Raw genomic sequence first — 221,232 nt, 5'->3', positions numbered from 1 at the left:
GGCGAGGTCGAGGAGGAGTCGTTGGGCCCCGGGATCCGCCTTCATCGCGTCCACTCCTGCTGTCGGCACACCTGTGCTGTCATCACCACTCGTCTTCCCCTGTGCTGTTCTCTCCCGAGCGGTTCACCGACCTCGGGTCTCCCCACGGTACGCGGTGACCCGCACCACGGCGGCATGCCGCATCGTCGGCAACCATGCGCGACGGCCGCTATCGTTCGCCCTCGACGAGGACGAACGGATCGGTCGGCGCGCGGTGCACCGCGGCAGTCACGCCGAGCTCCTCGGCGAGCAGCCGCGCGACATGACCACACCAGGGGAACTCGGTCGCCCAGTGGCCGGGGTCGATCAGCGCGGGTCCTCCGCGTCGCGCATTCTCGTCGGCCGGGTGATGGCGGAGATCTCCGGTCACATAGACGTCGCCACCCTCGGCGGTGAGGATGTCCAGCAGCGAGTCACCCGCACCGCCACAGACCGCGACCGTGGCGACCCGCCGGTCGGGGTCACCCGCGACGCGAACCCCGGACGGGCTGTGCAGCCGGGCCCCCACTCGCGCGGCGAACTCACGCAGAGTAGTCGGCTCGTCGAGTCGTCCGATCCGGCCGAGCCCGACATCACTTGCCGCATCGGCCACTTCGAGGATGTCGAACGCGGGCTCCTCGTACGGGTGGGCGCCACGCAACGCGGTGAGCACCGACCGGCGCAGACCACGCGCCGCGACCATCTCGACACGATCCTCGTCCACACGTGTGCGTTCCCCGATCGTCCCGATCGTCGGATCCGCCGCCTCGAGTGCCTCGAACTGTCCGGTGCCGACAACCGACCAGGAGCAGTCCCGATACTCGCCGATCGCACCGGCACCGGCCGCGAACATCGCCTCGGTGACCTGCTCGGCGTTGCCCTCCGGCACCATCACCACCCATTTGTCCATGGGCACCTGCGGTTTCGGATCGATGGGCACCGTATCGACCAGATCGAGAAGGTCCGCCAGCGCATCCGAGACGCCGGGACGTGCACTGTCGGCGTTGGTGTGCGCCGTGAACAGTCCCACACCCGCCCGGATCAGACGATGCACGATCCGCCCCTTGACCGTATCCGCGGCGACCGAATCGACTCCGCGCAGGAGCAGCGGATGATGGGCGATCACGAGCTGCGCACCCATGGCGATGGCCGCATCGACGACACCGTCGGTGACGTCGACACACACGAGGACGGTGTCGACCCGTTCCGTCGGATCACCGCACACCGGTCCGACCGAATCCCAGGCCTCCGCGAGCCGCCGCGGGTACTCGCGGTCGAGTACCGCGATCACCTCGGCGCCGGTCGTGCCGCCCGCCGCCGATCCTCCCGTCGCCGTCCCGTCTGTCTCTCCGTCACGGGTCGCGTTCATCGCCGGATCTCCTTTCGTAGCAGTGCCATCGCCTCGACGAGGCCTGCGGTCGTGGCCGGGTCACGCACCGCGAGTCGCAGATGCCGATCGTCGAGGCCCACGAAGTTGGCGCCGCTGCGGACCGCGAACCCACGCCCACGCAGGCGCTGTTTGATCTCCACGGCCTCGGGGACCTCGAGGAGCACGTAGGACGCACGGGGCTGCGCGCAGACGTCGAATCCGGCGGCGGTCAACCGGGACACCATGTCGGCGCGATGGTCGGCGATCTGGTGCGCCTGTGCCAGGGCGTGCCGCTGCCCGCGTACTCCGACGCACGCCGCCAGCGCGGCGAGGGCGAGCGTACCGAGCGGCCACGGGCGACGGCCGACGGTCAGCCGCGCGATGATCTCCGGGTCGGCGAGCAGGTAACCGGCACGCAGCCCGGCGAGCCCGAAGGTCTTGGTGACACTACGGATCACGATCGTGTCCGGACCCGCCGACGACGCGACCGACTCGGGCTCGTGCCGTCCGGTCACCGCGTCGAGCGTGATGTCGGCGAACGCCTCGTCGACGACGACCGTCCGCCCGGCCCTACGGAGGGTGTCGATCGCCGACGCTCGGTGCAGCACCGACGTCGGGTTGGTCGGGTTGCCCAGGACCACCAGGTCGGCGTCGGAGGGCACGTGCGCGCCGTCGAGTCGCCAGGGCGGCTCGAGCACCACATCGGTGATCGGGATGTCCGCCGCCCGCAGGGCCAGTTCGGGTTCGGTGAACGACGGCTGGATCAATGCGGCGTGGGTCGGGTGCAGTCGCGGGAGCAGTTCGAATCCCTCCGCCGCACCGGCGAGCAGCAGGACCTCGTCGGTGCGCCGCCCGTGTGCCTGCGCGACCGCGTCGACGGCGCGTGCCTCGTCCGCCGCCGAGGGGTAGGCGGCCAGGTCGGCGACCCGCTCGACGATGGCGTCCCGGACGAAGTCCGGTGGGCCGCTTCGCACGTTGACGGCGAAGTCGACGAGTCCCGGTTCGGCGTCGGCATCGCCGTGCCGCGCCCGTGCGAACAGCCCCGATGTCATAAACCATCAGCCTACGTGCACGATGGAACAGTGACCGACATGCCTGGAACAGCCGATCTCACATCGACCCATCCCGATCCCGCGGATCCCTCGACGATCCTGCTGGTCGATCTCGACGGCACGATCACCGACAGTTTCGCCGGAATCGCCAACAGTTTCCGTCACGCGCTCGCCGCGGTGGGCGCGCCCGAACCCGCCCCCGAGGTGGTCGCCGGCATTGCCGGACCACCGATGATCGACACACTCACCGGACTCGGGCTGGATCAGGAGACCGCCGACGTCGCCATGCGCGCCTATCGCGAGCGTTACACGGACGTCGGATGGTTGGAGAACTCCGTGTTCGACGGGATGGGCCCGGTCCTCGCCGATCTCGCCGCGTCCGGCCGGACGCTCGCGGTCGCCACCTCGAAGAACGAGAACACCGCACGCGCCATCCTCGAGCACTTCGGTCTCGCCGGGCATTTCCGGATCATCTCCGGGGCCAGCGACGACGGACGGCGGCGTGCGAAGTCGGATGTCATCGCTCGTGCGCTCGACCAACTCGGGATCGCCGGCACCGACGGACAGGTGGGCGACGTGCCCGTGGTGATGATCGGTGACCGCGCTCACGACATCGAGGGTGCCGCCCTGTTCGGGATACCAGCGATCCTGGTCGGTTGGGGCTACGCTCTGGATGGGGAGGACGGCTCGGCAGCGTGGTCTGTCGGGTCCATTGCAGATCTGCGCGAGGTACTGGGTGTCTGATCAACTACACGTGTGTTTCGTGTGCACCGGCAACATCTGCCGGTCGCCCATGGCACAGAACATCTTCCGGTGGGCGCTCGACGAGGCGGGCCTCACCGAACGGGTTCGCGTCACCAGCGTCGGCACGACCGGATGGCACACCGGCGAACCCGCCGACAATCGTGCGCGGACCGAACTGTTGGCGCACGGCTATTCCGATGGCCATGTCGCAGCGCAACTCTCGCCCGCGGATTTCGACGCGGACCTATTGGTGGCGATGGACGCGGGTCATGTCAGGGAACTCGAGCGCAAGCGCCTCGGTGACCGCGTGCGCCTGTTGCGCAGCTTCGATCCGTCGGCCGGGCCAGGTGACCTCGACCTCAACGACCCGTACTACGGCACCGAGAAGGATTTCGCGATCACCCGCGAGCAGATCGAAGCCGCCGTGCCGGGGCTCCTCGCGTGGGTGCACGCCACCCTCGAAGAGGGCTGACCCGCTACCCGGGGCCAGCACGAACCTCAGCCGGGTAGCACGAGGTTGTGCACGAAGCGGATCTTCTCGAGTACGCGCTCGGGCAGGACGAACGGATACAGGTCCGGATGTCCCATCGATCGGTTGATCTGATTGAGTGCCCACGTCAGCGGCAGCCACCACTCGATGAGCCGTTCGAAGCCGACGTCGCCCGGCAGCACGCTCTCGAGTGTCGAGCCGGCCGGTGCCATCGCGAATGCCGCCGCGGTGTCGAGCGTGTCGCGGATGTGCAGGTAGTGGGCAAAGGTCTCGGCGAAATCCTCGGCAGGGTGCATCGTCGCGTACGACGAGACGAAGTCCTGGCGCCATCCGTCCGGGGCACCCGTCGAGTAGTGCCGGTCCAGGGCGGCCTGATAGTCCGCGTCGGGATCGCCGAACAGCTCCTCGAAACGCTGTCGGGCGTCGGCGTCGACGAGCACCATCTGGTAGTAGTGGCCGATCTCATGTCGAAAGTGCCCGAGGACGGTGCGATACGGCTCGTCGAGTTCCACGCGCATCTGCTCCCGGTGCACATCGTCGCCTTCGGCGAGGTCGAGGGTGATCACTCCACTGGCATGTCCCGTGGTCACCGGGACCTGTGAGCTCGACAACAGGTCGAAGGCCAGGCCCGCGTCGGGATCGTCGTCGCGCCCCCGGATCTGAAGCCCGAGTTCGTCGAGTTCCAGGATCAGGCGACGCTTGGCCGTCTCCGCGCGACCGAACTCGGCCATCGCGTCGACGTCGTCGTCGGTCGGCCGGGTCCTGGTGAGCCGACACGAGGCGCACAATTCGGGCATCCCGGTCCACTTGACCAACCAATTGCATTGCGCCACCTTGGTATTGGCGCACCGTTCCAGGAGCTGACCGTCGATCTGGACACGGTCGCGGTCGTCGAGGACGTAGATGGCGCGGTCCGGCAGCCAGAATCCGAGCGAACTCGTGCAGTGCAGACAGAGACTGTTCTCGAACGAAAGCCGCTGTCCACACTCACGGCAGAGGAAATCGCGCATTGCGCTCACGCTACCCGGCGGCGTCGACAACCCGGGGGATGCGCGGCTGTGTGTCCCGGGCACCTCTCGGTACCGTTGAGGTGTGCATGTGGTGCGAGCGTTCCTACGTCCCGGGTGGATAGCCCTCGGGATCGTGGTCATCGCCTTCGCCGCGATGTGCTTCATGCTTCTCGCGCCCTGGCAGTTGGGCAAGAACACCGCCACCGAACACCGCAACGAACTGATCAAGTCGGCGATGTCGACCGGGCCGGTCGCGCTCGGCGATCTCGCCCCGCCGGGTACCGGGTTCCGGGCGTCGACCGAATGGCGTGAGGTGACCCTGACCGGTCGTTATCTGACCGACAAGGAGGTCCTCGTCCGTCTTCGTTCGGTCGACGAGCGGCCCGCCGTCGAGGTCCTCACCCCCTTCGCCGTCGACGACGGCTCACGCGTGGTCCTGGTCGATCGTGGATATGTCCGTCCGCAGCAGACCGCCCTGCCCGATGTCCCGAGCGCACCTGCGGGCGAGACGACGATCTCTGCCCGCATCCGCCAGGGCGAGGGCACCTCCCCCGGGCGCGGCGCCCACAGCGAGGCCGGCGCGCTCGCCGTCTACACCATCGACCCCGTCGAGGTGGGACGCGCGACCTCTAACCCGCTCGACCCGTTCTATCTCCAGTTGTCCCCGGATCAGCCCGGATCCCTCGGCGACATCCCGCTCCCGCAACTGGAGTCGGGCCCTTACCTGTCCTATGGCCTGCAGTGGCTGGCGTTCGGCATCATGGCCCCACTCGGCGCCGGCTACTTCATCTATTCCGAGGTGCGCCAGCGCCGACGCAGCGCGGCGCTGAAGAATGCGACGCGGCAGGTTGCCGCGGAGAATCCTGCGCAGGAAGCGCCCGGCGCGGCGGCGTCGGATGACGCACCTCACGAACAGATCTCCGTGCCACCGGTCGTGAGGACCCGACGGGACCGCGTCCGTGCCGACCTACGGCAGGCGGGAGCAGCATCGAGCACGCGGCAGCGCCATCAGATCGGCAACGGCCCCGACGCCGAGGAGACCCCGGCCGACGTACGCGCCAAACTCACCGAGCGTTACGGCGGCTGAGCAGCGCCGACATCACGGCAGCACCGATTGCGGCGGCGGTCTGTACACGCCGGGACAGCACGACCGCCGCGCGCAGGTCGTCGGCGGTCGGCGGCTGCCCCGCCCCCAATCGCGGGCGCTCCTCCACGCCGTGCGGATAGACCGTGCGCCCGCCCAGCGTCACCCCCAGCGCGCCGGCGAAACTGGCCTCCACGACACCGGCGTTCGGACTCGGATGCCGCCCGGCGTCTCGCCGCCAGGCGCGCCTTGCCCGGGACGGTTCGCCGCCGAGCACCATCACCAGCAAACCCGTCAACCGCGCCGGGATGATGTTGGCGAGGTCATCGAGTCGGGCGGCGGCCCAGCCGAAGCGGCGGTACCGGTCGTTGCGATACCCGACCATCGCGTCGAGGGTGTTGGCCGTGCGATACGCGAGTAACCCGGGAATCCCGGCCACTCCGACCCAGAACAGCGGGGCGACCGTGGCGTCCGAGGTGTTCTCGGCGATGGACTCGAGTGCGGCCCGGACGATCCCGGCGTCGTCGAGCGATTCCGGATCGCGTCCGCACAGACTCGGGATCCAGCTGCGGGCGGCGGCGATGTCCCCGTCGTCGAGCGCGGTGGCGATCGCCTCGCCGATCCCGGTCAGCGATGTGCCGCCGAGTGCAGACCAGGTCACGGCGCCGGTGACCGCCACGGCAACCCCGTCCGACGGCGACAACCGACGCAGGCCGAGCCCGACGATCGTGGCGGTGCCGACGCATGTTGCCGCGAACAGCGTTCCGGCCGAACGTGAGTCGCGATAGAGGACATGCTCGAGCCGGGCCGCCGCCAGCCCGATCCCGGCGACCGGGTGCGCGCGCCGCGGGTCGCCGACCACGCGGTCGAGGAGATATCCCGCGACGATCCCGACGGCGACACCGAGATGACGGGAACGACGGGGGGCGTCGATCCCCCATCGTCGGCGGTGCGATGCGCCACCGGCATGCAGCGGTCGCCGGACGGCGGTGAGGCAGACCGTCGTGAGGCGGTCGGTAGCGGTGAGCGGACCGGGCACCCGGTGATCGTAGCCGCACACCCCGTCGACTCCGTCGACCTCACCGCCGCCGATGCCCCCGGTGACGGTCGCCCGACCGCCTCACCCCCACCCACCTCACCTCCGTCGACACGGCCGGTACGCGCCCGTCATAGACTCTTCCGCGATGGCCAGAACCCGCCCCGAACCCGTCGTCGGGCGGCACAGGATCAGCACCGGTGTCGCCGAATTGGTGCACGACACCGTCGCCGGCGGCTGGCTGCTGACGATCAACGGGGCGCAGAGTTCACACATCCACCCCGACCCGGGGGTCCTCGAGTTCGAGTACATGCGCCAGATGGCTGCGCTGATCGCGAGCCGACATGACGCCGACGCCCCGATCAGGGCCCTGCATCTGGGGGCGGCCGCGTGCGCGCTGCCCCGATACGTCGCCGACCGATACCCGGGGTCCAAGCAGGTCGCCATCGAGATCGACGCCGAACTGGCGCGCCTGGCCCGCGAGTGGTTCGACCTTCCCCGCGCACCCCGGCTACGCATCCGCGTGGGCGACGCCCGTGAGGTCCTGACCGGCCTGACCCAACAGACCCGTGATGTCATCGTGCGGGACGCGTTCATCGCCGCACGCACACCACGTCACCTGACCACGCGGGAGTTCGTCGTGCAGGTGCGCCGCGTCCTCGCCCCCGGTGGCCTGTACCTCGCCAATTGCGGCGACAACCGGGATCTCACCCGTGCCCGGGCCGAGGTCGCGACGGCCGCAGAGGTCTTCGAGCACGTCGCGGTCGTCGCCGACGCCGCGATGTTGAAAGGCCGGCGCACCGGCAATCTCGTCCTGGCCGCGAGCGATCACCCGATCGAGGACACGCCTGAACTGGTCCGCACGCTGTTGAGCGATCCGCAACCCGCGCAGATGTTGTCGGGCCGTCGAGCGCGCGATTTCGGCTCGGCGACGGCGTTGGACGACAACACCTCGCGGGACTCGCACAACAGCTGAGCAGAACCGACTGGAGTCGCGTCGTCCGATCGGACGACGAACGCTTGTCGTTGGTGAAGCGATCGATGCCGCCACCGAAGGAACCGTCGCACACCCGTTCCCCGACAGATCGCGGTGTGCCGGTGCGGCCCTCAGATGACGTGGGCGAGATTCTCGACGAGCGCGCGGCCGATGGCCTCCTCGCCGTCGACGACGACGCGGGACGGTTCGGCGCTGGTCCGTCCGCCCACGTCCATGGTGAGGACGACGTCGGCCGAGTCATCACCGCCGGGCGGCTCGGCGACCTCCCGGGGCGCTCCTCGACGACGATCCGGATGTCGCGCGCGGCGACGCCGCCGATCCGCAGCAGCACCGACGTGCCCTCCGGGGTGCGCCTTCTTGCCGATCACGAACGGCAGGGACGCGGCGATCTCGGACAGCGCGATCTCCGCCGCCCCGGGGTGTGACGGCGTCGATCCGTCGGTGCTGTCCCGGATGTCGATCTCGTGGATCCAACGATCTCGTGGATCCAACAATCGAACACCCGGATGCGCATGAACCGGCCGTAGGTGTCCGGACCCGGCGGGGGTGGTCGTCTCGGCGTCGAAGTCGGCGTGCGTCATCGACCGCAACGATTTGGCACGGACGTCCACGATCTCACGCAGAGCGGCCATCACCTCGGCCCAGGAGGAGCCGCGGAAATGTTCTATCCAGTGTTCGCTGAACTCGCCGATGGGGTTGCGGACGTGGTCGAGGGACGACACGTCTGCGGCGGTGTCGACGTCGCGTCCGGCGAGCATGCTCTCGTGGATGACATGCGCGATGATGTCGGCGACGGACCAGCCGGGCACCACCGATGCCGTGTGCCACTGCTCGTCGGTCAGCGAGGTCACCAGTTCGTCGAGCACTGTCCATTCGTCGGTGAGGGCGGGGACGACGGTGTCGATCGGCAGGATGGTCGTGGGCACGAAGGGTCTCCTTCGTGGTCGGCTCGCGCCGCGCCGGACTGTGTGCGAACCGAGAGGTCAGCGGACGGGTTCCGAACAGCTCGACGGAGCGTTCACCAACGAGCAGAACTGCGCGGGCCGGGTCGGGCGGTAGCCGGGCCCGACGCCGTTGGCCGCCGTGATCCCGCGGTAGGCCGCGACGGCGTCGGTAGGCCGCCGGGTCAGCGTCGCATCACTGCCGACGTTCACGGTGTACAGACCGAATCTGGGTGTGTAGCTTCCCCATTCGTAGTTGTCGGTGAGGCTCCAATAGTTGTAGCCGATCACGTCGACACCGTCGCCGCGGGCGCGCTGTACCCAGTACACGAGGTCGCGGAGATGATCGCCGCGCCGATATCCGTCGGGGCGGGGTGCGCCGCGAGGAGTCGACATACCCGACTCTACGACGTAGACCGGCTTCCCCGGATAACGCCGGGAGTAGTCCCGCAACGCGTAGTACAGACCGTCGGCCGACACCGGCGCGAGCCACGACTCGTCGGTCGCCGCATGCCACGCGTCGGTGTTCGTGACCGAGATCGAGTAGTAGTAATCGATACCGACGTAGTCCACCTTGTCCGCGACGCGATCGGTGAACTGCGTGTCGATCGCCGCGGCGACGGTCGGGACATAGGCCGCGTTCGACGACACCATCGCGGTCCGGTCGCGGCGATGGATGTGGTCATAGATGCTGCGGTGCACCGCGACCAGTCGATCCAGCATCGCCTGCGCCGCCGTCGGCGACAGACCTCCGGTCCGGATCTCCTGCACCACGTAGTACGCCGGCTCGTTGACCGTGATCCACAGTGGATGGACGTGGGCGTAGCGGTCGACGACCCGACGCGCGTTGCGCAGCCACCACGTCGGCGTCGACGGGTTTGCCCAGCCTCCGCGCGTCGCCACCCAGCCGGGGTACACCCAGTGATCCAGCGTGATCATCGGGCGCATCCCGGCGGCCACGATCGCGGCGATCATCGAGTCGTAGTAGGCGAGCTCGGGCCGGTTGACGACCCCCGGGCGCGGCTCGATCCGCGCCCATTCGACACTCACCCGGTACACCGACACGCCGAGCCGAGCGGCGCGGGCGATGTCCTCGCGATAACGGTGTCGGAAGTCCACCGACGTCCCGATCCGGTCGTGTGCCCGCCCGGATGCGGAGTAGCGGCCCCAGTTGCTGTCCGGGGAGGACCCCTCGCTCTGGAACCCCGACGACGACACCCCCCAGAGGAAGTCGCGCGGGAGCGCGGACGGTGCCCCGGTCTCCGCCTCGGCGCGCGCCGCCGGCACCATGGCGACGACGGTGAGGATCAGGACAACTGCCGCGCGCAGCACGGACCTCACGTCGGCGGTCTCCGGTGGGGCATCGCACGCGGGGGCCCCCGAGCGGGCCCGGCCACCCGCTGGCATGTCGGCGAAGAGCACGCGCCCAGGATGTCAGATGGACCGCTCCGCCACCGCGATGTGGGCGGTCGGGTGATCTCACGTCCCACACCGCAACGGCTCCGACTACTCTGATGCGGTGCTCGAGGACTCCCGGCCGCGACTGCGCCGCACCATCATCGCCGTGATCGCGTTCATCGGCGCCGTGACCGTCGGCGCGACCGGCCTCGCCGGCGTCGGCGAACCCACCGCGACGGCCGCACCGCTCGGCGCACATCCGGTCGCCGCCTGCCCGATGCTGCCCGCAGGCACGGCGCTCACGCGCTCGGTGGACGTGCGCGGAGTGGAACGGACGTACCGGATGCACATCCCGGCCACCTACACCGGGCGCGAGCGGGTCCCGCTGGTGCTCGCCTACCACGGGCGCGCCGAGCGCGGTACGACCTTCGAGAGCTACACCGGCCTGTCGTCGCTGCCCGCGATCGTGGTCTACCCCGACGGTCTGCGTGGCCCGGACAAGGCCTTCGCCTGGCAGGGCGCCCCCTACTCTTCGTCCCGCGCCGACGACATCGCGTTCACCCGTGCGATCCTGCGGTCGGTGCGGACGAGCGCGTGCGTCGACCGCAACCGCACCTATGCCGTGGGGCGTTCCAACGGCGCGGGACTCGTCGCGATGCTCGCCTGCCGCATGCCGTCGGAGTTCTCGGCCTACGCGACGATCAGCGCGGCGGTGTACACCGAGTCCCTCTCGGGATGCGGGGCACGATCGGTCTCCCTGGTCGACTTCCACGGCACCGCAGACGGCGTCATCCACTACGACGGCGGCGTCCGATTCGGCGCTCGGTACCTGTCGTCGGCGCAGTGGCTGCGCACGTGGACCTCTCGAGCCGGATGTGGCGACGTTCCGGTCACGGTGCCGGTCAACTCCGTCGTCGACCGTGTCTCATGGCCGGTCTGCGCGAGCGCAGGCCGTCAGATCGTGCACTTCCGGCTCCGCGGCGGGACCCACCGATGGCCCGGTTCGGCGGGTAATTTCGCCGAGGGCGAGGCGAGCGACACCATCTCGGCCACCCGCCTGTTGTGGCAGTTCTTCGCATCGTCACCGCACGCGTCGACCTGACAGACGGCGGCGCGTGGCACCGTCGCCCGCGAGGCCCGGCGAACTAGCCTGGGGGCATGAGTACTGATCTCCCGACCATCGAGCTCGCCACGGGGTCGCTGATCCCCCAACTCGGCCTCGGCGTCTGGCAGGCGGACGACGAGGACACCGAACGTGCCGTCCGCTTCGCCATCGGGACCGCGGGCTACCGACACATCGACACCGCGGCCGCATACGGCAACGAAGCGGCCGTCGGGCGCGGGATCGCCGCGTCGGGAGTCGATCGCTCCGAGATCTTCGTGACGACGAAGCTGTGGAACGCCGACCACGGTCGCGCCCGCACCCTCGCCGCGATCGACGCGAGCCTCGAGCGCCTCGGACTCGACCACGTCGACCTGTATCTGATCCATTGGCCGCTGCAGGACACCGACCGGATGATCGAGACCTGGCAGACGATGATCGAGATACAGGCCTCCGGCAAAGCGACGTCGATTGGCGTGTCCAACTTCGAACCCCATCACCTCGCCGCGATCGTCGACGCGACCGGGCAGCCTCCCGCGGTCGACCAGATCGAATTGCATCCACGACTGGCCCAACGCGAACTACGGGAGTTCTGCGGCGAACGCGGCATCGCCGTCGAGGCGTGGAGTCCACTCGGCGGAAGCGGTTCGGGATGGGGTGCCGATTCGTCGCCGAACACCCTGCTCACCGATCCGACACTGACCGGGATCGCCGAGCGGCACAGTCGCTCGACCGCGCAGGTGATGATCCGGTGGCATCTGCAGAACGGGGTGATCGTGATCCCGAAATCCGTCCACGACGATCGGATCGCCCAGAACATCGATGTGCTCGACTTCGAACTCAATGCCGCCGACATGGACGCGATCGCGACCCTCGACACCGGCGCCCGCATCGGCGGGCACCCCGATGAGCTGAATCTGGGCGCACCGGACTGATCCGGGTCCGGACTCCGCCGCTCATCGAGGACACCGTCTGTCCGCAAAAGGCGGCAGGATGGTGCCCATGCTGGAAACGTCGGCCCGACTGCTCGCCCTGCTGACCTTGCTGCAGACGCGGCGCGAATGGTCGGGGTCCGAGCTCGCCGACCGGCTCGACATCACCACCCGGACGGTCCGCCGGGACATCGACAAGCTCCGTGAGCTGGGCTATCCGGTGGACGCGACCGTCGGAGTCGGTGGCGGCTACCGTCTCGGCGCCGGCGCCGAGATGCCCCCGCTGCTGCTCGACGATCACGAGGTGCTCGCGGTGGCGCTGGGCCTCAACGAGATCACCACCGGATCGGTGGCCGACATGGCCGAGGCCTCGGCGGGCGCGTTGACCAAGCTCCGCCAGGTGATGCCGTCGCGGCTGCGCCACCGGCTCGACGCCCTGACGATGGAGGCCGTGCCTCGGGAGTCGCGCTCGCCCGTGTCGGGCGCGGTGCTGACCGAGATCGCCACCGCCTGTCACCGCACGGAGCGCCTGCGCTTCGACTATCGCCGCGGCGACGGCGCGCAGAGCCGGCGGGAGGTCGAGCCCTACCGCCTGGTCCGGAGCGGCCTGCGCTGGTATCTGGTCGGCTGGGACCTGGCGCGTGAGGACTGGCGCTCCTTCCGTGTCGACCGCATGGAACCGAAGACGCCGACCGGCCCCCGGTTCACCCCGCGGCCTCTGCCCGAGGGCGGCGCCACCGGTTACCTCACCCGCAGTCTGGGCGCCGTCTATCGGCGGGCGTCGGCGCGCGTCCGGATTCACGCACCCATCGATGTCGTCGCGGAAATGGTCGACGACGCGTGGGGCGCGATCGAAGCGGGCGACGAGAAAGGGTGCGAACTCGTGCTGTTCAGCACCTCGCTCGTCAGCATCGCGCGCTGGTTGCGGGCGTTCGATGCCGACTTCTCGATCCTCGACCCACCCGAGTTGATCGACGAGTGCCGGGCCGTGGCCGCCTATCACGACGATCTGGCGGCCCGATACCGGCGCGCCGTCGGCGATGCGGGCGGCCGATGAGGAGCGGACCCGACGTCGTCCGCCGCACCGTCGAGGCGCTTCGAGCCGCCGGGTGCGTCTTCGCCGAGGAAGAGGCCGACCTGCTGATCGGGCAGGCCGCCGACGACGCGTCGCTCGCGGTACTGCTGCGCCGTCGCGTGTCCGGGAAACCCCTCGAGGTGGTGCTCGGCTGGACCCTCTTCGACGGTCTCCGCGTGGAGGTCGATCCCGGGGTTTTCGTGCCGCGGCAACGGACGGTGTTCCTGGCCCGTCGGGCGATCACGATCGCCGAGCCCGGTGCCGTCGTGCTCGATCTCTGTTGTGGGACAGGCGCTATCGGTCTCGCGGTGGCGACCGCCGTGTCAGGCGTCGAGCTGCATGCCTGCGATATCGATCCGGCGGCGGTGGCGTGCGCCGCCCGTAACGTGGCCGCCGTGGGCGGACACACCTGGTGCGGCGACCTGTTCGACCCACTGCCCCACCGACTCCACGGAGGGGTTGACATCGTGGTGGTGAACGCACCTTACGTCCCGACCGCCCGGATCGCGTTCATGGCGCCGGAGGCCCGCGACCACGAACCGTCGCACAGCCTGGACGGGGGCGTCGACGGGGTGCAGATCCACCGCCGGGTGGGTGCCGAGGTCGGCGCGTGGCTCCGACCGGGCGGCTGCGTGCTCGTCGAGACCAGCACCGACCAGGCCGACCTGACTGCCGAGGCGCTGTCGGCGGCCGGCCTGTCCACGGCGATTCACGAGTCCGACGAACTGCAGGCCACCGTCACCGTCGGCCGCCGGCCGACCTGACCGTTCGGCGGGGCCGCTAGTGCGCGACGATGAGTTCGGTCAGCGCCGCCGGCACCATGCACAATGCGTCGGCAATGCGCTGCACGGTCGCTCCGTCCGTATCGGTGCCGGTCAGGGCACTGGTGGCGTCGGCGACGGACACACCCGATTCCTCGGCGATGCCGTCGAACGTGAAGTGCACATCGACGGCGGCGAAGGCGTCTTCGAACTTCGCCGGGACAGGGGTCTGTGTCATGCCCGGATCGTACGCGACGACCCCCCGAGTGGGCCGTGCGCGAACCACGATTGCGGAGTTCGACCGAAAGTGTGGGACAGTGGTTGTGTGGGGGTCGACTATGGCCCTCCTCCGATAGGAAGAAGTACGGCAGTATGGCACAAGGAACCGTCAAATGGTTCAACGGCGAAAAGGGCTTCGGCTTCATCGCCCCCGATGACGATCGCACCGGCGACGTCTTCGTTCACTTCAGCGCGATCACGGGGAGCGGATTCCGCAACCTCGAGGAAGCTCAGCGCGTCGAGTTCGACGTCGAGCAGGGCGCAAAAGGACTTCAGGCCACCAATGTGACTGTGCTCTAACAGTCTTCGCCTGCGAAGCCCCGGCACCGGAAACGGCGCCGGGGCTTTTTGCTGCGCGTGGCCTACGCTGGCTGCCCCCGATCGCGTGTAGGCTGGATCACGTCCGTCACGGTGCCACGAGCATCACCGGCGGCGCGATCCGCGTCCGCCCGTCGGACGTCCAGTATGGAGCGTCAGCATGACGCGCACTCTCCCGCCGCTGCGGCTGCGTGACTTCCACACCCCGTTCGGCCTCGTGCAGGGCGTCCGGCCCCCGACGACCACCGACCTCGAGTCCGGACTGCACGAACTGATCCCGTACCTTGCACCTCACATCGGCAGTCTCGAACGGGTGGCCTACCGCATCAACGACTGGGGCGTGCACGACGCCCAGCCGGTGATCCGCGGGCGCCGAATCCGCATAGACGGATTCTGGCGCGTCCGGTGGGCGAGCATCACCCTCGGTGGGCGGCACCGCTCGATCGAACTGGCGACCAGGATGCCCACAGTCAACCGCACCCGTGTCCACCGCGTGGCCGAGGCCATCTGAGCCCGGATCACCGCGCGACCCGACCACAGGAGAATCATGGAATACCCGACACTCTTCTCACACGCACACGTCGACGACGATCAGCGGTCCAATCCCGATCCCGCGCAACCCATCACGCAGCTCGTGTTCTCGGACGCCGAGGATTCGACAGGCGAACCCGCCGCACGCTGAGCGCTTTCTCGGAATTCGGGCTCCCGCACGTTTCGTGGCAATGGTCCGCGCTGAGCGCGGACCATTGCCATGGATCGGACCATCGATCTGACAACAACGTCGGCTTCGGTGGTGCGCGCAAAGGGATTCGAACCCCTGACCGCTGGTGTGTAAGACCAGAGCTCTACCGCTGAGCTATACGCGCGAGCCGGCGGACGTCGCCGCCGGACACCAAGTCATGAATGTAATCGGTGACGGCCCGATGCCCAAACCAGAACGGTTCCCGCCCCCGGGCGATCTCAGTTCGCCGTGAGCAGAGCCTTCTCCCACAGGGTCGAGTCGCGCGCCTCGCCCGGCCCGAGCATGTCGGAAAAGCGGATGATCCCGTCGGGGTCGACGAGGAACGTCGCCCGGTTGGCGTAACCGCTGGCGTCGTTGAACACCCCGTAGTCGCGGGCGACGGCCCCGTGCGGCCAGAAGTCCGACAGGATCGGGAACAGGAATCCCTGCGCCGACGACCACACCTTGTGAGTCGGGGGCGGCCCCACCGACAACGCGACCGTCCGGAGCCCGTCCCGGATGAACTGCGGCTGGTGGTCGCGGATGTATCCGAGTTCGCCCTGACACGTCCCGGTGAAGGCGAGCGGGAAGAACACCAGCAGCACCTGCCCGTCGGCGCGCAGGCCCGACATCGACACACGCTGGTTGTTCTGGTCGCGGAGCTCGAAGTCGGGCGCCACGTCACCCACGGCCAGCGGTGATGTCGGCCGTTCGGTGGAGTCCGCGCTCATGCGCGTTTGCGGGACTTCGGCTGCACCAGCCGAGATCCGGACCAGCCCCCGAGACTGACGACATTGGTCTGGGTGAGACCTGCGGTGGGTGCCGACTCGGCGATCTCGCTGGGATCGACGTGGCCGTCGGTGCCTGTCTTCGGTGAGAAGACCCAGACGTACCCGTCGTCGGCGAGCGGGGCGATCGCATCCATCAATGCGTCCACCAGGTCGCCGTCACCGTCGCGCCACCACAGCACGACGACGTCGATGACGTCGTCAGCGTCCTCGTCGACCATCTCCCCACCGATGGTGTCCTCGATGTCGACCCGAAGGTCGTCGTCGGTGTCCTCGTCCCAGCCCAGTTCCTGGACGACCATGCCGGACGTGAAACCGAGCTTGTCGGCGTGGCTGTCCCCAGCGTTACCGGACTCTGTGGCGGCTACCACCGCGTGCGACCTCCCAATGAATTCGACTGTCAGCTTAGGGAACAGCCTAGATGCTCAGGATGCAACCCGAACAGGGGCATTTGGGACCGGCGCGTCGCGCGACGTCGACGTCAGGGCGTCGGCGACGGCACCGACGACGAGGACGGCGCCGGAGCGGACCCCGAACCGCCCGGTCCCGGAACGGGCGACGCACCCGCGGTCGGCGGGACCGGTAGATAGCCGACGCAAGCGTTCAGCACCGCCTGCTTGTCCCGGGTCCATTGTGCGGCAATGGGATTGAGACCAGCGAGTTCACGCTTGCCGATCGCGGCGTCGAGGCGTCCGGTGGAGTCCAGGAACCGGTTCGTCGATGCCGCGACGTCCACCGGCGTCGACGACTCGATCCGTTTGCGGATCAGGTCGGCCCCCGCGATGAGGCTCGCGCGTGCCCTGTCGTCCAGATCACCGACACCGGCGTAGTCGTGGACCTCGCTGAGTTTCCGGATGAACGCGTTGTAGCCGCGGACCATCACGACCATCGACGACATGGCCTCACGACACAGCTCGATGCCGTCGGCACGGACCGAGGACGCCGCCGACTCGGACAATTCGGCCCGATAGATGGCGACCTGACCCGGGATCGCCGACCCGGAACCGTTGACCGAGGTCGCACACCCGGAGGCGAGGGCGGCCACCGCCAGCAGCGCGCACAGGCCGGCCGTACGGCCCCACCTGCTAGGGCGATCGTCGGCCCGATTCCGCCTCATGCCTCGCATCGTCCTCCTGACCCACGAGTAACAAACACCGAAACGCTACCGCAGGTCGGAGCGGGTGGCAGCAAGCTCGCCCACCCGGTGCCAACCCAAGTGACATGGGGCACGATGAGAGGGGGACGTCGCTGTCCCGACATCATGGGAGCGACGCCCGAGTCATCGCACGCCGGACACCACCGTGCACCCGGCCGACCGAGGGAGTAGGCATAACAGTGACCGAACAGGCAGAGCACACGACCACATCCGGGGGCAACGGTTCCGGACCGTCGGGCGCCGCCGGCAGTGATCGCAACCGCGTCCGCGTCATCCGGGAGGGCGTGGCGTCGTACCTGCCCGACATCGACCCCGACGAGACCGGCGAGTGGCTCGAGTCCTTCGACAAACTCCTCGCTCATGCAGGTCCCGGGCGTGCCCGGTATCTGATGCTCCGGCTGCTGGAGCGGGCCGGTGAGAAGCGCGTCGCGATCCCGTCGCTGACCTCCACCGACTACGTGAACACCATCCCGACCGAGAACGAACCCTGGTTCCCCGGCGACGAAGAGGTCGAGCGCCGCTTCCGTGCGTTCATCCGCTGGAATGCCGCGATCATGGTGCATCGCGCCCAGCGCCCCGGTGTCGGCGTCGGCGGGCACATCTCGACCTACGCGTCGTCGGCGGCGCTCTACGAGGTCGGTTTCAACCACTTCTTCCGCGGCACCGACCACGCCGGCGGCGGCGATCAGATCTTCATCCAGGGCCACGCGTCGCCGGGCATCTACGCCCGCGCATTCCTCGAGGGACGCATCGACGAGAAGCGTATGGACGGCTTCCGTCAGGAGCACAGCCATGCCGGCGAGGGTGGCGGCCTACCGTCCTATCCGCACCCGCGTCTGATGCCCGAGTTCTGGCAGTTCCCCACGGTGTCGATGGGCCTAGGCCCGATGAACGCCATCTACCAGGCGCGGTTCAATCACTACCTGCACGATCGCGGGATCAGCGACACGTCGGATCAGCACGTGTGGGCATTCCTCGGCGACGGTGAGATGGACGAGCCGGAGTCACGCGGATTCGCGAGCTTCGCGGCCACCGAGGGCCTCGACAACCTCACTTTCGTCATCAACTGCAACCTGCAGCGTCTCGACGGCCCCGTCCGCGGCAACGGCAAGATCATCCAGGAGCTCGAGTCGTTCTTCCGCGGCGCCGGCTGGAACGTCATCAAGGTGATCTGGGGCCGCGAGTGGGACTCCCTGTTGCACGCCGACCGCGACGGCGCACTCGTGAACCTGATGAACACCACCCCCGACGGCGACTTCCAGACCTACAAGGCCAATGACGGGGCGTTCGTCCGCGAACACTTCTTCAATCGTGACCCGCGAACAAAGGAACTGGTCAAGGACCTCTCCGACGCCGAGATCTGGAATCTCAAGCGCGGCGGTCACGACTACCGCAAGATCCACGCCGCCTACGCCGCGGCCATGGCGCACAAAGGACAGCCGACCGTCATCCTGGCGCACACCATCAAGGGCTACACGCTGGGCAAACACTTCGAGGGACGCAACGCGACCCACCAGATGAAGAAGCTGACCCTCGACGACCTCAAGGCCTTTCGCGACAGCACCCGCATCCCGATCAGCGACGCGCAGCTCGAGGAGAACCCCTACGTGCCGCCGTACTACCACCCGGGACCGGATGCGCCCGAGATCCGGTACATGCTCGATCGACGCAAGTCGCTCGGCGGGTTCCTGCCCGCGCGACGCACGAAGTCCAAGGTCCTGCGCCCCGATGTCAGCAAGGCACTCAAGACCACCGCCAAGGGGTCCGGCAAACAGCAGGTCGCCACCACCATGGCACTCGTGCGCATCTTCAAGGATCTGTTGCGCGACAAGGAGATCGGCAAGCGAATCGTGCCGATCATCCCCGACGAGGCCCGCACCTTCGGCATGGACTCGTGGTTCCCGACGCTCAAGATCTACAACCGCAACGGACAGCTCTACACGTCCGTCGACGCGGAGCTCATGCTCGCCTACAAGGAGAGCAGCGAGGGCCAGATCCTGCACGAGGGCATCAACGAGGCGGGTTCGGCCGCGTCGTTCACCGCGGTCGGCACGTCATACTCCACCCACGACGAGCCGATGATCCCGCTGTACATCTTCTACTCGATGTTCGGCTTCCAGCGCACCGGCGACAGCTTCTGGGCCGCCGCCGACCAGATGGCGCGTGGATTCGTGATCGGCGCGACCGCGGGCCGCACCACCCTGACCGGTGAGGGCCTCCAGCACGCCGACGGCCAGTCGCCGCTACTCGCGGCGACCAATCCCGCGGTAGCCGCCTATGACCCGGCATTCGCATTCGAACTCGGGCACATCATCGCCGACGGCCTCGAGCGGATGTACGGCGAGGAGCCGGAGAACATCTACTACTACCTCACCGTCTACAACGAGCCGATCAGCCAGCCGGCCGAACCCGAGAACCTCGACGTCGCGGGGGTGCTGAAGGGCATCTACCGTTTCACCGAGGCACCGTCGGACAAGAAGTTCCCGGCGAACATCCTGGTGTCGGGCGTGACCATGCCCGACGCACTGCGGGCCGCCGAGCTGCTCGCGGACGAGTGGGATGTCGGCGCGAACGTGTACTCGGTGACCTCGTGGAGCGAACTCGCCCGTGACGGTATCCGCGCCGACCGCGATTCGGTCCGTGAGCCGGCCGCCGATCACCCGCGGCCGTATCTGACCGAGGTGCTCGCCGATGTGCCCGGACCGGTGGTGGCTGTCAGCGACTACATGCGGGGCGTACAGGAGCAGATCCGGGCGTACGTGCCGGGCACCTACCTGACGCTGGGCACCGACGGCTTCGGGTTCTCCGACACCCGGCCGGCCGCCCGCCGGTACTTCAACGTCGACGCGGAGTCGATCGTCGTCGGGGTCCTGGTGGCGCTGGCCCGCGATGGCCACATCCCGACCACCGTTGCCGCCGAGGCCGCGGAGAAGTATCAGATCACCGATGTCGCAGCCGCGCCCGAGCCGACCGGCGACCCGGGCGTCGCGTGATCGCACACGGGTGAGCGCGGTCGCTCGGGCCACGCACACCCGACGCGACCGACCATGAGCACGAACCGTGGCCGTTCGGCGCACCTCGCGGAGAACGGCCACGGTTCGTCGTGGGCTCGACGCGGGCATGACCCGATGCCGGCGGACGAGACTACATTGAGATGGTGACCGACGCCGGCGTGAACCAGGAGCCACCGACGGCCGACGTGTTCGGTGAGCGTGGGGCCCACGTCCCCGCGCCGGCGACCGTGCACGACGCACTGCCGGACACCCTCCTGCGTCGCGTGAAGCAGTACAGCGGTCGACTGGCCACCGAGGCCGTCCACTCCATGCAGGACCAGTTGCCCTACTTCGGGGATCTCGATGCCGCCCAGCGCGCCAGTGTTCAACTGGTGGTCCAGACGGCGGTGGTGAACTTCGTCGAGTGGATTCAGGATCCCGAGGGCAACGTGAAGTTCACCGTGCAGGCGTTCCAGGTTGTCCCCCAGGATCTGGCACGGCGGATCACCCTGCTGCAGACCGTCGAGATGGTCCGCGTGGCCATGGAGTTCTTCGAGAAGTGGCTACCGCTGCTGGCGCGCAACGATGCGCAACTCCGGGCGCTGACCGAGTCCGTCCTACGGTACGGACGCGAGATCGGATTCGCGGCCGCCTCGATCTACGCCTCCGCGGCAGAATCCCGCGGAGCCTGGGACTCGCGCCTCGAAGCACTGGTCGTCGACGCCGTCGTCCGCGGGGACACCGGACCGCAGCTGCTGTCCCGCGCGGCCGCGTTGAACTGGGATTCAGATGCCCCGGCGACCATCATCGTCGGCGCCCCGCCGCCCGAGCAGAACGTGTCGGTTCCCCTGGCCATCCACAACACGGCCAAACAGTACGACCGGTCCGCGTTGTCGGTCGTCCAGGGAAAGTTCCTCGTCGCGATCGTCAGCGGGCCGATCCGCACGTCCGAGCGCTTCGTCACCGAGTTGCTCAAACACTTCGCCGAGGGGCCGGTGGTCATCGGCCCGACGATGCCCAACCTCGGCAGCGCGCACACCAGCTCGAACGAGGCCATGGCGGGTATCGCCGCCGTCGTCGGCTGGCCCAGCGCCCCGCGCCCGGTGCACAGCCTGGAGCTCCTGCCGGAACGGGCACTCAACGGTGACACCGCGGCGATGGCCGCGCTCAACGAGACCCTGGTGCGTCCGCTCGCGAAAGGCGGCACCACTCTGAACGCGACGCTCGAGGCATACCTGGACTCGGGAGGGTCCGTCGAAAGTTGCGCGCGCGTACTGTATATCCATCCAAATACAGTTCGGTACAGATTAAAGAAGATCGCAGAGATCACCGGACGTGACCCAACTAACCCTCGCGACGGCTACGTCCTGAGGGTCGCGGCGACTGTGGGTCGATTGACACACTTACAAAACGAAACGCAAACATCCGCCACTTGAGCAACAGCAGTCACAGCCAGTTTTTCACGTTCGTGCTGATCAACCTCCTGAGGACACATTTACATAACGCATCTCGGAGTGGTGACGAACCAGGGGCGCCTTCGATCAAGTTTGTGGGAACCCTACAAATGCACACCAGAAGGTTCATCGGTCACAACACCCACAAAACCACCGCAGACGGTGTTCTCTGGTCACGTGCTTTCGATCCTCGCGCCCGGACAGGGCTCACAGACGCCCGGCATGCTCACCACCTGGGTGGAACTCGCCGGTGCCCGTGACCAGCTTTCGACGTGGTCGAAACTGGTCGGCCTCGACCTCGAACGGCTCGGGACCACCGCGACCGCCGACGAGATCACCGACACGGCGGTCACCCAGCCGCTGGTCGTCGCGTCCGCACTGCTCGCCTTCGACGAGCTGAGCAAACGCACCCCGCTGCCCGAGGACGCCATCGTCGCCGGGCACTCGGTCGGCGAACTCGCTGCCGCTGCCATCACCGGGGTCATCAGCGCCGACGAAGCCGTGACGCTGGCCGCGATCCGCGGCGCGGAGATGGCCAAGGCATGTGCACTCGAACCCACGGTCATGGCCGCCGTGCTCGGTGGCGACGAAGCAGCAGTGCTCGCACGCCTGGAGGAACTCGACCTGATCCCGGCCAACCGCAACGCGGCCGGCCAGATCGTCGCCGCGGGCAAGGTCGAGGCCATCGAGGCCTTGATCGCCGATCCGCCGGAGAAGGCCCGCGTCCGCAAGCTCGCCGTCGCCGGCGCCTTCCACACCCGGTTCATGGCGCCGGCGCAGGACGCGGTGGCCGCGGCGGCCGCGCAGATCACTCCCGCCGAGCCCACCCGGACCCTGCTCTCGAACTCCGACGGCCTGCCTGTAACAAATGGCGCCGACGCACTGACAAAACTAGTGGGACAGGTGACGAAGCCGGTCCGTTGGGACCTGTGCTCGGGTTACATGCGCGAACAGGCCACCACTGCCGTCGTCGAGCTTCCGCCTGCGGGCACGCTCGTCGGCATCTCGAAGCGAGAGTTGAAGGGCACGCCGACGCTGGCGCTCAAGTCGCCCGACGACCTCGACAACATCACCGAACTTGGATAGAGGTCACGGCGTGACGCCGTGACCCCCGGAAACCGGACAGACCGGTTGTCCAAACACCCAGGGATGTTCGTGGTTCAGGGGTGCTCCGGATTGCACACATCGAGCGAAAACAAGAAGGGAACCACACAGTGGCTGCCACCCAGGAACAACTCATCGCCGGCATCGCCGAGATCATCGAAGAAGTGACCGGCATCGAGCCGTCCGAGGTGACGTTGGAGAAGTCGTTCGTCGACGACCTCGACATCGACTCGCTGTCGATGGTGGAGATCGCCGTGCAGACCGAGGACAAGTACGGCGTGAAGATCCCGGACGAGGATCTCGCCGGACTGCGCACCGTCGGCGACGCCGTCGCTTACATCCAGAAGCTCGAGTCCGAGAACCCCGAAGCTGCTGCCGCCATCAAGGCCCAGGTCGAGGCAGACCAGAACTCGTGAGCTCCCCCTCCCTCCGCGAATACTCCACGCTGGGTGGGAACTTCCCGAGTGTGGTGGTCACCTCCATGGTGGCCACCACCTCGCTGGGCGAAGATCTGGACACCACCTGGAAGAAGCTGCTTGCGGGTGAGTCGGGCATCCGTGTACTGACCGACGACTTCGTCACCAAGTTCGGCGACCTGCCCTGCCGCATCGGCGGCCGGCTGGTCAAGGACCCGGCCGAGGAGGTCACGCGCGTCGAGGCACGCCGTATGGCGTACGTCGAGCGCATCGCACACGTCCTGAGCAAGCGCCTGTGGGCCCACGCCGGCGAGCCCGAGGTCGATCCCGACCGACTGGCTGTCGTGCTGGGCACCGGTCAGGGCGGCGGCGACGCGATGGTCGACGCCGTCAAGGCGATCGAATCATCGGGCAACTACCGCAAGGTCTCCCCGCTCGCCGTGTCGATGGCCATGCCCAACGGCCCGGCCGCCGTGACCGGCCTCAACGTTGGTGCCCGCGCAGGTGTGATCACCCCGGTCTCGGCGTGTTCGTCGGGTGCAGAGGCGATCGCGCACGCATGGCGCCACATCGTCATGGGTGACGCCGACATGGTCGTCACCGGTGGCGTCGAGGGCCACATCGACGCGATTCCGATCGCGGCGTTCTCGATGATGCGGGCGATGAGCACGCGAAACGACGATCCGGCAGGTGCCTCGCGTCCGTTCGACAAGGATCGTGACGGCTTCGTGTTCGGTGAGGGCGCAGCGATGCTCATCCTCGAGCGCGAGGAGCACGCCCGGGCACGCGGCGCGCACATCCACGCACGAGTGCTCGGCGCGGGCATCACCTCCGATGGATTCCATCTGGTGGCACCCGATCCGAGTGGCCAGGGCAACGCCCGCGCCATGACCCGCGCGATCCAGACCGCGGGGCTCACCAAGGCCGACATCACCCACATCAACGCGCACGCGACGTCGACTCCGATCGGCGACACGGCGGAAGCTGCGGGTATCACGGCGGCGATCGGGCAACATGCCGCGGTCTATGCACCCAAGTCGGCTCTCGGACACTCCATCGGCGCAGTCGGGGCGCTGGAGTCCGTGATCACCATCAAGAGCGTCGAGGAAGGTGTCATCCCTCCGACGCTCAACCTGGAGAACCAGGATCCCGAATGCGATGTCGACGTCGTCCATGGTGAAGCCCGATACGGGCAGATCGATTACGCGTTGAACAACTCGTTCGGATTCGGTGGGCACAACGTTGCGCTCGCCTTCGGTCGCTACTGATCCGCACCCGACACCCAGGAGACACCGATGACCACATTGGCTCCCATCACCGGCCATGAGGAAGCCGCGGATCCCCGCGACCCGCTACTGCGTCTGACCAACTTCTTCGACGAAGGCTCGATGTCGCTCCTGCACGCACGCGACAAGTCCGGCGTGCAGGCCGCCATCGGGCAGGTCAACGGCGTCCGGACCGTCTCCTATTGCACCGATGGCACCGTGATGGGCGGTGCCATGGGTGTGGTCGGGTGTGCTCACATCGTCAACGCGATCGACACCGCCATCACCGAACAGGCACCCGTCGTGGGCATCTGGCACTCGGGTGGCGCCCGGCTGGCCGAGGGCGTCGAAGCCCTCCACGCGGTCGGCGGGGTGTTCGAGGCGATGGTGCGCGCCTCCGGCTACGTACCGCAGATCTCGGTGGTCGTCGGCTTCGCCGCCGGAGGCGCCGCCTACGGTCCTGCGCTCACCGATGTCGTGATCATGGCGCCCGCGGGACGTGTGTTCGTCACCGGTCCCGACGTCGTCAAGAGCGTCACCGGGGAGTCGGTCGACATGGAGTCGCTCGGCGGTCCCCTCACCCACGGCAAGAAGTCCGGCGTCAGTCACATCACCGCCGACTCCGAACCCGACGCCTACTGGCGCGCACGGCGTCTGGTGTCGACGTTCAGCCGGCAGGGTACTTTCAACCGCGAGCAGGCCGAGGCACGCGACACCGATCTCAAGGCCCTGCTGCCGGAATCGAATCGTCGCGCCTACGACGTGCACCCGGTCGTCGAGCAGCTGCTCGACACCCAGCTCGCCGCCGACGGCGAGACCGAGGTTTCCAGTTTCGAAGAGCTGCAAGCCAAGTGGGCGCCGAACATCGTCATCGGGTTGGGCCGCCTGTCCGGTCGCAGCGTCGGCGTCATCGCCAACAATCCCCTCCGCATGGGTGGCTGCCTGAACTCCGAGAGCGCCGAGAAGGCCTCTCGTTTCGTTCGCCTGTGCGACGCCTTCGGTGTCCCGCTGATCGTTCTGACCGACGTGCCCGGCTACCTTCCCGGCGTGGGCCAGGAGTGGAACGGTGTGGTCCGCCGCGGGGCGAAGCTGCTGCACGCCTTCGCCGAGTGCACCGTCCCCCGGGTGACCCTGGTGACCCGCAAGATCTACGGCGGCGCCTACATCGCGATGAACTCGCGCGCACTCGGCGCCACCGCGGTCTTCGCGTGGCCGGGCTCGGAGGTCGCCGTCATGGGCGCCAAGGCAGCGGTCGGCATTCTCCACAAGAAGGCCCTGGCCGCCGCGCCAGACGACGAGCGCGAGGCGCTGCACGACCGTCTGGCCGCCGAGCACGAGGCCATCGCGGGCGGGGTCGGGCGGGCACAGTCGATCGGTGTCGTCGACGACGTCATCGACCCGGCGACCACCCGCAGCCGCATCGCCGAGGCCCTGGCCGCGGCACCGGCACGACGTGGCCGCCACAAGAACATCCCGCTCTGACATCCGGTCCGTTTCGGGCGGTCGCGGGCGACATCGTGAGCCCGCCGCGCACCGACCCGTCCGGACAGCACAATTCGGCCCCGGCAGCTCGCTACCGGGGCCGAATCTCGTAGGTGGGTGTCTATCCCACGCGTTGCTGGAGCCAGGTGACCTCGGCGCCTGCGCCGCCCATGCGGTATGGCTCGAGGGCCTCATCCCACGCCGTGCCGATGGCCGCCTCGAGTTCGCCGGCGAGACCGACGCTGTCGGGCTGGGATTCGATCAGCGAGCGCAACTGCATCTCACCGATGATCACATCGCCGTTGGCACTGGTCGACCCACGCCAGAGCCCGAGACCGGGCACATAGCTGAATCGCTCGCCGTCGACGCCGTCGCTGGCGTTCTCGGTCACCTCGAAACGCAGTGCCGACCATTCGCGCAACGCCGTCACCAGGCGTGCGCCAGTGCCGACTGGGCCGGCCCAGTCAACGGTGGCCCGCTGCAGACCGGGGTCGGCCTCCTGCGCAGACCATTTCAGGTTGGCCCGCGCATTCAGGGTCGACGACAGAGCCCACTCGACATGCGGGCAGAGCGCCACCGGCGCCGAGTGGATGTACACCACTCCTGTCGTCATGTCCGCAAACTGATTCAGATTGCGCACCTTGTTCACCTCCGGTTTCGACGAGGAACGTCTTCCCCAACACACCTCTCGAACCGGGTATCACACTCGTGTGATTAATTGTGCCTCATGTGGCCCGTGTTGCGCCAGTTTCTCGAGTGCTTTCTCAGGATTGGTGTCACCTCGAGATCTCGGCGACGACGGAGTCGTTGAACTCGCTCCAGAGTGGCTTCGCCCAGGCTCCGAACTGACGGTCGGTCAAGACAACACACGCGGTGTGCAGCTCGGGGTCCACCCAGAGGAACGTGCCGCTCTGACCGAAGTGACCGAAGGTGCGCGGCGAGTTCCGTGTGCCCGTCCAATGGGGGTGCTTGTCCGATCGAATCTCGAATCCGAGGCCCCAGTCGTTGGGGCGGTGCTTGCCGTAACCGGGGACGAAACCGTCGAGGCCCGGGAACTGCACGGACGTCGCCGCCGCGACGGTCTCCGTCGACAGCAGGGTCGGAGAGAGCAGTTCGCGGGCGAATCGGGACAGGTCGTCCACCGTGGATCGGGCGCCGTGGCCCGCCGGCCCGACGAGCTCCGACGACATCATCTGCAGGGGCTCGGCGACCGACTGGCGCAGGTAGTCGGCGAAGGCGATGTCGGCGGCCTCCTCGATCGTCTCGGCGAGCACCTCGAACCCGGCGCTGGAGTAGATGCGCTGGGTGGCGGGCGGGGCGACGACGTCCCGGCTGTCGAAGGCGAGTCCCGACGCATGTGCGAGCAGGTGGGCGACCGTCGCGCCCGGCGGCCCCGCCGGATCGTCGAGTTCGGTCGCCCCCTCCTCCACCGCGACGAGAACGGCCTCGGCCACCAGGAGTTTGGTGACCGAGGCCAGTTCGAACACCCGTCCGGTGTCGCCGAAGACGTCGCCGACACCGGACGGGGTGATGATCGCGGCCGCCACGTTGTCGGCCGGCCACTGCGCTAGGGCATCGAGTGCTGACACATCGCAACCCTACCGACGCACACCCCGGACGGTCTGAGCGGAGCCGGACTCAGCGATCCTCGTCGGTGTAACGGATGACACCGCGGATGTTCTTGCCGTCGAGCATGTCCTGGTAGCCCTCGTTGATCTGATCCAGGCGGTACTGACGGGTGATCATGTCTTCGATGTTGAGCTTGCCCATCCGGTACATCGAGAGCAGCTGCGGGATGTCGAGCTTCGGGTTGGCGCCGCCGAAGATGGTGCCCTGCAGGTTCTTCTGCAGCAGAGTCAGCATCGCGAGGTTCAGGGTGACCTCGTTCTCCATCATGTTGCCCATACCGGTGAGCACACAGGTCCCCGCCTTCGCGGTGATGCCCATCCAGGTGTCGACGTCCTTGCCATGGACCTCGCCGACGGTGACGATCACCTTGTGGCACATGTGCCCCTGGGTCAGTTCGGCGATGCTCGTCGCCGCTTCCTCCACCGAGGCGAACGCGTGTGTCGCGCCGAACTTCATCGCCTGCTCGCGCTTCCACTCCACCGGATCGATCGCGATGACGTTCCGTGCGCCGGAGATGACCGCACCCTGGAGGGCCGCGGTACCCACACCACCGACGCCGACGATGGCCACGTCCTCTCCCGGCCGCACATCACCGCTGCGCGTGGACGATCCGTATCCCGTCGGGATGCCGCAGCCGCACAGCGCGGCGACCTCGAACGGGATGTCCTTGTCGATCTTCACCGCAGACGCCTCGTGGACGACCATGTACGGCGAGAACGTACCGAGGAGGGTCATCGGGTAGACCGGCTCGCCCGAGGCGGTGTGGATGCGGAAGGTGTTGTCGGACACCGCTTCTCCTTGAAGCAACATCGCACCGAAGTCACAAAGGTTTGCGAGCCCGGCCTTACATGACGGACACTTGCCACACGACGGGATGAACGACAGGACGACGTGGTCGCCTACCTCGAAATCGGTGACACCCTCCCCGACCCGCTCGACGACGCCCGCGCCCTCGTGCCCACCGAGGATCGGGAACCCGGCCATGGGGATCCCGCCGGTCATCAGGTGATGGTCGGAGTGGCACATCCCGGCCGCTTCCATCCTGATCTTGATCTCGCTGCGTTGCGGATCGCCGATCTCGATCTCCTCGATCTCCCACGGCTTGTTGTTCTCCCGCAGCAGCGCACCCTTGGTCTTCACTTCACAACCTCCACTCGATAGACGCGCGTCGCCCGACGGATCGACCCCCCCGACAGACGCAAGACAACTAGAAGAGACCCTAGTCACTCCAGGGCAAAAATGGAACGTGTTCTAGTTGCGAATTCCGCTCCCGCGCTCGAGCCGGCGGCCACCCGCACACGGACGAGCCGCACCCCCACCGAAGGGTGGGTGTGCGGCTCGTCTCTGCTGGCCGGCCCGACGCCACGGGGCCGGTCCGCGGCTAGTCCTTCAGGCCCGCGTCCTTGCTGCCGTATGTCGACCGCAGCGACGGTTTGACGACCTTGCCACCGGCGTTGCGCGGCAGTTCGTCGACGATGACGAGGTCCTTCGGGTGCTTGAATCGCGCGAGGTTGTCGTTGAGGTAGGGCTCGAGTTCCTCGAGGGTCAGATCATCGACGCCCTCGGCCAGGACCACCACCGCCACCGGGACCTCACCCCACTTCTCGTGTGCGCGACCGATGATGGCCGCCTCGGAGATCTTGACGTGCCCGAAGAGCGCGTTCTCGACCTCGGCGCAGTAGATGTTCTCGCCACCCGAGATGATCATGTCCTTGGCGCGGTCGACGACGTAGAGGAAGCCCTCCTCGTCCTGCCGCACGAGGTCCCCGGAGTGGAACCAGCCACCGTGGAACGCGTCCGCGGTGCCCTGCGGGTTCTGCCAGTATCCCTTCATCATGTTCGGGCCCCGGTAGACGATCTCGCCGACCTGCCCGGGGATGACGTCGTTCATCTCGGGATCGACCACGCGCGCCGTCACCGCCGGGACCACCTTGCCGATGGAGCCGATCTTGCGGAGCGCGTCGGTGCCCTCGAGCACGCAGGTGATGGGCGACATCTCGGTCTGTCCGAACACGGCGACGTTCAGGGCGTCTGGGAAGGTCTCGCCCATCGCGCGCAGCACGGTGTCCGACGCCGGCGCGGCACCCCAGCTGATCACCCGGAGCCTGAGGTCGCGCGGTTTCGCCTGCTGTGCGGCGCAGACGGCCTGCCATTGGGCGGGCACCAGGAAGATCGACGTGGTGCCCTCCTGTTCCAGGGTGTCGAGCATGTCGTTGGGGTCGAAGGCACCGAGCGGATGGATCACCGAGAGGGCGCCCATGTAGAACAGCGGGGCCATGGCCCCGAGGCCTGCGATGTGGAACATGGGCGCGACACACGAACCGATGTCGTCGGGCCGTGTCTGCAACGCCTGCAGACAGGTGACCGCCTGCGCCTGGATGTTCGTGTGGGTCAGCATGGCGCCCTTGGGCTTTCCGGTGGTCCCGGAGGTATACATGATCAGTGCGACGGTCTCCTCGGGCACGTCGATCTCGGGCAGATCCGAGGAGTCCTCGGTCACGAGATCCTCGAACCGCAGATGGGCCGGGTTGTCGGTCTCGCCCACCACGACGGTCGCGTCGACCGCGCCGGTGGACGCGCTCACCGCGTCCGCCAGCGGTGCCAGCAGCGCCTCGGTGACGATGATCTTCGCACCGCTGTCGGACACCAGGAACGCGATCTCTGCCGGGCTCATGCGCACATTGACCGGCACCGGGATGGCGCCGATCAGGTTCGCCCCCAGCACGGCCTCGACATACTCGCTGCGATTGAGCAGGACGAGCAGGATGCGGTCGCCGAATTGCACACCGCGGCGGCTCAGAGCAGCCGCGAACCCTCGCGAGCGCTCTTCGAGCTGGGACCACGTGGTGACGTTCCCGAGGAATTTCAGCGCAGGCTTGTCCGGCGTCGTGAACGCATGTCGCCGGACCTGGTTGTTCCAGTGATTACGGCGGGACCGGAGGGGCTCGGTGGTGAGGTCGCTGGTCGAGTCGACGGTGGCGGTCATGTCAGTTCTCCTCTGTGCGGTGAGAGTTCTGCGACTGCGGGCCGGCGCATTCGGCCTGCCGCACGGTCATGAATCTAAAGGATCGGGTCGGGATGGGGATGGAATCGGTCAGGGGCGTCCGGCGGGTGGGTCAGGGCTTGGCACCGGCGAAGGCAGCCATCGCGGCCTGGAACTCCGCGGATTGCAGCAGCGCCGTCTGGCCCTCGAGTTCACGGTCGAGGGCGGCATCGAAGTCACCCATCGTATGAGCGTCGAGAGCCTTCTTGGTCAGACGTAGAGCGCTCGCCGATGTCGCGACCAATTTCGCGACCGTCGCGTCGACGGTCGCGTCGAGTGCCTCCCGGTCGGCGACGATCTTCGTGATCAGGCCCGCGTCGAAAGCTTCGGTGGCCGGCAGCTTCTCACCGAGCAGCGCCATCGCGTTCGCCCGCGCGCGGCCAACCGCTGCGGCCACCGACATCGAGGCGCCACCATCCGGCATGAGCCCGATGTTGATGAACGCGAGCAGGAAGTACGACCGCTCGGTCGCATAGACGAGGTCGGCCGCGAACGCCAGCGATGCGCCGATACCGACCGCCGGCCCGTCCACCACGGCGACGACGGGCACTGCGACACCCCGCACGGCACGGGCCAGGTCTGAACCACCTGAGATCACCCCGCGCGCCTGGGTCGGGTCGAGTCCACCACCGGTGTTCTCCCCTGCCGTGGCGGCGATGTCGATGACGTCGGCGCCGGTGCTGAAACTGCCACCGGCGCCGTCGATCACCACGACACGGATGTCATCTCGGGCCGACCACTCCTCGAGCGCGCCGATGATGACGCGGGACGCGGCGCCGTCCAACGCATTCATCCGATGCGGTCGGTGGATCTCGATCCGCGCCACCCCTCGGTCATCGACACTGACCCGGATCTCGTCGCCACCGGCCACGTTGTCACTCACCGCCAACTCGCCCCTCACCACTGTTCGTCCCCGACCCGCAGCAGGTCGGGCCTCGACCACACTACTACCACAGTGCGACCCAGATCACGAGAATACTCATTAACTTAGAGATACGGAAGCGGCTGTTTTCCTGCGTATTCATCCGAGGTAGGGAAAATCATCATGGTGAACTCCGACTCCGGCTACGCTCGGTGCTCATGCCTGCCCACCCGGCGACCACGCCTGCGTCCCCGGCCCGCGCGCGACGACGCCGGCCCGCCGATCGGCGCGACATCATCCTGCGCGCCGCCGCCAAGGCATTCAGCGACAACGGTTATCACGCAGTTCGCCTCGACGACATCGCCGAGGCGGCGGGGGTGTCCGCGCCGGCGCTGTACCGCCACTTCCCGAACAAGTACGCGCTGTTCGCGGAGACTGCTCGGATGCTCGCCGATGCGCTCGCCGTCGCTGTCGGTGAGGTGCCGGCCGACCCGGACCATCCCCAGCTCGAGCTGCGCGGACTGCTCTCGGCGCTCACCGGCGCGGCAATCGAGAACCGTCGTACCGGCGGGCTGTACCACTGGGAGGCCGACTATCTGCGGGGTGACGACGCGCGCCATGTGCGCGACATCGTCGTCGGTCAGCATCGGCGCATCCGCGGGGTCCTGGAGGTGGCCCGTCCGGCCCTGGATCATGACGCGGCCGACCTCATCACGGCAGCGATGACCAGCACCGTGGCGAGCCCGGCAACGCACCGCGCCACCCTCGGCGCACGACAGATCGACGACCTGATCTCGGCCGCGGCGGTATCCCTGATGGACGCCCCCGTCCCTGCCGGACACGCTCGCGTCGAGGACACGTCCTCAACCGGACTGTCCCCCACCTCCAAACGCGAGGTGCTGCTGGCCGAGTCGACGAAACTGTTCGCGGCACACGGTTTTCGCGAGGTCACGATCGACGACATCGCCCGCGCCGCCGACCTGCCCGCCTCGGGCGTTTACCGCCACTTCGAGAGCAAGTCCGCGATCCTGCTCGCCGCCTTCTGGCGGACCTCAGACCGGGTGGCGACGATGATCGCCGATGCGCTGGCGTCGTCGACCACCCCCGAGGAGGCACTGGTCGCGCTGGTCAATCGGTACGTCGACCTGTCGTGCACGAACAACGACATGCTCTCGGTCTATATGAAGGAGATCGGCAACCTCGCGCCCGCGCAGCGCACCGAACTGCGCAGCAGGCAACGCATCAACGTCGACGAATGGGCCGCATGGCTCACCCGCGCGCGCACCGATCTGACGTCCGTGCAGGCACGATTTCTCGTCCAGGCGGCGCTCAACGTCATCATCGACCTCACCCGGCCGCGGCGACGCCCCACTCCCGAGCAGATCTCGGCGCTGGCACTACGCGTCCTGCTCGGCTCCCAACACTCGTCAGACGGTGTCGAAATCGGACAGTAACCAGCGGCCATCGCGCTTCTCCAGCGTCACCTTCACTCGCGACTGATACGGAATACCGTCGGGCACCTGGGAATTCACCTCGGGCGAGGTCACTGTCTGATCGAGCGTCACCAGCACGACGGCCTTGCCGTCCGTCATCGATTGCAGACCGGCGTCTTTGGATTCAGCACGTGACGTGCCGCGCGCGTCCGCGTTGCCACGGCGCGCATCCTGCGAGGACGTGATGTAGGTCTTCGCGAAGTCCGGAGTCGAGATCTCCCGGATCCTCCGATCGAGATCGCCGTAGTCGGCGGGGTCATAGGTCGCCAGACTCGACGCATAGGTCCGCGCGAGATCCATCGCCTTCTGGCGGTCCGCACCCGACGGGCCGGACGCCTCCGCCCGCCGGTCGGCCTGGACCATCCCGTACGCGAAGTACGCGGTGGATGCCGCGAGGATCAGCACGAGCACACTCAGTCCGATGAGCGCAGTCCGCACCGTCCTGCTCGTGCTCCGAGACGAACCGGTCGCCACCTTTCCTGGCACGCGGTCATGCGCACTCCCCCTGTCCGCCTTGCGCTCTCCTTTACGGTCTGCCTTCTGCTCGGCCTCGGCGCGGAGCCGTTCACGGCTCGCCCGATTGGCGGCGAGGAATTCGTCGCCGTCGAGTGGTGACGCGTCGGCCTGCACGACTTCGGCGACATCATTCGCCTCGACCGCGGACGGTCGTTGGGACTTCGGCATGCGACCAATGTAGCGATCCGAACCTGTGGCCCAGCTCACGGTCGGTTCATATCACATATATGTGACGTGTTAGCGTGACTGGAGGTGTGGCGCGGCGAGGGCCGCCGCGACGCGCCGGACGGGAGACATCCGATGCCGAACCTCACCGAGGAACAGGCCGCCTTCGCGGCGGCGATCGCCGACTTCTGCAAGCGCGAGGCCGGAACACGAGAGCAGCGGGATGCCCTCACCGACGGTGGCGCCGAGCTGCACTCACAGATCCTGTACTCGAAGATGGCCGGACTCGGGTGGACCGGAATCCTGGTCCCCGAGGAGTACGGCGGTGCGGCCGCCGGCAACGTGGAGATGTGCATCCTACTGGAGGAGGCCATGCGCGGAATGGCGCCGATCGGTGGGATAGGACCGACGCTGATCACCGCGGCCGCGTATCAGAAATTCGCCGACGAGCAACTCAAGAAAGAGGTGCTCACGGGCGTGGCCGCGGGCGACTCCCTGTCGATCTCGATGTCGGAACCCGAGGCCGGGTCGGATGTCGCCAATCTCAGCTGCCGGGCCGAGAAGGTCGACGGCGGGTGGGTGATCAACGGCCAGAAGACCTGGTGTTCCAACGCGCACTTCGCCCGCTCCATCCTCCTGATCGCGCGGACGGAGAAGACCGGCAAGAAGCACGAGGGACTGACCCAGTTCCACATCGCCGCCGGCACACCGGGACTCGAGATCAAGGGCATCGACACCCTGGGTGGTCGTGAGGTCAACGACCTGTACTTCACCGACTGCGAGATCCCTGACTCGGCCGTTGTCGGAGAGGTCGGCAACGGCTGGGAGCAATTGATGTCCGGTCTCAACACCGAGCGCCTGATCCTCGCGGCCATGCAACTCGGCGTGGCCGAGCGTTCCTTCGCCGATACGTTGTCGTTCATCACCGAACGCAAGCAGTTCGGCCGGCCGATCGGCAGCTTCCAGGCGCTGCGGCACCGCATGGCCGACCTGGCGACCGAGATCGAATGCACCAAGCTCCTCGTGTACTCGGTGGCACAGCAGGCCGACGACGACCCGACCCGACTGTTGCCGCGCGAGGCGTCGATGGCCAAGCTCAAGGCCACCGAGACGTCGAAGCGGATGACCATCGACGCGATGCAGATGATGGGCGGTTACGGATATGCAACCGAGTTCGACGCCGAGCGTTTGATGCGTGGCGCAATCATCTCGACCGTCTACGGTGGCACAAATGAGATCCAGCGCGACATCATCGGCAAGACCTTCGGGCTCTGAGCGCACCGGGCGCTCGGCATCGGGGCAACGGCTCCGTCGCCGACCTCAGCTGTCCGAAGAGGTCGCGGCACATCTGCGTGAGCAGATCATGACCGCCGCGATCCGCCCCGGTGAATATGTGCGGATGGACGAGACGGCCGAACGTCTCGGCGTCAGCGTCACACCGGTCCGAGAGGCGTTGCTGACCCTGCGTGGTGAGGGCATGGTCAATCTCGCGCCCCATCGCGGGTACATCGTCGCCGAACTGAACCGGACCGACGTCGAGGATCTGTTCTGGCTGCAGGGCGAGATCGCGGTCAGACTCGCGCTGCGCACCGCCGCGGCGATCACCGCCGAGCAGATCGCCGAGCTCGAGTGGCACAACCAACAGCTACGCGCCGCGCTGTCCTCCGGCGACGGCCAGCAGGTGGCCACCGCGGAATTCGAGTTCCACCGGTCGCACAACCTGATCGCATCCGGCGGAAAGCTCGCCTGGTTCCTGTTGAGCGCCACGCGATACACCCCCGCGAAGCTCTACGCGACGGACCCCGAGTGGGGCGAGGTCGCCGTCGACTCGCATGCGAAGCTGATCGAGGCCTATCGCTCGGCCAATCGCGACCAGGTCGTCGAACAGACCCGCCGGCAGTTCACGGACGGTGCGACGCGATTGACCCGCCACCTCGAGACGACCGGCATCTGGGACACCTCCACCGAATCGGACGAGACCACCTGACCGAGCGCGTCGCGCACTGGTCGGCCCCGTGCGGAGAGATCTGTTCGCGTCGGGTACGCTCGAATACCACGGCGCCGCCGAGGGCGGGGCTGGTCACCCCCGACGACCAGTCCCGCCCTGGGCGGCGCTGACGTATCTGTCGGATTGCCTCCGACGGCGGGCCGCCGACGACCTCACACAGTCCCGAGATCCGATGAGATCCACTGCCCCGGAGCGAACACCACCTTGGTCTGGTCGCCGTGATCGACCGTGGCGAACTCGACGTACGCGTCGACCTTGTCAGCCGGCAGATACCGCGCGGCCATCTCGGTCAGCTGATCCCGCGTGCCGTCGGAGTAGTCGATGACGTCCCCCGACACCGCGACATAGCGGATCGACGGTTCGATGGTCTCGACCATCAGCGTGCACCGGCCGGCGGCCCGGATCAGGTCGAGTTTGCGAGATGTGGTCCCGGTGAGGAACCACGGATTGCCACCGGGCTCGTACTGATACCAGATCGGCACCACCAGTGGCGCCCTGTCGGATCCGGCCTCCACCGACAGCGCGGCGATGTGGGGCTGGGCCAGGAATGCTTCGCGTTCGTTCGTGGAAAGTGCCATACCCCACGGTAGGACCCGGCTGTGACATCCGGGGCTGACACGGTCACGACATCTCGGCGAACGACCGGCGCCGTGAAATCAGCCAAGATGGCTCCCGTGAGTGCATTCGAGATCCGCCACCTGGGGCCAGATGAGAAAGACCTGCTTGTCACCGCGACGCTGGGAAACCTCAACTGGCGGGAAGGCCGATTCAGTCGGTTCGACGTACTCGACAACCCCACCTTCGCGCACTACACCAGGCTCGTACCGGATCGCGGCGACTTCGGACTTGTCGCAGAGCGTGACTCCCGCCCGGTCGGGGTCGGGTGGGCGTTGTTCACGTCTGCTGATGAACCGGGCTACGGGTATGTGGACTCGCACACACCTGAGTTCAGCGTGTGGGTTGCCGACGATGCACGCGGCCTTGGCATCGGTCGCGCGCTGACCATTCGCGTCCTCGCCGTTGCCACCCGACGCGCGATCCCTGTCAGCCTCTCGGTGGAGGAGGGCAACACACGGGCGTCGAAACTCTACAAGAGTCTCGGCTTCACCTCGGTGCCGGGCTGCGCCGACGATGGGGTCATGATCTGGCACCCGAGGGACCACACGCGGAATAACAAGAAAGGCCCGGCATAAACCGGGCCTGACCTGCGTATTCTCTGCTCCCCCAACTGGACTCGAACCAGTAACCGTTCGATTAACAGTCGAATGCTCTGCCAATTGAGCTATGGGGGAATGCTCTCGAACCGAGTGCTGACTTTAGCGCATGGATGCACCGGAGAACAAAACGCCTGCACGGTCTGTTCTCCGGCGCCTCCGCGAACCGTGTTCCCGTTCAGTGGCCTGCGACGACGTCAGCCTCGTCGACGGTCACCGGGGTCCGCGCACCGGGTAGGAACCAGTACGCGATGCACACCACACCAAAGAACAGGTACCCCAGTGCCACCTCGGGATTGGCTGCCCACGCCACTTCCGGGGCGTGGATCAGACCGATGAACGAGAGCACCGCACCCACCCCGCATGCGATCGCCGCGTAGTGGAACTTCTTGTCCAGGATGAAGGTGACGATGGCCCCGAGGACCAGGCCGACCAGCACCGCTCCTTCTCCGAGGGTCTGCAGACCGTCGTACACGACGCCGGCGTTGCCGAGGGCGTCGTTGCCGACCTCCGCTGCGGTGGTCCCCGCGGCCGACAGCGCGTTGTCGATCATCCCGGAACCCCACTGCGCGAGGTTGGGGAGGATCGCCGCGACGACCGCGATGGCGTGCAGGCGTGGGACCGCCTGGAACGCCTGCGCCCCGATCAGCAGACCGATGTAGAGCAGGATCGGCACGATCGCGGGCACCGGCAGCAGCGCCTCCAGGACGCCGAAGAGTCCGACGAAACACAGCACACCGATCGCGATACCACTCGCGAGCGAGTAGGAGGTGCGCCCGCCCGCATCCTTCCACCCCGGGTGGCCGATGTAGACCGCCGGCGGGAACGGCGAGCCGAAGGCCGCACCGATGCACGCACCGGCGCCGTCGGCGAGCAGCACACTGCGCAGGTTGTAGTTGTCGCCCGCCGCCGCGGCGCTCTCCACATTACTCATCGCCTCGGTGAAGTTGTAGACACCGAGTGGGATCGCGGTGCCCAGCAGCGGTGCCAGATCACCCAGTCCGGAGAACAGCATGTCGAATCGTTGATCCGGGATGCCGACGGCGATGTCCGATACCGCCTGCGTCAGATCGGGTACCGACATGTAGCCGCCGATCCATCCGATTGCGGTGCCCACCAGCAGTGCGGCGAGACCCACCGGGATGTTGCCCGGCAGCCGGACGTCGGTGAAGAACCCGATCAGGATGATCGCGAGCACCGGCAGGCCGATCCAGGCGACCTCCCACATCTGTGCGGCCGGACGCATCGAGATGAAGGTGATCGAGATGCCCGCCAGCGTGCCGAGCATCGCCGCCCGTGGCGTGATCTTGCGGACGTAGGGCCCGACGAACGCACCGATCATGACGATCACGCCGATCATGAACGCCCACGCCAGGCCTGATTCCCACGCCTGCATCGCGTCGCCGGTCGCGAGGTAGACCGGCAGCATGACGACGAAGACGACGATGAACATGTGCGGGACGCTGGGACCGTAGGGAAGGGCCGTGACATCGTCGCGACCCTCACGTCTCGCGAGCCGGCGCGCCAAGAACGTGTAGTACAGGTTGCCCAGGATGAGTGCGACGCCGAGGGCGGGCAGCACGGTGCCGAGGACGTCGCCGGCGGGGATCTTGACCACGGCGATCATCAACCCGGTCAACGTGAGCACGTTGACGAGGATGTTGAAGCCCAACCCGAAGAAGGCGTTGGTGTCACCCCGGGTCCACCACGGGACCGAGGTGGGCGCCGCCGATGACGGCGGATCGGCGGGCGGAGCAGGTTCGGTGGAGGTACTCATGAGCGTCGGCTTCCTTTCGACGACAAGACTTCTCAAGCTGTCAGGAGATGGGGGCGGTCGGCGACGCTGCCGCCTGTTCGGTGAGCGCGGCGATGAGCACGTCGCTGGGAGCGGTCCACCCGAAGATGCCGCCCTGGGCGGCGATCATCTCCAGACCGGCTCGGTGGAACTCGGGGAAATACGAACCGACGCAGTCGGACACGACCACACATTCGTAGCCGCGGTCGTTGGCCTCGCGAGTGGTCGTGTGCACGCACACCTCGGTGGTGACGCCGCTGATGAGTAGCTGGGTGATCCCGTGCGCGGCGAGCACGTCACCGAGGTCGGTCGCATGGAAGGCGCCCTTGCCGGGCTTGTCGATGACCACCTCGTCGTCGGCCGGGGCGAGTTCGTCGATGATGTCGTGGCCGTACTCGCCGCGGATCAGGATGCGCCCGAAGGCACCCGGGTCCCCGATCCGCTTGGACGGTGCACCTCGGTTCAGTTTGGCCGGCGGGCAGTCCGAGAGGTCCGGCAGATGACCCTCCCTGGTGTGGACGACGAGCATGCCGGATTCGCGCGCGGCCGCCAGGAGACCCACGAGCGGTTCGACAACACGTTGCAATTGGCCGACGTCGTTGCCGAGGGTCTCGCCGAATCCACCGGGCAGCAGGAAGTCCCGTTGCATGTCGATGATGACGAGAGCCGTGTGCGCGAGGTCCAGGGCGATGGGCCCGGGTCGGGCGGGAATGGTCACGGTGCCGTCCATGTGGTGGCCCTTTCTGTGTCGGGGTTCCGCGACGGTGCGGGGGTGTTGCGCGGTTCGTCCAGCAGTGCCGCCGCGAGGTGCAGCACCGTGTCGTCGGTGAGGGCGTTGCCGAGCAGCATCGTGCTGTGCGGGCGTCCGTCGGTGGTCTCGCCCTGCGGCACGGCGACACCGAGAAGATCCAGGAGGTTGCCGAAATGTGTGTAGTGCCCGAGCATCGTGTTCGTCTCGATCGGCCGGTCGAGCACCTCCCCGACGGTGAAGGTTCGGCCGATGGTCGGCACGACGAGGACGTCGCACCCCGACCAGAGTCGTCCGACCTCCGCGCGCAACTCCTGCAACGTCTGCAGAGCGGTGAATGCGTCTACGGCGCTGTACTTCTCACCGCTGCGCAGAATGTCACGCACGACCGGATGGATGTCGTCGGCATGCTCGGACAGGAAGTCACCGAAGACGACGAGCCTCTCGGCGACCCACGGACCGGCGTAGAGAAGTTCACCGGCCGCGAGGAACGGCGCCAGCGACACCTCGGTGATGTCGACCTCCACCGGGAAGCCGTGATGTCCCAGTCGGTTCCGGAACGCGAGATGCGCGGCCCGCATCGCATCGTCGCCGAAGAACTCGAGCTCGCCGACCGGCGGAAGACCCACCCGGATCGGTCCCCCGGGGAATTCCGCCCCCACGGTCCTCGACCACGGATCGTCGTCGTCGCGACCGGCCATCACCGCCATCACGCGGTCCACGTCGTCGACGCATCCGGTCATCAGGGTGATGCAGTCGAGGGACTTGCACGCCGGGACGAGACCGACTGTGCTGATGAGTCCGCGTGACGGTTTGTAGCCGACGACGCCGTTCAGCGCCGCCGGTACCCGCCCCGAACCGGCGGTGTCGGTGGCCACCGCGAACGGCACCTGTCCGAGCGCGACGGCCAGCGCCGATCCCGAACTCGATCCGCCCGAGATCATCTCGCCGCCGTAGACGCTCCGCGGGATCGTGTACGGCGTTCGCGTGCCGTTCAGTCCGGTCGCGAACTGATCGAGGTTGGTCTTGCCGACGTAGAGGGCGCCGGCATCCAGCAGCCGCTGCACCGCGGGAGCCGTCCGTTCGGCGACATACGCATAGCCCGGGCAGGACAGGGTCGTCGGCACTCCCGCGACGTCGATGCTGTCCTTCACCCCGAAGGGCACGCCGTAGAGCGGCAGGCCACGAGCCCCCGGACGATTCTCGAGATCCGACGCCGCGGCGAGCAGTTCGTCGCGCGGCACCGTGGACAGCCACGTGCCGTCGTCCCCGCGGGCATCGATCGCATCGGCGACCATCCGCGCCGTTCGAGTCGGCGAGCCGCTACCGCTCACGTGGCTGTCGAGGATCTCGGCCACCGAGGGACCGACCGTGGGCCTTGCTGAGGCCCGGGGCGAATGATTCATACCGTCGATTGTCGACAGAAATGTGGCGCCTGCGGATCGACTGTGTGTCGGTTGTGTTAGCTACTCGGCGCCCGGCCTGCCCGCCGCCCCGTCACCGGCGACGGCAAGGTCCAGGTAATGCAGGTGTCCGTGGTCGCGGAGCGCGGCGATCGCCGCCTCGGCATCGTTGGTCTCGAGCGCGGCGAGGATCGCCAGATGCCGCTTCACCCCGTCTCCGGGGCCGTGGTGTTCGATGGTCTCCGATCGCAGATTCACCGCCATCGGCAACTGGAGTTTGAGTAGGATCGGCTCGAGCGCGATGTCGAGCTGGCGATTTCCCGCCAAGCCCACCACGGCCGCATGGAAACGCCGATGGGCGTCGTCCTTGGACAGGTCGTCGTTCGCCCGCCTCATCTCGTCGACCGCCGCTCGCACCGGCGCCAGTTGGCTCTCGGGATCCGCCAACGGCAACGCCGACTCCACCGCGAATCTCTCCAGGACCTGACGCAGACCGAAGAGCTGGACGATGTCCTCCGGCGACCACTCCGACACCCGGGTGCCGCGCCGCGGCTGATGCTCGACGAGCCCCTGCTGGGCGAGCAGCCGGAGAGCCTCACGCAAGGGCGCCCGGCTAATGCCGAGGTCGGCGCACAGCGTCTCCTCGACGATCTTCTGTCCGGGCCGGAGAGCGCCGGAGAGGATCGCGTCCCGAACTCGACGACCGGCTACATCAACCAGACTCTCGGGAAGTTCGCTGTCCACCTTCGCCCCCTCGGCGGCCATGAGCTCCTCATCCTGTCGTCGGTGTGATGCCTGCAGTCTAGTGTGACGGCGGAGCACGCTGCCCCGACGGACGCGGCCCGCGCCCGGAGTACGACCTCGTCGCGGCACCCCTCCGGCGACTTGCCATAATATCCACCGGCGGGCGCGCCGCTCGGCGGCGCCCACCGGGGGCGGTAGCTCAGTCGGTTAGAGCCGCGGACTCATAATCCGCTGGTCGTGGGTTCGAGCCCCACCCGCCCCACCTCTGAACAGCCAATACCCTACCCATTCGACGTTGCCAGCAACCCCAATCCGTCGAATATCCATCGCTTAAACACAAACGCCGTTCATCTGCGCTGATCACGTGCAAAGATCGGCGCTATGACGCGCATCCTCCTCGCACTCGGCGTGGTACTGCTCATCGCCACAGGTGTCGCCGGATTCAAACCCATCACCGTCGACAGCGGCAGAACCTACGACTCCGACACCGTCAGCTGCGGCAGCTGGTTCTCCCGTGACGACACCGAGGCGAAGAAGTCCGACATATGGGGCACCACCACGGGCAATGAGACCAGTGTCGACCAATGCGAGGATGCGATCTCGGATCGGACCCCCATCGTCGCCGTACTCGGAATCGCTGCTATCGCCGCACTCCTCGGAGCGGCCATCACCAACAACGGCAGACGGTAGCTCTTCGCTTCGTCCAATGTGATCTCGCCAACCGTGGTCAAGTTGACCACGGTTGCCTCTATGCGCCTGACTTCCGGAACCTCGTGGCGTCGAACGCCACCACCGTGCTGTCGTCCTTCCCCGCCGGCTTCGACGCCTCCGCCAACGCCCGCAGCCGAATGATCTCCGCCTTCGCCCGCTCCAACTGCGCATTGATATTCGCCCGGAGTTGCGGCATCTCCTCAAACGTCTCCGCCAACAGCTTGTACCGCATCTCCGCCTCAGCAAGCACATCACCAGCAGCCATCGCCGCCGCCAACGTCTCATGTCGAGCCATGGTTTCTCTCCCTAGGTGAATCGAGGGTTGATGTACGTCGGACGCACGGCCGCCACCGGGCGGTTGCCGGACGACTTCGCACGATTGCACTGCCGGCACACACCCTGCGTGTTCTCGAGCGCGTCGGCTTCCGCTTCTGTCCAGCCAGCGCGCATCGCCTCATCCGAGGAAACGATGTGATCTACCTCGAACGACCGCGGATCAGGGGGGCGCGCGTTGTACTCGATCTGCCCGTTGACCGCCTGACAATCCGCCGTGATCTGCAGGGCACACGGCGCATCCCCATCACGACGACGAACCTCAGCACGACGACGAGTCCGAATCGTGGTCGAAGCGAACGGCATCAGTCACACCTCTTTCAGGGGGGAGGGGTAGGGGGTCCCACACACACAGCTGTCTATGCCTACAGAGGCCGGTTTGTGGGGTCCGTGGGGTCCTGCCCCTGGGGTTAGAAGTAGCGGCGTGTTCCGTCGGCGGTGACTCGCTCTGCCATGACGTCGCCGAGGTCTCGGGGCCGTTTGGGTGTGCTGGCCGCGGTGAGGTCGCCGAGTTGGGGGAAGCCGGCGGATGGGCGTGGCAGGTCTGCCGATGGTGGCATGTATTGGGCGGTGTTGGCGAGGCGGTTGTCGGTGAACTTGGCGAGGGCGCCGAGGTCGTCGAGTGCGTTGCGAGTGTCGGGGTGGCGTTCGATGTAATCGTTCTTGATGTTGGTCCAGCCTCGGACGAGTGCCTTCTCGAGGACTGCGGCGGCGAGGATGGTGTCGCCGGAGCGTTTGGCGGATTCGTAGACGACGGCGGCGTCCTCGCTGTCGGCGAGATCGCGGGTGAGGGTTTGTGCTTCGCGGTATAGGCGGAGTTGGTCGGGGTTGGTGCTGGCTGAGGGTGAGAGGCCGTAGAGGTTGCGTTCGAGCTTCTCCTTGTAGGTTTTGACCGCGGTCTTCTCACGCTGGTGCAGCTCGTGCATCTTGTCGGCGGTCTCTTGGTGGAGTGGTTCGAGTTGTTCGCGCTTGCCGTCGTTGGTGAGTGCGGGGTTGCTGCTGATCTCGGCGTGGGCGCGGGTGTAGTCGTCGGCGAGTTGTCCGGCTGTGTCGCGGTATCCCTGGACTTCGGCGTGGAGGTCGACGAGGTTCATGATGTTCTCTCTTTAGGTGGTGGTTGGGTTGTTGTGTGGCGCTGGTCGTTAGGCGTCGGTGACTGTGCCGGTGTCGGAGTCGCGGTACCTGACGGGGATGGCGCTCTTTGGATGCTTGCGCCCAGGTGGTGTGGATGTGGGTGAGTTCGCCGTTGGTCAGGGTCTCGAGGCTGCGCATGGTGGTGGCGGGCACGGCGGCGAGGCGGAGGTGGGCGAGGATGGCTTCGCGGTCGGAGATGTCGTCGGGGGTTTCGGTGATGGGGTTGCCGTCGTCGTCGAGTGCGGGGTCTCCGTTGTCGTCGAGGACGGGGGTGGGTTTCATCCGTTCGGTGGACCAGTCGACGAGGTCGCGTTCGAGGTGGTCGATGTAGTCCATGCGGCGGACGGTGAACTCGATGTCTTTCGTCTTGCCTTTGCGGGGGATGGTGAAGTGGCACTGCACTTCTTCGCCGTGGGAGGGGACGATGATGTACTTGGTCATGGTGTCCTCTGTCGTGTGGGTTTAGAGTCCGGCCAACGCTGCGCGTCGGTCTCGTTCTTGCTGCTTCTGAATGCGGGTGCGTTCCCGTGAGTCGGTGCCGTGGAAGTGGTTGGGTGCTGCGCCGCCCTTGAGGAGGATGGCGAGCATCCGGTTGTTGCTGTCGACGAGGTCGCGGAGCAGCCCGATCATCTCGGGATTGTTGGCGCCGAACCCGTTGCGCATGCCGACGTCGAACGACTTGGTTTGTTCGGGTGAGAGCATCCGTTCGGGTTTGATCGTGTTCTTGAGCATGTGGCCGATACCGTTGGCTTCGCCGCCGCGGTCGTACCAGTGGTTGGCATCCCAGAACGCGCGGGCCGCAGTGGGGTCGCCGTAGCGGTCGCCGATGTAGCGTTTGCCCGCCTGGCCCTGCACACCAGGATCGGGGTTCTTGTCGGGCAGGTATTGCTGCTGGGTGGACCCGAGGAACTGGAACAGCCCGAACGCACCCGACGACGGGTTCACTGCGGTCGGGTTCCACCCCGATTCTCTGTTCACGATGTAGTCGGTGGCGTCCCATTGGGTTCCGGTGTTCCACCTGCGGTCGGCGAATGCACTCCTGACGGCGTCTTTCACGCTGTTGCCGGTGGTGAGGTTCGGGCCGTTGGATGCCCCGACGTTGAGGTCCTCGTTGCGGGCCGGTTTGATCGTGCCCGGATCGGTCGGGTGGAACGTCGACGGTTTCGAACTGTTCGGCAGGTAGCGGTTGGACGGCGCGTACATCGACTGCGACCGGTCAAACGTGCTCTTGAGGGTGGCCTGGTCGCTGCTGTAGCGGTCCTTCAGTCCGCGAATGTCGCTGTCGTACTTGGCTTTGGTGTCGCGCAACCGGCGGTCGTACACGTCGTCGCTGATGGCGTGCGACGCTTTCAGGTTGTCCAACGCGAGTTTGTCGCGGTTGTACTGGGCTTCGCGGTCGAACTCGGCGGACTGCAACTGCTGCGACCCGCGCAGCTGGTCGTTCTCGTACTTCTGCTTGAGCGACAGGCTACTCACCGAGTCCTGGTTGACCAGCCCGTACTGCTTGCCCTTACCGATGACGGCGTTCTCGTAGTCGTGGCGGTTGGCGATCTCGTCGCTCTCATACTGGTTGCGCAACGCCAACATCCGCCGGTCACGTTCGGCCGCGGAAATGATCTGCGACTGGTAGTCGCCGTCGATGGCCTCTTTCGCATCGTCGTAGTCAGACTTGCGTTGGTCCTCAGCGTCTTTGTAGTCGGCGTCGAGTTTCTTCTTCTCCGACTCATAATTCTGGCGGGCGTCAGCGCGTTTGCCCTTGTCGTACTCGGCGAGGGCCGCCAACCAGCCGGGACTGTCACTGAGCTTGATCAGGTCCATGAACGAGGCTGCCTGCCCGGACACGAATGCGTTCGCGACGGCACCGAGGCGCCCGGAGATGCTGGTGTCTCCTTCGCCGCTGGTGGTGTCGGAGGTGATGGGGTCGAAGGCGTAGCCACTGGCCAACCCGGAGTCGGACATGCTGCTGCCGGTGGCCACCGAATCGGAGTCAGCATCAGCGCTGCTGCTGCCGGCGTACTGGTTGGCGTTCTTCACTGCCATCCACGCGTGATCGGTGAATTGGGGATCGTCGGCGCCGACGGAGCCGCCGACCATGCCGCCACCGTTCTGGCCGCCCATCTCGATGTTCGTACCGTCGGGCAAGGTTCCCGCCGTGTGCCCCCCGCCGGGACCGCCGTTATACCAACCGAACCGCAAGGTTCCCGCAGCGCCGCGGCCCAGGGTCGCGCCGAGCTTCGTCAGATAGTCGCCTTCGTTGGCGGTGGCGAACCGTCCGCCGAACGGGTCGAGACCGGCGGCGAGGCGGGCGAATGGTGACATGGCGCCGGAGCAGTCGCCCCAGTTGATGCCGCCGGACACGTACGGTGCGCCGCGGAGTGGGCGGGATGCGCCCTTGCCTTCGGCGAGTGCGCGTAGTTGGTCGCCGGTGACGATGCCGCCGTCAGCGAAGCGACTACCGGGCAGGGCCAGCAGTCTCGAGACGGCCGACCCGGACACGGCGCCGAGGAGATCGCTGATGTTGGTGGGCAGTGCGCCGTCCGGCAGCAGGGTATAGCCGAACATCTTCGCGACGGTGGCGAGGATGTCGGTCGAACGGCGGCGTTTACCGGGGGCCAGCGGCAGATACGCTTCGCCGCCGGTTTCCTCTTCGGCGAAGATGGTGCCGGCGCCGCGGCCGGCGAAGATGTCGGCGGCAGTGGGTTTGCGGATCTCGCGGAGACCGCCGTTGGCGTAGGCTTCGGCCGCGGTGATGCCGCCGTTGAGGTAGGCGGCTATCCCACCGTTGGCGTGCTGTCGTAGCGGTGAATCCGGTTTGAGGACACCGAGTCCGGCGCCGTAGGTGCCGTCAGCGACGCGCACCTCGATCCACTTGGTTTCCGACTGCGACCACACCGACTTCTTGCGCTGATAGTCGGAGTCGTCGGCGGTGACAACGATCTGCTTGCCGTTGCGGGTGACGACCTCGCCGCCAATCTGCTGTAACAGGGCCAGTTGGGCCGGGGCGAGCGGAGCGGTGACCTCGATTTCTTTCGTGTTGTCCTGGTTGACCTTTGCGCCGACCGAGGTCAGTAGGTCTCGCACAGCGATACCGCCGGGTGAGGTGACCGCGATGGCTTTGCCTGGCGGCAGTTCACGCACCGTGTTGGCCAGCAGGTTCAATCGTGCGGCGGCCTCATCGGTCTCGGCGGTGATTCGGACCCGACCATCCTTGAGCGGCTCCAACGCGTAGCCCGCGGCCTTGAGTACCTGCTCGGCGCCGGCGACCTGGGTGGTGTCGACGGTGACCGAGAAGCCCTTCCCCTGGCCCTTGAACTGGTCGGCCAGCGACGTCAGATTCTTCTGGACAGTGCCCATCGCCTCCGACTCTTGGCGGGCGGAATCGCGCGACTCTTTCAGGCTCTTGTTCGAGTCGCCGAGGGCATACCCGAGCTTGATAGCGGCCTGCGTCGTCTCGCCGAGATCCTTCGCCGCGGCACCCCAGTCGCGTCCCTGGCCGGCGTCGGCGAACTTCTTCTGAGCATCAGCGTTCCCGCGTAGTGCTGCCGTGTAGTCGTCGATGCTGAGGCCGGCTTCGCGCAGCTTCTCCTGCTGACGGTCGGAGATGACATCAGATACGCGATTACGGACAACGGAATCGATCTCGGCGTTGACCGCTTCCAACGCCCCTTGATTGCCCTCACCGGCGGATTGGATCTGCGCTCGACTGACGGCCACGCCGCCCTTGCGGGCGTTGGCGAACGCGTCGGCGTCGTTCAACGACTTGTACACCTGGGCTTGCCCGTTGGCGGTCAACTGGCCGGTGTTGTAGTTCACCGAGTCCGACAGCGCATCGATCATCTGTTTATGGTCGGCAGCCTTCTGCGCGGCGTCGGCCTGATGTTTCGAGTACTCGCCCAGAGCGATACCGCCGACAGCGAGCGCGATCCCCAGCGGACCGCCGAGGGCACCGGCCGCCAACCCGGCACCACCCTTCAACGCGTTCATCGCGCCGGAGGCGTTCATACCGTTCTGCCGCAACACCTGCAGATGCGCGCCCGCGGTAGAGATCGACGGATTGGCTTGGCGCACGTACTGCATCGACGTTGAGTACGCCGCCCCGAAGTCCCGCATCGTCGTGCCGGCAGTACGCAGTCGGCTGGTGACCGTACCGAGGGGTCCGTTCACCGCGCCGACAATGTTGGGGACGGTCTTGAACGCCAACCACCCGGCCACAAAGGCGGTGACCAAGCCTTGGTTGTTCTGCATCAGGCTGGCGGTGGTCTGCAACAAAGGATTGAGCACGTTCAGGGTGGTCGTGCCGACCTGCAGGGCGGTGAGGAACAGTTGCCACCCGGACACACCCAGCGTCGCCGATGCCTGCGCGAGGGAGCGGGCGATCTGGCCGATACTCGGTGCGGCGGCACCAGCGGCCGTCATCATCGACGTGAAGACTGTGCGGGCCTGCTCGATGTTTCCGGTCGCTCGGAAGTCCTCGAACGCCTTGTGCAGCTTCGGTCCCCACTCGTCGAACACCTTGGCGTCGAGGGCCTGGGCGAAACGCTCGGCAGACGGGGTGGCGGCATCGATCCGGCTGGTGATGTCACCGAAGAAACCCGGCAGTCGCTTGAACGTCGGCCCCTCGACCGCGGCACCGAGACGGCCCATCGCGGCCAGCACATTGTCGAACGAACCACTGACGGTCTTACCGGATTCCCTCGCCGCGCCACCAATATTCTGCTGAATCGCCCGGAACAACATCTCCGAGGAGATCTTGCCCTCGGACGCCAGACCCTTGACCTCGCCGGCCGCGACTCCAGCCTCTTTGCCCAACCACGTGTAGATCGGAATGCCTCTGTCGGCAAGCTGATTCAAGTCGTCGGTCATCGCCACACCAGATGTGGCCGTCTGATTGAGCACCTGCCCCATCTCGCTCAACCCGACACCCGCGATGGATGCGGCATCGGCGGTCATCGACAGGTACTTGGTGAGTTGCTGGCCGGGTTTGATCCCTGCTGCGACAGCGGACGCTGCGATGGTGGCGGCGTCGCCGAGGCCGTAGGAGGTGCCCTTGACCGACGACAACGCGCTGTCCATGATGGTCGAGGTCGACTGAGCAGTATGGCCAAGACCGGCGAGCTTGCCTTTGGCATCGTCGATCGCCGTAAGGCGTTGGAAGCCTTTGACCATGGTGGCGCCGATGGCTGCGGTGCCTGCAGCGGCGGCCGTCGCGGCGCCCCCCTTGAGAGCGGTGCCGAGCGCGCCGGACAGTTTCGCGCCCATCGACTTGCCGGCCTTGGCGGCGTCACCGTCAGCTTTGCCGAGCGCCTTCCGTATGGCGGGCGGCACCGATGAGGTCTCCGCAATGATTGAAATGTAAGCACTGGCCAACTCGGTCATCGGGCACCCCCCGTCGTGGTGCCCGATGACCGAGAATCGTTATGCGGCTGTACGTCTCCGACGCTGTTCATCCCTGCGGCCTTCCGCGTAGTCCTCCACCGAACCTCGGCGGAAAACCCAATGGCCGTTGGCAAGTTGCTCCCCGTCGAGGCTGGTACCGATCCGAACTACGTGGCGGCGGGAGACTCCCAGAATCTCCGCGGCGTCCGCAGCGCTGATCAGTTCCGTTGGGGACCACTCTGGTTCGGCACCCGCTTCGGGTCCGTCCACATGTCCCACCTTGGACAGAGAGAGCATCGCGGCGTGGGCGGCGTGGGCGATGGCCACCAGCTCAGGGTGTGGTTGCATACCGGCACGTTGCAGTTTTCTGACCAGCTCGACCTGAGCGTGATTGAGGTAGCGCAACGCCTCCGCCCCCTCGATGAGGACGGCCGAACCGAGCGCCCGCGCGGTCACGCCGCGCCTTTCGGTAGCTGTGCGTCCACGTAGTCGCGTAGGCACGCTTCGCACGTCCAACCGTGAACAGTTCCCTTGTGTGTCCGGCAGGGACCGTAGCAACGCTTGCACACCTTCTTCCGCTCTTTGCGGTCGCGGTGACGTTGTTCGTTCATGCGGCTGTTTCCCTCCTTCCTTGGTCGGCCGGGTTGGTCCGGGAGTCGGCCTCCGATGACTGCGGAGCGTTGTCCGGGTTGGGTGTCAGCCCACGACCGGCAGTCGGCCAGGACGCAGCACTGGGCACACAGTGCTGCTGCCTGGTTGTGCCGGTATTGCGCGGCTTGGACGGACTCGCCGTTGGCGCGTGGGTCGAACAGGTCACCGGAGCCGATGCAGCGGGCACCGGGTAGCAGGGGCAGGTCGGTGAAGATGCCGGCGAGGAGTGAAATGACGCCCGGTTCGCGTCGCTGTCCGCGCGTCATGCTGCACCCCCGTCGTCGTTGCTGCGGCGGTTTCGGTTACCGGGTCGCCGCCCGGAGTACCCACGCGCCCCCGACTGCGTTTTCCCAGGTCGCTGCCCTTCGAGGTAAGTGGGCAACTGTTCAATGTTCAACCCGTGTTCATCCCCTCTGACCTGCAGTTTCGAGGGTTGAACAGACTGTTCAATGTTCAACCCCACCCCCTCTTCGGAAATCCGGTAGCGGGTCGTGTTTCCATCAGCCTCGGCGACCATCGATCCCGACGCCTCCAGCTCGAGAACCGCTTGCTCAAAAAGGTCTCGATACTCACGTCGACCGAGCGCCGCCCGAAGCTTTCCCCGCGCCATTGACTCCTCGGAGATGACCGCGAGGATGCGTCGTTTAACTGTGTCCAGGCGACGCTTCTCAACCGTCTCCTCACGCTCGGCCGTCTCGTGCGCCTTCGCCCGGTTGACCCTCTGCCGCTCCTCCGAGAGTGTTCGTTCGATGCGCGCGCGGGTCGCGTCGGAGACGCGCATCACGATCCCCGCCAACTCCCAGTCCTCAACCGTGATCTCCGAGCACCGTCCGTCGAGCAGCATCAGCGCGGCAGCGACCTTCTCCCGAGTGAGCATCCGGTGTCCGTCAGTGTGGTCAACGTCAGGGTCCTCACGCAGAATTGACCGCCGATGCGCCTTGATCTCGTCGACCGCTTCCCGCGGCAACGACAGCACCCGCTGACCGCCCACGGCTAGGAGATAGCGCGGGATGTTCCACCGGTCCGGCACAGGGAGATCCACATCTGGTGCGTTGCGGTCTGCTGTCGGCAGCCACAGCATCCGCTGCCGAGTGCCCGCTGTGTCGTTGACCAGCACCCTGGCCCGCTCGTACTGAACCCCCACGATCACGCACGCCCGATACGAATGGGCGGGCACGATGACACGGGTGTGAGCCTGACTATTGGCGCTGCCCAACGTCTCCCCGGAATACACCTGCCGCAACGTCGGCAGCAGTGTCGAGCCCTGCCGTGCACCGATCGCGGCGACGGTGTCGATCTCGGAGGCGGTGAAGATGGCCTTAGTGATCGCCTCCGGCGCGGGCTTGTCCTCATCCTTCGGCTTCGGCGGTGCCGCGAAAGTGCGGGCGATGCCCTCACCCGAACCGATCGGCAACTCGTCGATCAGCGGCAGATTCGTACAAGCGCGTGCAGCTGCCTCCGATGTACCCTTGCCGGCCGCCGATGAACCAGTCAGCGCGACAATCATGTTGAGACTGGCAACGTCACCAACCGTTGGCGGCAGGACAACCTCGGGCGGTGTGTATGCGACAGCACGGGCCATCAGCACGCCGAGGGTCGACCATTGCCCGACCAGGCGGGCCCGGGCGAAGTCGCGCACGTGGGTCAGGATCGGCCGTGACTCCCAAAAGTCCTCTGCTTCAGTCACGCTGCTGCCCTCCGCATCGCCGACTGCACCGTCCGTTGCGCCTCGGCTTCTGCCAGGCCGACCTTCACCGCGGCGTGCACGAGGTCGACGAACACGGCCGGGTCGGCGCCACCCTCAATCGCCCTACAGCAAGCCCAAAAAAGTAGATGGTTGCGATTGCCTTCGGCTGCGGTTGAAACGGTCTGGACGAGCCCGACGAAACGATCCGCCGACCGACCATGTGCACCAGTCGGAACAGATGGTGTCTTGTAGACGGCAGCCGACACCCGCTCGGTAAGATGCTCAGGAAGCCAAGCCACCGGATACTCGCTGACCCAGCGGTACTGGTTGCCGTTCGGGTGCACCGACGGCGGTACCACGACGTATCCGGTATCAGTCTTCAAATCGATGCCGGGAGCGCCAGCGAGCCTTCCGCGGACGCGTTCGCAGCTGTGGCGGAGCCAGATGTGGTGGCCGTGTCCGCCGGTAGCGGCGATACGGGTTGGCGGGACTGACCCGAGGTGATCGAGGGAGCCGCCGGCCCGAGGGTCGACGTCGATGACCACAAAGCCCGTCGGCGGCCTCAGTCCGATGTTGGCGTTCGGATTGTCGCGCCACCACTGGTCCACTTGGTCGACGTCGGCAGTTGCGTCGTCCTTGCCATGAGCAGTTGCTGGGCGCTTCGTCCGCGGAACGAGCGGGAAGATTGGCAATCCTCGGGTGGCGTAGTCGATTGCGGCGGTTGCGAGGTCGGTCATGCCGCCCCCTCATTCGCAGACCTTTTCGTCGGCGCCGACGAAAAGGTGGGTGTGGGTGACCCTCCCGCCATATCGGAGGAATCTCCAATAGCGACCGCCTTGCGGCGACAGTCGGGGCCGATGCCGAGAGCCTTCGACTCTCGGTTCGTCAGCGGCGCACCGCACGACCGGCAACGGACCGCGAGGATGTAGGTACCGGCCCGCAACGCGGCGAGCATCAGCTTGTCGGCAGGGTCGACGTAATTTTCGGGATACCTGTCCGGGGTATCGGTAGGATGTGTCGTAGACACGGAGAGTCCTTTCAGGCGGTGGCCCCGAGATCATTCGGGGCCACCGCCGCTGGGTTCAGCGGAAAGAGATTGACCAGGAGCCGCACCACGAGCAGTTGCTCGTGCCACCCAAAAGGACACGTTCAGATTCGGGCATCACCCCCGTCACGACGCCAGAACGGCTTAGCGCACAGCGTGATCCGCTCACCCGTCATGTCTTCGAACACCAACTCGACTCCGTCTTGCCTGGCGTAGTAGATCAACGCGTCACCCATGTCCGGTTCGGCTGAGTCGGTCATCGCCGCGAACTCCTTCGAACGGCGGATACCGGCCTGCCGCAGTGTGTCCGGCAGCGCGTAGATCGCCTGACCGGCACCCGCATCGCGGTAGTACTGCATCAGCACCGACGGATCGACCCCCATGAGCAGGGCCGTGGCGGCGTGATTGAGGTAGTACTCGCCATCGGGTTCGCGTTTGACGAACGCTGTACTCGGGTCGAGGTCACGGCCCGTCACCGGTTCAACATCCATTCCGGCGTGAGCCGTTCCGACAGTTCACCGATCCATTCCGGTGGTGCGCCGAGGTCACCATCCCGCCGCGACCGCGACCGGCACGAGACCGTGTTCCAGCGCTGCCCAGACTCCTCGACCCGCGCCTTGATGTCGGACAGCCAGTCGACGTGCGCTTGCAGGATGTCGTGGATTTCGACTTGCCGAGCCTGCGACGCGTACAGCTGCTCGATGGTGCCGTCCCACGGTCTGCCGGTATAGATTTCGCAGGTCCGCGAGACCTCCTCGAACTGCTCCTCAGTCATCGAACCACCGCCAAACCGGAAGATTCGCGACAGCGCGTGATGGCGACGCGGAGTTGTTCGGCGAGGGTGTCTGCCTCGTCCGCGGTCATGTAAGCGTCGCTGTCATACCTGCCGGCGAAGTCGAGGATGGACACGAACACGCTCGGACCCTCGTCGTCAACGGTGACTCCGACACCTATTTCGATGGACAACGGAGCAGAGTGTGAGGCCGCCAGGTACTCCACGGAGTGGGTGTGGTCTATGTGGCCATCACATGTCGCATCGCACCAGGCAAAAACACAGGTATCGCTCATCGGCCGACCTCCCCACTTGCGATGAACTCGTGGACGGCAGTGAGGACCGCCGCCATGTCCGCCAGGGCAGGCCAGTTTTGCTGGAACAAAGTGAACTCGCAGCCGCCGGCAGTCTCGTTGAGCCAGTCGCAATCGACCTGATACGCAGTGTCGAGGGAGCCGTCGACGTCTAGATAGTCGAACCGGACAACCGTGCTCTCAGCAGAGCCGGATGCGAATCGGGCGACGGTCGTCCACTCGCTGTCGTCGGCCTTGAGGCCACCGGCAACCTCCGTCGACGTCGGGACAGGATCGGTGATCAGGTTGGTCAGCATGATCCGTCCCCCTCGGCGAGGAACTCACTATTCGCAGCGAGGTCCCGCAGCGCGGCAGTGCCCGCCTGGATCAGGAACCGCCCGACGTCGATCGCCGCCGACGGTGAGAACTCGATCGGGGTCGTCCTACGGTCTGGGCACAGTCCGATCACGTAGTCGATGATCGGGAGGCACCCTGGATCGTTGTTGGCGAATCGGTCGAAGCGGATGGTCAGGTCTCTGGCCGGCTCCTCCTCGAAACGGATGCCGTCGATCCACCCTGTTTCGGCGTGACTGACGAACTCGTGGGTGTCGGAATTGGCCCGCAGCGGCAACGGTGCGAGCTGATTGGTCTTCGCTGCGAACTCGGTGAACTGCCAGCCATACGTCATGCCGTCACCGCCGTCTGCACGGTGAGACGCCCAGCCTCGACATCACCAACAAGGGCAGCCAGGTCGAGCAGGTCATCCACGCTGCTGGGTTGCACAGCGGCGAGCACCTCGGCCAGCAGTGTGACCTGCACCTCTTCGATTTGTCGGATGGATTGTGTAGATTGCATCAGTAGTTCTCCAGTTTGGTAGCGGGTTGAACTTGAGCCTCGGCGGTGTTGGTAGCACCGACCGGGGCGTTTTCATTTACACCGACGAGATCTTCGGTGTGATCGGCCGGAGGGAATCCCAGGCCGAGGTCTTCGTTGCGACGAATGCCGTCGTAGTCGGGCACGATCAGTCCTCCTCCTCGTCGTACGCGCTCTGGTACGGGGGTAGCTGGAGAAGCCAGGTGGCGAGCATCTTGCTGTTGGGGTGATCTGTGAGCGCCTGGTGGTCACTGTCCGTTGGATCATCGAGCATCCGGAGGATCAGGCTCCGGGTCGGAGCGTCGAGCGACTGGAAGGTCTCTAGGTCGACGTCCTGGGTCGGCCAGTCGGTTGCCGACATCATGCGGCTCCACCCATGGACTGACGATCGATGAACTCCGCGATCTGCTGATCGGTGCTGAACCGCCGCTTGCCCACCTTGAGCGAGCCGAGAACGCCGGAATGCCACAGGCTGAAAACCGTGGACCGCGACGCGCGGATTTTGCTGCCAGTCTCTTTCCAGTCATTCAAGTTCGGAACGTGCGCCGGTTGGTGTGTCACCGGGGTATCGACCGTGAACATAAGAAGGTCGTCCTTTGCTGTGGGGTTTGATTGTTGTCGCGACCCGAACCAGAACTCTCTGATACTGTCGCCAACTTCGACGCTAGCACGCGTTCTCTGCAACCTGCAATGAGACGCACCAGGATTTGTGAAAAGATGTCGCCATGGACGACACCACCCCCCTGGCCCTGGCAATGGGGGCGGCGATCCGAGCGACACGCGAAGCCCAGTCCCTCAGCGCCGTAAAGCTATCCGCCCTAACAGAAGAGGTCGGACACAGAATCCATCGCGTAGCCATCGGCAAGATGGAAGAGGGCGAACGCGAGCCGACGGTTACAGAACTCATCGTGCTGGCACGGGCGTTGCGGGTGCCGCCGCTCGAACTGATCTACCCCAACCTTCCCGACGGATTCGCCGAGGCTTGGCCTGGCCATGTCGAGCGTGCCTTTACTGCCGCACAATGGTTCTCAGGAGAGCTAGCCCTGGTAGACGAGCCGGACGGAAGTGCGTCGTTCGACCAGCACGAAGTCGCTGACACAACGCGAGTGGGATCAGCGCGAAAGATTCAAGAGGCGCTAGCCGAGTGGTCCATAGCCGGGTTCCGCGTCGATGCTCTTGCCGCCAAACATAGCGAGGGCCTTGAGGTTGACACCGCCATCAGGCTCGCCAACCTCGCGCAAAAGAACCTAGTGGATGTCGTCGTCCGAGCAGTACGACGCGGAGAGACCATCGAGCCATACTTGTACCCCGAACAGATTCAGGAGCCGATTCGCGAAGCATCCCGAGCGGTATCGAAAGCCTCGGTCGAGCGCGCGCGTCGCGTCGCAGAAGAAATACGAGGCTCCCTCCTAAAGGGCGATGACGATGCCGCCCGGTAGACCCGCCCTCCGGATTGGTCAGCATGGGCGGATCACGCGCAGCGATCTGGGCGGCAACTCCTGGGTTGCTCGATGCCGATACCGAGACACCGACGGCGTCACCCGCGTAGTCGAACGACGAACGCCGCCCGGAACGAAAGACCAATACGGTGCTGTCGCCGAGAAGACGCTCCTCGATGCCCTGGACTCTCGTCGGCCACCAGGTGCCGGCGAGATCACGAGCATGTCGGTCGTCGCCGAACTCCTGGCACGGCACCTCGACCGACTGCGCGACGAAGCCGAACTCTCACCCAAGAGCATCGAGACCTACAGCGACACCATCAAGGCAGTTCGCAAACGGTTCGTCGGCATCCGCGTCCACGAGGCGACTCCCGGACTGCTCTCAGAGATCCTGCGCGGCATCCAACGCGACCATGGGGACACCCGAGCCCGTCACACACGAGGACTGCTCAAAGCCGTCTTCACCGACTGCGTTCTGGCCGGGGCAATCGACGCCAACCCCGTGCTGCAGCTGGGCCGCCAGAAGCGGCGGACACCCGCGAAAGGTGCACCCGCCGTCGACCAGGACGCCATGATCCGGGCGTACAAGCGAGTGACGACCAGCGGCTACTGCCGGCGAACAGACCTGCGAGACCTAGTCCTGTTCCTCATGGGCACCGGCGCGCGCATCTCCGAGACACTGGGCGTCCGCTGGACGGACGTCGACCTCGACGCCGCCGAGGTGACGTTCGCCGGCCGGGTCATGCGAGTGACCGGCGTCGGACTCATTCGGCAGGAGGGCCTGAAGAATCACGCACCCTCACGCACGGTCGCCTTACCGCCATTCTTGGTCGCAGCACTCAAGCACAGACGCGAGACTGCCGCCTCCGACACGTGGGTGTTCCCGTCGACGACGGGCGGGCTACGCGACGTCAACAATTGCTCGAAGCAGTGGCGGCAGGTTCGTGACCGGTTCGGGTTGACGGGCGTCTCGTCGCACTCCTGGCGACGCACGGCGGCGACAGTGATCGACGAGGCCGGTCTGTCCGCTCGGGTCGGCGCCGACCAGCTCGGGCACACAAGGGCGAGCATGACCGCGGACGTGTACTGGCGTCGTAACGGCGTGCACAGCGAAGCGGCGCAAGCGATCGAGGCCGTGGTGACCCGACGGTTATCCGACGAAAATAAGAGGAATCGACCCACATCGGGACAAACGAAGACGGACGCATCTGAACGCTGAGTCGTTCTAGCTCAGCATATTCCAGACTCAGACGAATCTACTCGAACGCGTGTTCTAGAATCCGCTGGTCGTGGGTTCGAGCCCCACCCGCCCCACCGCGCGCTCGATGACTCGACCGCGACAAGCGGTTGGTTCAACCCGGATCCGCGATCGTGAAACGCTTTGCGCGCGAGGACCCTTCGCAGAGCTGATGAGGCATCTCCGGTCCGGTCGCCAAAGGAGCAGCGGCGCAGTGCCGTTCGCTCAACGCCGGTTGCACATGCCGTGTCCCCACCCGCCACATCGGCCACATCCGCCCCTCCAGTCGCGCTGCGCAACACTCAAAAACGTTGCAACGCAATTGCATCCGCGGCAATCGGCAGTGACTGTGCACCGAAGAGATGAATTCACCGTGTCGTCGAACAGCGCGGGGGTATTCTTCGCCATAATCATCTCGTTCGTCACACCCGCAAACCATCTCGGCCGCATTCCTCTCTTGCCCTCCCTCCCCTGCTCGCGGAAGCAACGATGACAGAATCACGGTTGCCGGTCCGAAACTTCTCCTCCCCCAGTCATTCCCATGCCACCACGATCCGGCGCCTCGTGGCATGTGCCGTCGTGGCCGGTGCGGCCGTCGCAGCGGCCGCCACCCCGGCGACCGCCGGCGCCGCCCCGACTGACACCGATGCCGGCCGCACCTTCAATCTGTTCATCCCCGGGACGTGGGAGACAGACGCGTCGGCGAATCCGTTCCGCGCCATCGGCGCGCTGAAACCGATCGCCGACCGTATCCGTCGGGATCACGGTTCGGCCGCGACCATCTACTTCCTCCCCTACGTCGCTCGCGCCTTCGACAACGGCGAGAGCTACGGCTCGAGCAAGGCGACCGCGCTCGACAACGCGGCCCGGGTTCTGCGGGACCACGCCGAGCGGTTCCCGGACGCGAAGTTCACCATCTCCGGCTACAGCCAGGGCGCCGATGCGGCCGGCGACCTGGCGGCGGCCATCGGCAACCACCTCGGGCCGATCGCCGCCGACAAGGTGCTCGGCGTCGCGCTGCTCGCGGATCCGCGGGCGGGCACGCCGGGTGAGACGGTCATCGGTCCCGCGGCCGACGGAGTCGGGATCGCCGATCCCCGCCCGCTCGGCATGGGCAGCCTCCTCGGCAAGGTGTCGTCGATCTGTGCCACCGACGATCTGTATTGCTCGATCGACAAGGACCGCAATCCCTTCCTCGGCACGCTGGGCACCGCGCTGAGCAAGGCGCCGGAACAGGCGATCGGTGCGGTGCGCGAGGCCGCGAACGCGGTGTCGATCCTCACGTCCATCCCGTTCCCGCGCATCATCGACGGGTTCGCGTCTCTGCCCACGCTGCTGGCTGCCGGGGATCTCGCTCGCGCACACACGGTGTCCTCCACCGTGAATGCCGACCTCCGCCCGCTGGTCACACTCGCCGCGTCCGTCGACTTCACCGAGGTCTCGACCACCCTCGCCCTCATCCCGGACAAGACCGGGCTGACACGGGCGCTGTCGCTGCTGGCCGCCGCACTCGCACACGTCGACATCGAGCGCGCAGCCGATCTCGTGGGGAAGATCCAGGAACTCACCTGGACCGCAACCGGATCGGTCGCGGGGCGCGCCGGGGCGAAGACCCTGCCCACGACGACCACCACGCCCGCCGAGCTCACCGAGATCGGACGCGAACTCGCCTCGATGAGCGCAGGTCTCGTGACCGCGTCGGCGCGGACCGGAAACGGCATCGAGATCGTGGCCCCCGACGTGGCGGGACTCGCGACGAGCGCCACCTCGATCATGGCGAGGTACGCGATCACCGACCCGCGGACAATCGTCACCGACGGCCTCCGCGCCGCCCAGTTCTACAGGTCCGAGAGTCACGTGCGATACGGCTCCCTCATCGTCGACGGTCAGGGCCGCAACGCGCTCGACTGGCTGGGCGACTGGTTGTCCACAACCATCTCCCAGGCAGACTGACCCGGCCAAACTGTGATCGCGCTCACGGCCGTGGCGACCGGGTGACATCTACGCGCCGACCTGACCGTTCGACGGGTACCCCGCATACTGCTGTGTATCAGCGCCAGCGTCGAGGGAGGCCGACATGACGGGGATGGGGAGCCACATCTGGGGCAGGCCGAAGCCGGTGCCGGATCGTTGCGAGGGGGCACACACCTATGCCGGCGGATGCGTCTACAACGCCGACGATCCACACCGGCCACTGTTCCCGGAGGAGCTGCGCCCGGGCAGAGGGCACCCGACGGCTGCCTGACGACGATCGCCGTCAGCCCGCGTCGACGTCCGGGTCGACCGCCTGCTCGAGCAGACTGCGACGGTAGGCCTCGAGAGCGACGAGATCGCCGAAGACCGCGTTGTATCCGTCCGGGTCCTCGCCGGGAGCCATCCGACGCAGCCGGGACTTGATGTCGGCGATCTGCGCACCGACCCACACCTCCTGCAGACGTGCCAGGACGCTCGAGATGTAGCGGGAGATGTTGTTCTCCGCCACCGGCAGCGACTCGACGGCGAGCTCGGTCACCAGTGGCCCGAGGACCGGGTCGTCGACGGCGTTGTGCACGGCATCGACCCATTCCGCTCCCCCCATGCCGGTGGACGTGCCACCGAGGGCGGACATCGCGGTCCGGATGGCGGCGTACGCCGACTCGGTGAAGCATTCCACCGGCAGCGAATCGAACACCGTGCCGGCGATCGCGGGATACTGCAACGCGGCCTTCAGTGCCTCACGCTGCGGCCACAACCGCGGATCCGCAGGAAGCGGTCGCGCGGTCGGCGGTGCGGACGTCGCCTCCGGCCGCTGACGCCGCATCGAGGTGACGCGCTCTCCGCGGCCACGCGCCGGTCCCGACGACCCGTTCGTCCTGGCGTGCCGCGCACCTTCCTCACGCACCCGTCCCAGCACCTGCGCGACGTCCTCCCAACCGACCCAGCCGGCGAGCTGGCGCGCGTACTCGTCGCGCAGCGCGATGTCCTTGATGCGCGCCACCACCGGCACCGTGTCACGCAACGCGTGCACCCGGCCCTCGGCGGTGTCGAGGTCGTGATCGGAGAGCAGTGCCTTGATCGCGAACTCGAACATCGGGACGCGTCGGGCGATCAGATCACGGACCGCCCCGTCACCGCTGGCCTGCCGGAGTTCACACGGATCCATCCCGTCGGGGGCGATCGCCACAAAGGTCTGCCCGGCGATGCTCTGCTCGCCCTCGAAAGCCTTGAGTGCCGCCGCTTTCCCGGCGTCGTCCCCGTCGAAGGTGTAGATGACCTCGCCCCGGAAATAGGAGTCGTCCATCATCAACCGGCGCAGCAGCGCGAGATGATCCTCGCCGAAGGCGGTGCCACAGGACGCGACGGCCGTCGTCACACCGGCCAGGTGCATCGCCATCACGTCGGTGTAGCCTTCGACGATCACCACCTGATGACCCTTGGCGATGTTCTTCTTCGCGTGATCGAGACCGAACAGCACCTGGGACTTCTTGTACAGCATGGTCTCCGGCGTGTTCATGTACTTGCCGAGGTTGTCGTCGTCGAACAGTTTGCGCGCACCGAAGCCGATGATGTCGCCGCCGAGATTGCGAATCGGCCACAGCAGCCGCCGATGGAAACGGTCCATCGGCCCCTTGCGGCCCTCGCGCGAGAGGCCGGCCGCCTCGAGCTCGCTGAACTCGAAGCCCTGGGAGAGGAGCGTCTTGGTCATGGTGTCCCAGCCGGCCGGGGCATAGCCACAGCCGAAGGTGACCGCGGTCGCGGAATCGAAGTTCCGCTCGGTCAGGTAGTCGCGGGCCTTCTGCGCCTCGGGCGACTGCAGCTGCTGCGCATAGAACTTCTGTGCGGCGGCGTTCGCCGCGACGAGCCGAGCGCGGGTGCCGCGATCGCGGACGATCGCGGTTCCGCCGCCCTCGTAGTGGATCTGGTAGCCGAGCCGGTCGGCGAGCTGCTGGACGGCCTCGACGAAACTGATGTGTTCCTGCTTCTGCAGGAAGCTGTAGACGTCACCGCCCTCGCCGCAACCGAAGCAGTGAAAGTGACCGTGATTCGGACGTACGTGGAAAGACGGCGACTTCTCGTCGTGGAAGGGGCACAGACCCTTGAGACTGTCCGCGCCCGCACGACGCAACGCGACGTAGTCGCCGACGATCTCCTCGATCCGAGTCTGCTCACGGATAGCCGTGATGTCGCGATCGGGGATTCGGCCTGGCACGCGGACCAGTGTAGTGATCACCGGGCGTGCGTAGGCACGGCACGTCCGCGGCTCATCCCAGGTGGGCCTGAGCTCCCGAGTTCTGGCGATCGGTGCGTTCGAGTCGACCTTCGGTCATTGAGGCGATCTGGTCGACGATCACCCGCAGGCGCGCATCGTCGTCGGCCGCCTCCTGCCACAGCGGCACGAAGATCGGGTCGAGTCCACCCGGCGCCGCAGCGGTCAGCCAAACCGCGACCCGGTGGATTCGCTCACGCTGACGGTGCTGGGACGCCTTGTGCCGCTCGTTGGAGAAGATGAACCGCAGCGCCAAGGTCTTGAGGATCGCGACCTCGGCGGCCACGAGCGGGGAGACGGTCAACTCGGCGTCGTAGCGGGCCACCGACCGGTCGCCGACGATCGCGCGTGTGCCGGTGATCGCGGCCGACGCGAATCGACCGATGAGCTCGCTCGTCAGGCGCTTGAGCGCGACCGCGCTGTCCAGGCTGCCGTCGTATCCGCCTGCGGCGTTGACGATCTCCATCCGCGAAAGCCGTTGGGCGGCATCGATCAGCGCGCCCGCCTCGAGTCCGTCGAACTCGCGGACGCCGATGTCGGCGAGGGCGCGCTGGTCGGTGGGATCACCGAGAGTCCGCAGATCGATGCGATCGGCGATCACCCCGTCCTCGAGGTCGTGCACCGAATAGGCGACGTCGTCGGACCAGTCCATGACCTGCGCCTCGAGGCACTGCCGGATACCCGGGGCATCCTGGCGAATCCACGCGAGGGCCGCCGCGTCGTCGTCGTAGGCCCCGAACTTGGTGCCCGGGCCCGATCGGGCCCACGGGTACTTGAGGGTGGAGTCGAGCGACGCACGGGTGAGATTCAGACCCGCGCTGCGACCGGCCGCGTCGAGGAGTTTCGGCTCGAGCCGGGTCAGGATGCGCAGATTCTGGGCGTTGCCCTCGAACCCGCCGATCTCGGCGGCGACCTCGTCGAGCGCCCGCTCACCGTTGTGCCCGTAGGGCGGATGGCCGATGTCGTGGGCCAGACCGGCGAGTTCCACCAGGTCGGGTTCGCATCCGAGTCCGATCGCGATTCCGCGACCGATCTGCCCCACCTCGAGGGAGTGGGTCAGTCGGGTTCGCGGGGTGTCGCCCTCCCGCGGCCCGACGACCTGCGTCTTGTCCGCCAGCCGACGCAACGCCGCCGAATGCAGGACACGGGCCCGGTCGCGCGCGAAATCGCTGCGATGGTCGGTGCGGGTACCGGGCAGGCTCGCCACTTTGGGCGCCTCCGGCACGATCCGTTCGACGGCCTCGTCGCGATAGTCGGCCGTCGGCGGGATGGCGGGCACACCGGTGGTGCTAGTCAAGCACCCAACCCCGGCCGACCGCGAAGTCGGTGACACGCTGGCGGATCGCCACGATCTGGGCCGCCGTCAGGTCGTCGGCGGAGTCGAGCAGCAGCTCGGTGAGCTCCTCGGTGAACGACGCCGCGTCGAGCGACCCGCCGCCGCCACGCGGGCGTCGGGACCGATCGCGATCGCGGTCTCGATCGTGCGAACGACCGTGATCGTGATTGTCGCGTCGATGCCCGCGGAAACCGCCGCCGGACTCGTCGGCCGGTGCGGCCTCGGTGACCGCGACGTTGACCGCCTTGGTGCCCCGGTCGGTCTCCTCGATGTCGAACTCGACCTTGGCGCCCGGCTTGAGCGCGTTCTCGTCGATGTCGATGTCGTTGATGTGCAGGAATACATCGGCCCCGCCCGCTTCCGGTGCGAGGAACCCGAATCCCCGATTCGCGTCGTAATGGACGACCTTGCCGCTGACGGACACTGCTGCACTCACTCTCCTCGCCGCTCCCTCCCCGGACCCCATGCCCGGGCGCGCGGCAACTCCACACTCAACTATGACAGATATCCGCAGGTCGCACGACGCGGCGAAGACCTACGGGCGACGACCTCAGGCGCCGAGGAGCTTGCCGCCGAGGTACTCGACCACCTTGTCGAGGGCGACCCGCTCCTGGCTCATGGTGTCGCGCTCACGGACGGTGACCGCCTGGTCGTCGAGGGTGTCGAAGTCGACGGTCACACAGAACGGCGTGCCGATCTCGTCCTGGCGGCGATAGCGCTTGCCGATCCCCTGCGCGTCGTCGAAGTCCACGTTCCAGTGCTTGCGCAGCTCCGTCGCGAGATCCTTCGCCTTGGGCGACAGCTTCTCGTTGCGCGACAGCGGGAGCACCGCGGCCTTGACCGGCGCGAGCCGCCGGTCAAGCCGCAAGACCGTGCGGGTGTCGGTGCCGCCCTTGGCATTCGGCACCTCTTCCTCGGTGTAGGCGTCGCACAGGAACGCCATCAGCGACCGAGTCAGACCCGCGGCCGGCTCGATGACGTACGGCGTGTAGCGCTCACCCGAGGCCTGGTCGAAGAACGAGAGATCCTCGCCGGAGTGTTTGCTGTGGGTCGACAGGTCGAAGTCGGTCCGGTTCGCGACGCCCTCGAGCTCGCCCCACGGGTTGCCGGAGAAGCCGAACTTGTACTCGACGTCGACCGTGCGCTTCGAATAGTGCGACAGCTTGTCCTGCGCATGCTCGTACAGGCGCAGGTTCTCCGGATCGATCCCCAGGTCCACGTACCAGTCGAAACGCTGGTCGATCCAGTACTGGTGCCACTCCTCGTCCTCGCCCGGCTTGACGAAGAACTCCATCTCCATCTGCTCGAACTCGCGGGTCCGGAAGATGAAGTTGCCCGGGGTGATCTCGTTGCGGAAGCTCTTGCCGATCTGGGCGATACCGAACGGCGGCTTCTTACGAGCCGTGGTCATCACGTTCTTGAAGTTCACGAAGATGCCCTGCGCGGTCTCCGGACGGAGGTAGTGCAGGCCCTCTTCGTCGTCGACGGGTCCGAGGAACGTCTTCAGCAGGCCACTGAACGCCCTCGGCTCGGTCCACTTGCCCGGCTGCCCCGTCTCCGGGTCGTTGATGTCGGCGAGCCCATTGGCCGGCGGATGGCCGTGCTTGATCTCGTACGCCTCGATCAGGTGATCCGCACGGTAACGCTTGTGCGTGTGCAGCGATTCGACGAGCGGATCGGTGAACACCTCCACGTGACCGGAGGCCTCCCACACGCGTCGCGGCAGGATGACCGACGAGTCGAGTCCGACGATGTCGTCGCGGCTGGTGACCATCGACCGCCACCATTGGCGCTTGATGTTCTCCTTCACCTCGACGCCCAGCGGGCCGTAGTCCCACGCAGACCTCGTGCCGCCGTAGATCTCTCCGCTCGGGAACACCAGACCTCGACGCTTGGCGAGATTGACGACGGCTTCGACGCGGTTGGACTGGGCGGCCACGGTTAACTGATCTCCAACGAGTAGGCGGGCAGGTCTGGTTCGGCGTCGACGGTGTCGTCGGCGGACGATCGTCCAGCTGAGGACACGGCAACCCCTACAGGGTAGCCGCAGCATCGTGCGACGACGGAATCGCAGCCGACCCACACACACCGACACCGGCCGATCGGGGTTCGACGCCGCGCCGATCCGATCGGGCGCCCGCCTACCCTGGTGCCGTGATGCGGGTGTACGTGAGCGATCGGACCGGGAAGAACTCGGTGCGCCTGCTCGCCCTCGGGATGGCGGTCGCCGCCACGGCGGCGTGCGGCGCACCGGGCGGCGAGAACCATGGCGGACCGTCGACCCCGGCGTCCTCGTCATCGTCGTCGATGTCCGGGGTGGTCAACGACCTGAATCCGGACGCTTTGGCATCGGCGGTGACCGGTCGGGCGGTGACCGGACACATTCGGGCGCTGCAGTCGATCGCCGATGCGCACGGGGGCAACCGGGCGGCGGGGACACCCGGCTACGACGCCTCGGTCGATCATGTCGCGCAGACACTGCGTGATGCGGGTTTCGACGTCACCACCCCGCGGTTCGACTTTCCGCGTTTCGATGCCGGGACGACGACTCTGACCGCCGACGCCGCCGACGTGCGCGCGACGCCTCTGCAGTACACGCGAGGCACCGACGGGAGGCCGGTGTCGGCTCCTGCGCGGGCCGTCGACCGGGTCGGTTGCGCCCCCGGCGACTATCCGGCCGACAGCCGCGGCGCGGTGGTCGTCGTCGGGCGCGGCGAGTGCACGTTCACCCGGAAGGCAGACCTGGCCACTGCTGCCGGTGCCGTCGGGATGGTGGTCGTGAACTCCTCGGACGATCCGCTCGCCGGCGCCACCCTCGGACCGGACAACAACACCTCGATCCCCGTGGTCGGCGTCGACCGCGGCGCCGGCGGCCGGCTGCGGGACGCGCGGTCGGTCACCCTGTCGACGACGGCTCGGACCACAACCGTCACGTCCCGATCGGTGATCGCCCAGACCCGGACCGGGGCGCACGATGACGTCGTCATGGCGGGTGCCCACCTCGACAGTGTGGACGCGGGTCCCGGCATCAATGACAACGCCACCGGTACCGCAGCAGTTCTCGAGACGGCGTTACGGATGGGTCCGACGCCGTCGGTGTCCCGCGGGGTGCGCTTCGCGTTCTGGGGTGCCGAGGAGGAAGGACTGATCGGGTCCGGTCGCTATGTCGAGTCGCTCGACGACAATGCCCGCGAGTCGATCTCCGCCTATCTGAACTTCGACATGCTCGGCTCGCCGAACGCGGGGTTCTTCGTCCTCGACGGCGACGACTCCGACAAGCGCGGCGCCGGCCCGGGACCATCGGGGTCGGATCGGATCGAGGCCGTGTTCCGACGCTTCTACGAGAGCAGACGGATACCGACCGCGCCAGCAGATCTGGTCGGGCGGTCGGATTACGCACCGTTCGCCGAGGCCGGGATCCCGATCGGTGGTACGGAGACCGGCGCCGAGCAGCGGAAGTCCGCCGATGAGGCGCAGAAGTGGGGTGGCCGGGCGGGTGCCCCGTTCGATCCGAGCTATCACAGCGCCCGCGACACGGTCGACAACGTGAACACCGACGCGCTGGCGATCTCCGCCTCCGGCGTCGGCTACGCGGTGGCGACATGCGCGCTGTCGTCGGGACCCGATATCTGCTGACAGCGGGCCGACGGGTTCGCCGCCCGCGGCGCGAGTCAAATGAAAACGACTTCCCTTAGTATGGAGGCGATGAAGTCGTCAGATCGTGATTGCGCAGCCACCGGCCCGGACCCCGTCGCGGGTCCGGCGGATTGTGAGGCGGCCAGCGATCTGTTGCGCGCGCTCGCCTCGCCCACCCGGGTCGCGATCGTGCTGCTCCTGCGCACGCGGCCCCAGTGCGTTCACGAGATGGTGGGCTCGCTGGCGCTGAGTCAGCCGCTGGTCAGCCAGCATCTGCGGGTACTGAAGGACGCCGGAGTCGTGCGGGGCAACCGCAACGGTCGCGAGATCATGTACGAACTCGTCGATGAGCACCTCGCGCACATCGTCACCGATGCACTCGTGCACGCCATGGAGGAACCCATCGGTTCCGGCACCGCCGACGACCGGGCGGTGCCGTCGTGACCACGCAACCGGACCGTCCGGTGACGGGTGTGCGCTCGACACGGCAACGGGCCGCCATCGCCGATGCCCTCGCCGCCGGGGACGACTTCGTCTCCGCGCAGGAGTTGCACGATCAGTTGAAGGCCCGCGGCGAGTCGATCGGGCTGACGACCGTGTACCGGAATCTGCAGGCGCTGAGCCAGTCAGGTCAGATCGACGTGCTGTGGGACGGCTCGGGAGAGACCCGCTACCGGCACTGCTCCTCCGGCCATCATCATCACCTCGTGTGTCGCCGGTGTGGGACGACCGTCGAGGTGCAGGCCGAGCCCGTCGAGAAATGGGCCGCCGGCGTCGCCGCCGAGCACGGTTTCACCGACATCAACCACACCGTCGAGGTCTTCGGCTATTGCGGTGGCTGCCGCTAGCGCGAGCCTCACCGATCCCTCAGGAGCGAGCCTGCGAGCATCACGAAGCACCCTGCCCTCCGGTCAATCGGACCGCGACGTCCGCACCGGCCGACAACACCATGTGCAGCACCGTCAGCAACGGGATGTCGTCGAGTGATCCGGCGGGAAATGTGTAGTACTGCAACACATCTGTGGTGACACCTGCGGGATCGGAACGTCGCAGCGCGCCCAGACTCAGCTGGCTGTCGTAGCTCTCCACGTCGTCGCGCAGACCATCGGTGTTCGGTAGGTTCACCGCGACGAGTTGGGTCACCGTGAGGACCTCGAGTCCGGGGGCGAGGCTCAATGCCCGGATCGACGATCTCGTCGAACCGACCTGCGCCACAACTGAATCCCGGTCGACATCGCCGACCTCACCGAACTCGCCGACGAGGGCGACCACCCGGGTCAGCAGTTCCGACGCGGCTGCAGCGGAGTCGGTCATCTCGGCATGACCCCGCCGAAACGTCGGTCACGGGAGGCGTACTCGACGCATGCCGCCCACAGGTCGCGACGATCGAAGTCGGGAAACAGCTTCTCCTGGTAGACCATCTCGGCGTAGGCCGACTGCCACAGCAGGAAGTTGGAGATCCGCTGCTCCCCCGACGGGCGGAGGAACAGGTCGACGTCGGGCATGTCCGGTTCGTCGAGATAGCGCGCGAACGATGCCTCGGTGACCCGCTCCGGATCGAGCTGTCCGGCCGCGGCGCGGCGCGCGATCTCTTTTGCGGCATCAGCGATCTCGGCGCGACCGCCGTAATTGACGCACATCGTCAGGGTCATCACGGTGTTGTCGCGGGTCATCTCCTCGGCGATCTCGAGCTCTCGGATCACGCTGCGCCACAGTCGCGGTCGGCGACCGGCCCATCGCACGCGCACACCCATCTCGTTCATCTCGTCACGCCGACGACGGATGACATCCCGGTTGAAGCCCATCAGGAAACGCACCTCATCGGGGCTACGCGACCAGTTCTCGGTGGAGAACGCGTAGGCGGACAGCCACGTGACGCCGAGTTCGATGCAGCCGCAGACGGTGTCCATCAAGACGGCCTCACCGCGCTTGTGCCCCTCGGTCCGAGGCAGTCCGCGATCCTGGGCCCATCGTCCGTTGCCGTCCATCACCAGGGCGACATGCCGTGGGATCAGCTCGGGCTGGAGGTTCGGCGGTTGGGCACCGCTGGGATGTGGATCGGGCGGTCGGACGGGGACGGGTTCCGGTCGGGCCTGTCGACTCCCGGATCGTGAACCGGGTCGTAACGCCATCAACCGTCTCCTCTCATGCGGTGTCCACCAGCCTATGAGGTGCCTCGCGCTCGATGAGCGGCAGGGTTCGCAACTGGCGCTCGAGATGCCATTGCAGATGAGCCGCGGTGAGGCCGCTCGCCTGACGCTGCATCGAGGTGCTGATCCCGTCCGTGTGTTCCCAATGCCCGCGGAACAAGGCATCCATCAGATCGAGCACCCCCGGAGACGGTGTCGCCGAACCGGGCGGGCGGCAGTGGATGCACACCGCTCCACCGGCCGCGACGTGAAAGGCGCGATGGGGCCCAGGCTGGGCGCATCGGGCACAGACGTCCAATGTCGGCATCCACCCCGCGCAATGCATCGCCCGCAGGAGATAGGCATCCAGGATCAGTTCGTTCGGCCGTCGACTCTCGGCGAGCGCCGCGAGTGCCCCGACGGTGAGCCGATGCAGTTGAGCAGCGGGAGCGCGTTCTTCACCGGCGAGGCGCTCCGCGGTCTCCAGGACCGCGCAGGCCGTGGTGTACCGGCCATAGTCGGCGACGATCGTGTCGGCGAAGACGTGCAAGGTGTGGACCTGCGTCACGACGTCGAGATTGCGCCCCGGATAGAGGTGGACGTCGACGTGGGCGAACGGTTCGAGACGGGCGCCGAACTTGGAACGCGTCCGGCGCACCCCTTTGGCGACGGCGCGCACGAGTCCATGGTCCTGGGTGAGCAACGTGATGATCCGATCGGCCTCGCCCAGCTTGTGCTGGCGAAGCACGACGGCCTCATCCCGGTAGAACCTCACCGGGTCATTGTTCCACCGCCCACCGACAGTGGCCTACCCCGACACGTGACGATCCTCGGTCTCGTCTCCGGGGCGCACGGCCCCGATCCCGGCGACATGCGCCGCCGACGGCGTGGTGATCGTCGGCATACCCGTGCTGTCGGCGATCCGGGCGAGCCGTGGCGGCAATGTCATCCCACCCGGGAAGCGATGCCACCCCTTGCGGTCGTAGAGCTTGGTGCCGCCCCACCCGAGCAGCGCCCCGACGAGCAGACCGACCGCGCACTGGATGACCGATCGACCGAGGCCGGCGTCGAAGTCGGCGTCGAAATACAGGATCGCCCGGCACCCGAGATACACGACGTGCATGGGTTCGACCGCCGCGATCCATGCGAACAGGCGCGGAGAGGCCTCGAGCGGCACGGTGCCGCCCGACGACGGCAGACCGAGGATCACGAAGAAGATCAGATTGACCAACAGGCCGGGATTGCCGAACACCGCCATCATCGCGCTCGCCGAGATCCCGACGGCCGAGATGGCGAGCACCGAGAACATCCACAGCGAGAACGCATTCGGCAGGGACGTGCCGACCGCGGTACACACTCCGATGAACAGCGCCGACTGTACGATCGCGACGAGCACCATGACCGTCCACTTCGCGGCGAGCGTCCCCCAGCGGGAGATCGCGAGTCGTTGGCGCAGTTGGTAGAACGGGCCGTACTCGATGGGTGTCTGGCCGAGCATGCCGTCGACGACGATGCTCACCATCATCGCCCCGGTGAAGCCCGCCAGGATGAGCAGCAATGTGTAGTAGAACGCCGACAACCCGTTTCCGGAGCCGTCGGGCAGCGGAGTGGGCTCGACGACCTTCACGTCGACCGGATTCGACAACGCCAGTTGCGCAGCGCCACTGAACGGGACGTCCGCCCGGACCAGCGATTGCCGGACGGTGGCCGTCAGACGTTCTCCCACCTGCGCGTTGACCTGCGTCGACAACTCGTCGGCGAAGGTCGTCGTGACCGCGGACGCGAAGGTCCCGGAACCGCGGTTGATGAACACGTCGATCGCCATCGGGTCCGGTTTGGCCTGGAGAACCGCCGCCCGACCGAGGCTCACCGCGCGGTTGGTGAAGTTGGGGCCGATCACGACGACCCCGTAGGCCTTACCCGAGTTCAGGTCGTTGAGGGCGGTGACGCGGTCGGTGCGATGCAGGGCGATGCCACTCTTCGCCGCCGTCGGCACCATCGCGTCGGCGACCTGATCACCGAAGTTCTGTTTCGTCGTGCCACCGTCCGGGTTGTCGACCTCACCGCCACGATCCTCGTTCACCAGAGCGATCGGGAAATCGTGCAGGTTCTTCTGCGGATCGGCGACGGCGCCCATGTACAGCGCGGCCATCAGCGACATGATGACGACGACCAGGATCAGCGGTGCCAGCCAGAAGCGCGGTGAGCGCAACACGCCGGCGATCGTCGTGCCCGCCTCGGCATCGTGAGCGGGCGTCGAGTGCATGCCCTGACCCACCTGCTCGACCGCGGCGTCGCCGTCGTCGGAGTTCTCGTGTCTGCCCATCTCGCTCTCCCCTCGATCGCCGACCGACTCCGCTCTTCTAGAAGCCCATGCGTCCCAACTGTTTCGGATCGCGCTGCCAGTCCTTGGCGACCTTCACGTGGAGATCGAGGTACACCTTCGTGCCGAGCAGCTTCTCGATCTGCGCGCGCGCGACGGTCCCGACCTCCTTGAGGCGGGCACCTCGATGGCCGATGATGATCCCTTTCTGGCTGTCCCGCTCGACGTAGAGGAGCGCGTGCACATCGATCATCCTCGGGCCGGCGGTGGACTCCTGGTCGTGTCCGGCGTCGTCGTGGTCGGTGTCGGCCCGGGTAACGGTGTTGTGGTCGCCGTCGGGATCGCCGCGCGGGATGATCTCCTCGATCACCACCGCCAGCGAGTGCGGCAGCTCATCGCGGACGCCTTCGAGGGCCGCCTCGCGGATGAACTCCGCCATCAGGACCTCTTCGGGCTCGTCGGTGAGCTCGCCGTCAGGGTAGAACGCGGGGCCGGGTTCCATGAGACCGACCAGCACGTCGGTGAGGACGTCGAGCTGCTTGCCCGACTTCGCGGACACGGGAACGACTTCCGACGTCGGTCCGAGCAATTCGGAGAGCGCCACCAGCTGCGAGGCCACCTTGTCGCGGGTCACCCGGTCGATCTTGGTGACGACGCCGAGAATCGTGGTGCGGGGGGCCATCTGACGCACCTGCGAGACGATCCACCGGTCCCCCGGGCCGATGGACTCGTCGGCGGGCACGCAGACGCAGATGACGTCGACCTCGGAGTAGGTGTCGCGGACCAGATCGTTGAGGCGTTGCCCGAGAAGCGTACGCGGGCGGTGGAGTCCGGGCGTGTCGACCAGGATCAGCTGCGCGTCATCACGATTCACGATCCCGCGGATCGTGTGTCGAGTGGTCTGGGGACGGTTGGAGGTGATGGCGATCTTCTCGCCGACCAATGCGTTGGTCAACGTCGACTTGCCTGTGTTGGGCCTGCCGACGAAACAGACGAAGCCGGACCGGAACTCGGTCATCCTCGGCCGTCCGTGCGGCCGGTGGGCGTGCCCGACAGATCGGTCACCACCGCGTAGGCGGACGGCGTGATCTCGGCCAGGGTGGCCATCCCGGGGTCGTCGGCGTCGCCGTTCACCAGCACGGCGGCCTCGAAGGCCTGCGCCCCGCTCGAGAGGGCCGTCGCAACCGCGACCTGTAGACCGGAGAGCGTGAGCGTCGACGTCGTCACCGGTGCGCCGGCATAGGTACGGCCGTCACCGTCGCGGACGGCCGCCGCCGACGGCGTCTCGGCGCGGGCGAGGGCACCTCGGGCCAGTACGACGAGCTTCTGGTCCTCGTCGGACAGGTCGGGCTGTCCGCTCGGGGATGGGGTCACTGTCGGTCCTCGCTGTTGTCGTGGTCGTCGGCGCGCGAACGGTCGGAGGAACGTCCGCGGCTGGACATGGAGTATTCCGTACCGTTGGGCGTCTCGGGGCGATCGTCGACGGCCATGTCGCTGTCCGTGTCGTCACGGTCGTCGTCGGGCGTGGCGTCGGTCTCGGGTTCGTCGATACGACTGGCCAACACGGTGATGATGCGCTGACGACCCCGGCGGTTCGGTCCGCCCTCGGCGATCAACAGCAGACCATCGGACTCGACCCGCGCTCCCGGCAACGGCACACGACCGAGTTCGAGACCGATGAGACCGCCCACCGTCTCGACCTCGTCGTCATCGATGTCCAGGCCGAAGAGTTCGCCGAGGTCCTCGACGGGCAGTCGCGCCGACACCCGGTAGGAGCCGTCGCCGAGATCCTCGATCGGGGCGACCTCGTCCGTGTCGTACTCGTCGGTGATCTCGCCGACGATCTCCTCCAGCACGTCCTCGATGGTGACCAGTCCGGCGATGCCGCCGTACTCGTCCACGAGCAGCGCCATGTGGTTACGCGTGCGCTGCATGTCGGCGAGCACCTTGTCCAGGGGCTTGGAGTCGGGGATGAACTGGGCGTCTCGCATCACGTCGTCGACACGCCCGGAGAGCTGCTGCGCGCTACCGGCGACGAGGTCCTTGAGGTAGACGACGCCGACGATGTCGTCGGGGTTCTCTCCGATCACCGGAATCCGCGAATGTCCCGAACGCACGGCCAGGTTCATCGCCTGGGCGGCCGTCTTGTCGCGCTCGATCCAGATCATCTCGGGACGCGGCACCATCACCTCGCGCGCGTTCGTGTCACCGAGATCGAACACCGACTGGATCATCCGCCGCTCATCGGCGGCGACGACGCCGCTGGCCTCTGCGAGATCGACGACCTCGCGCAGTTCGACCTCGGTCGCGAACGGACCGTTGCGATACCCCTTGCCCGGGGTCACGGCGTTGCCCACCAGGATGAGCAATCGCGTGACCGGCTTGAGCAGCAGGCCGATTGCCTGCACGACGATCGCCGAGGACAACGCGATCGTGTAGGCGTGCTGCCGTCCGAGGGTGCGCGGCCCGACGCCGACGGCCACATACGACACGACCGCCATCCCGACGATGGTGGTGAACAGACCCCACCCCACGCCGAGCGAATCGGTGAGGACCAGCGCGATGAGGGCCACCGAGGCCGTCTCACACGTCACCCGCAACAACACGGCCAGACCCACATAGGTACCGCGTCCCTGCAACACGGAGGCCAACCGGATCGCGCCCGCACGCTGCTCTTTGACCATGTCCTCGACCCGTGCGATGGACACGGTCGACAAGGCGGCGTCGATGGCGGCGAAGATCCCGCCCAGCGGCACCAGGAGCAGTGCGGCCACGACGAACCAGACGTCGTCGGGCACCCTCACTCCTCCTCGCGCGCGGCGTTCTCGGGCAGAGCGGTCTCGGCGAAACCGATGTTGGTCAACAGCTTGGTGTCCCGATCCGACTGACGGCGATTCTGTGCCAGTCGATGACGTTCGGCGTAGAAGTCCTCGAGGATCCGGTTCTGCAGCCCGAACATCTCCTTCTCCTCCTCCGGCTCGGCGTGGTCGTAGCCGAGGAGATGCAAGACACCGTGGATGGTCAGCATCGACAACTCGTGCTCGAACGAACGGCGCGCCGACTTCGCCTGCTGTGCCGCGAACTCCGGACAGAGCACGATGTCACCGAGGATCGCCGGACCCGGCTCGGCCGCATCCGGACGACCTCCCGGGACCAACTCGTCCATCGGGAAGCTCATCACGTCCGTCGGTCCGGGCAGATCCATCCACTGCATGTGCATGTCGGCCATCGCGTCCTCGTCGACGAGGAGCACCGACAACTCGGCCGCCGGATTCACGTCCATCGCCACGATCGCGAACCGCGCCGCGGCGATGATCAGGTCGTCGGGGACCTCGACCCCGGATTCGTTCGCCAGCTCGATGCTCATGACCGACGCCCGTGGGTCGCCGCGCGTCGGGACGCACGGTTGCCCGGCAGCCGGTCGGCATCACGCAACCTGCCCCGGTCGTTCTCCTCGGCACGTCCGTACGCGTCGACAATGTCGGCGACCAGGCGGTGTCGGACGACGTCGGCACTTGTCAGGTGCGAGAAATGGATGTCGTCAATGCCGTCCAGGATGCGGGTCGCGGCGGTGAGCCCGCTCTGCGCGCCGCCCGGCAGATCCACCTGTGTGGTGTCACCGGTGACGACCACCTTGGACCCGAAACCGAGCCGGGTCAGGAACATCTTCATCTGCTCGCCGGTGGTGTTCTGCGCCTCGTCGAGGATGATGAAGGCATCATTGAGCGTGTTGTGGGTCAGCAGGAAGTCCTCGGTCACGTACAGCGAGTCCTCGGCGGCCACCCGGATGCACACGGACTCCTTCGTGCCCGCCTCCTCGATGCTCTCGATGTAGCGTTTGGGCTCCTTGGGCGCGCCCGCGTCGTACTTCGCTGCCTTGCGCGCGAGCCGGAACGGGGCGAGTCCCTTGGGGAGCCGGATGTCGAGCACGTGCGAATCATGCCGATAGGGCACGTCTCTTCCCCTCGCGTGGCAGGGCGTCCGGCCGGCCGCAGCGCGAGTGCGTGTGTAGACCACCCCGCCGAGTGACCGGACCAGGAAGGCCACGTCGTCGCGCAACCGATCGGAGGTCGTCGTGTACTGGACACGGCAGGTGCGGCCCGCCTGATCGACCGGTCCGCCATCGGTGTCGAGAAGACCCTGGAGAACCGCCAGCCGGACGTCGGCAGAGTTCTGCAGGTACCGCGGGGGCACGAACTTCGTCGCGGACTTGCTACCCCACAGGCCGAGCACACGCATCGCACCCGTGACGGGGTTCTCGATCGTGATGACCTCACCCGGACTGGTGATCCGGTTCAACACATAGTCCACATCCGACTTCCGCCGGGCCCGGATGCCTGGGACCGCCTCGACCAGCGCCTCGACAAGGTCCGGGTCAGCGGTCGTGAACGACGGTGTGGTCATGCCCGCCATGCAACCGTCGCCCAGCATCAGGCCGAGGGCGTATGGATCGAACGGCACAGGCCGGGCGTCGAACGACACCGGCGCGGAGAGAACGGGCAGCTCGTAGCGGTGGTAGTGCGCTGCTCGGAGGTTTCCGATCATCTCCTTGGCGGCGAGGACGCGAGGACCCTTGCCACGCCGACGATCGCCGCGTGTGTAGACCGACCACAGATGATCGGTCGAGCACAAGGTCGTCGCACCGTCCTGGGCGGTCACACGCACGATGTCCTTGAATCCCTGCGGGTACACGCCCAGCACCTCGGTCGGGGCCCCATTCGAGCCGATCACCTCGTCGCCCTCCACGAGGTCACCGATCGGACGGAAACCGGTCGGGGTGAGTACGCGCGTCGACAGGGGCTGCGCCCGACCACGCATATATGCCAGCGGCGCGACCTCGATGACCCCCGCCGCCATCAGCTTCGGGATCGCCTCGGGATCCATCATGTCGTGCAGCGCGTCGTACAGCGGCCGCAGATACGGATCGATCTTCTCGCTCAGCGTGCCGGGCAGGAAGCCGAGCCGCTCGCCGGCCTCGACCGCCGGACGCGTGAGGATGATGCGGTTGACCGACTTGGACTGCAAGGCCTGCACTGCCTTTGCCATCCCGAGGTAGGTCTTGCCCGTGCCGGCGGGTCCGAGACCGAAGACGATTGTGTTGTCGTCGATGGCGTCGACGTAGCGCTTCTGGTTGAGCGTCTTCGGCCGGATCGTCTTGCCGCGCCGCGAGATGATGTCGAGGGACAGCACGTCTGCGGGCGACTCCGCCGATCCCTCGGACAGCATCGAGACGCTGTGTCGCACGAGATCGGGGGTCAGCGGCGTACCGCGACCCACCAGATCGACGAGTTCGGCGATGACCCGCTCGGACGCGGCGACGTCGGCCGGCACACCGGTGAGGGTGACCTGGTTGCCACGGACATGGATGTCGGCGGGAAGCAACTGTTCGAGAGTGCGCAGATTGACGTCGCTGGTGCCGAGCAGACCGAAGACCACCTCGGGAGAGATTTCCACGTTGGAGGTGACAGATCGGCCCGCAGGAGTTCGGCTCGTCGGCGTGCTCACGTCGGGGTTGTCGTCACTCACGTATGAAATCACTCCTCAGGGGTCTTCTCGACGCATTCTTGTCGCCGGGATGCAGCCAGTCTAACGCGATCGAACCGCGCATCTCCCAGGCAATATTCCCGGGTCCGGGCATGCCGTTCCCGGCTCGGAACCCGAGACGCATCACAGACCGAGCAGCCGCACGGTCTGTCGCGTCGACGCGCTGCGCGGATCGACGAAGGCGTCATGCCCCTCACCCGGTACGACGATCAGTTCTGCGGACTGCCCGCGCGCCGTCACCGCGTCGACGTAGCGACGGCTCGACTCGACCGGGATGGCGATATCGTCCTCGGCGTGCAGTGCGATGACGTGCGCGTCGAACGGCTCCTGGCACAGCGGCGACGCGTCGCGGTAGCGGTGGCCGATCTCGTCGGCGGGCCGGCCCATCAGTCCGCGGATCGACGGGCGGTCGGCGCCCGCCTCGAGGTCCAGGGCGGCCGACTGTGCGATCACCGTTGTGATCGCACACGTATCGGTCCGTGCCCGCAGTTGCGAGACCGACCACACCGCGAGCTGGCCGCCCGCCGAATGTCCGACGACGGCGACCGAGCCCCAGTCCACCCGTTGGTTGATCTCGGCGGGCAGTGCGGCCGGAACCGTACCGTCGAGGGCGCGGATGGCCGCGACGACGTCACGACCGGTCGTCGGCCAGCCGCCACCGGGTTCACCCACGCGCCGGTACTCGACGTTCCACACCACGGCTCCGCGTTCGGCGCACAGCCGGGCGATCGCGGTCTCGATGGTGAGGCCGAATTCGGTGGTCCAGTACCCGCCGTGGACGAGGACCACCGGCCGCACGACGGCGTCCGGTCCGACACCGTCGACGGGATAGTAGACGTGACCGAATTGCGATGGCGCAGAGCCATATTCGATCTTGGTGCGGTGCGCCGCACACTTCCTCATCACAACTCCCAGGTCATGTCGTGGACCAACGGTCGGTCAGCACCCCGAGGGCGCCCAGCGCGACGGCGGCCGCCGTCGACGTACGGAGCACCTGCGGACCGAGGATCACCGACGTCGCGCCCAACGCCGTGAGGTCGGCGATCTCGGTGTCGTCGAGACCTCCTTCGGGACCGATCACCAGAACGATCTCGCCGACGTCGGCCACCCCGAGATCGCGGAGGCCGACGGCGCCGTGTTCGTGGAGGACGGCGACGATGCCGCCGCCCGCGATCACGTCCGAGCTCAAGGCCCGGACATCGGTGGTCGAGGCCAGCGGGCCGATGTCGGGAATCCAGGGGCGTCGACTCTGTTTGGCCGCGGCAGACGCGGCCGATGCCCACTTGGCGAGACCCTTGTCGACCTTGCCGGTCCACCGCGCCACGCAGCGCGCCGCCTGCCAGGGGATGATCCGATCCGCGCCGGCCTCGGTCGCGAGGTCGACCGCCAGTTCGGACCGCTCCCCCTTCGGCAGCGCCTGCACTACCGTCACCGTGGGCCGCGGGCGATCGACATAGGCATAGGTGTGCGCGCGGGCGATCAGGGTGTCCTTCGCGGTGATCGCGGCGACCTCACAGCGCGCCGTGGAGCCGCGACCGTCCCCGACGACCAGTTCTTCACCGGCAGCGATTCGCGTGACGGTGACGGCATGGCGCCCCTCCGCACCGGAGAGGGTGACGTCGGCGCCGAGACGGGGCACCGCATCGACCCAGAACAGGGGTGGACTCACGTCGGCGCCCCGCCCTCGTCAGCGTCCGGCGAACGCGTTGCGCAGTCGGGAGAACAAGCCGCTCGAGGCGCTGCTCGCCGACGACGTGACGACCTCGACATGATCGTCGGAGGCCGCGCGGAATCGGTTGAGCGCCTCGGTCTGCGCCGAATCGAGTCGGGTCGGGACCACGACGTCGAGATGAGCATGCAGCGTGCCGCGGACGCCGGTGTTGAGATGCGGCATACCCTGGCCCCGCACCTTGACCACCTGTCCGGGCTGGGTGCCCGCGGCGAAGGATACGCGTGCGGTCCCGCCGAGGATGGTGTCGACGTCGATCTCACCGCCGAGCGCGGCGTCGACGATGGGCACGCGGATCGTGCAGTGCAGATCGTCCTTGTCACGGACGAAGACCTCGTGGGCGCGTTCGCCGACCTCGACGTACAGGTCGCCGGCCGGACCGCCGCCGGGACCGACCTCACCCTGACCGGAGAGCCGGACGCGCATGCCGCTCTCGATGCCGGCGGGGATCTTCACGGTCATGGTGCGCCGCGACCGCACCCGGCCGTCGCCACCGCACTTGCGGCACGGGTCCGGGATGACCTCACCGACGCCGTGGCAGGTGGGACATTCGCGGACGGTCATCACCTGGCCGAGGAACGAGCGCTGCACGGCCTGGATCTCGCCGGCACCCTTGCAGGTGTCGCAGGTGGTCGGTGTCGAATTGTTGTGGGTACCTGCGCCCTTGCACAGGTCGCAGAGGATCGCCGTGTCGACCGTGATCTCCTTGTTGACCCCGGACGCGCACTCTTCGAGATCGAGATCGACGGCGACGAGCGCGGGCTCGCCCGGCTGCACGCGACCCCGCGGTCCGCGGCCCGAGCCGAAGCCACCCCCACCGAAACCACCGCCGGAACCGAAGAACGCCTCGAATACGTCGCCGAGACCACCGCTGCCGAAGCCACCGCCGAACCCTCCGGCACCGGCACCGGCCAGCGGGTCACCGCCGGCATCGACGATGCGACGCTTCTCGGGGTCGGTCAACACCTCGTACGCGGCGCTGACCTCCTTGAAGCGCTCCTCCTCACCCGGGTTGACGTCCGGGTGGAGTTCGCGTGCCTTCTTGCGGTAGGCGCGCTTGATCTCCTGGTCGCTGGCGCCTTTGTCCACGCCCAGGATGCCGTAGTAGTCACGTGCCACAGTTGTCTCGGTCCTCTATCTCATTGGTCTCACAGGGCCGGCGGTCGGATCGGCCGGTACCCGGGCCGCGCGTGCGGCCGCACAGGTCACCGATCGGACAACACTTCGCCGACATACTTCGCAACGGCTGCGACAGACGCGATTGTTCCCGGGTAGTCCATGCGGGTGGGACCGACCACGCCGACGCCGCCGAACACAGTGCCCGATGCACCGTACCCTGTCGAGACGACCGAGGTCCCACGCAGGTTCGCGGTCTGCGTCTCCTCTCCGATCTGCACGGTCACCGCACCCATGCTCTGACTGGTGGCGAGAAGTTTCAACACGACCACCTGCTCCTCGAGCGCGTCGAGGACGGTGTCCATGCCACCGGCGGCAGGCGCGAAGTCGGCGGCCGATCGCGCCAGGTTCGACGTCCCGCCGAGGACCAGACGATCGTCGCCGCGTTCCACGAGTGTCTCGACCAGAACCGTCGCCACGGTGATCGCGGCGGCCCGGATGTCATCGGGCGCCTCGTTGGCCAGTTCGGCCACCGCCGCCGACGCCGCCTCGAGACGCTTGCCGTGCAGGGCCGCCGAGAACATGTCGCGCAGACGGATGTAGTCCTCGTCGGCGAGGTCGTCGGCGAGGCCGACCATGCGCTGCTCGACCCGCCCGGTGTCGGTGATCACGACGAGGAGCAGACGCGATGGCGTCAGCGAGACCACCTCGAGGTGCCGGACCGTCGCCGTCGACAGCACCGGGTACTGGATGACCGCGACCTGCCGGGTGAGCTGTGCGAGGAGCTTGACCGAGCGGCGCAGTACGTCGTCGAGGTCGACGCCGGAGTCCAGCACGGACAGGATCGCGCGGCGTTCGGCCGCCGACAGCGGCTTGATCTCGCTGATCCGGTCCACGAACATCCGGTAGCCCTTGTCGGTCGGGATACGACCGGAACTGGTGTGCGGCTGGGCGATGTATCCCTCGGCCTCGAGGACGGCCATGTCGTTGCGGACCGTTGCGCTCGACACCCCGAGCTGGTGACGTTCGACCAGCGCCTTGGAACCGATGGGTTCCTGTGTGTCGACGAAGTCCGTGACGATGGCACGCAGGATCGCGAACCGTCGATCGTCCGTAGTCGACATGCGGCGCACCTCCCGGTTCGACAACTCTGCCATACAGTAGGTGACGTCCATCTTACGAACCGTTGCGCGCAACCCGCTGGATCCGATCCGGGTGGCCGCGCCGGACTCAGGGAAGTGCTCGATGATCTTCAAGGGGGTGCGGGAGGGTAGGCCCTATCCCGACCACGGATTGTCCGCGCGAGCCTGGGCCAAGATCCCGCCGCGGCAGTTCCGTCTCGACGAACTCACCACCGTCACGACCGTGCTGGCACTCGACAAACTGCTCAGCGAGGACTCCACGTTCTACGGCGACCTCTTCTCCCATGTCGTCCGGTGGCAGGGCAATCTCTATCTGGAGGACGGTCTGCACCGCGCCGTCCGGTCCGCACTGCGCAACCGGCATATCATCCACGCACGGATGCTCGATCTCGACGCACTCGAACTCGATCCCGCCGCCGAGTCCGTCGAGGATGAGCTCGACACGGCCGAACTGCCGTCACCGGGTCGTGCGCCGACACCGCCGACGACACCCGGTGCCCACCGGCGCAGCGCCCGCAGCACAGGCTGGACGCTCCCGCCCAACAGTGCGGCCGCGCCGGACCGGTGAGGGGTTCGGCACGCGTGGCGACCTCGCATCCTGAAGCCGCCGGTCAGCCCGCGACCAGGATCTCCCGGACGACACGATCGGCGAGAAGCCGGCCGGCGTCGGTGAGGACCAGCCGCGCACCGACACTGCCGACGTGTTCGATCAACCCGTCGGCGATGAAGTCGGCCGCCCGGCGGTATTCGTCGGCGGTCAGCTCGTCAACGGCCAGTCCACCCCGGCAGCGAGCGGTGAGCATCACCGACTCCACGTGGCGGTCCTCGTCGGACAACACCTCGTGCCCGCCGATCGGCAGATGTCCGTCGGAGAGTCCGCCAGCGTAGCGCGCCGGATGTGTGACGTTCCACCACCGCACCCCGCCGACATGGGAGTGCGCGCCGGGTCCCATGCCCCACCAGTCGCTGCTGTGCCAATACGCGAGGTTGTGCCGACATGCCGCCGCCGCCGACCTCGACCAGTTCGACACCTCGTACCAGTCGAAACCGTCGGCACGCAGGCGGTCGTCGAGGATGCGGTAGCGATCGGCCAGCACATCGTCGTCCGGGGCAGGTAGTTCGCCGCGACGGATGCGGCGCGCGAGGGCGGTCCCGTCCTCCACGATCAGTGCGTACGCCGACACGTGGTCGACCGAGGTGGACAGCACCGCGTCGAGACTCGCGTGCAAGTCCGCGTCACTCTCGCCCGGCGTTCCGTAGATGAGGTCGAGGTTCACGTGGTCGAAGCCGGCCGCCTCGGCCTCCCGGGCCGCGGCCACCGCTCGCCCGGGAGTGTGGGTGCGGTCCAGAGTCGCGAGCACATGGGGCGCCGCCGACTGCATGCCGAGCGAGATACGGGTGAATCCCGCCCGCAGCAGTCCGTCGAAGAACTCCGGGGAGGTCGATTCCGGATTGGACTCGGTGGTCACCTCGGCGTCGTCGTCGAGGTCGAAGTTGTCGCGAACGGAACGCAGCAGCCGGCCCAATCCGTCGGCGCCGAGAAGTGACGGCGTTCCCCCGCCGACGAAGATCGTCGACACCTTGCGGGTCGGATGGAGAAGTCGCGCAGCCGCTGTCAGCTCGAGGTCGACGGCCTGCTGCCACGATTCCGGCGATGATGAACTCCCCAACTCCCCCGCCGTGTAGGTGTTGAAATCGCAGTAGCCGCAGCGAGTGGCGCAGAACGGGACGTGGAGATAGAGCCCCAACGGGGTGGACGGATCGACGGCACCGCAGGCGGCCGCGACGACGCCCTCGACGTCCGTTTCACACTCGACTTCCACTGGTCCATCATGCACACCCCACCCCACGATCCCGCAGACGTCACGGAATCGGCGCCGGGAGACGATTCCCGCGACGTCTGCGATCAGGCGGTCCCGGGAATATCGACCGGTGGGCCTGCCTTGAAACCCACATGTGGACCTCGCGGTGGGCATTTGCGTCACCGTGAGGGAAAATAACCCCAAGTAGACGCAGCAAGGGTGATCGTGGCACTATGAACGGCGTGACTTCCCCAGGGGTGTGGCTCGCAGCTCGACGCCACATCGATCTCAAGCGCGTCTGCAGCGCATTCTGTCGTCCTTAGACGACGTGCTCCCCTGTCGTCAGCAGACGACGGTTCGGCCCTGAGGAGTTCCCCGCATTCGCGCGGGTATGCCGGCACGTTTCCAGCCCACCATTCGTGACTGCTGACGTGTGCGCGTCAGCGCAGGAGACTTCATGACGTCCACCACCGATGACCTTTCCGTGACCACCTCCGATTCGACGGACAAGCCCGGGGAGTCGAAGGGCCGGGCAGCCGAGGGAACCAAGCCCGCGGCGCGCGGCGCGCGACCGGCCCGCAAGGCCCGTCCCACGAAGCGCCGGGCCGAGGGTCAGTGGAAGCTCGGGTACCGCGAGCCGCTGAACCCCAATGAGCAGGTCAAGAAGGACGACAACCCGCTCAACGTCCGGGCCCGGATCGAGAACATCTACGCCAAGCAGGGTTTCGACTCGATCGACAAGCAGGACCTACGCGGACGCATGCGCTGGTGGGGCCTGTACACCCAGCGCAAAGAGGGGTACGACGGCACCTGGACCGGTGACGAGAACATCGACATCCTCGAAGACAACCACTTCATGATGCGTATCCGCTGCGATGCGGGCGCACTGAACGTGGCGCAATTGCGGACACTCGGGCAGATCTCGACCGAGTTCGCCCGCGACACGGCCGACCTGTCCGATCGCGAGAACGTGCAGTACCACTGGATCCGCATCGAGGACGTCCCGACGATCTGGGAACGGATCGAAGGTGTCGGACTGAAGACCACCGAGGCCTGCGGCGACTGCCCGCGCGTCGTGCTGGGCTCTCCGCTGGCCGGCGACGCCGTGGACGAGGTGCTCGACCCGACTCCCGCGATCGACGAGATCGTGCGCCGCTACATCGGCGATCCCCAGTACTCGAACCTGCCCCGCAAGTTCAAGACGGCCATCTCCGGTCTGCAGGACGTTTCCCACGAGACCAACGACATCGCGTTCATCGGTGTGGACCATCCCGAGCACGGCCCCGGTCTCGACCTCTGGGTCGGTGGCGGACTGTCCACCAATCCGATGCTGGCGCAACGGGTCGGCGCCTGGATTCCGCTCGACGAGGTCCCGGATGTGTGGGAGGGCGTCGTCTCGATCTTCCGTGACTACGGCTACCGTCGCCTGCGCGCCAAGGCCCGCCTGAAGTTCCTCATCAAGGACTGGGGCATCGAAAAGTTCCGTCAGGTGCTCGAGGACGAGTACCTCGGTCGCAAACTGGTCGACGGTCCCGCCCCGCAGCCGCTGACCCGCCCCCGCGATCACGTCGGCGTGCAGAGACTCAAGAACGGACTGAACTCCGTCGGATTCGCCGCCATCGCCGGCCGCGTCTCGGGGACGATCCTCACCGCTGTCGCCGATGCCGCCGAGCGCGCCGGATCCGATCGCATCCGCTTCACGCCGTATCAGAAGCTCGTCGTGCTCGACATCCCCGACGACAAGGTCGAGCAGATCATCGCCGAGGTCGGTGCCCTCGGGCTGTCGGCGCGCCCGTCCAACTGGCGACAGAACCTTATGGCGTGCAGCGGGATCGAGTTCTGCAAGCTGTCGTTCACCGAGACCCGCAAGCGTTCCCAGCGTCTGGTTCCCGAGCTCGAGGAGCGTCTGGCCGACATCAACTCGGCCCTCGACGTCCCGATCACCGTCAACATCAACGGATGCCCGAACTCCTGCGCCCGCTCGCAGGTGGCCGACATCGGGTTCAAGGGCCAGCTCGTCGAGGACGAGGACGGCAACCAGACCGACGGCTTCCAGGTGCATCTCGGAGGCAGCCTCGGGCAGGACTCCGGTTTCGGTCGCAAGCTGCGCCAGCACAAGGTCCTCTCGACCGAGCTCGGCGACTACATCGACCGCGTGGTGCGGAACTACGTGGACCAGCGAGACGAAGGAGAGCGGTTCGCGCAGTGGGCCGTTCGTGCTGATGAGGAGGCACTGCGATGACCGCGTCAACGTCCGCCACGACCGGACGCCGTCACTCCGAATCCGAGTTGCGCACGATCGCGGAGAAGGGCGCCCGGGACCTCGGTCTCGACGCATCCCCACAGGAGCTGATCCGCTGGACCGCGGAGACCTTCGGCGACAACTTCGTCGTCGCGTCGAACATGCAGGACGCCGCACTGGTCGATCTGTCGGTCGAGCACGTCGATCGTGAACTGCTCGGCGGGTCGCCGGTCAAGGTCCTCTTCCTCGACACCGGCTACCACTTCGCCGAGACCATCGGCACGCGCGACGCCGTGGAGCAGGTCTACGGCGTGGAGATGGTGAACCTCACTCCCGAGAACTCCGTCGCCGAACAGGACGATCTGCTGGGCCGCAACCTCTTCGCCCGCGACCCCGGCGAGTGCTGCCGTCTGCGCAAGGTCGTCCCGCTCAAAGCCGGATTGGCCCATTACGATGCGTGGATCACCGGTATCCGGCGCGTGGAGGCCCCCACCCGCGCGAATGCGCCGCTGATCTCCTTCGACGAGGGCTTCGGGTTGGTCAAGATCAACCCGATCGCCGCGTGGTCCGACGAGACCATGCAGGACTACATCGACCGCAACGGTGTGCTGGTCAACCCGCTCGTCGACGACGGCTACCCGTCGATCGGCTGTGCTCCGTGCACGGCCAAACCCGAACCCGGATCCGATCCGCGCAGCGGCCGTTGGGCCGGACGCGCCAAGACAGAATGTGGGCTCCACGCATGACCGTTGCCGATACCTCCGCTCCCGACGCCGCTGTCGAGCCGATCGTCGAGACCGCCGACGACTTCACGACCCTGGACGCCCTCGAGTCCGAGGCGATCCACATCTTCCGTGAGGTCGCCGGCGAGTTCGAGCGACCCGTCATCCTGTTCTCGGGCGGAAAGGACTCGACGGTCCTGCTGCACGTGGCGTTGAAGGCGTTCTGGCCTGCCCCACTGCCGTTCTCGCTGCTGCATGTGGACACCGGCCACAACCTGCCGGAGGTGCTCGAGTTCCGCGACCAGGTCGTGGCGCGCCACAATCTTCGCCTGCACGTCGCCAGGGTCGAGGACTACCTGGCCGACGGACGCCTGACCGAACGCCCCGACGGGGTACGCAACCCGCTGCAGACCATTCCCCTGCTGGACGCGATCACCGAGAACCGCTTCGACGCGGTCTTCGGGGGTGGGCGTCGTGACGAGGAGCGTTCGCGCGCCAAGGAGCGGATCTTCTCCTTGCGCAACGCCTTCGGCCAGTGGGATCCCAAGCGGCAGCGCCCCGAACTGTGGAACCTGTACAACGGCCGCCACGCACCGGGCGAGCACGTGCGTGTCTTTCCGCTGTCGAACTGGACCGAGCTCGACGTGTGGCGCTACATCGCCCGCGAGCAGGTCCTGCTGCCGCAGATCTACTACGCACACCAGCGTGACGTGTACCTGCGCGACGGCATGTGGATGACCCCCGGACCGTGGGGCGGTCCGCGCGACGACGAAGAGCTGCAACGGCTCTCGGTCCGCTACCGGACCGTCGGAGACGGCTCCTCGACCGGCGCCGTGCTCTCCGACGCCGCCGACAACGACGCCGTCCTGGCCGAGGTCGCCGCATCGCGGTTGACCGAACGTGGCGCCACCCGCGGCGACGACCGCGTGTCCGAGGCCGCCATGGAAGACCGCAAGCGCGAAGGATACTTCTGATGACCACGACCTCCTCCGGTCCCGCCCCCGATCTGCTACGCATCGCCACCGCGGGCAGCGTCGACGACGGCAAGTCGACACTCGTCGGCCGGCTGCTGTACGACACCAAATCGGTGCTCGCCGACCAGATCGACGCCGTCACCAAGGCGTCGGTCGACCGCGGACTCGAAGGGCCCGACCTCTCGCTGCTCGTCGACGGCCTGCGCGCGGAGCGGGAGCAGGGCATCACGATCGACGTCGCCTACCGCTACTTCGCCACGCCCGCACGGTCATTCGTGCTCGCCGACACCCCCGGACATGTGCAGTACACCCGGAACACCGTCTCGGGAGCGTCGACCGCATCGCTGGTCATCCTGCTGGTCGACGCCCGCAACGGAGTGGTCGCGCAGACGCGTCGGCACGCCGCGGTGATGGCCCTGCTCGGGGTCCCGCAATTGGTGTTGGCGGTCAACAAGATCGACCTCGTCTCCGATCAGGCATCGGTGTTCGCCGACATCTCCGCGGAGTTCGCGGAGCTCACCCGCTCGCTCGGCTGGTCGCCCGAGCAGGTCACCGCCATCCCGGTGTCGGCACTGCACGGCGACAATGTCGCCACCCGCTCGGAGACCACACCCTTCTACGACGGACCCACCCTCATCGAGCATCTCGAGACGGTGCCGAACGTGACCGACCGCGAACACGTCGGCCTGCGCTTCCCGGTCCAGTATGTGATCCGGCCCCGCACACCGGAGTTCCCCGATTACCGTGGTTACGCCGGACAGATCGCGGCCGGACGCGTCTCGGTCGGTGACGAGGTCGTCGTGCTGCCCGCCGGTACCCGCACCACCGTCAGCCAGATCGACACCGCCGACGGACAGCTCGCCACCGCACACACCGGGCGCAGCGTGACGATCCTGCTCGCCGACGACGTGGACGTGTCGCGCGGCGACCTGATCGCCACGGCCGGTGACGCCCCGGATCCGGTGCAGCAGTTCAGCGCCACCGTCTGCTGGCTGGCCGAGAAGCCGCTGCGGCCGGGAGCCCGGCTGCTGCTCAAGCACGGCACCCGCACGACACAGGCGATCGTCGGCGGACTCGAGGTGCTCTTCGACGAGCAGAACCTCGCGCTGGTCGACTCGCCGGACACCGTCGAGCTCAACCAGATCGGGCGCATCTCGATCCAGACCGCCGAGCCGATCGCCGCCGACGACTATCAGGTCAACCGCGAGTCCGGCAGCTTCCTGCTGATCGATCCGCAGGGCGGCAACACCCTCGGAGCCGGACTCGTCGGCGACGCGCTGGAAAACCTCCACCTGTCGGCGACACCCGAACTGGTCTGATTCCGTACACATTCGCCTCGACCATCCAGAGATCACCGTGACGATGACACCCACCCTGCTCCTCGTCGCGCACGGCAGCCGCGATCCGCGGTTCGGCGCGACCGCCCGTCGTGTGCTGCACGCGGTGTCGACGGCCATGCCCGGGGTCGACGTCCGCCTGGCCTATCTCGATCTCGACGGACCACTGGTCGGTGATGCGCTCGAGCAGGTCGACGGTGACTGCGTGGTGGTGCCGCTGCTGTTCGCCGCGGGATATCACCACAAGGTGGATCTGCCCACGATCATCGCCGGGCACACCGGGCCCGGCCGGAGAATCGTGCAGGCGGACGTGATCGGGACGTTCCCGCTCGCGCAGGCGCTCGCCGACCGGCTGATCGAGGCCGGCCTCGATGCACGGTCCGAGCGTGCAGGCATCCTGCTCACCGCAGTCGGTTCCTCGGACCCGTCCGCGGACCGCCACGTCCGACGGCGCGCGATCGAACTGTCGATGCTTCTGCACCGCCCGGTCGAGGTCGTGTTCGCTACCAAACTGGGTGCCCGCGACCAGCGACTGCGCGCAGCAGTACGACGCCTACGCGCCGCCGGCTCCGAGCGGATCGCCGTCAGCCCGTACTTCCTGTCCGCGGGTCTGCTGACCGAGCGAGTCGAGGCCGCGCTCGACGAGCACGCCCCGGCATCGCTGGTCGCGGGTCCGCTGGGCGCCCATCCCGACGTGGTCGAGGCGGTCTGCCACCACTACTGGGTCGCAGCCTCCACCGACCACGTCGCGAGTCAGGACTCGGTGAGCGCGGCCACCTTCGTGGCGCGGGCGTAGATCGTCTCCCCCGCCTGCAGATTCAGTGCATTGGCGTCGCCGCGGGTGATCTGGGCCTGGAACTCGTCGCCGGTGGCTGCCGAGATCAGTTCCACCCGGGTCTCGAAGCCCAGGTTCACCACGCGCGCCACGGTCGCCTTGATGACGCCCGTGTCGAGTGACGCATCCGCCGCCGGCAACGCCAGCTCGGGATTACGACCGATCCGGATGTCGTGCGGGCGCACCAGTTCTCCGTTGAGGCGGACGGTCGAACCGAGGAACGACGCGACGAACTCGTTCGCCGGGCGGTCGTAGAGATCGTCGGGGGAACCGACCTGCTCGATGCGACCTTTGTTCAGCACCGCGATGCGATCGCTGACGTCGAGCGCCTCCTGCTGGTCGTGGGTGACGAGAACCGTCGTCACGTTGACATCTTCGTGCAAGCGGCGCAACCATTTTCGCAGGTCCTCGCGCACCTTGGCGTCGAGGGCGCCGAACGGCTCGTCGAGCAGCAGCACCTGCGGATCGACGGCGAGCGCCCGCGCCAGCGCCATGCGCTGCCGCTGTCCGCCGGACAGCTGGGCCGGAAACCGCTTCTGGAACACGGTGAGTCCGACGATCTCCAGGAGTTCGTCGACCTTGGCGTCGACCTCCGCCTTGGGACGCTTGCGGATCTTCAGACCGAACGCGATGTTGTCGCGCACGTTCAGGTGTTTGAACGCCGCGTAATGCTGGAACACGAACCCGATGTCGCGCTTCTGCGGAGCCGCTCCCGACACATCGGTGCCGCTGATGATGACGGTGCCCGAGTCGAGGCTGTCGAGGCCGGCGATCGCACGCAGCAGCGTCGACTTGCCGGACCCCGACGGTCCGAGGAGCGAGGTCAGTGAGCCCGCCGGGATGTCGATCGACACGTCGTCGAGCGCTGCGAAGTCTCCGTACCGCTTGTTCGCGCCGATAACCGAGATGGACATGTCACACGCCTTCCTTGTGGTGCACGAGCTGCTGGGCATCGATGGATCGGGGTCCGTGCGGTGGGGTGAGGTCGGCTTCGACCTCGGTGGCCTCGTCGCTGCCGGCGTAGGTGGTGCTCGCCTCCGCGTAGCGGCCCTTGGCACGTCGCTCGACGAGGGTCATCGCGACCAGCACCAGGATCGCGACGAGCATCAGCAGGGTCGCCGCGGCGTAGGCACCGAACTCGTTGTAGTCGTCGGTGTAGCGCGAGTTCACCAACAGGGTGAGTGTCTGGGAGATCCCTGGGAAGTTCGACGACACCATCGTGACCGCCCCGTACTCCCCGAGCGCGCGGGCGACGGTGAGCACGATGCCGTACGTGAGACCCCAGCGGATGGCCGGGAGCGTGATGCGGCCGAACGTCTGCCATCCGTTGGCGCCCAGGGTGGCCGCGGCCTGTTCCTGTTCGGTGCCGATCTCCCGCAGCACCGGCTCGACCTCACGCACCACGAACGGAAGTGTGACGAACAGCGTTGCCAACACGAGTCCGGGGAACCCGAAGATGATCCGGAACCCGGTGCTCTCGATGCCGCCGAACCACCCGCCGTAGCCCCACAGCAGGATCAGGGCCACACCGGCCACCACCGGCGACACCGCGAACGGCAGATCCACCACGGCCTGCAGGAAGCCCTTGCCCGGGAAACGACCACGCACGAGTGCCAGCGCGGTCACGATGCCGAAGATCACGTTGAGAGGGACGACGATCACCACGATCAGCAGACTCAGCTGCAACGCAGCAATCGCCGCGGGTGTGGTGATCCATTCCCAGAACTGTCCGAGACCGTGCTCGAACGATCGCCAGAAGATGAGCCCGACGGGGACGATCAGCAGGATGAACAGGTAGACGAGGGCGATGGCCCGCAGCGTGTACCGGGTGAACGGTGAGACCTTCATCGATCCTGTCCTTCCCGCACGGACTGACGTCGGCCGACGACCCGCAGGATGAGCAGGGCGACGAATGCGATGAGCAGCAACATCACCGAGACGGCCGCGGCGTTCACCGGTTCGTCGATCTCGATCTGCTGCTGGATGTACTGGGAGGCGACCTGGGTGTCGCCGGGGATGTTGCCGCCGATCAGGACGACGGAACCGAACTCACCGATGGCGCGGGTGAACGCGAGACCCGCGCCGGTCAGGATGGCCGGCAGCAGCGCGGGCAGCACGATCTTGGTCCAGGTCACCCAGTTGCTCGCGCCGAGGACGGCGGCCGCCTCCTCGACGTCGGTGTCGAGTTCGATGAGGACGGGCTGAACCTGGCGCACCACGAACGGCAGCGTGACGAACGTCAGGGCGATGACGAGCGCCGGCTTGGTCGCGTTGAGCTGGATGTCGATCGGGCTGTTCGGTCCGTACAGCGACAACAGCACGAGGCTGGCCACGATGGTCGGCAACGCGAACGGCAGGTCGATGATCGCGTTCACGAAACCCTTGCCCGGGAACTCATCTCGCACCAGAACCCAGGCGATCAGCGTGCCGAACACCACGTTGATGAGCGCGACCACGACGGACACCACGACGGTGATCCACAGTGCGTCCAGCGCATTCGGGTCGCTGATGGCATCCCAGAATCCGCCCCAGCCGTCGGTGAACGCCTGCACCGTGATCGCCGCCAGCGGCAGCAGCACGATCACGCTGAGCCACAACCACGCCACCCCGACTCCGAACGGGGACACACCGCTGAAAGTGCGTGACCGACCGAGGAATCCGCCGGGTGGGCTCGGATGATCCACCGCCTGCGTGCTCATTGACGCCCTCCCGAGTTGTAGATCTTGGTGATGTCGCCCTTCGAGCCGAACAGGGCGCTGTCGACGGCCTTCCACCCGGTGAGATCCTTGCCGTCGTTCTTGTCCGCGGTCCCCTCACCGAGCACGGCACCGAGTTCCTTGATGGTCCAGAGCTTGGCGATGTCTCCGGGGAACTCATCCGCGGTCTGCGTGACGATGTCGGGCAGTACCGGACGGAAGCCCTCACTCGCCCACAGTCGCTGTGCCTCGGCCGTGAACAGGAAGTCGACGAATGCCTTGGCACCCGCCTTGTCGGTGGATGTGTTGACGACGGCGACCGGGTTCTCGATCTTGAAGGTCTGCGGCGGGATCACGTACTCGACCTGCTGATCGGGCGGCGACGTCGCGTTCGCGCGGTCGAGCATGATGGCCTCGTTCTCGTAGCTGATCAACACGTCGCCCTGTCCCTGTTCGAAGGCTGTCGTCGCCTCACGACCGGACTTGGGTACGACGGTGACGTGATCACGGACGAGTTCGGCCACATAGTCCAGGCCTGCCTGCGAGTTGCGGCCACCATCGCTCTTGGCCGCATAGGGCGCGAGCAGATTCCACTTGGCCGAACCCGAACTACCCGGGTTGGGGGTCACGACCTGCACGCCCGGCTTGAGCAGGTCGTCCCAGTCCCGAATGTTCTTGGGATTGCCCTTGCGCACCACGAGGGCCACCACGGACCCGAACGGCGTGCTGTTGTTGGGCGCCTGTTTCTTCCAGTCCTCGTCGACGACACCTTCTTTCACCAGCCGGGTGATGTCGGGCTCGACCGAGAAGTTGACGACGTCGGCGGGCACGTGCCGGGCCACCTTGCGGGACTGATCGCCCGAGGCACCATAGGACTGAGAGAAACCGATGTCATGGCCCGCGTCCGTGGCTCGGAACGCGGGGATGATGACGTCGAAGCCCGGCTTCGGCACGGCGTAGGCGACGAGATTGAGGTGCCGGCTGCCGCTGGAGATGTCGACCCCGCCGGGCTCGTCGGTCGATCCGGCGCCACACGCCGACACACTCGCGATCATCACCCCGGCGACGGCAACCGCCATGGCGGCCCGCCACCTCCGCACGATCACAGATCTCGCCACGCGATCCTCCCGGCCTCACACCGTCTGCGGACGTCTGCGGACTCACGTCCGAGGCGTCCGACACACTCCCTCTGGACCCGTAAACGCTAGCAACGCGCCGAACGGGTCCGACGCACGTCAGAGCCGTCGTTTGGCCGAAACCGACCGCCGTGCTAGCGGGTGAGCACCCAGGCCAGCAGGACCAGCAGGAGGAGGGCGATGAGGGCGAGAGTCACCCGCGATCGGATCATCGGCTACAGCCCCGTTCCGTCGTCGTCGGCGAATCGTCGGCGGTCGATCAGCGTCGAGACCGTGTCCACCAGCACATTGAGCACCGCTGCGATCAGCACGGCCAACGGGATCACGACGATGAGCGTCACGAGCAGCTGCGGGACGAAGGACAGACCCGTCAGCCACTCCTCCACACCGTCCCACCAGTTGGCCAGCGCCGTCATGTTCACCTCACCCCGCACATCACGCGAATCGGACATCACCCTGAGTTTCACTCAGCCTGAATTAAAACCCGCTCGTCCCGCTCGCGGTCGAGTGGCGGCAACAGGGCCTGATCGCAATGATATAGCCATGACCCCACCGGAAGACGCCGCCGTCACCCCGCTGCCCGTCGCGACACCGGTCGATCAGGCGAGCACCTTCGGCCACGACGCGGATTCCGGCCCGGTGGATCCCGAGGCGACGGCGTTCTCGCCGGCCACGGCGGCGCACAACGCCTTCCCACCCATCGGCGACTACGCGTTCCTCTCCGACACCGAGACCAACTGCCTCATCGCCCGCAACGGGGCCGTCGAGTGGATGTGCGTGCCACGTCCGGACTCGCCCAGCGTGTTCGGCGCGATTCTGGACCGCACCGCCGGCCACTTCCGCCTCGCGCCCTACGGCGTCAATGTGCCAGTCGATCGCCGGTACCTGCCCGGCAGTCTCATCATCGAGACCACGTGGCAGACCGAGACCGGGTGGATCGTCGTCCGCGACGCCCTCGTCATGGGACCGTGGCACGACAACGAACGCCGGTCGACGACGCATCGCCGCACGCCCACCGACTGGGACGCCGAACACATCCTGCTCCGCACCGTCCGATGCGTCTCCGGCACCGTCGAGTTGTCCATGAGCTGTGAACCGGCCTTCGACTACCACCGCGGGAACACGGTGTGGGAGTATTCCGGACCCGCCTACGGCGACGCGATCGCCACCGGCGTCGACACCACCAGACCCGGTCCCACGCTGAAACTCACGACCGACCTGCGCCTCGGACTCGAGGGACGCGAGGCGCGGGCCCGCACCCGCCTGGTGGAGGGCGACGACCGATTCGTCGCGCTGTCGTGGTCCCGGCAACCCGCACCGCAGAACTTCGAGGAGGCCGCCCAGAAGATGTGGGCGACCTCGGAGTGCTGGCGACAGTGGATCAATGTCGGCAGATTCCCGGATCACCCCTGGCGGACACACCTGCAGCGGTCGGCCCTCACGCTCAAGGGCCTGACCTACTCCCCGACCGGCGCACTGCTTGCGGCTGCGACCACCTCGTTGCCCGAAACCCCGGGCGGCGAACGCAATTGGGACTACCGCTACGCCTGGGTGCGCGACTCGACGTTCGCTCTGTGGGGGCTCTACACCCTGGGCCTCGACCGGGAGGCCGACGACTTCTTCTCGTTCATCGCCGACGTCTCCGGCGTCACCAATTCCCAGCACCACCCCCTGCAGGTGATGTACGGCGTCGGGGGCGAGCGGACACTCGAGGAGGAAGAACTGCACCACCTCTCGGGCTACGACGGCGCGCGCCCCGTCCGCATCGGCAACGGTGCGTACAACCAAGCGCAGCATGACATCTGGGGCACGATGCTGGATTCGGTGTATCTCAACACCAAATCCAACGAGGCGGTACCCGAGACCCTGTGGCCGGTGCTCAAGGCGCAGGTCGAGGAGGCTGTGAAGAACTGGCGCAAACCCGATCGCGGCATCTGGGAGGTCCGGGGCGAGCCACAACATTTCACGTCGTCGAAGGTGATGTGCTGGGTCGCGCTCGACCGCGGTTCACGCCTGGCCGCGCTGCACGGCGAGAAGTCGTACGCGAAGACCTGGGCCGGAATCGCCGACGAGATCCGCGAGGACATCCTCGAACACGGCGTCAACGACCGCGGGGTGTTCACCCAGCGGTACGGCGACGACGCACTCGACGCATCCTTGCTGCTGGTTCCGCTGCTGCGCTTCCTACCATCGGACGATCACCGTGTCCGCAACACTGTTCTCGCGATCGCCGACGAGCTCACCGACCACGGACTGGTTCTGCGCTACCGCGTCGAGGAGACCGACGACGGGCTCTCCGGCGAGGAGGGCACGTTCACGATCTGTTCGTTCTGGTTGGTCTCGGCCCTCGTGGAGATCGGCGAGCTGCCGCGGGCAAAGAACCTGTGCGAGCGGTTGCTGTCGTACTCGAGCCCGCTCAAGCTCTACGCGGAGGAGATCGACGCGAGTACCGGACAGCATCTGGGCAACTTCCCGCAGGCCTTCACCCATCTGGCCCTGATCAACGCGGTCATGCATGTGATCCGTGCCGAGGAGGCCGCCAGCCACGGGACGTTCCAGCCCGCGCACCACTGAGTGCGTGCCCGTCAGGTGAGGCGGTCGAGACGCCAGTCCTCGTAGGCCCGAAGGTCGCCCAGCGGCTCGATGTGCGTGGTGACCCACAGGTCCTCGATCCGTGCCGCGAGGTCTGCCTCGACCTCCTCGGTCAGATCGTGGGCCCGCTGCACCGACCACTCGCCCGGCACCAGCATGTGCAGCTGGACGTACCGCTCGTGACCGGCTTCGCGGGTACGGACGTCGTGGAACTCGATGCCCCGGGCGCGATGGTCGTCCAGCACCTGCTCGAGCACCGTGCGACGCTCGGCCGGCCATGCCGAATCCATCAGGCCCGAGGCCGATCGCCACACCAGCAATCCGCCGACGACCAGGATGTTGCACGCCACCGCGATCGCGATCAACGAGTCCAGCGGCAACCACCCGGTCAGCGCCACCAACACGACCCCGATGACGACGCCGACGGTCGTCCACACATCGGTGATCAGGTGCTTGCCATCGGCCTCCAGCGTGATCGAACGATGTCGGCGTCCCGCCCGGATCAACAGCCACCCGACCACACCGTTGATGACCGTCGCCACGATCGAGATCAGCAGGCCGAGACCGACCGCCTCCAGTTCGTGCGGATGGATGAGCCGATCGACCGCGGCGATCAGAATCGCGACCGCGGCGACGACGATCATGACGCCCTCGAACACGGCGGAGAAGTACTCCGCCTTGGCGTGGCCGAAGTTGTGGCCGACGTCGGCGGGGCGGGCCGCGACCTTCAGAGCGATGTACGCGGCCACGGCGGCAACGAGATTCACCACCGATTCGGCGGCGTCGGACAGCAGACCGACCGATCCCGTGATCCACCACGCGACGAGCTTCAACGCGATGACCACGACCGACGTCGCGATGCTGAGCAGCGCGAAGACCGAGAGGTCACGTCGCCGGTCGGTGGTCACCGAACTCTGGAGTCCGTCAGTCCACGCCGTGTCAGCAGCGGCCCGATCTCGGCCTTGCGCCCGATCAGCTTCTCATGTGTCACAAGTGGATCCACGCTGTCGCCGCGCGACAGGGTCGAGTCGGCGAATCGTTGCCCGTTCGCACGCCGCAGTCCGCCCTCGGCGAGGAACCACTGCTCGGTCTCGGCGTCGAGCACCTCCGACCAGATGTAGGAGTAGTAGCCCGCCGAATAGCCGCCCCCGAAGATGTGATTGAAGTACGCACTGCGATACCGGGGCGGGATGAGGTCGCCGGAGAACCCCGCGGCGCGCAGGGCTTCTCGCTCGAAGGCCTCGACATCGGTGATCTCGTCGTCGGCGGTGATCCGGTGCCAGGCCAGATCCAGGAGCGCGGCGGCCAGGTATTCGATGGTGCCGTGGGCACTCTCGGTGTTCGCGGACGCGCGCGCCGCCTCGGCCAGCTCGGCCGGGATCGGCTCTCCGGTGTCGTGATGACGGGCATAGTGGGACAACACATCCGGATGCAGGGCCCACATCTCGTTGACCTGCGAGGGGAATTCGACGAAGTCACGCGGCACCGACGTCCCCGATTGTGACGGGTAATCCACCGACGACAGCAGGCCGTGCAGCGCGTGTCCGAACTCATGGAACAGGGTTGTGAGCTGATCCATGCTCAGCAGGCAGTGTTGTCCGGCGTCGGGCTCGGTCAGGTTGAGCACGTTGACGACGACGGGCGTCATGGACAGCGCCGCCGACTGATCGACGATGTTGTTCATCCACGCCCCGCCCCGCTTGGACGGCCGGGCGTAGTAATCACCCAGGAACAGCCCGATGCTGCGCCCCGCGTCGTTGATCACGTCCCAGACCCGGACGTCCGGATGGTACCCGTGCAGATCCGGCCGCTCGACGAATCGCAGCCCGTACAGCACTCCTGCGGCGTAGAAGACGCCCTTCTCCAGGACGGTGTCGAGTTCGCAGTACTGAGCGAAATCATCGAGGGGCACCGACGCCGACGACCGGCGCTCGCGCTCGAGCCAGAACGTCAGGTCGGCGGGGCCGATCTCCTCGTCGGTCAATCGGTTGAGCCTCGTCAGTTCCCGTCCGCCCGCGCGCAAGGCGGATTCGGTGAGCTCGCCGAGCAAGTCGACGACGGCGGCCGGATCCGGTGCGGTCTCCTCGGCGATCACGTAGTCCGCGTGCGAGGTGTAGCCGAGCAGTCGGGCCCGCTGCGCGCGCAACGTGACGATCTCGAGGATCTGCGCCCGGGTGTCGTGGGAGTTGCCGCGGGAGCACCGCGCGATCGATGCGTCGAAAACCTGCTGTCGCACAGCATGATCGGTCAGCGAGGTGAGAACGGACTGGCTCGTCGGCAGTTCCAGCGTGATGAGATATCCGCCGTCGTGTCCGGCCTCGGTGGCGGCGCGGCGCGCCGCGGCGATCTCGCCGTCGGAGAGTCCGCCGAGTGCGGATACCTCGTCGACCAACACGGCCGAGGCGTTCGTGTCGTCGAGGATCTTCTGGGAGAACGTGGTGGTCAGCAACGCCAGGCGTGAGGATATCTGCCGCATCCGGGCCTGCTCGTCGGGACCGAGGCCCGCGCCGGCCCGCACCGATTCCCGATATCGCTTGGCCAACAACCGTTCCTGCGCTTCTGTCAGGCCCAGGTCGTCGATGCGGTCGAACAGTGAGGAGATCCGCCTGAAGAGCCGGCCGTCCATCGCGATGGTGTTCGCATGATCGGTCAGCAAGGTCGCGAGCTGCTGGGAGATCTCGTTGCGCTGCGGGTTGGTGTCGGGCCCGACGAGGTTGAAGAAGACCCCGCTCGCCCGTGCAAGATCGCGGCCCGACAACTCGAGGGCCTCGATCGTGTTGACGAAGGTCGCCGGCCGCGGATCGGCGGCGATGGCGTCGATCTCGGCGAGCTGCGACGCCATCGCCTCGGTGAACGCCGGGAGGAAGTCGTCATCGCTGATCGACGCGAAGTCGGGCAGCCCGTGCGGCAGCGAACTCGTGGCGAGGACGGGATTGACCATGCGGCGTTCGTCCATTGCGCTACTTCCCCTTCGGCTTGTCCCCGACGGCGTCGGTCGACAGGGCAGCGACGAACGCCTCCTGCGGTACCTCCACGCGACCGATGGTCTTCATCCGCTTCTTGCCCTCCTTCTGCTTCTCCAGCAGTTTGCGCTTCCGGCTGATGTCACCGCCGTAGCACTTGGCGAGCACGTCCTTGCGGATCGCCCGGATGTTTTCGCGCGCAATGATCTTCGATCCGATCGCGGCCTGGACCGGAACCTCGAACTGCTGGCGCGGGATGAGTGCCTTGAGTTTCGTCGACATCTTGTTGCCGTAGGCGTACGCGGCGTCGCGGTGCACGATGGCACTGAACGCGTCCACCGCCTCGCCCTGCAGGAGGATGTCCACCTTGACCAGGTCGGCCTCCTGCTCACCCGACTCCTCGTAGTCGAGGCTGGCGTAACCGCGGGTGCGGGACTTCAGGGCGTCGAAGAAGTCGAAGATGATCTCGGCCATCGGCAGGGTGTAGCGGAGTTCGACGCGTGCCTCGGACAGGTAGTCCATGCCCCCGAGCTCGCCGCGGCGCGACTGGCACAGCTCCATGATCGCGCCGATGAACTCGCTGGGTGCGATGACCGTCGTCTTCACCACCGGCTCATAGATGTGGCGCGCCTTGCCGTCGGGCCAGTCCGAAGGATTGGTGACGGTGTGCTCGGCGCCGTCCTCCATCACGACTCGGTAGACCACGTTGGGTGCCGTCGAGATGAGGTCGAGATTGAACTCACGCTCGAGCCGCTCACGGGTGATCTCCATGTGCAGCAATCCCAGGAAGCCACAGCGGAAGCCGAAGCCGAGGGCGACCGAGGTCTCCGGCTCGTAGGTGAGCGCCGCATCGTTCAACTGCAGTTTGTCCAGGGCCTCCCGCAGGACCGGGTAATCGGAACCATCCATCGGGTACAGACCCGAGTAGACCATCGGACGTGGCTCGCGGTACCCGGTGAGCGCCTCGGTCGCGCCGTGACGAGCGGTGGTCACGGTGTCACCGACCTTCGACTGCCGAACATCCTTCACACCGGTGATCAGGTAACCGACCTCACCGACGCCGAGTCCCTTGGTCGGTTTGGGTTCGGGTGACACGATGCCGACCTCGAGCAGTTCGTGCGTGGCGCCGGTCGACATCATCGCGATCTTCTCGCGCGGCACGATCTTGCCATCGACGACACGGACGTAAGTGACCACGCCGCGGTAGGTGTCGTAGACGGAGTCGAAGATCATCGCGCGTGCCGGCGCATCCGCATCACCGACGGGCGGCGGGATCAACTTGACCACCTCGTCGAGCAGAGCGCCGACGCCCTCGCCCGTCTTCCCGGAGACGCGCAGGACGTCGTCGGCGTCGCAGCCGATGATGTGGGCGATCTCCGCGGCGTAGCGATCGGGGTCGGCGGCGGGCAGGTCGATCTTGTTGAGCACCGGGATGATGGTCAGGTCATTGTCCATCGCCAGGTAGAGGTTGGCGAGGGTCTGCGCCTCGATCCCCTGCGCGGCGTCGACGAGCAGGACCGCACCCTCGCAGGCCTCGAGGGCGCGGGAGACCTCATAGGTGAAGTCCACGTGGCCCGGGGTGTCGATGAGGTGCATGACGTAGTCGGTTGTCACCCCGTCGTCACCGGTGACCTGCCACGGCAGGCGCACGTTCTGTGCCTTGATGGTGATGCCGCGCTCGCGCTCGATGTCCATCCGGTCGAGGTACTGCGCACGCATCTGACGCTCCTCGACCACGCCGGTGAGCTGCAGCATGCGGTCGGCCAGGGTGCTCTTGCCGTGGTCGATGTGGGCGATGATGCAGAAGTTCCGGATCCGCGCGGGGTCGGTGAAGGTGGTGTCGGCAAAGGTGGGAATCGAACTGCTCCTCGAACGTGCGGCACGGGTCGCGTGGACAGGTCTCAGACCGGCACGGTCCACGTCGTCGTACCAGTTTCTCATGAGTCGTCCCACCGTCGTCGGCGACGCTCACCGCTACGGTGATCACCATGACGCCCACTGGCCACCAGACCAGCTCCTACGACGCCGACGGGGTCGTGGCAGAGCTGTCCAGACCCGCCGGCGATCCCCGGGGGGTGGTGGTCCTCGCACACGGTGCAGGCGGCAACCGGCACGCCGTCATCCTGCGGGCAATCGCCGCCGAACTCTGTGACCGCGGTCTTGTCGTCGCCCGCGTCGACCTGCCGTATCGGCAGCGTCGACCCAAGGGCCCGCCGAGTCCGTCGACGGCGGCCGCCGACCGCGACGGCATCGTCGCGGCGTGTGCCGCGTTCCGCGGGGAGTCGGCGGGGCCGCTGATCGTCGGTGGGCACTCCTACGGTGGGCGTCAGGCGTCGATGGCGGTGGCCACGGACGCCGACCTCGCCGACGGACTGTTGCTCACCTCGTATCCACTGCACCCGCCCGGCAAGCCCGAACGCCTGCGAACCGAGCACCTGCCGTCCATCACGACGCCGACGGTCGTCGTGCACGGCAGCACCGATCCGTTCGGGACGACCGCCGAGATGGCCGACGCGGTCGCTCTCATCGCCGGGCCGACCCGGGTGGTGGAGATCGAGAAGGTCGGCCACGACCTGAAGCCGGACCGAAAACCGACCGCCGAGCTCACCGCCGACGCCGTGGTCGGGTTCCTGCTCACCGACGGCGGCCGCCGATGATCAGACACCCACCGGCTCATCCGACCGCGGCCGTCGCCCGAGAGATCGTCTACGCACCCGACCTCGACGGCGCGGCCGACCCCGGCGAGATCGTCTGGACCCCGGTGGTGTTCGAGGACGATCCCCATCAGGGTAAGGATCGACCCGTGCTCGTCGTCGGGCGGAACCCCGCCGACGGCGACCGGTCCCACCTCCTCGGTCTGATGATGTCGAGCAAGGCCTACCACCGCGAGGATCCGGACTGGCTGGAGATCGGGACCGGAGCGTTGGGATGTGCGGCATCGCGCGAGCTTCGTCCGGCTCGATCGTGTACTCACGGTGCCCGAGAACGACATCCGTCGAGAGGGTGCGGTCCTCGAACACCCGCGCTTCGAGCTCGTCGCGGTCGAACTGCGGAGTCGCTTCAGGTGGCGGTGATCTCGATACGCCGCCGCGCCTATCGGCTCGGGGGCTACTCGACCAGCAGGGTGAATGGTGACGTGGTCGAGACCCTCACGCCAGCCGCGTGATCTCCACCACCACATCGAGATCCGTTGCGCCACCACCGGTGTAGATGCCCTTGAGCGGCGACACATCAGAATAGTCGCGGCCCACACCGACGGACACGTGTTGCTCGGAGATCGCGGTGTCGTTGGTCGGGTCATAGCCCCACCACCCACCGGTCCACGCCTCGATCCAGGCGTGGCTCTGGCCTTCGACGGTCTTGTCGATGCCCGCGTTGGGTTTCGGGTGCAGGTATCCGGACACGTAGCGCGCCGGGATACCCAGGCTGCGCAGCATGGAGAGCGACAGGTGGGCGTAGTCCTGACAGACACCCTTACGCTCGTTCCACGCGTCGACAGCCGTCGTGTGCACGCCGGTCGTGCCCGGGACGTACTGCATCTCCTCGTGCACGTACCGGCAGACCGCCTCGACGGCCTCTTCCGGACCGAGGCCCTTGATCACGCGATTGGCCGCCGACGTCAACTGCCGGTTCTTCGGCACATATGTGGTGTAGGCGAGCATCTCGTCGTAGCGATCCTTGACGTACTCGCTGCGGACATCATCCCAGCCCGCCTGGTCGTCCGGCGCCGGACGCTGCACCGCCTCGGTCTCCACCACCGACATACCCGACACCTCCAGCTCCTCGTGCGGCGCGTGGAGGTCGAACGCCGTCACCGCGGTGCCCCAGTAGTCGGTGTACCGGTAGGACCTCGTGGCGGGCACCGTCTCGACGCGGTTCACGATCACGTTCTGCCGGTTGTCACTTCGCGGAGTGAGCCTCGCCTCGTTGTACGACGACGTGACCGGACTCTTGTAGGCGAATCCGGTGGAATGGACGACGCGTAGACGCCAGCTCACAGCTCACTCTCCTCGATCACGTGGTCCTCGGCGTCGCTGACCCGGGCGTCGGCCCACGACACATACGGCGACACATGGAAGTACTGGCCGGTGACGGCCTCGTTGACCGCGCGGCAGGTGTCCTGCAGGTCCAGCAGCCGATCCTGGAGTCCGTCGAGCAGGTTGCCCGGTTCCAGGAACTCCAGGGAGCTGCGTGCGCGGCCGAGCAGCAGCAGCGCCTCGGCCTGCGCCCCGACGCGACTGGGACGCTTCTCCAGATCCACGAGATTGCTCTCCGCGACGCTCAGCGCGTGGAAGACCGAGCGCGGGAACAGCCGGTCCAGCAGCATGAACTCGACGACGTTCTCCGCATCGAGCAGGCCGCGGTAGGTACGCAGGAACGTATCGTGTGCGCCTGCGGACACGAGCACGTTCACCCAGGCAGGCGAACTGACACGATCTCCGGCGCGCGACAACAGCATCCGGATCGTCATGTCGACCCGCTCCACCGACCGGCCGAGCAGCAGGTACCGATAACCGTCGTCGTGGCTGAGGGTCGCGTCGGCGAGTCCGGCGAACATGGCCGCACGATTCTTCACATACGACAGGAACTCGTGAGGCCCGAGACGGCGCGCACGACGTTCGGCGTCCCCGAGCCCGTTGTAGGTGGTGTTGAGGCACTCCCACATCTCGCTGGACGTGACCTCGCGCGCGCCGCGCGCATTCTCCCGGGCCGACCTGATCAGGTCCACGATCGACCCGACCGAGTCCTTGTCGTAGGCAACCCGTTCGGTCAGCGCCCACACGTCGAGCGGGTCGTCGGACGGTGGCGAATCCAGGCCGAGGACCTGGATCACCAGCCGGGCCTGCCGGTCGACGTCGACGGTGGCGTCCTCGAGGAGCTGATGGATCGCGACATCGAGGATGCGCGCCATGTCGTCGGCGCGTTCGACGTAGCGGCCGATCCAGTACAGCGATTCCGCGTTGCGCGCCAGCATCATCGGGCATCACCGACCTCGGTCCGGCCACCCTGGTGCTGCTCTCGTCCCAGCCGGTGTCGACCTTGGTGCTGTTGCTGACCCTGCTGCTGTTGCTGACTCTGGGTGTGCAGCGGGTCCGGAGCACTCTCCGCAGGACGCGCGGCCGCGACGCCGCTCGCGTTGACCACCTTGGCTCCCGACAGCTCGCGCTCCTCCGACGACCGCGACGATGCCAGCACCCAGGTGTCCTTGGAGCCGCCGCCCTGACTCGAGTTGACCACGAGTGACCCCTCGGGCAGCGCCACCCGGGTCAGCCCGCCCGGCAACACCCACACCGACTCACCGTCGTTCACGGCGAACGGCCTGAGGTCGACGTGGCGCGGCCGGACGTCGCCGTCGATCTTCGTCGGTACCGTCGACAACTGCACCACGGGTTGTGCGATCCACCCACGTGGATCGTTGCGCACCTTGCGCGCCAACGTGTCCAGCTCGGCCTTTGTCGCATCGGGGCCGAACACGATGCCGTACCCACCCGATCCCTCGACCGGTTTGACGACGAGTTCGTCGATCCGGTCCAGGACCTCCTCGCATTCATCGTCGAGCCAGCAGCGCAGCGTGTCGACGTTCATCAGTGACGGCTTCTCGCCGAGGTAGTACTGGATGATCTCCGGCACGTAGGTGTAGATCAGTTTGTCGTCGCCGACGCCGTTGCCGACGGCGCTGGAGATGACCACGTTGCCCGCACGGGCCGCGTTCAGCAGCCCCGCCACCCCGAGCATCGAGTCCGGTCGGAACTGCATCGGGTCGAGGAAGTCGTCGTCGATGCGGCGATAGATGACGTCGACGCGCTGCTCCCCCTCGGTGGTACGCATGTACACGACGTTGTCGCGGCAGAACAGGTCTCGCCCCTCGACGAGTTCCACCCCCATCAGCCGGGCGAGCAGCGAATGTTCGAAGTAGGCCGAGTTCGCGACGCCGGGCGTGAGGACGACGATGTTGGGATCGGCCTCGTTGAACGCCGCCGACGCACGGAGTGCGCGCAGCAGATGACTCGGATAGTCGGCGACCGCCCGGACCCGATGAGACGAGAACAGATCGGGGAACACCCGCGCCATCGTGCGGCGGTTCTCCATGACATAGGAGACACCCGACGGTGATCGCAGGTTGTCCTCGAGGACCCGGAAGTCACCGTTCTCGTCGCGGATGAGATCGATGCCGGCAACGTGGATGCGAACGCCGTTGGGCGGGCGGATGTTTGCGGCCTGCCGGTGGAAGTGTTCACAGGAGTGGACGAGCCGCTTCGGCAGCACACCGTCGCGCAGGATCTCCTGCTCGCCGTAGATGTCGTCGAGGAACAGTTCGAGGGCCTGCACCCGCTGCGTGATCCCCGCCTCGAGTTTGCTCCACTCGGAGGCCGAGATCACCCGTGGCACAACGTCGAGTGGGAAGGGACGTTCCTTGCCGGAGAGCGAGAACGTCACGCCCTGGTCGATGAACGCACGACCCAGCGCATCCACCCGGACGTCGAGATCGGCGCGGTCGTACTCCGACATCGCCTTGTAGATGCCCCGGTACGGCGCGCGGACCTCACCGTCCGCGTCGAACATCTCGTCGAATGCCTTGCCGTACGGGCCCTTCGAATAGCCGGCGAAGATCGTGTTGTCGATCGCCTTCGGTTCGCGGACAACGGTCTTGGCGCGCTTGGTCGCCGGCGTGTCACGAGATCGTCCCTTGGCGCCGGCCGGCGTCTTGGCGTCGGCGCCACGGCCGGTGGCGGACTTACCGCCCTTGGCCGCTCCGTTCGCGTTCGACTTCGAGTTCGCGGCCTTGGGTGCGGCGCGCTTGGTGGACGCAGAGGTCGTCGACGCGGGACTCATAACTTGCCATGGTGCTACAAAATCCCGGATTCGGCATGACGGTCGGCGATGGAAGGGTCACAGAGAACGGCGTAGACCCAGTGCACGCCGCCGAATGCGACGGACGACATTCATCGCGCGTGTCCGCCGTCGAGGGCCGACTTTCGGCAAGCGGGTCGTCTTCACCATCTCGGCCATCGTGTCGAGCGCGACGTCGAGAACGTCCTGGACGGTCGGCGGCAACGCGTCGCCGGCGGCGAGCCGACTGACCGTCAGGTCATCGAGATCGCCCGACACGCGATAGCCGGCCGAGCGGGCCGCCCCGATCATGGCGTCCGCCGTCTGCGCCACCCACGCCCGCTGATCGGTGGTCAGGCCGCGCGGCGCACCGGAGGGCGCCGCGAAGAGAATCTCCCCGATGATCTGGCCCTTGATGATGCGCTCATAGCGGCGCCACTCCACATCGTCGGGTTGGAGTCGATGATTGAGCTGCCGCAGGAATTCCGCCTGCGGCGCCGACAGCGACGAGTTCAGACTCGGCACGGGAACGGTCAAGGTGGCCGGATCGACGTCGAGGACCCGCAGGAATCGCTCCCAGAGCGAGTCGGCCGGGTTGTCGCGCCGCGTGGGTACCGTGACGATGTGCACGCGCTCGGGCCCGACGGCGTCGGCCCAGTCGCCCAGGATGCGGATGTGGTCCTGGAACTCCCAGAACGGTTCCTCGTCGCCGGCGCCGACCGGCGGGACGAAGCCCGGCATGGCCGGACCGTGGACGTGCACGGAGGAGAGGAACTCGTCGAAGGTCGCCTGCCGTTGGTTCTTGACGTTCTCCTGCCAGACCGAGGGGAGCTGCCGGGCGAGATCTCGCACGGTCGCGATCACGTGCACCTCGTCGGCGAACGACAGGTCGTCCAGCATCCGCTCGATGTGTTCGGGACGCGCGGTCGCGTACAGCTCGTGCGACAACAGCGAGGTCTGCGGCCACGCCTTGATCTGGGACACCAGCGTCGGCCACGTCTTCGAGAACGCCGGATCGACCCAGTCCAGATAACGCTCGGGCTGCAGGTGCACCGCCGCGTGGAAGTGATCGGAGATGACGTTGCCCGGATAGAGCAGTCCGGACTCCCGTAGCGCCAGGTCACGGTTACGCCAGAGCCGATCCTGGAGGTGCGTTGTCCCGGTTTTGGGCAGGCCTATGTGCACGAAGACGACAGACATGATGGTTCGAGCCTAATTGGTGACAAACCTTGCGTCCTCGGAGACGATATGAGTCGTGTCGCCGGCGCAGCCCGATGCCCGTCCGGCGATTTGGGCCGCTTCGGCCGCTACTGGTAATGTTGACCGCTGTTCGCAGTGTCGACGGGATCCCCCGGATCCATGACCGTTCGACCTGCTCCGGCGCGACCCGTTCGCCGCCGACCGAGAACGACAAGAACCAACCAGAACCAGAGGGATACACGCGTGGCAAACATCAAGTCGCAGATCAAGCGGATCAACACCAACGAGGTGCGCCGTCAGCGCAACCAGTCGGTGAAGTCCTCGCTGCGGACCGCCATCCGCAACTTCCGCGAGGCGGTCGACGCCGGCGACAAGCCGAAGGCCACCGAGCTCGCCCAGTCCGCGGGCCGTCAGCTCGACAAGGCTGCATCGAAGGGCGTCATCCACGCCAACCAGGCCGCCAACAAGAAGTCGGCCATGGCTCTCGCGGTCAACAAGCTCTGATCTTCCGCGCCCCTGGCGCGCAGCTCTCGCAGCTCACCCCGGTGATATCCACGCGGTCACCGGGGTGAGCTGCGTTGTGTCGTCGGGGTGCCGGTGCGGTCGGCAGCACCGCGCTGTCGGCTGCACCGCGCGGTCGGCCCCAGATGGTCAGTCCCGCCTGGCCCGCTCCCGCGCAGGGCGCAGCCCGGCCACCGTGGTGACCGCGTGCTCGAGACTGAAGTCGGCGTCGGCCGCCTGCCCCTTCACGTCGCCGTTGAGCTGGGCCACCGCCTGGATCGCCTTCGCGATCGACACCGAGTCCCAGGCCCTCGCCTGCGCCTGCACCTTCTTGACGCGGCGCGGCGGCATGCCCAACTCCGAGGCCGCCGCGTACTGGTCCATCGATCCGATGGCACGCACCCGCGCGATCGCGTGGACCGCCTCCGCGAGCGCGTCTGCCAGCAGCACCCTCGGCACGCCGTGATGCTCGGCCCACGCCAGTGACTCCAACGCCCCCGCGCGATCGCCCGTGACCGTCTTGTCAGCGACCTCGAATCCGGTGATCTCCGGACGGCCCTGATAGTACAGCCGAACCGCGTCCACGGTCACCTTGCCGCCGGTGTCTGCGACGAGCTGACTGCACGCTGCGGCCAGCTCGCGCAGTTCCGAACCCACCCCCTCGACGAGCTGTTCGACCACGTCGTTGCTCACCTTGACCTTCAGGGTGCGGAACTCCTTGCGCACGAAATCCATCCGCTCCGACGGCCATTTCGGCGCGACACAGTCGTGCTCGACCGCGCCCGCCTTCTTCAGCGTCGGCACCAAGGATTTCGCGCGGCCACCACCGGTGTGGACGACCATCAGGGTGATCCCGTCGGGAAGCGCCGCGGCCGCCTGCCCGATCAGCGCGGAAGGTTCCTTACCGGCATCGGCCGCCGACTCGACGACCACGACACGATCCTCGGCGAACAGCGAGGGGCTGAGCAGCTCGGCGAGTTCGTGTTCGGTCACATCGCCCGCGCGCACCCTCGTGACGGGGACCTCCGTGCCGGTGTCCGCCGACTGCTGCGCGACGACACCCGCGATCACCCGTCCGGTGAGGAAGTCGTCGTCTCCGAGCAACAGGTGCAGGCGTTCATCCACGGCGACCATCGTGCCAGACGGACCCGACAGCCCGCCCGAGCCCACGAACACCCTCCGGGACCCGCGGGGCCGCGGCTGCCACCGCCACCACCACGATCACTGTCGCCGCACCGACGACGAGGGCGCCGACGACACCCGACGGGACGGACATCGTCGCCCACGTCTGCGCGCCGAGGAGCCGCGCGCAGGTGAGCATCCACCACAACTCCGGCCCGAGCGCACGCACCATCAGCTCAGCGCAGCCCGCACCCGGGCCGTCGACGCCACCGATCGATCCGACGACCGCGGCGGCGGTCCCCACGACGCCGACGAGCCCGACGACCGGCACCACGAGGACGTTCGCGAGCAACGCCACGATGCTGAAACGTCCACTGAGCAGCGCGATGACGGGAGCGGTGACCAGCTGCGCGGCAAGCGACATCGCCAGCAACTCGGCCACACCCGCCGGAATGCGTCGCGCCCGCAGCCAATCGCGCAGGGATGCCGACCACAGCACCAGGCCTGCCGTCGCGAGTACCGACAGGGCGAAACCCGGTGCCACCGCCAGATCCGGCCACCACAACAGGCCGACGATGGTGGCCGCACCGAGCGCCGGCATCGCGTGCGCCCGTCGCGACCCCGCCAGCGCCAGCAGCCCTACCGTGCCCATCATCGCCGCCCGGAGCACACTCGGCGACGGACGGACCAGGATCACGAACATCACCACGATCAGGATCCCCACGACGGACGTGACACGCGGCGACGCCCCCAGCGCACGGACCACCATCACCACGGCCCCGGTCACGATCGCGAAGTTGCTGCCCCCCAATGTCGTATAGCGGTCGTATTCTCCGGCCATGCGAGCGATCATCTACTGCCGGGTCTCATCGGACCCGAACCAGCGCGGCAAGTCCGTCGACGAGCAGGAGCGAGAATGTCGCGCCCTTGCCGACCGGAGCGGGTGGACCGTCGGCGAGGTGCTCATCGACAACGACCGTGGTGCGTCTCGCTACAGCCACAAGACGCGCCCGGCATACCAACGGCTGCAACAGATCCTGTCGCCCGGGGATGTACTCGTCACCTGGGAGGCGTCGCGTGCACAACGCGACCTCAAGGCCTACGTCGAGCTGCGCGACCTCTGCGCCGAGCGCGGTGTCATGTGGTCGTACTCCGGCCGCACCTACGATCTTGCCCGCGGCGACGACCGATTCACCACCGGCCTCGACGCCCTCCTGGCCGAGAAAGAGGTCGAGCAGTCCCGCGAGCGCGTCCTCCGTTCGGTCCGCGCCAACGCTGCTGCCGGCCGACCTCACGGCAAACTCCCCTACGGCTACAAGATCATTCGTGACCCCGACACCGGCATTCCGGTCGACCGTGTGCCGAACCCCGAGACTGCGCCGATCGTCCAAGAGGCCGCACGCCGTGTGCTCGCCGGGGATGCGATCTACGCAGTGTGCGCCGATCTCAACGAGCGCGGCATTCCGGGACCGCGACCGAAGCGCGATGGCAGCAAGGCGCCGTGGATACCGGTGACGATGCGGAAGATCCTCGAGTCGCCGACGTACGCCGCGCTGCGGGTCCACAAGGGCGAGGTCGTCGGTGACGCCACCTGGGAGCCAATCATCAGCCGCGAGGACCATCAGCGCCTCGTCGCGCTCTTCGCAGACCCGTCCCGGCTGACTCATCGTGGGGCCGAACCGAAGTGGCTCCTGACGGGCGTCGCGGTGTGCGGTGAATGCGGTGGGGCGATTCGCCGGCAGAAGAACCGCGGCTTCGACGCCTACCTCTGCAAAGATGCGTTCCATGTGTCGCGGAACGTTGTGCCGGTCGACGAGTACGTGACTGAGGCGGTCATCCGACGTCTCGAGAGCCAGGCCCTCCTGGGCGATCTCGCCGACGCCAACACAGAGCTGCGCGCCGCGATGGACCACGCGCGCGGGCTGCAGCAGCGGCTCGACTCGTTCACAGACTCGGCCGCCGACGGAGAGCTGTCCGCCGCGGCGCTCGCTCGCATCGAGGCGAAGCTTCGCCCGCAGATAGCCGCGGCGGAGGCACGAGTTCGTTCGTTCATGCCATCGCCTCAGGTCGCCGACATCGCGGGGCCGGGTGCCCGCGAGCGTTGGCTCGAGCTGACGATCAAAGACCGCCGCGAACTGCTCGCACAGATCGTCGTCGTCCACATCCACTCGGTGAACGGGAAGCGCGGCCGACCCATCGCCGAGGGAATCGAGCTCACCTGGCGGCAGTAGTCCGCCGCTGTTCGCGCGTCGAGCGGATCCGCTGCAGCCGTTTGACGAGTTCCGGCGCGTAGGCTGCGGCCTCGGGATCGTCGAGGAGCCGGTTGAGCTTCTGGTAGTAGCGCGTCTGCGTCAGACCGAACTCGGCCATGATCGCGTCGGCCTTGGCGCCAGCGGTGCGCCACCACTTCTGCTCGAAGTCGAGGATGCGGCGGTCGGTGTCGATCACGCGACGCCCCGCTCGCGGAGCTGGTCGTCGATCCAGTCACGTTCCTCATCCGTGAGCGACTGCACGAGCGTGACGAGCATCGGGACGTCGACCCACAGCTCCTGGGCCACCTCATCGGTCTGCCGGGTCCAGCCGAGGACGTCCACGAGCTGCTCGAGGGCGATCAGCCGGCGTGCCGCGATGCGCTCCACTGCCAATTCCTCGCGCGCCCTCAGCACCCGGTCGATCGGATACACGCGGCGCTCGTCGTGAACCAGCTCGTGCGCGATGGTGCATCGACGCTCGTCGCCGAGCATGTGGCGGTTCACCTCGATGCGGTCACCGGTAATGCGGCCGCGGACGCCATGCGGGAGGTCGTCGACGAACTCGATCGCGAGGTGCTGTCGGCGGCGGGCATCGCGCCACGGGTGGTAGATCGACATGCCTGCCACCGTAGGAGCTGACACCGACAAACCAGTGCGGCGCAACTAATTACAGTCTTGTCATTCGACGTTAAGATCAGGGTCGTCCGAGACGATGGAGGAGAACCGTCGCCCCGTCACAGTTCGCCTTCCAAGTCGATTCTTGGTGGCGGTTTCAACGACTCTGATGTTGACGTGACTGTCGAATGCCAGGTTCTGAAACTCAGCAGACGGCACGTTCGTGATTTCGACCCGGCCGCCACGGCGTCCGCCGCGAACCGTGATCGACCGGTTCTCGCCGTCCATGACGACCAGTTTGCCGCTGATCGTCGCTGGCTGATCTGACGAATCGATGACCTCATAGACGTGCTCGATCCACGCCGAGCCGCCATCCCTGGTGAACTTCGACTGATAGACGTCACCGTGACTTCCGCTGGCGGTCAGGTCTAGATCCAGCTCGACATCGATCAACTGTTCGGCGAGCTCTTTGGCTTTGTCCAAAACCGCCCGCTTCGAGGTGCTAGCAATCTCCTGAGGTGCCGCATGACGTTCCAATAGCTCGTGAACTGCTATGACGGCCTTTAGCGCAGACTCTAAGTCCGAGGTAGCCGCGCTCTCGAACGGCTCTTTCACATGCGCAAAGGAGGGCTCAATGCGCACGACAGCGCTACCCTCCGAGATCCCTGTCATCTGGAAGCTGACGTCCCCCTTAGGCATGGCAGCGCGCACCTCAGCTTGGATCGCTGCGATAATCGGTGACGCATCTGCGGGCAGGGAGCCTTCCCTCGTCGACGAGCCGATGAATCTGATGTCGACACCGAATGGAAGGGCAGCGCCAGGTTCGATGTCGCGCATTGAAGCGACCAGAGAACGACGTGCCGCCGAGACGAGATTGCTGGCCGTTGCGTCTCTGGGGGGCAGCCAGTCATCATCATGGGACGAACCGAGGACCGGGAACCGATCAGCTAGCGCCACGGATCCACCTCCAAATATCCTCGCCTCGGCGCTGAATCGCCCGAGGTCATCGGACCCTTCGTCGCGGATGCGCGGCGGCGAAGCCAAAAATCGTCGAAAAGCCCACGAGTTGCCAGGTACTCGAACTCAGACGACGTCAGGTCCTTCATCATTATCGTTGTGAAGGACTCTCGCAAGATGGCGAACGGCTCGACTCCGTAACGCCGACGAACGTCCTTTCGGCTCTCAAAGAGCTTCTGAGCCCTGCCGGATCCAGGCTTTCCTTCAATGCTACGCAATGCGGCGCCGTTGATGATCGGCGATATGTCGACGTCTTCGGGGTCGAGCTCTGCAGAAGGAAAGCTACCGCCAATCCACACTCGCTCCAGCAAACACGTACCCGTCAGGTCGTGAACGTCTTCCCACGTGGCCAGGTACCTGAGAAGTCCTACCCACCGATCCGATCGAGTCCGAGACGCAGCGAAATCGTCGTGCGCCACGAATCGATCGTGAAGCTGTTCCAAAGTGCACGGATGGCGGCCCGGCGGTAGGTGGCCGTCGACGAGGGCTGGAATCACGCGCCACTCTCCGGGCCGTCTGCGTCAGCCTCTTCACCGAGCTTGGCATGCTCGTCGCGCAGCAGTTCACCCTTGGCCTTGCCCTGACCTCGACGCGCCGCGGCCGGCAACGTGTCGCCGAGATACTCAGAATCGGTCAGGGCCGCCTGCAACACATCGGCGTAGTCGCGACCCGTGATTTCCGATACCGCGAGGAGGAGGCGACGCTCCGGCAGGTTCCGGATACCGCGCTTCTTCCAGGAGTTGACCGTCTGCGGACTCGACCCGATGCGCCGCGCGAACTCAGCCTCTCGGACGCCGTACGCGTCGAGATGCTCCTGGATGATCTTCCACAGTTCGCCCATGCCGAGAGCCTCAGTCACCCTTCGTTCTGCATCAAGATGTGCGCGCACCGACCCGTCTACCGGCGTCAAGCACTGGTGTCACATCTGTCGTCTACCAATTGACAGTTGAGATTGTGCCCCATATCCGCAGGCTGCGGAACTACACCTCTGTAATTTCTTGACGAGCGTCTACCAGTTGCGGAAGAATCATCCGCAGATTCTTGACACCGACCCGTCTACCAGGGGAGACTCAATGTCGTCATACAAGCGCTGGCCGAAAGGCAGTTGGATGCGACTCACCTCAGCGGACACCCTCCGCGCGCTGATGAAGCAGCGGAGCTTCTCGATGGAACGACTCGGGCGATACTCCGGTTGCTCGAAGAGCTTCATCAGCCACCTCTGCGCAGGCCGAAAGTCCACGTGCACGCCACAACTGGCCGCACGCATCGCGGAGGCCCTCGAGGTCCCCCTCGAGCTCCTTTTCGTGCTCAACGAATCCGCAGACTGCGGACGAAACATCCGCAACTCCTCGCAAGCGATCTCGGCATGACCACCACGCAGCCCGATCCCAACGTCTGGCCCCTCGCCCCAGGCAATGCGCCCGCCGACATCGAGGCCGCTCTCGCCGCCGAGGCCGACCGCTGGCCCGAACCGAGCGCCGCTCTCCGCGAGCGCGTCTCCCAGATCCTCCGTCGCCCGCAACACCGCGCGGCGTCGTAGCACTCCCCCGCGTACCGGAGGGGAAGCCAGGCGCGGGGGTCATCCACCAGAAGGGAATCCACCATGTTGCAACTCATCTCAGAGAATCTCGGAGCCTGCCTGCTGGCGGGTGCCGGGATTCTCACCGGGGTCATCATCCTGATCGACCTCGTCGCCGGCGCCCGCCGAAAGTGGGACCCCATCGAGGTCGACCGCGGCGAGATCGTCGAGCCGGAAGGCGGCCGGAGATGAGCGCCGCCGACCTCTACGCCCGCCATGGCATCGCCTCGAAGGTCCAGGCGGCCGCCGAGCGTGAGACCAGCGCCCAGGTGCGCGACCGCGACGAAGCTCTCGGTCGCGCACACCGGCAGCTCGCCGAACGCTGCGAGCAGCTCGGCGGCCTCGACTGCGCGATCATCCGCGAGTCCGTCCTGTCGGCGCCGGTGTACCGCATCCACGTCGTGAACCAGCGGACGAGCGGTCGCATCCGCGAGAACGGAGCGGACCCGCTCGACGCTCTGCAACGTGTCCTCGATCGCCTGGCGCGAGAGGACTACGAGCAATGAGCTACCTACAGACCGAACCCGACATCGCCAACGCGGCACTCGATCTCGTCGACGAGATCCACGACGTCGAAGACGCCCAGCTCATGCACCGAATGATCATGTACCGCTTCCAGACTCAGCCCGAAGCGATGGCACAGATCGCGATGTGCCTCGCCTTCTGGGTCGGCGGTGCCACGAGCACCGTCCTCGACGACACCACATCGACGCTCGCGATCGAGAGATGCCGGCAGCTCCTCATCGCCGGGAAGCTCACCGAGTCCGAGTACATGCGAGTCGCGTCATGACTGGCACCGTCCGCTATTTCGACGTCGACCACCGCGGCTACGAACAGCCCCGCGAGGTCCACGGCGAGATCCTCGCCGACTCATCGAAGTTCGTCACCGTCGACACCCCGACGAGCACCGTCCTCGTCCCGGTCGAGAACACCATCCACATCGCGATCGACAAGGAACACACCTCATGACCAACCCCTTCGCCGCCGCCGTCGAGCGCGCACTCCCCGTCGCCGAGCGCACCGGGCCCTCGTCCTACGAGCTCGCCGTCCTCCGCGGCCTGCAGATCCTCCCGACGATCTACCAGGGCTTCGGCGCCGATCAGGTGATCACCCACCGCGACGGCACCGTCGAACACGTCCCCGATCCCCGCATCGCCCAGACCGAACGGCGGCGAGCGCGGAACCGGATGGCGCGCAGATCGCGGCGGATCAACCGGCTGGGAGCCCAGCGATGAGTCCCACGGCCGAAATCCCGAAGGTGTCGAAGCTCAATCGAAAGAATCTCGGGTACGAGCACAACCAGCTCGCCGAAGTTGCCAGACGTCTGGAACGTGACGGTAACGCCGCTGCCCTCGACTACCGCGTCCGCGCCGACGAGGCCCAGAAGGTCTACGAACACATCTCCAACCTCGGCTATCTGGTCGATCAACTCCGTACCCGCGGGATGCGAACGGACGTCGGTGCCGACCTCATCGACTGGCTACTCGCCCACGACTGGACCCCGCCGACCTACCTCCCGACGACCGAGGAGGAGATCTGATGGCACGATTCAAGCCCCCGATCAAGCGCCGCGAGACGGCGAAGGGTCACTACTACGTCGACGGCAACGGCGACCGCATCCCCGGCGTCACAACGATCCTCAGCGACGGCTTGCCGAAGACCGCGCTGATCAACTGGGCGGCCAACGCGACCGCCGACTACGCGGTCGACAACTGGGACATGCTCTCCGACCTCCCTGTCGCCGAGCGGCTCAAGAAGCTGCAGGGCGGCCGGTACGGCGTCACCGACAAGGCGAAGAAGCGCGGCACCGAGGTCCACGGCTATGCCGAGCGCCTGGTGCACGGCGAGAAGGTCGCCGACGTCCCCGAGCTGCTGCGCGGTCACGTCGAGGCCTACGCCCGATTCCTCGACCAGTTCGACGTCCAGCCGCTCGTCGTCGAGGCCTCTGGGGTGAACTACTCGGTCGGCTACGCCGGCACCCTCGACCTCATCGCCGACCTGACGATCCCGAAGCTCGGCGTCACCCGCGTCCTCGCTGACGTGAAGACGAACGAGAAGGGGATCTACGGCGAGACGGCGCTACAGCTCGCCGCGTACCGCCACTTCGAGAAACTCCTCGTCGACGGCAAAGAGCTCGGCATGCACGAGGTCGATCGTTGCGCCGCAATCCATGTCACCTCGGAGTCAGCCGAGCTGATCCCCCTCACGGTCGACGAGCAGCAGTGGCGCGACTTCCGGTACGCCCGCGAGATCCGGCGGTTCGCCAACGAATCTCGGGACCTCGTCGGCGCACCAGTTGAGCCTCATCGCGAAACAACCATCGCATCCATCGAGTGGAAAGAGCAGGAGTCAGCATGACCAACGAACTCGCCCAGCAGGATTCACCGTTCGGCGGCAACGTCACCCCGTTCGGTCGCAACACCGCACCAGCACCCCGCCAGCAGGACTCGTTCGTCCGCCTGCAGAGCTGGACCGACACCTTCATCAACTGCGCGACCGTGGCGAAGCACCTCGCGGTCACCGAGTTCGTGCCGTCAGCGTTCCAGGGCAAGCCCGAGTCGATCGCCGCCGCGATGATGAAGGGCCTCGAGCTCGGCATCGATCCACTAGATGCACTGCAGAACATCTACGTCGTCAAGGGCAAGGTCGGGTTCTCCGCCGAATTCATGAGACGCCGAATCATCGAGGCCGGTCACGAGATCGTCCTCAAGGAGTCGACCGACACCCGGTGTGTGATTCGGGGGCGTCGCAAGGAATCCGAGGAGTGGCAGCAGGTCACGTTCACCGCGGAGAACGCGAAAGCCGCCGGCATCGACATCAAGAGCTATCCGTCGGACAAGCTCGTCGCCCGCGCCTCGTCGCGACTCTTCCGCCGAGTGTTTCCCGACGTCATGAGCGGCACCGCGATCATCGAGGACGTCATCGAGGTCGGCGACCAGGGCGCCATCGTCGACGTCGAACCGGAGACCGTCGCGAAGGCGGTCGAGTCGGCACCGGTCCAGCGCAAGACCGCCACCCGCAAGGCCCCGGCGAAGAAGGCCGCGCAGAAGGCCGAGAAGGTCAACGACCCGAGCGACCAGCCGCCGCTGCCCGACGAGGAGCCCGCCTCCGATTCGAGCGCAAAACCGGAACCCGAGCCGGTCACCGAGGTCGGCCAGAACTCGCAGGGCGACGAGACTCTCACTCCCGCGCAGAACAAGAAGCTCCACACGCTGATGACGAAGGAGGGGCTGACTGATCGCACGGAGGCGATGGCGTGGCTGTCGGAGAATCTCAAGCGCGAAATCACCACGTCGAACGATCTGAGCAAGACAGAGGCGTCGTCGCTGATTGATCAGCTCGAGGCCTGGCAGCGTGGCGATCTCGACAAGAGCCGGTCATGACCTACTTCGCTGGCATCCGCGCCGTCACTCCGGTGACCCCAGTGACGAATTGGGAGCGCCGACTGATGCAGAACGCTCGCACTACCCAGCGGGCCCAGATCCGCCGACGGGATGACGACGGCCAGTGGTTCGTCGCCATCCCGTTCGCGGGTCTCTACTCGATCAATCCCACCTTCGCGATCCGTGATCGCTACACCGCTGACGCGATCGGCCTACGCAGCAACATGACCGCCGCCGAGATCGCGATGCGGGTTGGCGCGCGGCACGCCCAGCACCACGCCTGGGCCTCAACCGTCCGATCCGACCAGAACGGAATCGGCATCACTCGAAGGGAATCCATCGCATGACCACGTACGACGAGACGACCGACCTGCCGACGGAGTACCACCAGGCGCCCGACGGCATCGACAAGGCGACCCCAGAGGTGCCGCTCGGCTCGGGCATCACCGTCAATGACCACCTGTTCACCGAGGCGAAGGTGAAGTTTTCGGGCGGACTCTCGGAGTTCCCCATCCCCGACCCGCCGCGTGAAGAGGGTGAGGTTCGGACCTACATCGTCAAGGCGTCGTTGGCGGACATCAAGTATGACGGCAAGGGCGACGATGGGCCTCGCGTCACCCTCACCCTGAAGCCGTTCGTCGTCTACGACAGACGCTTCGGGGCTATGAACGATCGCCAGCGCGTCGAGACCCCCGACGAGCTGGAGGCGCTGAAACAGAAGGCGAAGGAGACCGCCGACCCCGACGACGACGTCCCCGAGGACGACAAGAAGGGTGGCCTGTTCGACGACGCCGGCGAGATCACAGGGGACCTCGACAACGACGACGAGGACGGTCCGGACGAATGATCGACTTCGACAATCCGCCCACTGACTATCGCGGCACCATCGAGGTGTACACGGAAGAGGTCTACCAGTACGCCAAGGGATTCCGTGTCACTGAGTGGCGGTGGCGGTGTAAGTCCCGCAACGGTCAGATTCTGGCCAGTGGTGAGGGCTACAAGCGGCGTGCGGGTGCACTCAACGCCATCGACACCCAGTACGCGGTGCGGTTAGCGACAGGGACCGTTCTCCGCCCAGGAGACGCTCAACTTGATCTCTTCGTGCCGTGGCGTCTTGTCATCCACGACCGTGGCGGCCAAGTCGAGAAGATCGGGGGGCTGTACTGATGTCTTTCGCCCTTGAGCAACAAATGGTGTTGCTGCACTGCGCGAATTGCGGTGTTCCGTTCGCCATCACCACCGACCTGGAGAACCGTCGGCGAAACGATCACGCCAACTTCTGGTGCCCAAACGGCCACACGAACGCCTTCAAAGGTGAGACCGAGACCGAGCGGCTCGCGCGCCAACTGAAGTATGCACAGAGCGCTCGGGACGATTACCGGGACCGCCTCGACCGGAAGACGCGCCAACACAACGCGGCAAAGGGGCAGATCACCAAGCTGCGCAACAGGATCAACTCGCCCAGCCATCCGACGGATGACGGTGATGGCTCGTGAGCACCCCCGACAACCAGCCGACCATTCGCAGCATCTCGGGTATCCGCGACGGCTACGGCCGCACCTACCCGCCCATGGTCCCGAAGGCGGAACTCGACGCCGCCAACGCGACTGCCGACCAGCTCGCAGCCGATTGCGATTCGCTGACCGAGGATCGGGATTACTGGAAGCATCGCGCCGAGGAACTCCAGGTGGACCTGGACGCCGCACGAATCCTCGAACAGACGACGGACCCGAACCCCGTCACTGTCGGCGCAGTCGTCGCTCTCGTCTACATGCTGACTCAGTTCGGATTCACCGACATCCGCGAGATCGGCCGCGCTGCACAGGAACTGGCGCAGTTGCTCGCCGCCGAGGTGTCCGATGACTGACGAGATCCGCCTGCGCGACATGCCCGTCATCGAGGCCGCAGCCACCCTGCTCGTCGTCCTCCCGATCGTGGTCCTCCTCGCGCTGGCGGAGCGGCTCGACGAGTGGATCTACGACCGCCGTGTCGCGCGTGAAAACGAGCGGAAGCGGGGGGCGGCGTGACCCTCACCCTCACAGACCTCTTCTGTGGCGCCGGCGGCTCGTCGACCGGCGCGATCCAGGTGCCCGGAATCTCGGTCCGGATCGCGTCGAACCACTGGGATCTCGCCGTCGAGACCCACAACACGAACCATCCGGACGCTGACCACCTGTGCGCCGACCTCTCCCAGATCTCGCCGCGCTACTTCCCCCGCACCGACATCCTGTGGGCATCACCCGAGTGCACCAACCACTCAGTCGCGAAGGGCCGCAAACGCGAAGCCGCCCAGCCCGATTTGTTCGGCGAGATGCTACCCGACGCCGCGGCCGAACGCTCCCGGGCGACGATGTGGGACGTCCCGCGGTTCGCCGAGCACCACCAGTACGACGCGGTGATCGTCGAGAACGTCGTCGACGCGTTCAACTGGGTGCCGTTCCGCGCCTGGCTGATGGCGATGGAAGCCCTCGGCTACGACCACCACATCGTGATGCTCAACTCGATGCACGCCCAGACCCTCGGCCAGGGTGCACCGCAGTCCCGCGACCGCATGTACGTCGTGTTCTGGCGTCACGGCAACCAGCGGCCGGAGCTCGAACGAGTCACCCGGCCCGACGCCGTGTGCCCCGACTGTGGGCCGGTCAAGGCGATGCAATCGTTCAAGAAGGCCGACGGCCGCTGGGGCCGGTATCGCGCCCAGTACGTCTACCGCTGCCCGAGCGTGAAGTGCCGCAACCAGATCGTCGAACCACTGTTCCGGCCGGCCGCCGAGATCATCGACTGGACCCTCGAAGGCCTCCGGATTGGCGACCGGACGAAACCGTTGGCGGCGAAGACGATGGCGCGGATTCAAGCCGGGATCGATCGGTACTGGGGGCCGACGATCCTCGAGGCCGCGGGAAACACGTACGACGCGGCGAATCCGCGCCACCCTGGCCACGGACGTCCAGATGGCCACATGCGGGTCTGGCCGACCGGGGACCCACTCCGGACTGTGCACACGACGATGTCGAAGGCACTCGCGATCCCGGTCGAGGGCCGGGACGGAAAGCGGGCCGCTCCCGTCTCGCAGCCCGCCCGGACAATGACGACCCGCAATGAGACCGGCCTCGCGTTCATCGCGGAGCTGCGCGGAGGTGGGTCGAAACACCGGCCCGTCTCGGACCCGCTGTGCACGGTCACCGCGTCGGGGAACCACCACGGTCTGGTGACGACGTACTACGGCAAGGGTGGTGCTCAGTCGACCGACGAAGCGCTACCCACCGTGACGACCGTCGAGAAGCACGCGCTGCTGATGCGCAACAACTCATCGAGGAGCGGGCCGGGGGCCGAGCACTCGACGCCCGTGACCGAAGCCGCGCGCACGATCACGACCAGCGGCCACCAGTCGCTCCTCGACGCCGACCGCCCGACCGTCGATATCGAAGACGTCCGGTTCCGGATGCTCGAACCCCGAGAGATCGTCGCCGCGATGGACTTCCCCGGCGAGTACGTCGTCTTGGGCAATCGGCGCGAGCAGGTGCGGATGGCGGGGAATGCAGTCACGCCACCAGCCGCCAGAGATCTCGTGGGAGTGGTTGCCGAGAGCCTGGGGGTGGTGGCGTGACGTTGAGTGCAGTTGGAACCGATATGCGGTCAGCTGCCGCCGAAGATCAGCGCCGGAATGATCGAGCTGCCGAGCGTGGCGCTACCGATGACCCCCAGCGCGGCACTACCGAGCAGGGCGCTACCTCCGCCGCCTTCACCGCTCGCGCTCTCGTCGATCCCGCCGTGGCTCGAGCAGGCACCCTGACGCGTCTTGGCGTGGCTGTAGGTGCCGTCCTTGCATCGGATACCACTCGGCGTCCCGTCCGGGCGCGGTACACAGACGCCGTCGGAGTTCTCGTAGTACTTCGATCCGCACACGGCATGGCGGGCCGGGTCGGCTTGTGCGGCGGGCGTACCCGCTGCGACCTGGCCGGCCAGCAACCCGAGGGACAGAACTGCACCGGCACCAGTGGCGGCGAGGGCGCGCCGCACGATCATCTTCTGCATTCGAGCATCTTCGACCACAGCAAGGTCGTCGAGCCCATCGGTTCCCATCGTGGCGTTCAGATTCAAGCGTTCGGACTACCCCGGTTCGCGTGTTCGGACTACCTGCCGACTGGGGGTCGTCGCTGATGCCCTTGGGACAACTCCCCCGCTGCCCGCAGTGCGGATCGCCGATGAACGTCCACGGTCGGCTCTGCGTCGACTGTCAGCTCGGAAAGCTCAAGGCGGTGAGCCAATGACCACGGCCGTAGTGCTGTGCGCGATCCTCGCGGCCGCCGGCGTCCTCGTGTGGCGCCGGGAGCGGCTGAACGACCGCGCCGAGGAGCACAACACCATGACCGGCCGGACCGGTCCCGACGAGAGTCAGGAGACGAGAACACGATGACCTGGTTTCGAGTCGACGACGGGTTCCATGATCACCCGAAGACCCAGGAGGCGAGCATGGCCGCCCGCGGTCTATGGGTGACGTGTGGAAGCTACTGCTCGCGCCACCTGACCGACGGCCACATCAGTGCGAAGCAGGTTCGCAAGGAGGGCGGAACAGCGTCGCAGATCCGCTCGCTGCTCGACTCGGGACTCTGGAAAGTGTGCGATTTGCACCCCAACTGCTATGCGTTTCACGACTGGTTTGAACAGCAACCGCAACGCAATGACGTTCTGAATAGACGCGCAGAAGATGCCGAACGCAAACGCAAAGCGCGTGAGGCGAAGCGGGATGATCAGCGGAAACGCGAAAACGTCCGGCCGGACGTCCGAGATGGTGTCCGCACGGAATCCGCTCTACCCGACCCGACCCGACCCGACCAAGTAACTACTTACGTTTCTGACGACGACTCACGAAACGTAGCGGCGCGCGAAACAACGTCGTCGTCATCGTCATTCTCCGATGGCACCCCCATCCCCGAACCACCAACCGAGATCGAGACCGCATCACGCCCAACCTCACCCAGGCCGGGCAACGCTGCGAGGACCCTCGTTCGCCAAGAGCTCGGCGACGCCGGATACCCCCACCGGACCATCGACCGCATCGCCGTCCAGGCAGGCCGCCTGGCCGCCGAGGGGACAGCCGACGACGTCATCCGCGAAGCGGTTCGAGTCTGGGATCACACCCCGAACGCGAAACCCGAGTGGCTGTCCTCGATCGCGGGCGACGTCGTCCAGAACCGCCGATCACGAGCTGCTCCCGCGTCCACAGCGAGACCGGCCACAACCGACACGCGCATGGCCGCCGCCCAGGCACTCAAGCAGCGAACCGACAACGTCCACCCCCTGCGAGGACTCGAATCATGAACCGCGACCAGATCATCGACCTACTCACCGCCGCAGCAGCCTACGACCGACGCAACGTCGGCGAAGGCGACGTCCACGCATGGTCCGAAGCAGCGCGCCGCGCCGGCTGGACCTTCGACAAGGCGCTCAACGCCCTCCACGAGCACTACGCGACCAGCTCAGCGTGGCTCATGCCGGGACACATCACCGAACGGATCCGGCTCGCCTCGCGTCAGCCCGCGCCGGCCGACGAGCTACTCGCTCTCGAGCGAAAGCCCGCGTCGGCAGAACGCCGCGCCGAGTTCATGGCCCAGATTCGCAAGCTCGCCGACCGAAAGTCGATCAAGTGACTGACCAGAAATCCACGGCCGACCTCCGCCGCGAGCAGGCCAACGAACGCCGTGCCGCGATCCACCGCTGCGGCAGATGTGATCCCAACGGCTGGCTCATCATCGCGGGCAAGGCGCATCGCTGCGACCACGGCGCGAAGGGGAACCCGGCGTGAGCGACATCCTCGACGAGATCGACGCCCTGATCGACGAGCAGCTCGAGGCGGGCGAATCTGGCGCACAGCAGCGGGCCGCCCGTGCGGATCGCCGCTGCCCGCACTGCTTCCGCACATGGCATGGCCTGGCGATCACCCAGCGACTCGAGCGGATGCGGATCGAGTATCAGGACCGGGCGCTCAACGCCCGTCTGCGTGGCGAGGAATCCGAGTACGCCGAGAGCGCGATCCTCGACGGATACCGCTACGACGAGGACGATTCCCGCGTCATCTGCCCCGGCTCAGACTTCATCGGCCCGATTCAGACGCCGCCGCGGTGCGGGTGCGCGCAGTGCCTCGCGTGGCGGGCGGTGATCGGCGACGACGAGACACCGGGCGATGTGGCGCGTCGCACCTCCGTCGGGGACGCGTTCATCCGGATGGAGGTCAACTACCGACATCCCTCGTTCCCAACCGCCGACGAGTTGATCCGGCAGGCAATCTCATTCGCTGGCGACCTCGCCCTCGATCCGTCCGCGTGGCGAGATATCGGGCGGATCGCCGATGGCGGGTTCGTCGTCGAACAGCAGGCCGATGCCGGACCCAGCGCGTGGACCCTCGACGCCGTTCAGTCACTGCGTTGGGGGTCCCAGCTCCCGTCCGGTCAGCAGTGGTCACTCACCATCGGTGACCTCGGCCCGAACCGCGCCGAACGACGTCACCCAGACCCAGAATCGGACGCTGAGCGCGATTCGGACGATCCGCCGACGTCGCTGGCCGACCTCCGGCGCCGAGTGCGCGAGCGTGGATCACGTCCGCAGGAGCGACCGGTCTGGGCTGAGCGCATGGACGGGCGGAGGGTGCGCCGGTGAGCATCGTCGGGATCGACCCCAGCCTCGCGGCAACAGGGCTCGCCATCATCCCAACCGACGTCCGCGGCACCGCCGCGATAACCCTGGGCCGCAAGGGCCAGGCCGGCGAGGGCTGGGGGCAGCGCTCGGACCGCATCGTCGCTCAGGTCCGCCGCGTCTGCTCGCAGGTCCCCGAGCACACGCGGCTCGTCGTCATCGAGTCGATGCCGCAGCGTATGGCGAAGCCGCTGCCGAGCTTCGGCGACCGATGGGCGGTCTGGTTCGGGATCTACTCGACGCTGCGGTCCCGGAGAATCCCTGTCGCGGTTGTCATGCCGTCGACGCGAGCGCTGTGGGCCACCGGCAAGGGGAACGCGAAGAAGGCGGAGGTGCTGTCCGCGGTCCGCGAGCAGTGGTCACCGCTTAGCATCCGCGATGACAACCAGGCCGATGCGCTCGTGTTGGCCAGCATGGGCGCACACCACCTCGGCTGGCCACTGCCGTTCGAGACGAAGCCGAGACACACGACGGGCCTCGAGGCGATCGAGTGGCCGGAAGGGGTTCGAGCGTGAGCAATCGACACCTGACCGACGCCGACCAGTTCTTCATCCAGAGGTCCGAGATCGACTACCTCAAGGGGAAACTCGAGGCCGTTGTCGACCCGGACCTCCTCGACGCGATGTACGCCTCGCTCGCCCCCGGTGCATCGATGGGGTCATTCGGCGCCGGCGGTGGCAGCAGACAGCAACACTCGAAGCCGCCGTACGCGATGCACGTCGAGGCGCTGATCGACCGGCTCCGCAACGACATGTCGACCGTCATCCGCGATATGTGCGAGACCCGCAAGCTCGAGTACACCGGCGGAGCGTCCGAGCGTGAGATGGCCGAGTGGCTCATCCGGTACCGCTACGGCCTCGCGATGATGGAGCAGGCGCCCGAGCTGTTCGACGTCCTAGTCAAGGTGATCGACAAGTGCCTGCGGTCGGTCAACCAGCTCGAACCCGAGTACCGCGTCACCCCGAACCGCGTGAAGGCAGCGAACCGGCAGGTGGTGACGGGCCCGCAGGTCGAGAAGCTCGCCCGGCAGCTCGGCGACGACGGCCAGGGGCTCACCGAGCGGCGCGTGAAGTACCTGCGCAACAAGGGATTACTCACCGGAACGCAGGACGGAGACAGCGATACGTGGTTCTACTACCTGGGCGATGTCATCGCGGCGCACAAACGAGCGAAGGCGTCGCGCGCCAGGCCGAACTGGGACAACTTGTCAGAAATTGTCGCGAAACACTGCTAGGCTTGCCGCCGTAGGCGCTTCTCATCGAATGAGGGCGCCTTTGGTGTATCCAGACTCCCGTCACGGCGCGCGACGCCCAACCATCCCCCTGGTCCAGGTCGGCCGAGCGAGTGGATTCCCCTCGGTCACACCGTGAGCGACCGCGCCGTGACGGGCACCCACCTCGCGGGAGGTGATCGCCATGGCGTGGCTGCCGTTCCTCCCGCTCTACGCGCTGATCCGAACCGTCCACACGATCACCGAGATCCGTGAGCGAGCCGCACGAGCCCTCGTCGCCGAGCAGGCCGCGATCGCCGCGGGCGTCTGCCACAGCGAGTGACCGCCAAGACTGCCGGCCGATCCACTCGCCGGTACAAGACCCAGAAGCGGGTGTTCCGCGCCCAGTGCAAAGACGACGGCCTGCCATGCTGGCTCTGCGGCGAGCCGATCGACTACACGCTCCCCTACCCGCACCCCGAGTCGTTCTCGCTGGACCACGCGAAGACGCGAACCGCGCACATGGAACTCGCCGAGGACCCGGGAAACTTCCGACCGAGCCACCTGGACTGCAACAAACGCCGTGGAGACCGAGATCCCGCCCCTGGGCTGGGAGTTCGATCGGAAGACTGGTGAGCCCGAATACGTCAAACGCTGGGCTCATCCTCGTCAGGGTACTTCCAGATCTGAGTAATCCCGGCCGCCGCGAGCCCCAGGGTGAGCCCGAAAACGACAATTACGGCCGCGAGTGCTAACGCAGTCCAGTACCACACTGGCCACACCGCCACGAGCCAGTAGATCACTGCCCAGCCAGCGAGTGCGCCCACGATCGTAACGACGATGAGCGCGGCGACGCTGCCGCCGTCGAGCTTCCGAGAGTCTCGACGGTCAATGGCAGCGGAGTACTCTTCTACTTCTCGCTCCAGGAGCCGCTCGATCCGCTCATGCGCTTCGGACGGCAGACCTCCCGTCGCCAGCACGGACGTCTGCTTGTGTATCCGCTCGAGTTGGCGACCGTGCGCCCCTTGCCCCGAGATGCTAATCACGGCAGCGACCAATGCGGGAACAAGACCGATGACTGCTGTCCAAATGCTAACCACGGCAGCGACGGTAACAGCGGTCTTCCTGCGACGTTGTCGAACATGAGCAGCAATGTAGAACCTCACACCGACACTCCGGCGTGAGCCGCTGATTCGTGCCGACGAGGTCGGGGGGAGAGGCCAGCTACCGCGGCGGAAGTGGCCGGGCCCCTGGACGCCGTGATCTCGACCCCCTTACCCCCTCTGACCAGGCATTATGCCCTCGCGTCCGTCGAGGCGATGAAAGGCGGTGAGCCACCATGGGATTGACCAAGGCCGAGCGCGACGTGCGTGACGGGCGCGTGATGACGATGCTCATCGCGGGCAAGACGTACCGCGAGATCGCCGCGGCCGTCGGGCTCGCCACTGAATCCGCCGCCCACAAGATCGTGACCCGTCAGCTCCGAGCGAGTGCCTCGCGTCGTGACCTGATCAGCGACGCCGCACTCGATCTACACCTCGAACGGATCGAGAAGCTGTTCTCTGCCCACTTCGACCGGGCTATCGATGGTGACCACAAGAGCGCCGAGCTGTGTCGTCGTCTGCTCGGTCAGGAGGCTCGCATCCTCGGCATGACGGTGACTGATGGCCCGTTGCGATCGGGCATTGCACCCGAGGTGCCGGCCGATACCGAGGAGACTGAGCAGCCGAGCGAGCAGGCCGACGACTCGACCGAGGGCGAGGGTCCGTTGGAACCGACGAATGAGCTCGAGCGCTTCCGTAGTCGTCGACACGCCTAAGGGCTGCACGACACCACGCCTGTTCACTCCCCCTCTGCGTGAGCTGACACCCGACACCTCGTGGGGATTCGAGTGCATCGACTTCCTCGAGAACATGCTTGGCTGGGTACTGCGGCCGTGGCAACGATGGCTCTACATCCACGCACTCGAGAAGGACGGGAGCGGCACGGGCTTCCGCTTCGACACGATCATCGTGTTGATCGCCAGGCAGAACGGCAAGACGCTGTGGCTGATCGGCCTCGCACTGTGGCGTCTCTACATCGACAACGCCCACCTCGCCATCGTCGCAGCACAGAAGCTCGAGTACGCCGAGGAGACACTGGCCGAGGCGGATGCGGTGATCGAGGGTCACCCGTTGCTCAAGGCCGAGTGGCTCAAGTTCTCTCAGACCAACGGCAAGCACCGCATCATCCTCAAGCCGATCAAGCGGCAGCCGCACGAGACCGACGACGAGTACCACCGACGACGTAACCGCCGGCGTCAGTGGCGTGCCGCCACCGCATCACGCCGAGGTGGCCGCTCGCTGTCGGCTGACCTGGCGATGCTCGACGAGCTGCGTGAGCACCAGTCGTGGGATGCGTGGGATGCCATCGTCCCGACGACCCAGGCGATCGCCCGCTCACTGGTGATCGCAGCCAGTAATGCGGGTGATGCGACGTCGGTGGTGCTGCGCACGGTGCGCGACAACGCGATCGAGCGGATCACTGCTGGACGAACTCAGGACACGCGGACGTTCCTTGGCGAGTGGTCGGTGCCCGACGGCGTGGATCACCGGGACGAGACCTACTGGCCGATGGCGAATCCGAGCATGGGCTACGGCGGGTCGACGATCGAGCGCCTGCGTGGCCGGTTGGAGAACGCGACTGAGGCGGGCTTCCGCACAGAGAACCTCTGCCAGTGGGTCGACACGATCGATCCCGGCATCATCCCGCCCGACGATTGGCAAGCGACGATGGACGCTGAGTCCCGACGGGCCGACGGTGCCACGGTGTACGCCGCGGTGGACGTGAACTTCTCCCGCAGCCGCAGCTACATCGCGATCGCTGCACGACGAGATGATGGCCGCCTGCATGTCGAGGTGGTCGAGGCCAAGGACGGAACCGACTGGGTCATCCCGTGGTTCACCGATCGGCTCGACAAGTTCGAGGCGGTGGCGGTGCAGGCACGAGGTGCTCCCGCATCGAGCCTCGTTGAGGGGCTGAAGAACGCCGGTGTCCCGGTCGTCGAGTGGGGCGGCGCGGACCTGTCCCGCGGGTGTGGCCAGTTCTTCGACGGCCTGCTGCACCGGATGATCATGCACCGCCCTCAGCCAGCACTCGATGCCGGCGCGAGCACAGCCCGCGCGAAGCCGATCGGCGACGCGTGGGCCTTCGACCGCAAGAACTCCCCCAACGACGTCGCTCCGGTGGTGGCGTGTGCTGCAGCCGCGTGGGCAGAGGGGCGACCCGACGAGAAGTTCGTCAGCGCCTACGAAGACGAGGACTACGAGGACGGTCTCGACGAGATCGACGAAGCCCGCCCGGTCTACCCGTTCGGTGGAGGTCCTGATGACGACGACTACCTGCTCTGACGAAAGGCGGTGATGCGAGTGAACTTCCGCCGCTTCATGCGTGACCTCGGTGCCGTGCCGGGCCGGACCATCATCGTCCAGTCGTGGGGCGTGGCGTTCCGTGGCGAGGTCGTGAAGACCTACCGCGAGGCCGTCGAACTCACTTCGGTCATGGTCCTCGATGAGACGGGCCGCGAGCGAACCTGGATGCAGGCGGACGGGCATTTCCACATCCCGCGCTGCAACGTCCGCTACGTGCAGGTGATCGGATAGTGGTCGCCTTCCAGTCGCTCGGCGAGCTGTCGAGCTGGATGGGCACTCGTCCCGACGTCGAGATCGTCGACCCGGGCATCCCGCTGACAGACTTCTTCAACAACGAGGTCCCGTCGCTGTCGGCACTGCGCAAGCATCCCAGTGTCCGCAAGGTCACTCAGTTCATCGCCCGGGCCGTCGCATCGGTCCCGTTCCACACGTTCGAGCGGATCAGCGACACTGACCGTCAGCGCATCACCGACCATCCGCTGGCCCAGGCGATGAGCTCGCCACAGCCGCGCGTGTTCCCGTATCGCTTCTGGAACAACGTGATGATGGACCAGCTGCTCTACGACAAGTTCTGTGTCGTCTGGTCTCAGGACCCGACCACCGACGAGATCACCCTCGTGCGTGTCCCGGCGAAGCGCTTCACGATCAAGGCCGACGACAACACCGGCGCGATCAAGGAGATCCGCACCACGAGCAGCGAGGGCCGGACCGTCGTGCTCGACCCCGAACGCTGCATCGTCGACGCCGGCTACTCCCCCGAAGGCCACAACGGGCTGAGCCCGCTCACGACGATGCGCGACATCCTCGCCGAGACGATCGAGGCCGTCGAGTACCGGCGCAGCCTGTGGCGCAACGGCGCTCGTGTCGGCCAGGTCGTCACGCGACCGCAGAACACTCCGTGGGCTGACGGGGCGCGCGCTCGCTTTCGCAGGTCACTGGACAACTACCGTGCTGGTGGCGGCGCCGAGGGGCGGTTCTTACTCCTCGAAGACGGCATGGAGATGAAGTCTGTCGAGGCCTTCAAGCCCTCGGACACCCAGGATCTCGAGGGCCGTCGCGAGGCCGAGATCCTCATCTCCTCCTGCTACTTCGTGCCGCCCGAGCTGGTCGGCGCTCGCGAGGGCACCTACTCGAACATCGAGGCGTTCCGCCAGATGCTCTATCGCGACGTCGCGGGTCCGTGGATCGTCACCTTCGAGCAGGCGATCAACGCTCAGCTCACCCCGATCGTCGCCGACGGGCGTCCGCTGTACGTCGAGGCGAACATCGACGCAAAGCTGCGCGGCTCCTTCGAGGAGCAGGCGCAGATCATGCAGACCGCCACGGGCGCACCGTGGCTCACCCGCAACGAGGCACGCGCTCGCCAGAATCTCCCGCCCGTCGACGGCGGCGATGAGCTCGTCGTCCCGCTCAACGTGCTCATCGGCAACCAGGCGTCGCCGACGGACTCGGCACCCGACAAGCAAGGAGTCGACCAGTGACGAAGATGGGAACCAAGGACTTCCGCGCCGCGGTCAAGGCAGCGGGCAAGGACGACGGACTCGGCGACGGCCAGGTGAAGATGGTCGTGTCCGTCTTCGGCAACGTCGACTCGCACGGCGACATCGTCATGCCGGGTGCGTTCGCCGACACCCTCAAGGCGTGGAAGGCCAGCGGCGACCCGATCCCGTTCATCTGGTCGCACCAGTGGGGCGATCCGTTCTCTCACATCGGTGCCGTGACCGAGGCGAAGGAGACCGCGCAGGGCCTCGAGGTCACCGCCCAGCTCGATCTGTCGTTCGCGAAGGGCAAGCAGGTGTTCGCGCTCCTCAAGGGCCGCAGGGTGACCCAGGCGTCGTTCGGCTACACGATCGACGACGCCGAGTGGGTCGAGAAGACCGCCGAGGATGGCGCGAAGTACGAGGTGTACGAGCTTCGGAAGCTCTCACTGATCGAGTGCGGGCCCTGCCTGGTGGGAGCCAACCAGGAGACTGAGCTGCTCGCCGCGAAGGCGGCCGAGCTGCGCGGGCGCGCGCTCCCGGCCGAAACGCTGCCCCATCTCAAAGCGATGCGAGACAGCATCGACGGAGCCATTGCCACCGCCGAAGCGGTAGCGCGCAAGACTTCCGGCGACGAGCCGGATGCGACCGACAATCCGTCGGCCGATCAGACCGATACGTCCGGCCAGCCCGACGATCGCGAGGCCAACGACTCACCTGACGACGGTCAGGGCGAAGAGTCGTCCGCTCAGTCGCCATCGTCGAAGTCCGCCCAGGTGCGTGCGCGTCTGCTACTCACATCGATTCCCACGGAAGGGGACTGAGGATGACCCTCAAGGAGCAGCTCGCGGCGAAGCTCGCGCGGGCAGCAGAACTCAAGGCCATCGACGGCGACTACACCGACGAGCAGGTCGACGAGATCGGCACACTGGCCAAGGACATCGACGGCCTGCGTGACCGCATCGCGAAGAACGAGGCGGCGGCGAAGGCGATCTCGGAACTGGGCGCCGGCTCGGACGAGCCCAGCGACGACGAAGGCGACGACGACGAGCCCGCGAGCAAGTCCGGCCGCCAGGTTGAGCGCATCCGCGACCGCGAGATCAAGTCGCTCGACTTCGGCACCTCGTTCATCAAGAGCGAGGAGTACAAGGCGTTCGTCAAGCAGTACCCGAGCGGCGTCGGCTCCGGCTCGATCGTCAACATCGGCAAGTCGCGAGTCGGCTCGCTGGACGAGTGGTTCGCCGGGCGCAAGGCGACTCTCGGATCGCCGGTCGCGCGTATCCAGCCGATCCGGATGCCCACGATCGATCTCGTCGACCGCAACCGGCTGACGTTCCTCGATCTGATCGCCCGCGGTCGCACCGGCGGAAACTTCGAGTACGTCCAGATCACGGGCGTCTCCCGCAATGCCGCGATCGTCCCGGAAGCGACCGGCCCGAGCGACAGCGCCGCGCTCAAGCCGGTGTCGGACATGACGACCGCGCTCGCGGACGCGAAGGTCTTCACCTACGCCGACGGCTACGACGTGACGAACCAGCTCCTCTCGGACGGTCCAGCCTTCGCGTCGTACATGAACAGCGAGCTCGAGTACTCGCTGGACAACGTCGTCGAGGACTACTTGCTCAACGGCTCCGGTTCGTCGGGCAACCCGCGCGGCATCCTCAACACCTCGGGCGTGCAGGGCAAGACGTACGTCGCGGGCGCTGGGCTCCCGGTGAACGAAGCGTCGGCGAAGGCATTCATCCGAGCCTCGCGTCTGGCGATCCGCGACATCGTCCGCCTGCCCGGTGGTGTCGTCGATGCCGTCGTCCTCTCCCCCGAGATGGACGCCGAGATCGACCTGCTGCAGGACGACAACGGTCGCTACTACAGCCAGGGTCCGTTCGGTTCGGGTCCCGGAACGCTGTGGGGCCGGCCGCGTGTCACCTCGGAGCGCCTCGTCGATAGCACCGCGGTGCTGGGCGATTTCAAGCAGGTCGCCCTCCTCGACCGTGAGGGTCTGTCGATCCAGGCGTTCAACCAGCACAAGGACTATGCACAGCGCAACATGGTGTACGTCCGCGCCGAGCTGCGTGCCGCGCAGGTCATCTGGAAGCCGAACCGCCTGTCGGTCATCACCGCGGTGGCGAGCTGATCGCCATGGCTGACTTCGAGATGAAGATCGTCGACGGAGTTCGCTACCGGCCCGAGGATCTCCCGAAGGCCGCGCCCGAGCACAAGGCGGTGTTGGAGCCCGAGAAGCCGAAGCGCGCCTCGAGCACTCGCGCCGCGAAGGCGAAGGACGAGAGTGACGACTCCGACGCCTGACACGGCAGGGATCACGACCGCCATGGTCGAATCCCACACCGGCGGCATGGTGCCGGCGACAACCCCACGTCTCAACGAGGCGATCGCGGGTTGCGTCGGCGCCATCCGCCGCGTGGTCGGTTGGCATGTCATCGCCCAGCGCGAGGACACCCTCGCTGTCGACGGCAACGGTGAGCGGGTGATCCTGCTCCGCACCGGCCGGATCGTCGACGTCACCGAGGTGACCGAGGACGAGGCCGAGCTGACCTTCCGCGATGACTACACCTGGTCGGCCGACGGGTGGCTCACCCGCAAGGGCGGCGTGTGGACGTGCGAGGACCGCGGCCTGACCGTGAAGCTGACCCACGGCTACAGCCTCGACGAGGTGCCGGAGCTGGTGGGGTTGATCCTCGACTCGGTCGGCGAGCTCGTCATCTCCCCGATCGGAATCCCCGAGAAGATCGGGCCGTTCGAGATCGGACAGATCCAGTCGCGGTGGCTCAGCGGCCAGCGCGAGCTCATCGAATACTTCCGGCCGGGATCGAGCCACTGATGGAACTCGTGGTGCGACACCGCGGTCCGATGCGCGACGAGGACGGCAGGGTCGTCCCGGCCGCCGATGTCCCCCTTCGCGCCCGGGCCGTCGAACCCGGCACCGGATCGCGTGTCACCCGCCGCGCCGGCAACGGACAGCGCGTGCAATGCACCGTCTACTTCTGGCCTGCAGTCGACCTGACGAACGACGACGAGCTGACCGTCCGCGGCACCCGCTACAAGCTCGACGTCGGCCAGTGGCGTTCAGCCCACGGCACCGGCCGCAACGGCACCGAGGTGCTGTGCACGAGCGGGAAGGGGTGACGATGGCCAACACGTTCCGCCCAGACCGCAAGGGCATCAGCGAGATCCTCAAGAAGCAGACCGCGGGGGCGATCAACGGTCTCGCGTCGCAGATTTACAGCCAGGCGCAGGCGTCTGTCGACTCCGACGTCGAGGTGACGATGGAGCCCTACACCACCGACCGCGCCGCGGCGTCGGTCACGATCGCTGACCCGCGCGGCCTCGAGATGCAGGCTCGCGACGGCGTGCTCACCCGGGCGGCCGCGACCCTCGGCCTCGAGGTTCGCTCGAAGTGACCGGTCCGCTCTACGAGCCGCGCGACACCGCGAAGGTGGTCAAGGATTGGCTCAAGTCCGAGATGGCCCAGCCGTTCCCCGAACTCGACGTCCGCCTCGAGCTGCCACGAGCCTGGACACCAGACGGGCGTCCCGTCCTCGCCGTCTTCGACGACGGAGGACCGGCTGACTATCCGGTATCGACGGCCTCGACAGTCCGGGTCACAACCTGGACGAACGGCCGGGAAGTGAAGTACGCCAACCGCGCTCTCGCTCTCCTGCTGTGCCGACGAGTGCCTGGTATCGCGCGGATCCGCCCTGGCGTCCGGGTCATCACCGACCGTGACCGCGACAACGACGGCGACCTCGCATCCTTCACGGTCATCGCGACCGCCCGCACCATCTCCGTCTGACCCCACCAAGTCTTGGCGTCCGCACTCGCGGTCGTCTTGTGGCGCTTGCCGATCCGCGGCTGGCGTCTGTCACGCCCGTCATGGGCACACACGAGAGCCCTTGAAAGGGGGACGTCACAATGCCAGGAACCATCAACCCGAATGCCTCGCACATTTGGGACGAAGCCGAGGTGTGGGTGATCCCGCGCGCTGATGTGCCGAATGACGACATCAGCTCGTTCCTGCCCACCGCCCTCGACGCCGATCTCGACACGCTCGGCTGGCTCTTCGTCGGCCTGCTCGACGAAGAGGCGGGTATCCCGTTCAACCCCGAGCTGGAGATCACCCACTACGACGGGCTCGGACATCCGCGCTACCGCTCGAAGGCGAAGAAGGGCGCCCTGTCGACCGGCTTCACCGCCCTCGAGGACAACGACGTCACCCGTCTGTTCATCCTCCCCGGCTCGGCCCCGGACAAGGTGGGCGCACCGCGCGGCACTTACTTCTGGGTGCTGTACAAGGCGGTCGACGAGGACATCGCGATCGACCTCCGCGTCACCACCCGCCCGGCGCTGTTCGAGATCACGAACATGTCCGGATTCCAGTCGGGCCAGGAGAACGCTGAGGTGGCGGTGCATCACGCCAACGACGCCAACAAGGACGTGTTCTCCCGCGTCCTGGGCGACATCGAGATCAGCACGAACTCGATCCCTTCGGGCACCGTCGGCACTCCGTTCAGCCACCAGCTCACCTCGACTGGCGGCACCGGGTCGAAGACGTGGACCAAGACGGGCACCCTGCCCGCCGGGCTCACCCTCTCGACCGCCGGCCTGCTGTCGGGCACGCCGTCGGCCGCGGGCACGCCGTCGATCACCTTCAAGGTGACCGACTCGGCCTCGCCCACTCCGAACGAGGCGACGAAGACCCTCACGGTCACCGTCACCGCCTGAGACCCGGCCACCCGGCGGACTGCAGCCCCGCCGGGTGGTCGGCCCCGGCTGCAACCGGCTGCAGGCTGCACGAGAGGAATCCCCCGATGCGACAACGCATCCCCACCGACGACGAGATCCGGACCGTCGCCGAGGCATCCGGCCTCATCGAAGCGGGCGCGCCGATCACCCCGTACGCGCGTCGCAAGGCGGCGAAGGCGATCGAGAGCTCGGCCGCCGAGGTCGCGACCGAGCAGGCCGCAGAGCAGGCGACGGCATCTCTGTCTTCGGTTGCCACCGAGATCCGCACTCTCTACTCGGAACTGACCCGCGACGGCGGGCTTACCGATACCGCGGCGGGGCCCGTGCTCGCCGCTCTCGCGCCGCACATCTGGCGCACCTCCACCGAACGAAAGGCTGCAACCTCATGACCACCGACAAGGACTTCGAGCAGTTCGAGGACGACAACGACGTCGACGACACCGCGGAGCCGAAGAAGGCACCCGCGAAGAAGGCTCCAGCCAAGCGCGCCCCGGCGAAGAAGTCGGCATCGAAGAAGGAGCCGGCGGCCGAGCCCGAACGCGATCAGGAAACCGCAGAGGCCGCCGACGACGCGCGCGTCGACGAGGCCACCAGCGACGACGACTCGGTCGAATTGGTCATCGAGAAGACGGTCGAGGTCAACGAGCCTGTCCTCAAGAACGGCTCGCCGGCGGTGGTCGACGGGAAGGTCCAGCAGAAGGCCGTCGAGCGCAAGCTCACCTTCGCCACGAAGATCCCGCGCAACATCGGAGAGTGGGACGGCCGCGTCATGCGGCGGTTCGCCCAGGGGCGCGATGAGGAGGGTCTCATCTTCCTACTGGGCGACGCGGAGTTCGATCGTTACCTCGACATCATGCAGCCCAAGCACAAGGACGTCGCGCCGCCGCTCATGTCGGCGCTGACCAAAGCCCTTGGCCTGGGCACCGATTCGGGAAACTGAGGAACCTCGTCGCCGTACTCCTCTGGTACGGCGACGAGGTCGAGCTCGACATCCTCCACTTCTATCCGGCGCTCGACCTGCTCGACCTCTGGCGGGGAGATCTCAGCGCACGGCGGCTGCACATCATCGTCGAGAAGCTCAGGGCCCGTGACGATTCCGAACTCGCCACCGCGCTCAACGGCGGCGTTCGACCGCTGAGCCGACTCGAGCGGCTCACCGCCGACCTCTGGACCATCACCGGCAAGGCGCGCTGGGGCAAGAAGGCCGCCGATGCTCACCCGATCCAGACCGCCCTGAACAAACGCCGAGGTAGTCGGCGCAAACAGCAACGCAAGGCGTCGCTCGAACGAGCACGGCTGCGACACGAGCAGCGCCGAGCACAAGGAAGGGGGCGTGCATGACGACCATCGGTTACGCGACCTTGCAGGTCATCCCGTCGATGCGTGGCACCACCGCCACGATGAACAAGGAGCTCGGCGGGTTCAAGACTGCGGGTCGCACCGCCGGCCAGCAGCTGGCGGCGGGCATCACCGATGGCGTCAAGGTGGCCGAGTCGGGCCTCGCCCAGGCCACCAAGGAGCACCGCAAGTTCAACGAGACCGCGCGGGCCGCCGCCGCCCGCCGCGCGGTCGAGGTCGAGAAGCTCAACGAGCTGCAGGCCAAGGGGATCACAACCGGATCGCGATGGCTGGCCCAGCAAGAGCGGGTCACCGCCTCTCGCAACCGCGAGCGCGACGCCGTCCTCAACGCCCGCACCGCGCTGGACAACATGACCGCGGCGCAGAAGCGCGCCACGGATGCCACGCGGGCGGCTGAGACCGGCTCTCGGCGTCTCGGTCTCGGCCTCCGGTCCGTCAGCACGGAGGCGCAGGCCGCCAGCCGCTCCACCACAGGCTCACTGCAACAGATCGCTGCAGTAGCCGAGACGTCCGGCTCGTCGGCCGGACACCGGTTCGTCGCCGGTCTCGGCGTCCTCAAGGTCGGTGCGGCCGCGGTCGGTGCGGCCGGTGGCGCCGCGGTGGGTGTCGCCTTCTCGAAGGGGCTGCAGCGGCTCACCGCGATCGACGACGCGAAGGGGAAGCTCACCGCGCTCGGCCATTCGACGCAGTCGACGGCGAAGATCATGGACTCGGCCCTCGCCTCGGTGAAGGGCACCTCGTACGGTCTGGGTGACGCCGCGAACATCGCCGCGTCTGCTGTCGCCGCCGGCATCAAGCCGGGCGAGCAGCTCACCAAGTACCTCGGGATGACCGCCGACGCCGCGGCGATCGCCGGTGTCGGGCTCAACGAGATGGGCTCGATCCTCAACAAGGTCCAGACTGGCACCGTCGCCTACACCGGCGACCTGAACATGCTCGCCGACCGCGGCATCCCGATCTACCAGTGGCTCCAGCAGGAGATGGGCGTCAGCGCCGCCGAACTCAAGGACATGGTGTCCAAGGGCAAGGTCGACTCGGCGACCTACTTCCGCGCGATCGAGAAGAACATCGGCGGCGCCGCCAAGACGATCGGCTCCTCGACGGTCCGCGGCGCGTGGGACAACCTCGGCGCTGCTATGGGCCGTATCGGCGCCGCTGCCCTGTCCCCCACATTCGCCCGGGTCCCCGGCTGGCTCACCAGCATGACGGGCGGGGTGGACTCGGCCACCCCGAAGATTCAGCAGCTCGCCCAGTCTCTCGACTCGAAGGTGTTCGACGAGTGGGGCCCGAAGATCAAGGAGGGCATCGACGCCCTGCGTGATTCGGGTGCGATCGACGGTGCCGTTGGAGCATTCAAGGCGTACTACTCCGCGGTGAGCGACCTCGGTCCGAGCCTGCTCGACATCGCGACGGCACTGGGACAGGCATCGGCAGCGATCGGCGTCTCTGGCTGGCAACTGTTCCTCACGACGCTCGAGACGAGCGCGGCGGTCCTGGAGACCATCAACCCGCTGCTGTCGGCGACAGCCGGATTCCTGCGCGACAACCAGGCACTCGTCACCGCGTTCGTCGCCGGGTGGCTCGCATTCAAGACGATCCCCGGTTACGTCACCACGGCGAACGGCGCGCTGTCGCCGCTTGTGTCGAACCTGCGTGACGCTGGCACTTCGGCCTCGGGCTTCGGAAGCGCGTACCGCACCTCGCTCGACTATGTGCGGCAGGCGAATCCGTCGATCTCGACTGCCGGCGCACACCTGCAGGTGCTCCGGAGCAACGGCATCTCGGCGTCTGGCGCGCTGTCCGGTCTCAAGTCGGCCGGCTCGGGTCTCGTCTCGGTTCTCGGCGGACCATGGAACGTCGCCCTGATGGGTGCGGGCGTGCTGCTCGCCACCATCGCGTCCAAGACGGCTGAGGCGCGTGAACAGCAGCGGGCCTACGAGCAGGCGGTGAAGGCGTCGGCCGACTCGCAGGTCGAGCTGAACGAGGCGCTGCTGGCCAGCCGTGGCGCTGTCAACGACGACGTCCTCAGTGCGCAGGGCAAGGTGCTCGCCAACTACCGCACCGAGCTCGACGCAACCGCCGACAAACACATGAGCTGGTGGGACAAGGTCTTCTCGTTCTCCGGCTCGTTCGACAAGGACAAGACGAGCGCGGTCAACGAGGCGGCGACCAGCGCGACCGAGGCGAAGCGCGCGCTCGATCAGCTCGGGATCAGCGACCGCAGCTTCGCGTTGCAGATCACCGGCAGCGCGGGGGCATACGAGACGCTGCGCGAGAAGCTCCGTGGGCTGGGCGAGGATGGCGCGTCGGCGCTCCCCTGGGTCGAGAAGCAGCGCACCGCGTTCGAGCAGATGCGTGACGTCGCGAGCCGGGTCGCTCCCGGTGTCACCGAGCTCGGTGAGGCGATGCGGATCCTCGGCGACAAGTCGTCGTCGGCGAGCGACAAGACGAAGGCACTCAAGGCGGCGCTCGACGCGCTCAATCCGGCTCGCTCGAAGGGCGAGGCGATCGCCCAGCACAACGAGGTCATGCGCCAGGTCGCCGAGCGGACGCAGGAGGCGATCGACAAGACGAAGGGCTTCGGCCGCGCCCTGCTCGACAACGAGCTGGGCGTCAACACCACGACGGCGAACGGTGCCGCGCTGCGCGAGTCGCTGATGTCGATCGTCGATGCGACGCAGTCGGCGGCAGCATCCGGTGCCGACATGACCGAGCGGAACAAGCTCAACCAGCAGGCGCTGCAGCAGCTCGCCACCCAATACGGACTGAGCGCCGAGGAGATCCGCGCGGCCGCCGACAAGCTCGGCCTGGATGACGTCGAGATCACCGTCGCGCTCAAGGGTGCTCCGGAGGCGACGCAACAGCTCGCGGCGATCAGCCAGAAGTGGGCCGAGACGCCCGAGAAGAAGACGCTGACTGTCGAGGAGTCCGCGGTCACGAAGGAGACCAGAGCCGCGCTGGAGCGGATGAACATCGAAGTGGCCCAGCCGAAGAACGGCATGGTGACCATCACGGCGAACGATGCGGACGCCCGGGCGAAGATCCTTCTGGTCAGCCAGAACGTCAGTGTGCTCAACGCGTTGAAGGCGAATCCGCAGATCGACTTGAACAAGTCGATGTTCGACGCGAAGGATGTCGCTGCCCGCGACGCGCTCGCGGGGCTCGACCGCACGGCCGTCTCCCCCGAGGCCGGTCTGATCATCGACAAGCTCCTGCAGGGCAAGCAGGTGTCGGTCGCCGAACTCACAACCCTCAGTCAGACGACCGCAAACCCTCAGGTCAATCTCGAGATCCAGAAGATCATGGAGAAGCTCGGGATCGTCAACAAGGGCCTCGACGACACCGCGCGAACCCGCATCGCACTGATTGACGTCCGCACCATCCAGGCCGCTCCCGGTCAGGTCAACGGCGGCTCGTCCGCTGTGGATCAGAACGGCAACCGCATCGCAGGTGGTCGCGCGGACGGCGGTATCGACTACGGGCGCGATGGCCGTCGGATCGCCGCCTTCGCACAGGGCGGGATGCGGGCGCTGACCGACCCGCTGATCATGCGCGGCTCCGGCAACGGGCAACTCGTCACGACTCCCGCGGGCCCGGCGCGCGTCGCCGAGGGTGAAACCACAGCAGAGGCGTGGATTCCTTTCGCCCAGGGAAAGCGCAAGCGATCGACCGACATCCTCGCGACTGTCGCCAACCTCTTCGGGTACGCCCTCGTCCCGCAGGACCAGTTGCCGACGAACGTGTCTGGCCTCCTCGGTGCCGTCGCCAGCAATGCGACATCGCGCCTGCTCGCCGCGACCGGCATCGATCGCATCGCAACGTTCGCCAACGGCGGCTTCCGTACGGCCGACGAGGTCAACCGGTTCCCTCGCGAGAACGGGCTCGAGGGATCGCCGTATGTCTGGGGTGGGGTCCACTGGGGCGACTGCTCCGGAGCAATGTCGGCGATCGCGCGCTACGCGGTGGGCTTGGACCCATGGGGTGGTCGGTTCGCGACGGCGAGTCAGCAGGACGCGCTGGCGCAGATGGGCTTCCAGCCCGGAGCGGGATCGTCGGGAGATCTGATCTTCGGCTGGTACAACGGCGGGCCCGGCGGTGGGCACACCGCGGGAAGGCTGCCCGACGGGACCAACGTCGAGATGGGTGGCGGCCGCGGCAACGGCCAGGTTGGTGGTGCCGCTGCCGATCCGAACAGCCCGCAGTTCACCAACCATGCGTTCCTGCGTATGGCGCAGCCGTGGAGCGACCCGGGCAACGACGACGGCGGCTGGGTGCAGCGCCCCGACGGCACGTGGGTCCAGTTGCCTCCGGGCGCCGGCTACCAGTACGGCGCCAACGGTGGCGGCATGGGTGCCGGCAGTGGATCGTCGACGACCGGCACCGGCAACAGCATCTCGTCTCGATTCGGCTCCGCGATCGGTGCGTTCTTCGAGGGCCAGCTCGCCGACGTATTCACGACGCTCAACGTCAACGATCAGCCGGGCTGGCTGCAGGCGATCGTCGAGTACGAGAACGCGCAGAACCGTGGTGGCGACGCCAGCGGCACCACCTCAGGCCCGAAGCTTTCGAAGGAGGAGCGCCAGCGACTCCAGGACGAGCGCGACTCGCAGACGAAGTCGATCAAGGACGAGTACGAGGCCCAGAAGCTGCAGCGCGACCAGGATTACGAGGCCGCGAAGCAGAAGATCGATGACGACCTCACGTTCAAGAAGATCGACAAGGCTGAGCACGATCGCCGGATCGCCGACCTCAAGGCGAAGCACGACACCGACGAACTCGCCAAGCAGCAGGAGCGTGACCGCCAGATCGCCGAGGCGAAGGCGAAGTACGACCAGGCGACCGGCAAGACGGGCACCGACGATCTCGGGTCGAAGCAACAGAATCAGTCGGCGCTGCTTGCGATGGAGCAGAAGTACAACCAGGAGAAGCTCGGTCGCGATCAGGCCTACGACACCGAGCGGGCCAACCGGAAGGTCCGCTACGACGCCGACCGGAAGGCGCTGCAGGAGCAGAAGAAGGCGGGTCAGCTCTCCAAGGAGCAGTACGAACAGCGCGCCGCCGAACTCAAGGCGAAGTACGAGGGCGACCTCGCGACGCTCCGGTCGAAACACGAGAACGACGAGCTGACCAAGAAGCAGGAGTACGACCGGCTGACGGCGATGTCGAAGCAGCAGGGCGGCAGCACATCACCCGGTGGTGCACCGACCATCACCGATCCCGGCACGACACGACCGGCGCCAGGTCAGGACCTCGGCCCCGGCGGCGGTGCCGGTGCGGGCACCCCGTCGACAGGCAACGCGATCAAGGATGCGTTCCGCTCGGGCATCCGGCAGGCGTGGCGGGCGGGCGAGCAGTGGGCGGCGACCGACTGGATCGTCGACAAGGAGTCGACCTGGAATCCCGAGGCGCGCAACGGCAAGTACTACGGTCTCGGCCAGTACAGCCCCGAGGTGTGGTCGGCCGCCGGCATCGCCCCGACACCCGACCCGATGTCGCAGGGGAAGGTGTTCGACAGCTACGTCGGCAGCCCGCGGTACGGCACCCCGACGAAGGCGAAAGAGCACCACCTGAACAAGGGGTGGTACGACGTCGGCGGCCGCCTGGGGCAGGGTCCGACGCTCACGCTCAACGAGCTCGGCCACGACGAGACGATCCTGCCGTTCGAGCCCGAGGACCTGCTCTCCGCGCTGGCCGGATGGGAAGGCGCATCCGACACCCTCGCTGCCGTCCACCACGCGATCGACGGTGACGCCGGCGGCGGCCGCAGTGGTCGCGGAATCACCCTCATCACCAACGCGACGTTCCGCGACGAGGACGAGTACTACCGACGCGACCGTAGGGCGAAGCAGACCCTCATCCGTCGCCGCTCTGGAGGAAGGGTTCGCAACGGATGAGCCGTATCGACATCAGCCTGCTCGGGTGTGACCGCACCCGTTGGGATCTCGCCGGGACGAACATGGGCCGCCAGGGCGTGATCATCACCGACGAGCAGGTCGACGGAATCTACGACGCCCCCATCACCCAGGAGTGGAGTGAGGATGCCGACGAGATCGGCGGCACCTGGGAGCACACGGCGTACGGGATCCGCGAGATGCTACTCGGGTTCCACGTGTTCGAGGACGACTTCCCGAACCTCGAGGCTGGGCGGCTGGAATCGAACTTCCGGCTCGCGTTCGCCATGCACCGCGACGCGTGGGACAAGAACTTTCAGCACGCCCGCCTGGTGGTGAAGACGAAGCTGTCGGGCATTCGGATGCTCACGGTCCAGATGTACGAGGTGCCCGACGTCGAGCTCGGCGACGACCCGCTCGCCGACGAGTACTTCAACATCGTCTACAAGCTGCGCGCCGGCAATCCGATGTGGATGGGCAAGCCCCGCACCACGTTCTTCGAGACGACCGGCACCTCGGGCTCGGGGCAGATCGAGGTGAGCAACCCGACCGATCAGCCGATGCGGATCACGTGGAAGCTCACCCGCGGGAAGTGGACCATCCCCGATCCGTCGTGGGAGGGCGAGCCGAACAAACGCGTCCCTGCCGGCGCCCAGGCGAACCGGACGATCCCGTTGCCGAAGATCCTCGACACCGACGGCGGCGTGACGATCAGCCGGGACCGCAAGGGCCTGCACGCGAAGGCGGCGACGGGCGCGAACTTCCTCGGCCGGATGAACGGCAACTGGGTGCAGCACGAGATCCCGCCCTACACCCCGAAGACGCTGCTGCCGATCTCGGTCACCGAGGCGCCGTCCGGAGGCGCTCGCGCTGAGCTGGTCCAGCCGCGCGCCTGGTCGCGCCCGTGGGGATTGGAGAAGGTCGCGTGACGACGACCGTCGACTTCGGGGCGGACCTCGAGGAACAGTGCGAGCAGATCTGGCAGGCGACGCTCGAGCAGGAGCGCGAGCTGCAGGAGATGCGCGACGCTCCTCCGGTCATCTTCATCTTCGATGGCCATCAGCGTCTCCAGCATCTTCTGCTCGACGTCGGGAAGCTGCACTGCGAGGACGTCGAGAACGACACCGGCTCGATCGAGGTCGAGATCCCGTTCGAGCATCCCGTCGCCCAGTGGCTCAACGACCGCCGCGGCGCCATGCAGCGCGGCGAGGGCGAGCTGTTCCACATCGACGTCGAGAAGAACGGGGTGCGGCTCACCGGCCGCTACGAGTCGAAGACAGTGCGCCGCGATGCGAAGGGCCGCGTTGTCCTCGCCATCACCTGCCTGACGGACTACGAGAATCTGAAATGGATTGACTGCTGGTCGAATCCGTTCCTACCCGCGATCTTCCAGTTCCCCCGCATCTTCCTCCTCGCGGGCCCGGCGATATGGGTGCTCAAGACGGCACTGTTCGTGAATCTGTGGCGGATCTACAGCTCGATCTGGCAGATCCCCGACGACCCGATGAACCCGCTCACCTGGCTGTCGGGGGCGCTGAGCTTCGCCTCGTGGGACATCGTGATCAAGCCGACGTCGTTCCTGCAGGACATGGCCGCCGGCACCACCTGGTGCATGTTCTTCTCGCGCTGGGACAAGTGGCACGACAAGGCGAAGCCGATCCTCGACGACGGCGAGTTCTCCGTCGTCACCCGACGTCTGCGCGAGGGCGATCCGGAGCCGTGGCCGGGCGCCTACGACCAGGGTGTCCACGCGGGTCAGCTCGTGGTCGACATCGTCGACAAGTCGGGCCAGATGGAGGGCACGGCCAACGGCGGCACCATCTTCGACGGACTTACCCGCACGTTCCGAGAGTTCGTGAACGACTTCGTCGAGTCGGTCGACACCGAGATCTCCGGCGCCCCGTCGTGGCCGTCACAGTTCTTCTCCACGATGCTCGAGACGCCAAAGGGCTTCCCGTTCGTCCACTTCCCCGCCGACGCACCGGGCGCGGCCGAGACGGAGTTCATCGAGACTCCGTCGAAGGGGACGATCATCAACACCGGCGGGCACTCGATGCCCGGTGTGAACGAGTTGATCTCGGCCGGTATCCAGTCGCTCGGCGACATCATCGGCAACAACCTGACGGTGTTCGGCTACGGCATCGGTCCGTTCGGCGGCGCGCTGGACGCGGTGCTCAAGCCGTTCTACACCGACACCGTCCTCGCCTGGATCAGCGTGAAGCTGATCAACCGGGTCGCGCAGTCGGGATCGTCGAGATACCTCGAGTACCACATCGATTCACCCGGCAAGGCCTACACCCTCAGCTCCCTCATGGTGCTGAGACAGGCGATGTGGGCGACGGTCCGCAAGAAGAAGAAGCACGCGAAGCTGCTGTCGTCCGGACCGTACGTCGCCGGTTGGCCGGGATCGGGCCACTTCTACAAGGGCGACCGCGGTTCGTTCGAGGTGGCCGGCGATACGACCGGCGAGATCCACGTCGAACGCGCGATGAAGATGACCCTCGATTGGGAGCGCGACCACTTCGCGAAGTGGGAGGCCGAGTTTGGCCAGTCGATCCCCGAGGACGAGGACCCCGTCGAGTCAATTCTCGCGGAGATCGAGAACATGGCGACCGCAGCTCACGAGCTCGGCGTCTGGTAACCGGAAAGGGCTGCACCACATGACGACACCCACCCCCGAAGAGCAGATGGCGACCCTCAAGGCGGTCGAGGACGAGCGGAAGGTCGAGCAGATCGCCGCGGCGACGGGCGAGGGCCTGGACTACGTCAAGGAGCAGGTGACGAAGCTCGTCGCGACGTTCGTCGGGCTCCCTGGCGTCTCGTCGGCACCTCTGGTCATGGGCCCCGACTACTACTTCGACGTCGCGTGTCACCAGTTCGAGCTCGGCGCACGGATCGCCGCGGATCCGATCAAGACCTACGAGGTGCCGACGGATGTCGGCGGCACCGGCAAGTGGGTCTACACCGCCGATGTGACGGCGCCAGAGGACCCGCAGGAGCGGTACAGGCGTCTCGCCCAGGCGCAGCAGGAGATGTACGAGGCGGCGGTCGCAGAGCGGCGGTCGGCGAAGCGAAAGAAGAAGGGCGGCAATCGGTAATGGCCTACAGCGAGAAGCAACTCGGGTACGCCCGCACCATCGTGGCGGTCGGCCGCGCGATGGGCGTCACGGTCCGCGGGATGAAGATCGGATTGTCGACGGGGCTGGTTGAGACGAACCTCCTCAACTATGCGAACTCGAAAGTCGCTGAGTCGCTGAAGCTGCCCCACGATGCGGTCGGTTCCGACGGCTACAGCGTGGGCGTATTCCAACAGCAGATCGTCAAGACCTCCGACGGCTACTGGTGGGCCGACTGCGCCACCTGTATGGACGTCGCCAAGTCGGCTGGCCTGTTCTTCGGACGGCTCATCAAGCTCGACTACAACAACACGACCAGATCGCCGGGCAGTTTCGCCCAGGCCGTGCAGGGGTCCGCGTTCCCCGCCCGCTACGACCAGCGGTTCGCCCAGGCGTCCGCCCTCTACGACCAGATCGCGTCGACCACCCCAACCCCGGAGGTACCCGCCATGCCCACAGCACCGTTCAAAGAGATCGACATGATGACCGGGGGCGGTCGAGACTCGCGGTTCGGCGCGCGGATCTCGTACTGGCTGTTGCACACCGAGGAGGGCAGCGGCGACACGGACCCGGTCCGACTCGGCCGCTACTGCAGTGGAGCCAACGGGGTCAGCTACCACTACACCGCCGGCCGCGGAATCGTGTGCGACCTCGTCGACACCGACTTCGCGTCCTGGTCGGTCCTCTCGGCGAACCCGTACACGATCAACCTCTGCTTCGCCGGGTCCCGGGCGGGGATGTCTCGCGACGAGTGGCTCAGAACGTTCAAGGCCGACATTCGCAACGCCGCGTATCTCGCTGTGCAGGACGCGAAGAAGTACGGCGTGGCGATCGAAGTCATCGGCACCGGCGGCAAGTACTCGGGCAAACGCCAGGGATTCGCCGACCACCAGTTCGTCACAAAGGTGCTCAAGATCGGCACCCACACCGACGTCGGCGCGGGCTTCCCCACCGACTACTTCGCACAGTGCGTCAAGGAGTTCACCGTGGGCATCGCGCCGAAGCCCGTCGAGAACCAGATCAACAAGATGGCCGCTGCCGCAACGTGGCTGGGCAAACGCATCACCGTCGGCGAAGGCGTCTGCCCTGACAAGCGCGGCCGGTTCGCCCACTTCGAGCACGGCTCGATCTACTGGACCCCCACGACCGGTGCCCGCCCGATCCCCACCCGACTGCTCGAGGACTACGAGCGCCTCGGCTGGGAACGCGGACCGCTCGGCTATCCGATCGCCTATCACACGATTCTCGCCGAGGGCGACGTGCAGGCGTTCGAGAAGGGCGTGCTGTACCACCGCGCCGACCAGTCCGAGGGGTTCTTCGTGACCGGTCGCATCGGTGCCGCGTACGCCCGCAACGGCTACGAGAAGGGGCCACTCGGCTGGGTGCAGTCCAACGAGATCAAGAACGACGACGGCACCGTCACCCAGCACTTCCAGAACGGCGTCGTTCACTGGTCGCCCGACGGAGTCATCACCTTGTCGCCGGTCGGCGGCGAGGACGTCATCATCCCGCAGAAGCACTGAGCGAAAGGAACTGATCATCATGGAGCTGCTCTCGAAACTGAAGGCGTCGGAGCCGGTTCGCCTGTACCTGTATCCGATCCTCGTCATCCTCATCGGCTACGGCGTCTACCGCGGCGTCGTCGACGACTCGGTCGCGACCCTGGTCGTCATTCCGGCGCTCGGTGTCCTGCTGGGCATCCCAGCGACGGAGGCTGCTCGGGCGAAGGTGACGCCGCAGGCGAAGCTTCCCGATGTCGTCGCTGACGGCGCGAACGTCGTCGTCGACCGTGCCAGGCAGGAGATCCGCGATCGATTCGGCGACCAGGGCGCCGAGGTTCTCGACGTGGTGACCCACACCATCGACGACTACGTCGGCGGCCGACACCGTCGGGCCGAGTGAGCGGGCGACGGCCCGATGGTCTCAACATCATTCCGCCCGCTGGGCGCTGTTGAAAGGTGTTCGGGTGGCGGACAAGGACAACGACCCCTCCATGCGCGCTCTGTACGCGCTCACCGGGATCATCGGCGCCGTCTGGATCGCTTCGCTCGTCGTGGACATGGTCAATCCCGGTTACGACCCGCCGGCGAATCTCGGCCTCGTCTTCATGTCGGTGGTGTCGGCGCTCATCGGCGTCATCACGGCAGCGCGAGCACGCGGCGACGGCAGTAAGCAGGACGACGAGAACAAGGACGGGAAGTCATGAACATCGTGGGCTGGAACTACGTGTTCGTCTCGGTGGGATCGTTCCTCGCCGGGAACATCGTCACGCTCGGTTACCTGAAGTGGCGCGGGTACAAGATCATCATTCCGCACATCAACAGCTCGTCGCGGAACATGACGATCTTCGCCATCATCCTCGCCGTGGTGACCCTCGCGACTGTTCTCAACCAGGAGGCGAACCAGAACGAAACTGATCGCTGCAACAACGAGTTTCGCGCTGCGCTGAAGTACAACACCGAGGTCACCGCGGAACAGCGCGACGTCAATGATCGCGCGCAGGCGATCTCCCGCGATCGTCGCGAGATCCTCGACCAGATGTTCGTCGACATCGGGAAGACGATCGAGAAGCAGCCGGGTCAGATCCCCGAGGTCATCGCGACGTACAACGTCCGCGCCCGGGAGTTGGGCCGCGAGTACGACGAGCTGATCGCCTACCGCAGCAGCCTGGACAAGAAGCGCACCCCGTACCCCGAGCCATCGTGCGGACTGGGGTGATGCCGCTGTGACACGTCCAGATCTCAACGGGCCCGGCGACTACGAGAATCCCGACTACAACTTCACCGCCAACCTGCCGAACCCGGCGACCGGCGGACTCAACCAGTTCGCGAGCCGAGACCGTGCGTCGTGGGAAGAGTTCATCCACAACAACTGGCAGGGGAAGACACAGGACATCGGCGGCGGCGCCGAGATCATTCGCATCATCGCCCACGAGGCTCTGATGGGCGTCGGCAACATTGTGAACGGCATCTTCAACGGCTGGTTTGGCTCCGGCTCCGTCGGCGACCCGCTCGAGGTGCAGTACACAATCGAGGCGATCAAAGACGCGATCATCAACGGCTACAACGTCGAAACCAAGGTCACGTCGGGCATCTGGACCAAACCGAGCAACATCTCGGAGCTCGTCGTGATCATGGTCGGTTGCGGCCAGAATGGTGGCGACGGGTCAACCGGCAACCGCGGGCCGGGCGGAGTCGGTGGAATCGGCGGCGGGTACATCGCCCAGCAGATCGACCCAGCCACTCTCGGCTCTACGGTGAACTACACAGTCGGGGCGAGCAACGGGGCCGTGTCGTCGTTCGGCTCGTACTCGACGACTCCGGGTGGATCGGGGATCTCGACGTCGTTCGGTTTCACTCCAACGACGTCCGCGCCCGGTAACGGAGGAAACGGCGGGATCGGCACCTTCACCGAGAGTCCCTCGCAGTCCTCGACTGCGGGGACGAGCGGATCGAGTTCAGCGTTGGCCACAGGCGGCTCCGGTGGAGCCGCGGGTGCAACCGCGAGTTGGCCGAACAACACCTATGCCGGCAACGGCGCGGCCGGCGGAAATGTCTCCGCCGGATCGACCACGAAGTGCGGTGGCGCCGGTGGCGGTGGTGGCGGCGGAGCGGGCCAAGCCCCAGCTAGTACGACAGCCAACGCAGGCGCTGGCGGCCCCGGCGGATACCCGGGCGGCGCAGGCGGTGGCGGCGGAGCCCGCGGCGCGTTCTACGTCAACGCGACATCTCAGGCAGGCGCTGGTGGCATCGGAGCCACCGGAATCATCTGGATCTTCTGGAAGTGAAATGCGCACAGTAGAACTGATCGAATCCGACGTGAGCTGGATGTGCCCAGTCACCCACCTCTACAAGACCCAGGCTGGCCATCTGCTTGTCTGCGTCCGCGACCGAGCGATGATCGTGGAGTTGGCGCAAGATCTCGGCGTGCCGATCTTCCCGTCGCACGTCCCGCTCGGCGTCGATGCCTTCCTGGCAGACGAGCGCGGCCAGGTCGTCGACTACGACGGAAACCCTGCCAATGGCCTCACTCCGATTTTGTCGACGGACTCTCGCTCGTTCGCAATGACGATCGATCCCGACCTGCGCACCCACGAGGATGCGCTGGAAGCCCTCGGATACACACTCACGAAGGAGAACTGAAAATGGCGCTCACCGCGAAGATGTACGGCCTCTTCCTGAAGTCGTTGGCCAACAAGGAGGTCGACCTCGACTCGGACACGCTCAAGGTGATGTTGTGCACCTCGAGCTACACCCCGAACCAGGACACCCACCAGTACAAGTCCGACGTGACCAACGAGATCACCGGCACCGGATACTCCGCCGGCGGCCAGACCCTCACCGGCGTGACCGTGACCTACAACGCAGCGACCAACACACTGATGCTCGACGCGAACGATCCGAGTTGGGGGTCGTCGACGCTGACCGCGCGGTACCTCGTTGCCTACGACGACACCCCGGCGACGGCCGCCGCCAAGCCGCTGATCTGCTACTGGGATTTCGGCCAGGACGAGGTGTCGTCGTCGGGCAACTTCACCGCCACTATCAGCGGCTCGGGACTCATCACGATCACTGCGGCCTGACGGGAGGCGCCCTGTGTATTCGTTCTCGACATTCGTCAAGGACCCGAACGCCAAGCTGGACTACGGCATCGATTGGTCGAGCTGGCTTCGCCCCGGCGACAGCATCAGCGCGTCGACGTGGAGTGTGAGCGGTCCGGACGCCGCCCTCACGACGTACGATCCGGCGTTCACCAATACCCAGACGACCGTGTGGCTGTCGGGCGGCACTGAGGACGGTACGTACCTCGTGACCAACCACATCACCACGAGCGCGGGCCGCGAGGACGACCGCACAATCGAAGTGAGGATGGAACAGCGTTGACCGCTGTGGCGGCTGAACAGCGCGTCGCGGGGCCGGTCGTTCAGCGACACCGCGTGTCGGTCCTGGCCGAGCTCCGGCAGGTCCGGCTCGCGGGCGAGCTCCGGTGGTCCGTCGTTGACGACGATGAGCGCATCCGGCATGTCACCGGCGAGGACCGTGGTCCGCTCCCCGCGACGGCCGCAGTCATCGACGGCGAGCTTGCGGTCGCCACCGCGGCGGCACTGCCAGGGTCCGTGGCGACCACGCGTTCGGTGGCGGTCGCAGGTGCCCCCGCAGCCGCGAACGCTGCGGCACCGGTGGGTGCGATCTCGGTCAACGAAGAGGTGCCCGGCCAGACGGCGACGGCGACAGCCATCGCCGTGCCCGGGTCGATCTCGGCGACCCGCAACGTCACAGTCGCGCTCCCGACGGCGGGCGCACAGGCCGCGGCGGGCCAGGGAGGGATCTCCGCGTCGGGCAACATTGTCATCGCGGGGCTCGTCGCGACAGCGACCGCGGGAGCACCTTCTGGTGCGGTCGCAGCCGAGCGCAACGCGCAGCTCGGCGGCCAACCGGCAGCGGCGACTGGTCTGGCCCCGGCGGGCTCGATCCTGGCTATCCGCAACGTCATGCTCGGCGGCGTCCCGGCCGTCGCCACCGCGACCGCTCCCGCCGGTGCCGTCGAATTCTCGGTCAACGTCGTCGTCACTGGCCAACCCAGCACCGCGGCCGCCGAAGCTCCGGCCGGGATCATCGCCGCGATACGCAACGCGCTGCTCGGTGGCCATGTCTCGACCGCGACCGGCCAGGCGGCGGCCGGCGCGGTTTCGACAATCCGCAATGCGGCGGTCGGCGGAGTCGTCGCCGCGGCCAGCTCGAGCGCGCCCGCCGGGACGGTGCAGGCAGTCCGCAACGTCGCTCTCGCCGGGCAGCCCGGCACCGCGACGACCGACGCTCCCGCAGGCACAGTCACTGGAGAGATCAACTTCACGCCGTTCAACGTCCTCAACACGGACGTCGTCAGCCAGCCCGTCCCCGACGGCGCATCCGGATGTTGGGTCACCCTCCTCGGACACGGCGGCAAAGGTGGCAACGGTGGCGGCACCTCGGGGTCGAGCTCGGCCGTGTCCGGCGGCGCAGGCGGAGGCGGTGCCGCTCGCATCGGTCGCGTGTTCATCCCGATCTCTGAACTCGGAGCGACCTACAGCGTCACCCGCGGCACCACCAACGCTGCCGCCACCTCGTTCACGTCCGGGTCGGTGTCCCTGACCGCTGGCGGCGGCGGAAACGGTACGAACGGCAACACATCGACCAGCAGCAAGTCGGGTGGCGCCTCCGGCACGCCATCGGTCGCCGGCACCTCGCAGACCGTTCCAACAGCGAGCGGCACCGCCGGCGCCAACACGAACGCGTCCACCGCGGTGTCAGCCAGCAGCAACACCAACGGTGGTGGAGCTGGTGGCGGTTCGGGATCGACAGTCGGCTCTGGCGGTACCTTCTCGGCGATCGTCGGCCAGGGCGGCAACGCATCCGGCGGCACCCCGACCGGACTCAACGGCGCAGGCGGCCGCGGCGGCAGCGGCATCACATCGGGATCGTCGAACAACGCCGCCGAGGGCGCCGATTACGGCGGCGGTGGCGGCGGCGCCGGTGGTCGTCGCGGATCAACGACAGGACTCGTCGGCAAGGACGGCGGCGACGGCTACTCACTCGTCGAGTGGGTGTGAACTCGAGCGCCGTCAAACATCTAAGTCGCGTGCCATGGACACCTGCGCAATCACTGCCACCGCCAGGAGCGCCCAGAAGATGAAGGTCGCTAGGCCGGTCATCGGGCTGCCGACATTGTCATACGCCAGTGCGATTGCGAACGCTGACGTCAGAGCAACAGCGACCACTCCGCAAGCGATCGCGAATCTCGATTTCGACGTCATGGATCGTTGCGTACCCCAGACCCCTGGTTGGTAACCGCCCGCTAATACAGGGCGGCCCCGGCGGCACGGAGCCGACCGGGGCCTGACTGCGGGTGAAGCCAGCAAAGGGACCGCAGCCAATCGGAGTGTATCGACACGAGAAGCCCAGAGTCCCTTGCTGTTGCAAAGATCTCACTGATGAGTGGCACTCAACTATGGCAACGATTATTGTCACAGTTACCCACTGATTCGCTCCCCGGCGATGAGCGGGTGGAGCGCCCCGCCTCTGCACTCGACCCCGCAGAGCGGGGCGTCTTCCGTCGCCGAACCCTTTCACTTGGGTGAGGATCGCCTTACCATGGCACGCGTTGAGTCCGGTCCGAGGGGTAGGGGACTCGTGTTGTTATGGCTGCCCGATCCGTGTGCGCCTCGGATCGGGCAGCCGCCTGGCGCCTCCTGCTTTACGTAGTAGCCAACTCGCGAACAGATTCGATAGGCCACGGAACACCGTCGGCTTCCTGGTCTGACGTTCGAACACGGTCCCATTCCGCCTCGGTGCACAACCATACGACTCGAAAATCGCGCCCATTGACAACACCTCCGAGCGCCCTCATCCGAACCGCTGCCCCACTGGCGGTCGTAGCCTCTACCAGGTCTCCTCGTTGTATACGCATACTGCAATTCTTCGCCGTGCCATAGATAAACGAAAGAACTATCTCTAACCGCTGGAGTTATGGCAGAGGCTGTGGCAGACTAAGTGGCAGGGCGCCAGACGGTTGCCGTAAGGGGGTCATCCGATGGACGCCGCGGACGAGGGTTTCAAGCCGCCCTACATGTCGTTCCAAACATTCTGGAACTTCATTGACGAACTGGGATCGAAGCCGCTCCCACCACGGATCGATCGGTCCTTGATGGGCTCGAAGTCCGGTTCCGACCAGGCCAATCTGACCGCGTCATTCACAGCCTTCGGTCTGATTGACGCGAATAGCAACGTTCTGCCGCTACTGCAGAAGCTTGCGGAAGGCGGAGAAGAGGAGCGAAAGGCGCTCCTCGCGACGATGGTGCGCGAGTACTACTCGGAGCCAATGGCAGTGTCAGAACGACATGGCACCTCGAAAGACCTTCGGGATACGTTCGTTTCCAGCTACCCGGGTATCACTTCCGCCGATACTCGCCGAAAGTGCATCACCTTCTATCTCCACGCCGCGCGCACCGCGGGGCTTGAACTCAGTGCACACTTCCCGAGTACGCGATCGGGCTCGGGAGCTCCTGGAGCATCCAAACCGCGCAAGTCGAGCACGCGCCGAAAGCCACCGTCAGATCAGGACAGTGGTGGCGAGGATGCCCGCGGGCGGACGCCGCAATCCGAAGGTGACACGTACACCGTGGCGTTGGCATCGGGTGGAAAAGTATCCGTTGTTGTAGATGTCAACCTTTTCGCCTTGACCACTGAAGACCGAAACTTCGTTATCGACTTGGTGGACAAGCTGAAAGGCTACGAGACCCCGGGGTCCGATAGCGATGACTCGGAGGAGGTTTCACCATGAGGAGGGAGTAAGCCCCCGCCGCCAGAGCCCGCAGTGTGATGGGAGCGGCGGGGGCCGTCAGGGCCGGAAAAGTCAGCCAGGAGAGTCCACCTCCTGACGGGTGCAAGTCCCGTCCGGTCCACCAGTGTATGCGATCCGCAAGCCTTGGGCTGACGATTCAGTGTGACGTCTAGACACGGTGCAGGAGTTGCAACTAATGCCTGTTGTTGTCCGGAACCGTTGAGCCGTGCGAAGCGTCTAAACTGCATGATCCTCGACGCCCTCGCGCTCGTCATCGTCGTGGCCGCCGGAGTGTGGCTGTGCACCACCGAGCCGTCATGACGGCTCCCAGTCGTCACCGAGCACCTCGGCCAGACGGTCGGCGAGGTCGGGCGCTTCGACGATCTGGCTGTACACGACGTCATCGCACTCGACGGCCAGCGCCAGCAGCTCGGCGGGCGGCGCCACCCACGAGCCCGCGAGGTACGACGCCTCGGCCTGCTGTCGCCGCATCATCGTCCGGATGTCGCGAGCGGCCGCGCGCAGGACGTCGCGGTCAGTCATCGAGACACGGTACCGGCGAGACTATCCCGCGCTGCCGGTCACCTCGACGATGTACGCCGACAGCTTCGGCACCGTCGTCGATCCGCCCATCGTCGTGTCGTAGGTCATCGATCCCTCGACCTCGACCCACATGGTCACCATGTCGTCCTTCACGACGTCAGCAAGGACTCCCGGCTCACCAGAGATGACGATCGTGTTGGTGTCGTAGTCGTACGGGCCCGCGGGCTCGCCGCCGACGTCTGCGCGCATCGCGGTCGACCCGGTGCCCGAGTCGAACTGCGTCACCCGTCCGTACACTGTGATGCGCTTGCCAGCGGCGTTGCTAGGGTCCTTCGCGATCTGCGCCCACTCACGAGCACTGACGGCGGAGTAGGTGGACTTGTCGAGCATCGTCGCCCGCCGGCGCGACTCGTACGCGGCCCGGGCCTGCGAGGCGGCAGCTGCCGACGCTGCGACGTCACGCGCTCGCGACTCGCGCTCGATCGAGAACTGGATCGACTCGGAAACCTTACTCGCCTCGGCTTCGTCGGCCTCTCGTTGGTCGCGCTGGTTGAGCACCGCGCCGACTGCAACGACTACCAGCACGACGACCGCGAATGCGCCGGCGACGATGAGCGCACGCCGCGTGCCCTTCTTCTTCGCCGAGGGGTCGGCGGGAGTGAGGTCAGGGTCCTTCGGCGTGGTCCCTCGAGGAGCGGTCTGATCGGTCCAGCTCGCACCGTCCCAGTAGCGCTGAAGCTCTCGGCGTTGCGGATCGGGGTACCACCCCGGCGGGTGCGGCTGAGTCATAGCGGGAGATTACCTGGGCGCGGGCACGATTCGACAGTTCATCTGAACGCATCACAAGCACAAAGGAAGGTTCATCCGTTCGTGCCACAGAGACTCACACGGGTAATTCGACCCGTTGATGTCACGCCGTCGGGCTACGATCGCGGCCATGAAGAAGCTCGCGCTGGTGATCCTCTCCGTCATCGCGGCGCTGTTCCTGGGCGGGTGCGGTAGCGACACCAATGACGACGTCGCAACCTCCAGTTCGTCGGCCGCGCCGGAGATCACCTCATGGCAAACGTGGGCGCAACACTTCCGCAGCCAGATGCAGCAGTGCCAGAAGTTGATGGGCGACGAGTGCTTCGTCCAGAACAGCGCGACGATCGCGAGCATGCGGATGTCGATCCTCGACAACGACCTCGAAATTGACGGCGCCCACTCAGGGATCGTCAACCCGATGCAGAACTACCAGGACGCCTACGCCGACTTCACCAAGGACGCATGTCAAGGCGGGTCCCAGTCCCTCGAGATGGCGAACCTGACGTGCAACGTCAAGCGTGATCAAATGATCACCTTCTCGGACCAGGTTCGGTCCGGACTGGATGTGCTGGCCGCGGGCGGCACCCTATAGCCGAATGGCGTGACGACTACCTCAGTTTTGCCGTTTGCCCGGACACGGCGACCAGGTGCGACAGACCGGCCGCGCGAAAGTCGTCGCGCACCCGGGTGTCGAGCGACGAGGTGTCGCCGAGCACCAGCCCCGGGAAGAGTCCGGCGGCCTCGGGCCCCAGAGCGTGCGCCGAGATCAGCTGCAGCCGGACGCGCACCGCGCCGGCGAGTCGCTGATGCGGTGGGGGACGTCCGAGGGTCTGTGGCGTGCCGACAGCACTCAGTCGGGCGACCAGGAGATCGCCGTCTCGGGGCGGACGTGCCCGAACCAACGCCGAGAATCGTTGTCCGGGAAGGAGATCCGACCACATTGCAGAAGTTCCGGTGAGTTCGGCACCCATCGGCGCCGTCGGTCTGTCCGCCACCTCGGTCACGTCCACGCGGACCCGGACCATCGACGCGGCTCCCGGCCCCACCGCCACCGCGTCGTCTCGGATGATGCCGACGATGCGGGCCTTGCCGTCCGCTTGCCACAACGGATGTGCGCTGCGCGCCTCGACCCGCACGGCGAGCGCACCCGCGGTGACCACGCCCATCCCCGCGACGACCACCACGAACGAGATCGTCGTCCAGCGCGCCCAACGTCGCCACAGCACGACCGCGCCTGCCGCTCCCCCCGCCACGCACACCATTACGAGGACCCGCGCGGTCGGCGGTGGAGCGAGCAGACACGTGAGCGTGGTGATCCACACCGTCACCGCGGGTAGGACGAGTCGGTAGTCCCCGGACGGCACCCAGTCGTCGAGCACACGACGTGAACGGGTGGCCGGCGACGAGGAGTCACTCACACCGTCACCAGCTCGCGCAGCCGGGCGAGCCGCGCCGGGCCGATCCCGTCGACCTCGGCGAGCTGGTCGACGGAGGTGAATCGTCCATGTGCGTCGCGCCAGGCGATGATCGATTTCGCGGTGACCGGACCGACCCCGGGCAACGCATCGAGTTGCGCCTCGGTCGCCGAGTTGAGATCCACCTTGCCCGCCGCGGGCGTGTTCGTCTCGCCCCCGGCTGCACCCGACGACGGTGCGCTCGTCGCGGCGGTGTCGCCGGCCGGTGTTCCCGCGGTGCCGACCACTGCGCTGCGCAGGGCCATGCGACCTCCGTCGCCCGCATAACCGACGAGAATCTGGTCACCGTCGTTCAACTTCTGGGCGAGATTGAGCGACAACAGATCTGCCCCCTTGCGGGCACCACCGGCACGCGCGATCGCGTCTGCCACCCGTGGTTGTCCGGGCAGCCGGACGAGACCCGGACGATGGACCAGGCCGACGACGCTGACCACGATCTCGGCCGTCGGCGGCGCGGCCGGCGGCGCCTCACGCGACTCGACGCCGCTCGTGGCGGGTGTCGTCGGACCCGCGGACGCTGGGAAGGCCACCGGGGTCGCTGTCTCTGAACCACCCCGCAGCAGCGTGTATCCCGCCACGCCACAGGCGATCACGCCGATCAGGATCAGCGCGATGGCGGCCGGTGGCGCCACCAGGAACCGGCGCCGCGGCGTCTCGATCTCGTCGTCCTCGTCGATGCCGAACCGCTCTCCCACGGTCATGCGGGCATGGCCCCGGTCGTCGGTGGGTGCGAACCAGGTGGGGACTCCCGCGACGCCCCAGGCACTCTCGGGTGTGTGGCCCGCGTCGTCCGCGTCGGGCTCGTGTCCCGACACCGCGGACACCTCCCACCCCGACGACTCCGTGGCCGACGGTTCCGTGGCTGACAGTTCCGGATCGGACAGCACCGCGGTCTCGGGGACGTCTGGCGACTCCCGGTCGATCGCGTCGTCGTCGCGAGCCCAGACGTCGGACATGTCCACGTCCGCCGGAGGTCGGGCGGGCTGACGCGGCGTTCGGGGTTGCGCAGCCGACGGGGCCGCACCGGCCAGACGATCCAGTGGGCTGCGCCTCCCGTGACGCTGCCCATCCGAGTCGGTCCCGGGTCGTCGTGCTGTGGTGCTCATGACCGCCGAGCGTAGGCAGGATCAGCACCCTCACCCGGCGTGCGTACACACCGGTCGCGATCTGTGGATCAATCGGCGGGTGTGGACGCCGCTCCGACGTCGAGCGGATCGAGATGTGTGGCGAGCACGACGCCGATCGCGCCGGGACCGACATGGCAGCCCAGGACGGGCCCGAGATCGACGATGAGTTCCGAGGTGACCACGCGGAGACGATCGGTCAGTTGCGCCGCGAGTTCGCCTGCCAGTTCGGGTGATCCGCTGTGCTGCACGCCGACGGTGACCGGCTGACCGCCCGCAGCCTCGACCGCGGCGTCGACCATCTTCGTCAGCGCCTTCGAGAAGGTACGGTGACGCTCTTTGAGGGTGAGCATGCCGTCGACCATGTGCAGGATGGGTTTGATCGACAGGGCGGAGCCGAGCATCTTGCTCGCCGCACTGATCCGGCCGCTCTGCCGGAGATTATCGAGCTGATGCACACACAGCATCGACTCGACGGTGGACGCCTGCCGGATGGCCGATTCATACACCCGATCACGGTCGGCGCCCGCGGCGGCCGCCTGTGCGGCGCCGAGCGCGGTGAAGCCGACGGCCAGCCCGACCGATCGCGAGTCGACGATGCGGACCTGTCCGGGGAACTCCTCCGCCGCCAACCGACCCGCGCCCCACGTGCCCGACAATCGTCGCGACATGTGGACCGCGACGACACCGTCGCCGTCGCTGTCGGCCAGCGCCCGTTCGTACACCTCGGTGAGTTCGTGCGGATTGGCGCCGGAGGTGGTGACGCCGGGCGTGGAGATGATGTCGACCGGGATGTCGTCGACGCCTTCGAGATAGTCCTTGCCGTCGAGGGTCAGATGCAGAGGTACCTGGCGGATCCCGGCATGCTCGGGCAGGCGCGAGGAGGAATCTGTGACGACGACGACAGGCACCCGTCTACGTTAGCGGGTCGACTCGACCGCGGTCGGATGCCCGCCCGCGGCGGGCGACACGCCGTCCGGCAGCATCGGCTCGAGCGCCGACACCACCACGTCGGCGACGGCACGGTGACAGTCCCAGCCCCAATGGATCCCGTCGGGGTTCATGGCCGCGTCCGGACCTCGGAACGCATCGCGGGTCGCCGGGTAGAAGTCGGCCGTGGGCAGATCGTGGGCGGCGGCCCACCGGACCATCGCGGCGGTCGTGGGTATGCGGCCGGTGTGCACGTACCCGTAGTACGGGCTGCGGTGTGTCGGTGGCAGACACACCATGATCGGCAGTTCGGGCCGCAGCTGGTTGAGCGCGTCACGGATCTTGTCCAGGTACTCCACCGTGATGTGCGGCGGCAGCGCGACCGGCCAACCCGTCCGGGACAGTCGGGGCTGCAGCCACTGATAGCCGTCGCGGACGACCTGTCGGAGTCGGTTCGGTCGCACGTAGCGGATCTGTTCGCGCAGGGCGGTCGGCAGCGGCGACGGCAGGCTGTCCATGCCGCCGAACGCCAGGACGACGACGTCCGCCGACGGCACGGCCGCCCAGATGTTCGGGTCCTGGGTGAGGGCCCACCACACGTCGCGGCTGGTCCACCCGATCCGCCCGAACAATCGGACCTCGCGCCCGTACCGGTCGCCGACGATGGTGGGCCAGATGCGCGGGTCGCCGGCCGGCAGCCCGCCGGTCGGTCCGTAGTAGGCGAGGGAATCCGAGAGCACCAGAATGGAGCCGGTGCCGGCGGACCGGGAAGTCACCCGGCCGGGTGCGGTCATTGGACCGCGACGTCCGCGCTCTCGGCGGACGCGTTCCACACGTCGAGCCGCCAGCGGGGCGCGCTCCCCGGCACACCGTGGCCGGACAGTTGGACCCAGCTGGTGTTGGCCAGCCCGCCGAACACCGGCCACGAGGTCTGCGGCAACCCGAGCAGCGCAGCGGTCATGGCTGCTATGACGCCGCCGTGCGCGACGAGCACGACGGGCGCCTCCGGGAGATCGCCGGTGCCCCACTCGTCGAGGTCGGTGACCAGCTCATCGACCAGCGGTACCGATCGCCGGGCGACGTCGATGCGGCTCTCCCCGTTCGGCGGTGCCCACGCGGCGTCGTCACGCCAGATGCGTCGGGCGCCGGGCATGACGTCGTCGACCTCGAGGTGGGTCATGCCCTGCCAGTCGCCGAGGTGTGTCTCACGCAGCCGGACATCGGTGGTCACCTCCAGTCCCGTCCGCCGCGACAGTGCTTCCGCGGTGTCCCGCGCCCGGGTCAGGTCGGACGACACGATCAGCATCGGCGCGCGATCGGCCAGGGCGAGCGCGGCCGCGTCGGCCTGACGCACACCGAGCGCCGACAACTCGGTGTCGAGCTGTCCCTGCATCCGGCTGGTCGCGTTGTACTCGGTCTGCCCGTGTCGCAACAAGATCAGACGACGTACCACCGGCGTCAGACGCTCGACGGCGGTGTCGTGACTGTCGGGTCCCCCGCTCATGCCTCGCCGTCCACCTCGATCACCGGGCAGTCCTTCCACAACCGTTCCAGCGCGTAGAACTGTCGCTCATCGGTGTGCTGGATGTGGACCACGATGTCGGCGTAGTCGATGAGGGCCCACCGGCCCTCACGGGTTCCCTCGCGGCGCAGCGGCTTGTGGCCGGCCTCGCGGAGTTTGTCCTCGACCTCGTCGACGATCGAGGTGACCTGTCGTTCGTTGTCGGCGGAGGCGATCACGAAGATGTCGGTGATGACGAGTTGTTCGGAGACGTCGATGACCGTGACGTCGTGTGCCAGTTTGTCGACCGCGGCGTGTGCCGCGATCGTGGCCATCTCCAGCGCTTCGGCTGAGGCAGTCACTGGTGTCCTTCCATCGGTGGATTCGGTGCGGGCTCGGTATCTGGTGCGACCGTCACGGTGCCGAGACCCCCGGCGAGGACGCCCTCGGTGCACGGTACAGCTTGCGCTTCGCGATGTACTGGACGACGCCGTCGGGTACCAGGTACCAGACCGGGCGACCGCGGGCGGCGCGAGCACGGCATTCGGTCGAGGAGATGGCCAGCGCCGGGATCTCCAGCATCTGCAGAGTGTCCTCCGGCAGCTTCTCCAGATGCTTCGCGAGGTGCGCAACGTGCAACTCGTATCCGGGTCGGCTCACCCCGATGAAGCGGGCGAGTTCGAAGAGCTCCTCCCAGTGCTGCCAGGACAGGATCGACTCGAGTGCGTCGGCACCGGTGATGAAGAACAATTCCGCCTCGGGATGGACCTTGCGCAGATCCCGCAGCGTGTCGACCGTGTAGGTGTCGCCGTTGCGCTCGATGTCGACGCGACTCACCGTGAACCGGGGGTTCGAGGCGGTCGCGATCACCGTCATGAGGTATCGGTCCTCGGCGGGGCTGACCGAACGCCCCACGTCCTTCTTGCTCTCCGGCTCGTCGCCGAGTTTCTGCCAGGGCCTGCCGGTCGGGACGAAGATGACCTCATCGAGGTTGAAGCGGTGCGCCACCTCGCTGGCGGCGACGAGATGGCCGTTGTGAATCGGATCGAAGGTGCCACCCATGACGCCGATTCGGCGGGCGCGCGGAGGCGGGGACGTCTGCCGGTCGGAGGCCATGAGGAGGGAGTTTACGCGGTCTAACCAGCACGACCGCGCGAGCGCCCGCCGCTCACACCGGGAGGAGGTCGGCGATCGCGCGACCCAGCTGCGTCGCGTTACGGCATTCGAACATCTCGATCACCTCGGCGTACTCGGTGGCGGCGGAGTCCCCGGTCCCCCAGTTCCGGTGGGCCTCCGGGTTGAGCCAGTACGCGTGACGGGCGCGCTCGGTCAGCTCGCGCAGCGCCCCGAGACGGGGATCGTGATAGTTGGTGCGGGCATCACCGAGAATGAGCAGCGCGCCGCGGTGGGTGAGCGATTCGCCGTACTTCTCGACGAATCCCTTCAACATGTTGCCGTAGTCGGAATGGCCGTCGCGCGTGCTGATCCGCGCGGTGGTGATCATCCGGTGCATGCTCGAACCGAAGTCCTCGGCGTCGGCGCCACGATCGAAGAAGTCGGTCACCTCGTCGACCGTGTCCACGAATGCGAACACCCGGACCTTCGAGAACTGTTGACGCAGAGCGTATACCAGACGCAGGGTGAACTGTGAGAATCCCGCGACCGACCCCGACACGTCGCAGATCACGACGAGTTCCGGCCGGCCCGGCCGAGGCCGACGGTGGCTGAGTTCGATCGGGACTCCCCCGGTCGACATCGACGCCCGCAGGGTCTTGCGCACGTCGACCGCACCTCGATGGGCCCGGCGCCGCCGGGTCTCCAGCTTGGCAGCGAGCAGCCGCGCCAGCGGCTCGATGGTGCGCCGGATCTCGGCGAGGTCGTTGGCGCCGGCCGACAGGAAGTTGATGTCCTCCGGCAACGGCGGGACCGCGTAGTCGGCCACCCGTTCGCGGCCGTTGCGCCCTGCCATGCGGCGCTGCGTCTCGGCCTCGATGGCGGCCCGCAGGTCTGTTGCGCGCGCACGGGCCGCCCGTCGATACATCGGCTCGGTGCCGGGCCGATCGCCGAGCGAGCCGTCATCACCGGTGCCGCCTGCCATCGCCGCCGCGATCCGGGCGATGAGGGTCTGCGGATTGACCTGGGACAGAGCCTGATACGCGGAGAACGCCTCCCCACGGGTCGAGTCGTACCGGCCCAGCTGGTCGACGATGAGGGCGATCATCTGATCGAGCCTGCCGTCCTCGGACGCGTCGTCGTCGGCCAGCATGTCCGCCACCATCTCGCGGACCGCGTCGACGTCGACGTCACCGTCGGAGGTCCGGGGCAGCTCGGTCACCGACGTCCGCGCTCCCGTTCCGAGCGGGAACCACAGGTCGAACACGACGTCGAACACCTTGCGGTGCATCTGATCGCTGATGAGCGTGGTGGCCAGCCCCTCACGGAGACTGCGACGATCCAGGAGGTCGAGCACCTGCATCGCCTGTGCCGCGTCGATCAGCGACGACGGCCCGACCACCATCCCGCGTGCCCGTAGCTCGTCGACGAACCCGGTGAGGTGGCCGACCAGAGGCACCTCGGCGGCCGCAGTGGCGCCCACGACCTCGGACATCAGCCCAGCTTGAGTTCTTTGAGCGCCGTCTTCAGGTCCGGCCGGTGTTTGAGGACCACGCCGAGCGTACGGGCGATCAGTCCGTCGTCGAGTGTGCTGGCGGCGCGACCGGTCTGCTCGCCGACTCCGAGCGCTAGGAGCGTGTTGGCCCAGTCGATGGTCTCGGCGACCGACGGTTTCTTGCGGATGTCGAGGGTGCGCAGCACCCCGACGACACGGACCAGCTCGGCGGCCAGGGCATCCGACAGTCCGGGCACCCGGGAGGCCAGGATCTCCCGTTCCCGCGATGCGTCGGGGAAGTCGATGTAGAGGTACAGGCAGCGCCGTTTGAGCGCTTCCGACAGATCGCGGGTCGCGTTGGAGGTGAGGATCACCGCCGGACGCCGGGTCGCCGCGACCGTTCCCATCTCCGGGATGGTGACGGCGAAATCGCTGAGCACCTCCAGGAGAAGGCCTTCCATGTCGACGTCGGCCTTGTCGACCTCATCGATGAGCAGCACCGTGGGCTCCGAACGCGAGATCGCCTTCAGCAGGGGCCGCGGGAGCAGGAATTCGTCCGAGAAGATGTCACTCTTGGCATCGTCCCAGTCACGGTTGCCCGTCGCCTGGATGTGCAGGATCTGCTTGGCGTGGTTCCACTCGTAGAGTGCCCGCGCCTCGTCGATCCCCTCGTAGCACTGAAGTCGAATCAGTTCCGCGTCGGTCGCCTGGGCGATGGCCCGTGCCAGTTCGGTCTTGCCGACGCCGGCCGGACCTTCCACGAGCAGTGGCTTGCCCAGCCGATCGGCGAGGTAGGCCGACGTCGCGGTCGCATCGTCGGCGAGATATCCGGTGGACCGCAGTCGTGCGACGACGTCGGACACATCACCGAACGACGGCACAGTAGTCGGCCCCGTCAGCGGGGTGGTCGTCTCCGACATCACGCCGGCCTGATGTGGCCGTCGCCCCACACGGTCCACTTGGTCGACGTCAGTTCGGGCAGGCCCATCGGGCCGCGTGCATGCAGCTTCTGAGTGGAGATGCCGATCTCGGCGCCGAAACCGAACTGCTCACCGTCGGTGAACGCGGTCGACGCGTTCACCATGACGGCAGCGGCATCGACGCGGGAGGTGAACTCACGGGCCGCGGCGAGATCCGTGGTGACGATCGCCTCGGTGTGACCGGTTCCCCACGTGTCGATGTGCGCGACCGCCGCGTCGAGGTCGTCGACGATCTTCATCGCGATGTCCATCGACAGATACTCCTCGGCCCAATCCTGGTCCGTCGCAGGCTCCATGCCGGGTTCGTCACCGTGGATCACCACGCCCTGCGACTGCAGGGCCTGCATGATCTTCGGCATCGCGTCGGCCGCCACCGCCTTGTCGACGAGGACCGTCTCGGCGGTGTTGCAGACGCTCGGCCGCCGGGTCTTCGAGTTGAGGATGATCCGGGTCGCGACGTCGACGTCGGCGAGTGCGTGAACATAGACGTGGCAGTTGCCGGTACCGGTCTCGATGGTCGGCACCGTCGCGTTCGCGACGACAGCATTGATGAGGCCGGCACCGCCGCGCGGGATGACCACGTCCACCAGATCACGGGCGCGGATCAGGGCGGTCACGCTGGAGCGGTCCTCACTCGGCAGCAGAGCGACGGCGTCGGCGTTGACTCCCTTGCCGCGCAACACGCCCCGCAGAATCCGGACGAGTTCCGCATTGGAGTTCGCCGCCGACGAGGACCCGCGCAGCAGGACCGCGTTACCCGACTTGAAGGCGATGCCGAACGCGTCGACCGTGACGTTGGGCCGGGCCTCGTAGACCATCCCCACGACACCGAGCGGAACCCGGATCTGCCGGAGCTCGAGGCCGTTGGGCAACGTCTTACCGGACACGACGACACCGATCGGATCGGGGAGCACCGCCACCTGACGCAGACCGTCGGCGATCCCGGTGATCCGTTCCGGTGTGAGCCGGAGCCGGTCGATCAGGTTCGCCTCGGTGTCGTCGTTCTCGGCGCGCGTGATGTCGGCGGCGTTGGCGGCGAGAACTGCCTCGGCGTCGGCCTCGATCGCGTCGGCCGCGGCCAGCAGGACCTCGTTCTTCGCCGCCGTGGTCAGCCCGCCCAGGGAGCGGGATGCCACCTTGGCGGCCTTCGCGAGACCCGTGACGACCTGTTCGACCTCGGTCGTCACCACGCCCGGCTCGGCGGTGGGTGCACTCATGGATTCCTCGACTTCGCCTGGGGAATTATGTCGTCCTCCAGAGTAGCCGGGCCCCCGGCGACGTCCGGATGCCGCCTCGTCGCGGCCACCGGTCAACACCGGGCCAACACCCCCGCCAGCACGTGCCTCGACGGTGCGTCGAGCCGTAGCCGATAGGCCGCGACGACCTCGACGAACTGCACCGCGTACTGGCAGTGGAAACCGGTGTTGGGCGGCATCCATCGGGCGGGCTCCCGATCGGACTTGGCCAGGTTCGATGCCGCGTCGACGGCAACCAGGTTCGCGGGATCGTTGGCCAGTTCCCGGCGCGTCGTCGGCGGCCACCCCCAAGCACCCATGTCCCAGGCGTAGGCCAGCGGCACGATGTGGTCGATCTGGACCGCGCCGGCCCGGCGGTCGCGGCGGAACACGATGAACTCGCCGGTGTACGGACTCCGGAACTCACCGGCGACCACCGCTCGCGGGCATGACGTGGCCGGTGCGCGGCGGGTGTCATCGAGATCGCGGTCGAGGACGTCGTTGCGGGTGTCGCATCCATTGGAGCCGCCGGCGACGTCCACGGCGTCGGTCCACGCCGTCCCGAACGCATCGCGCTGATAGTCCGACCGCGACGACCGCTCGCCGACGATGCCCACCCCTGCGAGGGTCGCCTGCGCACGATGGGCACGAGCCGATGTCACCGGATCGCGCGTCGGCGAATCCGAGACCACCACGCCCACCGCGACGACAACCGCCGTGAACACACACGCGAGCATCACGAGCCACCAGCGCAGCGGCCATTCTCCGTCGGACACCATGGTCATTGGACGCACGCGTGCGCCGATGCGTTCCGCCGCCTCTCCGGTCGTGTCCTCGTCCGAGCTGCGACCACGACCGATCAGAAGGTCAGGACTTGTCCAGGTACTCGACCTTGTCGGGCACGAGGATGGCCCGCACGAGTTCGTCGAGTGGTCGATGGTCGGCGAGTTCGAGGTCGGCGCCGACGATCTCGTCGGCGAACCCGCGCGCATCGGCGATGACCTCCGCGTCCTGGAGCAACGAGAGGAACCGGAGCGACGACGTCCCCCCGGACTGCAACGACCCGAGAACGTCGCCTTCCCGTCGTTGTTCGAGATCGACACGGGCGAGTTCGAATCCGTCGGACGACGCCTCGACCGCCCGTAACCGCTGCATGGCCTGGGAGATCCGCGGTGCGGCGGTCATCAGCAGACACAGGCCGGGATGCCCGCCGCGCCCGACGCGTCCGCGGAGTTGGTGCAGCTGGCTGACACCGAATCGTTCGGCGTCGACGATCACCATCATGGTCGCGTTCGGCACGTCGACACCGACCTCGATGACCGTCGTCGAGACCACGAGATCGACCTCACCACGCCCGAAGGCGTCCATCACCGCGTTCTTCTCGTCGGCCGGGAGTCGCCCGTGCAGCATCTCGATGCGCACATCCGCCAGCGGACCACCCAGCAGCTCGGAGTACATGTCGAGCACGGACGTACTCGTCGGTGCCTGCCGGTCGTCTTTCGCGGACTTCTTCGACTTCTTCTCCTCGACGTCATCGCCGATCCGCGAGCACACCACGTACACCTGACGTCCCGTGGCAATCTCCTCGGCCGCCCTCGCCCACACCCGGTCGACCCACGAGGAGTTGCCCATCGGCACGACGGACGTGCTGATGGGTTGGCGACCCCGCGGCAACTCGGTGAGCACCGAGGTCTCGAGGTCGCCGAACACCGTCATCGCGACGGTACGCGGGATCGGCGTGGCGGTCATCACCAGAAAGTGGGGCATGAGGCCGTCTTTACCCTTGGCCCGCAGCACATCTCGTTGCTCGACGCCGAATCGGTGCTGTTCGTCGACGACGACCATGCCGAGGTCGAAGAACGTGACGTTCTCCTCCAGCAGGGCATGCGTCCCGATCACGATCCCAGCGCTGCCCGTCACCACATCGAGCAGTGTCTGGCGCTTGCCCGCTGCCTTCATCGAACCGGTGAGCAGGGCGATCTTCGTCGCCCCCTCCGCAGCGGACAGTTCGCCGGCCTCGGCCAGGTCGCCCAGCATCGTCCGCATCGTCCGGTGATGCTGCGCGGCGAGGACCTCGGTCGGGGCCAGGATCGCGCACTGGTGCCCGTTGTCCACCACACGCAGCATCGCCAACAGCGACACGAGCGTCTTTCCCGAACCCACCTCACCCTGCAGCAACCGACTCATCGGACTGGTCCGCCCGAGTTCGGCGGAGATCTCGGCAACCACCTCCTGCTGCCCGTCGGTGAGCGTGAACGGCAACCGAGCCAGGAGCCGGTCCTCCAATCCGCCGGGTACGTGCGGGCAGGCGGGTGCGGTCTCGGCGCGTCCGGCGAGACGTCGTTGGGCCAGGACCGTCTGAATGGCCAGCGCCTCATCGAACTTCAGTCGTGCGCGCGCTGTCTCGATGTCGTCGTCGGTGTCGGGCAGGTGAATCCGGTGCAGCGCCTCGTCGGTGCTGATGAGGCCGCGTGCCGAACGCTGTTCCGCGGTCAGCGCGTCCTGCACCGGACCCTCCGCATCGACCGCGGCGAGGACCTGCCGAATCGCACTCCAGATGTTCCACGTCTGAATGTCCTTGGTGGACGGGTAGATCGGCACGATCGCGCGCTCGAAGCCGGCCGGGTCGACATCTCCGCCGGACGCCGCCTCGGCGGCATACATCTCCGACAGCATCGCCGACCCGACGACGTGGTCCACCTCCGGTTCACCATCGGGCAGGACCGCCCATTCCGGATGGGAGAGCTGGATCTTGCCCTGGAAGGTCTTGACCTTGCCCGCCAGCATCACCCGCACCCCCGACTTCAACTGGTGCTGGATGAACCTCGCGTTGAAGAAGTTGGCCTCGTAGGTGTGGCTGTCGTCGGTGACCGTCACCTTCAGGAAGTTGCCGCTGCGTTTGCGCATCGGGATCATCCGCGAGCCGGTGACACGTCCGACAACGGTGACCCAGTCGTCGTCGGCGGGCATCTCGTCGGCCGACAGCTGACCCTGTCGCACGTACCGTCGCGGCGCATGGCGCAACAACTCCCCGACCGTCGTGACGCCGATCGACTCCAGCCGGCCCGCGAGCTTGGAGTCCAGGATCTCCTCGAGCGGAGCACCCACGTCGGGCATCACTCGACACCGATCTGCAGAAGCTGATCCGGCTGTCCGGTCCGGTACACGGCGAGTTCCACACCCGCATAGCTGCGCCGCATCTGTCCGGTGACGGCGTCGAGTGCGGCGTCGTCGACGGCGGAACCCGCCATCACCGTCACCATCTCTCCACCGGTCGCCAGCATCAGATCGACCAGCGCCGTCGCCGCACCGGTCTGGTCCGGGGCGATGACGAGAACGTCGGACCCGATGAGTCCCAACACATCTCCCACCTCGCACGTGCCGGCGAGCGTCATGATCCGGGTCTCCGCGCGGATGAGCGCGCCCCACCGGGTCCCGGCCGCGGCCTCGGCCATCGCATAGGTGTCGGCGTCCGGGGTCTCGGCACCGTCGTGGACGGCGAGCGCAGACAGGCATTGCACCATCGACGACGTCGGCAGAAACACGACCGACCTCTGGGTCGACCGCGTCGCGGCGGTCACGGTGACCAGATCCTGCGAGGAGAGTTTTCCGTTCGCCATGACCACGACATGCGCGCTGTCGGTCGCGCGGATCGCATCGGTCAGCAGGTCCGGCGTCAGGCCGTCGTCGGCGCGGACGACGGCGGCACCGGCCTCGGCGAACAGAGCTGCCGCGCCCTCCCCGGTCACCACGGCGACGACGGCCCGTCGATGCCGGGGCGGCGGTTCGGCCGTATCGGTCTGGGCGCGGATGGCGTCGAGTGCGAAACAACTGATCCGGATGTCGGAGATCGGGCCGCGCACGACGCCGGCCTCGACCGCCTTGCCGGGCTCACAGGTGTGCACATGCACCGAGAAGCGCTCGCCGCCGGCCGAGCTGTCGCCGACGATGACGACCGAATCGCCCAGCTGATTCAAGGTTTCCCGTAGGGACCCGATCTGTCCGCCCGCGGCGCCGTCGAGCAGATACATCACCTCGAAATCCATGTCGCTGCCGCCCGAGCACGTGTCGTTCTCACCGTGCCCGGGTTCACCACCACCGGTCAGGATGCCGCGATACCGCCGTCGACGTTGCGACACACCGGTGAGTACGCCGACCATCGCGTCGGCGAGCGCGAGGAAGCCACGCCCACCGGCGTCGACCACGCCCGCGCTGGCCAGTTCCGGCAGCAGTTCGGGGGTGCGTTCGAGCGCATCGGCGCAATCGTCGGCGACCGCACGGGCCAGATCCGCCGCCGACTCCGACACGTGCGCGGCCGCGGTTTCCGCTCCGATCCGGATCACGGTCAGCACGGTGCCCTCGCGGGGCTCGCTGACGGCCCGGACCGCCGCGAGCGATCCGAGGCGCAGTCCGGACACCCACAGCTGGTTGAACGTCAGCTGCGACTCGTCCGGCACCAGTTCGGCGGCGTCGGCCACGCCCATCAGGATCTGCGACAGGATGATGCCCGAGTTGCCCCGCGCCTGGGCGACCGCGCCGTCGGCCATCGCACGTGCGACCGCGGAGACACCCGCGTCGTCGGGCACGCCGCGCAGTGCATCCGAGGCGGCCTGCATCGTGAACAGCATGTTGCTGCCCGTGTCGGAGTCGGGGATCGGGAAGACGTTCAGGTCGTTGATCTCGCCACGTAACCCCTCGAGACCCTCGACCGCGGCATGCGCCCAGTCCCGCAGTAGCTGCGGGTTCATCGTCATGGAGAGGCCGCCGTCGAACACCGACTCCATGAAACCCCTTACCGTTGATCGTGGCGATCGCAGCTCGCCCGGTGTGTGAGAGGTTACTCGGACGTCCCGACGACCCGGGCCGTCACCGCGCACGGTCTCCGCGGGGTCGGGTCGTGCTGTCGATCCCGGGCACGGATTTGGTCCGCATGGTGGGGTGCCGCTATTCTTGCAGGGTTGCCTTGCAGCTGTACCCGTCGGCGCATCACGCCCGCCGCGGACTTCGAGCAGGCCGAACACGACCACGATCATCTACAAAGGGAGTTCGACGATGGCTGCCGTCTGCGATATCTGCGGCAAGGGACCGGGCTTCGGCAAGTCGGTTTCGCACTCGCACCGGCGCACGAACCGCCGGTGGAACCCGAACATTCAGTCGGTGCGCGTCGAGGTCGCGCCGGGGAACCGCAAGCGCAAGAACGTGTGCACCTCCTGCCTGAAGGCCGGCAAGACCGCACGCGTCTGATCCGTCGTCGGACGCTGACGTCCGACCCGGTCGACCCGAGCTCATACCGACGAACCCGATTCCCCTGGCCGGCGATCACTCGCCCTGGGAATCGGGTTGTTGTCGTTCGTGGATAGAGTCTGCAGACATGACCGCACAGCCTTCCTCCGCACCCACCGTCCCGCTCGTCAGCCAGGACGGTCCGCTGCTCACCATCGCCGTGTCCACCCCGGCTGCCGGGACCTCACTGGCCGACGACGCACTGATCGAGGGTGCGGCTGCTCTCAAGGAGGTGGCCCGCGGTGAGCGCGAGGTGGGCGCGGTCCTGCTCATCGGCACCGGCGCGAACTTCTGCGCCGGCGGTAACGTCCGCGCGTTCGCGGCAGCCGGCCACCGGCCGACATATCTGCGCGGACTGGCCGAGGATTTTCACGATTTCGTCAACGCGCTCTACACCGCCGACCGTCCGGTCGTCGCCGCGGTGAAGGGGTGGGCCGCCGGCGCCGGGATGAGCATCGTCCTCCACGCCGACGTCGCGATCGGCGGCTCGTCGACCCGACTGCGCCCCGCCTACCGCGGGATCGGCCTCTCGCCGGACGGGGGCATGACCTGGACGCTGCCGCGCGTGGTCGGTCCGGCCCGCGCACGGCAGATCATCCTGACCGACCAGGTCATCGACGCCGGACAGGCACTCTCCTGGGGTCTGCTCTCGGAGGTGGTCGCCGACGACGAGGTCGAGTCGGCCGCACGCACCGCCGCAGCGCAGATCGCGGCCGGTCCGCGGGGAGCCGCGGCGGCGACACGCGCACTGATCACCGCATCGGCGACGGACTCGCTGGCCGAACACCTCGCCGCGGAGGCACATTCGATCTCCACGCTGTCCGGTACGCCGGAGGGCATCGAGGGAGTCGACGCGTTCATCGCCAAGCGCTCCCCGGATTTCGCGGCCGCCCGGCGGTCCTGAGGCCCGCCCGCGGGTGATCGCGGGGTCGGTGCGATCAGGAGGGCAGGCGCCAGTCGACCGGGGCGGCGCCCAACTCCTCGAGCGCCTCGTTGGCGCGGCTGAAGGGACGCGAACCGAAGAACCCGCGACTGGCCGACAGTGGTGAGGGGTGCGGTGATTCGATCACCGGGACGTCGGGCAACCACCGCGTCAGGTTGCCCGCGTCCTTGCCCCAGAGGATGGCGACGAGCGGTTCCGCCTCGCGGGCGACGAGCGCCTTGATCGCACACTCGGTGACCTGCTCCCAGCCCTTGCCGCGGTGGGAGGCCGGCTCCCCCGGTGACACCGTCAGGACGCGGTTCAGCAGCAGCACACCGGATTTCGCCCACGGCGTGAGATCACCGTTCGCGGGTCTCGGATATCCGAGATCCTCGGAGTACTCACGATAGATGTTGGCCAGCGAGCGCGGGATGGGCGAGACGTCGGGTGCCACCGAGAAACTCAGGCCGACAGCGTGCCCCGGGGTCGGATACGGATCCTGTCCGACGATCAGCACCCGCACATCGTCGAACGGGTGGGTGAAGGCGCGCAGGACGTTCGCGCCCGAGGGCAGGTAGCCGCGACCAGTGGCGTTCTCCGCCCGCAGGAACTGTCCCATCGAGGCGATGACCGGCTCGACCGGCTCGAGGGCCGCCGCCCAGCCAGGATCGATCAACTCCGACAACGGCTTCGGCGCCGGCTGCGGCGTTTCCCGGCTCTCCGTCATCCGATCCTCCGTCATCCGATCCTCCGCAGTGCCTCGCGAAAGTACTTCCCGTTCTGGTGATACATCTCGACGTTCAGGTCGACGTGACCCTCGGGCACCTCGTAGCCCTCCCGGATCCGCGCGGGAACGCCCAACGCCATCGCGCGCGGCGGCACGGTGAACTTGGACGGCACCACCGCGCCCGCACCGACGACCGCACCCGTGCCCACCGTCGATCCGTTGAGGACGACCGAGCCGGAGGCGATCAGGCAGTGATCGCCGATGGTCGCACCCTCGATATGGGCGTTGTGCCCGACGACGCACTGGTCGCCGATGACGGTCGCATCGATCGGTGTGCAGTGGATGATCGTGCCGTCCTGGATGTTCGTCCGCCGCCCGACCGTGATCGTGCCGGAGTCGCCACGCAGGACCGCAGTGGGCCAGATCGACACCCCGTCGCCGAGGGTCACGTCACCGATCACCACGGCGTCCGGATGGATGTAGACGTCGTCACCGATCGTGGGTTCGCGGTCACCGAGCGCATAGATAGCCATGCACCGAATCTAGACATCCGCACCTCGACGCCGATCGCCCGGTGCCCGAGATCGTCCGTCACGTCTCGAACGACTGCCATCCCCGCAGACCGCCGACCGGGTGTCCGTCGACGAAGACGTCGGCACCCTCGCTCACCTGCCCTATGCGGGTCCACCCCGGCGGCACCCCGCCGGGCGGGAAGGCGCCGAGCAGTTCGTGATCCTCACCACCGGCCACCGTCCAGTCACGCAGGTCGACGCCGAGAAACCCTGCGGCCGAATGCATCTCCTCCGAAGCCGGGATTCGCGTGCTGTCGACGTCGAGCCGGACCCCCGAGGCCGCCGCCATGGTGATCAGCTCCTCGACGAGCCCGTCGGAGACATCGGTCATCGCATGGACACCGGCCCGGGCCGCGAGAGGCCCCTGACCGAGGTCGGGCGCGGGCAGCCGGTGGGCGTCGACAAGAGCCGAATAGCGTTCGCGGAGTTCGTCGGACCCCGCAGACCGGGCCGCGAGCAGCACCGCGAGACCGGCGGCGCTGGCACCGAGTGTGCGGCCGGTGACGGCGAGCTCGTCACCCGGTCGCGCACCTCCGACGACCGTGGGCGCCAGGCCGTCGAGCATGCCCACCGTGGTGACGGTGAGTACGACCTGGTCGGCGGCGACGAGGTCCCCGCCAAGAACACGCCCACCCAGACGGTGCGTGGCCTCGACGATGCCTGCGTCGAGGTCGAGAACCGTTCCGACGGTGGTGTCCGGCGGGCAGGCGATCGACACCACGGTTCCCGAGACCCGACCCCCCATTGCCGCGATGTCGGCGGCACTCTGCACGACCGCCCGGGCCCCGACCGTGTGCGGGTCGGACCAGTCGAAGCGGAAGTGCCTGCCCTGTACCGCGGTGTCGGTACTGATGACCGCGGGACCTGCGGTGTCGATCACCGCGGCGTCGTCGCCGGAACCGATGACGATGTCGTGCGCGGGACCGTGCACCGCCGGAGGCGAGTCGTGCACGGATGCCGCCCGGGTGAGTTCGGCGATGAGCCGGCGTTCGCCGACCTCACCGACGCTGCGCGACCGGTCGACCGGGTCGCCGATGCTTCCGACGGTCACGAAGTCACCCTTGATCTCTCTCGTGTCGCGCTCGGGCGGGGTTGTCAGCGACAATACTGACACCGGGTCGACAGCCGGAGGCCGGTGCAGACGAGAGGATGGGCGTGGTTCAGGCATACATACTGATCCAGACCGAGGTCGGACGTGCCGCGCTGGCCGCGGCGACGATTGCGGAGATCTCCGGTGTCGCCTCATCCGAAGAGGTCAGCGGACCCTACGACGTCATCGTGCGAGTTGATGCCGCCGACGCGTCCCACCTCACCGAGGACGTCGTGCCCCAGATCCAGAAGGTGGACGGGATCACCCGCACACTCACCTGCCCGGTCGTCCAGAGTGCTCACTGACGCCTGACCGGAGCGATCCGCCGCACCACGCACACAACCACCACCTCGACGGGGCACACCCGATCACTAGGGTGTGGGTGTGACCGACGACAGCCAGACCGGCGGTGGCGAGGATGGAGCCGACCTCGACGAGCGTTACGGGACCGGGCCCCGTCTGAGCCCCGCGCTCATCGCCACCCTGGTGGCGATCCCGGCGATGGTGATCGTCGGCTTCATCGCGTTCGCGGCGCTACGACCGGATCCGACGACGCCGATCGAGGAGTACACCGCCGGGGCACCCGCCTCGGCGGACTGCGGTCGGCTGATCGCGGAACTGCCGCAGACGTTCGAGGGTTTCGGCGACAAGCAGGCCGACGGCACCACCGTCCGCTGGCCCGCCGACGGCGACGGTGACCCGGTGACGTTGCGCTGCGGCATCTCCCGGCCGTCGGAGCTGTCCCCGACCAGCAACCTGCAGGTGATCAACCCGGTGCAATGGTTCATCACCGACACCGTCGAAGGGGCCGGACAGGCGTACGTCTGCGTCGATCACCGTCCGTACGTGGCGATGTGGATTCCCGCGAACTCCGGGAACGGACCCATCACCGACGTGTCCGCGGTGATCGAACACACCCTCCCCCGGGGCCCGCTCGACTTCGGCTGACCCGGAACGTCGGTCGCGGATCTCGGACTCAGTCGTAGATCTCGGGTTTCGTGCTGCGACCGAGGAGTGAGCTCACCGCGTCGCCGACCGACAGCCCACCGTGGCAGACCTGATGGACCGCGCCGGTCAGCGGCATCTCCACGTCGAACTTTTCCGCCAGCGCACGAACCGAGGTGCAGGACTTCACTCCCTCGGCCACCTGGCCGTTCGTCGCCTCCTGCGCCTCCTCCATCGTCGCGCCTTCTCCGAGCCGGGCGCCGAACGTCCGGTTCCTCGACAGCGGCGATGAACAGGTGGCCACGAGATCACCGATCCCGGCGAGCCCGGCGAGCGTCTCGATCTGGGCACCGACCGCGACGCCGAGTCTGATGGTCTCGGCCAGCCCTCGGGTGATGATGGTCGCCAGCGTGTTCTGGCCGAAGCCGACCCCGCTGGCCATCCCGCAGGCGAGGGCGATGACGTTCTTCACCGCACCGCCGATCTCGCAGCCGATCACGTCGGTGTTCGTGTACGGCCGGAAATAGCCGGTGTTGAAGGCCTGCTGCAGATCACGGGCACGGTGCTCGTCCGCACAGGCGATCACCGTGGCGGCGGGCTGTCCCTCGGCGATCTCCCGGGCGAGATTGGGCCCCGACAACGCGGCGATCTGACCGGCCGGGACGCCCGAGACCTCGCCGATGACCTCCGTCATGCGGAGCAGCGAACTCGTCTCGACGCCCTTGGCCAGGGAGACATACGTGGTGTCGTCGCCGGTGTGCGGCAGCCAGTCGGTGAGGTTGTCGCGCAACGACTGCGACGGCACCGCACACACCACGACGTCGGCGCCGGACAGCGCTGCCTCGACCGAACTCGTGGCACGGAGCGCGTCCGGGAGCGTGATCCCGGCCAGGTAGTCGCCGTTGGTGTGGTCGACATTGATCCGCTCGGCGAGGTCGGGCCGCCGAGCCCACAACGTCGTCTCGGTTCCCGCATCGACCAGGACTTTCGCGATCGCCGTCCCCCAGGAACCGGCACCCATCACCACCGCACGCACGACCACTCCTTCGCCGACCACCTCGTCGTCACTCACAGTAGTGCGTCCCGCCCGGCGCCGATGCGGATCCTCGTCGGCTCCTCCGGCTCGGCGTCGGCTGCCGCGACAGGGTCCCTCGCTGGCGGGCGCCTCGGGTCGATCGGCATCATGGTCCCCATGGATTCGACGTCAGCCGAGCGCCGGGACGGTGATCGCGCCGAGGAGGGCGCCTCCGGCGACGTCGTCGCAGTTCTCGCGGTGAAACACCTCACCGAGGCGAAGTCACGGCTCGCCGCGAGTCGCAGTCGCGCCGTCGCCGGACCGCCGCACCGCGCCCTGGTCCTCGCGATGTTGCTCGACACCCTCGACGCGATCGCGAGCGCGGGGATCGACCGGATCGTGGTCGTCAGTCCGGACGATCTCGTCCTCGCCGCGGCACGGTCGGTGGGGGCTATCGGCGTACCCGAGACGTCTACATCGCCTGCCGGTGTCGACAGCCTGAATCTCGCGTTCTCCCACGGCGCAGCCACTGCGCGCGACCGATGGCCGGCCATCGCCCGGATCATCTGTGTACAGGCGGACCTGCCCGCCGCTCGCGCCGAGAGCATCCGAGGTGTCCTCGCAGCTGCCGCCGGCCACGCCCAGTCGGTGCTGACCGATCGCGCCGGCACCGGGACCACCATGCTGATCCGCGCCGTCCACATCGACGAACCGCCCCGATTCGGGCCGGCGTCGGCCGACGCGCATCGACTCGCCGGTGCCGTCGAGATCGATCCCGATCACCTGCAGTGGCCGGACCTGCGCACCGATGTCGACACCGACACCGACCTCGCGGCAGCCGACGCTCTCGGACTGGGTCGACACACCTCGGCCACGATGACGAGGCGCTCACCGGACACCGACGGTCCGCCGATCGGCCGGCCTCGTCGGCGACCCGAGCGAGCCCGGACGTCGGACAGGCATGCCCCGGCGACCAAGGATGCGTCATGATTGAACGGTGAGCCCAGCCGACGACATCGCCACGCAGCCGATCACGTCCATTCCCGGAGCGCCTCCCGCGGCGACGTTGGTCCCCGATGAGTCCGCCGACCTGCCCGAGGACCGCTACCTCAACCGTGAGCTGAGTTGGCTCGACTTCAACTCTCGTGTACTCGCCCTGGCCGAGGACACCTCGATGCCGTTGCTGGAGCGAGCGAAATTCCTCGCGATCTTCTCCTCGAATCTCGACGAGTTCTTCATGGTTCGGGTCGCCGGGCTGAAGCGTCGTGACGAGACCGGCCTGTCGGTGCGTTCCGCCGACGGACTTTCGCCGCGCGAACAGCTCCTCCGGATCGCCGGTCGCACCCAGACCATCGCCGACCGACACGCTCGCGTCTTTCTCGACTCCGTGCGTCCTGCGTTGGCGGACAACGACATCCACGTCGTCACCTGGGCCGAGATGACCGAGGAGCAGAAGGGCCGCCTGGTCGAGTACTTCCACGAGGACGTGTTCCCCGTCCTGACCCCGCTGGCGGTCGACCCCGCGCACCCCTTCCCCTACATCAGCGGTCTCTCCTTGAATCTCGCCGTCACCGTGAAGGACGCGAACGAGGGCGGCGAACACTTCGCCCGTGTCAAGGTGCCCGACAATGTCAACCGCTTCGTGCGCGTCGACCGGCTGATGCGCACCAGCGGGGACAAGTCGAAGCTCACCGACAACAAAGTGGTCCTGATGCCCCTGGAGACGCTGATCGCGGCGAATCTCGAGCACCTGTTCCCGGGCATGGAAATCGTTGAGCACCATGTCTTCCGAATCACCCGGAACGCAGATTTCGAGGTCGAGGAGGATCGTGACGAGGACCTGCTGCAGGCTCTCGAACGCGAACTCGCGCGCCGTCGCTTCGGGTCGCCGGTCCGGCTCGAGGTCGCCGACGACATGAGTGAGCACATGCTCGAACTCTTACTCCGCGAACTCGACGTGAATCCCGCCGACGTCATCCAGGTACCCGGACTGCTGGATCTGTCCTGCCTTTTCGAGATCTACGGTCTCGACCGCCCACAGCTCAAGGACCGTCCCTTCGTCCCGGCGACCCACCCGGCGTTCGGCGAGCGCGAGACACCGAAGAGCGTGTTCTCGACGCTGCGCGAGGGCGATGTCCTCGTCCACCACCCCTATGACTCGTTCTCGACGAGCGTGCAGCGATTCATCGAGCAGGCCGCGGCGGATCCGCAGGTGCTGGCCATCAAGCAGACGCTGTACCGGACCTCGGGTGATTCGCCGATCGTCAACGCGCTCATCGACGCCGCCGAGGCTGGCAAGCAGGTTGTCGCCCTGGTGGAGATCAAGGCCCGCTTCGACGAGCAGGCGAACATCAAGTGGGCCAGACAACTCGAGCAGGCCGGCGTCCATGTCGTCTACGGACTCGTCGGGCTCAAGACCCATTGCAAGACCTGTCTGGTCGTCCGGCGCGAGGGTTCGTCGATCCGGCGGTACTGCCACATCGGTACCGGCAACTACAACCCGAAGACCGCGCGGCTCTACGAGGACGTGGGCCTGTTCACCGCAGCACCCGACATCGGCGCCGATCTGACCGACCTGTTCAACACCCTGACCGGGTACTCCCGAAAGAAGGAGTACCGCAACATCCTGGTGGCGCCACACGGGATTCGGTCGGGCATCATCGCCCGTATCCATGAGGAGATCGAGCGATTCCGTCAGGGCGACAGCGGCGCCCGCATCCAGTTGAAGGCGAACGCGCTCGTCGACGAGCAGGTGATCGACGCCCTCTATCGTGCGTCACAGAGCGGTGTGCCGGTCGAGATCGTCGTCCGCGGCATCTGCGCGCTGCGCCCCGGGATGCCGGGGATCAGCGAGAACATCGTGGTCCGATCGATTCTCGGCCAGTTCCTCGAACACTCGCGGATCCTGTATTTCGGCGCGCAGAACGAATACTGGATCGGCAGCGCCGACATGATGCACCGCAACCTCGACCGCCGCGTGGAGGTCATGGCCCAGGTGCGGGATGACCGTCTGACCACCGAACTGGCCGACATGTTCGCCTCCGCCCTGGATTCGCGGACGCGGTGCTGGGTGCTGCAGTCGGACGGGAGTTGGGTGGCCTCCCCGGCCGCCGGCGAGGAGGTCCGGGATCATCAGCGCCAGATGATCCGCCGCAATCGTCGTCGCCCGGACCCGAGCCAGTAACCGTTCTCGTAACCCGGACGCTCTAGGATTCGCTTCGATGTCGAAGACGACGAAGACGGTGTGGGCTGCGGGCGGTGTCCTGTGGCGTCCCACCCGCGACGGCAGTGTCGAGATCGGTGTGGTGCACCGTCCCGACTACGACGACTGGACGCTGCCCAAGGGCAAGATCGACCCGGACGAGACGTTGGTCGCGACCGCCGCCCGCGAGATCCGTGAAGAGACCGGGCAACTGGCGCGATTGGGTCGCCACCTCCGCGACGTCCGTTATCGGTTGCCCAACGGCAACCAGAAGCGCGTCCGCTACTGGTCGGCGCGCGCGCTCGGGGGTGACTTCGAACCCGATCACGAGGTCGACGAACTCCGGTGGGTCGAGATCGATGCCGCGCCCGCACTTCTGACGCATCGCCTTGACCGGTCGGTTCTCGCCGAGTTCCGCCGCCTACCCGCGGACGTGCACATCCTGCTGCTCGTACGCCACGCCCACGCCGGGCAGCGATCGAAGTACACAGGGGACGATCGGCTGCGGCCCCTGGATCGGCTCGGCCGCAGCCAGGCCCGGGCGCTCGCCGATCTGTTGCCGGTATTCGGCGCCGAGCGACTGCATTCGGCCGACCGCGTCCGGTGCGAACAGACTCTCGCACCCCTGGCCGAGGACCTCGGAGTCGGCGTCATCGCCGAACCGTCACTCGCCGAGGAGGCCTACCGTTCGGCCCCTGCGGTGGCCCACCGACGCATCCGTGAGATCGCCGAGGACACCTCCGCCATCCACGCGGTGTGCAGCCAGGGCAAGGTCATCCCGCCGATGATGGACTGGTGGTCGGAGCGGGACGAGGTCATCTTGCCGGCCAAGCGCAATCGCAAGGGCAGCGTCTGGGTGCTGTCCACCGTCGACGGGCGACTCGTCGCCGCGGATCACATCGACAGCGCATTGCCCGACACCGATCATCCCGAGTCCTGAGCCCGAATCGCCGGGCAACGAGCTCGCAGGTAGAGCACGACCGGCTCCGAACACACGTCAGCCCCGACGGGGGAAGTACGTCGGGGCCGATGCGTGGCGTCGGACGACTCAGCGTCGAGTTGCCTTCTTGGCCGGTGCCTTCTTGGCTGCGGTCTTCTTGGCCGGAGCCTTCTTGGCCGGAGCATTCTTGGCTGCGGTCTTCTTGGCTGCGGTCTTCTTGGCCGGAGCCTTCTTCGCCGCCGTGGTGGTCTTCTTCGCCGGAGCCTTCTTGGCCGCGGTCGTGGCCTTCTTGGCCGGAGCCTTCTTGGCCGCGGTCGTGACCTTCTTGGCCGGAGCCTTCTTGGCTGCGGTCTTCTTCGCCGGAGCCTTCTTGGCCGCGGTCTTCTTCGCTGCGGTCGTGGTCGTCGCACCGCTGCCGCGCTTCACAGCGGGACCCGAGGATGCGAGCTTCTGCTTACCGGCGACGACGGCCTTGAACTGAGCGCCGGGACGGAACGCCGGAACCGAAGTGGCGCGCACCTTCACGGTCTCGCCGGTCCGCGGGTTGCGGGCGACGCGCGGTGCCCGCTTGCGCTTCTCGAAGACGCCGAAGCCGGTGATGGTGACGCTCTCACCCTTGTTGACCGCGCGAACGATCGTGTCGACGACGAGCTCGACTGCGGCAGTCGCAGTTTTGCGATCCGCGTCGAGCTTCTTGGTCAGCTCATCGATGAGCTCTGCCTTGTTCATTGATTACCTCCGCAAGCTGAATCTGACCCCTTCTCTATGGTCAGCTATCTCCACACGGTAAACGCCGAATTCGAAAACGTCCATCTTCCACGCCAATTAACCAGGCATGTCGCGAAATCGAAAGCAGGAACCGTGTTCGGGGAGAGTGGGTCAGATCAGCTCGCGCGGTCGCGTCAGATCACTTGCCGAGAGTCACCGGGGTGAACGAGGGGCGCGACTTCTCGAACTCGGAAATGGCTTCTACCTGGCGTAACGTCAGCCCGATGTCGTCCAGACCCTCCATCAGACGCCACCGCGTGTAGTCATCAATTGCCAACGGCACCACGAGGTCTGCCGCGGTCACGGTCCGATCGGCAAGACTGACCGTGAGTTCCAGCCCCGGCTGCTCTTCGAGGCGCTTCCACAGCAATTCGACGTCGGATTGCTCGACCTGGGCGGCCACGAGTCCCGCCTTGCCCGCGTTGCCACGGAAGATGTCGGCGAAGCGAGACGAGATGACCACCCGAAAACCGAAGTCCGACAGAGCCCACACGGCGTGCTCGCGGGACGAGCCGGTGCCGAAGTCCGGTCCGGCGACCAGGACCGAGCCCCGGTCCCACGGCTCGTTGTTGAGGATGAAGTCCGGATCGTTGCGCCACGCGGCGAAGAGTCCATCCTCAAAGCCGGTGCGGGTCACCCGCTTCAGGTAGACGGCCGGGATGATCTGGTCGGTGTCGACATTGCTGCGACGCAGCGGCACACCGATCCCGGTGTGGGTGATGAAGGGTTCCATGAGGATGTCCGATCGTGTGTCTGGGTATGGGGGCCGGGTTCAACTCAGGTCCGAGGGCGCCGAGAGCGTGCCGCGGACCGCGGTCGCCGCGGCGACCGTGGGCGACACCAGGTGGGTGCGACCCCCCTTGCCCTGCCGCCCTTCGAAGTTGCGGTTCGATGTCGACGCGCAGCGTTCGCCGGGAGCGAGCTGATCGGGGTTCATACCCAGGCACATCGAGCAACCGGCCTGCCGCCATTCGGCGCCGGCCGCGGTGAAGATCTCACCGAGACCCTCCTCGTCGGCCTGTGCGCGAACCCGCATCGAGCCCGGGACGACGAGCATCCGCATGCCGTCGGCGATCGTGCGGCCCTTCAGGATGTCGGCGACCGCGCGCAGATCCTCGATGCGGCCGTTGGTGCACGAACCGACGAACACCGTGTCGACCTTCACCTCCCGCAGTGGCGTCCCGGGCGCGAGGTTCATGTATTCCAGGGCCCGTTTCGCTGCGCTGGCGGCATTCTCGTCGGCGATCTCGGCCGGGTCGGGGACGCGGGCACTGAGCGGAGCGCCCTGCCCGGGGTTGGTGCCCCAGGTCACGAACGGCGTCAATTGTGTCGCGTCGATGTGCACCTCGGCGTCGAATTCGGCGTCGGCGTCGGTGCGCAGGCTGTCCCAATACTCGACCGCGGCATCCCAATCGGCACCCGTGGGCGCGTGCGGACGGCCCCGGAGGAAGTCGTAGGTGACCTGATCGGGCGCGATCATCCCGGCGCGGGCACCGGCCTCGATCGACATGTTGCAGATGGTCATTCGGGCTTCCATCGACATCTTCTCGATCGCCGGCCCGCGGTACTCGAGGACATAGCCCTGGCCGCCACCGGTGCCGATCTCGGCGATCACGGCGAGGATGAGGTCCTTGCTCGTCACACCCGGGGCGAGCTCACCGTCGACGGTGATCGCCATGGTCTTGAAGGGACGCAACGACAAAGTCTGTGTGGCGAGGACATGTTCGACCTCGGAGGTGCCGATGCCCATGGCGATCGAGCCGAACGCACCGTGCGTCGAGGTATGGCTGTCGCCGCACACGACGGTCATCCCAGGCTGGGTCAGACCGAGCTGCGGGCCGACGACGTGGACGATGCCCTGTTCGGCATCGCCCATGGGGTGCAACCGGATACCGAACTCCTCGCAATTGCGGCGCAGGGTCTCGACCTGGGTGCGCGATACCTCATCGGCGATCGGCTTGAAGATGTCCACAGTGGGGACGTTGTGGTCCTCGGTGGCTATCGTCAGATCGGGCCGACGGACCGGGCGACCGGCGAGTCGGAGTCCGTCGAACGCCTGGGGGCTGGTCACCTCATGGACGAGGTGCAGATCGATGTAGATCAGATCGGGATTGCGATTCCCGGAAGCATCTGTGTCGCCGCGGACGACGACATGGTCGTCCCACACCTTGTCGGCGAGAGTACGCGGCGTGTCGGGGCTGTAACTCATGGCTGTACTCACATCTGTTTCGGATTCACGGCACGTCTCGCAGGGCGACGACACGTGCATCTCACTATCTGGAACGCTAGTATCGTCCTATGGGACAGGATAGCGCATCGGCACCCAGCAGTGGAATCGGTGTCCTCGACAAATCGGTGATCGTTCTCCGAGCCATCGCGGACACCCCCTGCAATCTGACCGAGTTGTGCGACCGCACGGGTCTGCCGCGCGCCACCGCGCACCGACTCGCGGTCGGCCTTCAGACCCATCGACTACTCGCCCGCAACGCCGCCGGACGCTGGTATCCGGGACCGGCGCTCAGCGAACTCGCCGCCTCCGCCCATGATCCCGTGCGTGAGTCCGCCTTGATGGTCCTACCCCGGCTGCGCGAGATCACCGGCGAATCCGTTCAGGTCTACCGGCGCGAGGGCGCCGAACGCATCTGTATCGCCGCGATGGAACCCCCTACCGGACTGCGGGACACCGTTCCGGTAGGGACCCGGTTTCCGATGAGCGCCGGCTCGGCCGCCAAGGTGTTGCTGGCCTGGGCCGAGCCCGCGACACAACGAGCGCTGTTGCACGACAGCGTGTTCAGTGAACGCGCGCTGCACGAGATCCGTCGGCGCGGCTGGGCCCAGAGCGCCGGTGAACGGGCGGCCGGGGTCGCGAGCGTGTCGGCACCTGTCCGCGACGGCACCGGCGAGGTCGTCGCGGCGATCTCGGTGTCCGGGCCGATCGATCGGATGGGCCGACGACCCGGCGCCCGATGGGCCGCCGACCTGCTGGCTGCCGCGGACGCGATCCACAAGCGACTGCAGCCGAGCCGAGCCTGACCGCGGACGACGATCCCCCCGCACGGCACGGCGGTCGGCGGGAGGGGGTCCGGCGCCGTCGGCTAGCGTCGATATATGGGAGTCAATCAGCGCACTCAGATCGTCATGTCGGAGACGGAGATCACCGACTTCGTCGCCTCGAGCCGCACCGCCACGCTCGCCACCACCGGCCCCGACGGCAGCATCCACCTCGTGGCCATGTGGTATGGGGTCGTCGACGGCGAGATCTGGTTCGAGACCAAGGCCAAGTCCCAGAAGGCGGTCAATCTGCGGCGCAACAGCCGGTGCACCGTGCTGATCGAGGACGGCGACACCTACGACACCCTCCGCGGCGTCTCGTTCGAGGGGACCGCAGAGATCCTCGACGATCCGGACTCGTGCCTGAAGGTCGGCATCAGCGTCTGGGAGCGCTACACGGCGCCCTACACCGAGGAGTCGAAGCCGTTCGTCGAGCAGATGATGAACAAGCGGGTCGCGGTCCGCCTCGTGCCCGACCGGGTCCGTTCCTGGGACCATCGCAAGCTCGGAATCCCCGGGATGCCTGTCTCGGGGAGCACCGCACCCGCCTCGTGATCCGCGTCGACGGCCTGTGACAGCAGAACACCCCTCATCCGCATCACTGCAGAGAAGGGGTGTTCCTCTATGTGTAGCCCCGACGGGATTCGAACCCGCGCTACCGCCTTGAGAGGGCGGCGTCCTAGGCCGCTAGACGACGGGGCCCTAGAACGATCTTCAGTTGTGAACCTCCGGGCGGTCACCTCGGCTCGAGGTGCTCATCCGGCAGTCCGCTGGGGTACCAGGACTCGAACCTAGAATGGCGGTACCAGAAACCGCTGTGTTGCCAATTACACCATACCCCAAGGGTTTACCCTTCGGACCCGTCTGCCGGGGGCTCTCGCTCCTGGCATCCGGTCCGAAAAGGACCGAGGAGAAGAGTACCAAAGGGATACCGGTAAACCACAAATCGGCAGGTCAGCGCTCTAAGTCGGCACGATGTCCCGCGCCGCCGCCAGTCGGGCGAGACTCGTGCCCCGGCCCAGCAGTTCCATCGACTCATACAGCGGCGGACTCACCTGCGAGCCGGTCACCGCAACCCGGACCGGACCGAAGGCCTTACGGGGTTTGAGCCCCAGCCCGTCGACGAGGGCCGACTTGAGGGCCTCCTCGATCACGGGGGCGGTCCATTCGGTCACCCCGTCGAGCGCAGCGGTCGCGGCGTCGAGGACCTCGCCGGCATCGGTACCCAGGTTCTTGGCGGCCGACTTCTCGTCGATGGTGAAATCGGCGTCCGAGACGTACAGGAACGACATCAGCGGCCACGCGTCCCCGAGGACCTGGATGCGGGTCTGCACGAGCTCGGCGAGCACCGCGAACGACGCGTCGTCGATGGGCTCGGCGAGCTTGCCGTGGCCGACGAGGTATGCCCGGAGGCGGGCGGTGAAATCATCGACGTCGAGCCGGCGGATGTGCTCGGCGTTGATGGCGTCGGCCTTCTTCTGATCGAAGCGCGCCGGGTTGGAGTTCACCTGGCGCACATCGAATGCCGCGACCATCTCGTCGAGAGTGAACACGTCGGTCTCGCTCGAGTAGCCCCAGCCCAGCAGCGCGAGATAGTTCAGGAGCCCCTCGGGGATGAAGCCGCGATCGCGATGGTGGAAGAGATTCGACTGTGGATCACGTTTGGACAGTTTCTTGTTGCCCTCCCCCATCACGAACGGGAGGTGCCCGAACTCCGGAACCCGCTCGGCAACACCGATCCGGATCAGCGCGTCGTAGAGGGCGATCTGGCGAGGGGTGGAGGAGAACAGATCCTCCCCACGGAGCACGTGGGTGATCTTCATCAACGCGTCGTCGACGGGGTTGACGAGCGTGTAGAGCGGGTCGCCGCTCGCCCGGGTGAGTGCGAAATCGGGCACGGTGCCCGCCTTGATCGTCGTGGTGCCGCGCACGAGATCGTTCCACGTGATGTCATGGTCGGGCATCCGCAGTCGCACAACGGGTTTGCGTCCCTCGTCCGCGAAGGCGGCACGCTGCTCGTCGGTGAGGTCCCGATCGAAGTTGTCGTAACCGAGTTTCGGGTCACGCCCGGCAGCACGGTGACGCGCCTCGACCTCCTCCGGAGACGAGTAGGCCTCGTACGCCTCGCCCGACTCCAACAGTCGCGCGACGACGTCGAGATGGATGTCGCGCCGCTGCGACTGCCGATACGGACCGTACGGTCCGCCGACCTCGGGCCCCTCGTCCCAGTCGAGTCCAAGCCAGCGGAGGGCGTCGAGAATCGCCGCGTACGACTCCTCGCTGTCGCGGGCGGCGTCGGTGTCCTCGATGCGGAACACGAATGTGCCCTTGTCGTGGCGAGCCTGGGCGAAGTTGAACAACGCGGTCCGGGCCAGCCCGACATGGGGTGTTCCGGTCGGCGACGGGCAGAATCGGACGCGCACGTCAGAGGCACTCATGACGGTCAGGGTATCGAATCATCAGACCCCCCGAACCGCCCGTCTGTCGAGGTGACCCGTCAGCGGTGGGACGCGAAGAAGTCGAGCAGAAGGCGGTTCACCTCGGCGGGCTGTTCAAGATAGCCGAAGTGTCCGGCCTTCTCGACGACTTCGTAACGTGCGCCGGGGATGGCCTCGGCGACCTCCCTGGCAAGCTTCGGCGGCAGCGTGCGATCGTCGGCGAAACCGATCACCAGCGACGGCCGGGAGATACTCCGATACGCGCTCAGCCGGTCGGCCTCGCGGTCGTGCAGCCCGAGCTGCGCTCGCACCCCGGCGGTCACCGTCTGCGGCGAGAATCCGATGACGTCGAGCCAGTCCTTGGCGGTCCGATCGTCGTCGAGCGTGTGGGGCGACAGGTTCAGGTGCGCGGTGATGGCCGCCTCGTAGTCGGGCGGCAAGGTGATCTTCTTGTCGTAGAGCGCTCGTTCGCCGGCCGAGATCGCCTGCTGGAGCGGCGTGTTACGGCCGTAGGTGGCGATCATCGCGGCCGCCTTGACCACGTCCGGGCGGGCGAGTGCGAGCTCCTGGGTGATCCGCGCCCCCAACGACGTCCCGGCAACCAGCGCCGGACCGCCACCGAGATGCTCGATGAGCGCGGCGGTATCGGCGACCATGTCGTCGTGGGTGAACCCGTCCGCACACTCGGACGACGGTGCGATACCCCGGTTGTCGAACGTCACGACCCGGTAGCCGGCTTTCACCAGCGCGGGTTGCTGATGCGCGTGCCAGACCCTCCCGGGGCTCCCCGTCCCCATCACGAGCACCACGAGCGGACCGTCTCCGGCCTCCTCGTAGGCGATCTCGATGCCGTTGACGCGTGCGGCCTTCGGCCCCCTCATGCCTTGTCCACCACCGGGTTGCTCAGGGTGCCGAGTCCTTCGACGGTGACCGAGACCCGCTGGCCCGCCTGCATCGGGCCCACGCCCTCGGGCGTGCCGGTGAGGATCACGTCGCCCGGCAGCAGTGTCATCACCTTCGAGATCCACTCCACGATCGCGCCGACGTCGTGGACCATCGACGACGTACGCGAGCGCTGCTTCACCTCGCCGTCGAGTTCGGTGATCAGTTCGGCATCACTCGGATCGAATTCCGTCTCGATCCACGGCCCCAGGGGGCAGAAGGTGTCATAGCTCTTGCCCCGGGTCCACTGGCCGTCGGCCTGCTGGTGGTCGCGGGCGGTCACGTCGTTGCCGACGGTGTACCCGAGGATGACGCCCTTCGCGTCGGCAGCCTTGACGTTCTTGCACGGCTGACCGATCACGACGGCGAGCTCACCTTCGAAATCCACCCGCTCCGAGTTCGGCGGGCGCACGATCGGGACTTCCGGTCCGATGATCGACGTGTTCGGCTTCAGGAAGATCACCGGGTCCGCCGGCGCCTCCCCGCCCATCTCGGCGGCGTGTGCGGCGTAGTTCTTACCAATGCAGATCACCTTCGACGCCAGGATCGGCGCGAGGAGCCGCACGTCGGCCAACGCCCAGGAGCGACCGGTGAACGTCGGCGTCCCGAAGGGATGTTCGGCGATCTCGCGTGCCCGCGGGCCGTCATCGGCATCGTCGATGGCGGCAAACGCGACACCATCCGGGCTGGCTACTCGTCCTAAACGCATGCGACGACATTATCGCACCGTCGGCGTCTCAACCCGCGGGACCCGGGTTGTCCCGAGACGGCGCCAGTTTTAGAATGTGGGCAGCTAGTTCCACTATCTGAGATGAGGCGAAGGCCGTGGGTGTGGGGAATGACACCACGTTTCGAGACGACGCGACACCGGATGCAGCGATGACACCGCGTCGTCGGTGGACGATGCTGTGCTGCGCGCTGGTCGCCGCGATGACGACGACCTGTGCGGTGAGCGGTGTGGCGTACCTCATCCCGGCACTGCACACCCAGCACGGGGTCTCGTTGTCACAGGCGTCGATCCTCGCCACGATCCCGACGATCGGGCTCATGCTGCTCATCATCCCGTGGGGCGCTCTGCTGGACCGGTTCGGTGAGCGACGGGTCCTGATCATCTCGTTGCTGATCACGTTGACCGGCACATGCGCCGCCGCGATCGTGTCGGCCCTCGGCGCCCCCTTCTGGGTGCTCGGAGCGGCCCTGTTCGTCGGCGGACTCGGCGCCGGCGCCGCCAACGGCGCGAGCGGCCGAATCGTGGTGGGCTGGTTCCCCGCCCGGCAGCGCGGCACCGCGATGGGCGTGCGCCAGATGGCACAGCCGCTGGGAATCGCGGTGTGCGCACTCACCATGCCGCTGATCGCTGCACACTCCGGAGTGACGACTGCCTTGCTCGTGCCGGTCGCCGTCACTGCAATCGGTCTGCTGGCCTGCATCGTCGGCATCGTCGATCCGCCTGCCGCACCGTCCTCCTCGTCGACCGGATCGACGGATTCCGACAATCCCTACCGTGCAGGCGGTTTCCTGGCACGTGTGCACGGGGTCAGTGTGCTGCTGGTGATCCCACAGTCGATGATGTGGACGTTCGTGCCCACCTGGCTCATCGTCGCCCATCACTGGGCGCCTGCTGCCGCGGGTGCGCTGGTGACGGCGACGCAGATCGTCGGCGCGGTCGGACGGATCGTCGCGGGACGTGTCTCGGACATCTGGGACTCGCGGATGCGACCCATCCGGGTCGTCGCGCTGGCCGCGGCCGTGTCGACGGCGGTGCTGGCGCTGACCGACTGGCTGCACAGTCCGATCGCACCGGTGGTCATGGCGCTGGCCACGGTGGCCTCGGTGGCCGACAACGGGTTGGCGTTCACCGCGATCGCGGAGTTCGCCGGTCCCGGGTGGAGCGGTCGCGGGCTCGCGATCCAGAACACGGCACAACACCTGGCGACCGCGGCGAGCACACCCGTCCTGGGCGCGGTCATCGGTGCCGCCGGGTTCCCGATCGCGTTCGCGCTGACCGCGATCACCCCGCTCATCGCGGTGCCGCTGGTCCCCCGTGACGCACAACGTGATTGATCAGCCCGGCCGCCGTTCGGGCATCGTCGACGACGACGACCTCGCGCGCCCCGGAACGTCGGACCACCAGGAGTGCCGAGCCCGACCGGAACACGAAACCCTTGACGCCCTTGAGGTCTCCCCGCACGGAGATCCGGTACCCATACCCGCCGAAGTCGCGGAGTGCCCGGACGGACACGACTTCCGCGTGATCGATCGTCGCCATCGGCGCATACCTGCGCGGCCATCCCAGTCGACCACGAATGCTCACACCCGAGTGATCGACGGTCACCCGGATTGTCCACACCAGCAGCGAGGCGGCGACAACCAGCACCAGTGCAGCCAGCACGATCCACGATCGCAGGACCACCGTCAGGGTCGTCAGCACCACCATGGCCACACCGAGGATCACCGATGCCCCGGCCGACATCGACACCGCCCGCGTCCACATGAACCGCTCCCCTGCACCGAGCATCAACTCGGGTCGGACGCCGACGTCGTCTGAGACATCCGTGCACCAACCGGGTACGGCCGCGGCCAGGCCGATTCCGCACACCACACCGACGGCGAGGGCACACCCGATCTGCCACTGCGGGGTGCCCGCGTCCGCTGCATCGCTGACACCACGCTGCATCGAGGTCGTCAGCACGACGATCCCGATCGTCGAGAACGCCACTCCTGCAACGACTCCCACCACCGATCGGATGATGCTCCGATCGGTGGACCGCGCACAGAGAACTCCGCCCAGGAGGGCACCGAGAACCCCGATGACGATCGGGGCGGCCACCACGAATCCCGGCGCGCTGAAGCCGTCGGCGCCGTCGGCGGACCAGTGTGTGGCAACCGGATTCGGCAGGTCGTCACGCCAGCTCGCAACAAGCGCCGCCCCCGCCACTCCGGCCACCAGCGCCGGCACCATCGCCAGCGCCAGCACGACGCCGCGATCACGGGCAGTCGGACCGGCCGCGCCGGCGTTCACGCGTCGTGATGCCTCGGTCATGTCGTCCACCTCTCCGTGATCTCCGCACTCAACGCCGCAGGCGCGATGTCGAGTCGGCGTGCGAGTCCGATGAGCCGGTCGATGGCCTCGACGAGCTCGGCGCGGTCGAGCGCGCCGCCGGTGACGACGGCACCTCGACCTCGTCGTAGTTCGACGACGCCCTCGTCCCGCAGGGTCTGATAGGCCCGCAGCACCGTGTGCAGGTTGATGTCGAGCGACGCCGAGAGTTCGCGTGCCGCGGGCAACCTCTCCCCGTTCGCCACCTCGCCACGGGCTATCGCTCCCCGCACCGACGCGGCCACCTGCTCGAACAGCGGCGCGCGCGACATCGGGTCGATGCGGATCAACACACAGAGATCATATAGTTCTAGTCCAATTAGAACAATCGGCTTCCAGAAATAGCGCGAGCCCCGCCGGACATGGCCGTGCGGGGCTCGCGAGGGGGACGCCGAGTTGCTACACGCGGTCGCGGATGCGGCGACCGATCTCCGATGTACCGAGGCTCTCCGCACCGCGCTCGGCCAGATCGCTCACGACCGCCTTCTCCACGCGCTCGGCGGCATCTGTCTCGCCGAGGTGATCGAGCAGCAGGGCGGCCGAGAGGATCGCGGCCGTGGGATCGGCCCTGCCCTGACCCGCGATGTCGGGCGCACTGCCGTGCACCGGCTCGAACATCGACGGATTGGTGCCGGTGGCGTCGATGTTGCCGGATGCGGCCAAACCGATGCCGCCGGTGACCGCCGCGGCGATGTCGGTGATGATGTCGCCGAACAGGTTGTCGGTGACGATCACGTCGAATCGACCCGGGTCGGTGACCAGGTAGATCGTTGCGGCATCGACGTGGCAGTAGTCGGTCGAGACATCGGGATACTCCGCGCCGACCTCGTCGACTGTTCGGCTCCACATCGAGCCGGCGAAGGTCAGCACGTTGGTCTTGTGGACCAGGGTCAGCTTCTTGCGCCGGGCTCGCGCACGGTCGAAGGCGTTGCGCACCACGCGCTCGATGCCGAAGCGCGTGTTCACACTCACCTCGGTCGCGACCTCCTGCGGTGTGCCCACCCGGATGGCGCCGCCGTTGCCGGTGTACGGGCCCTCGGTTCCTTCCCGGACGACGACGAAGTCGATGTCCGGATCACCGGCGAGAGGCGAGGTCACGCCCGGCAGCTTGCGCGAGGGACGCAGGTTGACGTGGTGATCGAGGGCGAACCGCATGGTGAGCAGCAGTCCACGCTCGAGTACCCCCGACGGCACCGACGGGTCACCGATCGCACCGAGGAGGATCGCGTCGTGCTCGCGCAGCGACGCGAGATCGTCGTCGGTCAGCAGCTCGCCGTTGCGGTGATAGCGACGCGCGCCGAGATCGTAGTCGGTGGTGGAGACGTCGGGCACGACGGCCTCGATGACGCCGAGTGCCTCGGCGATGACCTCGGGACCGATGCCGTCACCGGCGATGACGGCGAGCTTCATGACAGATCCACCTGCTCGATCAGGGTCGCGCCCACGGCCTCACCGATCGAGGCGAGGACGTCGTCGTCGAGCTTGGCACTCACACGCAGCATGACGGTGGCGCCACCGCCCTCGGCGTCCTGCGACAGCCCGGCAGCCTTGATGTCGATCCCCGCATTGCCGAGCAACGTGCCGATCTTGCCGAGCGATCCCGGCTGATCGTCGTAACTGACGAGAAGGTTCTGCCCCTCGGCACGCAGGTCGAAGTTGCGGCCGTTGATGTTGACGATCTTCTCGACCAGTCGCGGTTCGGTGAGCGTGCCCGCCACGTTGTGCACCGATCCGTCGGCGAACACGGCCTTCACGTCGACCACGCTGCGGTGATTCGGGCTCTCCGACGCGGTCGTCACCTCGCTCGTCACACCACGGTCAGCGGCCACCGCCGGTGCATTGACGAAAGTGACCGGCTCGTCGAGAACCGCCGAGAACAGTCCGCGCAGCGCCGACAGTCCGAGGACGTCGACGTTGTTGGCCGCGATCTCACCGCGCACGTCGACGACCAGCGACGTCGGGGGCTCCTTGCTGATCGCACCGACCAGGACGCCGAGTTTGCGGGCGACCTCGAGCCACGGAGACACCTCCTCGTCGACCGCACCGCCGGTGATGTTGACGGCATCGGGGACGAAATGTCCGGCCAGGGCCAGTCGGACGCTCTTCGCGACGTCGGTGCCCGCGCGGTCCTGTGCCTCGCTGGTGGACGCGCCCAGATGCGGCGTGACGACGACCTGCGGGAGTTCGAACAACGGCGAGTCGGTGCACGGTTCGGTGGCGTAGACGTCGAGACCCGCACCGCGGACATGACCGGAGGTGATGGCGTCGGCCAAGGCCTGCTCGTCGATGAGGCCACCACGCGCGGCGTTGACGATGACCACGCCCTTCTTGGTGAGCGCGAGCTGATCCTTGCCGATCAGGCCCAAGGTCTCCGGGGTCTTCGGGAGGTGCACGGTGATGAAGTCGGCGCGGGTGAGCAGTTCGTCGAGGGAGACCAGCTCGATCCCCAGCTGGGCGGCGCGAGCCGGCGAGACGTACGGATCGTAGGCGATGATCGACGTCTCGAACGCGGCCAGCCGCGCGGCGACCAGTTGACCGATCCGGCCGAGTCCTACGACGCCGACCGTCTTGTCGAAGATCTCGACACCGTTGAACGACGACCGCTTCCAGGTGTGTTCGCGCAGGGTTGCGTCGGCGGCGGGGATCTGGCGAGCGGCGGCCATCAGCAACGCGACCGCATGCTCGGCGGCGGTGTGGATGTTCGACGTCGGGGCATTGACGACCATGACCCCGCGCTGGGTGGCGGCCGAAACGTCGACATTGTCGAGACCGACGCCGGCGCGCGCGATGATCTTCAGCTTCGGCGCGGCCTCGAGGACCTCACCGTCGACGGTCGTCGCCGACCGGACCAGGATCGCGTCGGCGTCGGCGGCCGCCTCGAGCAGCTTCGGGCGGTCGGGCCCATCGACCCAGCGCACCTCGACGTCGTCTCCCAGCGCTTCGACGGTCGATGGTGCCAGTTTGTCGGCGATCAGAACGACCGGACGGCCAGCTGAGGTCACAATATTCTCCATGATCGGGGACCGGGTGAACGAGTGCGGAGACCGCCACGATCGGCTCCGGTGACCGCGACGACTTCCGCGGACAGCTTAGTCGTCGCGCATTCGTCGCTTCGCAGGCGGTCGGTGCCAGTCAGACCGGTGCGTGACGAAATGCAGGTAGATTGTGAGCGGCATTACGGATAGGTTGCAAACCGACCCCGGGACGATTCCGTGTACGGCACGGCGCGCTCGGCGACCGGTACGGTGTGCTTGGCCCCGAGTCGCGCGATCTCGGGGCCGTCATGGATCTCGAGTGTGCGTCGAACGAGCGGAGTTTGGATGATGAGGAAGCTGACAGCACTGTTGGCGGTTCTGGCTGCAGTGGTGCTGACCGGCTGGGGGGCTGGCTCTGCGGTTGCCGCACCGGCGAAGATCTACCTCGGGGGCGGGTCAGGGATCCTGGTTCTCAAGGGCGGTAACTCCGCTGCTGCCTGCACCCTGACGACCATCGGCAAGTCCAAGACGAACAAGCTGATCGGCATCACCGCGGGCCACTGCGGCGACCCGGGTCAGAAGGTCTACTCCGAGACCTTCCAGGACCGCGGTCAGGCGGGCACCATCACGTACTCGGCCAGCGATCTCGACATCGCCGTCATCGAGTTCAACCCGGCCAAGGTCGTGCCCCTGCGCACCGTCCGCGGCGTGACGATCCGCTCGATCGACACCAAGCCACTCGCCTTTCCCGCGGTCGCCTGCAAGCAGGGTCGCACCACCGGCAACACCTGCGGCATCAGTTGGTTCTCGGACGGCAACGCACATTTCAGCCAGATGTGCGTCATCGAAGGCGACTCCGGTAGCCCGGTCGTCGTCGGCGATCGACTCGTCGGGATGGTGAACGCCTACTACTTCCTGGCGTGCATCGGACCGGAGACCGGTACCAACATGGCACCCATCCTCAAGCGCGTCGGATCGCTCCCGCAGTACGGCGGATTCCGCGTCATCTGACCGACGACCACACAGATCGGCCCCGAGGGTGAACCCTCGGGGCCGATTTGTGTTTCGGGGGGTGAGCGCCGCGTCGACGTCACGGTTCGTAGTAGGCGTCGGGATTCGCTTGCCGCCATGCGCCGAGCTCGCGAGAGAACTGTTCACGCGTCCACTCCTCGACATCGCGGATCTCAACTCCGGATTCATCGAAAAGCGAGAAGCCGGAACTCCGTTCAGACCACTCCGTCACCGCTTTGCTGATCCTTCGGGCCAATTCGGCCGTCTGAACTCGTCTGTCACTTGCGAAAAGCGCGTAGTCGTTGCTCCTCCAGGACGACGGCATCGGCACGACCAGGTTTGTCAACGCATCGTCACCCAAACGGTTCAGTGCATCTCGCACCTCGGAGCGGAGATTCGGATCGACTGACAGCTGAGTCAGCACGTCCACATACGAGTCCGGTATGGCAGTCACCTGGCGGACCTCAGACATGCCGGGACCGATCCTCAACAACGAGCCCATCGCGCAATCGCCTGATTGCCGCCGTGGAGCCCAACTCTGTCCGGAGTTCTGGGTGGCGCCAGTAGAAGTCGAGTAGCCACAGCGTCGCGCTCGCTCCGAGCGCGGTCTGGTCGACACGAATCTGATGCTGCCGATCGCCGGGTGCCAATGACAGCCAAGCGCCAAGACGCCGGTCCCCCTTTGCTGGTGAGGGCTCGACCTCGCCGACCGACTCCCAGAATTCGACCCCCCTCCGCGAGGAGAAGCGAATTCCTTCCGCCGCGAGCCCGAAACCACAGTCATCGGTACGCGCCACGCGGACGGCGCGTCCGATGAAGGCCACGCCCAGTACGAGCGCAATCGGCGGATAGAGATCCATCCGGGCTGAGGGCAGCGGGATGTCCAGCCGATCACTCCATACTGCGTTGGCGAAGATCACGAATCCCGCGCCACACGCTACCGCCGATGCGAAATCGTAGACCCGCGTGCGACTGTCGCGACGCAGAATGAGCATTCGCTCCCGCAAGCGAACTACGGACTCAGTGCGGACGACGTGACACGAGACCCGACGCCGACGAACCGACCGAGCGAGAATCGCGAGTTCGAGGACCAATCCCACCGCCACCAAAGACACGCTGATGAGACCCTCGAACTGGTTGCCGCGCAGGGCTGCTACGGCGAACACACAGAGGAGCGATGTGAGGACGCCGTAGACGATCGCGGTGCCCCGATCTCCCCTGGACCATCCGGACGTCCAAGCGCCAGGAACCGGGAAGGTGGCAGGCGCCTTCGTCATTTGCACACCGCCTGACCAACAGCGTTCCCGAGGATTCCGAACGCGAGACTGCCGACGACCGAGAATCCCGCGACCTTCAGCGCGCCTGCGCCAGGCGACATCAGCGCGGCGACACCCAGATCACCAGCGAGACTGACCGCCCCGGTTGTACCTGCCACACACTGGTCGTACCCGGACTTGGCAGTCGCGACCGCCAGTGCCGTGCCCAGGACCGTCAGCGCCGGCCCGGCCACCTTGGCGCCGACCTTGAGCGTCTCGGCCTGACCCGCCGTCAGGTACGGGAGACCGTCGGCAACATGCGGTTCCAACGCAGCCATACCGCCGCCGGCAAGCGCCTGTGCCACCTCTCGACTCCCGGCAACCTGCACCGTGACCCCATCCACCACCGCAGTTGCATGCCCTCCGGCGGTCTCTGTCACCACCACGGGTGACCTTCCCGCCCGCATCAGGGTCGTCGTGGTCGAACGGTCGAGGTTGATGACCTTGGTCGATATGAGAAACCCCTTCTCGCTGTACATCGCGAACTCGTCTCCCACGCCTCCATGATGTGCATCTGTGTATTCCTGCCGGCTGCCGTCGAGCATCCGCAGGGTGGTCACCGTCTTGCCGTGCTCGGTGATCGTGCTCTTATCGACCACAGTTCCCATCATGTGCTCGGCAAGCCGCTTCTGCTGGGCCTCACGTCCCTTCGTCGGGTGCTCCCCGCGCTCCTCGTCCGAGTAGGGATCCGTTGTCACATCTCGTGGCGCCGCCCGGTCGTCCCACAATTCCGGCATCTCCGTTGCCATGACCTTTATCTGAGATCTGATGAAGTTGCCGAGATCATGGTCGGCATGCCCGAGATGCATCAGGTGCGGATTCAATTGATCCTGAAAGCCCATGGCGGCGAGCATCATCAGCTTGGCCATCGCCGGTGACATCACTTTCTCGCGGACCAGGACGGTCCAATCATCGGTCACATAGAGGTCGCCGGACTCGATGACACGTACGAGTCCCCTGATCGCGTTTGCCGATTCGGCCAGAACCGGACCGTACTTCTCGATCCCGACGACGCTGGAGACGGCGACGTTCTTGATAGCGTTCGCGGAACCCTCGCCTTGCTCCACTGCACCGACGGCAGCGTCATGGGAGTGCCCGCGCCACGTTCCATCGGGACCCATCGAATAGATCTGATGACTCGCGTCGGTGGCCATCGCGCGAAGGTCGTCCGCCCGGGATTCGATGGTCTCGCCGCACGGGAGGAGTGCGTCGACATTCCATGTCTCGAGCACAGGTCTACTTGGGATCATCTCGGCTGAGCGGCCTCTCGAATCCCTTGCGCGATCTCGTCGTCATCACGCTCGAACTCGCCCGCAGCGTTCGTAACCGCCCCGGCGATCTCCGAGTAGAAGGTCGACAGCGCATTCAAGGCCCGTTGGAACTCAGGCACCGACGTGCTCGCCACGAATGCCGTCGAGGAGCCCGGCATGCAAGCTGCCAGGTCGGTGAACGCCTCGGGTAGGCGAGATTCGGACATCCCCACCGACACCTGATCCACACCCCCCGAAAATGTCCGGAGAACGTCCGGCTCCACCTCGACCCCGACACGAGCCCCCCTGTTGTCACGCTTTCGCCGCCGTGCGCCGGCAGAGCATACCGACTGTGAGAACGCATCGCGCCTGCGACGCCGTTCATACAAATGACCCGCGTCGACCACCCCCAGCCGTTGCGATCCGCTCCGCCTACCGGGCCCGATCGCAACGCCTGTCCCGGCCGGAAGACGACTGTGGCCGTCACCCCTGGAGGGGCAACGGCCACAGAACGATCAGATCGCTCAGGCGGTCTCGGTGATCGGGCGATCCACCCAGCTCATCAGGTCGCGCAGCTTCTTGCCGGTGACCTCGATGGGATGCTCGGCGTTCTGCTTGCGCAGACCCTCGAGTTCCTTGTTGCCACCCTCCACGTTCGCGACGAGCCGCTTGACGAAGGTGCCGTCCTGGATGTCCTTCAGGATGCCGCGCATGCGCTCCTTGGTGTCGGCATCGATGACGCGGGGACCCGACAGATACCCACCGAACTCCGCGGTGTCGCTCACCGAGTAGTTCATGCGGGCGATGCCACCCTCATACATCAGGTCGACGATCAGCTTGAGCTCGTGCAGCACCTCGAAGTAGGCCATCTCCGGGGCGTAGCCCGCCTCGACCATGACCTCGAAGCCGGTCTTGACCAGTTCCTCGGTGCCACCGCAGAGCACGGCCTGCTCACCGAACAGGTCGGTTTCGGTCTCTTCCTTGAAGGTGGTCTTGATGATTCCCGCGCGGCCACCGCCGATGGCGCTGGCGTAGCTCAGCGCAAGGGCCTGGCCCTCGCCCTTCGGGTCCTGGTCGATCGCGATCAGGCAGGGCACGCCCTTGCCGTCGACGAACTGACGGCGGACCAGGTGCCCCGGGCCCTTCGGCGCGACCATGCCGACGGTGATGTTGTCGGCCGGCTTGATCAGGTCGAAGTGGATGTTGAGGCCGTGGCCGAAGAAGATGGCGTTGCCGTCTTTGAGGTGCGGCTCGATCTCCTCGGTGAAGATCTTGGCCTGCGACGTGTCCGGCGCCAGGATCATGATGACGTCGGCCCACTCGGCGGCCTCGGCGGCGGAGAGGACCTTCAGACCCTGCTCGGCTGCCTTCTCCCGCGACTTGCTGCCCTCCCGCAGACCGACCGCGACGTCGACCCCCGAGTCACGCAGCGACAGCGAGTGCGCATGCCCCTGGCTGCCGTAGCCGATGACCGCGACCTTACGGCCCTGGATGATCGACAGATCGGCGTCGTCGTCGTAGAACAGTTCGATCGCCACAGTTGGTTTCCCTTCGATTTCTGTTGTCCCTCAAGGCTTGTGTGGCCCGAGGGCATGTGTACTACTGCGCGGCTCCCGCCGTGGGTGTCAGCGGTTGGCCGACATGCTCTTGGGTCCCCGACCCAGTGTCACCGCTCCGGACTGGGCGATCTCGCGGATGCCGTACGGATCGAGCATCCGCAACAGCGCCTCGAGCTTCTCGCTGGTGCCGGTGGCCTCGACGGTCAGCGACTCCGGCGAGACGTCGATGACCTTGGCACGGAACAGGTTGACGACCTCGATGACCTCACTGCGCACCGACGAGTCGGACCGCACCTTGACCATCATCAGCTCACGGGACACCGAACTGGCCGGGTCCTGCTCGACGATCTTGATCACGTTGATGAGTTTGTTGAGCTGCTTGGTGACCTGCTCGAGCGGGAAGTCGTCGACGGTCACCATGATGGTCATCCGGGAGATGCCCTTGAGCTCCGTCGGTCCCACCGCGAGCGACTGGATGTTGAAGCCGCGACGGGAGAACAGGCCCGAGACGCGGGCGAGCACGCCCGGACGGTCCTCGACCAGAACGCTGAGGGTATGGGTCGTGCTCACTTCTCGTCCTTTGTTGATGTCGTCGTGGCCGACTCCGCGCGGGCCATCGTGTCGTGGATCTCGACCGGGTCCGACGCCGACTCGTCCTCGTCGAACAGCGGCCTGATGTCACGGGCGGCCATGATCTCGTCGTTGCCGGTGCCGGCGGCGACCATCGGCCACACCTGCGCGTCGGCGCCGACGATGAAGTCGATGACGACGGGACGGTCGTTGATCTCGCGGGCCTTGGCGATGACCTCGTCGACGTCGGACTCCTGCTCGACCCGGAATGCCGCACAGCCCAGGGCTTCTGCCAGCTTGACGAAGTCGGGGATCCGGCGTGAGTGGGTCGCCAGGTCGGTGTTGGAGTAGCGCTGTTCGTAGAACAGTGTCTGCCACTGACGCACCATGCCCAGGTTGCCGTTGTTGATCAGCGCGACCTTGATCGGGATGCCCTCGATCGCGCAGGTGGCGAGTTCCTGGTTGGTCATCTGGAAGCAGCCGTCGCCGTCGATCGCCCACACCTCGGTCTCGGGGGCGGCGGCCTTGGCCCCCATGGCTGCCGGGACGGCGTAGCCCATCGTGCCCAGACCGCCCGAGTTGAGCCAGGTCCGCGGCTTCTCGTAGGAGATGAACTGCGCAGCCCACATCTGGTGCTGGCCCACGCCGGCGCAGTAGACCGCGTCGGGACCGGCGGCCTTGCCGATCGCCGAGATCACGAACTCGGGAGACATGGAACCGTCGGCCTGACGGTCGTAGCTCAGTGGGTACGTGCGCCGGATGTTGTCCAGATAGCGCCACCAGGTGCCCAGGTCGGGCGCCTCCGACGTCGTCGCACGCTCGTTGCGAATCGTCTCGATGAGGTCACCGATGACCGCCTTGCAGTCGCCCACGATCGGGACGTCGGCGTGCCGGTTCTTCCCGATCTCGGCGGGATCGATGTCGGCGTGGATCACCTTGGCATCCGGGGCGAACGACGACAACTGTCCGGTCACACGGTCATCGAAACGAGCGCCGAGGGTGATCAGCAGGTCGCTGCGCTGTAGCGCCGCGACTGCCGCGACGGTGCCGTGCATGCCGGGCATGCCGAGATGCTGCTGGTGGCTGTCGGGGAACGCACCGCGCGCCATCAACGTGGTGACGACCGGAATCCCGGTCAGCTCGGCCAGTTCCAGCAGCTCCTCGGAGGCGTTGGCCTTGATGACCCCGCCACCGACGTAGAGCACCGGCGCCTTGGCGGCCTCGACGAGCCGGGCCGCCTCGCGCACCTGCTTACCGTGCGGTTTGGTGACCGGCCGGTATCCGGGCAGGTCGATCTGCGGGGGCCACGAGAAGGTGGTCTGTGCCTGCAGGATGTCCTTCGGGATGTCGACGAGGACCGCACCGGGTCGTCCGCTCTCGGCGATGTGAAACGCCTCCGCGATCACGCGCGGGATGTCGAGGGCATTGCTGACCAGGAAGTTGTGCTTCGTGACCGGCATGGTGATGCCCGAGATGTCGGCCTCCTGAAATGCATCGGTGCCGATCAGGGCGCGGCCGACCTGGCCGGTGATCGCAACGACGGGAACCGAATCCATCTGGGCGTCCGCGAGAGGCGTGACCAGGTTGGTGGCCCCCGGGCCCGATGTCGCCATCATGACGCCCGCGCGGCCGGCAACCTGTGCGTACCCGGTGGCTGCGTGACCCGCGCCCTGCTCGTGACGGACCAGGACGTGACGGACCTTCTGCGAATCAAGGAGCGGGTCATAGACCGGGAGCACCGCGCCGCCGGGAATACCGAAAACCACCTCGACGCCGAGTTCCTCGAGCGATCGGACGACGGATTGTGCGCCGCTGACGCGCTCGGGTGCAACGGTGTGCCGGCCTACGGCCCGCAGGTTCCCACCCGCTGGTGACTGCTGACGTGGCGCCGCGTCACGCGCAGTGTCCCGCGCGTTCTCGGTACGTGCTGTTGGTGCGCTCACTGCACGGTCCTTCATGCTTGGTGTTCGTTCAGTTGACAAGAAAAAACCCCCGACAGCTTGGCTGTTCGAGGGTGGCGCGTCGATGCTGGAGGTCTACGAAGTGACCGGTCAGGCGACGACGCGCCGGCCGATTACTACGAGATTCTCGTGCTTCATCACGCCATCACGGTAGGACCGGCGCAGGTGATGAGTCAAACCACGTCCACCTCCGTCCCACATCGTGAGAATTCCCTGGTGGATCTGCAAGATCCGCGAGATGCGAGAATGGTGGGCGTGTCCACGTCATCCCCCGCCTCCCCCGACGCCGCGCCCGCGGTCGAACTGCCGCAGACCTTCCGTATCCAGCGTCTCGCCTGGTTCGCCGTGCCGATGATGTTCGTCGTCACCGTGATCCTCGCCGGCGCGTCGTTGGTCTGGCTGGGATGGACGCTGATCCTCCCGGTAGTGCTCGGTTGGTGGATCGTCCGCATCCGGACCGTGGTCACCGAAGACGGCCTGCGCGCCGTGCACACCTTCTCCACACGCGAGATCGCGTGGAACGAGGTGGAGGGAGTGCAGTTCCCGCGGTGGGGATCCGTTCGCGCCGTCCTTGTCAACGGAGTGCGTGTCCGGTTGCCCGCCATCACGTTTGCCGACCTACCGCGGTTGTCCGCGGCGAGTCAGGGCCGCATCCCGGACCCCTACGAGTCCCACGCGCGCAGCCAGGAATCCGACGAGGACACGAACAGCTGATGAACATCTCGGCGGGAGCGCCCTGCCCGCCGAGGACGACGGGACCGTCGTCGTCCTCCGCCGCTGGCGTTCGTCCGTGACCGCGTCCCCCTCCGTCCACGACATCGGTGACGACATCGCCGCAGGCTCGTTCGCCGCGGTGGCGTCGGCTCTTATCGGACAACCGCACGGCGACATCGCCGACATCCTCGATCACCTGTCACGCGAACGCCGGGGCATCGTGTTCCGTCTCCTCGCCAAGGAGGTCGCCGTCGAGGTCTTCGACGACCTCTCCGCCCACTCGCAGCGCGAATTGATCGCCGACCTCGGCACCGTAGAGGTGGCCGAGGCGTTCGACAATCTCGATCCCGACGATCGCGCCGAACTGCTCGACGAGCTCCCCCGCGGCGGTCGCGCGGAGTCTGGTGCAGCAGTTGTCGCCGGCCGAGCGCGAGATGGCCGGAGTCGTCCTCGGCTACCCACGACGCTCGGTGGGTCGGCGGATGAGTCCCGAGCTCGTCCACGCCTACCCGGACGAGACCGTCACCGAGACACTCGACCGGGTGAAGACCCGCGGTCACGACGCCGAGACGATCTACACCGTGCCGGTCATCGACCGGGCCCGCGTCCTGGTCGGCGTGGTCAGTCTCCGCGATCTGCTGCTCGCCGACCCCGCAGCCTCTGTCGAGACCATCACCACGAGACCGATCTTCGCCCATGCCGACGACGAGGCGGAGACCACGGCACAGCGTTGCGTGGATCGCGGCATCCTGGCGATGCCGGTCACCGACCGCGAACACCGCCTGGTCGGCGTCCTCACCATCGACGACGCCGTCGAGGTGATCGAGCAGGCCCGTGACACCGACGAGGCCCGCGCGGGGCCACGCGAACCACTCGAACAGCCCTACCTCGTGGCGTCGATCCTCGCGATCACCCGCCCGCATCGTGTGGCTGTTCGTCCTCGCGGTGTCCGCGATCCTGACGGTGAACGTGCTCGAGATCTTCGAGAGCACCCTCGACGAGATGGTGCGCTGGCCCTGTTCATCCCGTTGCTGACGGGCATCGGCGAAAACACCGGATCGCAGGCCGCCACGACCGTCACCCGCGCGCTCGCCGTCGACGACGTGGCACCGCGGGACGTGTTCCGGGTGGCGGCCAAGGAGATGCGCGTCGGCATCACGCTCGGCGTCATCCTCGGGCTCGCCGGATTCGCCGTGGCATCGGCGATGTACGACACCGACATCGGGACCGTGATCGGTACGACGATCCTCGCCGTCTGCACCATGGCAGCCACCGTCGGCGGCATCATGCCGCCGATCGCGAAGTCGATCGGCGTCGACCCGGCGGTGTTCTCCACCCCGTTCATCTCGACGTTCTGCGACGCGGCCGGCCTCATCATCTACTTCTCGATCGCGAAGGCGGTGCTGGGTATCTGAGTTTGTTCACGCTGGTCGGCGGAGTAGCCTCGATCGCGCGGTGCCGACGCGCCCGACCGGTGTCGTCGGCGACCCTCCGACGACCCGCGACGCGTGCACAATCCGCGCATCGTGCGACGCCGACATCACAGCCCACCGCACGCTCCGCCGCCCGCGGAGCCGTTGATCTGATCGAGGTACATCGCGATGCCAGCCCTGAGGTCCCGAACCACCACTGTCGGACGCGAAGCCGCCGGAGCGCGCTCGCTCTGGCGGGCGACCGGTATGACCGACGACGACTTCGGCAAGCCGATCGTGGCGATCGCCAACTCCTATACGCAGTTCGTGCCCGGGCACGTGCATCTCAAGGACGTCGGCGAGATCGTTGCGGACGCGGTCCGCGCGGCCGGCGGTGTGCCCCGCGAGTTCCACACGATCGCCGTCGACGACGGGATCGCGATGGGTCACGGCGGCATGCTGTACTCGCTGCCCAGCCGCGAGATCATCGCCGACTCCGTCGAATACATGGTCAACGCGCACACCGCGGATGCGCTGGTCTGTATCTCCAACTGCGACAAGATCACCCCGGGCATGCTCAACGCCGCGATGCGACTCGACGTCCCGACGGTGTTCGTCTCCGGTGGCCCGATGGAAGCCGGCAAGGCGGTCGTCGTCGACGGTGTGGCCCATCCGTCGTCGGACCTGATCACCGCGATCTCCGCGTCCGCCAACCGCGACGTGGACGAGGACGGACTGTCCGAGGTGGAGCGCTCGGCCTGCCCGACGTGCGGATCGTGCTCCGGGATGTTCACCGCCAACTCGATGAACTGCCTCACCGAGGCCCTCGGCCTGGCCCTGCCCGGCAACGGTTCCACCCTCGCCACCCACGAGGCGCGGCGCGGGCTGTTCGAGCGCGCAGGCACGGTCGTCGTGGAGGCGGCCCACCGCTGGTATCGCGACGACGACGCCTCGGTGCTGCCGCGGAACATCGCCACCCCTACCGCATTCCGCAACGCGATGGCCCTCGACGTCGCCATGGGCGGATCGACGAACACGGTGCTGCACATCCTCGCCGCCGCGCAGGAGGGTGAGGTCGACGACTTCGACCTCTCGGTCATCGACCAGATCAGCCGCAACGTCCCGTGCCTGTCGAAGGTGGCGCCCAACTCCGATTACCACATGGAGGACGTGCACCGTGCGGGTGGAATCCCGGCCATCCTGGGCGAATTGCGCCGGGCCGGACTCATCGACGACACCGCGCCGACCGTGCACAGCCCGACGATCGGCGAGTTCCTCGACGAGTGGGACATCCGCAGCGGCACCGCCACGGACGCGGCGCTCGAACTGTTCCACGCGGCGCCCGGGGGAGTCCGCACCACCTCCCCGTTCTCGACGGCGAATCGCTGGAGTTCGCTGGACACCGACGCCGCCGGCGGGTGCATCCGCGACCTCGAGCACGCCTACACGGTGGAGGGCGGATTGTGCGTCCTGCGTGGCAATCTGGCACCCGACGGCGCAGTGCTCAAGACCGCGGGCATCGACGAGGACCTGTGGCACTTCGAGGGTCCGGCACGTGTCGTCGAGAGCCAGGAGGACGCGGTCCAGGTGATCCTCTCCAAGACGATCCAGGCCGGCGAGGTCCTCGTCGTCCGCTATGAGGGACCCGCCGGCGGACCCGGCATGCAGGAGATGCTGCACCCGACCGCCTTCATGAAGGGCACCGGCATGGGCAAGAAGTGCGCCCTCATCACCGACGGTCGCTTCTCGGGCGGATCGTCGGGCCTGTCGGTCGGCCACATGTCGCCGGAGGCGGCCTCCGGCGGTGCCATCGGGCTGGTCGAGGACGGCGATCCGATCCTGATCGACGTGAAGACCCGACGCCTCGAGGTCCTCGTCGATGACGAGGTGCTCGCCGAGCGGCGCGCCAAGATGGAGGCATCCGAGCGGCCGTGGCAGCCGAAGGATCGTCAGCGGACGGTCACGACCGCGCTGCGCGCCTATGCCAAACTCGCCACCTCGGCCGACCGGGGGGCGGTCCGACAGGTCGACTGACGCGGGCGAACGGGTCAGCCGGTCGGATTGCCCGGCGACTGGAACGGATTGGTGCCGTTGAAGACCAGCCACACCGCGACAGCAGCACCGATCCCGACCACCAGCAGCGCCAGCGAACCCCACGCCGGGCGGCGCGCCCACCCGCGTGGTGCGTCGAGCGCGATCCGGCCGGGCCCGGCCAGGATGATCGCTGCGGCGCACACGGCGAGCAGTGCCTCGTACTCGATACCGGCACCGTTTCCGCCGCTTGCGAAGAACCAGACGCCGCCGGCCAGTGTGGCCTTGTAGGCACCGGCGACGAGCATCACGCCGAGAACCGCGGACGCGGCCACAGGTGTGAACAGACCGACCACGAGCATCAGCCCACCGAGCGTCTCGGACAGCGCGCCTACGATCGCAAGCGGGCGGGCCGCGTCGGCCTGGAACCCGATCGCCGGGTTGGGCGCGTTGACCAGCATGTCCTCGAAGCCGGACAGGCGCGGACCGTTCCACCATCCGAAGAGTTTCTGGGCGCCGTGGGCCATCGCGATCGCGCCGACCGCGCACCGCAACAACAGGAGTCCGAGGTCGAGGGTGCCCCGTCGCGCTCGGCGTTCGGCGTCGGACAGGTCTTCCTCGGCCGACCGGATACGATCGTCCGACGCGTTGGCAGGGGTATCAGTGTCGTACCCACTGGTGTCGTACGCGGCTGTGTCGAATCCGGCCGTGTCGTACACACCGGCGTCGTACCGCTCGGTGGCCGCCGTCGGGACGGCACCCTCGCCGAGACCGGCGGCCGGGACCGCGGTGACGGCATCCGTCCGCGCGGTGGCGGTCCGGATGTCATCCGCGTCCGTCTCGTCGGGCCCCGGATCGGTGCGCAGGTGCTCGGTCGGCACCGGGGTGCGTCCCGCAGCCGGACTGGCGAACCGGTGCGTGGGGGCCTCGGAGGACGACGTTTCCAGCGGTGGGGCCGGTTCCGGGGTCGGCGGCAAGGCGGCGTCCGGGGTCGCCGCGGGGTTCGCCACCGGGGCCGATCGTGTGGCCGGCACACCGGAGTCGGTGGGGATCGCCCTGGTCTCGATGTCGTCGGGATCGATGTCGTCGAGATCGTCGACGCGCGACATGGCCGCCCGTGGCGGGATCGCGTGTCGGGCGTAGAAGTCGTCGCGGTCCTCGGTCGGCGCCCGACGACGCCGCTGGGGTGTCGCCTCGCCCAGGTCGATCTCGCCGGTCGGCTCATCGTACGGACTGGAACCGCTGCCTGCAGCCATGTCACGTTCGTTCACGGTTCCGACTGTAGGCGCACTCACCCCGCCCGGCTCGTGCAGCCCGCGGTGAGTCGGAATCGATCGCCTACTGTGGGTGGCATGCGCATGGGGCGGCCGACGACAACGGGAAACCGGACACGGGCCACCCGTGTCGGCACCTTCCTCGCGATCGTGTCGGTCCTCGTGATGGTGAGCGGATGCGCCGACTTCACCGATCAGGATCGTGCCAAGGACGCCGGCGCGTTCAGTGCGAACAACGAGTCGGCCGCCAAGAAGGAACAGCCGCGGCCATCCCCCACCGAACCACCGGCGCCTCCGCCGCCTGGACCGTGCGTCGACCCCGATCCCGCGGTGATCGCGACGTGCCTGGCCTCCACCGCCGCCGTCCTGCCCGGCGACGACCAGGGCGACGTCACGGTCGTCGCCGAACGCACGACCGGCAAGATCATCACCACCAAACGCTTTGGGCCGCAACGGGTCCTGGCCACTGCCCCGGTCGACGCCTCGGGCGACGGCGGACTGATCGCATTCGCCTTCTCCCCCACGTACTCGCAAGACCGGCTGATCTACGCGTTGATCACGACACCGTCGGACAACCGGATCGTGCGTCTGGCGCCCGGAGATGTCCCCAAACCGATCCTCGTCGGGATCCCCAAGGGTGCCACCGGGAACATGGGTTCGATGTACTTCCGCAGCCCGGCCGAACTGGTGGTCGCCACCGGCAACGCGGGTGATCCGGCGGCCGCGGCCTCCCCCTCGTCCTTGGCCGGGAAGATCCTGTCGGTCACGTCCTTCCGGTCCGACGCGAATCCACGGCCCCGCGTGCTCGCCTCCGGACTCGGTTCGAACGTGTCGTTGTGTCCCAGCTCGGCCAGCGGGACGTTGTACTTCGCGGACCAGGGCTCGACCGAGGACCGCCTGCAGGTCCTCGAGTCCTCGGGTCCCAAGGTGCTGTGGACGTGGCCCGACCAGCCGCAGATCGCCGGGTGCGCGGCCACCTCGGGCGCGATCTATGTGTCCACCACGCGAACTCAACACATCGAGGTGCTGAACGAGCCCACGCGGCAGAAGCCGGCGATCACCCCGCCCGCGGTCGTCCTCGAGAAGCGGTACGGGGCGCTCGGCCGGATGGTCGCCCTGGACAACGGCATCCTGCAATTCGCCACGGTCAACAAGGAATACGGCAACCCGGTCAGCACCGACGACCGCGTGGTGAAATGGCTGCCACCGTCGTCGACGGAGGACCGCACCTGAGCTTTCACGACGACTGAAGCGTTCGCTCGACGTTGCGGAAAGAGACGCACGCGGTGAGGGCATCTCGGTACTGTTCGGTGCATCCACATTCGCGATCACCTCTGCGAAAGGCGCGGCCATGACCCGTCGCAGTCCCCCTCGTCATCCTGGCCTTCGCACTGTCGCTGGCGTTCTCGTCGGGAGCGGCTGCCACCGCTGCGCCCGGCCCATTCGGCGATCTGGACCTCGGATCACTCGGCGGCCCGACCACCCAAGGATGTTCGATCGCGCCCTACGACCGGAACAGCCGATCCGGACCGGCCACCCTGTCCACCCGTCCGCCGGTCGGAGAGCAGCTGGACGGATACCAGCGGTTCGGACTCACGATGAACAAGTACGAGTTCGACGAGACGTACTTCGACGACAAGGTGACGAACTGGTGGATCTACCCGGCCGAGCAGGGCTACGTGCTCGACCGCAACAAGCAGCCGATCAAGCACAAGATCACGCTGAGGGTCGGTAAGCGGATGGACCGCTACGGCGGCGAAGGCGGCAACTTCCTGTCGGTTCCGGGCACGAAGTATGCGGCCCGATCACTCCCGCCGTCGAACCTGTCCGGACCACAGGGCGAACCTGTCCGGACCACAGGGCGAACCTGTCCGGACCACAGGGACAGGAACAGTACTGCAACTACCACGTGTATGAGATGACCAAGCCGTTCCCGGTGGACACCGGCCGTATCGCACCGTGGTTCCAACAACGCGGCGGTGGCATCCAGTACGAGGTCATCCGTGGCTACGTCGATGACGGTTCGCATCCGGAGTGCATCACCTATATCAACAAGGACGGCCCCCTGAGCGTCGGATGGCTCAAGTGCGCGGGCCACCTGCGGCAATCGTTCCCGGCCGTGAGCTGATGCCCGTCCCGGCACCGGGCGGGGACGGTTCAGATGACCAGCTCGACGACGAAATGCGGACTCGGATCATCGATCTCGCACGCAGACTCAGAGCACGACCGGACGACGTACCGGTCCTCGGCTCGATCCGTGGTGATTCGACACCCTACTGCGTGCGCGGGCCGGGCGGCCGGCATCTGACATCCCGGGAACGTGACCGCGTCTTGTCCGACCTGAGTACCGACGGCGCCGAAGAGTTCCTCCGATGGGTGGCGGAGTCGATCTCCGAACGGATCTCTCGACGTCTGCACCCGCCCGGATCTCCCGAATCCAGCGGGGCATCCTGGCGCGCACAGTTCGACATCCTGGCGTCGGTCGATCACGGATGGGCCGACGCCTGGCTGGAGACGATGCGCACCCGCCTCGTCGACGCCGGCGCGAGCCGGGACGTCCTCGCGATGCTCCCCGCCCCGTGAGGGGGACGCGGTCACTGACAGGCGGCGAGTACCAGTTCCTTGACGCGCGCCGGATCGGCCTGCCCGCGGGTCGCCTTCATGACGTCGCCGACGATCTTCCCCGCGGCCTGCACCTTCCCACCACGGATCTTCTCGGCGATGTCCGGATTGGCCGCGAGTGCCTCGTCGACAGCCTTCTGCAGCGCGGAGTCGTCACGGACGACTTCGAGACCCCGGTCGGCGACGATCTGCTCCGGCTCGCCCTCGCCGTCGAGGACGGCGGTCGCGACCTGCTGGCCGAGCTTCGTGGTGAGTTTGCCCTCGTCGACCAGGCCGATGATCGTCGCCACCTGCCCGGGCGTGATCGACAGACCGCTCAACTCGACGCCCCGGGAATTGGCCTGTTGCGCGAGGAACGAGACCCACCAACCGCGAGCGGCCTCCGCGCCGGCACCGGCATCGACGGTCTCGATGATGAGATCGATCGCGCCGACATTGACGAGGTCGCGCATGACCTCGTCGGAGACACCCCACTCCTCCTGGATGCGGGTCCGACGCACCCACGGCATCTCTGGCAACGTGGTGCCGAGTTCGTCGATCCATGCCGGATCTGGTTGCACGGGAGGAAGATCCGGCTCCGGGAAGTAGCGGTAGTCCTCGGCTGTCTCCTTGCGACGGCCCGCAGAGGTGGTGCCGTCCTCCTCGTGGAAATGACGTGTCTCCTGGATGATCTCGCCACCTGCCTCGAGGATCGCGGCCTGGCGGCGCATCTCGTGACGGACCGCGACCTCGACACTCTTCAAGGAATTCACGTTCTTGGTCTCGGTGCGGGTGCCGAACTCGGTGGCGTCCTTGCGCATCAGCGAGACATTGGCATCACACCGCAGCGATCCCTGGTCCATGCGGACATCCGACACGTCGAGCGCCTTGAGAAGATCGCGCAGTGCCGTGACATAGGCGCGCGCGACCTCGGGAGCGCGCACGCCCGCACCGACGATCGGCTTGGTGACGATCTCGACAAGCGGCACACCGGCACGGTTGTAGTCGAGCAGCGAATGGCTGGCGCCGTGGATTCGCCCCGAGCCACCGATGTGCAGCGACTTGCCGGTGTCCTCCTCCATGTGCGCGCGCTCGATCTCGACCCGCCACGGCGTGCCGTCCGGGAGGAGCACCTCGAGGTACCCGTCGTGGGCGATCGGTTCGTCGTACTGCGAGATCTGGTAGTTCTTCGGCTGATCCGGGTAGAAGTAGTTCTTCCGCGCGAACACACTCGACGGGCGGATGGAACAGTTCAGCGCGAGTCCGATGCGGATCGCCGACTCGATCGCCTTCGCGTTCGCGACCGGCAACGAGCCCGGTAGACCGATGCACACCGGGCACACCTGGGTGTTGGGATCGGCCCCGAACGCGGTCGGACAGCCGCAGAACATCTTGGTCACGGTGCCGAGTTCGACGTGGACCTCGAGTCCCAGCACCGGATCGAAATCGGCGATGACCTGGTCGTAGTCGAGAAGTTCGCTGGCAGCGGCAATCATGGCGTCCATCTTATTGCTCGCCGCGGCGACGACACCGCCCGGGCATCACGGGGCCCGAGAAGCGGGGGTGAGGATCAGGGTCATCCCCGATGCCGGTGGCGCCGGCGATCCGTAGTGTCGAGGACACGAGAGAGGACTCGACATGACCATGACGACACCGACCCCCAACCGATTGATGCGTTCGCGCTCCGACTCCTGGCTCGGCGGGGTGTGTGGCGGGATCGCCGCACGCTACGGCTGGGACGCCACGATCATCCGCGTCCTGTTCGTCGCATCGGTATTGCTGCCCGGACCCCAGGTACTGCTGTATCTCGTGCTGTGGCTGGTGATCCCCCGCGAACCGGTCGCGCAGGCCCCGGTCTACCCGGCGACCTACCCACCCGACCTGTGACTCAGCCGAAGATGACCCGGATCTCCTGATACTGATCGGCGGGCACCGACTTCTGGTTGGCGAGCGCGTCCGCGAAGTCGACGCGCACGATGTCCGTACCGTTCAGTGCGACCATCTTTCCCCAGGCGTTGTCGGCGCACAGGTCGGTGATCCCCATCCCCAGGCGGGTGGCCAGCACCCGGTCGAACGCGGTGGGCACGCCGCCTCGTTGGATGTGTCCCAGCACGGTCGCGCGGGTCTCGATGCCGGTGCGTTCCTGGATCAGGGGCGCGAGGACCTCCGCGATGCCGCCGAGCCGTGGGCGGTTGAACCCGTCGAGGCCCTTGACGGAGTAGGCCTCCTCCATCTCGGGGAGCTTGAAGCCCTCGGCCACCACGACCATGGGTGCGCGCCCGCGACTCTTCACGCTGGTGACCCAGGCACAGATCTGGTTGAGGCTCTCCGGCTGCTCCGGGATCAGGATCGCGTGCGCACCACCGGCGATACCCGAGTACAGGGCGATCCATCCGGCGTGACGGCCCATCACCTCGAGCACCATGCAACGCTTGTGGGAGTTGCCGGTCGTGCGCAGCCGATCGATGGCCTCGGTCGCGATCTCGACGGCGGTGTTGAATCCGAACGTGTAGTCCGTCGCGTCGAGGTCGTTGTCGATGGTCTTGGGCACCCCCACGATGTTGATGCCGTCCTCGAACAACCGCTTCGACGCCGACGCCGTGCCCTCACCGCCGATCGCGATGACACCGTCGATCTCGAGGTTCTTGAGGACCTTCTTGATGTTCTCGGCACCACCGTCGGGCTCCTGGTAGGGGCCGAATCGGCTGGTGCCGAGAATGGTTCCGCCCTCGTGCGAGAGGCCGCGGACCGTGGTGCGGTTGAGCTCCATGATGTCGCCGTAGACGAGGCCGTACCAACCGTCCTTGAAGCCGACGAACTCATGGCCGTAGACGGTTTCACCCTTGAGTACCGCTCCGCGGATCACCGCGTTCAGCCCGGGGCAGTCGCCGCCGCTGGTCAGAATGCCGAACCTCTTGGCCATTACCGTGTGACCCTCTCTCGCCGCTGACCTGTCATGTACGTCGCTCTCACGTACGCCACTCAATCTAGTGTGCGGGGCGAGCATGTGCCGGATGTCAGGTCATCCCGCCGTTCACACCGACCGCTCGCATCGATTGTCCGCGGCGGCAGGGCTCACTTGAGCCCGTTCTCGTAGGCGAAGACCACCGCCTGGGCGCGATCGCGCAGCGCCAGTTTGGTGAGCACGCTGCTGACGTGTGTCTTCACCGTCTGTTCGGAGACGAAGAGTTCGGCGGCGATCTCACCGTTCGACTTGCCGTCCGCGACGAGATCGAGCACCTCGCGCTCCCGCGGCGTCAGCTGCTCGACCGCCTGATGACGAGGCGCGCGGGCACGTCGCGACGTCACCTCGGCGATGAGCCGTCGGGTGATCGACGGCGCGAGCAGCGCCTCCCCCGCCGCCACGACACGGACCGCGCGCACGAGCTCGTCGGCGGGCGCGTCCTTGAGAAGAAACCCGGAGGCCCCCACGCGCAGGGCCTCGTAGACGTAGTCGTCGATGTCGAAGGTGGTCAGCATGAGAACCCTGGTCGTCGGCGCCGAGCCGGCCGACGCCCGCAGGATCTCCTCGGTCGCGCGCAGACCGTCCTTCCGCGGCATCCGGACATCCATGAGCACGACATCCGGCCGGACGCGGGCGCACAATGCGACCGCCTCCACCCCGTCCGCGGCGTCTCCGAGAACCGAGATGTCGTCCTGCGCACCGAGAAGTGCGGAGAACCCTTGACGCACCATCGCCTGATCGTCGACGACCACCACCGTGACAGCCACGCGTTGAGCCTATTCGTCTGTCGTCGTGACCGGGCCGGCGGTGGTGGTGGCAGACGACGCCTGATCGGCGATCGTCGCGCCGTCGGTCGGTATGTGTTCGACGATGCCGGTGCGAGCATCATGGCCGGGTAACACCGCGTGGACGAGATGCCCTCCGTCCTCGGTGGATTGCGTGGTGAGCGTGCCGCCGACGGCCGACGCCCGCTCCATCATCCCGGGAATCCCGGTGCCCGGACCCGGGATTCGGACCGGCTCCGTCGCCGGTGCCGTGTTGCGCACTGTCACGTCGGTGCCACCGTCGGACGACGGCGCGACCGCGATGTCGATGCGGGAACCCGGCGCGTGACGTGTCGCGTTCGCGAGGCTCTCCTGCACGATCCGATAGATGATCAGTCCCGCGGCGTCCCCGACCCTCTCACGGTCGACGGACACCGACAGATCGACGGTGGCACCGGTCATCCGGGTCTGTGTGACCAGCAGGGCGATGTCGTCGAGACCGGGATTCGGCGCCGCCGGGGCCTCACCGTCGGTCCTCAGGACACCGAGCATCTGGCGGACCTCGTCGAGTGACGCGCGGGCCGACACCGCGATGGACTCGAACTCGGCCGCCGCTTCCTCGCTCACGTCGGCGAGTCGGTAGCGTGCGGTCTGCGCCATCACGACCACCACCGACATCCGATGTGCCACAACGTCGTGCAGGTCACGGGCAATTCGCGCACGCTCCTGCAGGATGGCCTTCTGCGACTCGACCAGCTGGGTCTGCTCGGTACTCGCGGCGAGCTGCCGACGAGACCGTACGAGGACGCGCACCAACGCGACCACCACGGCCATGAACGTCAGCCCGAAGACCCAGCCGCCACGCGCCTCGGGCGGAGCGGCCAGCGCGAACACGATGGCCGTGCTCACCCACACCACCGGGATCCAGCGCCACGAGCATCGGGCATAGGCGAAGAACGTCAGCACGAGCAGCGAGATGATCTGGGTCACCTGGATGGACCAGTTCCATCCGTTGAGCGTCGGAACGAGCAATCCGATCAGCTGAGCGGAGACCACCGAGACGGCCCAGCCCACCACCGGCGCCGACCACGCCAGCGCGATCGGGAACGCCGCGAACGCGGCGACGACCGGAAGTGCGTAGTCGGGCATCGAATGGGTCAGCGGCAGCGTGGGCCACGACACCGAGTACAGGATGACGGCGACCGCCAGGAAGAACCAGTTGGCCGGCGATCGTACGTAGCGCTGCACGGCCGGGTCCTGCGCCGCGGGCAGCTCACGGACCTCGCGCATCACCGCGGTCCCGGCCCTGCCGGCAGCTGATCTCGTTCGTCGGAACATCTCCATCACCTCGACTACCCACCGTAGGGCGCACGGCCACCGGCCGTCCTCATCCCCGAGAGGGATCCCGACCTCCCTCGGCAGAGGCAGAGATCGCAGGTCACGGCACCCTCGACGGCGCACACTCATTCACCGTTAAGGACGATGTGGCACAGTGTCGTGGATTCGTAGCTTCGATGCCATGACACAGAACCGCCACCACCAGCCCCGACGCCGCCGGGGCACCCTTGTCCTCGTCCTGATCGTCATGGCCACAACGCTTCTCGGACTCGTATTCGGCGCGTCGGATGCCCGCCCACTGACCGGTACCGACGGCGCCGGGGGCAGCCGTGTCGTCGTGGCCCCGGACCCACGCGACCTCGACACCCCGGCGGGCAGGGTCGTCCAGGACCTGACGAATGGTCATGAGGCCGACGTCACACGCGAGTTGCCCGCCGACTTCGCCACGGTGATGGGCTATCGGCCCCTGATGGAGGACGGCTACCCGGTGAATCCCACCGGCGGATGTTCATCACCGGTGACGCTGCCCAGGGGCTTCGAGGTTCTTTGCCGTTCGCACGACTTCGGCTATGACGTGCTGAGGTTCGCCGCCCGCACCGACCACCCGCTCGGCGGCTGGGCACGCCTGCGCCTCGACCGGATGCTCGTGGACCGGATGCACGCGTCCTGCAGCACCCCGTGGTGTCAGGCCGCGGCCTCGGCCGCCGACATGGGCCTGCGCCTGAACACCTGGCGCCAGTACGACGGTCCACCCACCGCGGTGGAGTCGGCCTCACAGATCCTCTCCTCGGGTGTCGGCCGCGGGTGGGCCGACCTCGTGGACCGGCGAACCCTCCCCTCGCGGTGATCACGGCGTCGGCTCCGGCCGGCCCGACACGCCACTGCCGACGTCAGACGACGATGCCGCATCCGCTCACCGCGGTTGCGGCCGCGATCGGCGCCGTCGTCGGGCTGTGGCCGTCCGGCCTGCCCAGAGGTCCCGTCACCTCCGGCATCCTCACTGCGGTCTGCGTGGGACTCGCCACCGTCGCGGCGCTCGGGGCGACCCGTCGTCGTGTCTGGCGGCCGGCGGCCGCCGTCGCCGCGACCTCGGCTGCGGTGGCCACGCTCGTGTGTGCGGCCCTGCTCAGTGCGACGTGGCAGAACGCGCTGCGAGCCGATCTGGAGGTCGGGCGCGTGGGAATCGGTTGGGTCACATGGTCGGTCGTCCCGGCCGTGCTGGTGTTCGTCGCGCTGGTGTGGTTGCCGCGGACGACAGCCATCGTTGCCGCAACGATCACCGCCCTGGCCGCGGGTTATCTGCCGGCCGCGCACGCCGACGACACCCCGACATCGCACCGGACCCCGCCCGGGGTGCTGTACGAGCTCGGCGACGGCGCCGATCTGCCCCAGCACGGTCACGCACTCGCGTCACGGTGGGAGCGGGCGGGCGGCCTCGACCGCCACGCCGTGGTCATCGCCGTCCCGACCGGATCCGGCTGGGTCGACGCGACAGCGGTGGACGGCTACCGCGACCGGTTTGCCGGTGACGTCGAGATCCTGGCCATGCAATACGCCGATCAGCCGTCGTGGCGGGCGTTCGTCGGAGACCGCGGGGCCGCGGGACGCAGCGCGATCGCCCTGCTGCGCGCGGTCGCCGATCGCACCGCCACCCTACCTGCCGGGCACCGGCCCGAGATCCACCTGTACGGACAGAGTCTCGGGGCCATCGGTGCGGAGGATGCGCGAGCGTGGGCTGCGACAGCACGCCCCGGAGCGGTCACCGAGACGCTGCTGACCGGGGTGCCGGGCGACTCCATCGCCGCCGAACCGGGATCGGGAGCTCCTCGCGTCGTGCTCGCGAACGCCTCCGATCCCATCCCCCGGTGGTCGATCTCCCTGCTGTGGCGACCGTCCCACGAGCCGCAGGACACCGTCACGATCGGGCGGCCGGTCCGCCGGCCGCCGTGGCTGCCGGTCGCAGGTTTCGTCCAGACCAGTGCTGACCTGCTCGGATCACTGGACGGCACACCGGGGGTGGGGCATCGCTACGGGACCGAGCAGACGTCGAGCATGTCCTCGGTCAGCGGCGACGGGTGATGATCACCCGATCGGGCCGCGGGCGGCCTCGTACGCGGCGCCCACGCGATACAGCCGGTCGTCGGCGAGAGCCGGGGCCATGATCTGCAGGCCGACCGGCATACCGTCGTCGGCGGATACACCGGAGGGCACCGACATCGCGCCGGTACCGGCCAGGTTGACCGGCAGTGTGCAGAGGTCGAACAGATACATCGCGAGGGGGTCGTCGACCTTCTCCCCCAGCGCGAACGCGGTCGTCGGGGTGGTCGGCGAGACGAGGACATCGACCTTCTCGAATGCGGTCGAGAAGTCCTGCGCAATGAGCGTCCGTACTTTCTGCGCCTGCCCATAGTAGGCGTCGTAGTAGCCGGACGAGAGCGCGTAGGTCCCGATCATGATGCGTCGCTTGACCTCTGGGCCGAATCCCCGGTCACGGGTCAACGCCATGACCTCCTCCGCGCTGTGTGTACCGTCGTCGCCGACGCGCAGCCCGTACCGCATGGCGTCGAACCTGGCCAGGGTCGACGACACCTCCGACGGAAGGATCAGGTAGTACGCGCCGAGTGCGTAGGTGAAATGCGGACACGACACCTCGACGACCTCGGCCCCGAGTTCGGTCAGGACGGACAGCGCCTGCCGGAACGACTCGAGCACACCGGATTGGTAACCCTCGCCCTGCAACTCGGTGACGACGCCGATGCGAACACCCGAGAGATCTTGCTGCGCACCGAATCTCGCGGCCTCGACGACATCCGGGACCGGGGCATCGATCGAGGTCGAGTCACGCTTGTCGTGCCCGGCGATCACCGAGTGCAGCAGAGCGGTGTCGAGGACCGTCCGGCCGCACGGACCGCCCTGGTCGAGCGAGGACGCGCAGGCGACGAGTCCGTATCGCGACACCGTGCCGTAGGTGGGCTTCACACCGACCGTCGCGGTGACCGCTGCGGGCTGTCGGATCGATCCGCCGGTATCGGTGCCGATGGCCAACGGCGCCTGGAACGAGGCGAGGGCCGCCGCGCTGCCACCGCCCGATCCGCCGGGAATCCTGGTGGTGTCCCAGGGATTCCGGGTGACCTGATAGGCCGAGTTCTCCGTCGAGCTGCCCATGGCGAACTCGTCCATGTTGGTCTTGCCCAGGATCGGGATCCCGGCGGCGCGCAGACGTTCGGTGACGGCTGCGTCATACGGCGGCACCCAGCCCTCGAGGATCTTCGAACCGCACGTGGTGGGCGCGTCGACGGTCGTGAAGACGTCCTTGAGCGCGATCGGCACACCGGCAAGCGGCGACGGCGCGTCACCGGCGGCTATCGCATCGTCGGCGGCCTTCGCGGCGACCAGCGCGTCTGCACCGCTCACATGCAGGAAGGCGCCCAACTCGTCGTCGACGGCAGCGATGCGGTCCAGGTGCGCCTGGGTCACCTCGACCGACGACACCTCACGGGCGGTGATCTTCTCCGCGAGTTCGGCGGCCGACAACCCGATGAGGTCACCGTCGGCGATCGCGCGAGGTCCGCTGGTCACTGTCCCTCCCCGAGGATCTGCGGGACCGCGAAACGATCCTGTTCGACGGCAGGCGCACCGGACAGCGCCTGCTCGGTGGTCAGGCAGGGCACGACCTCGTCGGGACGCAGGACGTTCGCCAGCGCGGCGGGATGCGCCGTACCGGGCACGTCGTCGGCGGCCACCCCGGACACCTGGGCGACGTGCGCCAGGATCGAGTCGAGTTGCTGCGCGTACTGATCGAGCTCTTCGTCGGTCAGCGCGAGCCGGGACAGCCGAGCCAGGTGCGCGACCTCCTCCCGAGAGATCGCCGACTCTGATCCGCTGGACATGCCAGGTCCTTTCTCGCCGTGTCGTGCGTGTTCCCCACCAGCCTATGGGAGTGCACCCCGACGCCTCGACGCGGTCTCGACGGCGGGGTCGACGGCGGGTCGCCGGGTGCGGCCCGGCGGCGAACACCCGGGGCCGGCAGCGGTCAGCCCAGCCAGCGCTGGAGGCGGGCAGTCAGCCAGGGCAGCACGAGATAGACCATCAGGGGAGTGTTGATCAGCGTGGCGATCAGGGTCTTGAGCACCACCGGCACCGCGTCGAGGTGTCCGATGACGAGCAGGTTGATGGCCAGCGAGAGCGGAAAGAAGCCGAGCCAGATGGTGATGGCCTGTTTCCACCGCGGAGGCGGTGCGCTTGCGCCGTGCACCCGGACGGCGTGGGTCAGGTGTTGCTGCGGCTCGAACCAGCCCTCGATACCCGAGAGACGATGCGTCGCGTACTCGACGGCGACGCCCTCACCCCGCGACAGCCACGCCTTCCGCACCGGCGACGACACCCAGTCGTCCATCGTCTGTTCGTCGGCGAACCGGTAGACGACGTAGTACTCGTCGTCGATCCGGGAGTTGCGGAGCCAGCCGCCGCCGAGGAAGCCCGGAAAAGTGCGCGCCAGCGCGATACCCGCGTCGGTCCAGCTGACGAAATCGTGCTCGCGTCCGGGCTGGATCCGACGCGCGACCGAGGTCGTCACCTGCGCCGGACCGTCGGCGCCGCCGGCGCGGGATGCGTTGTCGACCATGTCCCCATGGTGGCGTTCGCCCGGCATCGGCGCAGCGCGGGGTCCCCGGAGTACGCCGCCGGGCACGTCGCGCGACCCACTCGTCGCAGTGCGACAATGGCGGTCGTGTCGTACCTGCTGCGCGTCTACCTCGAGGATCGACCGGGCAGCCTCGGCCTGCTCGCCGTCCAGCTCGGCTCGGTCGGAGCCGACATCCTCTCCCTCGAGGTCGTCGAACGGGGCGAGGGCTATGCGGTCGACGACCTCGTCGTCGACATCGCCCCCGGTTCCCTACCGGACGGGCTGATCACCGCGGCGGAGAAACTCAAGGGCGTCCGGGTGGACTCGATCCGGCCGTACGCCGGAGTCCTCGACACCCACCGCGAGCTCGAACTCGTCGACCAGGTGGCCACCTCCGACGACGAACGGCTCCAGGTCCTCGTCGACAACACCCCGCGCGTCCTGCGGGTCTCGTGGGCCATGGTCATCACCAGCGGAGGAAATGGCGCAGTGCTGCAACTGTTCGGCAGTTCGGGTGCACCGGAGACACCGCTCACCACGGCGGACTGGCTACCGCTCGACCGTGCCCGACAACTCGACGCAAGCGCCGCCTGGGTGCCCGACGTGTGGCAGGACATGGACACCCGGCTGGCCGCCGCGCCGCTCGGCGGCGGCGAGAAGGCGATCCTCCTCGGCCGGATCGGCGGCCCCGACTTCCGCCCCTCCGAAGTGGCCCGACTCGGATACCTCGCCGGGATCGTCAGCACGGTACTGCGTACCGAGAACTGACGGGTCCCGAGAACAGACGGGTACCGAGAACTGACCGGCACCGAGAACTGAAACGGGTGCCGAGAACTGAGGAACACCTGACGGCAGGGTCACTCCTCCTCTGACGGCGCTGGCCCCTCGCCGGTCTCCAACAGGTGCTTGAAAGCGTCCTCGTCGAGCACCGGCACACCGAGCTGCTCGGCCTTGGCGGCCTTGGTCCCCGGCGAATCGCCGACGACGACGAAGTCGGTCTTCTTCGACACCGACCCCGACGCCTTGCCACCACGCTGCAGAATCGCCTCCTTCGCGCCGTCGCGGGAGAAGTCCTGCAACGAACCGGTCACCACGACGGTCTTGCCCTCGAGGGTGCGCGCAATCGACTCGTCACGTTCGTCTTCCATGGAAACACCTGCAGCACGCCACTTCTCGACGACATCCCGGTGCCAGTCGACGGTGAACCAATCGTGGATGCTCTGTGCGAGTGTCGTCCCGAGTCCCTCGACTCCGGCGAGTTCCTCGATGGTCGCGTCCTCGATCGCCGCCAGCGATCCGAACTCGGTCGCCAGTGCCCGGGCCGCCGTCGGCCCCACATGCCGGATGGAGAGCCCGACCAGTACCCGCCACAGCGGAACCTGTTTGGCACCGTCGAGATTCGCGAGCAGACGCTTGCCGTTCGCCGACAGCGCGCCCGCCTTGGTGGTGAACAGATCGGTCGTGGCGAGATCGTCGGCGGTGAGCCCGAACAGATCTCCCTCGTTGGTGATCACCCCGGAGGTCAGCAGGGCGGTCGCCGCCTCGTAACCGAGCGCCTCGATGTCGAACGACCCGCGCCCGGCCAGGTGGAAGAGTCGCTCACGCAGCTGTGCCGGGCAGGATTCTGAATTGGGACAACGGATGTCGGCGTCGCTGTCCTTCTCCGGGCGCAGTTCGGTGCCACATTCGGGGCATCGCGTCGGCATGACGAACGCGTGCTCGCTGCCGTCACGGACGTCGACGACGGGTCCGAGGACCTCCGGGATCACGTCGCCCGCCTTGCGGATCGTGACCGTGTCCCCGATCAGCACACCCTTGCGCCGCACCTCCGACTCGTTGTGCAGTGTCGCGCGCGACACCGTGGATCCGGCGACGAGGACCGGTTCCATGAACGCGAACGGCGTCACCCGACCGGTACGTCCGACGCCGACCTTGATGTCGAGCAGTCTGGTGGTCGCCTCCTCGGGCGGGTACTTGTAGGCGATCGCCCATCGCGGTGCACGCGAGGTGGAGCCGAGTCGCCGCTGCAGGGTCACGTCGTCGACCTTGACGACGATCCCGTCGATCTCGTGTTCGACGTCGTGCCGGTGCTCGCCCCAGTATTCGATCTTGTCGAGGATCCGTGCGACGCCGTCGACCTTGGTCGTGTGGTCGGACACCGGCAGACCCCACGCGCCGAGCGCCAGGTAGGCGTCGTGCAGCGACGCCGGACGCCAGCCCTCGGTGTGGCCGATGCCATGGCAGATCAGGCGCAACCGCCGGCGGGCGGTCACCTGCGGGTTCTTCTGCCGCAGCGAACCGGCCGCGGAATTGCGCGGATTCGCGAACGGCGCCTTGCCATCGGCCACCAGCGACGCGTTCAGTGCCTCGAAGTCCTCGCCACGGAAGAAGACCTCGCCGCGCACCTCGAGGACGGCAGGGATCGGGAAGTCGGCGGAGGCACTGAGCCGTTGCGGGACGTCGTCGATCGTGCGGGCGTTGAGGGTGACGTCCTCGCCGGTCCGTCCGTCACCGCGGGTCACCGCTCGCGTGAGGGTGCCGTCGGTGTAGACCAGGGCAAGGGCGACGCCGTCGATCTTGAGCTCACAGAGGTAGTCGACGCCCGAACCGGTCTCCGCCTCCACCCGATCCACCCAGGTGCGCATCTCCTCGGCGTCGAAGACATTGTCGAGCGACATCATCCGCTCGAGATGATCGACCGGCGTGAAGGCGGTGGAGAAGCCACCGCCGACCAGCTTCGTCGGAGAATCCGGTGCCGCGAGCTCCGGGTGTGCGTCCTCGAGTTCCTGAAGCGCGCGCAGCAATCTGTCGAACTCACCGTCGGTGATGATCGGCGCGTCCTTGACGTAGTACCGGAACTGATGGTCGCGAATCTCGTCCGCGAGTCCGGTCCACTGCTCCCGCAGGTCGCCGCTGACGTCCGTCGTACCGCGTTCTTCTGCCACGTCACGAGCGTATCGGAGGCCGCTGACACGATCGGGGTGATCGTTCTACTGTTGGTCCATGCCGCACCCGATCATGTTCGACGACGACGATCCGATCCTGGCCCGCGTTCGCGAGATCGCACTGGCGCTGCCCGACACGACGGAGGCGATCGCCCACGGACGTCCGACGTTCCGGTGCGGCAAGATGTTCGGGAACTACGGCGGAAGCGTCAGGGGCAGCAAGGAGCGGTACGACCAGTCGGTGCTGTTCATCACCGATCCGGCGGAACGTGAGGCGCTGCTGGCCGACGACCGGTTCTTCCTGCCGGCCTACCTCGGCGCCTACGGATGGCTCGGCATCGTCCTCGACGACGACACGGACTGGACCGAGGTGGCTGAACTCCTCGACGCCAGCTACCGCCAGATCGCGCCGAAGAGGTCATTGGCGAAACTCGAGGCATCGTAACCGACAGTGGCCTCGACGGGATCGGGGTTGCCACCGGCGGACTCGCGGTTGCCACCGGCGGGATCAGAGGGCGTCGGGATCGGCGGCGAGCAGTTCGCCTGCCTGGGCACACAACCCGAGCGCGGTCGTCGCCCACTGCGGAGTCCCGCTGGCCAATCCGCAGGTGGGGGTGACGATCACGTTCTGCGACAGCACTTTCCGGTCGAGGCCGATCCGGTCGGTCAGCGCGGCCAGCCCGGTGGCCACGGTCTCGGCGCGCACCCGGCGATCACCGGACGACGACGGGATCACCCCGGCGAGGAGGATGCCACCGCGATCGACGAGGGAGCCGATACCGTCGAGGTCGTCGGACGTGGGGTCGGTGACGTCGAGAGACCAGGCCACTCCGCTCAGCCGGTCGACGAGGTCCCATCGGGGACGCGCGCAACTGTGCACGATCACCGGGGAGTCCACCGTCTCGGCGAGTCCGCCGAGGGCGTCGGCGACCTCCGGGAGCGGGATCGCGGGAATGGTGTCGAACCGCGTCAGTGGCCGCACCTCGCCGTCGAGCACCGCACCGATCATCGGTTCGTCGATCTGCAGGACGACCGCGGCCCCCAGACGCCGACGCACTTCGCCGACGAGCTGCGCCACCCCCTCGGCGGTCGAGGCGATGACATCCTGCCAGGCCCCGCGATCGCGCAGGACCTTGTGCCCGGCGGGTAGTTCCACCGACGCCGACAGCGTGAACGGGCCGCACACCTGCAGCTTGAAGGGACGCTCGATACCGATGAAACCTGCTGTGTCCCAGAGTTCTTCGACGGCGTCGAGGTCGGCGTTGAGAAAGTCGCGCGCGCGGCGCGCGACGGACGAGCCGCGGCCGGCGAGACGATAGCCCCAGGTTCCG

General features: G+C 67.0%; 242 protein-coding genes, 5 tRNA genes and 2 pseudogenes (2 of these 249 running past the window's edge). 120 read left to right on the top strand and 129 right to left on the bottom strand.

What is annotated here, in order from left to right:
• The 3 genes from QSJ19_RS01770 to cobC all read right to left on the bottom strand — a co-directional run.
• A protein-coding gene (locus QSJ19_RS01770) for a zinc ribbon domain-containing protein (protein ID WP_286317977.1) crosses the window boundary here: on the bottom strand, positions 1–45 show its start. Its footprint begins 693 nt before the window's first position; 45 of the gene's 738 nt are visible here — the first part of the coding sequence; its start codon is at positions 43–45; its stop codon lies beyond the left edge, outside the window.
• Positions 46–208: 163 nt separating this feature from the next.
• Positions 209–1,387 carry a Nif3-like dinuclear metal center hexameric protein gene (locus QSJ19_RS01765; RefSeq protein WP_286317976.1) on the bottom strand — a complete coding sequence of 393 codons (1,179 nt, stop codon included), beginning with the start codon at positions 1,385–1,387 and terminating at the stop codon, positions 209–211.
• Positions 1,384–2,439 (bottom strand): Rv2231c family histidinol phosphate aminotransferase CobC, encoded by a 1,056-nt coding sequence (gene cobC / locus QSJ19_RS01760; protein ID WP_286317975.1) that lies wholly within the window; start codon positions 2,437–2,439, stop codon positions 1,384–1,386. The genes QSJ19_RS01765 and cobC overlap by 4 nt, the downstream gene beginning before the upstream one ends.
• 39 nt (positions 2,440–2,478) lie before the next feature.
• Here cobC and QSJ19_RS01755 point away from each other — a divergent pair, with 39 nt between their 5' ends.
• Together QSJ19_RS01755 and QSJ19_RS01750 are read left to right on the top strand one after the other, a co-directional pair.
• A complete protein-coding gene (locus tag QSJ19_RS01755) occupies positions 2,479–3,183 on the top strand; it encodes an HAD hydrolase-like protein (RefSeq protein WP_286317974.1) in 705 nt (234 codons plus the stop codon).
• Positions 3,176–3,655 (top strand): low molecular weight protein-tyrosine-phosphatase, encoded by a 480-nt coding sequence (locus tag QSJ19_RS01750; protein ID WP_286317973.1) that lies wholly within the window; start codon positions 3,176–3,178, stop codon positions 3,653–3,655. The genes QSJ19_RS01755 and QSJ19_RS01750 overlap by 8 nt, the downstream gene beginning before the upstream one ends.
• Positions 3,656–3,681: 26 nt before the next feature.
• Here QSJ19_RS01750 and QSJ19_RS01745 read toward each other — a convergent pair whose 3' ends face one another.
• Positions 3,682–4,683 carry a zinc-binding metallopeptidase family protein gene (locus tag QSJ19_RS01745; RefSeq protein WP_286317972.1) on the bottom strand — a complete coding sequence of 334 codons (1,002 nt, stop codon included), beginning with the start codon at positions 4,681–4,683 and terminating at the stop codon, positions 3,682–3,684.
• Between the two features lie 82 nt (positions 4,684–4,765).
• Here QSJ19_RS01745 and QSJ19_RS01740 point away from each other — a divergent pair, with 82 nt between their 5' ends.
• Entirely contained in the window at positions 4,766–5,770 is a 1,005-nt protein-coding gene (locus QSJ19_RS01740) for an SURF1 family cytochrome oxidase biogenesis protein (RefSeq protein ID WP_286317971.1), read from the top strand.
• Here the strand turns inward: QSJ19_RS01740 and QSJ19_RS01735 are convergent.
• On the bottom strand, positions 5,748–6,701 hold the full coding sequence (locus tag QSJ19_RS01735; RefSeq protein WP_286318149.1) for a cobalamin biosynthesis protein: 954 nt from the start codon (positions 6,699–6,701) through the stop codon (positions 5,748–5,750). The two genes, QSJ19_RS01740 and QSJ19_RS01735, sit on opposite strands and share 23 nt — an antisense overlap.
• Positions 6,702–6,951: 250 nt before the next feature.
• Here QSJ19_RS01735 and QSJ19_RS01730 point away from each other — a divergent pair, with 250 nt between their 5' ends.
• A complete protein-coding gene (locus QSJ19_RS01730) occupies positions 6,952–7,779 on the top strand; it encodes a spermidine synthase (protein WP_286317970.1) in 828 nt (275 codons plus the stop codon).
• A gap of 131 nt (positions 7,780–7,910) precedes the next feature.
• On the opposite strand, the gene QSJ19_RS01725 is transcribed toward QSJ19_RS01730, so the two are convergent.
• Positions 7,911–8,726 (bottom strand): maleylpyruvate isomerase family mycothiol-dependent enzyme, encoded by an 816-nt coding sequence (locus QSJ19_RS01725; protein ID WP_286317969.1) that lies wholly within the window; start codon positions 8,724–8,726, stop codon positions 7,911–7,913.
• Between the two features lie 57 nt (positions 8,727–8,783).
• A complete protein-coding gene (locus QSJ19_RS01720; protein WP_286318148.1) occupies positions 8,784–10,031 on the bottom strand; it encodes a family 1 glycosylhydrolase in 1,248 nt (415 codons plus the stop codon).
• A gap of 229 nt (positions 10,032–10,260) precedes the next feature.
• On the opposite strand from QSJ19_RS01720, the gene QSJ19_RS01715 reads away from it, so the two are divergent.
• The 4 genes from QSJ19_RS01715 (at position 10,261) to QSJ19_RS01700 (ending at position 14,012) form a co-directional block, all read left to right on the top strand.
• On the top strand, positions 10,261–11,241 hold the full coding sequence (locus tag QSJ19_RS01715) for a CE1 family esterase (RefSeq protein ID WP_286317968.1): 981 nt from the start codon (positions 10,261–10,263) through the stop codon (positions 11,239–11,241).
• Between the two features lie 56 nt (positions 11,242–11,297).
• On the top strand, positions 11,298–12,176 hold the full coding sequence (locus QSJ19_RS01710) for an aldo/keto reductase (protein ID WP_286317967.1): 879 nt from the start codon (positions 11,298–11,300) through the stop codon (positions 12,174–12,176).
• A 67-nt stretch (positions 12,177–12,243) separates the two neighbouring features.
• Complete coding sequence (locus QSJ19_RS01705) at positions 12,244–13,230, top strand: helix-turn-helix transcriptional regulator (protein ID WP_286317966.1); 987 nt, start codon at positions 12,244–12,246, stop codon at positions 13,228–13,230.
• The gene (locus tag QSJ19_RS01700) at positions 13,227–14,012 is read left to right on the top strand and encodes a putative protein N(5)-glutamine methyltransferase (RefSeq protein ID WP_286317965.1); all 786 of its coding nucleotides are present in this window, start codon (positions 13,227–13,229) and stop codon (positions 14,010–14,012) included. Before QSJ19_RS01705 ends, QSJ19_RS01700 begins: the two co-directional genes overlap by 4 nt.
• Before the next feature lie 16 nt (positions 14,013–14,028).
• Here the strand turns inward: QSJ19_RS01700 and QSJ19_RS01695 are convergent, their stop codons facing one another.
• Positions 14,029–14,247 carry a hypothetical protein gene (locus QSJ19_RS01695; RefSeq protein WP_286317964.1) on the bottom strand — a complete coding sequence of 73 codons (219 nt, stop codon included), beginning with the start codon at positions 14,245–14,247 and terminating at the stop codon, positions 14,029–14,031.
• A 134-nt stretch (positions 14,248–14,381) separates the two neighbouring features.
• On the opposite strand from QSJ19_RS01695, the gene QSJ19_RS01690 reads away from it, so the two are divergent.
• The 3 genes from QSJ19_RS01690 to QSJ19_RS01680 all read left to right on the top strand — a co-directional run bounded on the left by QSJ19_RS01690 (position 14,382) and on the right by QSJ19_RS01680 (position 15,288).
• Entirely contained in the window at positions 14,382–14,588 is a 207-nt protein-coding gene (locus QSJ19_RS01690; RefSeq protein ID WP_286317963.1) for a cold-shock protein, read from the top strand.
• Positions 14,589–14,766: 178 nt separating this feature from the next.
• Positions 14,767–15,117 carry a DUF5994 family protein gene (locus tag QSJ19_RS01685; protein WP_286317962.1) on the top strand — a complete coding sequence of 117 codons (351 nt, stop codon included), beginning with the start codon at positions 14,767–14,769 and terminating at the stop codon, positions 15,115–15,117.
• Between the two features lie 36 nt (positions 15,118–15,153).
• On the top strand, positions 15,154–15,288 hold the full coding sequence (locus QSJ19_RS01680) for a hypothetical protein (protein WP_286317961.1): 135 nt from the start codon (positions 15,154–15,156) through the stop codon (positions 15,286–15,288).
• Positions 15,289–15,397: 109 nt separating this feature from the next.
• On the opposite strand, the gene QSJ19_RS01675 is transcribed toward QSJ19_RS01680, so the two are convergent.
• The 4 genes from QSJ19_RS01675 to QSJ19_RS01660 form a co-directional block, all read right to left on the bottom strand.
• Positions 15,398–15,472, bottom strand: a tRNA-Val gene (locus tag QSJ19_RS01675).
• A gap of 94 nt (positions 15,473–15,566) precedes the next feature.
• Positions 15,567–16,058 (bottom strand): peroxiredoxin, encoded by a 492-nt coding sequence (locus QSJ19_RS01670; RefSeq protein WP_286317960.1) that lies wholly within the window; start codon positions 16,056–16,058, stop codon positions 15,567–15,569.
• The gene (locus QSJ19_RS01665; RefSeq protein ID WP_286317959.1) at positions 16,055–16,486 is read right to left on the bottom strand and encodes a DUF3052 domain-containing protein; all 432 of its coding nucleotides are present in this window, start codon (positions 16,484–16,486) and stop codon (positions 16,055–16,057) included. The genes QSJ19_RS01670 and QSJ19_RS01665 overlap by 4 nt, the downstream gene beginning before the upstream one ends.
• 110 nt (positions 16,487–16,596) lie before the next feature.
• Positions 16,597–17,232, bottom strand: a complete 636-nt coding sequence (locus tag QSJ19_RS01660) for an Rv2240c family protein (RefSeq protein WP_286317958.1) — start codon at positions 17,230–17,232, stop codon at positions 16,597–16,599.
• Between the two features lie 218 nt (positions 17,233–17,450).
• On the opposite strand from QSJ19_RS01660, the gene aceE reads away from it, so the two are divergent.
• The 6 genes from aceE (at position 17,451) to QSJ19_RS01630 (ending at position 25,985) form a co-directional block, all read left to right on the top strand.
• Entirely contained in the window at positions 17,451–20,264 is a 2,814-nt protein-coding gene (aceE, locus tag QSJ19_RS01655) for a pyruvate dehydrogenase (acetyl-transferring), homodimeric type (protein WP_286317957.1), read from the top strand.
• Between the two features lie 164 nt (positions 20,265–20,428).
• A complete protein-coding gene (locus QSJ19_RS01650; RefSeq protein WP_286317956.1) occupies positions 20,429–21,700 on the top strand; it encodes a PucR family transcriptional regulator in 1,272 nt (423 codons plus the stop codon).
• A gap of 195 nt (positions 21,701–21,895) precedes the next feature.
• Positions 21,896–22,804: an ACP S-malonyltransferase gene (locus QSJ19_RS01645; protein ID WP_286317955.1), complete on the top strand. Its 909-nt coding sequence runs from the start codon at positions 21,896–21,898 to the stop codon at positions 22,802–22,804.
• Positions 22,805–22,932: 128 nt separating this feature from the next.
• Positions 22,933–23,238, top strand: coding sequence for a meromycolate extension acyl carrier protein AcpM (gene acpM / locus QSJ19_RS01640; RefSeq protein WP_286317954.1), 306 nt, complete (start codon positions 22,933–22,935; stop codon positions 23,236–23,238).
• A complete protein-coding gene (locus QSJ19_RS01635; RefSeq protein WP_187583184.1) occupies positions 23,235–24,506 on the top strand; it encodes a KasA/KasB family beta-ketoacyl-ACP synthase in 1,272 nt (423 codons plus the stop codon). The genes acpM and QSJ19_RS01635 overlap by 4 nt, the downstream gene beginning before the upstream one ends.
• 27 nt (positions 24,507–24,533) lie before the next feature.
• Positions 24,534–25,985 carry an acyl-CoA carboxylase subunit beta gene (locus QSJ19_RS01630; RefSeq protein ID WP_286317953.1) on the top strand — a complete coding sequence of 484 codons (1,452 nt, stop codon included), beginning with the start codon at positions 24,534–24,536 and terminating at the stop codon, positions 25,983–25,985.
• Positions 25,986–26,106: 121 nt separating this feature from the next.
• On the opposite strand, the gene QSJ19_RS01625 is transcribed toward QSJ19_RS01630, so the two are convergent.
• The 5 genes from QSJ19_RS01625 to QSJ19_RS01605 form a co-directional block, all read right to left on the bottom strand.
• Positions 26,107–26,625: a DUF3145 domain-containing protein gene (locus QSJ19_RS01625; RefSeq protein WP_187583188.1), complete on the bottom strand. Its 519-nt coding sequence runs from the start codon at positions 26,623–26,625 to the stop codon at positions 26,107–26,109.
• Positions 26,626–26,761: 136 nt separating this feature from the next.
• On the bottom strand, positions 26,762–27,574 hold the full coding sequence (locus tag QSJ19_RS01620; protein WP_286317952.1) for a serine hydrolase domain-containing protein: 813 nt from the start codon (positions 27,572–27,574) through the stop codon (positions 26,762–26,764).
• Positions 27,575–27,623: 49 nt separating this feature from the next.
• On the bottom strand, positions 27,624–28,754 hold the full coding sequence (locus QSJ19_RS01615; protein ID WP_286317951.1) for an NDMA-dependent alcohol dehydrogenase: 1,131 nt from the start codon (positions 28,752–28,754) through the stop codon (positions 27,624–27,626).
• Positions 28,755–28,995: 241 nt separating this feature from the next.
• Positions 28,996–30,600 carry a fatty-acid--CoA ligase FadD5 gene (gene fadD5 / locus QSJ19_RS01610; RefSeq protein WP_286317950.1) on the bottom strand — a complete coding sequence of 535 codons (1,605 nt, stop codon included), beginning with the start codon at positions 30,598–30,600 and terminating at the stop codon, positions 28,996–28,998.
• A gap of 130 nt (positions 30,601–30,730) precedes the next feature.
• A complete protein-coding gene (locus tag QSJ19_RS01605; protein WP_286317949.1) occupies positions 30,731–31,540 on the bottom strand; it encodes an enoyl-CoA hydratase-related protein in 810 nt (269 codons plus the stop codon).
• Positions 31,541–31,737: 197 nt separating this feature from the next.
• Here QSJ19_RS01605 and QSJ19_RS01600 point away from each other — a divergent pair, with 197 nt between their 5' ends.
• On the top strand, positions 31,738–32,973 hold the full coding sequence (locus tag QSJ19_RS01600) for a TetR/AcrR family transcriptional regulator (RefSeq protein WP_286317948.1): 1,236 nt from the start codon (positions 31,738–31,740) through the stop codon (positions 32,971–32,973).
• Here QSJ19_RS01600 and QSJ19_RS01595 read toward each other — a convergent pair.
• The gene (locus QSJ19_RS01595) at positions 32,947–33,696 is read right to left on the bottom strand and encodes a hypothetical protein (RefSeq protein ID WP_286317947.1); all 750 of its coding nucleotides are present in this window, start codon (positions 33,694–33,696) and stop codon (positions 32,947–32,949) included. The two genes, QSJ19_RS01600 and QSJ19_RS01595, sit on opposite strands and share 27 nt — an antisense overlap.
• Positions 33,697–33,828: 132 nt before the next feature.
• On the opposite strand from QSJ19_RS01595, the gene QSJ19_RS01590 reads away from it, so the two are divergent.
• On the top strand, positions 33,829–34,968 hold the full coding sequence (locus QSJ19_RS01590; RefSeq protein WP_286317946.1) for an acyl-CoA dehydrogenase family protein: 1,140 nt from the start codon (positions 33,829–33,831) through the stop codon (positions 34,966–34,968).
• Positions 34,925–35,680, top strand: a complete 756-nt coding sequence (locus QSJ19_RS01585) for a GntR family transcriptional regulator (RefSeq protein ID WP_286317945.1) — start codon at positions 34,925–34,927, stop codon at positions 35,678–35,680. The genes QSJ19_RS01590 and QSJ19_RS01585 overlap by 44 nt, the downstream gene beginning before the upstream one ends.
• A gap of 173 nt (positions 35,681–35,853) precedes the next feature.
• Here QSJ19_RS01585 and QSJ19_RS01580 read toward each other — a convergent pair whose 3' ends face one another.
• Positions 35,854–36,279, bottom strand: a complete 426-nt coding sequence (locus QSJ19_RS01580; RefSeq protein WP_286317944.1) for a pyridoxamine 5'-phosphate oxidase family protein — start codon at positions 36,277–36,279, stop codon at positions 35,854–35,856.
• Between the two features lie 96 nt (positions 36,280–36,375).
• Between QSJ19_RS01580 and QSJ19_RS01575 the strand changes: the two genes are divergently transcribed.
• Positions 36,376–36,894, top strand: a complete 519-nt coding sequence (locus tag QSJ19_RS01575; protein ID WP_286317943.1) for a GNAT family N-acetyltransferase — start codon at positions 36,376–36,378, stop codon at positions 36,892–36,894.
• A 26-nt stretch (positions 36,895–36,920) separates the two neighbouring features.
• Here the strand turns inward: QSJ19_RS01575 and QSJ19_RS01570 are convergent.
• The 5 genes from QSJ19_RS01570 to QSJ19_RS01550 all read right to left on the bottom strand — a co-directional run bounded on the left by QSJ19_RS01570 (position 36,921) and on the right by QSJ19_RS01550 (position 41,626).
• A tRNA-Asn gene (locus QSJ19_RS01570) sits at positions 36,921–36,993 on the bottom strand.
• Between the two features lie 100 nt (positions 36,994–37,093).
• On the bottom strand, positions 37,094–38,692 hold the full coding sequence (locus QSJ19_RS01565; RefSeq protein ID WP_286317942.1) for a SulP family inorganic anion transporter: 1,599 nt from the start codon (positions 38,690–38,692) through the stop codon (positions 37,094–37,096).
• Positions 38,693–38,732: 40 nt separating this feature from the next.
• On the bottom strand, positions 38,733–39,440 hold the full coding sequence (locus QSJ19_RS01560; RefSeq protein ID WP_286317941.1) for a cysteine hydrolase family protein: 708 nt from the start codon (positions 39,438–39,440) through the stop codon (positions 38,733–38,735).
• Positions 39,425–40,864, bottom strand: a complete 1,440-nt coding sequence (locus QSJ19_RS01555) for an allophanate hydrolase (RefSeq protein WP_286317940.1) — start codon at positions 40,862–40,864, stop codon at positions 39,425–39,427. The genes QSJ19_RS01560 and QSJ19_RS01555 overlap by 16 nt, the downstream gene beginning before the upstream one ends.
• A 60-nt stretch (positions 40,865–40,924) precedes the next feature.
• The gene (locus tag QSJ19_RS01550; RefSeq protein ID WP_286317939.1) at positions 40,925–41,626 is read right to left on the bottom strand and encodes a GntR family transcriptional regulator; all 702 of its coding nucleotides are present in this window, start codon (positions 41,624–41,626) and stop codon (positions 40,925–40,927) included.
• Positions 41,627–41,793: 167 nt separating this feature from the next.
• Between QSJ19_RS01550 and QSJ19_RS01545 the strand changes: the two genes are divergently transcribed.
• A tRNA-Ile gene (locus QSJ19_RS01545) sits at positions 41,794–41,867 on the top strand.
• Positions 41,868–41,986: 119 nt separating this feature from the next.
• Entirely contained in the window at positions 41,987–42,295 is a 309-nt protein-coding gene (locus QSJ19_RS01540; protein WP_286317938.1) for a hypothetical protein, read from the top strand.
• Between the two features lie 58 nt (positions 42,296–42,353).
• On the opposite strand, the gene QSJ19_RS01535 is transcribed toward QSJ19_RS01540, so the two are convergent.
• From QSJ19_RS01535 to QSJ19_RS01530, 3 genes are all read right to left on the bottom strand, one after another.
• Positions 42,354–42,611 (bottom strand): hypothetical protein, encoded by a 258-nt coding sequence (locus QSJ19_RS01535; protein WP_286317937.1) that lies wholly within the window; start codon positions 42,609–42,611, stop codon positions 42,354–42,356.
• Positions 42,612–42,622: 11 nt separating this feature from the next.
• Positions 42,623–42,955 (bottom strand): HNH endonuclease signature motif containing protein, encoded by a 333-nt coding sequence (locus QSJ19_RS26725; protein WP_353507110.1) that lies wholly within the window; start codon positions 42,953–42,955, stop codon positions 42,623–42,625.
• Positions 42,956–43,059: 104 nt separating this feature from the next.
• Entirely contained in the window at positions 43,060–43,743 is a 684-nt protein-coding gene (locus QSJ19_RS01530) for a hypothetical protein (protein ID WP_286317936.1), read from the bottom strand.
• 136 nt (positions 43,744–43,879) lie between these two features.
• On the opposite strand from QSJ19_RS01530, the gene QSJ19_RS01525 reads away from it, so the two are divergent.
• Complete coding sequence (locus tag QSJ19_RS01525; protein WP_286317935.1) at positions 43,880–44,314, top strand: hypothetical protein; 435 nt, start codon at positions 43,880–43,882, stop codon at positions 44,312–44,314.
• On the opposite strand, the gene QSJ19_RS01520 is transcribed toward QSJ19_RS01525, so the two are convergent.
• The 14 genes from QSJ19_RS01520 to QSJ19_RS01460 form a co-directional block, all read right to left on the bottom strand.
• On the bottom strand, positions 44,246–49,159 hold the full coding sequence (locus QSJ19_RS01520) for an aggregation-promoting factor C-terminal-like domain-containing protein (RefSeq protein ID WP_286317934.1): 4,914 nt from the start codon (positions 49,157–49,159) through the stop codon (positions 44,246–44,248). The genes QSJ19_RS01525 and QSJ19_RS01520 overlap by 69 nt on opposite strands.
• A gap of 39 nt (positions 49,160–49,198) precedes the next feature.
• A complete protein-coding gene (locus QSJ19_RS01515; RefSeq protein ID WP_286317933.1) occupies positions 49,199–49,615 on the bottom strand; it encodes a helix-turn-helix domain-containing protein in 417 nt (138 codons plus the stop codon).
• Between the two features lie 457 nt (positions 49,616–50,072).
• Complete coding sequence (locus QSJ19_RS01510; RefSeq protein ID WP_286317932.1) at positions 50,073–51,449, bottom strand: hypothetical protein; 1,377 nt, start codon at positions 51,447–51,449, stop codon at positions 50,073–50,075.
• Positions 51,450–51,493: 44 nt separating this feature from the next.
• Positions 51,494–52,234 carry a bifunctional DNA primase/polymerase gene (locus QSJ19_RS01505; protein WP_286317931.1) on the bottom strand — a complete coding sequence of 247 codons (741 nt, stop codon included), beginning with the start codon at positions 52,232–52,234 and terminating at the stop codon, positions 51,494–51,496.
• Positions 52,231–52,452, bottom strand: a complete 222-nt coding sequence (locus tag QSJ19_RS26720) for a DUF6011 domain-containing protein (protein WP_353507113.1) — start codon at positions 52,450–52,452, stop codon at positions 52,231–52,233. Before QSJ19_RS26720 ends, QSJ19_RS01505 begins: the two co-directional genes overlap by 4 nt.
• 194 nt (positions 52,453–52,646) lie before the next feature.
• Positions 52,647–53,018 (bottom strand): hypothetical protein, encoded by a 372-nt coding sequence (locus QSJ19_RS01500; RefSeq protein WP_286317930.1) that lies wholly within the window; start codon positions 53,016–53,018, stop codon positions 52,647–52,649.
• A complete protein-coding gene (locus QSJ19_RS01495; RefSeq protein ID WP_286317929.1) occupies positions 53,015–53,317 on the bottom strand; it encodes a hypothetical protein in 303 nt (100 codons plus the stop codon). Before QSJ19_RS01495 ends, QSJ19_RS01500 begins: the two co-directional genes overlap by 4 nt.
• Positions 53,314–53,508 carry a hypothetical protein gene (locus tag QSJ19_RS01490; protein WP_286317928.1) on the bottom strand — a complete coding sequence of 65 codons (195 nt, stop codon included), beginning with the start codon at positions 53,506–53,508 and terminating at the stop codon, positions 53,314–53,316. The genes QSJ19_RS01495 and QSJ19_RS01490 overlap by 4 nt, the downstream gene beginning before the upstream one ends.
• Positions 53,509–53,606: 98 nt before the next feature.
• Positions 53,607–53,924, bottom strand: coding sequence for a hypothetical protein (locus QSJ19_RS01485; RefSeq protein ID WP_286317927.1), 318 nt, complete (start codon positions 53,922–53,924; stop codon positions 53,607–53,609).
• Entirely contained in the window at positions 53,918–54,295 is a 378-nt protein-coding gene (locus QSJ19_RS01480) for a hypothetical protein (protein WP_286317926.1), read from the bottom strand. The genes QSJ19_RS01485 and QSJ19_RS01480 overlap by 7 nt, the downstream gene beginning before the upstream one ends.
• A complete protein-coding gene (locus tag QSJ19_RS01475) occupies positions 54,292–54,426 on the bottom strand; it encodes a hypothetical protein (protein ID WP_286317925.1) in 135 nt (44 codons plus the stop codon). Before QSJ19_RS01475 ends, QSJ19_RS01480 begins: the two co-directional genes overlap by 4 nt.
• A 35-nt stretch (positions 54,427–54,461) precedes the next feature.
• Entirely contained in the window at positions 54,462–54,626 is a 165-nt protein-coding gene (locus QSJ19_RS01470; RefSeq protein WP_286317924.1) for a hypothetical protein, read from the bottom strand.
• Between the two features lie 2 nt (positions 54,627–54,628).
• A complete protein-coding gene (locus QSJ19_RS01465; RefSeq protein ID WP_286317923.1) occupies positions 54,629–54,841 on the bottom strand; it encodes a hypothetical protein in 213 nt (70 codons plus the stop codon).
• Positions 54,841–55,062 carry a hypothetical protein gene (locus QSJ19_RS01460; RefSeq protein WP_286318170.1) on the bottom strand — a complete coding sequence of 74 codons (222 nt, stop codon included), beginning with the start codon at positions 55,060–55,062 and terminating at the stop codon, positions 54,841–54,843. Before QSJ19_RS01460 ends, QSJ19_RS01465 begins: the two co-directional genes overlap by 1 nt.
• 143 nt (positions 55,063–55,205) lie before the next feature.
• Between QSJ19_RS01460 and QSJ19_RS01455 the strand changes: the two genes are divergently transcribed.
• The 4 genes from QSJ19_RS01455 to QSJ19_RS01440 all read left to right on the top strand — a co-directional run bounded on the left by QSJ19_RS01455 (position 55,206) and on the right by QSJ19_RS01440 (position 59,401).
• On the top strand, positions 55,206–55,919 hold the full coding sequence (locus tag QSJ19_RS01455) for a helix-turn-helix domain-containing protein (RefSeq protein ID WP_286317922.1): 714 nt from the start codon (positions 55,206–55,208) through the stop codon (positions 55,917–55,919).
• A complete protein-coding gene (locus QSJ19_RS01450; protein ID WP_286317921.1) occupies positions 55,900–57,138 on the top strand; it encodes a tyrosine-type recombinase/integrase in 1,239 nt (412 codons plus the stop codon). Before QSJ19_RS01455 ends, QSJ19_RS01450 begins: the two co-directional genes overlap by 20 nt.
• Before the next feature lie 507 nt (positions 57,139–57,645).
• The gene (locus QSJ19_RS01445) at positions 57,646–59,109 is read left to right on the top strand and encodes a cutinase family protein (RefSeq protein WP_286317920.1); all 1,464 of its coding nucleotides are present in this window, start codon (positions 57,646–57,648) and stop codon (positions 59,107–59,109) included.
• A 124-nt stretch (positions 59,110–59,233) separates the two neighbouring features.
• Entirely contained in the window at positions 59,234–59,401 is a 168-nt protein-coding gene (locus QSJ19_RS01440) for a hypothetical protein (protein WP_286317919.1), read from the top strand.
• A gap of 12 nt (positions 59,402–59,413) precedes the next feature.
• On the opposite strand, the gene dnaG is transcribed toward QSJ19_RS01440, so the two are convergent.
• From dnaG to QSJ19_RS01420, 4 genes are all read right to left on the bottom strand, one after another.
• The gene (gene dnaG, locus QSJ19_RS01435; RefSeq protein ID WP_286317918.1) at positions 59,414–61,345 is read right to left on the bottom strand and encodes a DNA primase; all 1,932 of its coding nucleotides are present in this window, start codon (positions 61,343–61,345) and stop codon (positions 59,414–59,416) included.
• 52 nt (positions 61,346–61,397) lie between these two features.
• A complete protein-coding gene (locus QSJ19_RS01430) occupies positions 61,398–62,699 on the bottom strand; it encodes a deoxyguanosinetriphosphate triphosphohydrolase (RefSeq protein WP_286317917.1) in 1,302 nt (433 codons plus the stop codon).
• On the bottom strand, positions 62,692–63,162 hold the full coding sequence (locus QSJ19_RS01425) for a cold-shock protein (RefSeq protein WP_286318147.1): 471 nt from the start codon (positions 63,160–63,162) through the stop codon (positions 62,692–62,694). Before QSJ19_RS01425 ends, QSJ19_RS01430 begins: the two co-directional genes overlap by 8 nt.
• 126 nt (positions 63,163–63,288) lie before the next feature.
• A complete protein-coding gene (locus QSJ19_RS01420; RefSeq protein WP_286317916.1) occupies positions 63,289–64,677 on the bottom strand; it encodes a glycine--tRNA ligase in 1,389 nt (462 codons plus the stop codon).
• Positions 64,678–64,895: 218 nt separating this feature from the next.
• Here QSJ19_RS01420 and QSJ19_RS01415 point away from each other — a divergent pair, with 218 nt between their 5' ends.
• The 3 genes from QSJ19_RS01415 to QSJ19_RS01405 all read left to right on the top strand — a co-directional run bounded on the left by QSJ19_RS01415 (position 64,896) and on the right by QSJ19_RS01405 (position 67,222).
• Complete coding sequence (locus tag QSJ19_RS01415) at positions 64,896–66,374, top strand: M28 family peptidase (RefSeq protein ID WP_286318146.1); 1,479 nt, start codon at positions 64,896–64,898, stop codon at positions 66,372–66,374.
• A 69-nt stretch (positions 66,375–66,443) separates the two neighbouring features.
• Positions 66,444–66,818 carry an ArsR/SmtB family transcription factor gene (locus QSJ19_RS01410; RefSeq protein WP_286317915.1) on the top strand — a complete coding sequence of 125 codons (375 nt, stop codon included), beginning with the start codon at positions 66,444–66,446 and terminating at the stop codon, positions 66,816–66,818.
• Positions 66,815–67,222, top strand: coding sequence for a Fur family transcriptional regulator (locus QSJ19_RS01405; RefSeq protein ID WP_286317914.1), 408 nt, complete (start codon positions 66,815–66,817; stop codon positions 67,220–67,222). Before QSJ19_RS01410 ends, QSJ19_RS01405 begins: the two co-directional genes overlap by 4 nt.
• Positions 67,223–67,262: 40 nt before the next feature.
• Here the strand turns inward: QSJ19_RS01405 and QSJ19_RS01400 are convergent, their stop codons facing one another.
• The 13 genes from QSJ19_RS01400 to hrcA form a co-directional block, all read right to left on the bottom strand.
• On the bottom strand, positions 67,263–67,688 hold the full coding sequence (locus QSJ19_RS01400; RefSeq protein WP_286317913.1) for a hypothetical protein: 426 nt from the start codon (positions 67,686–67,688) through the stop codon (positions 67,263–67,265).
• Positions 67,685–68,506 carry an isoprenyl transferase gene (locus QSJ19_RS01395; RefSeq protein ID WP_286317912.1) on the bottom strand — a complete coding sequence of 274 codons (822 nt, stop codon included), beginning with the start codon at positions 68,504–68,506 and terminating at the stop codon, positions 67,685–67,687. The genes QSJ19_RS01400 and QSJ19_RS01395 overlap by 4 nt, the downstream gene beginning before the upstream one ends.
• A gap of 13 nt (positions 68,507–68,519) precedes the next feature.
• A complete protein-coding gene (recO, locus tag QSJ19_RS01390) occupies positions 68,520–69,278 on the bottom strand; it encodes a DNA repair protein RecO (RefSeq protein WP_286317911.1) in 759 nt (252 codons plus the stop codon).
• Positions 69,279–69,311: 33 nt separating this feature from the next.
• Positions 69,312–70,829: a YhgE/Pip domain-containing protein gene (locus QSJ19_RS01385; RefSeq protein WP_502876060.1), complete on the bottom strand. Its 1,518-nt coding sequence runs from the start codon at positions 70,827–70,829 to the stop codon at positions 69,312–69,314.
• 37 nt (positions 70,830–70,866) lie between these two features.
• Positions 70,867–71,844 carry a GTPase Era gene (era, locus tag QSJ19_RS01380; protein ID WP_286317910.1) on the bottom strand — a complete coding sequence of 326 codons (978 nt, stop codon included), beginning with the start codon at positions 71,842–71,844 and terminating at the stop codon, positions 70,867–70,869.
• Positions 71,841–72,200: a cytidine deaminase-like protein gene (locus QSJ19_RS01375; protein WP_286317909.1), complete on the bottom strand. Its 360-nt coding sequence runs from the start codon at positions 72,198–72,200 to the stop codon at positions 71,841–71,843. The genes era and QSJ19_RS01375 overlap by 4 nt, the downstream gene beginning before the upstream one ends.
• A complete protein-coding gene (locus tag QSJ19_RS01370; protein WP_286317908.1) occupies positions 72,197–73,624 on the bottom strand; it encodes a hemolysin family protein in 1,428 nt (475 codons plus the stop codon). The genes QSJ19_RS01375 and QSJ19_RS01370 overlap by 4 nt, the downstream gene beginning before the upstream one ends.
• A gap of 2 nt (positions 73,625–73,626) precedes the next feature.
• Positions 73,627–74,193: an rRNA maturation RNase YbeY gene (ybeY, locus tag QSJ19_RS01365; RefSeq protein WP_286317907.1), complete on the bottom strand. Its 567-nt coding sequence runs from the start codon at positions 74,191–74,193 to the stop codon at positions 73,627–73,629.
• A complete protein-coding gene (locus QSJ19_RS01360) occupies positions 74,190–76,352 on the bottom strand; it encodes a PhoH family protein (protein WP_286317906.1) in 2,163 nt (720 codons plus the stop codon). Before QSJ19_RS01360 ends, ybeY begins: the two co-directional genes overlap by 4 nt.
• 141 nt (positions 76,353–76,493) lie before the next feature.
• A complete protein-coding gene (locus tag QSJ19_RS01355) occupies positions 76,494–77,273 on the bottom strand; it encodes an alpha/beta hydrolase (protein WP_286317905.1) in 780 nt (259 codons plus the stop codon).
• A gap of 13 nt (positions 77,274–77,286) precedes the next feature.
• Positions 77,287–78,039, bottom strand: a complete 753-nt coding sequence (locus tag QSJ19_RS01350) for a 16S rRNA (uracil(1498)-N(3))-methyltransferase (protein WP_286317904.1) — start codon at positions 78,037–78,039, stop codon at positions 77,287–77,289.
• 18 nt (positions 78,040–78,057) lie between these two features.
• Positions 78,058–79,218 carry a molecular chaperone DnaJ gene (gene dnaJ / locus QSJ19_RS01345; protein ID WP_286317903.1) on the bottom strand — a complete coding sequence of 387 codons (1,161 nt, stop codon included), beginning with the start codon at positions 79,216–79,218 and terminating at the stop codon, positions 78,058–78,060.
• Between the two features lie 86 nt (positions 79,219–79,304).
• Positions 79,305–80,339 carry a heat-inducible transcriptional repressor HrcA gene (hrcA, locus tag QSJ19_RS01340; protein ID WP_286317902.1) on the bottom strand — a complete coding sequence of 345 codons (1,035 nt, stop codon included), beginning with the start codon at positions 80,337–80,339 and terminating at the stop codon, positions 79,305–79,307.
• A 121-nt stretch (positions 80,340–80,460) separates the two neighbouring features.
• Between hrcA and QSJ19_RS01335 the strand changes: the two genes are divergently transcribed.
• Complete coding sequence (locus QSJ19_RS01335) at positions 80,461–80,925, top strand: type II toxin-antitoxin system VapB family antitoxin (protein WP_286318144.1); 465 nt, start codon at positions 80,461–80,463, stop codon at positions 80,923–80,925.
• Between the two features lie 43 nt (positions 80,926–80,968).
• On the opposite strand, the gene hemW is transcribed toward QSJ19_RS01335, so the two are convergent.
• Positions 80,969–82,180: a radical SAM family heme chaperone HemW gene (gene hemW, locus QSJ19_RS01330; RefSeq protein WP_286317901.1), complete on the bottom strand. Its 1,212-nt coding sequence runs from the start codon at positions 82,178–82,180 to the stop codon at positions 80,969–80,971.
• A 436-nt stretch (positions 82,181–82,616) separates the two neighbouring features.
• Between hemW and QSJ19_RS01325 the strand changes: the two genes are divergently transcribed.
• Genes QSJ19_RS01325 through QSJ19_RS01305 form a run of 5 tightly spaced genes read left to right on the top strand, consistent with a single transcriptional unit; the run spans position 82,617 to position 88,230 of the window.
• The gene (locus QSJ19_RS01325) at positions 82,617–84,401 is read left to right on the top strand and encodes a nitrite/sulfite reductase (protein ID WP_286317900.1); all 1,785 of its coding nucleotides are present in this window, start codon (positions 82,617–82,619) and stop codon (positions 84,399–84,401) included.
• Positions 84,398–85,147, top strand: a complete 750-nt coding sequence (locus tag QSJ19_RS01320) for a phosphoadenylyl-sulfate reductase (protein WP_286317899.1) — start codon at positions 84,398–84,400, stop codon at positions 85,145–85,147. The genes QSJ19_RS01325 and QSJ19_RS01320 overlap by 4 nt, the downstream gene beginning before the upstream one ends.
• Complete coding sequence (gene cysD, locus QSJ19_RS01315) at positions 85,144–86,097, top strand: sulfate adenylyltransferase subunit CysD (protein WP_286317898.1); 954 nt, start codon at positions 85,144–85,146, stop codon at positions 86,095–86,097. Before QSJ19_RS01320 ends, cysD begins: the two co-directional genes overlap by 4 nt.
• On the top strand, positions 86,097–87,416 hold the full coding sequence (locus QSJ19_RS01310; RefSeq protein ID WP_286317897.1) for a sulfate adenylyltransferase subunit 1: 1,320 nt from the start codon (positions 86,097–86,099) through the stop codon (positions 87,414–87,416). Before cysD ends, QSJ19_RS01310 begins: the two co-directional genes overlap by 1 nt.
• 43 nt (positions 87,417–87,459) lie before the next feature.
• A complete protein-coding gene (locus QSJ19_RS01305) occupies positions 87,460–88,230 on the top strand; it encodes a sirohydrochlorin chelatase (RefSeq protein ID WP_286317896.1) in 771 nt (256 codons plus the stop codon).
• On the opposite strand, the gene QSJ19_RS01300 is transcribed toward QSJ19_RS01305, so the two are convergent.
• The 5 genes from QSJ19_RS01300 to QSJ19_RS01280 all read right to left on the bottom strand — a co-directional run bounded on the left by QSJ19_RS01300 (position 88,188) and on the right by QSJ19_RS01280 (position 92,517).
• Positions 88,188–89,183, bottom strand: a complete 996-nt coding sequence (locus tag QSJ19_RS01300) for a sulfate/molybdate ABC transporter ATP-binding protein (RefSeq protein WP_286317895.1) — start codon at positions 89,181–89,183, stop codon at positions 88,188–88,190. The two genes, QSJ19_RS01305 and QSJ19_RS01300, sit on opposite strands and share 43 nt — an antisense overlap.
• A 1-nt stretch (position 89,184) precedes the next feature.
• A complete protein-coding gene (cysW, locus tag QSJ19_RS01295; RefSeq protein ID WP_286317894.1) occupies positions 89,185–90,117 on the bottom strand; it encodes a sulfate ABC transporter permease subunit CysW in 933 nt (310 codons plus the stop codon).
• On the bottom strand, positions 90,114–90,968 hold the full coding sequence (cysT, locus tag QSJ19_RS01290; RefSeq protein ID WP_286317893.1) for a sulfate ABC transporter permease subunit CysT: 855 nt from the start codon (positions 90,966–90,968) through the stop codon (positions 90,114–90,116). The genes cysW and cysT overlap by 4 nt, the downstream gene beginning before the upstream one ends.
• Positions 90,965–92,044, bottom strand: coding sequence for a sulfate ABC transporter substrate-binding protein (locus QSJ19_RS01285; protein WP_286318143.1), 1,080 nt, complete (start codon positions 92,042–92,044; stop codon positions 90,965–90,967). Before QSJ19_RS01285 ends, cysT begins: the two co-directional genes overlap by 4 nt.
• Positions 92,045–92,316: 272 nt before the next feature.
• Positions 92,317–92,517, bottom strand: a complete 201-nt coding sequence (locus QSJ19_RS01280) for a hypothetical protein (RefSeq protein WP_286318142.1) — start codon at positions 92,515–92,517, stop codon at positions 92,317–92,319.
• A gap of 127 nt (positions 92,518–92,644) precedes the next feature.
• Here QSJ19_RS01280 and QSJ19_RS01275 point away from each other — a divergent pair, with 127 nt between their 5' ends.
• Entirely contained in the window at positions 92,645–94,675 is a 2,031-nt protein-coding gene (locus QSJ19_RS01275) for a glycoside hydrolase family 15 protein (protein WP_286317892.1), read from the top strand.
• Between the two features lie 11 nt (positions 94,676–94,686).
• Here the strand turns inward: QSJ19_RS01275 and QSJ19_RS01270 are convergent, their stop codons facing one another.
• From QSJ19_RS01270 to lepA, 3 genes are read right to left on the bottom strand one after another with little or no spacing between them, the layout of a single operon-like run.
• Entirely contained in the window at positions 94,687–95,601 is a 915-nt protein-coding gene (locus QSJ19_RS01270; protein WP_286317891.1) for a cation diffusion facilitator family transporter, read from the bottom strand.
• Complete coding sequence (locus QSJ19_RS01265; RefSeq protein WP_286317890.1) at positions 95,598–97,649, bottom strand: M3 family metallopeptidase; 2,052 nt, start codon at positions 97,647–97,649, stop codon at positions 95,598–95,600. The genes QSJ19_RS01270 and QSJ19_RS01265 overlap by 4 nt, the downstream gene beginning before the upstream one ends.
• A gap of 4 nt (positions 97,650–97,653) precedes the next feature.
• Positions 97,654–99,597 (bottom strand): translation elongation factor 4, encoded by a 1,944-nt coding sequence (gene lepA / locus QSJ19_RS01260; RefSeq protein WP_286317889.1) that lies wholly within the window; start codon positions 99,595–99,597, stop codon positions 97,654–97,656.
• A gap of 47 nt (positions 99,598–99,644) precedes the next feature.
• Between lepA and QSJ19_RS01255 the strand changes: the two genes are divergently transcribed.
• Together QSJ19_RS01255 and QSJ19_RS01250 are read left to right on the top strand one after the other, a co-directional pair.
• The gene (locus QSJ19_RS01255; RefSeq protein WP_286317888.1) at positions 99,645–100,313 is read left to right on the top strand and encodes an alpha/beta hydrolase family protein; all 669 of its coding nucleotides are present in this window, start codon (positions 99,645–99,647) and stop codon (positions 100,311–100,313) included.
• A pseudogene (locus tag QSJ19_RS01250) lies at positions 100,310–100,730 on the top strand (type II toxin-antitoxin system PemK/MazF family toxin). Before QSJ19_RS01255 ends, QSJ19_RS01250 begins: the two are co-directional and overlap by 4 nt.
• A gap of 75 nt (positions 100,731–100,805) precedes the next feature.
• On the opposite strand, the gene QSJ19_RS01245 reads toward QSJ19_RS01250, so the two are convergent.
• Genes QSJ19_RS01245 through QSJ19_RS01230 form a run of 4 tightly spaced genes read right to left on the bottom strand, consistent with a single transcriptional unit; the run spans position 100,806 to position 105,687 of the window.
• Entirely contained in the window at positions 100,806–101,654 is an 849-nt protein-coding gene (locus QSJ19_RS01245) for a transglutaminase family protein (protein ID WP_286317887.1), read from the bottom strand.
• The gene (locus QSJ19_RS01240) at positions 101,651–102,634 is read right to left on the bottom strand and encodes an alpha-E domain-containing protein (protein ID WP_286317886.1); all 984 of its coding nucleotides are present in this window, start codon (positions 102,632–102,634) and stop codon (positions 101,651–101,653) included. The genes QSJ19_RS01245 and QSJ19_RS01240 overlap by 4 nt, the downstream gene beginning before the upstream one ends.
• Positions 102,631–104,490: a circularly permuted type 2 ATP-grasp protein gene (locus QSJ19_RS01235; RefSeq protein ID WP_286317885.1), complete on the bottom strand. Its 1,860-nt coding sequence runs from the start codon at positions 104,488–104,490 to the stop codon at positions 102,631–102,633. The genes QSJ19_RS01240 and QSJ19_RS01235 overlap by 4 nt, the downstream gene beginning before the upstream one ends.
• A 57-nt stretch (positions 104,491–104,547) precedes the next feature.
• Positions 104,548–105,687, bottom strand: a complete 1,140-nt coding sequence (locus QSJ19_RS01230; protein WP_286317884.1) for a sulfotransferase family protein — start codon at positions 105,685–105,687, stop codon at positions 104,548–104,550.
• Between the two features lie 243 nt (positions 105,688–105,930).
• Here QSJ19_RS01230 and rpsT point away from each other — a divergent pair, with 243 nt between their 5' ends.
• Positions 105,931–106,191, top strand: coding sequence for a 30S ribosomal protein S20 (rpsT, locus tag QSJ19_RS01225; RefSeq protein ID WP_286317883.1), 261 nt, complete (start codon positions 105,931–105,933; stop codon positions 106,189–106,191).
• 147 nt (positions 106,192–106,338) lie between these two features.
• Here rpsT and holA read toward each other — a convergent pair whose 3' ends face one another.
• Positions 106,339–107,322 carry a DNA polymerase III subunit delta gene (gene holA / locus QSJ19_RS01220; RefSeq protein ID WP_286317882.1) on the bottom strand — a complete coding sequence of 328 codons (984 nt, stop codon included), beginning with the start codon at positions 107,320–107,322 and terminating at the stop codon, positions 106,339–106,341.
• Positions 107,306–108,151, bottom strand: a complete 846-nt coding sequence (locus QSJ19_RS01215) for a ComEC/Rec2 family competence protein (protein WP_286317881.1) — start codon at positions 108,149–108,151, stop codon at positions 107,306–107,308. Before QSJ19_RS01215 ends, holA begins: the two co-directional genes overlap by 17 nt.
• Between QSJ19_RS01215 and QSJ19_RS01210 the strand changes: the two genes are divergently transcribed.
• A complete protein-coding gene (locus QSJ19_RS01210; RefSeq protein WP_286317880.1) occupies positions 108,150–109,541 on the top strand; it encodes a recombinase family protein in 1,392 nt (463 codons plus the stop codon). The genes QSJ19_RS01215 and QSJ19_RS01210 overlap by 2 nt on opposite strands.
• On the opposite strand, the gene QSJ19_RS01205 is transcribed toward QSJ19_RS01210, so the two are convergent.
• From QSJ19_RS01205 to QSJ19_RS01190, 5 genes are read right to left on the bottom strand one after another with little or no spacing between them, the layout of a single operon-like run.
• Positions 109,525–109,758 (bottom strand): DUF3263 domain-containing protein, encoded by a 234-nt coding sequence (locus QSJ19_RS01205; RefSeq protein ID WP_286317879.1) that lies wholly within the window; start codon positions 109,756–109,758, stop codon positions 109,525–109,527. The two genes, QSJ19_RS01210 and QSJ19_RS01205, sit on opposite strands and share 17 nt — an antisense overlap.
• Positions 109,755–110,180, bottom strand: coding sequence for a hypothetical protein (locus QSJ19_RS01200; RefSeq protein WP_286317878.1), 426 nt, complete (start codon positions 110,178–110,180; stop codon positions 109,755–109,757). The genes QSJ19_RS01205 and QSJ19_RS01200 overlap by 4 nt, the downstream gene beginning before the upstream one ends.
• A gap of 60 nt (positions 110,181–110,240) precedes the next feature.
• Positions 110,241–111,134 carry a hypothetical protein gene (locus QSJ19_RS01195; protein WP_286317877.1) on the bottom strand — a complete coding sequence of 298 codons (894 nt, stop codon included), beginning with the start codon at positions 111,132–111,134 and terminating at the stop codon, positions 110,241–110,243.
• Positions 111,125–111,691, bottom strand: coding sequence for a DUF6932 family protein (locus tag QSJ19_RS26940; protein ID WP_502876059.1), 567 nt, complete (start codon positions 111,689–111,691; stop codon positions 111,125–111,127). Before QSJ19_RS26940 ends, QSJ19_RS01195 begins: the two co-directional genes overlap by 10 nt.
• A complete protein-coding gene (locus QSJ19_RS01190) occupies positions 111,688–112,035 on the bottom strand; it encodes a hypothetical protein (protein WP_286317876.1) in 348 nt (115 codons plus the stop codon). The genes QSJ19_RS26940 and QSJ19_RS01190 overlap by 4 nt, the downstream gene beginning before the upstream one ends.
• 232 nt (positions 112,036–112,267) lie before the next feature.
• Between QSJ19_RS01190 and QSJ19_RS01185 the strand changes: the two genes are divergently transcribed.
• From QSJ19_RS01185 to QSJ19_RS01105, 17 genes are all read left to right on the top strand, one after another.
• Positions 112,268–112,564 (top strand): helix-turn-helix domain-containing protein, encoded by a 297-nt coding sequence (locus QSJ19_RS01185; RefSeq protein ID WP_286317875.1) that lies wholly within the window; start codon positions 112,268–112,270, stop codon positions 112,562–112,564.
• Positions 112,561–112,734, top strand: a complete 174-nt coding sequence (locus QSJ19_RS01180; protein ID WP_286317874.1) for a hypothetical protein — start codon at positions 112,561–112,563, stop codon at positions 112,732–112,734. Before QSJ19_RS01185 ends, QSJ19_RS01180 begins: the two co-directional genes overlap by 4 nt.
• A 63-nt stretch (positions 112,735–112,797) precedes the next feature.
• The gene (locus tag QSJ19_RS01175; protein WP_286317873.1) at positions 112,798–112,965 is read left to right on the top strand and encodes a hypothetical protein; all 168 of its coding nucleotides are present in this window, start codon (positions 112,798–112,800) and stop codon (positions 112,963–112,965) included.
• Positions 112,962–113,279, top strand: coding sequence for a hypothetical protein (locus QSJ19_RS01170; protein ID WP_286317872.1), 318 nt, complete (start codon positions 112,962–112,964; stop codon positions 113,277–113,279). The genes QSJ19_RS01175 and QSJ19_RS01170 overlap by 4 nt, the downstream gene beginning before the upstream one ends.
• Positions 113,276–113,563, top strand: coding sequence for a hypothetical protein (locus tag QSJ19_RS01165; RefSeq protein ID WP_286317871.1), 288 nt, complete (start codon positions 113,276–113,278; stop codon positions 113,561–113,563). Before QSJ19_RS01170 ends, QSJ19_RS01165 begins: the two co-directional genes overlap by 4 nt.
• Complete coding sequence (locus QSJ19_RS01160) at positions 113,560–113,742, top strand: hypothetical protein (RefSeq protein WP_286317870.1); 183 nt, start codon at positions 113,560–113,562, stop codon at positions 113,740–113,742. The genes QSJ19_RS01165 and QSJ19_RS01160 overlap by 4 nt, the downstream gene beginning before the upstream one ends.
• Positions 113,739–114,008, top strand: coding sequence for a hypothetical protein (locus QSJ19_RS01155; RefSeq protein WP_286317869.1), 270 nt, complete (start codon positions 113,739–113,741; stop codon positions 114,006–114,008). The genes QSJ19_RS01160 and QSJ19_RS01155 overlap by 4 nt, the downstream gene beginning before the upstream one ends.
• Positions 114,005–114,313, top strand: a complete 309-nt coding sequence (locus tag QSJ19_RS01150) for a hypothetical protein (protein ID WP_286317868.1) — start codon at positions 114,005–114,007, stop codon at positions 114,311–114,313. The genes QSJ19_RS01155 and QSJ19_RS01150 overlap by 4 nt, the downstream gene beginning before the upstream one ends.
• The gene (locus tag QSJ19_RS01145) at positions 114,313–115,131 is read left to right on the top strand and encodes a hypothetical protein (RefSeq protein WP_286317867.1); all 819 of its coding nucleotides are present in this window, start codon (positions 114,313–114,315) and stop codon (positions 115,129–115,131) included. The genes QSJ19_RS01150 and QSJ19_RS01145 overlap by 1 nt, the downstream gene beginning before the upstream one ends.
• Positions 115,128–116,156 carry a hypothetical protein gene (locus QSJ19_RS01140; protein WP_286317866.1) on the top strand — a complete coding sequence of 343 codons (1,029 nt, stop codon included), beginning with the start codon at positions 115,128–115,130 and terminating at the stop codon, positions 116,154–116,156. The genes QSJ19_RS01145 and QSJ19_RS01140 overlap by 4 nt, the downstream gene beginning before the upstream one ends.
• A complete protein-coding gene (locus QSJ19_RS01135; RefSeq protein ID WP_286317865.1) occupies positions 116,153–116,503 on the top strand; it encodes a hypothetical protein in 351 nt (116 codons plus the stop codon). Before QSJ19_RS01140 ends, QSJ19_RS01135 begins: the two co-directional genes overlap by 4 nt.
• Complete coding sequence (locus QSJ19_RS01130) at positions 116,500–117,003, top strand: hypothetical protein (protein WP_286317864.1); 504 nt, start codon at positions 116,500–116,502, stop codon at positions 117,001–117,003. The genes QSJ19_RS01135 and QSJ19_RS01130 overlap by 4 nt, the downstream gene beginning before the upstream one ends.
• Complete coding sequence (locus QSJ19_RS01125; protein WP_286317863.1) at positions 117,000–117,323, top strand: YegP family protein; 324 nt, start codon at positions 117,000–117,002, stop codon at positions 117,321–117,323. Before QSJ19_RS01130 ends, QSJ19_RS01125 begins: the two co-directional genes overlap by 4 nt.
• Positions 117,323–117,652, top strand: coding sequence for a hypothetical protein (locus tag QSJ19_RS01120; RefSeq protein WP_286317862.1), 330 nt, complete (start codon positions 117,323–117,325; stop codon positions 117,650–117,652). The genes QSJ19_RS01125 and QSJ19_RS01120 overlap by 1 nt, the downstream gene beginning before the upstream one ends.
• On the top strand, positions 117,649–118,023 hold the full coding sequence (locus tag QSJ19_RS01115; protein WP_286317861.1) for a hypothetical protein: 375 nt from the start codon (positions 117,649–117,651) through the stop codon (positions 118,021–118,023). The genes QSJ19_RS01120 and QSJ19_RS01115 overlap by 4 nt, the downstream gene beginning before the upstream one ends.
• A complete protein-coding gene (locus QSJ19_RS01110) occupies positions 118,016–118,183 on the top strand; it encodes a hypothetical protein (protein ID WP_286317860.1) in 168 nt (55 codons plus the stop codon). The genes QSJ19_RS01115 and QSJ19_RS01110 overlap by 8 nt, the downstream gene beginning before the upstream one ends.
• Positions 118,180–119,763: a DNA cytosine methyltransferase gene (locus QSJ19_RS01105; RefSeq protein ID WP_286317859.1), complete on the top strand. Its 1,584-nt coding sequence runs from the start codon at positions 118,180–118,182 to the stop codon at positions 119,761–119,763. Before QSJ19_RS01110 ends, QSJ19_RS01105 begins: the two co-directional genes overlap by 4 nt.
• A 29-nt stretch (positions 119,764–119,792) precedes the next feature.
• Here QSJ19_RS01105 and QSJ19_RS01100 read toward each other — a convergent pair whose 3' ends face one another.
• Positions 119,793–120,191 (bottom strand): DUF3761 domain-containing protein, encoded by a 399-nt coding sequence (locus QSJ19_RS01100; protein WP_286317858.1) that lies wholly within the window; start codon positions 120,189–120,191, stop codon positions 119,793–119,795.
• A gap of 232 nt (positions 120,192–120,423) precedes the next feature.
• On the opposite strand from QSJ19_RS01100, the gene QSJ19_RS01095 reads away from it, so the two are divergent.
• The 9 genes from QSJ19_RS01095 (at position 120,424) to QSJ19_RS01055 (ending at position 124,695) form a co-directional block, all read left to right on the top strand.
• Positions 120,424–120,573: a hypothetical protein gene (locus QSJ19_RS01095; RefSeq protein ID WP_286317857.1), complete on the top strand. Its 150-nt coding sequence runs from the start codon at positions 120,424–120,426 to the stop codon at positions 120,571–120,573.
• The gene (locus tag QSJ19_RS01090) at positions 120,570–121,478 is read left to right on the top strand and encodes a hypothetical protein (RefSeq protein WP_286317856.1); all 909 of its coding nucleotides are present in this window, start codon (positions 120,570–120,572) and stop codon (positions 121,476–121,478) included. The genes QSJ19_RS01095 and QSJ19_RS01090 overlap by 4 nt, the downstream gene beginning before the upstream one ends.
• A complete protein-coding gene (locus QSJ19_RS01085) occupies positions 121,475–121,807 on the top strand; it encodes a hypothetical protein (RefSeq protein ID WP_286317855.1) in 333 nt (110 codons plus the stop codon). The genes QSJ19_RS01090 and QSJ19_RS01085 overlap by 4 nt, the downstream gene beginning before the upstream one ends.
• Positions 121,804–121,962: a hypothetical protein gene (locus QSJ19_RS01080; RefSeq protein ID WP_286317854.1), complete on the top strand. Its 159-nt coding sequence runs from the start codon at positions 121,804–121,806 to the stop codon at positions 121,960–121,962. The genes QSJ19_RS01085 and QSJ19_RS01080 overlap by 4 nt, the downstream gene beginning before the upstream one ends.
• Positions 121,959–122,813: a hypothetical protein gene (locus QSJ19_RS01075; RefSeq protein ID WP_286317853.1), complete on the top strand. Its 855-nt coding sequence runs from the start codon at positions 121,959–121,961 to the stop codon at positions 122,811–122,813. Before QSJ19_RS01080 ends, QSJ19_RS01075 begins: the two co-directional genes overlap by 4 nt.
• Positions 122,810–123,364 (top strand): RuvC family protein, encoded by a 555-nt coding sequence (locus QSJ19_RS01070; protein WP_286317852.1) that lies wholly within the window; start codon positions 122,810–122,812, stop codon positions 123,362–123,364. The genes QSJ19_RS01075 and QSJ19_RS01070 overlap by 4 nt, the downstream gene beginning before the upstream one ends.
• Positions 123,361–124,083 (top strand): hypothetical protein, encoded by a 723-nt coding sequence (locus QSJ19_RS01065; RefSeq protein ID WP_286317851.1) that lies wholly within the window; start codon positions 123,361–123,363, stop codon positions 124,081–124,083. Before QSJ19_RS01070 ends, QSJ19_RS01065 begins: the two co-directional genes overlap by 4 nt.
• Positions 124,084–124,264: 181 nt before the next feature.
• Positions 124,265–124,402 (top strand): hypothetical protein, encoded by a 138-nt coding sequence (locus QSJ19_RS01060; RefSeq protein ID WP_286317850.1) that lies wholly within the window; start codon positions 124,265–124,267, stop codon positions 124,400–124,402.
• The gene (locus QSJ19_RS01055; RefSeq protein ID WP_286317849.1) at positions 124,399–124,695 is read left to right on the top strand and encodes an HNH endonuclease; all 297 of its coding nucleotides are present in this window, start codon (positions 124,399–124,401) and stop codon (positions 124,693–124,695) included. The genes QSJ19_RS01060 and QSJ19_RS01055 overlap by 4 nt, the downstream gene beginning before the upstream one ends.
• Positions 124,696–124,706: 11 nt before the next feature.
• Here the strand turns inward: QSJ19_RS01055 and QSJ19_RS01050 are convergent, their stop codons facing one another.
• Positions 124,707–125,039, bottom strand: a complete 333-nt coding sequence (locus tag QSJ19_RS01050) for a hypothetical protein (RefSeq protein ID WP_286317848.1) — start codon at positions 125,037–125,039, stop codon at positions 124,707–124,709.
• A gap of 359 nt (positions 125,040–125,398) precedes the next feature.
• Between QSJ19_RS01050 and QSJ19_RS01045 the strand changes: the two genes are divergently transcribed.
• The 27 genes from QSJ19_RS01045 to QSJ19_RS00915 all read left to right on the top strand — a co-directional run bounded on the left by QSJ19_RS01045 (position 125,399) and on the right by QSJ19_RS00915 (position 150,663).
• On the top strand, positions 125,399–125,878 hold the full coding sequence (locus QSJ19_RS01045; RefSeq protein WP_286317847.1) for a hypothetical protein: 480 nt from the start codon (positions 125,399–125,401) through the stop codon (positions 125,876–125,878).
• Positions 125,841–127,448 (top strand): terminase large subunit domain-containing protein, encoded by a 1,608-nt coding sequence (locus QSJ19_RS01040; RefSeq protein ID WP_286317846.1) that lies wholly within the window; start codon positions 125,841–125,843, stop codon positions 127,446–127,448. The genes QSJ19_RS01045 and QSJ19_RS01040 overlap by 38 nt, the downstream gene beginning before the upstream one ends.
• A 12-nt stretch (positions 127,449–127,460) precedes the next feature.
• Complete coding sequence (locus QSJ19_RS01035; protein WP_286317845.1) at positions 127,461–127,700, top strand: hypothetical protein; 240 nt, start codon at positions 127,461–127,463, stop codon at positions 127,698–127,700.
• Entirely contained in the window at positions 127,700–128,950 is a 1,251-nt protein-coding gene (locus QSJ19_RS01030) for a phage portal protein (protein ID WP_286317844.1), read from the top strand. Before QSJ19_RS01035 ends, QSJ19_RS01030 begins: the two co-directional genes overlap by 1 nt.
• Before the next feature lie 5 nt (positions 128,951–128,955).
• A complete protein-coding gene (locus QSJ19_RS01025) occupies positions 128,956–129,771 on the top strand; it encodes an HK97 family phage prohead protease (protein ID WP_286318141.1) in 816 nt (271 codons plus the stop codon).
• Between the two features lie 2 nt (positions 129,772–129,773).
• Positions 129,774–131,081 (top strand): phage major capsid protein, encoded by a 1,308-nt coding sequence (locus QSJ19_RS01020; RefSeq protein WP_286317843.1) that lies wholly within the window; start codon positions 129,774–129,776, stop codon positions 131,079–131,081.
• Between the two features lie 5 nt (positions 131,082–131,086).
• The gene (locus QSJ19_RS01015) at positions 131,087–131,254 is read left to right on the top strand and encodes a hypothetical protein (RefSeq protein ID WP_286317842.1); all 168 of its coding nucleotides are present in this window, start codon (positions 131,087–131,089) and stop codon (positions 131,252–131,254) included.
• A 22-nt stretch (positions 131,255–131,276) separates the two neighbouring features.
• Positions 131,277–131,786 (top strand): hypothetical protein, encoded by a 510-nt coding sequence (locus QSJ19_RS01010; RefSeq protein WP_286317841.1) that lies wholly within the window; start codon positions 131,277–131,279, stop codon positions 131,784–131,786.
• On the top strand, positions 131,786–132,091 hold the full coding sequence (locus QSJ19_RS01005; protein WP_286317840.1) for a hypothetical protein: 306 nt from the start codon (positions 131,786–131,788) through the stop codon (positions 132,089–132,091). The genes QSJ19_RS01010 and QSJ19_RS01005 overlap by 1 nt, the downstream gene beginning before the upstream one ends.
• A 2-nt stretch (positions 132,092–132,093) precedes the next feature.
• On the top strand, positions 132,094–132,366 hold the full coding sequence (locus tag QSJ19_RS01000) for a hypothetical protein (RefSeq protein ID WP_286317839.1): 273 nt from the start codon (positions 132,094–132,096) through the stop codon (positions 132,364–132,366).
• Positions 132,363–132,758 (top strand): hypothetical protein, encoded by a 396-nt coding sequence (locus QSJ19_RS00995; RefSeq protein WP_286317838.1) that lies wholly within the window; start codon positions 132,363–132,365, stop codon positions 132,756–132,758. The genes QSJ19_RS01000 and QSJ19_RS00995 overlap by 4 nt, the downstream gene beginning before the upstream one ends.
• 119 nt (positions 132,759–132,877) lie before the next feature.
• Positions 132,878–133,687: an Ig domain-containing protein gene (locus tag QSJ19_RS00990; RefSeq protein WP_286317837.1), complete on the top strand. Its 810-nt coding sequence runs from the start codon at positions 132,878–132,880 to the stop codon at positions 133,685–133,687.
• Positions 133,688–133,773: 86 nt separating this feature from the next.
• Complete coding sequence (locus QSJ19_RS00985) at positions 133,774–134,097, top strand: hypothetical protein (RefSeq protein ID WP_286317836.1); 324 nt, start codon at positions 133,774–133,776, stop codon at positions 134,095–134,097.
• Complete coding sequence (locus QSJ19_RS00980; protein ID WP_286317835.1) at positions 134,094–134,648, top strand: hypothetical protein; 555 nt, start codon at positions 134,094–134,096, stop codon at positions 134,646–134,648. Before QSJ19_RS00985 ends, QSJ19_RS00980 begins: the two co-directional genes overlap by 4 nt.
• Before the next feature lie 397 nt (positions 134,649–135,045).
• Positions 135,046–140,961, top strand: a complete 5,916-nt coding sequence (locus QSJ19_RS00975) for an aggregation-promoting factor C-terminal-like domain-containing protein (protein WP_286317834.1) — start codon at positions 135,046–135,048, stop codon at positions 140,959–140,961.
• Positions 140,958–141,887, top strand: a complete 930-nt coding sequence (locus QSJ19_RS00970; protein WP_286317833.1) for a hypothetical protein — start codon at positions 140,958–140,960, stop codon at positions 141,885–141,887. Before QSJ19_RS00975 ends, QSJ19_RS00970 begins: the two co-directional genes overlap by 4 nt.
• The gene (locus QSJ19_RS00965; RefSeq protein ID WP_286317832.1) at positions 141,884–143,599 is read left to right on the top strand and encodes a Gp37-like protein; all 1,716 of its coding nucleotides are present in this window, start codon (positions 141,884–141,886) and stop codon (positions 143,597–143,599) included. The genes QSJ19_RS00970 and QSJ19_RS00965 overlap by 4 nt, the downstream gene beginning before the upstream one ends.
• Before the next feature lie 19 nt (positions 143,600–143,618).
• Positions 143,619–144,056 (top strand): phage gene 29 protein family protein, encoded by a 438-nt coding sequence (locus QSJ19_RS00960; RefSeq protein ID WP_286317831.1) that lies wholly within the window; start codon positions 143,619–143,621, stop codon positions 144,054–144,056.
• Positions 144,056–145,597, top strand: coding sequence for a hypothetical protein (locus QSJ19_RS00955; RefSeq protein ID WP_286317830.1), 1,542 nt, complete (start codon positions 144,056–144,058; stop codon positions 145,595–145,597). Before QSJ19_RS00960 ends, QSJ19_RS00955 begins: the two co-directional genes overlap by 1 nt.
• Before the next feature lie 19 nt (positions 145,598–145,616).
• On the top strand, positions 145,617–145,976 hold the full coding sequence (locus QSJ19_RS00950; protein WP_286317829.1) for a hypothetical protein: 360 nt from the start codon (positions 145,617–145,619) through the stop codon (positions 145,974–145,976).
• Between the two features lie 64 nt (positions 145,977–146,040).
• A complete protein-coding gene (locus QSJ19_RS00945; RefSeq protein WP_286317828.1) occupies positions 146,041–146,280 on the top strand; it encodes a hypothetical protein in 240 nt (79 codons plus the stop codon).
• Complete coding sequence (locus QSJ19_RS00940; RefSeq protein WP_286317827.1) at positions 146,277–146,792, top strand: hypothetical protein; 516 nt, start codon at positions 146,277–146,279, stop codon at positions 146,790–146,792. Before QSJ19_RS00945 ends, QSJ19_RS00940 begins: the two co-directional genes overlap by 4 nt.
• Before the next feature lie 7 nt (positions 146,793–146,799).
• The gene (locus QSJ19_RS00935) at positions 146,800–147,861 is read left to right on the top strand and encodes a glycine-rich domain-containing protein (RefSeq protein ID WP_286317826.1); all 1,062 of its coding nucleotides are present in this window, start codon (positions 146,800–146,802) and stop codon (positions 147,859–147,861) included.
• Complete coding sequence (locus QSJ19_RS00930; protein WP_286317825.1) at positions 147,818–148,216, top strand: DUF7572 family protein; 399 nt, start codon at positions 147,818–147,820, stop codon at positions 148,214–148,216. The genes QSJ19_RS00935 and QSJ19_RS00930 overlap by 44 nt, the downstream gene beginning before the upstream one ends.
• Before the next feature lie 2 nt (positions 148,217–148,218).
• Complete coding sequence (locus QSJ19_RS00925) at positions 148,219–148,656, top strand: hypothetical protein (RefSeq protein WP_286317824.1); 438 nt, start codon at positions 148,219–148,221, stop codon at positions 148,654–148,656.
• Between the two features lie 13 nt (positions 148,657–148,669).
• Positions 148,670–148,957: a phage fiber-tail adaptor protein gene (locus QSJ19_RS00920; protein WP_286317823.1), complete on the top strand. Its 288-nt coding sequence runs from the start codon at positions 148,670–148,672 to the stop codon at positions 148,955–148,957.
• On the top strand, positions 148,954–150,663 hold the full coding sequence (locus tag QSJ19_RS00915) for a hypothetical protein (RefSeq protein ID WP_286317822.1): 1,710 nt from the start codon (positions 148,954–148,956) through the stop codon (positions 150,661–150,663). The genes QSJ19_RS00920 and QSJ19_RS00915 overlap by 4 nt, the downstream gene beginning before the upstream one ends.
• A 12-nt stretch (positions 150,664–150,675) precedes the next feature.
• On the opposite strand, the gene QSJ19_RS00910 is transcribed toward QSJ19_RS00915, so the two are convergent.
• Positions 150,676–150,867: a hypothetical protein gene (locus tag QSJ19_RS00910; protein WP_286317820.1), complete on the bottom strand. Its 192-nt coding sequence runs from the start codon at positions 150,865–150,867 to the stop codon at positions 150,676–150,678.
• A 776-nt stretch (positions 150,868–151,643) separates the two neighbouring features.
• On the opposite strand from QSJ19_RS00910, the gene QSJ19_RS00905 reads away from it, so the two are divergent.
• Positions 151,644–152,393: a hypothetical protein gene (locus QSJ19_RS00905; protein ID WP_286317818.1), complete on the top strand. Its 750-nt coding sequence runs from the start codon at positions 151,644–151,646 to the stop codon at positions 152,391–152,393.
• Between the two features lie 315 nt (positions 152,394–152,708).
• Here QSJ19_RS00905 and QSJ19_RS00900 read toward each other — a convergent pair whose 3' ends face one another.
• Together QSJ19_RS00900 and QSJ19_RS00895 are read right to left on the bottom strand one after the other, a co-directional pair.
• Positions 152,709–152,936 (bottom strand): hypothetical protein, encoded by a 228-nt coding sequence (locus QSJ19_RS00900; protein ID WP_286317816.1) that lies wholly within the window; start codon positions 152,934–152,936, stop codon positions 152,709–152,711.
• Between the two features lie 21 nt (positions 152,937–152,957).
• Complete coding sequence (locus QSJ19_RS00895) at positions 152,958–153,725, bottom strand: DUF2510 domain-containing protein (RefSeq protein WP_286317814.1); 768 nt, start codon at positions 153,723–153,725, stop codon at positions 152,958–152,960.
• Positions 153,726–153,873: 148 nt separating this feature from the next.
• Here QSJ19_RS00895 and QSJ19_RS00890 point away from each other — a divergent pair, with 148 nt between their 5' ends.
• Complete coding sequence (locus QSJ19_RS00890) at positions 153,874–154,335, top strand: hypothetical protein (RefSeq protein WP_286317813.1); 462 nt, start codon at positions 153,874–153,876, stop codon at positions 154,333–154,335.
• Between the two features lie 16 nt (positions 154,336–154,351).
• On the opposite strand, the gene QSJ19_RS00885 is transcribed toward QSJ19_RS00890, so the two are convergent.
• The 13 genes from QSJ19_RS00885 to QSJ19_RS00825 all read right to left on the bottom strand — a co-directional run bounded on the left by QSJ19_RS00885 (position 154,352) and on the right by QSJ19_RS00825 (position 168,380).
• Complete coding sequence (locus tag QSJ19_RS00885; protein ID WP_286317812.1) at positions 154,352–155,161, bottom strand: ComEC/Rec2 family competence protein; 810 nt, start codon at positions 155,159–155,161, stop codon at positions 154,352–154,354.
• Positions 155,158–156,324, bottom strand: a complete 1,167-nt coding sequence (locus QSJ19_RS00880) for a ComEA family DNA-binding protein (protein WP_353507109.1) — start codon at positions 156,322–156,324, stop codon at positions 155,158–155,160. Before QSJ19_RS00880 ends, QSJ19_RS00885 begins: the two co-directional genes overlap by 4 nt.
• A gap of 68 nt (positions 156,325–156,392) precedes the next feature.
• Positions 156,393–157,253: a DegV family protein gene (locus QSJ19_RS00875; RefSeq protein ID WP_286317811.1), complete on the bottom strand. Its 861-nt coding sequence runs from the start codon at positions 157,251–157,253 to the stop codon at positions 156,393–156,395.
• A gap of 9 nt (positions 157,254–157,262) precedes the next feature.
• Positions 157,263–158,066, bottom strand: coding sequence for a diglucosylglycerate octanoyltransferase (gene octT, locus QSJ19_RS00870; protein ID WP_502876057.1), 804 nt, complete (start codon positions 158,064–158,066; stop codon positions 157,263–157,265).
• Positions 158,063–158,776, bottom strand: coding sequence for a histidine phosphatase family protein (locus QSJ19_RS00865; protein ID WP_286317809.1), 714 nt, complete (start codon positions 158,774–158,776; stop codon positions 158,063–158,065). Before QSJ19_RS00865 ends, octT begins: the two co-directional genes overlap by 4 nt.
• Positions 158,773–159,135, bottom strand: a complete 363-nt coding sequence (gene rsfS, locus QSJ19_RS00860) for a ribosome silencing factor (protein ID WP_286317808.1) — start codon at positions 159,133–159,135, stop codon at positions 158,773–158,775. The genes QSJ19_RS00865 and rsfS overlap by 4 nt, the downstream gene beginning before the upstream one ends.
• Positions 159,136–159,187: 52 nt before the next feature.
• Positions 159,188–159,889 carry a nicotinate-nucleotide adenylyltransferase gene (nadD, locus tag QSJ19_RS00855; RefSeq protein WP_286317807.1) on the bottom strand — a complete coding sequence of 234 codons (702 nt, stop codon included), beginning with the start codon at positions 159,887–159,889 and terminating at the stop codon, positions 159,188–159,190.
• A 52-nt stretch (positions 159,890–159,941) separates the two neighbouring features.
• Positions 159,942–161,381, bottom strand: a complete 1,440-nt coding sequence (locus QSJ19_RS00850; protein WP_286317806.1) for a vWA domain-containing protein — start codon at positions 161,379–161,381, stop codon at positions 159,942–159,944.
• Positions 161,381–162,301, bottom strand: a complete 921-nt coding sequence (locus tag QSJ19_RS00845; RefSeq protein ID WP_286317805.1) for an AAA family ATPase — start codon at positions 162,299–162,301, stop codon at positions 161,381–161,383. The genes QSJ19_RS00850 and QSJ19_RS00845 overlap by 1 nt, the downstream gene beginning before the upstream one ends.
• Positions 162,301–163,578: a glutamate-5-semialdehyde dehydrogenase gene (locus QSJ19_RS00840; RefSeq protein ID WP_286317804.1), complete on the bottom strand. Its 1,278-nt coding sequence runs from the start codon at positions 163,576–163,578 to the stop codon at positions 162,301–162,303. The genes QSJ19_RS00845 and QSJ19_RS00840 overlap by 1 nt, the downstream gene beginning before the upstream one ends.
• 92 nt (positions 163,579–163,670) lie before the next feature.
• Entirely contained in the window at positions 163,671–164,375 is a 705-nt protein-coding gene (locus QSJ19_RS00835; RefSeq protein WP_502876056.1) for an HNH endonuclease family protein, read from the bottom strand.
• Between the two features lie 88 nt (positions 164,376–164,463).
• Positions 164,464–166,713: an ATP-dependent DNA helicase RecG gene (gene recG / locus QSJ19_RS00830; RefSeq protein WP_286317802.1), complete on the bottom strand. Its 2,250-nt coding sequence runs from the start codon at positions 166,711–166,713 to the stop codon at positions 164,464–164,466.
• The gene (locus QSJ19_RS00825) at positions 166,713–168,380 is read right to left on the bottom strand and encodes a DAK2 domain-containing protein (RefSeq protein ID WP_286317801.1); all 1,668 of its coding nucleotides are present in this window, start codon (positions 168,378–168,380) and stop codon (positions 166,713–166,715) included. Before QSJ19_RS00825 ends, recG begins: the two co-directional genes overlap by 1 nt.
• A 268-nt stretch (positions 168,381–168,648) precedes the next feature.
• Between QSJ19_RS00825 and rpmB the strand changes: the two genes are divergently transcribed.
• Together rpmB and QSJ19_RS00815 are read left to right on the top strand one after the other, a co-directional pair.
• Positions 168,649–168,840, top strand: a complete 192-nt coding sequence (rpmB, locus tag QSJ19_RS00820) for a 50S ribosomal protein L28 (RefSeq protein ID WP_124706538.1) — start codon at positions 168,649–168,651, stop codon at positions 168,838–168,840.
• Positions 168,841–168,967: 127 nt separating this feature from the next.
• Positions 168,968–169,783 carry an enoyl-CoA hydratase/isomerase family protein gene (locus QSJ19_RS00815; RefSeq protein WP_286317799.1) on the top strand — a complete coding sequence of 272 codons (816 nt, stop codon included), beginning with the start codon at positions 168,968–168,970 and terminating at the stop codon, positions 169,781–169,783.
• A 34-nt stretch (positions 169,784–169,817) separates the two neighbouring features.
• On the opposite strand, the gene QSJ19_RS00810 is transcribed toward QSJ19_RS00815, so the two are convergent.
• The 3 genes from QSJ19_RS00810 to thiL are packed head-to-tail and all read right to left on the bottom strand — an operon-like array spanning position 169,818 to position 172,151.
• Positions 169,818–170,528, bottom strand: coding sequence for a uracil-DNA glycosylase (locus QSJ19_RS00810; RefSeq protein WP_286317798.1), 711 nt, complete (start codon positions 170,526–170,528; stop codon positions 169,818–169,820).
• Positions 170,529–170,539: 11 nt separating this feature from the next.
• Positions 170,540–171,061, bottom strand: coding sequence for a gamma carbonic anhydrase family protein (locus QSJ19_RS00805; protein WP_286317796.1), 522 nt, complete (start codon positions 171,059–171,061; stop codon positions 170,540–170,542).
• 58 nt (positions 171,062–171,119) lie between these two features.
• Positions 171,120–172,151, bottom strand: coding sequence for a thiamine-phosphate kinase (thiL, locus tag QSJ19_RS00800; protein ID WP_286317795.1), 1,032 nt, complete (start codon positions 172,149–172,151; stop codon positions 171,120–171,122).
• 98 nt (positions 172,152–172,249) lie between these two features.
• Between thiL and QSJ19_RS00795 the strand changes: the two genes are divergently transcribed.
• A complete protein-coding gene (locus QSJ19_RS00795; RefSeq protein ID WP_286317794.1) occupies positions 172,250–172,495 on the top strand; it encodes an Lrp/AsnC ligand binding domain-containing protein in 246 nt (81 codons plus the stop codon).
• A 73-nt stretch (positions 172,496–172,568) separates the two neighbouring features.
• Positions 172,569–173,138 carry a DUF3515 domain-containing protein gene (locus QSJ19_RS00790; RefSeq protein WP_502876055.1) on the top strand — a complete coding sequence of 190 codons (570 nt, stop codon included), beginning with the start codon at positions 172,569–172,571 and terminating at the stop codon, positions 173,136–173,138.
• Positions 173,139–173,166: 28 nt separating this feature from the next.
• Here QSJ19_RS00790 and QSJ19_RS00785 read toward each other — a convergent pair whose 3' ends face one another.
• Positions 173,167–174,171: an NAD(P)H-dependent glycerol-3-phosphate dehydrogenase gene (locus QSJ19_RS00785; protein ID WP_286318138.1), complete on the bottom strand. Its 1,005-nt coding sequence runs from the start codon at positions 174,169–174,171 to the stop codon at positions 173,167–173,169.
• Between the two features lie 156 nt (positions 174,172–174,327).
• Between QSJ19_RS00785 and cofC the strand changes: the two genes are divergently transcribed.
• From cofC to QSJ19_RS00770, 3 genes are read left to right on the top strand one after another with little or no spacing between them, the layout of a single operon-like run.
• Positions 174,328–175,140: a 2-phospho-L-lactate guanylyltransferase gene (gene cofC / locus QSJ19_RS00780; RefSeq protein ID WP_286317790.1), complete on the top strand. Its 813-nt coding sequence runs from the start codon at positions 174,328–174,330 to the stop codon at positions 175,138–175,140.
• A gap of 7 nt (positions 175,141–175,147) precedes the next feature.
• Positions 175,148–177,334 (top strand): RNA degradosome polyphosphate kinase, encoded by a 2,187-nt coding sequence (locus tag QSJ19_RS00775; RefSeq protein WP_286317789.1) that lies wholly within the window; start codon positions 175,148–175,150, stop codon positions 177,332–177,334.
• Positions 177,335–177,371: 37 nt separating this feature from the next.
• Positions 177,372–178,292 (top strand): NUDIX hydrolase, encoded by a 921-nt coding sequence (locus QSJ19_RS00770; protein ID WP_286317788.1) that lies wholly within the window; start codon positions 177,372–177,374, stop codon positions 178,290–178,292.
• Between the two features lie 108 nt (positions 178,293–178,400).
• Here the strand turns inward: QSJ19_RS00770 and QSJ19_RS00765 are convergent, their stop codons facing one another.
• From QSJ19_RS00765 to leuC, 3 genes are all read right to left on the bottom strand, one after another.
• On the bottom strand, positions 178,401–179,021 hold the full coding sequence (locus tag QSJ19_RS00765) for an HU family DNA-binding protein (protein WP_286317787.1): 621 nt from the start codon (positions 179,019–179,021) through the stop codon (positions 178,401–178,403).
• Positions 179,022–179,199: 178 nt separating this feature from the next.
• Positions 179,200–179,793 carry a 3-isopropylmalate dehydratase small subunit gene (gene leuD, locus QSJ19_RS00760; RefSeq protein WP_286317786.1) on the bottom strand — a complete coding sequence of 198 codons (594 nt, stop codon included), beginning with the start codon at positions 179,791–179,793 and terminating at the stop codon, positions 179,200–179,202.
• 39 nt (positions 179,794–179,832) lie between these two features.
• Positions 179,833–181,269, bottom strand: a complete 1,437-nt coding sequence (gene leuC, locus QSJ19_RS00755) for a 3-isopropylmalate dehydratase large subunit (RefSeq protein ID WP_286317785.1) — start codon at positions 181,267–181,269, stop codon at positions 179,833–179,835.
• Between the two features lie 89 nt (positions 181,270–181,358).
• On the opposite strand from leuC, the gene QSJ19_RS00750 reads away from it, so the two are divergent.
• Both QSJ19_RS00750 and QSJ19_RS00745 read left to right on the top strand, forming a co-directional pair.
• Positions 181,359–182,093, top strand: a complete 735-nt coding sequence (locus QSJ19_RS00750; RefSeq protein ID WP_286317784.1) for an IclR family transcriptional regulator — start codon at positions 181,359–181,361, stop codon at positions 182,091–182,093.
• A gap of 75 nt (positions 182,094–182,168) precedes the next feature.
• The gene (locus QSJ19_RS00745) at positions 182,169–182,666 is read left to right on the top strand and encodes a PPOX class F420-dependent oxidoreductase (protein ID WP_286317783.1); all 498 of its coding nucleotides are present in this window, start codon (positions 182,169–182,171) and stop codon (positions 182,664–182,666) included.
• 74 nt (positions 182,667–182,740) lie between these two features.
• Here the strand turns inward: QSJ19_RS00745 and QSJ19_RS00740 are convergent.
• From QSJ19_RS00740 to QSJ19_RS00720, 5 genes are all read right to left on the bottom strand, one after another.
• A tRNA-Glu gene (locus tag QSJ19_RS00740) sits at positions 182,741–182,813 on the bottom strand.
• Between the two features lie 68 nt (positions 182,814–182,881).
• Positions 182,882–182,953: transfer RNA gene (locus QSJ19_RS00735), tRNA-Gln, on the bottom strand.
• 120 nt (positions 182,954–183,073) lie between these two features.
• Complete coding sequence (gene gltX / locus QSJ19_RS00730) at positions 183,074–184,549, bottom strand: glutamate--tRNA ligase (RefSeq protein ID WP_286317782.1); 1,476 nt, start codon at positions 184,547–184,549, stop codon at positions 183,074–183,076.
• A gap of 59 nt (positions 184,550–184,608) precedes the next feature.
• Positions 184,609–185,430: an alpha/beta fold hydrolase gene (locus QSJ19_RS00725; protein WP_286317781.1), complete on the bottom strand. Its 822-nt coding sequence runs from the start codon at positions 185,428–185,430 to the stop codon at positions 184,609–184,611.
• Entirely contained in the window at positions 185,427–186,200 is a 774-nt protein-coding gene (locus QSJ19_RS00720) for a fumarylacetoacetate hydrolase family protein (protein WP_286317780.1), read from the bottom strand. The genes QSJ19_RS00725 and QSJ19_RS00720 overlap by 4 nt, the downstream gene beginning before the upstream one ends.
• A 170-nt stretch (positions 186,201–186,370) precedes the next feature.
• On the opposite strand from QSJ19_RS00720, the gene QSJ19_RS00715 reads away from it, so the two are divergent.
• Positions 186,371–187,555 (top strand): MFS transporter, encoded by a 1,185-nt coding sequence (locus QSJ19_RS00715; RefSeq protein ID WP_286317779.1) that lies wholly within the window; start codon positions 186,371–186,373, stop codon positions 187,553–187,555.
• Here QSJ19_RS00715 and QSJ19_RS00710 read toward each other — a convergent pair.
• The 4 genes from QSJ19_RS00710 to serA form a co-directional block, all read right to left on the bottom strand.
• On the bottom strand, positions 187,512–188,534 hold the full coding sequence (locus tag QSJ19_RS00710) for a DUF1648 domain-containing protein (protein ID WP_286317778.1): 1,023 nt from the start codon (positions 188,532–188,534) through the stop codon (positions 187,512–187,514). The genes QSJ19_RS00715 and QSJ19_RS00710 overlap by 44 nt on opposite strands.
• Complete coding sequence (locus QSJ19_RS00705) at positions 188,531–188,884, bottom strand: GntR family transcriptional regulator (RefSeq protein ID WP_286317777.1); 354 nt, start codon at positions 188,882–188,884, stop codon at positions 188,531–188,533. The genes QSJ19_RS00710 and QSJ19_RS00705 overlap by 4 nt, the downstream gene beginning before the upstream one ends.
• A gap of 106 nt (positions 188,885–188,990) precedes the next feature.
• Entirely contained in the window at positions 188,991–190,001 is a 1,011-nt protein-coding gene (locus tag QSJ19_RS00700; protein WP_286317776.1) for a 3-isopropylmalate dehydrogenase, read from the bottom strand.
• On the bottom strand, positions 189,998–191,593 hold the full coding sequence (serA, locus tag QSJ19_RS00695) for a phosphoglycerate dehydrogenase (protein ID WP_286317775.1): 1,596 nt from the start codon (positions 191,591–191,593) through the stop codon (positions 189,998–190,000). The genes QSJ19_RS00700 and serA overlap by 4 nt, the downstream gene beginning before the upstream one ends.
• Positions 191,594–191,911: 318 nt before the next feature.
• Here serA and QSJ19_RS00690 point away from each other — a divergent pair, with 318 nt between their 5' ends.
• Positions 191,912–192,577: a chymotrypsin family serine protease gene (locus QSJ19_RS00690; protein ID WP_286317774.1), complete on the top strand. Its 666-nt coding sequence runs from the start codon at positions 191,912–191,914 to the stop codon at positions 192,575–192,577.
• Positions 192,578–192,656: 79 nt separating this feature from the next.
• Here QSJ19_RS00690 and QSJ19_RS00685 read toward each other — a convergent pair whose 3' ends face one another.
• The 7 genes from QSJ19_RS00685 to QSJ19_RS00655 all read right to left on the bottom strand — a co-directional run bounded on the left by QSJ19_RS00685 (position 192,657) and on the right by QSJ19_RS00655 (position 199,215).
• Positions 192,657–193,049: a hypothetical protein gene (locus QSJ19_RS00685; protein WP_286317773.1), complete on the bottom strand. Its 393-nt coding sequence runs from the start codon at positions 193,047–193,049 to the stop codon at positions 192,657–192,659.
• Complete coding sequence (locus QSJ19_RS00680; RefSeq protein ID WP_286317771.1) at positions 193,042–193,572, bottom strand: hypothetical protein; 531 nt, start codon at positions 193,570–193,572, stop codon at positions 193,042–193,044. Before QSJ19_RS00680 ends, QSJ19_RS00685 begins: the two co-directional genes overlap by 8 nt.
• A 278-nt stretch (positions 193,573–193,850) precedes the next feature.
• Positions 193,851–195,047 carry a hypothetical protein gene (locus QSJ19_RS00675; RefSeq protein WP_286317770.1) on the bottom strand — a complete coding sequence of 399 codons (1,197 nt, stop codon included), beginning with the start codon at positions 195,045–195,047 and terminating at the stop codon, positions 193,851–193,853.
• A gap of 92 nt (positions 195,048–195,139) precedes the next feature.
• Positions 195,140–195,370 carry a hypothetical protein gene (locus tag QSJ19_RS00670; RefSeq protein ID WP_286317768.1) on the bottom strand — a complete coding sequence of 77 codons (231 nt, stop codon included), beginning with the start codon at positions 195,368–195,370 and terminating at the stop codon, positions 195,140–195,142.
• 297 nt (positions 195,371–195,667) lie between these two features.
• Positions 195,668–196,681, bottom strand: coding sequence for a ketol-acid reductoisomerase (ilvC, locus tag QSJ19_RS00665; protein WP_286317766.1), 1,014 nt, complete (start codon positions 196,679–196,681; stop codon positions 195,668–195,670).
• 87 nt (positions 196,682–196,768) lie between these two features.
• Positions 196,769–197,272: an acetolactate synthase small subunit gene (gene ilvN, locus QSJ19_RS00660; protein WP_187583362.1), complete on the bottom strand. Its 504-nt coding sequence runs from the start codon at positions 197,270–197,272 to the stop codon at positions 196,769–196,771.
• Positions 197,269–199,215, bottom strand: a complete 1,947-nt coding sequence (locus QSJ19_RS00655) for an acetolactate synthase large subunit (RefSeq protein WP_286317765.1) — start codon at positions 199,213–199,215, stop codon at positions 197,269–197,271. Before QSJ19_RS00655 ends, ilvN begins: the two co-directional genes overlap by 4 nt.
• Before the next feature lie 264 nt (positions 199,216–199,479).
• Between QSJ19_RS00655 and QSJ19_RS00650 the strand changes: the two genes are divergently transcribed.
• The 3 genes and pseudogenes from QSJ19_RS00650 (at position 199,480) to ilvD (ending at position 203,393) form a co-directional block, all read left to right on the top strand.
• The gene (locus tag QSJ19_RS00650; protein ID WP_502876075.1) at positions 199,480–199,947 is read left to right on the top strand and encodes a PH domain-containing protein; all 468 of its coding nucleotides are present in this window, start codon (positions 199,480–199,482) and stop codon (positions 199,945–199,947) included.
• Positions 199,948–200,050: 103 nt separating this feature from the next.
• Positions 200,051–201,362, top strand: a pseudogene (gene mgtE / locus QSJ19_RS00645) (magnesium transporter).
• Positions 201,363–201,548: 186 nt separating this feature from the next.
• A complete protein-coding gene (gene ilvD / locus QSJ19_RS00640) occupies positions 201,549–203,393 on the top strand; it encodes a dihydroxy-acid dehydratase (protein ID WP_286317763.1) in 1,845 nt (614 codons plus the stop codon).
• A 14-nt stretch (positions 203,394–203,407) separates the two neighbouring features.
• On the opposite strand, the gene QSJ19_RS00635 is transcribed toward ilvD, so the two are convergent.
• On the bottom strand, positions 203,408–204,661 hold the full coding sequence (locus tag QSJ19_RS00635; RefSeq protein WP_286317761.1) for a DoxX family protein: 1,254 nt from the start codon (positions 204,659–204,661) through the stop codon (positions 203,408–203,410).
• 81 nt (positions 204,662–204,742) lie between these two features.
• Here QSJ19_RS00635 and QSJ19_RS00630 point away from each other — a divergent pair, with 81 nt between their 5' ends.
• The 4 genes from QSJ19_RS00630 (at position 204,743) to QSJ19_RS26715 (ending at position 207,247) form a co-directional block, all read left to right on the top strand.
• Positions 204,743–205,897 carry a PQQ-dependent sugar dehydrogenase gene (locus tag QSJ19_RS00630; protein ID WP_502876054.1) on the top strand — a complete coding sequence of 385 codons (1,155 nt, stop codon included), beginning with the start codon at positions 204,743–204,745 and terminating at the stop codon, positions 205,895–205,897.
• Between the two features lie 365 nt (positions 205,898–206,262).
• Positions 206,263–206,586, top strand: a complete 324-nt coding sequence (locus QSJ19_RS00625; RefSeq protein ID WP_286317760.1) for a glycohydrolase toxin TNT-related protein — start codon at positions 206,263–206,265, stop codon at positions 206,584–206,586.
• Positions 206,583–206,792 (top strand): glycohydrolase toxin TNT-related protein, encoded by a 210-nt coding sequence (locus QSJ19_RS00620; protein ID WP_286317758.1) that lies wholly within the window; start codon positions 206,583–206,585, stop codon positions 206,790–206,792. Before QSJ19_RS00625 ends, QSJ19_RS00620 begins: the two co-directional genes overlap by 4 nt.
• Positions 206,741–207,247: an Imm63 family immunity protein gene (locus QSJ19_RS26715; protein ID WP_353507108.1), complete on the top strand. Its 507-nt coding sequence runs from the start codon at positions 206,741–206,743 to the stop codon at positions 207,245–207,247. Before QSJ19_RS00620 ends, QSJ19_RS26715 begins: the two co-directional genes overlap by 52 nt.
• Before the next feature lie 11 nt (positions 207,248–207,258).
• Here the strand turns inward: QSJ19_RS26715 and gatB are convergent, their stop codons facing one another.
• Entirely contained in the window at positions 207,259–208,761 is a 1,503-nt protein-coding gene (gene gatB / locus QSJ19_RS00610; protein ID WP_286317756.1) for an Asp-tRNA(Asn)/Glu-tRNA(Gln) amidotransferase subunit GatB, read from the bottom strand.
• A gap of 148 nt (positions 208,762–208,909) precedes the next feature.
• Here gatB and QSJ19_RS00605 point away from each other — a divergent pair, with 148 nt between their 5' ends.
• The gene (locus QSJ19_RS00605; protein WP_286318136.1) at positions 208,910–209,152 is read left to right on the top strand and encodes a PspC domain-containing protein; all 243 of its coding nucleotides are present in this window, start codon (positions 208,910–208,912) and stop codon (positions 209,150–209,152) included.
• Between the two features lies 1 nt (position 209,153).
• Here QSJ19_RS00605 and QSJ19_RS00600 read toward each other — a convergent pair whose 3' ends face one another.
• From QSJ19_RS00600 to QSJ19_RS00590, 3 genes are all read right to left on the bottom strand, one after another.
• Positions 209,154–210,188: a 6-phosphofructokinase gene (locus QSJ19_RS00600; protein ID WP_286317755.1), complete on the bottom strand. Its 1,035-nt coding sequence runs from the start codon at positions 210,186–210,188 to the stop codon at positions 209,154–209,156.
• A gap of 152 nt (positions 210,189–210,340) precedes the next feature.
• A complete protein-coding gene (locus tag QSJ19_RS00595; protein WP_286317754.1) occupies positions 210,341–210,997 on the bottom strand; it encodes a response regulator in 657 nt (218 codons plus the stop codon).
• Positions 210,998–211,006: 9 nt separating this feature from the next.
• Positions 211,007–212,332 carry a sensor histidine kinase gene (locus QSJ19_RS00590; RefSeq protein WP_502876053.1) on the bottom strand — a complete coding sequence of 442 codons (1,326 nt, stop codon included), beginning with the start codon at positions 212,330–212,332 and terminating at the stop codon, positions 211,007–211,009.
• A 181-nt stretch (positions 212,333–212,513) separates the two neighbouring features.
• Between QSJ19_RS00590 and QSJ19_RS00585 the strand changes: the two genes are divergently transcribed.
• Together QSJ19_RS00585 and QSJ19_RS00580 are read left to right on the top strand one after the other, a co-directional pair.
• Complete coding sequence (locus QSJ19_RS00585; RefSeq protein WP_286317753.1) at positions 212,514–213,179, top strand: hypothetical protein; 666 nt, start codon at positions 212,514–212,516, stop codon at positions 213,177–213,179.
• Between the two features lie 53 nt (positions 213,180–213,232).
• Positions 213,233–214,411: an alpha/beta-hydrolase family protein gene (locus QSJ19_RS00580; RefSeq protein WP_286317752.1), complete on the top strand. Its 1,179-nt coding sequence runs from the start codon at positions 213,233–213,235 to the stop codon at positions 214,409–214,411.
• Between the two features lie 3 nt (positions 214,412–214,414).
• Here QSJ19_RS00580 and gatA read toward each other — a convergent pair whose 3' ends face one another.
• The 3 genes from gatA to QSJ19_RS00565 form a co-directional block, all read right to left on the bottom strand.
• Complete coding sequence (gene gatA / locus QSJ19_RS00575; protein WP_286317751.1) at positions 214,415–215,911, bottom strand: Asp-tRNA(Asn)/Glu-tRNA(Gln) amidotransferase subunit GatA; 1,497 nt, start codon at positions 215,909–215,911, stop codon at positions 214,415–214,417.
• Complete coding sequence (gatC, locus tag QSJ19_RS00570; protein WP_286317750.1) at positions 215,908–216,222, bottom strand: Asp-tRNA(Asn)/Glu-tRNA(Gln) amidotransferase subunit GatC; 315 nt, start codon at positions 216,220–216,222, stop codon at positions 215,908–215,910. Before gatC ends, gatA begins: the two co-directional genes overlap by 4 nt.
• A 143-nt stretch (positions 216,223–216,365) precedes the next feature.
• Positions 216,366–216,956, bottom strand: a complete 591-nt coding sequence (locus QSJ19_RS00565; RefSeq protein WP_286317749.1) for an antibiotic biosynthesis monooxygenase — start codon at positions 216,954–216,956, stop codon at positions 216,366–216,368.
• A 96-nt stretch (positions 216,957–217,052) separates the two neighbouring features.
• Here QSJ19_RS00565 and QSJ19_RS00560 point away from each other — a divergent pair, with 96 nt between their 5' ends.
• Positions 217,053–217,724, top strand: coding sequence for an ACT domain-containing protein (locus QSJ19_RS00560; RefSeq protein ID WP_286318134.1), 672 nt, complete (start codon positions 217,053–217,055; stop codon positions 217,722–217,724).
• Between the two features lie 89 nt (positions 217,725–217,813).
• On the opposite strand, the gene ligA is transcribed toward QSJ19_RS00560, so the two are convergent.
• Positions 217,814–219,901 carry an NAD-dependent DNA ligase LigA gene (ligA, locus tag QSJ19_RS00555; protein ID WP_286317748.1) on the bottom strand — a complete coding sequence of 696 codons (2,088 nt, stop codon included), beginning with the start codon at positions 219,899–219,901 and terminating at the stop codon, positions 217,814–217,816.
• Positions 219,902–219,959: 58 nt separating this feature from the next.
• Between ligA and QSJ19_RS00550 the strand changes: the two genes are divergently transcribed.
• Positions 219,960–220,346, top strand: a complete 387-nt coding sequence (locus tag QSJ19_RS00550) for an MmcQ/YjbR family DNA-binding protein (protein WP_286317747.1) — start codon at positions 219,960–219,962, stop codon at positions 220,344–220,346.
• A 63-nt stretch (positions 220,347–220,409) separates the two neighbouring features.
• Here the strand turns inward: QSJ19_RS00550 and QSJ19_RS00545 are convergent, their stop codons facing one another.
• Positions 220,410–221,232, bottom strand: partial view of a uroporphyrinogen decarboxylase/cobalamine-independent methonine synthase family protein gene (locus tag QSJ19_RS00545; protein ID WP_286317745.1) — the 3' portion only. 200 nt of this gene lie beyond the right edge of the window; the window shows 823 of its 1,023 coding nt (coding positions 201–1,023); the start codon falls outside the window, past its right edge — the gene reads right to left on this strand; the stop codon is at positions 220,410–220,412.

The organism is Gordonia sp. ABSL11-1 (genome assembly GCF_030315685.1).
Lineage (GTDB): Bacteria > Actinomycetota > Actinomycetes > Mycobacteriales > Mycobacteriaceae > Gordonia.
This window is presented reverse-complemented; position numbering and strand designations above follow the sequence as displayed.

Excerpts from the sequence above, each read along its gene's own strand:
- QSJ19_RS00955 (WP_286317830.1), top strand. The coding sequence starts at position 144,056 with ATGGCCTACAGCGAGAAGCAACTCGGGTACGCCCGCACCATCGTGGCG.
- QSJ19_RS01275 (WP_286317892.1), top strand. The coding sequence starts at position 92,645 with ATGACCCCACCGGAAGACGCCGCCGTCACCCCGCTGCCCGTCGCGACA.
- QSJ19_RS01100 (WP_286317858.1), bottom strand. The coding sequence starts at position 120,191 with ATGCAGAAGATGATCGTGCGGCGCGCCCTCGCCGCCACTGGTGCCGGT.
- QSJ19_RS00565 (WP_286317749.1), bottom strand. The coding sequence starts at position 216,956 with ATGGTCGACAACGCATCCCGCGCCGGCGGCGCCGACGGTCCGGCGCAG.
- QSJ19_RS00910 (WP_286317820.1), bottom strand. The coding sequence starts at position 150,867 with ATGACGTCGAAATCGAGATTCGCGATCGCTTGCGGAGTGGTCGCTGTT.
- QSJ19_RS01555 (WP_286317940.1), bottom strand. The coding sequence starts at position 40,864 with ATGAATCATTCGCCCCGGGCCTCAGCAAGGCCCACGGTCGGTCCCTCG.
- QSJ19_RS01600 (WP_286317948.1), top strand. The coding sequence starts at position 31,738 with ATGCCTGCCCACCCGGCGACCACGCCTGCGTCCCCGGCCCGCGCGCGA.
- QSJ19_RS01630 (WP_286317953.1), top strand. The coding sequence starts at position 24,534 with ATGACCACATTGGCTCCCATCACCGGCCATGAGGAAGCCGCGGATCCC.
- QSJ19_RS01710 (WP_286317967.1), top strand. The coding sequence starts at position 11,298 with ATGAGTACTGATCTCCCGACCATCGAGCTCGCCACGGGGTCGCTGATC.
- QSJ19_RS01595 (WP_286317947.1), bottom strand. The coding sequence starts at position 33,696 with ATGCCGAAGTCCCAACGACCGTCCGCGGTCGAGGCGAATGATGTCGCC.
- QSJ19_RS00890 (WP_286317813.1), top strand. The coding sequence starts at position 153,874 with ATGAAGAAGCTCGCGCTGGTGATCCTCTCCGTCATCGCGGCGCTGTTC.
- QSJ19_RS01265 (WP_286317890.1), bottom strand. The coding sequence starts at position 97,649 with ATGGACGAACGCCGCATGGTCAATCCCGTCCTCGCCACGAGTTCGCTG.
- QSJ19_RS01460 (WP_286318170.1), bottom strand. The coding sequence starts at position 55,062 with ATGTTCACGGTCGATACCCCGGTGACACACCAACCGGCGCACGTTCCG.
- QSJ19_RS26715 (WP_353507108.1), top strand. The coding sequence starts at position 206,741 with ATGGCTCAAGTGCGCGGGCCACCTGCGGCAATCGTTCCCGGCCGTGAG.
- QSJ19_RS01110 (WP_286317860.1), top strand. The coding sequence starts at position 118,016 with ATGACTGACGAGATCCGCCTGCGCGACATGCCCGTCATCGAGGCCGCA.
- QSJ19_RS00680 (WP_286317771.1), bottom strand. The coding sequence starts at position 193,572 with ATGCTCATTCTGCGTCGCGACAGTCGCACGCGGGTCTACGATTTCGCA.
- QSJ19_RS01765 (WP_286317976.1), bottom strand. The coding sequence starts at position 1,387 with ATGAACGCGACCCGTGACGGAGAGACAGACGGGACGGCGACGGGAGGA.
- octT (WP_502876057.1), bottom strand. The coding sequence starts at position 158,066 with ATGACCGCACCCGGCCGGGTGACTTCCCGGTCCGCCGGCACCGGCTCC.
- QSJ19_RS01585 (WP_286317945.1), top strand. The coding sequence starts at position 34,925 with ATGAGATCCAGCGCGACATCATCGGCAAGACCTTCGGGCTCTGAGCGC.
- QSJ19_RS00585 (WP_286317753.1), top strand. The coding sequence starts at position 212,514 with ATGACACAGAACCGCCACCACCAGCCCCGACGCCGCCGGGGCACCCTT.
- QSJ19_RS01000 (WP_286317839.1), top strand. The coding sequence starts at position 132,094 with ATGGCCAACACGTTCCGCCCAGACCGCAAGGGCATCAGCGAGATCCTC.
- QSJ19_RS01445 (WP_286317920.1), top strand. The coding sequence starts at position 57,646 with ATGACAGAATCACGGTTGCCGGTCCGAAACTTCTCCTCCCCCAGTCAT.
- QSJ19_RS01590 (WP_286317946.1), top strand. The coding sequence starts at position 33,829 with ATGCCGAACCTCACCGAGGAACAGGCCGCCTTCGCGGCGGCGATCGCC.
- cofC (WP_286317790.1), top strand. The coding sequence starts at position 174,328 with ATGGATTCGACGTCAGCCGAGCGCCGGGACGGTGATCGCGCCGAGGAG.
- QSJ19_RS01395 (WP_286317912.1), bottom strand. The coding sequence starts at position 68,506 with ATGGCGTTACGACCCGGTTCACGATCCGGGAGTCGACAGGCCCGACCG.
- QSJ19_RS01685 (WP_286317962.1), top strand. The coding sequence starts at position 14,767 with ATGACGCGCACTCTCCCGCCGCTGCGGCTGCGTGACTTCCACACCCCG.
- QSJ19_RS01255 (WP_286317888.1), top strand. The coding sequence starts at position 99,645 with ATGACGCCCACTGGCCACCAGACCAGCTCCTACGACGCCGACGGGGTC.
- QSJ19_RS00580 (WP_286317752.1), top strand. The coding sequence starts at position 213,233 with ATGCCGCATCCGCTCACCGCGGTTGCGGCCGCGATCGGCGCCGTCGTC.
- holA (WP_286317882.1), bottom strand. The coding sequence starts at position 107,322 with ATGGTCGCCGTGGATGAACGCCTGCACCTGTTGCTCGGAGACGACGAC.
- QSJ19_RS01580 (WP_286317944.1), bottom strand. The coding sequence starts at position 36,279 with ATGGCACTTTCCACGAACGAACGCGAAGCATTCCTGGCCCAGCCCCAC.
- QSJ19_RS00815 (WP_286317799.1), top strand. The coding sequence starts at position 168,968 with ATGACCGCACAGCCTTCCTCCGCACCCACCGTCCCGCTCGTCAGCCAG.
- QSJ19_RS01185 (WP_286317875.1), top strand. The coding sequence starts at position 112,268 with ATGTCGTCATACAAGCGCTGGCCGAAAGGCAGTTGGATGCGACTCACC.
- QSJ19_RS26725 (WP_353507110.1), bottom strand. The coding sequence starts at position 42,955 with ATGCCGTTCGCTTCGACCACGATTCGGACTCGTCGTCGTGCTGAGGTT.
- QSJ19_RS00950 (WP_286317829.1), top strand. The coding sequence starts at position 145,617 with ATGGAGCTGCTCTCGAAACTGAAGGCGTCGGAGCCGGTTCGCCTGTAC.
- QSJ19_RS00990 (WP_286317837.1), top strand. The coding sequence starts at position 132,878 with ATGCCAGGAACCATCAACCCGAATGCCTCGCACATTTGGGACGAAGCC.
- QSJ19_RS00675 (WP_286317770.1), bottom strand. The coding sequence starts at position 195,047 with ATGGCCACCGACGCGAGTCATCAGATCTATTCGATGGGTCCCGATGGA.
- QSJ19_RS01150 (WP_286317868.1), top strand. The coding sequence starts at position 114,005 with ATGAGTCCCACGGCCGAAATCCCGAAGGTGTCGAAGCTCAATCGAAAG.
- gatC (WP_286317750.1), bottom strand. The coding sequence starts at position 216,222 with ATGTCCAGCGGATCAGAGTCGGCGATCTCTCGGGAGGAGGTCGCGCAC.
- QSJ19_RS00795 (WP_286317794.1), top strand. The coding sequence starts at position 172,250 with ATGGGCGTGGTTCAGGCATACATACTGATCCAGACCGAGGTCGGACGT.
- QSJ19_RS00900 (WP_286317816.1), bottom strand. The coding sequence starts at position 152,936 with ATGACTGACCGCGACGTCCTGCGCGCGGCCGCTCGCGACATCCGGACG.
- QSJ19_RS01190 (WP_286317876.1), bottom strand. The coding sequence starts at position 112,035 with ATGGGCGAACTGTGGAAGATCATCCAGGAGCATCTCGACGCGTACGGC.
- QSJ19_RS01465 (WP_286317923.1), bottom strand. The coding sequence starts at position 54,841 with ATGTCGGCAACCGACTGGCCGACCCAGGACGTCGACCTAGAGACCTTC.
- QSJ19_RS00670 (WP_286317768.1), bottom strand. The coding sequence starts at position 195,370 with ATGTCCGAATCTCGCCTACCCGAGGCGTTCACCGACCTGGCAGCTTGC.
- QSJ19_RS00850 (WP_286317806.1), bottom strand. The coding sequence starts at position 161,381 with ATGTCCGAGGTCGTGGGCGCCACTGCGGCCGCCGAGGTGCCTCTGGTC.
- hrcA (WP_286317902.1), bottom strand. The coding sequence starts at position 80,339 with ATGTCGACTACGGACGATCGACGGTTCGCGATCCTGCGTGCCATCGTC.
- QSJ19_RS01145 (WP_286317867.1), top strand. The coding sequence starts at position 114,313 with ATGGCACGATTCAAGCCCCCGATCAAGCGCCGCGAGACGGCGAAGGGT.
- nadD (WP_286317807.1), bottom strand. The coding sequence starts at position 159,889 with ATGGCCTCCGACCGGCAGACGTCCCCGCCTCCGCGCGCCCGCCGAATC.
- QSJ19_RS01090 (WP_286317856.1), top strand. The coding sequence starts at position 120,570 with ATGACCTGGTTTCGAGTCGACGACGGGTTCCATGATCACCCGAAGACC.
- QSJ19_RS01660 (WP_286317958.1), bottom strand. The coding sequence starts at position 17,232 with ATGAGGCGGAATCGGGCCGACGATCGCCCTAGCAGGTGGGGCCGTACG.
- QSJ19_RS00725 (WP_286317781.1), bottom strand. The coding sequence starts at position 185,430 with ATGAGGGGGCCGAAGGCCGCACGCGTCAACGGCATCGAGATCGCCTAC.
- QSJ19_RS01170 (WP_286317872.1), top strand. The coding sequence starts at position 112,962 with ATGAGCGCCGCCGACCTCTACGCCCGCCATGGCATCGCCTCGAAGGTC.
- QSJ19_RS01010 (WP_286317841.1), top strand. The coding sequence starts at position 131,277 with ATGGTCGAATCCCACACCGGCGGCATGGTGCCGGCGACAACCCCACGT.
- QSJ19_RS00750 (WP_286317784.1), top strand. The coding sequence starts at position 181,359 with ATGGGACAGGATAGCGCATCGGCACCCAGCAGTGGAATCGGTGTCCTC.
- QSJ19_RS01450 (WP_286317921.1), top strand. The coding sequence starts at position 55,900 with ATGACGATGCCGCCCGGTAGACCCGCCCTCCGGATTGGTCAGCATGGG.
- leuD (WP_286317786.1), bottom strand. The coding sequence starts at position 179,793 with ATGGAACCCTTCATCACCCACACCGGGATCGGTGTGCCGCTGCGTCGC.
- QSJ19_RS00690 (WP_286317774.1), top strand. The coding sequence starts at position 191,912 with ATGATGAGGAAGCTGACAGCACTGTTGGCGGTTCTGGCTGCAGTGGTG.
- QSJ19_RS01530 (WP_286317936.1), bottom strand. The coding sequence starts at position 43,743 with ATGAACCTCGTCGACCTCCACGCCGAAGTCCAGGGATACCGCGACACA.
- QSJ19_RS01705 (WP_286317966.1), top strand. The coding sequence starts at position 12,244 with ATGCTGGAAACGTCGGCCCGACTGCTCGCCCTGCTGACCTTGCTGCAG.
- QSJ19_RS01085 (WP_286317855.1), top strand. The coding sequence starts at position 121,475 with ATGAACCGCGACCAGATCATCGACCTACTCACCGCCGCAGCAGCCTAC.
- QSJ19_RS01440 (WP_286317919.1), top strand. The coding sequence starts at position 59,234 with ATGACGGGGATGGGGAGCCACATCTGGGGCAGGCCGAAGCCGGTGCCG.
- QSJ19_RS00650 (WP_502876075.1), top strand. The coding sequence starts at position 199,480 with ATGGTGGGCGTGTCCACGTCATCCCCCGCCTCCCCCGACGCCGCGCCC.
- QSJ19_RS00620 (WP_286317758.1), top strand. The coding sequence starts at position 206,583 with ATGACCAAGCCGTTCCCGGTGGACACCGGCCGTATCGCACCGTGGTTC.
- QSJ19_RS00710 (WP_286317778.1), bottom strand. The coding sequence starts at position 188,534 with ATGACCGAGGCATCACGACGCGTGAACGCCGGCGCGGCCGGTCCGACT.
- QSJ19_RS01730 (WP_286317970.1), top strand. The coding sequence starts at position 6,952 with ATGGCCAGAACCCGCCCCGAACCCGTCGTCGGGCGGCACAGGATCAGC.
- QSJ19_RS00630 (WP_502876054.1), top strand. The coding sequence starts at position 204,743 with ATGCGCATGGGGCGGCCGACGACAACGGGAAACCGGACACGGGCCACC.
- QSJ19_RS01005 (WP_286317840.1), top strand. The coding sequence starts at position 131,786 with ATGGAACTCGTGGTGCGACACCGCGGTCCGATGCGCGACGAGGACGGC.
- fadD5 (WP_286317950.1), bottom strand. The coding sequence starts at position 30,600 with ATGACCGCCACCGTCGACTCGACCAGCGACCTCACCACCGAGCCCCTC.
- QSJ19_RS01230 (WP_286317884.1), bottom strand. The coding sequence starts at position 105,687 with ATGTCTGTCGTCTTCGTGCACATAGGCCTGCCCAAAACCGGGACAACG.
- QSJ19_RS00770 (WP_286317788.1), top strand. The coding sequence starts at position 177,372 with ATGTCGAAGACGACGAAGACGGTGTGGGCTGCGGGCGGTGTCCTGTGG.
- QSJ19_RS00975 (WP_286317834.1), top strand. The coding sequence starts at position 135,046 with ATGACGACCATCGGTTACGCGACCTTGCAGGTCATCCCGTCGATGCGT.
- QSJ19_RS01015 (WP_286317842.1), top strand. The coding sequence starts at position 131,087 with ATGGCTGACTTCGAGATGAAGATCGTCGACGGAGTTCGCTACCGGCCC.
- recG (WP_286317802.1), bottom strand. The coding sequence starts at position 166,713 with ATGCCCGACGTGGGTGCTCCGCTCGAGGAGATCCTGGACTCCAAGCTC.
- QSJ19_RS00905 (WP_286317818.1), top strand. The coding sequence starts at position 151,644 with ATGGACGCCGCGGACGAGGGTTTCAAGCCGCCCTACATGTCGTTCCAA.
- QSJ19_RS01305 (WP_286317896.1), top strand. The coding sequence starts at position 87,460 with ATGACACCCACCCTGCTCCTCGTCGCGCACGGCAGCCGCGATCCGCGG.
- QSJ19_RS01320 (WP_286317899.1), top strand. The coding sequence starts at position 84,398 with ATGACCGCGTCAACGTCCGCCACGACCGGACGCCGTCACTCCGAATCC.
- QSJ19_RS00970 (WP_286317833.1), top strand. The coding sequence starts at position 140,958 with ATGAGCCGTATCGACATCAGCCTGCTCGGGTGTGACCGCACCCGTTGG.
- QSJ19_RS01455 (WP_286317922.1), top strand. The coding sequence starts at position 55,206 with ATGGACGACACCACCCCCCTGGCCCTGGCAATGGGGGCGGCGATCCGA.
- QSJ19_RS01160 (WP_286317870.1), top strand. The coding sequence starts at position 113,560 with ATGACTGGCACCGTCCGCTATTTCGACGTCGACCACCGCGGCTACGAA.
- QSJ19_RS00880 (WP_353507109.1), bottom strand. The coding sequence starts at position 156,324 with ATGAGCACCACAGCACGACGACCCGGGACCGACTCGGATGGGCAGCGT.
- QSJ19_RS01680 (WP_286317961.1), top strand. The coding sequence starts at position 15,154 with ATGGAATACCCGACACTCTTCTCACACGCACACGTCGACGACGATCAG.
- QSJ19_RS01125 (WP_286317863.1), top strand. The coding sequence starts at position 117,000 with ATGATCGACTTCGACAATCCGCCCACTGACTATCGCGGCACCATCGAG.
- QSJ19_RS01155 (WP_286317869.1), top strand. The coding sequence starts at position 113,739 with ATGACCAACCCCTTCGCCGCCGCCGTCGAGCGCGCACTCCCCGTCGCC.
- QSJ19_RS01325 (WP_286317900.1), top strand. The coding sequence starts at position 82,617 with ATGACGTCCACCACCGATGACCTTTCCGTGACCACCTCCGATTCGACG.
- QSJ19_RS01235 (WP_286317885.1), bottom strand. The coding sequence starts at position 104,490 with ATGAGTCCCGCGTCGACGACCTCTGCGTCCACCAAGCGCGCCGCACCC.
- QSJ19_RS01505 (WP_286317931.1), bottom strand. The coding sequence starts at position 52,234 with ATGACCGACCTCGCAACCGCCGCAATCGACTACGCCACCCGAGGATTG.
- QSJ19_RS01135 (WP_286317865.1), top strand. The coding sequence starts at position 116,153 with ATGACCTACTTCGCTGGCATCCGCGCCGTCACTCCGGTGACCCCAGTG.
- QSJ19_RS01025 (WP_286318141.1), top strand. The coding sequence starts at position 128,956 with ATGGGAACCAAGGACTTCCGCGCCGCGGTCAAGGCAGCGGGCAAGGAC.
- QSJ19_RS01165 (WP_286317871.1), top strand. The coding sequence starts at position 113,276 with ATGAGCTACCTACAGACCGAACCCGACATCGCCAACGCGGCACTCGAT.
- cysD (WP_286317898.1), top strand. The coding sequence starts at position 85,144 with ATGACCGTTGCCGATACCTCCGCTCCCGACGCCGCTGTCGAGCCGATC.
- QSJ19_RS01495 (WP_286317929.1), bottom strand. The coding sequence starts at position 53,317 with ATGACTGAGGAGCAGTTCGAGGAGGTCTCGCGGACCTGCGAAATCTAT.
- QSJ19_RS00720 (WP_286317780.1), bottom strand. The coding sequence starts at position 186,200 with ATGCGTTTAGGACGAGTAGCCAGCCCGGATGGTGTCGCGTTTGCCGCC.
- QSJ19_RS01020 (WP_286317843.1), top strand. The coding sequence starts at position 129,774 with ATGACCCTCAAGGAGCAGCTCGCGGCGAAGCTCGCGCGGGCAGCAGAA.
- QSJ19_RS01720 (WP_286318148.1), bottom strand. The coding sequence starts at position 10,031 with ATGGTGCCGGCGGCGCGCGCCGAGGCGGAGACCGGGGCACCGTCCGCG.
- QSJ19_RS01215 (WP_286317881.1), bottom strand. The coding sequence starts at position 108,151 with ATGGCCGGAGAATACGACCGCTATACGACATTGGGGGGCAGCAACTTC.
- rpmB (WP_124706538.1), top strand. The coding sequence starts at position 168,649 with ATGGCTGCCGTCTGCGATATCTGCGGCAAGGGACCGGGCTTCGGCAAG.
- QSJ19_RS00765 (WP_286317787.1), bottom strand. The coding sequence starts at position 179,021 with ATGAACAAGGCAGAGCTCATCGATGAGCTGACCAAGAAGCTCGACGCG.
- QSJ19_RS01540 (WP_286317938.1), top strand. The coding sequence starts at position 41,987 with ATGACGCGCATCCTCCTCGCACTCGGCGTGGTACTGCTCATCGCCACA.
- ybeY (WP_286317907.1), bottom strand. The coding sequence starts at position 74,193 with ATGAGCATCGAGCTGGCGAACGAATCCGGGGTCGAGGTCCCCGACGAC.
- QSJ19_RS00625 (WP_286317760.1), top strand. The coding sequence starts at position 206,263 with ATGAACAAGTACGAGTTCGACGAGACGTACTTCGACGACAAGGTGACG.
- QSJ19_RS00960 (WP_286317831.1), top strand. The coding sequence starts at position 143,619 with ATGACGACACCCACCCCCGAAGAGCAGATGGCGACCCTCAAGGCGGTC.
- QSJ19_RS01400 (WP_286317913.1), bottom strand. The coding sequence starts at position 67,688 with ATGACCGACTCCGCTGCAGCCGCGTCGGAACTGCTGACCCGGGTGGTC.
- QSJ19_RS00745 (WP_286317783.1), top strand. The coding sequence starts at position 182,169 with ATGGGAGTCAATCAGCGCACTCAGATCGTCATGTCGGAGACGGAGATC.
- cysW (WP_286317894.1), bottom strand. The coding sequence starts at position 90,117 with ATGAAGGTCTCACCGTTCACCCGGTACACGCTGCGGGCCATCGCCCTC.
- QSJ19_RS01240 (WP_286317886.1), bottom strand. The coding sequence starts at position 102,634 with ATGATGCTGGCGCGCAACGCGGAATCGCTGTACTGGATCGGCCGCTAC.
- QSJ19_RS01280 (WP_286318142.1), bottom strand. The coding sequence starts at position 92,517 with ATGACGGCGCTGGCCAACTGGTGGGACGGTGTGGAGGAGTGGCTGACG.
- QSJ19_RS00985 (WP_286317836.1), top strand. The coding sequence starts at position 133,774 with ATGCGACAACGCATCCCCACCGACGACGAGATCCGGACCGTCGCCGAG.
- QSJ19_RS00550 (WP_286317747.1), top strand. The coding sequence starts at position 219,960 with ATGCCGCACCCGATCATGTTCGACGACGACGATCCGATCCTGGCCCGC.
- QSJ19_RS01385 (WP_502876060.1), bottom strand. The coding sequence starts at position 70,829 with ATGGGCAGACACGAGAACTCCGACGACGGCGACGCCGCGGTCGAGCAG.
- QSJ19_RS01550 (WP_286317939.1), bottom strand. The coding sequence starts at position 41,626 with ATGGCCGCCGAGGGGGCGAAGGTGGACAGCGAACTTCCCGAGAGTCTG.
- QSJ19_RS00980 (WP_286317835.1), top strand. The coding sequence starts at position 134,094 with ATGACCACCGACAAGGACTTCGAGCAGTTCGAGGACGACAACGACGTC.
- QSJ19_RS01120 (WP_286317862.1), top strand. The coding sequence starts at position 117,323 with ATGTCTTTCGCCCTTGAGCAACAAATGGTGTTGCTGCACTGCGCGAAT.
- QSJ19_RS01670 (WP_286317960.1), bottom strand. The coding sequence starts at position 16,058 with ATGAGCGCGGACTCCACCGAACGGCCGACATCACCGCTGGCCGTGGGT.
- QSJ19_RS01285 (WP_286318143.1), bottom strand. The coding sequence starts at position 92,044 with ATGGCGGTTGCCGTCGCCGGGGTGATGATCGCGAGTGTGTCGGCGTGT.
- gltX (WP_286317782.1), bottom strand. The coding sequence starts at position 184,549 with ATGAGTGCCTCTGACGTGCGCGTCCGATTCTGCCCGTCGCCGACCGGA.
- QSJ19_RS01175 (WP_286317873.1), top strand. The coding sequence starts at position 112,798 with ATGTTGCAACTCATCTCAGAGAATCTCGGAGCCTGCCTGCTGGCGGGT.
- QSJ19_RS00845 (WP_286317805.1), bottom strand. The coding sequence starts at position 162,301 with ATGTCGGAGACGACCACCCCGCTGACGGGGCCGACTACTGTGCCGTCG.
- QSJ19_RS01410 (WP_286317915.1), top strand. The coding sequence starts at position 66,444 with ATGAAGTCGTCAGATCGTGATTGCGCAGCCACCGGCCCGGACCCCGTC.
- QSJ19_RS26720 (WP_353507113.1), bottom strand. The coding sequence starts at position 52,452 with ATGCTCGCCGCGTTGCGGGCCGGTACCTACATCCTCGCGGTCCGTTGC.
- QSJ19_RS00590 (WP_502876053.1), bottom strand. The coding sequence starts at position 212,332 with ATGTTCCGACGAACGAGATCAGCTGCCGGCAGGGCCGGGACCGCGGTG.
- QSJ19_RS01300 (WP_286317895.1), bottom strand. The coding sequence starts at position 89,183 with ATGTCCATCTCGGTTATCGGCGCGAACAAGCGGTACGGAGACTTCGCA.
- QSJ19_RS01745 (WP_286317972.1), bottom strand. The coding sequence starts at position 4,683 with ATGCGCGATTTCCTCTGCCGTGAGTGTGGACAGCGGCTTTCGTTCGAG.
- QSJ19_RS00805 (WP_286317796.1), bottom strand. The coding sequence starts at position 171,061 with ATGGCTATCTATGCGCTCGGTGACCGCGAACCCACGATCGGTGACGAC.
- QSJ19_RS01040 (WP_286317846.1), top strand. The coding sequence starts at position 125,841 with ATGAGCTCGAGCGCTTCCGTAGTCGTCGACACGCCTAAGGGCTGCACG.
- QSJ19_RS00715 (WP_286317779.1), top strand. The coding sequence starts at position 186,371 with ATGACACCGCGTCGTCGGTGGACGATGCTGTGCTGCGCGCTGGTCGCC.
- QSJ19_RS01415 (WP_286318146.1), top strand. The coding sequence starts at position 64,896 with ATGCGGGTGTACGTGAGCGATCGGACCGGGAAGAACTCGGTGCGCCTG.
- QSJ19_RS00940 (WP_286317827.1), top strand. The coding sequence starts at position 146,277 with ATGAACATCGTGGGCTGGAACTACGTGTTCGTCTCGGTGGGATCGTTC.
- QSJ19_RS01035 (WP_286317845.1), top strand. The coding sequence starts at position 127,461 with ATGCGAGTGAACTTCCGCCGCTTCATGCGTGACCTCGGTGCCGTGCCG.
- cysT (WP_286317893.1), bottom strand. The coding sequence starts at position 90,968 with ATGAGCACGCAGGCGGTGGATCATCCGAGCCCACCCGGCGGATTCCTC.
- QSJ19_RS01480 (WP_286317926.1), bottom strand. The coding sequence starts at position 54,295 with ATGACGTATGGCTGGCAGTTCACCGAGTTCGCAGCGAAGACCAATCAG.
- QSJ19_RS00560 (WP_286318134.1), top strand. The coding sequence starts at position 217,053 with ATGGCGGTCGTGTCGTACCTGCTGCGCGTCTACCTCGAGGATCGACCG.
- QSJ19_RS00840 (WP_286317804.1), bottom strand. The coding sequence starts at position 163,578 with ATGAGTGCACCCACCGCCGAGCCGGGCGTGGTGACGACCGAGGTCGAA.
- QSJ19_RS01520 (WP_286317934.1), bottom strand. The coding sequence starts at position 49,159 with ATGACCGAGTTGGCCAGTGCTTACATTTCAATCATTGCGGAGACCTCA.
- QSJ19_RS01690 (WP_286317963.1), top strand. The coding sequence starts at position 14,382 with ATGGCACAAGGAACCGTCAAATGGTTCAACGGCGAAAAGGGCTTCGGC.
- QSJ19_RS01060 (WP_286317850.1), top strand. The coding sequence starts at position 124,265 with ATGGCGTGGCTGCCGTTCCTCCCGCTCTACGCGCTGATCCGAACCGTC.
- QSJ19_RS00865 (WP_286317809.1), bottom strand. The coding sequence starts at position 158,776 with ATGAGCGGGGGACCCGACAGTCACGACACCGCCGTCGAGCGTCTGACG.
- QSJ19_RS01695 (WP_286317964.1), bottom strand. The coding sequence starts at position 14,247 with ATGACACAGACCCCTGTCCCGGCGAAGTTCGAAGACGCCTTCGCCGCC.
- QSJ19_RS01140 (WP_286317866.1), top strand. The coding sequence starts at position 115,128 with ATGACCAACGAACTCGCCCAGCAGGATTCACCGTTCGGCGGCAACGTC.
- cobC (WP_286317975.1), bottom strand. The coding sequence starts at position 2,439 with ATGACATCGGGGCTGTTCGCACGGGCGCGGCACGGCGATGCCGACGCC.
- QSJ19_RS01180 (WP_286317874.1), top strand. The coding sequence starts at position 112,561 with ATGACCACCACGCAGCCCGATCCCAACGTCTGGCCCCTCGCCCCAGGC.
- QSJ19_RS00600 (WP_286317755.1), bottom strand. The coding sequence starts at position 210,188 with ATGGCCAAGAGGTTCGGCATTCTGACCAGCGGCGGCGACTGCCCCGGG.
- QSJ19_RS01560 (WP_286317941.1), bottom strand. The coding sequence starts at position 39,440 with ATGGACGGCACCGTGACCATTCCCGCCCGACCCGGGCCCATCGCCCTG.
- QSJ19_RS01565 (WP_286317942.1), bottom strand. The coding sequence starts at position 38,692 with ATGAGTACCTCCACCGAACCTGCTCCGCCCGCCGATCCGCCGTCATCG.
- QSJ19_RS01210 (WP_286317880.1), top strand. The coding sequence starts at position 108,150 with ATGCGAGCGATCATCTACTGCCGGGTCTCATCGGACCCGAACCAGCGC.
- QSJ19_RS00895 (WP_286317814.1), bottom strand. The coding sequence starts at position 153,725 with ATGACTCAGCCGCACCCGCCGGGGTGGTACCCCGATCCGCAACGCCGA.
- QSJ19_RS01355 (WP_286317905.1), bottom strand. The coding sequence starts at position 77,273 with ATGAGGAAGTGTGCGGCGCACCGCACCAAGATCGAATATGGCTCTGCG.
- QSJ19_RS00835 (WP_502876056.1), bottom strand. The coding sequence starts at position 164,375 with ATGGTGTCCGACGGAGAATGGCCGCTGCGCTGGTGGCTCGTGATGCTC.
- QSJ19_RS01700 (WP_286317965.1), top strand. The coding sequence starts at position 13,227 with ATGAGGAGCGGACCCGACGTCGTCCGCCGCACCGTCGAGGCGCTTCGA.
- QSJ19_RS00605 (WP_286318136.1), top strand. The coding sequence starts at position 208,910 with ATGACGACACCGACCCCCAACCGATTGATGCGTTCGCGCTCCGACTCC.
- QSJ19_RS01130 (WP_286317864.1), top strand. The coding sequence starts at position 116,500 with ATGACCACGTACGACGAGACGACCGACCTGCCGACGGAGTACCACCAG.
- QSJ19_RS01485 (WP_286317927.1), bottom strand. The coding sequence starts at position 53,924 with ATGCTGACCAACCTGATCACCGATCCTGTCCCGACGTCGACGGAGGTT.
- QSJ19_RS00925 (WP_286317824.1), top strand. The coding sequence starts at position 148,219 with ATGGCGCTCACCGCGAAGATGTACGGCCTCTTCCTGAAGTCGTTGGCC.
- QSJ19_RS01045 (WP_286317847.1), top strand. The coding sequence starts at position 125,399 with ATGGGATTGACCAAGGCCGAGCGCGACGTGCGTGACGGGCGCGTGATG.
- gatB (WP_286317756.1), bottom strand. The coding sequence starts at position 208,761 with ATGATTGCCGCTGCCAGCGAACTTCTCGACTACGACCAGGTCATCGCC.
- QSJ19_RS01335 (WP_286318144.1), top strand. The coding sequence starts at position 80,461 with ATGATCTTCAAGGGGGTGCGGGAGGGTAGGCCCTATCCCGACCACGGA.
- ilvD (WP_286317763.1), top strand. The coding sequence starts at position 201,549 with ATGCCAGCCCTGAGGTCCCGAACCACCACTGTCGGACGCGAAGCCGCC.
- QSJ19_RS00810 (WP_286317798.1), bottom strand. The coding sequence starts at position 170,528 with ATGACGGAGAGCCGGGAAACGCCGCAGCCGGCGCCGAAGCCGTTGTCG.
- QSJ19_RS01755 (WP_286317974.1), top strand. The coding sequence starts at position 2,479 with ATGCCTGGAACAGCCGATCTCACATCGACCCATCCCGATCCCGCGGAT.
- QSJ19_RS01095 (WP_286317857.1), top strand. The coding sequence starts at position 120,424 with ATGACCACGGCCGTAGTGCTGTGCGCGATCCTCGCGGCCGCCGGCGTC.
- lepA (WP_286317889.1), bottom strand. The coding sequence starts at position 99,597 with ATGAGAAACTGGTACGACGACGTGGACCGTGCCGGTCTGAGACCTGTC.
- leuC (WP_286317785.1), bottom strand. The coding sequence starts at position 181,269 with ATGAGTTACAGCCCCGACACGCCGCGTACTCTCGCCGACAAGGTGTGG.
- QSJ19_RS01200 (WP_286317878.1), bottom strand. The coding sequence starts at position 110,180 with ATGTCGATCTACCACCCGTGGCGCGATGCCCGCCGCCGACAGCACCTC.
- era (WP_286317910.1), bottom strand. The coding sequence starts at position 71,844 with ATGACCGAGTTCCGGTCCGGCTTCGTCTGTTTCGTCGGCAGGCCCAAC.
- QSJ19_RS00825 (WP_286317801.1), bottom strand. The coding sequence starts at position 168,380 with ATGGAGTCGGTGTTCGACGGCGGCCTCTCCATGACGATGAACCCGCAG.
- QSJ19_RS00685 (WP_286317773.1), bottom strand. The coding sequence starts at position 193,049 with ATGTCTGAGGTCCGCCAGGTGACTGCCATACCGGACTCGTATGTGGAC.
- QSJ19_RS00700 (WP_286317776.1), bottom strand. The coding sequence starts at position 190,001 with ATGAAGCTCGCCGTCATCGCCGGTGACGGCATCGGTCCCGAGGTCATC.
- QSJ19_RS01535 (WP_286317937.1), bottom strand. The coding sequence starts at position 42,611 with ATGGCTCGACATGAGACGTTGGCGGCGGCGATGGCTGCTGGTGATGTG.
- QSJ19_RS01310 (WP_286317897.1), top strand. The coding sequence starts at position 86,097 with ATGACCACGACCTCCTCCGGTCCCGCCCCCGATCTGCTACGCATCGCC.